The 230,686-nt window shown below is 50.6% G+C and carries 217 protein-coding genes, 1 pseudogene and 1 riboswitch (1 of these 219 only partly in view); of the genes and pseudogenes, 187 read left to right on the top strand and 31 right to left on the bottom strand.

The window, feature by feature from the left end; translation table 11 throughout:
* Nucleotides 1-280 precede the first annotated feature (280 nt).
* From M3194_RS01665 to M3194_RS01630, 8 genes are all read left to right on the top strand, one after another.
* On the top strand, nucleotides 281-1,714 hold the full coding sequence (locus M3194_RS01665) for an ABC transporter substrate-binding protein (RefSeq protein WP_251651288.1): 1,434 nt from the start codon (nucleotides 281-283) through the stop codon (nucleotides 1,712-1,714).
* Nucleotides 1,711-2,616, top strand: a complete 906-nt coding sequence (locus M3194_RS01660; RefSeq protein WP_251651287.1) for a carbohydrate ABC transporter permease — start codon at nucleotides 1,711-1,713, stop codon at nucleotides 2,614-2,616. Before M3194_RS01665 ends, M3194_RS01660 begins: the two co-directional genes overlap by 4 nt.
* The gene (locus tag M3194_RS01655; protein ID WP_251651286.1) at nucleotides 2,613-3,446 is read left to right on the top strand and encodes a carbohydrate ABC transporter permease; all 834 of its coding nucleotides are present in this window, start codon (nucleotides 2,613-2,615) and stop codon (nucleotides 3,444-3,446) included. The genes M3194_RS01660 and M3194_RS01655 overlap by 4 nt, the downstream gene beginning before the upstream one ends.
* A 104-nt stretch (nucleotides 3,447-3,550) precedes the next feature.
* Complete coding sequence (locus M3194_RS01650; protein WP_251651285.1) at nucleotides 3,551-4,561, top strand: LacI family DNA-binding transcriptional regulator; 1,011 nt, start codon at nucleotides 3,551-3,553, stop codon at nucleotides 4,559-4,561.
* A 73-nt stretch (nucleotides 4,562-4,634) separates the two neighbouring features.
* Nucleotides 4,635-5,672, top strand: a complete 1,038-nt coding sequence (locus M3194_RS01645) for a zinc-dependent alcohol dehydrogenase family protein (protein WP_251651284.1) — start codon at nucleotides 4,635-4,637, stop codon at nucleotides 5,670-5,672.
* Nucleotides 5,669-6,709, top strand: a complete 1,041-nt coding sequence (locus tag M3194_RS01640; RefSeq protein WP_251651283.1) for a Gfo/Idh/MocA family protein — start codon at nucleotides 5,669-5,671, stop codon at nucleotides 6,707-6,709. Before M3194_RS01645 ends, M3194_RS01640 begins: the two co-directional genes overlap by 4 nt.
* Before the next feature lie 36 nt (nucleotides 6,710-6,745).
* The gene (locus M3194_RS01635) at nucleotides 6,746-7,528 is read left to right on the top strand and encodes an HAD family hydrolase (protein ID WP_251651282.1); all 783 of its coding nucleotides are present in this window, start codon (nucleotides 6,746-6,748) and stop codon (nucleotides 7,526-7,528) included.
* A gap of 30 nt (nucleotides 7,529-7,558) precedes the next feature.
* Nucleotides 7,559-9,529 (top strand): glycoside hydrolase family 127 protein, encoded by a 1,971-nt coding sequence (locus M3194_RS01630; protein WP_251651281.1) that lies wholly within the window; start codon nucleotides 7,559-7,561, stop codon nucleotides 9,527-9,529.
* 41 nt (nucleotides 9,530-9,570) lie between these two features.
* On the opposite strand, the gene M3194_RS01625 is transcribed toward M3194_RS01630, so the two are convergent.
* Complete coding sequence (locus tag M3194_RS01625) at nucleotides 9,571-10,443, bottom strand: dihydrodipicolinate synthase family protein (protein WP_251651280.1); 873 nt, start codon at nucleotides 10,441-10,443, stop codon at nucleotides 9,571-9,573.
* Between the two features lie 160 nt (nucleotides 10,444-10,603).
* Between M3194_RS01625 and M3194_RS01620 the strand changes: the two genes are divergently transcribed.
* A complete protein-coding gene (locus M3194_RS01620; protein WP_251651279.1) occupies nucleotides 10,604-11,308 on the top strand; it encodes an HAD family hydrolase in 705 nt (234 codons plus the stop codon).
* A 99-nt stretch (nucleotides 11,309-11,407) separates the two neighbouring features.
* Here the strand turns inward: M3194_RS01620 and M3194_RS01615 are convergent.
* Nucleotides 11,408-12,957, bottom strand: a pseudogene (locus tag M3194_RS01615) (IS1182 family transposase).
* A 310-nt stretch (nucleotides 12,958-13,267) separates the two neighbouring features.
* Complete coding sequence (gene lacZ / locus M3194_RS01610) at nucleotides 13,268-16,372, bottom strand: beta-galactosidase, LacZ type (RefSeq protein WP_251651278.1); 3,105 nt, start codon at nucleotides 16,370-16,372, stop codon at nucleotides 13,268-13,270.
* A 113-nt stretch (nucleotides 16,373-16,485) separates the two neighbouring features.
* Here lacZ and M3194_RS01605 point away from each other — a divergent pair, with 113 nt between their 5' ends.
* Both M3194_RS01605 and M3194_RS01600 read left to right on the top strand, forming a co-directional pair.
* Nucleotides 16,486-17,313 carry an AraC family transcriptional regulator gene (locus M3194_RS01605; RefSeq protein ID WP_251651277.1) on the top strand — a complete coding sequence of 276 codons (828 nt, stop codon included), beginning with the start codon at nucleotides 16,486-16,488 and terminating at the stop codon, nucleotides 17,311-17,313.
* Nucleotides 17,314-17,447: 134 nt separating this feature from the next.
* The gene (locus M3194_RS01600) at nucleotides 17,448-18,365 is read left to right on the top strand and encodes an AraC family transcriptional regulator (RefSeq protein WP_251651276.1); all 918 of its coding nucleotides are present in this window, start codon (nucleotides 17,448-17,450) and stop codon (nucleotides 18,363-18,365) included.
* Here M3194_RS01600 and M3194_RS01595 read toward each other — a convergent pair.
* Nucleotides 18,345-19,127 (bottom strand): phytanoyl-CoA dioxygenase family protein, encoded by a 783-nt coding sequence (locus M3194_RS01595; RefSeq protein WP_251651275.1) that lies wholly within the window; start codon nucleotides 19,125-19,127, stop codon nucleotides 18,345-18,347. The two genes, M3194_RS01600 and M3194_RS01595, sit on opposite strands and share 21 nt — an antisense overlap.
* Nucleotides 19,128-19,232: 105 nt before the next feature.
* Nucleotides 19,233-20,096, bottom strand: coding sequence for a helix-turn-helix domain-containing protein (locus M3194_RS31430; protein ID WP_251651274.1), 864 nt, complete (start codon nucleotides 20,094-20,096; stop codon nucleotides 19,233-19,235).
* Between the two features lie 150 nt (nucleotides 20,097-20,246).
* Here M3194_RS31430 and M3194_RS01585 point away from each other — a divergent pair, with 150 nt between their 5' ends.
* The 5 genes from M3194_RS01585 to M3194_RS01565 all read left to right on the top strand — a co-directional run bounded on the left by M3194_RS01585 (nucleotide 20,247) and on the right by M3194_RS01565 (nucleotide 26,766).
* Nucleotides 20,247-21,182 (top strand): aldo/keto reductase, encoded by a 936-nt coding sequence (locus tag M3194_RS01585; protein WP_251651273.1) that lies wholly within the window; start codon nucleotides 20,247-20,249, stop codon nucleotides 21,180-21,182.
* 15 nt (nucleotides 21,183-21,197) lie between these two features.
* Nucleotides 21,198-22,214 (top strand): zinc-binding alcohol dehydrogenase family protein, encoded by a 1,017-nt coding sequence (locus M3194_RS01580; RefSeq protein ID WP_251651272.1) that lies wholly within the window; start codon nucleotides 21,198-21,200, stop codon nucleotides 22,212-22,214.
* Between the two features lie 14 nt (nucleotides 22,215-22,228).
* A complete protein-coding gene (locus M3194_RS01575; protein ID WP_251651271.1) occupies nucleotides 22,229-23,062 on the top strand; it encodes an amidohydrolase family protein in 834 nt (277 codons plus the stop codon).
* A gap of 39 nt (nucleotides 23,063-23,101) precedes the next feature.
* The gene (locus M3194_RS01570; RefSeq protein WP_251651270.1) at nucleotides 23,102-25,471 is read left to right on the top strand and encodes a glycoside hydrolase family 95 protein; all 2,370 of its coding nucleotides are present in this window, start codon (nucleotides 23,102-23,104) and stop codon (nucleotides 25,469-25,471) included.
* A gap of 119 nt (nucleotides 25,472-25,590) precedes the next feature.
* Nucleotides 25,591-26,766, top strand: a complete 1,176-nt coding sequence (locus M3194_RS01565; RefSeq protein WP_251651269.1) for a serine hydrolase domain-containing protein — start codon at nucleotides 25,591-25,593, stop codon at nucleotides 26,764-26,766.
* A gap of 49 nt (nucleotides 26,767-26,815) precedes the next feature.
* Here the strand turns inward: M3194_RS01565 and M3194_RS01560 are convergent, their stop codons facing one another.
* Entirely contained in the window at nucleotides 26,816-27,880 is a 1,065-nt protein-coding gene (locus M3194_RS01560; protein ID WP_251651268.1) for a Gfo/Idh/MocA family protein, read from the bottom strand.
* Nucleotides 27,877-28,974: an FG-GAP repeat domain-containing protein gene (locus M3194_RS01555; RefSeq protein ID WP_251651267.1), complete on the bottom strand. Its 1,098-nt coding sequence runs from the start codon at nucleotides 28,972-28,974 to the stop codon at nucleotides 27,877-27,879. The genes M3194_RS01560 and M3194_RS01555 overlap by 4 nt, the downstream gene beginning before the upstream one ends.
* A 172-nt stretch (nucleotides 28,975-29,146) precedes the next feature.
* Here M3194_RS01555 and M3194_RS01550 point away from each other — a divergent pair, with 172 nt between their 5' ends.
* Together M3194_RS01550 and M3194_RS01545 are read left to right on the top strand one after the other, a co-directional pair.
* On the top strand, nucleotides 29,147-30,001 hold the full coding sequence (locus M3194_RS01550) for a helix-turn-helix transcriptional regulator (protein ID WP_251651266.1): 855 nt from the start codon (nucleotides 29,147-29,149) through the stop codon (nucleotides 29,999-30,001).
* A gap of 102 nt (nucleotides 30,002-30,103) precedes the next feature.
* Complete coding sequence (locus M3194_RS01545; protein ID WP_251651265.1) at nucleotides 30,104-30,361, top strand: S-layer homology domain-containing protein; 258 nt, start codon at nucleotides 30,104-30,106, stop codon at nucleotides 30,359-30,361.
* Between the two features lie 182 nt (nucleotides 30,362-30,543).
* Here M3194_RS01545 and M3194_RS31570 read toward each other — a convergent pair whose 3' ends face one another.
* Nucleotides 30,544-30,708: an S-layer homology domain-containing protein gene (locus M3194_RS31570; RefSeq protein WP_397334257.1), complete on the bottom strand. Its 165-nt coding sequence runs from the start codon at nucleotides 30,706-30,708 to the stop codon at nucleotides 30,544-30,546.
* 77 nt (nucleotides 30,709-30,785) lie between these two features.
* Here M3194_RS31570 and M3194_RS31425 point away from each other — a divergent pair, with 77 nt between their 5' ends.
* The 10 genes from M3194_RS31425 (at nucleotide 30,786) to M3194_RS01495 (ending at nucleotide 45,225) form a co-directional block, all read left to right on the top strand.
* Nucleotides 30,786-33,356 carry a LuxR C-terminal-related transcriptional regulator gene (locus M3194_RS31425; protein WP_251651264.1) on the top strand — a complete coding sequence of 857 codons (2,571 nt, stop codon included), beginning with the start codon at nucleotides 30,786-30,788 and terminating at the stop codon, nucleotides 33,354-33,356.
* On the top strand, nucleotides 33,353-34,243 hold the full coding sequence (locus M3194_RS01535; RefSeq protein ID WP_251651263.1) for a helix-turn-helix transcriptional regulator: 891 nt from the start codon (nucleotides 33,353-33,355) through the stop codon (nucleotides 34,241-34,243). The genes M3194_RS31425 and M3194_RS01535 overlap by 4 nt, the downstream gene beginning before the upstream one ends.
* 138 nt (nucleotides 34,244-34,381) lie before the next feature.
* Nucleotides 34,382-35,674, top strand: coding sequence for a glycoside hydrolase family 27 protein (locus M3194_RS01530; RefSeq protein WP_251651262.1), 1,293 nt, complete (start codon nucleotides 34,382-34,384; stop codon nucleotides 35,672-35,674).
* A gap of 147 nt (nucleotides 35,675-35,821) precedes the next feature.
* Nucleotides 35,822-36,625, top strand: coding sequence for a class I SAM-dependent methyltransferase (locus M3194_RS01525; RefSeq protein WP_251651261.1), 804 nt, complete (start codon nucleotides 35,822-35,824; stop codon nucleotides 36,623-36,625).
* A gap of 5 nt (nucleotides 36,626-36,630) precedes the next feature.
* On the top strand, nucleotides 36,631-37,077 hold the full coding sequence (locus M3194_RS01520; RefSeq protein WP_251651260.1) for a GyrI-like domain-containing protein: 447 nt from the start codon (nucleotides 36,631-36,633) through the stop codon (nucleotides 37,075-37,077).
* 324 nt (nucleotides 37,078-37,401) lie between these two features.
* Nucleotides 37,402-37,896 (top strand): LURP-one-related/scramblase family protein, encoded by a 495-nt coding sequence (locus M3194_RS01515; RefSeq protein ID WP_251651259.1) that lies wholly within the window; start codon nucleotides 37,402-37,404, stop codon nucleotides 37,894-37,896.
* Nucleotides 37,897-38,769: 873 nt separating this feature from the next.
* Entirely contained in the window at nucleotides 38,770-41,661 is a 2,892-nt protein-coding gene (locus M3194_RS01510) for a carbohydrate-binding protein (RefSeq protein ID WP_251651258.1), read from the top strand.
* Nucleotides 41,658-43,514: an S-layer homology domain-containing protein gene (locus M3194_RS01505; RefSeq protein ID WP_251651257.1), complete on the top strand. Its 1,857-nt coding sequence runs from the start codon at nucleotides 41,658-41,660 to the stop codon at nucleotides 43,512-43,514. The genes M3194_RS01510 and M3194_RS01505 overlap by 4 nt, the downstream gene beginning before the upstream one ends.
* A gap of 257 nt (nucleotides 43,515-43,771) precedes the next feature.
* Nucleotides 43,772-44,509, top strand: a complete 738-nt coding sequence (locus M3194_RS01500; RefSeq protein WP_251651256.1) for a DUF4184 family protein — start codon at nucleotides 43,772-43,774, stop codon at nucleotides 44,507-44,509.
* Nucleotides 44,510-44,577: 68 nt separating this feature from the next.
* The gene (locus M3194_RS01495) at nucleotides 44,578-45,225 is read left to right on the top strand and encodes an SGNH/GDSL hydrolase family protein (RefSeq protein WP_251651255.1); all 648 of its coding nucleotides are present in this window, start codon (nucleotides 44,578-44,580) and stop codon (nucleotides 45,223-45,225) included.
* Nucleotides 45,226-45,290: 65 nt separating this feature from the next.
* Here the strand turns inward: M3194_RS01495 and M3194_RS01490 are convergent, their stop codons facing one another.
* Complete coding sequence (locus tag M3194_RS01490; RefSeq protein WP_251651254.1) at nucleotides 45,291-46,220, bottom strand: helix-turn-helix domain-containing protein; 930 nt, start codon at nucleotides 46,218-46,220, stop codon at nucleotides 45,291-45,293.
* Between the two features lie 123 nt (nucleotides 46,221-46,343).
* On the opposite strand from M3194_RS01490, the gene M3194_RS01485 reads away from it, so the two are divergent.
* The 10 genes from M3194_RS01485 to M3194_RS01440 all read left to right on the top strand — a co-directional run bounded on the left by M3194_RS01485 (nucleotide 46,344) and on the right by M3194_RS01440 (nucleotide 59,996).
* Complete coding sequence (locus M3194_RS01485) at nucleotides 46,344-47,231, top strand: sugar phosphate isomerase/epimerase family protein (RefSeq protein ID WP_251651253.1); 888 nt, start codon at nucleotides 46,344-46,346, stop codon at nucleotides 47,229-47,231.
* Between the two features lie 13 nt (nucleotides 47,232-47,244).
* Complete coding sequence (locus M3194_RS01480) at nucleotides 47,245-48,288, top strand: Gfo/Idh/MocA family protein (protein WP_251651252.1); 1,044 nt, start codon at nucleotides 47,245-47,247, stop codon at nucleotides 48,286-48,288.
* A gap of 143 nt (nucleotides 48,289-48,431) precedes the next feature.
* Nucleotides 48,432-50,501, top strand: a complete 2,070-nt coding sequence (locus M3194_RS01475) for a bifunctional aldolase/short-chain dehydrogenase (protein WP_251651251.1) — start codon at nucleotides 48,432-48,434, stop codon at nucleotides 50,499-50,501.
* Between the two features lie 20 nt (nucleotides 50,502-50,521).
* Entirely contained in the window at nucleotides 50,522-51,781 is a 1,260-nt protein-coding gene (rhaA, locus tag M3194_RS01470; protein ID WP_251651250.1) for an L-rhamnose isomerase, read from the top strand.
* 12 nt (nucleotides 51,782-51,793) lie between these two features.
* Nucleotides 51,794-53,266 carry a rhamnulokinase gene (locus M3194_RS01465; protein ID WP_251651249.1) on the top strand — a complete coding sequence of 491 codons (1,473 nt, stop codon included), beginning with the start codon at nucleotides 51,794-51,796 and terminating at the stop codon, nucleotides 53,264-53,266.
* A 132-nt stretch (nucleotides 53,267-53,398) separates the two neighbouring features.
* Entirely contained in the window at nucleotides 53,399-55,162 is a 1,764-nt protein-coding gene (locus tag M3194_RS01460) for a cache domain-containing sensor histidine kinase (protein ID WP_251651248.1), read from the top strand.
* Complete coding sequence (locus M3194_RS01455) at nucleotides 55,159-56,718, top strand: response regulator transcription factor (RefSeq protein ID WP_251651247.1); 1,560 nt, start codon at nucleotides 55,159-55,161, stop codon at nucleotides 56,716-56,718. Before M3194_RS01460 ends, M3194_RS01455 begins: the two co-directional genes overlap by 4 nt.
* A 117-nt stretch (nucleotides 56,719-56,835) precedes the next feature.
* Entirely contained in the window at nucleotides 56,836-58,173 is a 1,338-nt protein-coding gene (locus tag M3194_RS01450) for an ABC transporter substrate-binding protein (protein ID WP_251651246.1), read from the top strand.
* A gap of 88 nt (nucleotides 58,174-58,261) precedes the next feature.
* The gene (locus M3194_RS01445) at nucleotides 58,262-59,155 is read left to right on the top strand and encodes a carbohydrate ABC transporter permease (RefSeq protein WP_251651245.1); all 894 of its coding nucleotides are present in this window, start codon (nucleotides 58,262-58,264) and stop codon (nucleotides 59,153-59,155) included.
* A gap of 4 nt (nucleotides 59,156-59,159) precedes the next feature.
* The gene (locus tag M3194_RS01440; protein ID WP_251651244.1) at nucleotides 59,160-59,996 is read left to right on the top strand and encodes a carbohydrate ABC transporter permease; all 837 of its coding nucleotides are present in this window, start codon (nucleotides 59,160-59,162) and stop codon (nucleotides 59,994-59,996) included.
* Nucleotides 59,997-60,126: 130 nt separating this feature from the next.
* Here the strand turns inward: M3194_RS01440 and kduD are convergent, their stop codons facing one another.
* Genes kduD through kduI form a run of 3 tightly spaced genes read right to left on the bottom strand, consistent with a single transcriptional unit; the run spans nucleotide 60,127 to nucleotide 62,483 of the window.
* Nucleotides 60,127-60,876, bottom strand: coding sequence for a 2-dehydro-3-deoxy-D-gluconate 5-dehydrogenase KduD (kduD, locus tag M3194_RS01435; RefSeq protein ID WP_251651243.1), 750 nt, complete (start codon nucleotides 60,874-60,876; stop codon nucleotides 60,127-60,129).
* Nucleotides 60,877-60,879: 3 nt separating this feature from the next.
* The gene (locus M3194_RS01430; protein ID WP_251651242.1) at nucleotides 60,880-61,647 is read right to left on the bottom strand and encodes a DeoR/GlpR family DNA-binding transcription regulator; all 768 of its coding nucleotides are present in this window, start codon (nucleotides 61,645-61,647) and stop codon (nucleotides 60,880-60,882) included.
* A gap of 2 nt (nucleotides 61,648-61,649) precedes the next feature.
* Nucleotides 61,650-62,483: a 5-dehydro-4-deoxy-D-glucuronate isomerase gene (kduI, locus tag M3194_RS01425; RefSeq protein ID WP_251651241.1), complete on the bottom strand. Its 834-nt coding sequence runs from the start codon at nucleotides 62,481-62,483 to the stop codon at nucleotides 61,650-61,652.
* 202 nt (nucleotides 62,484-62,685) lie between these two features.
* Between kduI and M3194_RS01420 the strand changes: the two genes are divergently transcribed.
* On the top strand, nucleotides 62,686-63,240 hold the full coding sequence (locus tag M3194_RS01420) for a GNAT family N-acetyltransferase (RefSeq protein ID WP_251651240.1): 555 nt from the start codon (nucleotides 62,686-62,688) through the stop codon (nucleotides 63,238-63,240).
* Between the two features lie 25 nt (nucleotides 63,241-63,265).
* On the opposite strand, the gene M3194_RS01415 is transcribed toward M3194_RS01420, so the two are convergent.
* Nucleotides 63,266-64,834, bottom strand: a complete 1,569-nt coding sequence (locus M3194_RS01415; protein WP_251651239.1) for an FMN-binding glutamate synthase family protein — start codon at nucleotides 64,832-64,834, stop codon at nucleotides 63,266-63,268.
* Nucleotides 64,835-65,213: 379 nt separating this feature from the next.
* Between M3194_RS01415 and gmd the strand changes: the two genes are divergently transcribed.
* Complete coding sequence (gmd, locus tag M3194_RS01410; protein WP_251651238.1) at nucleotides 65,214-66,329, top strand: GDP-mannose 4,6-dehydratase; 1,116 nt, start codon at nucleotides 65,214-65,216, stop codon at nucleotides 66,327-66,329.
* Nucleotides 66,330-66,466: 137 nt separating this feature from the next.
* Nucleotides 66,467-67,441, top strand: a complete 975-nt coding sequence (locus M3194_RS01405) for an ABC transporter substrate-binding protein (RefSeq protein ID WP_251651237.1) — start codon at nucleotides 66,467-66,469, stop codon at nucleotides 67,439-67,441.
* Nucleotides 67,442-67,520: 79 nt separating this feature from the next.
* Here M3194_RS01405 and M3194_RS01400 read toward each other — a convergent pair whose 3' ends face one another.
* The gene (locus M3194_RS01400; protein ID WP_251651236.1) at nucleotides 67,521-68,639 is read right to left on the bottom strand and encodes a DegT/DnrJ/EryC1/StrS family aminotransferase; all 1,119 of its coding nucleotides are present in this window, start codon (nucleotides 68,637-68,639) and stop codon (nucleotides 67,521-67,523) included.
* Between the two features lie 32 nt (nucleotides 68,640-68,671).
* Nucleotides 68,672-69,319, bottom strand: coding sequence for an acetyltransferase (locus M3194_RS01395; RefSeq protein WP_251651235.1), 648 nt, complete (start codon nucleotides 69,317-69,319; stop codon nucleotides 68,672-68,674).
* A gap of 188 nt (nucleotides 69,320-69,507) precedes the next feature.
* Between M3194_RS01395 and M3194_RS01390 the strand changes: the two genes are divergently transcribed.
* Entirely contained in the window at nucleotides 69,508-71,430 is a 1,923-nt protein-coding gene (locus M3194_RS01390; protein ID WP_251651234.1) for a DUF4214 domain-containing protein, read from the top strand.
* Here M3194_RS01390 and M3194_RS01385 read toward each other — a convergent pair.
* The 3 genes from M3194_RS01385 to M3194_RS01375 are packed head-to-tail and all read right to left on the bottom strand — an operon-like array spanning nucleotide 71,427 to nucleotide 74,413.
* Nucleotides 71,427-72,599, bottom strand: a complete 1,173-nt coding sequence (locus M3194_RS01385) for a glycosyltransferase family 4 protein (protein WP_251651233.1) — start codon at nucleotides 72,597-72,599, stop codon at nucleotides 71,427-71,429. The genes M3194_RS01390 and M3194_RS01385 overlap by 4 nt on opposite strands.
* A gap of 30 nt (nucleotides 72,600-72,629) precedes the next feature.
* Nucleotides 72,630-73,724, bottom strand: coding sequence for a glycosyltransferase family 61 protein (locus M3194_RS01380; protein WP_251651232.1), 1,095 nt, complete (start codon nucleotides 73,722-73,724; stop codon nucleotides 72,630-72,632).
* Between the two features lie 5 nt (nucleotides 73,725-73,729).
* Nucleotides 73,730-74,413 (bottom strand): class I SAM-dependent methyltransferase, encoded by a 684-nt coding sequence (locus tag M3194_RS01375; protein WP_251651231.1) that lies wholly within the window; start codon nucleotides 74,411-74,413, stop codon nucleotides 73,730-73,732.
* A gap of 237 nt (nucleotides 74,414-74,650) precedes the next feature.
* On the opposite strand from M3194_RS01375, the gene M3194_RS01370 reads away from it, so the two are divergent.
* From M3194_RS01370 to M3194_RS01360, 3 genes are read left to right on the top strand one after another with little or no spacing between them, the layout of a single operon-like run.
* A complete protein-coding gene (locus tag M3194_RS01370) occupies nucleotides 74,651-75,802 on the top strand; it encodes a glycosyltransferase family 2 protein (protein ID WP_251651230.1) in 1,152 nt (383 codons plus the stop codon).
* Nucleotides 75,771-76,538, top strand: coding sequence for a glycosyltransferase family 2 protein (locus M3194_RS01365; RefSeq protein ID WP_251651229.1), 768 nt, complete (start codon nucleotides 75,771-75,773; stop codon nucleotides 76,536-76,538). The genes M3194_RS01370 and M3194_RS01365 overlap by 32 nt, the downstream gene beginning before the upstream one ends.
* A complete protein-coding gene (locus M3194_RS01360; RefSeq protein WP_251651228.1) occupies nucleotides 76,516-77,547 on the top strand; it encodes a GT-D fold domain-containing protein in 1,032 nt (343 codons plus the stop codon). Before M3194_RS01365 ends, M3194_RS01360 begins: the two co-directional genes overlap by 23 nt.
* A 53-nt stretch (nucleotides 77,548-77,600) precedes the next feature.
* Here M3194_RS01360 and M3194_RS01355 read toward each other — a convergent pair whose 3' ends face one another.
* Nucleotides 77,601-78,188 (bottom strand): hypothetical protein, encoded by a 588-nt coding sequence (locus tag M3194_RS01355; protein ID WP_251651227.1) that lies wholly within the window; start codon nucleotides 78,186-78,188, stop codon nucleotides 77,601-77,603.
* 298 nt (nucleotides 78,189-78,486) lie between these two features.
* Here M3194_RS01355 and M3194_RS01350 point away from each other — a divergent pair, with 298 nt between their 5' ends.
* Together M3194_RS01350 and M3194_RS01345 are read left to right on the top strand one after the other, a co-directional pair.
* Complete coding sequence (locus M3194_RS01350; protein WP_251651226.1) at nucleotides 78,487-79,539, top strand: mannose-1-phosphate guanylyltransferase; 1,053 nt, start codon at nucleotides 78,487-78,489, stop codon at nucleotides 79,537-79,539.
* On the top strand, nucleotides 79,536-80,489 hold the full coding sequence (locus M3194_RS01345) for a GDP-mannose 4,6-dehydratase (protein WP_251651225.1): 954 nt from the start codon (nucleotides 79,536-79,538) through the stop codon (nucleotides 80,487-80,489). The genes M3194_RS01350 and M3194_RS01345 overlap by 4 nt, the downstream gene beginning before the upstream one ends.
* Before the next feature lie 55 nt (nucleotides 80,490-80,544).
* On the opposite strand, the gene M3194_RS01340 is transcribed toward M3194_RS01345, so the two are convergent.
* Nucleotides 80,545-81,825 (bottom strand): glycosyltransferase, encoded by a 1,281-nt coding sequence (locus tag M3194_RS01340; protein ID WP_251651224.1) that lies wholly within the window; start codon nucleotides 81,823-81,825, stop codon nucleotides 80,545-80,547.
* 169 nt (nucleotides 81,826-81,994) lie between these two features.
* Nucleotides 81,995-82,107, top strand: a riboswitch (TPP riboswitch).
* 148 nt (nucleotides 82,108-82,255) lie between these two features.
* On the opposite strand from M3194_RS01340, the gene M3194_RS01335 reads away from it, so the two are divergent.
* The 6 genes from M3194_RS01335 (at nucleotide 82,256) to M3194_RS01310 (ending at nucleotide 86,880) form a co-directional block, all read left to right on the top strand.
* Nucleotides 82,256-83,290: an ABC transporter substrate-binding protein gene (locus tag M3194_RS01335; protein WP_251651223.1), complete on the top strand. Its 1,035-nt coding sequence runs from the start codon at nucleotides 82,256-82,258 to the stop codon at nucleotides 83,288-83,290.
* Nucleotides 83,291-83,321: 31 nt separating this feature from the next.
* The gene (locus M3194_RS01330) at nucleotides 83,322-83,624 is read left to right on the top strand and encodes a thiamine-binding protein (protein ID WP_251651222.1); all 303 of its coding nucleotides are present in this window, start codon (nucleotides 83,322-83,324) and stop codon (nucleotides 83,622-83,624) included.
* A complete protein-coding gene (locus M3194_RS01325) occupies nucleotides 83,614-84,390 on the top strand; it encodes an ABC transporter permease (protein ID WP_251651221.1) in 777 nt (258 codons plus the stop codon). The genes M3194_RS01330 and M3194_RS01325 overlap by 11 nt, the downstream gene beginning before the upstream one ends.
* Entirely contained in the window at nucleotides 84,387-85,136 is a 750-nt protein-coding gene (locus tag M3194_RS01320) for an ABC transporter ATP-binding protein (RefSeq protein WP_251651220.1), read from the top strand. The genes M3194_RS01325 and M3194_RS01320 overlap by 4 nt, the downstream gene beginning before the upstream one ends.
* 21 nt (nucleotides 85,137-85,157) lie before the next feature.
* Nucleotides 85,158-85,958 carry a TatD family hydrolase gene (locus M3194_RS01315; protein WP_251651219.1) on the top strand — a complete coding sequence of 267 codons (801 nt, stop codon included), beginning with the start codon at nucleotides 85,158-85,160 and terminating at the stop codon, nucleotides 85,956-85,958.
* A 139-nt stretch (nucleotides 85,959-86,097) separates the two neighbouring features.
* Nucleotides 86,098-86,880 (top strand): glucosaminidase domain-containing protein, encoded by a 783-nt coding sequence (locus M3194_RS01310; protein WP_251651218.1) that lies wholly within the window; start codon nucleotides 86,098-86,100, stop codon nucleotides 86,878-86,880.
* Nucleotides 86,881-86,908: 28 nt separating this feature from the next.
* Here the strand turns inward: M3194_RS01310 and M3194_RS01305 are convergent, their stop codons facing one another.
* From M3194_RS01305 to M3194_RS01285, 5 genes are all read right to left on the bottom strand, one after another.
* Nucleotides 86,909-87,247: a L,D-transpeptidase gene (locus M3194_RS01305; protein ID WP_251651217.1), complete on the bottom strand. Its 339-nt coding sequence runs from the start codon at nucleotides 87,245-87,247 to the stop codon at nucleotides 86,909-86,911.
* Nucleotides 87,248-87,367: 120 nt separating this feature from the next.
* On the bottom strand, nucleotides 87,368-87,898 hold the full coding sequence (locus M3194_RS01300; RefSeq protein ID WP_251651216.1) for a CcdC protein domain-containing protein: 531 nt from the start codon (nucleotides 87,896-87,898) through the stop codon (nucleotides 87,368-87,370).
* A gap of 129 nt (nucleotides 87,899-88,027) precedes the next feature.
* Nucleotides 88,028-89,074 (bottom strand): Ger(x)C family spore germination protein, encoded by a 1,047-nt coding sequence (locus M3194_RS01295; protein WP_251651215.1) that lies wholly within the window; start codon nucleotides 89,072-89,074, stop codon nucleotides 88,028-88,030.
* A complete protein-coding gene (locus tag M3194_RS01290; protein WP_251651214.1) occupies nucleotides 89,061-90,143 on the bottom strand; it encodes a GerAB/ArcD/ProY family transporter in 1,083 nt (360 codons plus the stop codon). The genes M3194_RS01295 and M3194_RS01290 overlap by 14 nt, the downstream gene beginning before the upstream one ends.
* Nucleotides 90,140-91,528 carry a spore germination protein gene (locus M3194_RS01285; RefSeq protein ID WP_251651213.1) on the bottom strand — a complete coding sequence of 463 codons (1,389 nt, stop codon included), beginning with the start codon at nucleotides 91,526-91,528 and terminating at the stop codon, nucleotides 90,140-90,142. The genes M3194_RS01290 and M3194_RS01285 overlap by 4 nt, the downstream gene beginning before the upstream one ends.
* Nucleotides 91,529-91,984: 456 nt before the next feature.
* Here M3194_RS01285 and rsmD point away from each other — a divergent pair, with 456 nt between their 5' ends.
* Together rsmD and coaD are read left to right on the top strand one after the other, a co-directional pair.
* Complete coding sequence (rsmD, locus tag M3194_RS01280; RefSeq protein ID WP_251651212.1) at nucleotides 91,985-92,575, top strand: 16S rRNA (guanine(966)-N(2))-methyltransferase RsmD; 591 nt, start codon at nucleotides 91,985-91,987, stop codon at nucleotides 92,573-92,575.
* Entirely contained in the window at nucleotides 92,562-93,074 is a 513-nt protein-coding gene (gene coaD, locus M3194_RS01275; RefSeq protein WP_251651211.1) for a pantetheine-phosphate adenylyltransferase, read from the top strand. The genes rsmD and coaD overlap by 14 nt, the downstream gene beginning before the upstream one ends.
* Here the strand turns inward: coaD and M3194_RS01270 are convergent, their stop codons facing one another.
* Entirely contained in the window at nucleotides 93,075-94,307 is a 1,233-nt protein-coding gene (locus tag M3194_RS01270) for a nucleoside recognition domain-containing protein (protein WP_251651210.1), read from the bottom strand. It abuts the gene before it with no gap.
* Nucleotides 94,308-94,444: 137 nt separating this feature from the next.
* On the opposite strand from M3194_RS01270, the gene M3194_RS01265 reads away from it, so the two are divergent.
* Nucleotides 94,445-95,503: a YlbL family protein gene (locus M3194_RS01265; protein WP_251651209.1), complete on the top strand. Its 1,059-nt coding sequence runs from the start codon at nucleotides 94,445-94,447 to the stop codon at nucleotides 95,501-95,503.
* A gap of 5 nt (nucleotides 95,504-95,508) precedes the next feature.
* On the opposite strand, the gene M3194_RS01260 is transcribed toward M3194_RS01265, so the two are convergent.
* Nucleotides 95,509-96,756, bottom strand: a complete 1,248-nt coding sequence (locus M3194_RS01260) for a nucleotidyltransferase (RefSeq protein WP_251651208.1) — start codon at nucleotides 96,754-96,756, stop codon at nucleotides 95,509-95,511.
* A gap of 161 nt (nucleotides 96,757-96,917) precedes the next feature.
* On the opposite strand from M3194_RS01260, the gene M3194_RS01255 reads away from it, so the two are divergent.
* From M3194_RS01255 to trmD, 18 genes are all read left to right on the top strand, one after another.
* On the top strand, nucleotides 96,918-97,442 hold the full coding sequence (locus tag M3194_RS01255) for a YceD family protein (RefSeq protein ID WP_251651207.1): 525 nt from the start codon (nucleotides 96,918-96,920) through the stop codon (nucleotides 97,440-97,442).
* Nucleotides 97,443-97,479: 37 nt separating this feature from the next.
* Entirely contained in the window at nucleotides 97,480-97,653 is a 174-nt protein-coding gene (gene rpmF / locus M3194_RS01250; RefSeq protein WP_015845071.1) for a 50S ribosomal protein L32, read from the top strand.
* 177 nt (nucleotides 97,654-97,830) lie between these two features.
* The gene (gene fapR / locus M3194_RS01245; RefSeq protein ID WP_251651206.1) at nucleotides 97,831-98,403 is read left to right on the top strand and encodes a transcription factor FapR; all 573 of its coding nucleotides are present in this window, start codon (nucleotides 97,831-97,833) and stop codon (nucleotides 98,401-98,403) included.
* Between the two features lie 62 nt (nucleotides 98,404-98,465).
* A complete protein-coding gene (gene plsX / locus M3194_RS01240) occupies nucleotides 98,466-99,458 on the top strand; it encodes a phosphate acyltransferase PlsX (protein WP_251651205.1) in 993 nt (330 codons plus the stop codon).
* Entirely contained in the window at nucleotides 99,458-100,444 is a 987-nt protein-coding gene (locus tag M3194_RS01235; protein ID WP_251651204.1) for a beta-ketoacyl-ACP synthase III, read from the top strand. Before plsX ends, M3194_RS01235 begins: the two co-directional genes overlap by 1 nt.
* Before the next feature lie 14 nt (nucleotides 100,445-100,458).
* A complete protein-coding gene (gene fabD / locus M3194_RS01230; protein ID WP_251651203.1) occupies nucleotides 100,459-101,382 on the top strand; it encodes an ACP S-malonyltransferase in 924 nt (307 codons plus the stop codon).
* Between the two features lie 34 nt (nucleotides 101,383-101,416).
* Nucleotides 101,417-102,166, top strand: a complete 750-nt coding sequence (gene fabG / locus M3194_RS01225) for a 3-oxoacyl-[acyl-carrier-protein] reductase (protein ID WP_251651202.1) — start codon at nucleotides 101,417-101,419, stop codon at nucleotides 102,164-102,166.
* 94 nt (nucleotides 102,167-102,260) lie between these two features.
* Nucleotides 102,261-102,494: an acyl carrier protein gene (locus tag M3194_RS01220; protein ID WP_015845065.1), complete on the top strand. Its 234-nt coding sequence runs from the start codon at nucleotides 102,261-102,263 to the stop codon at nucleotides 102,492-102,494.
* A gap of 148 nt (nucleotides 102,495-102,642) precedes the next feature.
* Nucleotides 102,643-103,884: a beta-ketoacyl-ACP synthase II gene (gene fabF, locus M3194_RS01215; RefSeq protein ID WP_251651201.1), complete on the top strand. Its 1,242-nt coding sequence runs from the start codon at nucleotides 102,643-102,645 to the stop codon at nucleotides 103,882-103,884.
* A complete protein-coding gene (gene rnc / locus M3194_RS01210; RefSeq protein ID WP_251651200.1) occupies nucleotides 103,874-104,569 on the top strand; it encodes a ribonuclease III in 696 nt (231 codons plus the stop codon). Before fabF ends, rnc begins: the two co-directional genes overlap by 11 nt.
* A gap of 142 nt (nucleotides 104,570-104,711) precedes the next feature.
* A complete protein-coding gene (gene smc, locus M3194_RS01205; RefSeq protein WP_251651199.1) occupies nucleotides 104,712-108,299 on the top strand; it encodes a chromosome segregation protein SMC in 3,588 nt (1,195 codons plus the stop codon).
* Between the two features lie 34 nt (nucleotides 108,300-108,333).
* Nucleotides 108,334-109,332: a signal recognition particle-docking protein FtsY gene (gene ftsY / locus M3194_RS01200; protein WP_251651198.1), complete on the top strand. Its 999-nt coding sequence runs from the start codon at nucleotides 108,334-108,336 to the stop codon at nucleotides 109,330-109,332.
* A gap of 117 nt (nucleotides 109,333-109,449) precedes the next feature.
* Nucleotides 109,450-109,842 carry a YlxM family DNA-binding protein gene (ylxM, locus tag M3194_RS01195; protein ID WP_285889041.1) on the top strand — a complete coding sequence of 131 codons (393 nt, stop codon included), beginning with the start codon at nucleotides 109,450-109,452 and terminating at the stop codon, nucleotides 109,840-109,842.
* On the top strand, nucleotides 109,829-111,217 hold the full coding sequence (gene ffh / locus M3194_RS01190; RefSeq protein WP_251651197.1) for a signal recognition particle protein: 1,389 nt from the start codon (nucleotides 109,829-109,831) through the stop codon (nucleotides 111,215-111,217). Before ylxM ends, ffh begins: the two co-directional genes overlap by 14 nt.
* A gap of 47 nt (nucleotides 111,218-111,264) precedes the next feature.
* Nucleotides 111,265-111,537: a 30S ribosomal protein S16 gene (gene rpsP, locus M3194_RS01185; protein ID WP_015845058.1), complete on the top strand. Its 273-nt coding sequence runs from the start codon at nucleotides 111,265-111,267 to the stop codon at nucleotides 111,535-111,537.
* A gap of 25 nt (nucleotides 111,538-111,562) precedes the next feature.
* The gene (locus M3194_RS01180) at nucleotides 111,563-111,793 is read left to right on the top strand and encodes a KH domain-containing protein (RefSeq protein ID WP_127499255.1); all 231 of its coding nucleotides are present in this window, start codon (nucleotides 111,563-111,565) and stop codon (nucleotides 111,791-111,793) included.
* A gap of 74 nt (nucleotides 111,794-111,867) precedes the next feature.
* Nucleotides 111,868-112,386: a ribosome maturation factor RimM gene (gene rimM, locus M3194_RS01175; protein ID WP_251651196.1), complete on the top strand. Its 519-nt coding sequence runs from the start codon at nucleotides 111,868-111,870 to the stop codon at nucleotides 112,384-112,386.
* A 2-nt stretch (nucleotides 112,387-112,388) separates the two neighbouring features.
* On the top strand, nucleotides 112,389-113,120 hold the full coding sequence (trmD, locus tag M3194_RS01170) for a tRNA (guanosine(37)-N1)-methyltransferase TrmD (RefSeq protein WP_251652080.1): 732 nt from the start codon (nucleotides 112,389-112,391) through the stop codon (nucleotides 113,118-113,120).
* Nucleotides 113,121-113,197: 77 nt separating this feature from the next.
* Here the strand turns inward: trmD and M3194_RS01165 are convergent, their stop codons facing one another.
* Nucleotides 113,198-113,797 (bottom strand): complement C1q domain-containing protein, encoded by a 600-nt coding sequence (locus tag M3194_RS01165; RefSeq protein ID WP_251651195.1) that lies wholly within the window; start codon nucleotides 113,795-113,797, stop codon nucleotides 113,198-113,200.
* Between the two features lie 705 nt (nucleotides 113,798-114,502).
* Between M3194_RS01165 and rplS the strand changes: the two genes are divergently transcribed.
* The 8 genes from rplS to M3194_RS01125 all read left to right on the top strand — a co-directional run bounded on the left by rplS (nucleotide 114,503) and on the right by M3194_RS01125 (nucleotide 120,412).
* The gene (gene rplS / locus M3194_RS01160) at nucleotides 114,503-114,844 is read left to right on the top strand and encodes a 50S ribosomal protein L19 (protein WP_167280775.1); all 342 of its coding nucleotides are present in this window, start codon (nucleotides 114,503-114,505) and stop codon (nucleotides 114,842-114,844) included.
* A gap of 109 nt (nucleotides 114,845-114,953) precedes the next feature.
* Complete coding sequence (lepB, locus tag M3194_RS01155; protein ID WP_251651194.1) at nucleotides 114,954-115,631, top strand: signal peptidase I; 678 nt, start codon at nucleotides 114,954-114,956, stop codon at nucleotides 115,629-115,631.
* A gap of 20 nt (nucleotides 115,632-115,651) precedes the next feature.
* Nucleotides 115,652-116,542 (top strand): ribosome biogenesis GTPase YlqF, encoded by an 891-nt coding sequence (ylqF, locus tag M3194_RS01150; RefSeq protein ID WP_251651193.1) that lies wholly within the window; start codon nucleotides 115,652-115,654, stop codon nucleotides 116,540-116,542.
* A gap of 5 nt (nucleotides 116,543-116,547) precedes the next feature.
* Nucleotides 116,548-117,159: a ribonuclease HII gene (locus tag M3194_RS01145; protein ID WP_251651192.1), complete on the top strand. Its 612-nt coding sequence runs from the start codon at nucleotides 116,548-116,550 to the stop codon at nucleotides 117,157-117,159.
* A gap of 104 nt (nucleotides 117,160-117,263) precedes the next feature.
* Entirely contained in the window at nucleotides 117,264-117,755 is a 492-nt protein-coding gene (locus M3194_RS01140; protein ID WP_251652078.1) for a DUF4269 domain-containing protein, read from the top strand.
* A gap of 95 nt (nucleotides 117,756-117,850) precedes the next feature.
* Nucleotides 117,851-119,749 (top strand): hypothetical protein, encoded by a 1,899-nt coding sequence (locus tag M3194_RS01135; RefSeq protein WP_251651191.1) that lies wholly within the window; start codon nucleotides 117,851-117,853, stop codon nucleotides 119,747-119,749.
* On the top strand, nucleotides 119,746-120,051 hold the full coding sequence (locus M3194_RS01130) for an EscU/YscU/HrcU family type III secretion system export apparatus switch protein (protein ID WP_251651190.1): 306 nt from the start codon (nucleotides 119,746-119,748) through the stop codon (nucleotides 120,049-120,051). Before M3194_RS01135 ends, M3194_RS01130 begins: the two co-directional genes overlap by 4 nt.
* Nucleotides 120,044-120,412: a YraN family protein gene (locus M3194_RS01125; protein ID WP_251651189.1), complete on the top strand. Its 369-nt coding sequence runs from the start codon at nucleotides 120,044-120,046 to the stop codon at nucleotides 120,410-120,412. Before M3194_RS01130 ends, M3194_RS01125 begins: the two co-directional genes overlap by 8 nt.
* 32 nt (nucleotides 120,413-120,444) lie before the next feature.
* On the opposite strand, the gene M3194_RS01120 is transcribed toward M3194_RS01125, so the two are convergent.
* Nucleotides 120,445-122,001 carry a YifB family Mg chelatase-like AAA ATPase gene (locus tag M3194_RS01120; RefSeq protein WP_251651188.1) on the bottom strand — a complete coding sequence of 519 codons (1,557 nt, stop codon included), beginning with the start codon at nucleotides 121,999-122,001 and terminating at the stop codon, nucleotides 120,445-120,447.
* 313 nt (nucleotides 122,002-122,314) lie between these two features.
* Between M3194_RS01120 and sucC the strand changes: the two genes are divergently transcribed.
* The 99 genes from sucC to M3194_RS00625 all read left to right on the top strand — a co-directional run bounded on the left by sucC (nucleotide 122,315) and on the right by M3194_RS00625 (nucleotide 223,693).
* Nucleotides 122,315-123,475: an ADP-forming succinate--CoA ligase subunit beta gene (sucC, locus tag M3194_RS01115; RefSeq protein WP_251651187.1), complete on the top strand. Its 1,161-nt coding sequence runs from the start codon at nucleotides 122,315-122,317 to the stop codon at nucleotides 123,473-123,475.
* A 31-nt stretch (nucleotides 123,476-123,506) separates the two neighbouring features.
* A complete protein-coding gene (sucD, locus tag M3194_RS01110) occupies nucleotides 123,507-124,448 on the top strand; it encodes a succinate--CoA ligase subunit alpha (RefSeq protein WP_251651186.1) in 942 nt (313 codons plus the stop codon).
* A gap of 238 nt (nucleotides 124,449-124,686) precedes the next feature.
* Nucleotides 124,687-125,802: a DNA-processing protein DprA gene (dprA, locus tag M3194_RS01105; protein ID WP_251651185.1), complete on the top strand. Its 1,116-nt coding sequence runs from the start codon at nucleotides 124,687-124,689 to the stop codon at nucleotides 125,800-125,802.
* Between the two features lie 27 nt (nucleotides 125,803-125,829).
* On the top strand, nucleotides 125,830-127,932 hold the full coding sequence (gene topA, locus M3194_RS01100) for a type I DNA topoisomerase (RefSeq protein WP_251651184.1): 2,103 nt from the start codon (nucleotides 125,830-125,832) through the stop codon (nucleotides 127,930-127,932).
* Nucleotides 127,933-128,032: 100 nt separating this feature from the next.
* The gene (trmFO, locus tag M3194_RS01095) at nucleotides 128,033-129,364 is read left to right on the top strand and encodes an FADH(2)-oxidizing methylenetetrahydrofolate--tRNA-(uracil(54)-C(5))-methyltransferase TrmFO (protein WP_251651183.1); all 1,332 of its coding nucleotides are present in this window, start codon (nucleotides 128,033-128,035) and stop codon (nucleotides 129,362-129,364) included.
* Between the two features lie 47 nt (nucleotides 129,365-129,411).
* Nucleotides 129,412-129,957, top strand: coding sequence for an ATP-dependent protease subunit HslV (gene hslV / locus M3194_RS01090; protein WP_251651182.1), 546 nt, complete (start codon nucleotides 129,412-129,414; stop codon nucleotides 129,955-129,957).
* A gap of 17 nt (nucleotides 129,958-129,974) precedes the next feature.
* Nucleotides 129,975-131,378 (top strand): ATP-dependent protease ATPase subunit HslU, encoded by a 1,404-nt coding sequence (hslU, locus tag M3194_RS01085; protein ID WP_285889039.1) that lies wholly within the window; start codon nucleotides 129,975-129,977, stop codon nucleotides 131,376-131,378.
* Nucleotides 131,379-131,415: 37 nt separating this feature from the next.
* Nucleotides 131,416-132,186: a GTP-sensing pleiotropic transcriptional regulator CodY gene (codY, locus tag M3194_RS01080; protein WP_251651181.1), complete on the top strand. Its 771-nt coding sequence runs from the start codon at nucleotides 131,416-131,418 to the stop codon at nucleotides 132,184-132,186.
* Nucleotides 132,187-132,422: 236 nt separating this feature from the next.
* On the top strand, nucleotides 132,423-132,830 hold the full coding sequence (flgB, locus tag M3194_RS01075) for a flagellar basal body rod protein FlgB (RefSeq protein ID WP_251651180.1): 408 nt from the start codon (nucleotides 132,423-132,425) through the stop codon (nucleotides 132,828-132,830).
* Between the two features lie 6 nt (nucleotides 132,831-132,836).
* Nucleotides 132,837-133,292, top strand: a complete 456-nt coding sequence (gene flgC, locus M3194_RS01070) for a flagellar basal body rod protein FlgC (protein WP_251651179.1) — start codon at nucleotides 132,837-132,839, stop codon at nucleotides 133,290-133,292.
* A gap of 28 nt (nucleotides 133,293-133,320) precedes the next feature.
* A complete protein-coding gene (gene fliE / locus M3194_RS01065; RefSeq protein ID WP_251651178.1) occupies nucleotides 133,321-133,632 on the top strand; it encodes a flagellar hook-basal body complex protein FliE in 312 nt (103 codons plus the stop codon).
* Nucleotides 133,633-133,673: 41 nt separating this feature from the next.
* Nucleotides 133,674-135,257 (top strand): flagellar basal-body MS-ring/collar protein FliF, encoded by a 1,584-nt coding sequence (gene fliF, locus M3194_RS01060; RefSeq protein ID WP_251651177.1) that lies wholly within the window; start codon nucleotides 133,674-133,676, stop codon nucleotides 135,255-135,257.
* Nucleotides 135,258-135,268: 11 nt separating this feature from the next.
* A complete protein-coding gene (fliG, locus tag M3194_RS01055) occupies nucleotides 135,269-136,282 on the top strand; it encodes a flagellar motor switch protein FliG (protein WP_091181577.1) in 1,014 nt (337 codons plus the stop codon).
* Complete coding sequence (locus tag M3194_RS01050; RefSeq protein ID WP_251651176.1) at nucleotides 136,275-137,114, top strand: FliH/SctL family protein; 840 nt, start codon at nucleotides 136,275-136,277, stop codon at nucleotides 137,112-137,114. The genes fliG and M3194_RS01050 overlap by 8 nt, the downstream gene beginning before the upstream one ends.
* Complete coding sequence (fliI, locus tag M3194_RS01045; RefSeq protein WP_251651175.1) at nucleotides 137,101-138,426, top strand: flagellar protein export ATPase FliI; 1,326 nt, start codon at nucleotides 137,101-137,103, stop codon at nucleotides 138,424-138,426. Before M3194_RS01050 ends, fliI begins: the two co-directional genes overlap by 14 nt.
* Before the next feature lie 10 nt (nucleotides 138,427-138,436).
* On the top strand, nucleotides 138,437-138,886 hold the full coding sequence (fliJ, locus tag M3194_RS01040) for a flagellar export protein FliJ (RefSeq protein ID WP_251651174.1): 450 nt from the start codon (nucleotides 138,437-138,439) through the stop codon (nucleotides 138,884-138,886).
* Between the two features lie 32 nt (nucleotides 138,887-138,918).
* A complete protein-coding gene (locus tag M3194_RS01035; protein WP_251651173.1) occupies nucleotides 138,919-139,824 on the top strand; it encodes a MotE family protein in 906 nt (301 codons plus the stop codon).
* Nucleotides 139,825-139,845: 21 nt separating this feature from the next.
* Nucleotides 139,846-141,303 carry a flagellar hook-length control protein FliK gene (locus M3194_RS01030; RefSeq protein WP_251651172.1) on the top strand — a complete coding sequence of 486 codons (1,458 nt, stop codon included), beginning with the start codon at nucleotides 139,846-139,848 and terminating at the stop codon, nucleotides 141,301-141,303.
* Between the two features lie 45 nt (nucleotides 141,304-141,348).
* Nucleotides 141,349-141,858: a flagellar hook capping FlgD N-terminal domain-containing protein gene (locus M3194_RS01025; protein WP_251651171.1), complete on the top strand. Its 510-nt coding sequence runs from the start codon at nucleotides 141,349-141,351 to the stop codon at nucleotides 141,856-141,858.
* Complete coding sequence (locus M3194_RS01020) at nucleotides 141,855-142,232, top strand: TIGR02530 family flagellar biosynthesis protein (protein WP_251651170.1); 378 nt, start codon at nucleotides 141,855-141,857, stop codon at nucleotides 142,230-142,232. The genes M3194_RS01025 and M3194_RS01020 overlap by 4 nt, the downstream gene beginning before the upstream one ends.
* A 136-nt stretch (nucleotides 142,233-142,368) precedes the next feature.
* Nucleotides 142,369-143,181, top strand: a complete 813-nt coding sequence (gene flgG / locus M3194_RS01015) for a flagellar basal body rod protein FlgG (protein WP_251651169.1) — start codon at nucleotides 142,369-142,371, stop codon at nucleotides 143,179-143,181.
* A 75-nt stretch (nucleotides 143,182-143,256) separates the two neighbouring features.
* Entirely contained in the window at nucleotides 143,257-143,478 is a 222-nt protein-coding gene (locus M3194_RS01010) for a flagellar FlbD family protein (RefSeq protein ID WP_251651168.1), read from the top strand.
* A gap of 2 nt (nucleotides 143,479-143,480) precedes the next feature.
* Complete coding sequence (locus tag M3194_RS01005; protein ID WP_251651167.1) at nucleotides 143,481-143,948, top strand: flagellar basal body-associated FliL family protein; 468 nt, start codon at nucleotides 143,481-143,483, stop codon at nucleotides 143,946-143,948.
* Between the two features lie 36 nt (nucleotides 143,949-143,984).
* Nucleotides 143,985-144,986, top strand: a complete 1,002-nt coding sequence (gene fliM, locus M3194_RS01000; protein ID WP_251651166.1) for a flagellar motor switch protein FliM — start codon at nucleotides 143,985-143,987, stop codon at nucleotides 144,984-144,986.
* Nucleotides 144,976-146,232, top strand: a complete 1,257-nt coding sequence (gene fliY, locus M3194_RS00995) for a flagellar motor switch phosphatase FliY (protein WP_251651165.1) — start codon at nucleotides 144,976-144,978, stop codon at nucleotides 146,230-146,232. Before fliM ends, fliY begins: the two co-directional genes overlap by 11 nt.
* Nucleotides 146,233-146,252: 20 nt before the next feature.
* Entirely contained in the window at nucleotides 146,253-146,615 is a 363-nt protein-coding gene (locus M3194_RS00990) for a response regulator (RefSeq protein WP_132305626.1), read from the top strand.
* A gap of 3 nt (nucleotides 146,616-146,618) precedes the next feature.
* Nucleotides 146,619-147,248 carry a flagellar biosynthetic protein FliO gene (locus M3194_RS00985; protein ID WP_251651164.1) on the top strand — a complete coding sequence of 210 codons (630 nt, stop codon included), beginning with the start codon at nucleotides 146,619-146,621 and terminating at the stop codon, nucleotides 147,246-147,248.
* Nucleotides 147,249-147,285: 37 nt separating this feature from the next.
* A complete protein-coding gene (gene fliP, locus M3194_RS00980; protein ID WP_397334274.1) occupies nucleotides 147,286-147,993 on the top strand; it encodes a flagellar type III secretion system pore protein FliP in 708 nt (235 codons plus the stop codon).
* A 23-nt stretch (nucleotides 147,994-148,016) separates the two neighbouring features.
* The gene (gene fliQ / locus M3194_RS00975) at nucleotides 148,017-148,286 is read left to right on the top strand and encodes a flagellar biosynthesis protein FliQ (RefSeq protein WP_091181611.1); all 270 of its coding nucleotides are present in this window, start codon (nucleotides 148,017-148,019) and stop codon (nucleotides 148,284-148,286) included.
* A 16-nt stretch (nucleotides 148,287-148,302) separates the two neighbouring features.
* Nucleotides 148,303-149,097: a flagellar biosynthetic protein FliR gene (fliR, locus tag M3194_RS00970; protein WP_251651162.1), complete on the top strand. Its 795-nt coding sequence runs from the start codon at nucleotides 148,303-148,305 to the stop codon at nucleotides 149,095-149,097.
* Nucleotides 149,098-149,110: 13 nt separating this feature from the next.
* On the top strand, nucleotides 149,111-150,208 hold the full coding sequence (flhB, locus tag M3194_RS00965) for a flagellar biosynthesis protein FlhB (RefSeq protein ID WP_251651161.1): 1,098 nt from the start codon (nucleotides 149,111-149,113) through the stop codon (nucleotides 150,206-150,208).
* A 32-nt stretch (nucleotides 150,209-150,240) separates the two neighbouring features.
* On the top strand, nucleotides 150,241-152,274 hold the full coding sequence (flhA, locus tag M3194_RS00960) for a flagellar biosynthesis protein FlhA (RefSeq protein WP_251651160.1): 2,034 nt from the start codon (nucleotides 150,241-150,243) through the stop codon (nucleotides 152,272-152,274).
* Nucleotides 152,271-153,512, top strand: a complete 1,242-nt coding sequence (gene flhF / locus M3194_RS00955; protein WP_251651159.1) for a flagellar biosynthesis protein FlhF — start codon at nucleotides 152,271-152,273, stop codon at nucleotides 153,510-153,512. The genes flhA and flhF overlap by 4 nt, the downstream gene beginning before the upstream one ends.
* Complete coding sequence (locus tag M3194_RS00950) at nucleotides 153,505-154,377, top strand: MinD/ParA family protein (protein WP_251651158.1); 873 nt, start codon at nucleotides 153,505-153,507, stop codon at nucleotides 154,375-154,377. The genes flhF and M3194_RS00950 overlap by 8 nt, the downstream gene beginning before the upstream one ends.
* Before the next feature lie 28 nt (nucleotides 154,378-154,405).
* Nucleotides 154,406-155,719, top strand: coding sequence for a protein-glutamate methylesterase/protein-glutamine glutaminase (locus tag M3194_RS00945; RefSeq protein ID WP_251651157.1), 1,314 nt, complete (start codon nucleotides 154,406-154,408; stop codon nucleotides 155,717-155,719).
* 33 nt (nucleotides 155,720-155,752) lie between these two features.
* The gene (locus tag M3194_RS00940; RefSeq protein WP_251651156.1) at nucleotides 155,753-157,819 is read left to right on the top strand and encodes a chemotaxis protein CheA; all 2,067 of its coding nucleotides are present in this window, start codon (nucleotides 155,753-155,755) and stop codon (nucleotides 157,817-157,819) included.
* Between the two features lie 13 nt (nucleotides 157,820-157,832).
* Nucleotides 157,833-158,294: a chemotaxis protein CheW gene (locus tag M3194_RS00935; RefSeq protein ID WP_251651155.1), complete on the top strand. Its 462-nt coding sequence runs from the start codon at nucleotides 157,833-157,835 to the stop codon at nucleotides 158,292-158,294.
* A 35-nt stretch (nucleotides 158,295-158,329) separates the two neighbouring features.
* Nucleotides 158,330-158,917 (top strand): chemotaxis protein CheC, encoded by a 588-nt coding sequence (locus tag M3194_RS00930; RefSeq protein WP_251652075.1) that lies wholly within the window; start codon nucleotides 158,330-158,332, stop codon nucleotides 158,915-158,917.
* On the top strand, nucleotides 158,914-159,408 hold the full coding sequence (locus M3194_RS00925) for a chemotaxis protein CheD (protein WP_251651154.1): 495 nt from the start codon (nucleotides 158,914-158,916) through the stop codon (nucleotides 159,406-159,408). The genes M3194_RS00930 and M3194_RS00925 overlap by 4 nt, the downstream gene beginning before the upstream one ends.
* Before the next feature lies 1 nt (nucleotide 159,409).
* Entirely contained in the window at nucleotides 159,410-159,841 is a 432-nt protein-coding gene (locus M3194_RS00920) for a hypothetical protein (protein ID WP_251651153.1), read from the top strand.
* 5 nt (nucleotides 159,842-159,846) lie between these two features.
* Entirely contained in the window at nucleotides 159,847-160,617 is a 771-nt protein-coding gene (locus M3194_RS00915; protein ID WP_251651152.1) for a FliA/WhiG family RNA polymerase sigma factor, read from the top strand.
* A gap of 15 nt (nucleotides 160,618-160,632) precedes the next feature.
* Entirely contained in the window at nucleotides 160,633-162,039 is a 1,407-nt protein-coding gene (locus M3194_RS00910; protein ID WP_251651151.1) for a DUF342 domain-containing protein, read from the top strand.
* Between the two features lie 39 nt (nucleotides 162,040-162,078).
* Nucleotides 162,079-162,405: a hypothetical protein gene (locus tag M3194_RS00905; RefSeq protein WP_251651150.1), complete on the top strand. Its 327-nt coding sequence runs from the start codon at nucleotides 162,079-162,081 to the stop codon at nucleotides 162,403-162,405.
* 28 nt (nucleotides 162,406-162,433) lie between these two features.
* Complete coding sequence (locus M3194_RS00900) at nucleotides 162,434-162,994, top strand: DUF6115 domain-containing protein (RefSeq protein WP_251651149.1); 561 nt, start codon at nucleotides 162,434-162,436, stop codon at nucleotides 162,992-162,994.
* Entirely contained in the window at nucleotides 162,987-163,553 is a 567-nt protein-coding gene (locus M3194_RS00895) for a hypothetical protein (RefSeq protein ID WP_251651148.1), read from the top strand. The genes M3194_RS00900 and M3194_RS00895 overlap by 8 nt, the downstream gene beginning before the upstream one ends.
* A gap of 188 nt (nucleotides 163,554-163,741) precedes the next feature.
* Nucleotides 163,742-164,440 carry a 30S ribosomal protein S2 gene (gene rpsB, locus M3194_RS00890; protein WP_015844998.1) on the top strand — a complete coding sequence of 233 codons (699 nt, stop codon included), beginning with the start codon at nucleotides 163,742-163,744 and terminating at the stop codon, nucleotides 164,438-164,440.
* A 104-nt stretch (nucleotides 164,441-164,544) separates the two neighbouring features.
* Nucleotides 164,545-165,195, top strand: a complete 651-nt coding sequence (gene tsf, locus M3194_RS00885) for a translation elongation factor Ts (RefSeq protein ID WP_015844997.1) — start codon at nucleotides 164,545-164,547, stop codon at nucleotides 165,193-165,195.
* Nucleotides 165,196-165,358: 163 nt separating this feature from the next.
* On the top strand, nucleotides 165,359-166,087 hold the full coding sequence (gene pyrH / locus M3194_RS00880; protein WP_015844996.1) for a UMP kinase: 729 nt from the start codon (nucleotides 165,359-165,361) through the stop codon (nucleotides 166,085-166,087).
* Entirely contained in the window at nucleotides 166,087-166,641 is a 555-nt protein-coding gene (gene frr / locus M3194_RS00875; RefSeq protein WP_251651147.1) for a ribosome recycling factor, read from the top strand. Before pyrH ends, frr begins: the two co-directional genes overlap by 1 nt.
* A 65-nt stretch (nucleotides 166,642-166,706) precedes the next feature.
* Complete coding sequence (locus M3194_RS00870) at nucleotides 166,707-167,474, top strand: isoprenyl transferase (protein WP_251651146.1); 768 nt, start codon at nucleotides 166,707-166,709, stop codon at nucleotides 167,472-167,474.
* Between the two features lie 26 nt (nucleotides 167,475-167,500).
* Complete coding sequence (locus M3194_RS00865; protein ID WP_251651145.1) at nucleotides 167,501-168,295, top strand: phosphatidate cytidylyltransferase; 795 nt, start codon at nucleotides 167,501-167,503, stop codon at nucleotides 168,293-168,295.
* Between the two features lie 324 nt (nucleotides 168,296-168,619).
* Complete coding sequence (locus tag M3194_RS00860; protein ID WP_251651144.1) at nucleotides 168,620-169,759, top strand: 1-deoxy-D-xylulose-5-phosphate reductoisomerase; 1,140 nt, start codon at nucleotides 168,620-168,622, stop codon at nucleotides 169,757-169,759.
* Between the two features lie 86 nt (nucleotides 169,760-169,845).
* On the top strand, nucleotides 169,846-171,111 hold the full coding sequence (gene rseP / locus M3194_RS00855; RefSeq protein WP_251651143.1) for an RIP metalloprotease RseP: 1,266 nt from the start codon (nucleotides 169,846-169,848) through the stop codon (nucleotides 171,109-171,111).
* A 7-nt stretch (nucleotides 171,112-171,118) separates the two neighbouring features.
* A complete protein-coding gene (gene proS, locus M3194_RS00850; RefSeq protein ID WP_251651142.1) occupies nucleotides 171,119-172,567 on the top strand; it encodes a proline--tRNA ligase in 1,449 nt (482 codons plus the stop codon).
* A gap of 42 nt (nucleotides 172,568-172,609) precedes the next feature.
* Nucleotides 172,610-176,926, top strand: a complete 4,317-nt coding sequence (locus M3194_RS00845; protein WP_251651141.1) for a PolC-type DNA polymerase III — start codon at nucleotides 172,610-172,612, stop codon at nucleotides 176,924-176,926.
* A 187-nt stretch (nucleotides 176,927-177,113) separates the two neighbouring features.
* Nucleotides 177,114-177,575 (top strand): ribosome maturation factor RimP, encoded by a 462-nt coding sequence (gene rimP / locus M3194_RS00840; RefSeq protein WP_251651140.1) that lies wholly within the window; start codon nucleotides 177,114-177,116, stop codon nucleotides 177,573-177,575.
* 37 nt (nucleotides 177,576-177,612) lie between these two features.
* Complete coding sequence (gene nusA, locus M3194_RS00835; RefSeq protein ID WP_251651139.1) at nucleotides 177,613-178,716, top strand: transcription termination factor NusA; 1,104 nt, start codon at nucleotides 177,613-177,615, stop codon at nucleotides 178,714-178,716.
* 48 nt (nucleotides 178,717-178,764) lie between these two features.
* Nucleotides 178,765-179,079, top strand: coding sequence for an RNase P modulator RnpM (gene rnpM / locus M3194_RS00830; protein ID WP_091181683.1), 315 nt, complete (start codon nucleotides 178,765-178,767; stop codon nucleotides 179,077-179,079).
* A complete protein-coding gene (locus M3194_RS00825) occupies nucleotides 179,072-179,422 on the top strand; it encodes a L7Ae/L30e/S12e/Gadd45 family ribosomal protein (RefSeq protein WP_049790157.1) in 351 nt (116 codons plus the stop codon). Before rnpM ends, M3194_RS00825 begins: the two co-directional genes overlap by 8 nt.
* Nucleotides 179,388-182,222, top strand: a complete 2,835-nt coding sequence (gene infB, locus M3194_RS00820) for a translation initiation factor IF-2 (RefSeq protein ID WP_251651138.1) — start codon at nucleotides 179,388-179,390, stop codon at nucleotides 182,220-182,222. Before M3194_RS00825 ends, infB begins: the two co-directional genes overlap by 35 nt.
* Before the next feature lie 7 nt (nucleotides 182,223-182,229).
* Entirely contained in the window at nucleotides 182,230-182,586 is a 357-nt protein-coding gene (gene rbfA, locus M3194_RS00815) for a 30S ribosome-binding factor RbfA (protein WP_251651137.1), read from the top strand.
* Nucleotides 182,583-183,575, top strand: coding sequence for a DHH family phosphoesterase (locus tag M3194_RS00810; RefSeq protein ID WP_251651136.1), 993 nt, complete (start codon nucleotides 182,583-182,585; stop codon nucleotides 183,573-183,575). The genes rbfA and M3194_RS00810 overlap by 4 nt, the downstream gene beginning before the upstream one ends.
* Entirely contained in the window at nucleotides 183,576-184,478 is a 903-nt protein-coding gene (gene truB, locus M3194_RS00805; RefSeq protein WP_251651135.1) for a tRNA pseudouridine(55) synthase TruB, read from the top strand.
* A gap of 35 nt (nucleotides 184,479-184,513) precedes the next feature.
* Nucleotides 184,514-185,461, top strand: coding sequence for a bifunctional riboflavin kinase/FAD synthetase (locus tag M3194_RS00800; RefSeq protein WP_251651134.1), 948 nt, complete (start codon nucleotides 184,514-184,516; stop codon nucleotides 185,459-185,461).
* A 165-nt stretch (nucleotides 185,462-185,626) separates the two neighbouring features.
* Nucleotides 185,627-185,896 carry a 30S ribosomal protein S15 gene (gene rpsO / locus M3194_RS00795; RefSeq protein WP_127495788.1) on the top strand — a complete coding sequence of 90 codons (270 nt, stop codon included), beginning with the start codon at nucleotides 185,627-185,629 and terminating at the stop codon, nucleotides 185,894-185,896.
* 242 nt (nucleotides 185,897-186,138) lie between these two features.
* Entirely contained in the window at nucleotides 186,139-188,220 is a 2,082-nt protein-coding gene (pnp, locus tag M3194_RS00790) for a polyribonucleotide nucleotidyltransferase (RefSeq protein WP_251652074.1), read from the top strand.
* A gap of 275 nt (nucleotides 188,221-188,495) precedes the next feature.
* Nucleotides 188,496-189,503 (top strand): polysaccharide deacetylase family protein, encoded by a 1,008-nt coding sequence (locus M3194_RS00785; protein ID WP_251651133.1) that lies wholly within the window; start codon nucleotides 188,496-188,498, stop codon nucleotides 189,501-189,503.
* 148 nt (nucleotides 189,504-189,651) lie between these two features.
* Nucleotides 189,652-190,917, top strand: a complete 1,266-nt coding sequence (locus tag M3194_RS00780; RefSeq protein ID WP_251651132.1) for a M16 family metallopeptidase — start codon at nucleotides 189,652-189,654, stop codon at nucleotides 190,915-190,917.
* Nucleotides 190,898-191,341, top strand: a complete 444-nt coding sequence (dut, locus tag M3194_RS00775) for a dUTP diphosphatase (RefSeq protein ID WP_251651131.1) — start codon at nucleotides 190,898-190,900, stop codon at nucleotides 191,339-191,341. The genes M3194_RS00780 and dut overlap by 20 nt, the downstream gene beginning before the upstream one ends.
* Before the next feature lie 150 nt (nucleotides 191,342-191,491).
* Nucleotides 191,492-192,388: a dipicolinate synthase subunit DpsA gene (dpsA, locus tag M3194_RS00770; protein ID WP_251651130.1), complete on the top strand. Its 897-nt coding sequence runs from the start codon at nucleotides 191,492-191,494 to the stop codon at nucleotides 192,386-192,388.
* Nucleotides 192,388-192,981 (top strand): dipicolinate synthase subunit B, encoded by a 594-nt coding sequence (locus M3194_RS00765; RefSeq protein ID WP_251651129.1) that lies wholly within the window; start codon nucleotides 192,388-192,390, stop codon nucleotides 192,979-192,981. Before dpsA ends, M3194_RS00765 begins: the two co-directional genes overlap by 1 nt.
* Nucleotides 192,982-193,235: 254 nt before the next feature.
* A complete protein-coding gene (gene dapG, locus M3194_RS00760) occupies nucleotides 193,236-194,438 on the top strand; it encodes an aspartate kinase (protein WP_251651128.1) in 1,203 nt (400 codons plus the stop codon).
* A gap of 54 nt (nucleotides 194,439-194,492) precedes the next feature.
* Nucleotides 194,493-195,365, top strand: a complete 873-nt coding sequence (dapA, locus tag M3194_RS00755) for a 4-hydroxy-tetrahydrodipicolinate synthase (RefSeq protein WP_251651127.1) — start codon at nucleotides 194,493-194,495, stop codon at nucleotides 195,363-195,365.
* 206 nt (nucleotides 195,366-195,571) lie between these two features.
* Nucleotides 195,572-197,251: a ribonuclease J gene (locus tag M3194_RS00750; RefSeq protein WP_251651126.1), complete on the top strand. Its 1,680-nt coding sequence runs from the start codon at nucleotides 195,572-195,574 to the stop codon at nucleotides 197,249-197,251.
* Nucleotides 197,252-197,384: 133 nt separating this feature from the next.
* Entirely contained in the window at nucleotides 197,385-198,128 is a 744-nt protein-coding gene (locus M3194_RS00745; protein WP_251651125.1) for a ClpP family protease, read from the top strand.
* The gene (locus M3194_RS00740; protein ID WP_251651124.1) at nucleotides 198,128-198,355 is read left to right on the top strand and encodes a YlzJ-like family protein; all 228 of its coding nucleotides are present in this window, start codon (nucleotides 198,128-198,130) and stop codon (nucleotides 198,353-198,355) included. The genes M3194_RS00745 and M3194_RS00740 overlap by 1 nt, the downstream gene beginning before the upstream one ends.
* A gap of 79 nt (nucleotides 198,356-198,434) precedes the next feature.
* On the top strand, nucleotides 198,435-201,146 hold the full coding sequence (locus tag M3194_RS00735) for an FtsK/SpoIIIE family DNA translocase (protein ID WP_251651123.1): 2,712 nt from the start codon (nucleotides 198,435-198,437) through the stop codon (nucleotides 201,144-201,146).
* A gap of 109 nt (nucleotides 201,147-201,255) precedes the next feature.
* A complete protein-coding gene (sleB, locus tag M3194_RS00730) occupies nucleotides 201,256-202,047 on the top strand; it encodes a spore cortex-lytic enzyme (protein ID WP_251651122.1) in 792 nt (263 codons plus the stop codon).
* A gap of 183 nt (nucleotides 202,048-202,230) precedes the next feature.
* Nucleotides 202,231-203,457: an EF-P 5-aminopentanol modification-associated protein YfmF gene (gene yfmF / locus M3194_RS00725; protein WP_285889088.1), complete on the top strand. Its 1,227-nt coding sequence runs from the start codon at nucleotides 202,231-202,233 to the stop codon at nucleotides 203,455-203,457.
* A gap of 6 nt (nucleotides 203,458-203,463) precedes the next feature.
* On the top strand, nucleotides 203,464-204,762 hold the full coding sequence (gene yfmH, locus M3194_RS00720) for an EF-P 5-aminopentanol modification-associated protein YfmH (protein WP_251651120.1): 1,299 nt from the start codon (nucleotides 203,464-203,466) through the stop codon (nucleotides 204,760-204,762).
* Complete coding sequence (gene ymfI / locus M3194_RS00715) at nucleotides 204,759-205,505, top strand: elongation factor P 5-aminopentanone reductase (RefSeq protein ID WP_251651119.1); 747 nt, start codon at nucleotides 204,759-204,761, stop codon at nucleotides 205,503-205,505. Before yfmH ends, ymfI begins: the two co-directional genes overlap by 4 nt.
* A 103-nt stretch (nucleotides 205,506-205,608) precedes the next feature.
* Nucleotides 205,609-205,860 carry a DUF3243 domain-containing protein gene (locus tag M3194_RS00710; protein WP_251651118.1) on the top strand — a complete coding sequence of 84 codons (252 nt, stop codon included), beginning with the start codon at nucleotides 205,609-205,611 and terminating at the stop codon, nucleotides 205,858-205,860.
* 148 nt (nucleotides 205,861-206,008) lie between these two features.
* A complete protein-coding gene (locus M3194_RS00705) occupies nucleotides 206,009-206,782 on the top strand; it encodes a DUF3388 domain-containing protein (protein WP_091181736.1) in 774 nt (257 codons plus the stop codon).
* Nucleotides 206,783-206,800: 18 nt separating this feature from the next.
* Nucleotides 206,801-207,739 (top strand): helix-turn-helix domain-containing protein, encoded by a 939-nt coding sequence (locus M3194_RS00700; RefSeq protein WP_251651117.1) that lies wholly within the window; start codon nucleotides 206,801-206,803, stop codon nucleotides 207,737-207,739.
* A gap of 24 nt (nucleotides 207,740-207,763) precedes the next feature.
* Nucleotides 207,764-208,255: a YajQ family cyclic di-GMP-binding protein gene (locus M3194_RS00695; RefSeq protein WP_251651116.1), complete on the top strand. Its 492-nt coding sequence runs from the start codon at nucleotides 207,764-207,766 to the stop codon at nucleotides 208,253-208,255.
* 217 nt (nucleotides 208,256-208,472) lie between these two features.
* Nucleotides 208,473-209,051: a CDP-diacylglycerol--glycerol-3-phosphate 3-phosphatidyltransferase gene (gene pgsA / locus M3194_RS00690; RefSeq protein ID WP_251651115.1), complete on the top strand. Its 579-nt coding sequence runs from the start codon at nucleotides 208,473-208,475 to the stop codon at nucleotides 209,049-209,051.
* A 91-nt stretch (nucleotides 209,052-209,142) separates the two neighbouring features.
* A complete protein-coding gene (locus tag M3194_RS00685; protein ID WP_251651114.1) occupies nucleotides 209,143-210,393 on the top strand; it encodes a competence/damage-inducible protein A in 1,251 nt (416 codons plus the stop codon).
* Nucleotides 210,394-210,668: 275 nt separating this feature from the next.
* Nucleotides 210,669-211,724: a recombinase RecA gene (recA, locus tag M3194_RS00680; protein ID WP_285889029.1), complete on the top strand. Its 1,056-nt coding sequence runs from the start codon at nucleotides 210,669-210,671 to the stop codon at nucleotides 211,722-211,724.
* Between the two features lie 110 nt (nucleotides 211,725-211,834).
* Nucleotides 211,835-212,515, top strand: a complete 681-nt coding sequence (locus M3194_RS00675; RefSeq protein ID WP_251651112.1) for a RecX family transcriptional regulator — start codon at nucleotides 211,835-211,837, stop codon at nucleotides 212,513-212,515.
* 183 nt (nucleotides 212,516-212,698) lie between these two features.
* Nucleotides 212,699-214,240, top strand: coding sequence for a ribonuclease Y (gene rny / locus M3194_RS00670; RefSeq protein WP_251651111.1), 1,542 nt, complete (start codon nucleotides 212,699-212,701; stop codon nucleotides 214,238-214,240).
* Between the two features lie 176 nt (nucleotides 214,241-214,416).
* The gene (locus M3194_RS00665; RefSeq protein ID WP_251651110.1) at nucleotides 214,417-215,214 is read left to right on the top strand and encodes a TIGR00282 family metallophosphoesterase; all 798 of its coding nucleotides are present in this window, start codon (nucleotides 214,417-214,419) and stop codon (nucleotides 215,212-215,214) included.
* Nucleotides 215,215-215,353: 139 nt separating this feature from the next.
* Nucleotides 215,354-215,614, top strand: coding sequence for a stage V sporulation protein S (locus tag M3194_RS00660; RefSeq protein ID WP_005550495.1), 261 nt, complete (start codon nucleotides 215,354-215,356; stop codon nucleotides 215,612-215,614).
* Nucleotides 215,615-215,737: 123 nt separating this feature from the next.
* Complete coding sequence (locus M3194_RS00655; RefSeq protein ID WP_251651109.1) at nucleotides 215,738-216,682, top strand: dipeptidase; 945 nt, start codon at nucleotides 215,738-215,740, stop codon at nucleotides 216,680-216,682.
* A gap of 187 nt (nucleotides 216,683-216,869) precedes the next feature.
* Nucleotides 216,870-218,603 (top strand): 2-oxoacid:acceptor oxidoreductase subunit alpha, encoded by a 1,734-nt coding sequence (locus tag M3194_RS00650; RefSeq protein WP_251651108.1) that lies wholly within the window; start codon nucleotides 216,870-216,872, stop codon nucleotides 218,601-218,603.
* A 2-nt stretch (nucleotides 218,604-218,605) separates the two neighbouring features.
* Nucleotides 218,606-219,475 (top strand): 2-oxoacid:ferredoxin oxidoreductase subunit beta, encoded by an 870-nt coding sequence (locus M3194_RS00645; RefSeq protein WP_251651107.1) that lies wholly within the window; start codon nucleotides 218,606-218,608, stop codon nucleotides 219,473-219,475.
* Between the two features lie 82 nt (nucleotides 219,476-219,557).
* Nucleotides 219,558-220,133, top strand: coding sequence for a phosphate propanoyltransferase (locus tag M3194_RS00640; RefSeq protein ID WP_251651106.1), 576 nt, complete (start codon nucleotides 219,558-219,560; stop codon nucleotides 220,131-220,133).
* Between the two features lie 154 nt (nucleotides 220,134-220,287).
* Nucleotides 220,288-221,859 (top strand): tRNA (N6-isopentenyl adenosine(37)-C2)-methylthiotransferase MiaB, encoded by a 1,572-nt coding sequence (gene miaB, locus M3194_RS00635; protein WP_251651105.1) that lies wholly within the window; start codon nucleotides 220,288-220,290, stop codon nucleotides 221,857-221,859.
* A 31-nt stretch (nucleotides 221,860-221,890) separates the two neighbouring features.
* On the top strand, nucleotides 221,891-222,370 hold the full coding sequence (locus M3194_RS00630) for a YlbF/YmcA family competence regulator (RefSeq protein WP_251651104.1): 480 nt from the start codon (nucleotides 221,891-221,893) through the stop codon (nucleotides 222,368-222,370).
* A gap of 159 nt (nucleotides 222,371-222,529) precedes the next feature.
* On the top strand, nucleotides 222,530-223,693 hold the full coding sequence (locus M3194_RS00625) for an iron-containing alcohol dehydrogenase (protein WP_251651103.1): 1,164 nt from the start codon (nucleotides 222,530-222,532) through the stop codon (nucleotides 223,691-223,693).
* 166 nt (nucleotides 223,694-223,859) lie between these two features.
* Here the strand turns inward: M3194_RS00625 and M3194_RS00620 are convergent, their stop codons facing one another.
* Complete coding sequence (locus M3194_RS00620) at nucleotides 223,860-224,474, bottom strand: biotin transporter BioY (protein WP_251651102.1); 615 nt, start codon at nucleotides 224,472-224,474, stop codon at nucleotides 223,860-223,862.
* A 113-nt stretch (nucleotides 224,475-224,587) separates the two neighbouring features.
* On the opposite strand from M3194_RS00620, the gene M3194_RS00615 reads away from it, so the two are divergent.
* Together M3194_RS00615 and M3194_RS00610 are read left to right on the top strand one after the other, a co-directional pair.
* Nucleotides 224,588-225,430, top strand: coding sequence for an energy-coupling factor ABC transporter ATP-binding protein (locus M3194_RS00615; RefSeq protein WP_251651101.1), 843 nt, complete (start codon nucleotides 224,588-224,590; stop codon nucleotides 225,428-225,430).
* Nucleotides 225,427-227,139 (top strand): ATP-binding cassette domain-containing protein, encoded by a 1,713-nt coding sequence (locus tag M3194_RS00610; protein WP_251651100.1) that lies wholly within the window; start codon nucleotides 225,427-225,429, stop codon nucleotides 227,137-227,139. The genes M3194_RS00615 and M3194_RS00610 overlap by 4 nt, the downstream gene beginning before the upstream one ends.
* An 85-nt stretch (nucleotides 227,140-227,224) precedes the next feature.
* Here M3194_RS00610 and M3194_RS00605 read toward each other — a convergent pair whose 3' ends face one another.
* Complete coding sequence (locus M3194_RS00605) at nucleotides 227,225-228,409, bottom strand: MFS transporter (protein ID WP_251651099.1); 1,185 nt, start codon at nucleotides 228,407-228,409, stop codon at nucleotides 227,225-227,227.
* 149 nt (nucleotides 228,410-228,558) lie between these two features.
* Between M3194_RS00605 and lepB (M3194_RS00600) the strand changes: the two genes are divergently transcribed.
* From lepB (M3194_RS00600) to M3194_RS00585, 4 genes are all read left to right on the top strand, one after another.
* Entirely contained in the window at nucleotides 228,559-229,095 is a 537-nt protein-coding gene (lepB, locus tag M3194_RS00600) for a signal peptidase I (RefSeq protein WP_251651098.1), read from the top strand.
* Between the two features lie 28 nt (nucleotides 229,096-229,123).
* Entirely contained in the window at nucleotides 229,124-229,933 is an 810-nt protein-coding gene (locus M3194_RS00595; RefSeq protein WP_251652072.1) for a VanW family protein, read from the top strand.
* Nucleotides 229,934-230,019: 86 nt separating this feature from the next.
* Nucleotides 230,020-230,343, top strand: coding sequence for a DUF3889 domain-containing protein (locus tag M3194_RS00590; RefSeq protein ID WP_251651097.1), 324 nt, complete (start codon nucleotides 230,020-230,022; stop codon nucleotides 230,341-230,343).
* A 93-nt stretch (nucleotides 230,344-230,436) separates the two neighbouring features.
* Nucleotides 230,437-230,686, top strand: the 5' portion of a protein-coding gene (locus M3194_RS00585; RefSeq protein ID WP_251651096.1) for a YbjQ family protein. It continues 62 nt past the right edge of the window; 250 of the gene's 312 nt are visible here — the first part of the coding sequence; its start codon is at nucleotides 230,437-230,439; the stop codon falls past the right edge of the window.

The following is a 230,686-nucleotide window of genomic DNA, read 5'->3' as shown; positions in this document are numbered from 1 at the left end:
TGCCGGTTCCAATCGTTGATTGGGACCGGTTTTTATTTGCAGTTATTCCTATAAAATGGCGACATCGAAGTGAGTTGCATTCATCTTACGATGTCTTCATTCTATAATTGACCTTTTGCGGAGAAGGATTTTATAATGTCCCTAGCTACATTAACGATAATGTTAACGTAAATGGAGGTGGTAATCGGTCCAGTCACTGAATTCATTCATCATGACTTGCAGCTTTGGTTGAAAAGAAAAAGAGTGGGGATTTTTAACCAAAATTGAGGGAGGTAAGTCTATGAAGAAGACAATTGGTTTAGCATCCGCAACCATGTTAGCGCTTTCAGTATTTATGGCAGGCTGCAGCGGCAATAGCGGGAATAACGGAAGCAACGGGAATGCAGAAGTGAAGGAATCATCCGGCACCGGCAATACGGCGAGCAACGTTGGTCAGGCCGAGCCGGAGAAGCATGATCCGGTAACCTTGAAGTATACGTTCTGGGGCAGCCCGAACGAGAAGAAGGTACAGGAAGCGGCGATTAAATCTTTTACCGAGAAATACCCTTGGATCAAAGTGAATACGCTTCATATTCCGGATTCTTACACGACCAAGCTGACTACGATGGCATCATCGAATCAGATGCCCGACATCGGGCTTTTGAACGGCGACGTAGCGCTGGAATGGGCATCGCAGGGCCGGATTTACAACATCATGGATTTCCTGGCTAACGATCCGGATGTCAGCATTAACGATATTCTTCCGAACACCTTGTATTACTGGGAAGAAGGGAAGCTTGCGGGTGTCAACGGGGCGCTGGAGGCTTTCGCCTTGTTCTACAATAAGGACGCTTTCACGGAAGCCGGGGTGCCGCTTCCTCCAACAAAAGCCGACGAGGCGTATACGTGGGATCAATTCGTGGAAACGGCGCAAAAGCTGACGCTGGACCAGAAGGGGCGGAATGCGCTTGATACGGAATTCGATCCCAAAGCCATTAAGCAATTTGGCATAACGATGCCTTTATGGGCTTACATGAATGGAGTTGTGTCAAACGGCGGGCAATTCGTGAACGAGACCGGAACGGAGTTCAAGCTGTCCGATCCTGAAGCGGCTGAAGCGATTCAGCGCTGGGCCGATCTGATTAACAAATACCATGTTGCTCCGTCGCCGACGCAATCGAAGAACATTCCTTCCGGTGCCAACGCGCTTTCTTCCCGCAAGGTAGCCATGACGCTGGACGGACAATGGAGCCTGGTTGACCTGGGCGCAGCAAAGAAGCTTAATTTCGGCATTGGCGTTGCCCCTGTCATGAAGAACAAAGCCACTATGACGCTTGGCGAGCCTATCGTTATCTTCAAGGATACGAAGCACCCCGAGGAAGCATGGATGCTGTACAAGTGGATGATGAATCCGGAAAATACGCTGGAGCTTCAAACAAGCGGGCTGTGGATGCCTGTCCTCAAGAAATGGTACGAGAACGAGGAGCTGGTTGCGAAATGGGCGGCCGGCAACCCGGCGCATCCGGATGGCTATCAGGATGCCATCATGCGAAATGCCTTTGAGAACGGCTTCCCGAATACCTCGTATTACGTGAAGAACCTGTCCAAGGTCAACAGCATTATCGACCCGGCGCTTGAGCAGGTTTGGCTTGGCAAGACAACGGCTCAGGAAGCGTTAAGCAAGATTAAGACCCAAGTGGAAAAAGAGCTGAAAGGGGTTTATACGGAGAGATGATCACCGGGAGGAAGCTATGGAATAAAGAAGCCCGGGCTGGCATTTTGTTTGCATCACCGGTCATTGCCGGTTTTATCATCTTTGTCCTGGGGCCGATGATCGCCAGCTTTACCTTCAGCTTGTCGGAATACAACGTCATTACTCCCTTGAAATTTATTGGCTTTCAGAACTACGCGAACTTATTCGACGGAACGGACCCGTTATTCTATAAGTCGCTTGGGGTAACCGCCTATTATGTCATCCTAAGCGTACCTTTGCAGATTTTGCTGGCCTTTATGGTAGCCTTGCTGCTGAACCATCCCATTCGGGGCAAAACGTTCTTCCGAACCATCTTTTATATGCCGACCATTGTGCCTGCAGTGGCTTCATCGATGATTTGGCTGTGGCTGTTCGACCCGGATCTTGGTCTTCTCAATCAGCTGCTTAAGGTGTTCGGCATCTCGGGTCTGCAGTGGATTTATTCCGAAAATCTGGCGGTCCCTTCGCTGGTCTTGATGAGCTTGTGGACGATTGGCGGGACGATGGTCATCTTCCTGGCCGGTCTTCAGGGGATCCCGAGGCATCTGTACGAATCGGTCGAAGTGGATGGCGGCACCTGGTTTCATAAGCTGTTCTTCATTACGATACCGCTTATGACGCCCACCATCTTTTTCAATCTCGTAATGGGGTTCATTGGAAGCTTTCAGGTGTTCGGGCAGGCTTACATTATGACGCAGGGAGGACCGAATAACGCGACGTTGTTCTATTCTTACTATTTGTACCGCGAAGCGTTCGAGTTCTCCAGCATGGGCAGCGCTTCGGCCATTGCTTGGGTCATGTTCCTGATCATATTGGTACTGACGTTAATGGTATTCAAGACGTCCGCCTTATGGGTGTACAGCGAAAGCGAGGGGAAAAGATGATCACAAGCAGACTGCTCTCCAAAACGTTCATCTATTTGCTGCTCGCGGCCGGAACCTGTCTATGCCTGTTTCCGTTTTACTGGCTGCTTCGCAGCTCCGTCATGGACCAATCGGATATCTTCGTCATTCCGCCGATCTGGATTCCCCAGGATTGGCTGATCAGCAATTACCGCGAGGCGCTTACGATTCTGCCGTTCAACCGGTATTTCCTGAACACGCTGATCATCGTTGTACTGGAGGTTTCCGGGGTTGTATTGTCGAGCTCGATCTGTGCTTACTCGTTTGCCAGACTGCGGTGGCCGGGACGCAATATCGTATTTATGGTCATCCTGACCAGCATGATGCTTCCTGGAGCCGTAACCCTGATCCCTCAATATGTCGGTTGGGCAAAGCTTGGCGCGACCAATACCTATATTCCGCTCACGCTTCCGGCGTGGTTTGGCGGAGGAGCGTTTAACGTCTTCCTCTTGCGGCAGTTTTTTATGACCATACCAAAGGAGCTGGATGAAGCGGCATTGGTAGACGGTGCGGGGTACTTCAGGATTTACAGCCGCATTATGCTTCCGCTGCTGGTACCCGCGCTGGTTGTTGTCGGGTTGTTCTCCTTCCTGAACGGATGGAACGATTTTATGGGTCCGCTCATTTATTTGAGCGATGAGAAGCTGTACACCCTTGCGCTTGGACTGCAAACCTTCAAGGGCATGTACAATGCGCAATGGCATTTAATGATGGCGGCTACAACGGTTGTCCTGCTGCCGGCAATGCTCGTCTTTTTCCTCGGGCAGAAATATTTCGTAGAAGGTATCGTCATGACCGGTCTGAAAGGTTAACAGCTGATCTCCTCTGGATAATTGACTCCAAAAATTTCTAATGCTAATCTATTTAACAAAAAGAGAGAGTCTAGCAAAGACACTCGGCTGCTGGGGGAGAAAGCATGGAAGGCAGGAAAGTTACGCTGAAGGATCTGGCCGTCAAAGCCGGGCTTTCGGTGAATACCATCTCGAGAGCACTGAAGGATAAAGAGGATATTGCAGCTTCTACACGCCAGATGATCAAGGAATTAGCCAAGGAAATGGGGTACGTCGGCAATGCGCTTGCCGGTTCGCTGCGGTCGGGTCTAACCCGGACCATCGCGGTTATCGTAAGCGACGTAGCCAATCCCCACTTCGGTATTATGGTCAAGGAAATTGAGAAGTCGGCGCGCAAGCATCATTACACGATCTTCGTCATTAATACGGAAGACGATTACGAAATGGAAGAACGGGCGATCTACACGGCAATCGGGAAAAATGTGGATGCCATCATTATTTGTCCTTCCCAGCGGGGAGCCGATAATATCCGGTTTCTGCAGAAGAACGGAGTTCCGTTCGTGTTGATCGGCAGAAGGTTCAAGGATGAGCCGGAATTCGATTACGTCATCTGCGATGATGAGAAGGGCGGATATCTGGCGACCAAGCATCTGATCGACAACGGTCACAAGAGAGTGCTGTTCTTAAACGGTCCAATCCGGATCTCCAGTGCGCAGGAACGTCTCGAAGGCTACAAGAGAGCGCATGAGGAAGCGGGCTTGCCGGTACAGGAGGGGCTGATCATTGAGGTCGGTGCTACTGCTGGGGATACGAGGTCGGTCGTTAAGCAGCTTATTGAACAGCAGTTGGAATTTACGGCCATCTTTGCTTTTAATGATGTTATCGCCTGGGAAGCGGCATATGTATTAAGCAAGTACAGCTACCGGGTGCCCGAAGATTATTCGGTAATCGGCTTCGATAACATTCAGTCGCGGATTTTCATTCCATTCCAGCTGTCTTCGGTCAGCAACTCCAAAGGCAAAATGTCCAAACGGGCGGTTGATATTGTTTTGCACAAAATCAATCATCCCGAGTCTGCTCAGAAATTCAATGAGATTATTGATACAAAGCTGGTCTTAAGGGAAAGCACAAGGTAAATGAAGCTGAAGGGGTGCCTAGTTGCACCCTTATACATGAACGATAATGTGAACGTTTAAGGAGATGGAGAAGATGAGTCAAGTTTTTCATATACCGCAAACAATGAACATACCGCTTTTTGTCGGCCAAGGGAAAATCGAGTACGGAGAGAAGCCGGTACCTGTACCGGGCAAAGGCCAGCTTCTTCTTCAGGTGAAGGCCAATGCTCTCTGCGGCTCGGACCGCAGCCAATATTATGACGGGAGCACAACCGTGCCCGGTCATGAAGCCGCAGGCATTGTTGTTGGTGCAGGCGAAGATGCAGGGACTGCAATCGGGACTCATGGCGTCGTCTTCCTGATGGATTTCTGCGGGGAATGCCGCAGCTGCAAGCTAGGATTCACGAACCAATGTCTGCAGAAGAGAGCGGATTACGGCTTTACCCACGATGGAGGTTATGCGCCTTATATCGTCGTTAACGAAAATGTCTTCTTCCCGGTGGATCCATCTATTCCGTTAAGCGAAGCAACCATGCTGCTCGATATTATGGGGACTGGCGGACATGCGATCAAGCGCGCGAAGCTGGTTCATCCCGACATTCAATCCGTGCTTGTGGCAGGGGCGGGTCCCATTGGCCTTGGCGTTCTGGCGATGGCGAAGCTGCTGCTTGGCGAAAGGACGCCGGTATTTATTATGGATTACGTGGATTACCGTCTGGAGCTTGCGGAGAAGATGGGAGCGATTCCGGTTCAGCTGTCGAACCGCTTGGTCACTGACGCGATCCGGGAGGCTGGACTTGAAGGCGTTGACATTGCGATTGATACGAGCGGCAAGACGTCCGGCAGACGCACATCCCTCGACGCGCTTAACCAGCGCGGTGTCCTTGTCTGTGTCGGTCATGGCCAAGAATTGAATCTTGGCGTATCCAACGATGTTATTGCCCCTGAGCGCGCCGTGCTCGGAAGCGAATATTTCCAATATAACGAGCTGGCGGAGAATCATGAACTTATTCTTAAGCATCTTCCTTATTTGCGGCAAATCATTACGCACCGATACGGCATGGATCAAATTCAGGAGGCCTACGAGCTCTTCTTCGAGGGGAATACAGGAAAGGTGTTAATTGAACAATGAGTGAAGCGAACAAGCTGAAAGTGGCTTTAATTGGCGCCGGCGGAACCGTAAGTGCCCGCGGAAGATCGGAAGGCTTCCAATCGGCGGGCAGCTGGGGATTGCAGCATGCGCGGATTTGGGAAGCAAGGCCGGATGTGGATTTCTGCGCCATTGTCGGGCGCAACGCCGCAAGGACTGAGGAGAAAGCCGCATTATACGGAACGAAAGCGTATACGCGGATTGCGGATATGCTTGAGCGAGAGACTCCCGATCTGGTCAGCATGTGCCTTCCGAACCAAGGGCATTTCGAAGCTACCTTAGAAGTGATTCAGGCGGGCTTTCCCTTGCTCGTCGAGAAGCCGTTGGTGTTTGATCGGAAGGAAGCGGATATTCTACTGAACGAAGCAACCAAACGGAATGTATTCTTCGCTATTAATTTCAATCACCGCTTCGCCAAACCGGTAGAGCTTGCTCACGAGGCTATCCAAGGAGGAAAGCTTGGCGAGCTTTCCTTCGCGACCTGGAGGTTTGGAGGAGAAGGCAGCAGCGATCATCCGCATGCCAATCTTATCGAGACGCAGTGCCACGGGTTTGACATGCTGGAGCATCTATGCGGACCGGTCGAGTCGGTTATGGCAGAAATGTCCGATAAGACAGGCGGCGGCTATCGGACTTTGTCCCTCGCGCTGCGATTTGAGAGTGGGGCGGTTGGCAGCCTGGTTGGCAGCTATGAATCGTCCTATGCTTATCCGGACACTCACCGCGTAGAGATTAACGGTTCGCTTGGACGTTGCGTGATCCAGGATACAGTGAAAAAGTATACGTATCATGCTGCGGGCAACGAGGTCGGAGAGAGCTGGGAAGCCGGTTATTTCAACGATGTGGACCGCGAATTCCACCGGACGTTCGATAAGCACGCGGATGCGCTGCTGCAAGCCCTTCGCAATGGCGAGGCTCCTCCGGTTCACGCGTCCGCGGGTTACCGGGCTCTGTTAATTGCGGAAGCCGCAATCCAGTCGTATGAGCAGGGACGCAGAGTACGGGTAAATCACCCGTAAAGAACAAGATCTAATTGGCGATGAGGTGGATGAACGTTGATCAAGCTCTTTGTCTCGGATATCGACGGTACGTTAATGGACAGAAGCAAGCAGATTCGCGCGGAGGATATCGAAGCTATCCGCTTGGCTCACCGGCAAGGCGTTCATATCTGTCTGGCTTCCGGCCGCATGCATGAAGAGATTAAGGTCGTGATGGAGCTGCTTGCCGTACCTTGTTATGCGGTTTGCCAAAATGGCGCCACCATTGTGGACCGGGACGGAACGGTTATCCGGGCCAGCCAGTTCCAATCCGAGCTGGCGTTAGCCGTGCATCAGAAGACGGCACCGGCTGATCTGGTTACGGTTATTTGCGGAGGCGAAGGCAATTATGTTGCCGAGCAGACAGCCGATACGGAGCGGGTCGGTCAGCGGTTTCTGACTCCGTTAATCGAGCGCCGCCAAGTCGTCTCCGATATGGCAAACGGCATGACGGTTACGAAGTTCTCCGTCTATGGGGAGGTGCCGCTGCTTGAACGGATGCTGGAAGAGCTGGATCAACAGTTCGGAAGCCGCATTACCGCCTCCTTTTCCGACCCGGACGGTATTGATGTGATGCCCGGCGGGGTAGATAAGGGAGCGGCTGTGGAAGCTTTAATGGAGCTGTTGGGAATTCGCAGGGATGAAACGGCATGCATAGGCGACTCGTTTAATGATCTGGCTATGTTCCGGATATGCTCCTACAGCTTTGCGATGTCCCATTCCCACGGGACGGTCCTTCGGACGGCGACGCATCGCGCGGATACGGTTGGTCAGGCGTTAAACGATTTGCTTGCGGTATAATAATAATTTCATGCAAAGGGGTGTCCGGGTTTGTCTTTCAAAGCAACGGAGATGAATAAGAAGCCTATTACCTATAAGCACCAAGCGGTTCATAATGTCCCGGTTCAATCCGTACGAATCCAGGATACGTTCTGGGAGCCCAAATTGAAGGTTCTGCGGGAAGTAACCACGTACGATGTATTAAATAAATTCGAGAACGACGGCGCCTTGCGGAACTTTGATTTTGTTGCGGAGGGAGCAGGCGGCTTCCATTCCGGCGAGCCCTGGTTCGACGGCCTGATCTATGAAACGATTCGAGGGATTTCGGATATATTGGCGGTGGCTTACGATGAACAGCTGGATCATCGCGTAGACGATATTATTGAACGAATCGTCCGCGCGCAAGCGGCCGTTGGTGACGGATATATCAATACGTATACGACTCTTGACCGTCCCGGCCAGCGCTGGGGGGAGAACGGCGGATTCTTGAGATGGCAGCATGACGTGTACAATGCCGGTTGCTTAATTGAAGCGGCTGTTCACCACTACAAGGCAACCGGTAAAACAACGCTGCTCAAAGCCGCAGTTTTGTATGCCAATCATATGAGCGAGATTATGGGGGCTCCGCCAAAGCGCAATATTGTTCCGGCGCACTCGCTGCCGGAAGAAGCCGTATTAAAGCTGTATCAGCTTGCCCAGGATGAGCCTGAGCTTGGAGCTGCGATGAAAGTACCGTTTGAGGCAAACGATTACCTGGAGCTCGTTACCTTCTGGATTCATAACCGGGGCAATCATGAGGGCAGATACTCGCATGGCGGGGAATACGCGCAGGATCATAAGCCGGTTCTGGAGCAGGAGGAAGCTGTAGGACATGCGGTACGCGCGACGCTTTTGTACACGGGTCTGACAGCGCTCTATCTATGCACTGGCGAAGCAGCTTACCTGGAAACGGCGAAGAAGCTGTGGGACAACATTTCGTATCAGAAATCCCATATTACGGGCGGTGTCGGCGCCGTTCATCATGACGAGAAGTTTGGCGCCAACTACGAGCTGCCGGATAACGGTTATTTGGAGACTTGCGCGGGCGCGGGCATGGGCTTCTTTAGCTGGAATCTGTTCCTCGCTACCGGCGAAAGCCGCTATATCGATAAGCTCGAGACGATTCTCTATAATATCGTGCTGGCCGGACGTTCGATCGACGGACATAAGTATTTTTACGAGAATCCGCTGGTCAGCAAAGGCGGCCATAACCGTTGGGAATGGCATTCCTGCCCATGCTGCCCGCCGATGATTATCAAGATTCTGCCGGAGCTGGCCTCTTATATTTACGCTTATGACAATAAGGGAGCTTTCGTCAATCTGTATATCGGAAGCGAAAGCGAGTTGACCATCGGAGATGTTCCGGTGACGTTCAGGCAGCAGACGAATTATCCTTGGGAAGGTGCTGTGAACATTACGGTTACTCCGGAGCGGGAGGCGTCCTTCGAGGTTCGGCTGCGCATACCGGAATGGTGCGATCAGCATGTTATTCGCGTGAACGATCAAGCGGTCAGCTTTGAACTGGAAAACGGATATGCGGTGTTGAGCAGGGCATGGTCTCCGGGAGACCAAATCCAGCTTGCGCTTGAAATGCCCGTTCATCTGGTTGAGGTTCATCCGATTGTGACGACTCATGCGGACAAAGCGGCGATCCGCCGCGGACCTGTATTGTATTGTCTGGAGTCGGTGGATAATGAGAAGTTCCTTAACGATACGGTCCTCTATACTCGCGAGGCACTGCGCGAGAATCATATGGAGCGCAAGCTGCCGCTGAATCCCGTGTTCGAGACGGAATATGATGCCGGTTTCTTCGACGGGGCGGTATTAGTCAGGACGAAGGATGAGGCGGGCAATCCGCTTACGGCAATTCCTTATCCGTATTGGAATAACCGTTCCCGGGGGACGATGGTTCTCTGGCTGCAGCACGAGCATCCTGTTCAACAGGAAGGCTGGGAGCAGAAGCTTTACCGGACGATTGAATAGAAATGAGAGCCGCCTTGCTAGCAAGGCGGCTTTATTTGGCGTTATTGCATAGCGGCGCGCAGTGCTGCTTGTTCCTCCGAGGTTAATGGAGCAAACGGTTCGCGGAAACCGCCGGAGATGATGCCTTGCTCCGCAAAAGCATGACGAATCGCCTTGATCCAGCCGAGGCTTCCGATCAGCTCCAGCTTTGGCTGGAGAGCCTTTAACCTTAAATCGGCTTCCTCGTGCCGTCCCGACCCTAGGAGCCGAACAATAGCTTTCATTTCAACAGGGAATAGATTGCCCGCAACGCTCGTTAAGCCGTCATAGCCCTTGGTATAGTAGTCCGCGATTGTCGCGTCGATTCCCGACAAGACCTGAAAATCGGCTCCAAGTTCTTCTTTTACCCGGATGACGCCATCCGGGCTGCCCGTTTCTTTGATTGAAGTAATCTGAGGGAATTTATTCGCGAGACTGATGAGGGTCTGATGCTCCAGATTAAATCCAGTACGCGTCGGGTTATTGTAGAGCATGACCGGCAATGCGGTTGCTGAGCAAACCGACTCCACATAGGCGGCAGCTTCCGGCTGATTCGGGCGGACATATGGCGGGAAACCAAGCATAATAGCAGAATGTCCGGCTCGCTCAGCTTCCGCGGCGAGGCGGACCGCATCTCGAGTCCGGATTGCGGCAACTCCCGCATATAAAGCCATTTCCGAAGGCGCCGCTTGTCTGACCGTTTGATAGAGTTGAATTCTCTCGTCTATGGATAAGGAATGCTGTTCTCCGGTAGATCCGCTGACAATCAGAGCGGGGACTTGATGCTCCAGGTAATATTGGACCATGCGGTTAATACCCGATTCGTCTATGGAATCGTCCAGATTGAACGGGGTAATCATGGCGACGCTGTAAGGCGAGTAACGAAATTGCGCCATTATTTATGCGGCCTCCTCATTTAACGTTTTGTGCCGCTATACTAGCACAATTGATATCCGATAGGAAGAGATACGGGAAAATCAATTTACAAACTAACGAATGATTCGTTATATTCAACTAGAGGTATTGTTTCCAAATGAGAATAGAGGGAGCAATAAGATGAGAATCCAGGCCGTATTTTTTGATTTGTTCGAAACACTTATCACCGAGTTTGAGAACGGGAAAAGGAAGGCGTCGCGTTCGAATCATTTTGTTGCGCAGCTGGGGATTGATAGCAAGCTTTTTGAAGCGGAGTGGAAAAAGAGACAGGAGCATAGGATGAACGGGACGTTTCCCGATTTTCCTTCGGTATTGGAAGATATCTTGAATACTCTTGGACATGATGTGCCCGAAGAGAGCATTCATGCTATCCATGAGCAAAGGATTGCTTCCAAGTCCATTCCTTTTAACGGGATAGACTCCTCCGTTCTGGAGATGCTCGAACAGCTTCGCTCGGAAGGCGTCAAGATCGGCCTAATTAGTAATTGCACGCCAGAAGAAGTAAAAGCATGGGAGGCTAGTGCTTTAGCGCCGTATTTTGACGATGTCGTCTTTTCCTATGCCGTTCACTCAGCCAAGCCCGAGCCTGTCATCTATCAGCTTGCTTGTCAGAGACTAGGCGTATTACCCTCTGAGGCCATATTTGTCGGAGACGGGGGCTCTAATGAACTGACAGGAGCTTCAAGCTATGGGCTGCATGCTTACCATGCCACATGGTTTCTTACGGAGGATTGGGCAGGCAAGATCACGGGGTATCCGAAGCTAAGCCGGCCATCTGAGCTGATTGGCCAAATCCAATTGCGAAATATCGGTTCGGTCCAATAGAACATGAAAGAGGCCGTCTCAAAAGGTGATCGCTCACTATAAAGACGGCTCGCATAGGTAAATATAAACGTTTTTTCATGAAAATATCGCTGCAGAGGGTTACCCTTGCAGCGATATTTTTGCTCTTGCTGCTTTCTTCAGCAAGTTATGGGCAAGGGAAAGCCACCCGACCTCGAGGCTCACTTTCGGCAAGCCTCGAAGCAGAAATCTGCGGAATCCCCGGTTATTCTTTATTTGGCCAAACACACTTTCCGGCTCATGCATCCGTCGAACCGACAAGACATGTCCATCCTCGCTCTTTAGTTGCTCTCTCGCTTGCTGCTTGAGTCGAAGATATTCCATGCTGACCTTTATTTCTCGATCTCCTTGTGCCTTTGTACACCTGTCCTTTAGCGGACAGCCCTCGCAGGAAATACTGCGATAGTTGCGAGTAACGATCTCGTATCCGCTCTCGGTTAAGCTTTTGCTTTCATAGCGAAATAGCAGTTTCTGTCCTGCTGCACATGTCCACGAATCTTCATTCTCGTCATACAACCAGTTCTCGAACTTGCTTATATCTTGCTTCCATGCTTTGGTGTTTTCTTTATGATAAGTATTGTATTTTACAAGTGCTCGTTGTTCTTCAGACTCTAGGTAAGCATAATTTTCTTCGCTCCCATAACCTGCATCTGTGATGATGGTTCCCGGTAATTCACCCAATGAAGCTTTCACTTTATCCAGGTGTGGCTTGAGACAACGGGTATCCGTTGGACGTTGATGAATACTGTAACTGAGAATAAATTGGTCTTCTGTTCCGATCTGCACGTTATATCCGGGTTTTAATTGTCCATTGCGCATGTGGTCTTCCTTCATGCGCATGAATGTTGCATCGGTGTCGGTTTTGCTGAAACTGTTTCGGCTGCCAAGCGTTTCTTGCTGCCCTTCATATTTTGCAGGCGAGGCAGAAGATCCATCCGGACAAGGCGAACGGCTTTCTTTAGCGGTTTGTCCTTCGGCTTTTCTTGAAGCTTGCTTTCTAATTGCTGAACAGCTTGCTCCAGCTTTTCGCTCGTGATAGCGGAAGCCTCTCCGAGCTCAGGAAGGTCCAAGTTATTCAGCGCCTGGTCTTCCTGTTTCTCTGCCTCTTCAATGGCAGCGAACAAGGTTTGCACCTTTTCTTGAAGCTTCATCTTCTGTTTAACGACAGCTTTGCCCCATACAAACGTGTAACGGTTGGCATTCGCCTCGATTTTCGTCCCATCCAAGAAGTAGTGCTCCAGCTTGATGAAGTTCTCTTCCTTGAGAAATTGAAGAACAGCTGTAAATACCGTCTCTAGAACGTCTTTCATACGCTCTGAGCGGAAACGGTTAATGGTACGGAAATCTGGACGCTGCCTAGCAGCCAGCCACATAAACATGATATTTTCACGTACTGCTTTGGCAATTTGGCGAGAGGAGTAGATGCGCTGTGTATACGCGTAGATAACGACTTTCATGAGCATTTTGGGGTGGTAGCTGTCCCGGCCACCTCCGGGATAAGCTTTGGTGAAGAGCTTCATATCTAAGCGATTGACCGCATCGTTGATGACGCGTACGAGATGATTTTCGGGGATATCTTCTTGCAAGTCCATTGGCAAGGACAGTTGATCCATGGTATATTCTTTGTACATAAAGAAGCCTCTCTTTACTTAGAATGGTTGGGTGGTACCTCCATTTTAACAAGGGTCGGCTTCTTTTAGTTTGAGCATTTTATGAACAGGTTAAGGGCAGACGGAGCATGAAATGATTCTGGAGAAGCGTCAGCGTTCGCTTTTGTGAAGGGATGCCAACCATACCTCGTTGATTCGAAGGAATCCCTGAGCAATGGCGATCGGAAGAACATTTCATGCGCAGGCTGCTGTTTAGCCCAAATACAAACAAAGGGGGTGTCCCATCGTCATTTACATGACTTATGGGACACCCCCTTCTTTATGGAACAAGTTAAATGAACGAAATCGTGAATGCAAAGTTATAAGGCCGGTTGGCGAATAACTTGTATTCCGGATGGATGGGAGCAGCCCAGCTGTCGTCGCCGCCAACGCCCATTTGCTTGTCGTTTACTCGCACGACCGTTTTCGAAGAGATGGGCAGTTTGTACGGATGATCATTTGCTTCAAGCTCTTCCGGTGTCCATGGCAACGCATTGATTTCCATCACCGTAGCGCTGTTGAAGCGCAAGCCGTTTCCGTCCGTACCCTTCGTAATCCGAGCATGACGGACATTCGTTTTGTTGCCGCATTCCTGAGGGCGCAAATAAGGAACAAACTGATCCTGCACCTTGCCGGTGTAGCTGCCTAATTTGGCGCCGGTCTTACGATCCCAATAGTTCTCATGCGGACCTAAGCCATACCACGAGATAGTGTCCAGGCTTCCATTAAGCACGAACAACATGCCAAACTCCGGAATCTCAGGCAGCTTGTCACTGCCTGGCAGGAGCTGTTCATTGACATCAATCGAGCCGTCTTGATGAACCGTATAGTCGATTTTTAAGGTGGAGACAGGATTGGTTGCCAGATGATGTACGGTTGTAACGCTATAATGATCAGCGATTGCATTCCAAGAGAAATGAATGAGCTGCTTCGTAGCGCCGGCATCCCTCCAAATCGCGCAGCGCTCCGGCATTTTGTTGCCCAGGTCATTATCCGTCACTGCCCGCCAGAAATTAGGTCGAACCGGCTCAAGCAATTGCTCAATATTACCCTGAACATAGGATACGATATCACCGGATAATCGGTTGAACGTAACCGCAAATTGCTGATTGCCGATAGCTAACGTATCCGGCTTCTCTTCAGCCTGCAGCGGAGCCGCCGTCGTATCGGCGATACGAATATTCGTCTTCGCCGCAAGTGGCGACAATACGAATTGCTCCCATGCGATTTCATGCTCTGCAGCTGCCCATGTTGATGCTTCAGGCTGAACGAAGGAAATATTCAGTACCGCTTCTTGCTCAGTGGACGAAGAGGAGTATGGAATCGTTACTTCCGTTGTCTCGCCTGGTGCCAGCGTTACCTTCAAGCTGCCATCCTGCACCGTCTGTCCTTCCAGCTGCACCTTCCATTTCAGATCGTATGCGGCTAGATCGGTGAACAGGTTTTTATTCTTGATGCTTACTGTCCGGTCTGCCAAATTGATGGATGAAACATCAATATTCTGGTAGCATTTCTTCACTTCATGCAGCTTGGGAGTCACGGTCCGGTCCGCAAATAACAATCCGTTGCCGCTGAAATTGCCGTCGTGCGGAGTTTCGCCGAAATCTCCGCCATAAGCGAGATATTCTACGCCGTCTGCCGTAGTCGTACGGATCGCTTGATCGACCCAGTCCCAAATAAATCCGCCCTGCAAAATTTCGTATTTATCAAACAGCTCCGTGTATTTATGAAGTCCGCCGCAAGAATTGCCCATGGCATGGGAGTACTCGCACAGAATGTAAGGCTTCTTGGGATTGCTGCGCGCATAATTCTCAACTTCGTTAGGTCTTACGTACATCGTGGATTCGATATCCGTCGCAGCCTCTGAAGGACGGTAATGGCAAACCCCTTCGTAATGCACAAGTCTTGTTGGATCGACTTCTTTCAAGTAATCATGCATCACAATAAAGTTATCGCCGCCGAAGGATTCATTGCCAAGCGACCAGATGACGATCGACGGGTGATTCTTATCCCGCTGGAACATGGAGTTGCAACGGTCCAGCACGTTCTCGCGCCACTCCGGATGACTGCCCGGAACCGTATGAGCAGGCAGATCCTGCTGGCCATAACACCATGAACCATGGGTTTCCAGGTTCGTCTCGTCAATCACGTAGAGACCGTACTCATCGCAGAGCTCATACCAGACAGATTGGTTCGGGTAATGGGAGGTACGGACAGCATTGATGTTATGGGTTTTCATCAGAATGATGTCCCGGATCATGTCTTCCTTGGACAAAGCCCGGCCCGTATCGCAGGAGAACTCATGACGATTAGTCCCTTTGAACACAATTCGCTTGCCGTTGATTTGCATCAAGCCGTCCTTTAATTCGAACGACCGGAAGCCTACTTTATTGCTATGCGTTTCGATGAGGCCGTCTTCCTTCTTAAGCGAAAGAACCAGCGTGTACAAATGGGGAGCTTCGGCGCTCCATTTGAGCGGATTATCGACCTGGCCGGTGAGCAAGAGCTGATGCTCGCCATCGCCTGCAAATGCCACAACCGGTTCTTGCCATACGGTCTGCTGATCGGCGTCGTACAATTGAGCTTCGACGCGGACACCGTTTGCAGCTTCGTTATAGTAGTTTTCGAGAGTAAGGTTAACGGTGAGTTCGGCATTGCGGTACTCTTCATCCAGATTAGTGCGAACGAAGAAGTCAGAGATGTTCAAGTTAGGCTTCGTATACAAATACACATCGCGGAAAATACCGCTAAGGCGCCAGAAATCCTGGTCTTCCAGCCAGCTGGCGTCACACCAGCGGTAAACCTCAACCGCAAGCTTGTTCTCGCCTTCAATCAGATAAGGAGTAATATCGAATTCAGCCGGCGTAAAGGTATCCTCGCTGTAACCCACAAGCTCGCCGTTCAGCCACACATAAAAAGCGGATTCCACACCCTGGAAGCTCAGATAGACCGCTTGACCGCTCCATGACTTGGGAACATCAAAAGCGCGGATATAGGAGCCAACCGGATTGTATTTGGTAGGGGCAAACGGCGGAAGCAAATCCGGCTCCGATACGGCCCATGGATAGCGAACATTCGTATATTGCGGATAATCGAAGCCCTGGAACTGCCAGTGGGAAGGGACGGGCATGTCCGTCCAGCCGCTCGCGTCATAGTCCGTTTCATAGAAGTTCTGAATGCGTTTCTCCGGAACTTCCGCAAAGGCGAATTTCCAGGTTCCGTTTAATGAATAATAGCGCTCCGAAGAGGCTTTATCTCCGGCAAGCGCTTCTTCCAAAGAACGGTAGGACATCATGGAAGCGTGTGCAGGAAGACGATTAAGCTGGAAGATCTCCGGGTTATTGTTCCATTCCGGATAGCCGTTGGCAGGTGGTTGATAGTTAAGTTTGGATCGCAAAATTTTCAACTCCTAAAATTCAATGATAGTATATTCATATTATAAGGATGAAAGTATACTTATAAAATATAAGGATATTACATTCAACTCTAAAAATATGAAACGGAGGCTGCATGATGGAGGGGAACTATATCTTTTGCTCGCAGGATGAAACTTCAGGCCTCCCGCTATACGCAACGACGGTTGGCTATTGGGAGCATCAAATCGAAACGCACCGCCCGGAAGGCTTTCCCGATTATCAAATGCATCAAGTATTGGACGGCTTCGGAGAGGTTGTCGTGAACGGCAAAGCGTTTAAGGTTGATCCGGGCAACGTGTTCTTTTTATATCCGGATATGCCGCATTCCTATAGACCGCTTAACCAGCAATGGAAGGTGTCCTGGGTATCGTTTAACGGGCGTGAAGCTGACCAGATGCTGTTGTTTGCCGGAATTGGCGAATCGGGGACAGGCAGGTTAAAGGAGAATAAGCTGATCAAGCCGCTGGAGCAGATGCTGACGTTAGCCATGGACAATGAACAAGAAACGAACCTGGAACGCTCGAAGCTGCTGTATGGTCTTCTTATTGACCTGAAGTATCAACTGCTGACGCCGTCCCATTCGCATCAAGAGTTTGACCGGGTCAAGCCGGTTCTGCAATATATCGAGAATAACCTGCAGAGAGCGTTGACACTAGCCGAGCTGGCTGACGTAGCATCCGTTACCCCCCAATATCTGTGCAGGATCTTTCAGCAAACGATGAATATCAGGCCCATGGAATATATCAATCAGCAGCGCATCAAACGAAGCAAGCAGCTGATGTTCCAACACCCGGCTATGAAAATGTATGAAATAGCGGGCAGAGTGGGATTCGAGAGCTCCAGCTATTACGGCGCCGTCTTTCGCAAATTGAACGGAATGAATCCGGAGGCATTCAAAAAACTGCATGGGCTTGTTCCGTAAAACGATAAGACGAGTTTATTGACGGTGGAGTTAAAACGACGTAAAGTTGAGCTTGCAAAGGTTTACATTTCATAAGGGATTAGAAAAAGCGCAATGCGTTGTCGCAAAGCGCCTTAGATGTGACGGGGGATTATATGAACAATGAATTAAGGAACGAGCAGCATTTGGAGAGCCAAAGCTTTCTCTTCCATATTGAACCCTATCAACTGAATCAGGGCACGGTTATTCCGCTGCATCGGCACGAATTCGTGGAGCTCGTCATTATTAGTCAGGGTTCTGGCGTCCATGAGTATGACGGGAACACCTTTCCGATCCATGCAGGCGATGTGTTCATCATCGAGCCTGGCATGGAACATGCCTATACGATCGATCACAAAGAGGGAATGGAGGTCGTAAATGTATTATTCGTTCCATCCCTGCTCGAACGGGAGCTAACCGCATTATCGAGCGTCACTTCCTTTATCGACTTCTACTATATGGAGCCGTTCCTTCGTTCCGATGTATCCTTCCAAGCTAAGCTGACGTTGTCGCCACGGCAAATGCTCGACATCCGAAGTGTCTTGGATCAGCTTATCAAGGAGTATGGGCGCAAGGAGAGCGGGTACCAGTACCTGATCAAATCTAAGCTGATCGAACTGTTTATTATTCTCAGCCGAATGTATGTAAACAATCGGAGCCACTCTCTGCCGTCTTTGCCCAATGACCAAGAAGTGATAGGCCGGATCTGCGAATTCATTAAGCGCCATCCTTCCAGGTCGATTACACTCGAGCAGATCAGCCAGATGGCCGGCATGAGCCAGAGCAAGTTCACCGTCTTGTTCCGCCAAGAGACCGGCATGTCTTTCGTGGAATACCGGAATGCGGAACGAATCCATCTGGCCAAGCAGTTGTTAGCCACCACAAGCGACAGGATTGCCGAGATTGCGATGGATACCGGATACGAGGATCTGAGTCATTTCAATCACGTATTCAAAAAGACCGCAGGCGAAACGCCCAGCCAATACAGAAGGCGGCATAAAGGAGCTCCTGAATCAGGCCAGCTTAGGGAATAATCCGCCTGCAAGCACATCGCCTTTCACGAGACCAAGGCCATCTGTACATATATGGTTCGCCCCGCTGTATGTCGTGCCGTCCGGCATAAAGATAATCGCGAGTGCCCGGCGCGGTTTGTCGGTCTGATTGGCATGAGCGTAATGGAAGGTGAGCCCGTCATGAAAGCTGCAGCTGCCGGCCTTCATCCGGACAACGGCTGCTGTATTGCGGTCAATCTCTTTGGCTCCCTCGTCAGAGAAGATGTCCTCGGGATTGACGAGATCAATAGACTTTAAGTTCTTTATCTTTTGTGACTTGGGAACGAGCATCAGGCATCCGTTATTCTCGTCTACATCATCCAGGGCGATCCAAATGGACAAAGCGCCTCGCTCATTCATCGGCCAGTATGGCATGTCTTGATGCCAAGGGGTTGGCTTTGAATCCTGGGGCATCTTGAGCAAGGCATGATCGTGGAACAAACGAATGCCTTCCGCACCTGTCAATTGCTTGGCCGCATCGGCAAACCGGCGAGATAATACAAAGCGTGCCATTCCTCCGTGATCTCTCCATGTATTGACCCGTTGATTTAATACTTTGTAATACATATCCCCGGAAGCCGCCGTTTGGGTGGAGTTTCCGTTTTGTACTCCCATCGTTTCCTCCAGGTAGCCACGAAGCTCCTCTACTTCCTCCTTAGACAATATGGAATCAATCTGAACAAAGCCATTCTCCCGGTAATAGCTCACTTGCTCTTCTGTTAATTTAACCGTGTTATCCAGCATGACGGTTCACCCTTTCAATGTCGTGTGATATCACCATAATCATAAAGGTGGGGAAGCTTATTTTCTTGGTGAATCGGCCGAAAAAGAAGGGGGAATCGCCAACGTTCAACGTATGCTCCGTCTGTACTCCACAGGCGTCATGCCTGTTACAAGCTTAAACTTTTTATAGAAATAGGACTCGCTTTCAAATCCGCATTCCAGGCAAACGGAACCAATCGTATCGTCTGTCCGCATAAGCCTTTCTTTGGCCAGCATGATTTTCTTGATCAGGATATATTCGCTTACGTTCATGCCGGTGTATTGTTTGAATACGCGGGAGAAATGGGCATACGTGACCGCTGCTCTGGAAGACAGGTCGGAGAGACTCATCTCCCTTGCACCAATGTTAGCCTCGATATAATCGAGGATGGTTCTAATCCATGCGGGCTCCGTACCGGAGCTTCGTGGAGGCTCACTCTTCTGCAATGACATCCGGTTTAAGGTTAACAGAAAATCATACAGCCTGATGACGATTGCCGCACGGAAGTTCGGAAGCTGACTCAGCCATTCTTCATTCATCTTATCTATTAATCGGGAAAAGGTTGTGCGGTCGTCCTGTGACGGCTCCAGCTTGTAGCATTTGCTTTTCCTTGCTTGTTCAAAGCAGCGCAGAAGCGAAAGGGATTCGCCAAACTCCATCGGCTGAATCAGCCGGGGAGCGAAGAAGATTGCGCTGGACGTAACAGGCGACTGTTCATCCGGAAAGGCGCGGTGAACCGTATTGCCGGGTATTAGAAATACATTGCCGGGGTTCATTTCGTAAAAGCTGTGGTTAATGAAGAAAGTGCCTTTACCGGAGTAGACATACACCAGCTCGTACCAATCATGCAGATGATCGGGAAGCTCGCTTTGCGGAGATTTGGTATCCCGATAAACAAGGCTGAAAGGGAAATGATCGGAATCCTCGAAACGTTTGTGTATAGCTCGCACGGCATAAGATCTCCTTCCTTGCCTTTTAATTTAGATAATAACAAATTTGAGCATAAAATTACAGGAATAGAGCGTTTTCATGTGTAATTATGCTGATATAGAATATAGATAGTGAATCCAGATTATTTTCATGACGGGAGTGAACGGAAATTGAAATATAGAAAGCTTGGCAAGACCGGTCTGGAAGTATCGGCACTCAGCTTTGGCGCATCTTCGCTTGGTTCGGTATTCCGCGAAACGGATGACGGCGAAAGCATCCGCACGGTTCATGCGGCGCTGGATGCAGGCATTAATCTGATCGATGTATCGCCCTATTACGGCCTGAAGAAAGCGGAGACGGTGCTGGGCAATGCGCTTAAGCAAGTATCGCGTGACCGTTACTATTTGTCGACAAAAGCGGGAAGATACGGCGCGGATGAATTTGACTTCAGAAGCGGCACGATAATCGCGAGCGTAGAAGAGAGTCTGCGTCGGTTGCATACGGATTATCTGGATATTCTGTTCCTTCATGATATTGAATTTGTCGAGCCTGCCCTTATTTACGAGGAAGCGATTCCGGCACTTAAGCGGTTAAAAGAAGAAGGGAAAATCCGCCATACGGGGATTTGCGGCCTGCCGCTCAGCCTGTTCGAGGAGTTCCTGCCGCATGCGGAGATTGATGCGATCATCTCGTATTGTCATTATTCCTTGAACGATACATCGCTGGAGTCGCTGCTGCCCTTAATAGAAGAGAAGAAAATCGGACTTGTGAATGCTTCGCCTCTCTCGATGGGACTGCTTGGAACGCGCGGCACACCGGATTGGCATCCGGCGAGCCGGGAAGTGAAGGAGGCATGCAGGCAGGCAGCCGAGTATTGCGAGGCACAAGGCGAGGATATCGCAAGGCTTGCGGTCCAGTTCTCCACCATGAACGAGCGAATTCCAACCACGTTGGTCAGCACGGCTAATCCTTCAAACATCGCGAAAAATGCGATGTGGGTGGATGAACCGATTAATGCGCAGCTGCTGGAGGAAGTAAGAGAAATTCTGAAGCCAATCTTGAATCAGACATGGGACAGCGGAATTCCGCTGTATAACAAGCGATAGGGGAGTTGTCCATCCATGAAAGGCATTATTTGCGAGCAAATCGAACAATTCAATTATGCGGAGCTCGAAGAGCCTGTTTATACCGAGGGCGAAGCTATTATACAAATCAAACGGGTTGGGATTTGCGGGACAGATCTACATGCTTATAAAGGGAATCAGCCGTTTTTCAGCTACCCTCGCATATTGGGTCATGAGCTCTCGGGCATTATTCAACGAATCGGAGAGAATGCGGAGGGCTTTAAAGCCGGCGATCAAGTCAGCATCATTCCTTATCTTCATTGCGGCAAATGCGCGGCTTGCCGTCAAGGCAAAACAAATTGCTGCACGTCCATTCAGGTGCTAGGCGTGCATGCGGACGGAGGCATGCGGGAGAAAATCTCCATCCCGGTTACGCATTTGTTGAAAGCGGATGGTCTAAGCCTGGAGCAGGCTGCTATCGTTGAGCCGTTCAGTATCGGGGCGCATGCGATAAGGCGCTCGGGACTCGAGCGCGGACAGACAGCGCTTGTAATTGGAGCCGGACCCATTGGGCTTGGCATTATGGCTCTCGCCAAGCATGCCGGCGCTAACGTTATCGCGATGGATGTGAATACCGAGCGGTTGGCCTTTTGCAAGCAATGGGCAAAGGTTGATTCTACCGTGAACGCGCTGGAGAATCCTTCCGCGCAATTGGAAGCTTTGACAAACGGGGATTATCCAACTATTGTATTTGATGCAACCGGCAATACCAATTCCATGGCAGCAGCCGTAAAGTACGCGGCACATGGCGGGAAGCTTGTCTATGTTGGACTCGTGAAGGGTCAGGTTTCGTTTGATGACGCGGAGTTCCATAAGCGGGAGCTTACGATCATGGGCAGCCGCAATGCGACAAGAGAAGACTTTGAGCATGTGCTTGATGTCGTGCGTGCCGGCGGCATTGACGTTGACCGTTATGTAACCCATCAAGTGCCGTTTGAGGAGATGATTGAACATTTCGAATCCTGGCTGGACCCTGCAAATAAAGTGATTAAAGCGATGATAGAGTGGCCATAGGAAGGAGATCGCGCATGAGAATAGATTCCCATCAGCATTTCTGGATTTATAATGAGCGGGATTACGATTGGATGTCCGAGCAGCATAAGGCGATTCAGACTGATTTTCTGCCTGAGCATTTAAAGCCGTTATTGCGGCAAATCGGATTCGATGGCTCAATTGCCGTTCAAGCCAGACAATCGCTTCAGGAAACGGAATGGCTCTTGTCCTTAGCCGAGCAATATCCCGAAGTTAAAGGCGTTGTTGGTTGGGTGGACTTGTGCTCGCCAGAGATCGGGCAGCAATTGGAGAGGTACGGCTCTCATCCACTGCTTAAAGGCGTTCGCCATGTTGTGCATGACGAGCCGGATGACCGATTTATGCTAAGAGAGGATTTTATGAACGGAATAGCCGCTTTGGAGAAGCATGGATTAACCTATGATTTGCTGTTGTTTCCGAAGCATTTGCCTTACGCAGTTCAGTTAGTAGAGAGGTTCCCAAACCAGCCGTTTGTTCTTGATCATATCGCAAAGCCGGATATTGCCGGGAAAGGCTTCAGTCCCTGGGCGCAGGCACTAACCAGACTGGCGTCGCATCCCAATGTCTATTGCAAACTTTCCGGCATGGTGACGGAGGCGGCATGGGGCATTTGGAAGGAAGAAGATTTTGTTGTATATCTGGATGCGGTTACCCGGGCATTTGGGACAGACAGGGTAATGATTGGCTCCGATTGGCCGGTCTGTACGCTTAGCGGTACCTACGAGCAGACGATGAATATTGTGAAGCATTACGTTGAGGCTCTTACGGACGAGCAGCAATCCCTTGTATTAGGGGGCAACTGCGCAAGATTTTACGGGATAGGGTTGTAGGGCGCAGACAGCATGTTTTCGAAAAGGAGCAGCATGACCATGAAATTACAATACAATCAAGCATCTAAGAAGTGGACCGACGCACTCCCAACCGGAAACGGCCGGCTTGGAGCAATGATGTTCGGCGGAGCGGAGACGGAGCGTATTCAGCTGAATGAAGATACTCTCTGGTCCGGGGGGCCTCGCAACGCGGATAATGATAGCGCTATCAAGATCCTTCCGCAAGTGAGGCAGCTTATTGAGGAGGGCAAATATGTTGAGGCCGATCAATTAAGCAAACGGATGATGGGGCCTTATACGCAGTCTTACATGCCCATGGCGGATTTATACGTGAAGTTTCTGCACGGGAATATCGTAAGAGATTATCGCCGGTCGCTTCATCTGGAGGACGGCATCTCCGCCGTGGAATATCGGATTGGCAGCGTGACCTTCACAAGACGAATGTTCGTATCTTATCCGGATCAGGTAGTCGTGCTTCGCCTGGAAGCCAGCAGCCCGGGGCAATTGAATTTCCATGCAAGGCTGGAAAGCCCGCTTCGCTATGAGACCTTGTGCGACGAGAATGGTCTCATTCTTAAGGGAGACGCTCCCGAACAGGTTGATCCCAGCTACTATGATACGGATGAGCCTCTTATATACGGCGAGCCGGGCGATGCGATGCGGTTTGAAGGACGTCTGACCGCCAATCTGGAGGGCGGACATGCCAAATACGGCCAAGACGGCTTGCGGGTCTCGGGCGCAAACGCGGTTACTCTTATTTTCAGCGCGGCAACCAGCTTTAACGGCTATGATCGTTCACCGGGAAGAGAAGGCAAGAACGAGTCGGCGGAGGCTTCAGCCTATTTGGAAAAGGTTATGAAGCTTTCTTATTCCGATTTGCTGCAAAGGCATGTGGATGACCATCAACAGCTGTTCAATCGGGTTGAGCTCAATTTAGGCGAGTCCATTGCGCCGCCGGAGCATCCGACTGACGCACGGATCCGCGATTACGGTGCAAGCGATCCGGGTCTTGTGGAGCTGCTGTACCATTACGGCCGTTATTTGATGATCGCAAGCTCCCGGAAAGGTACCCAGCCCGCGAATTTGCAGGGCATATGGAACGAGGAGACCCGGCCGCCGTGGAGCAGCAACTGGACTTTAAATATTAATGCAGAGATGAATTATTGGCCGGCAGAGACCTGCAATCTGGCAGAATGCCATACGCCGCTGCTGGATTTTATCGAAAGACTGTCCAGGAACGGTCAGAAGACGGCAGCAACCAACTACGGAGCGAGAGGCTGGACGGCGCATCATAACAGCGATATTTGGTGCCAGAGCTCGCCGGTAGGCGCTTACGGGCACGGCGAGGCAATTTGGACGCTGTGGCCAATGGGCGGAGTATGGCTATGCCAGCATCTGTGGGAGCATTATGCTTTCGGGAATGATCAGACGTTCTTGCGCGAACAAGCCTACCCGATTATGAAGGATGCCGCCTTATTCTGCCTGGATTGGCTGCATGAAGACAAGGAGGGGCGGCTGATTACGTCGCCATCCACCTCTCCTGAGCATAAATTCCGTACCCCGGAAGGCTTGGCCGGAGTCAGTATGGCCTCTACGATGGATATTTCTTTGATCTGGGATTTGTTTACGAATCTCATTGAAGCTTCCGATATTCTGGGCGTGGACGAAGCGTTCCGGGATACGTTGACTGATGCGCGCAGCCGCTTGTTCCCGATGCAGATCGCAAGCAACGGAAGACTTCAGGAATGGGCGCTGGATTTCGAGGATGAGGATCCCCTCCACCGTCATGTCTCCCATTTGTTTGGCGTCTATCCGGGACGTCAATTAACGTGGCGGGAAACGCCCGAGCTTATGGCTGCAGCAGAACGCGCGCTCGATCTGCGCGGAGACGGAGGGACGGGCTGGAGTCTAGGATGGAAGGTTGGTCTGTGGGCGCGCTTCGGAAACGGTAACCGCGCCTTTGGTTTACTGTCGAATTTGCTGACGCTGGTAGATGGGGAGAAGGAGAACTACCACCATGGAGGCGGTGTTTATACCAATCTCTTCGATGCGCATCCGCCGTTCCAGATCGACGGGAACTTCGCCGCAACATCGGGCATCGCCGAGCTGCTCCTGCAATCGCATCAAGGGTTTATTCATCTGCTTCCCGCACTTCCCGATGCATGGCCAAAGGGCTTTATTAAAGGATTGCGGGCAAGAGGTCATTTCGATGTGTCTCTTCAATGGGAAGAAGGGGCAGTCCTCGCCGCCGAGATTACGTCGCGCTCGGGAGGTACATGCCGGGTACATTCTGCCGTTCCGCTTCAAGTGGAATCGGACGGCGTAAAGCTTGCCGTTAATCCGGACGTGGACGGCATGGTGACTTTTGCGACTATTCAAGGCGGCAGGTATGAGCTGCGCCGAATTTAAACGGAGGGAACATCTTCAAATATTGGCTTGGATCCTAAAGGAGTTTACGGTTCTTATAGCGAATATACTATCCGACCTTGGTCCTTGGAAGCTATTTGGAGAGAAGGAGATTACCCGACATGTTGGATCAAACAGCAATCAGTCAGATTAAAGCAACGCTTAGAAAAGGTATTGAGCATAACGAAGTAGCTGGCGCTAATTTCATGGTGATCAAAGACGGCAGAGAAATCTTTTACCATGAAGACGGCTTAGCCGACCGGGAAGCGGGACGTCCTATTACGCGGGATACCGTTTTCCGGCTGTACTCCATGACGAAACCGGTTACAGCAACCGCTGTCATGATTTTGGTGGAACGCGGAGAGATTGATTTATTTGATTCGGTAAGCCGTTACCTGCCAGGCTTCAAGAATCAGAAGGTAGAGCAAAACGGCGAATTGGTTCCCGTTGAGCGGGATACGAATATCCATGATTTGCTCGACATGACATGCGGGCTGGGATATGGCGGAGCCAGCCTGTCCGGACAAGCAACGGAGGCGTTGTTCAGAGAGGTAGACGAACGCTTGCTGGGAGAATCGCCTCTAGGCACGGTGGAATTCATGAACCGGCTGGGCGAAGCCCCGCTTGCGTATCAACCGGGGGCTTATTGGTCGTACGGAACCTCGGCGGATGTTCTTGGAGCGGTTATTGAAGTCGTAAGCGGAATGCGCTTCGGCGAATTTTTGCAAAAAGAATTGTTTGGACCGCTTGGCATGAAGGATACCGGCTTCTGGCTGCCGGAGGAGAAGAGAGGGCGTCTCGTTAAGACCTACGCGGACAATGGCGAAGGGGGATTGACGCTGTATACCGGCAATCATCTGGGCATCATTCATCAGATGGACCGTGATCCGGCATTCGAATCAGGCGGTGCAGGACTTGTGTCTACCATTGATGACGCGGCCAAATTCACGACGATGCTGATGAACAACGGCACCTTAAACGGCGTTCAAATTCTGAGACCGGCTACGGTTGCCTATTTGACGACATCAACCTTAAACGATCAGCAGCAAAAAGGCTTCGAGTCATGGCATACGCTGACCGGTCACAGCTACGGCAATCTGATGCGCGTTATGACCGATACCAAGACCGCGGGTATTCTGGCCAGCCCGGGAGAGTATGGCTGGGACGGCTGGCTTGGCGCTTACTTCGCCAATTGCCCGCATGACGGAGTTACGATTCTGTTCATGATTCAGAAGAAGGATGCCGGCACAACGGCGCTTACCCGCAAGCTTCGCAATATAGTAATGAGCTCGTTGTAAGAAGCAAAACGCTGCTGCGCCTAGTGCGCAGCAGCGTTTTGTTGTTCTGTCAATCCGGATAAGTAAGTGCCATGTAATCCACGTAGGACTGTGCAAAGACCAAATCCAGCAACGCTTCCTTGGCTGTACACGGAGCGGGACGATCTCCGCGTACGGCGGCGAGGAAATTGCGCGCCTGATTGCGCATCGCCGCCACGTTCGGCAGAATCGGCTCATAGGTAAGAGCTTCGCCAACGGAGGCATTGTCTTTCTTAATGGTTACTTTCCCCGCGCGTTGGCGGGCCAACGGGGCAGGAAGATCGATTCTTACAAAGCCTTGGCGAAAGCCAACCAAGATCTGCTCTTCCCACTCATGGGAAGTATGGTAAGGGGCCATCTCGAGGGTAATCGTAACGCCGCTGTCGCTTTCTCCGTTCAGGACAATTCCGCGGCGGTCGCCGAAGGTAAGCCGGTAATTCTCGCCAAGCAAGTGGCGGAACATATTCACTTGATGAATGTAATAATTAACGAAGCTGTCCAGCATTAGCGTCATCATATCGGTATAGCTTTCAGGGCCGGGTTCCGGCTCAAGCGAAGGATAAGGATCGCTGCTGCTGAGCGGCTGGTCAGCGCCGCCAACCCAATCGCCCGGAGGCATCGTGATCCGGATATATTGCAAGTCGCCGTATGCGCCGGATTGCTTCCATTCTTCAATAATCCGTTTGGCGTACTCAACGGCGGGATCGGAACGTTTGTGGTAGCCAATGACATGCATAGTGCCGTATTCCTCGCCAAGCCGCATCATTTTCTCACCTTCCCGGACCGTGAGGCAAAGCGGTTTTTCCGTCAAGACCGGAATTCTCGACCTCAATAGATCCGGGATGATAGCCGGATGATTGCGAAAAGGCTGAGGGGCTATAATGGCGTCAACCGACGAATGTTCCAGCAGCTCGAGGTGGCTGTTGTATACTTCGGGTACACCGTATCGATTGGCTACCAGTTGTGCCGTATGAAGCCTGGGTTCGGCGATAGCGACAACCTCGCATTCTTCCTTCAAGACGGCGTAATTGGACAGATGCGCCATTTGCCCCATGCCTCCAACGCCAACAAAACCGATTCTCAGTTTTTTGCTCATTGTGCTTGCTCCTTTTCCGGTCCCCTATTTTCAAACAGATAAAGTCCGTCTTTACCAGGTGCTACAATGTCCGGATAACCGTTGCCATTCAGGTCCTGCACCCAGAAATAGATTCCTGCACCCGAGGCTTCGCCAGCACGGCCATAATCAATGATATGCTTGTTGAATTGGCCGCCATTAATGCGGTAGTAGTAGATTCCAATCGGATCATGAGCGCCAGGGTCGCCGTCATTATGGGCGCGATAGCGTTTGCCCGTGATTAGTTCGAGCTCGCCGTCGAGATCGATATCAACCAGCCAGAGGTCGTGGAATTGCGAGCCGGTATCGTCGATTGTGTGCCGGACCCAGCTGCGGGAGCCATCTTCCGATCGGCGCTGCTCGTACCAGTGAAGGCCGTAAGCATGCGCCTGGCCAACGATCAGGTCGACGAGACCGTCGCCGTTCACATCATGGCCTAGGATGGGCACGCTTGCTGAGCCTAATGCCCATTCGGCATGGAAGGTCCATGGCGTCTGGTACGGATCATCCGGCTGCTCCAGCCAGCCTTCGCTCAGCACAATGTCGATGCGCCCGTCTCCGTTGATATCAACAAAGCCCATGCCGTGACCGCTTGCCGCTTCGCCAATTACGATTTTCTTGAATGTACCGGTGCCTTTGCCCTCAGAATCTCGCAATAGCTTGTAGAAGGCTTGAGGCTCATTGGGAGTATTGGGGAAAATCTCCGGCACCCCGCATCCGTCAATATCGTAGCATCGGATGGTCTCGATATTGCCGCAGCGGTCAATGTCAACGGTTTCCCATTCATCTGTCTTGTTGCCGGGATTACGGCGCCATCGGAGCGTCTCGGTGAACCAGGAGCCTGTGATAAGATCGGTCAGGCCATCACCGTCTACGTCCATGGGATAATCGGAAAAGTCATCATGATATTCTCCAATGGCTTCCACGTCACAGATTCGGTGTCTGCGGGTAAAGTCAGGTCCTTCATACCAGAATGCTCCGCTTACAATATCCGGAATCCCGTCGTTATTCACGTCAACCACAGCGCAGGCTTCGTACTTATCGTCCGATAGAAGTCGTTTCTTAAATGCCAGCATGAAAAAAATCCTCCCGTTCGCAGCTATTGCTTATTGTAAAAATCACTAGAATCGATTTATAGTTCAGGTAAGCGTTTACTACTAGAAAATATCGGATTTGGAGCCTGTTCTCAATGGTTTATCTTGCGAAGTAGGCTATTCATTCTTGCGAACGGAGGGAGTCTCGGAAGGAATGGGAGATTACTCGCGGTTTATTAGTCCGGCTTATTTGATAGCAAGCGGAGAGTTTGATTGCGATATATCGAATCCTTTCGTACATCCGCTTCATCGTCATGAGACTTACAGCGAGCTTCTTTTTATTGAGGAGGGCAGGGGAACCTTCGTCATTGATAATCAGAGCCATGAGACGGGACCAGGGGCCATTCTGCTGTACCAACGGGGAGTATGGCATGAGGAGATGTCTACTCATTATCCCTTTAGGGCTACCTATTTTGCTTTCAAGGGGCTTCAGTTGAAGGGCATTCCCCAAGACTATTTCCTAAGCCCGGAGCAACGGCCCGTTATCGAGCTTGGGGAGAAGGGTAATGAAATACTGAAGCTGGTGCGGGAATGCCATGCCGAGCTTCACTCTGATGCGGCGGAGTCTAACGCCGCGTCTAATCACTTGTTTGGGCTGCTGCTCGTTCGTTTGGCTCGACATGTATCCGGCGGTTTCATGGAGCGCGGTTCCGTAAAGCCGTCGGAAGCGGCAGTTATGAAGGCGAGAAGCTATATAGAAGAAAACTACCGGCAGCCAATTACGCTGGATTTGCTTGCGAAGGTTACATTCGTAAGCAAATATTATCTGTCTCATTTATTTCTTCAGGAGGTGGGAATGTCGACCATTCAATATCTGATCCGCTGCCGGATAGAGGCAGCGAAGCGGTACTTGGCAATGACCCGGCGGCCAATGAAAGAAATAGGGGAATTAGTGGGCTACCAGAGCGAGACGACCTTTCATAACATTTTCAAGAAGGTGACGGGCCATACGCCGGGACAATATCGCGAGTTGAATGAGGATCCGCAGAATTCTTTTCTGAATAATTAACGAAAGATAATTGGCCGTAAAAATTATTTTTGATAAGCTGGTCCTGCTCATTCCGAATGAAGAAAGGAGGGGACTATGAGGATAAGACATGGGAGGCCAGAGGTGCAAGAAACTCGGGCAGAACTCGTATCAAGGCTGGCCAAAGCGGCGGGAATTAAGCCGCTGGAACCGGAGAAAACGAAAGGTTTATTCACCGATGAATCGGAGATTCCAGCATGGGCGGCCGGTTATGCAGCGGCCTTGCAGCAAGCAGGCCTTTTGCAAAGAAGAGAGGATGGCAAGTTCGAGCCGTTAGGTCAGGCAACAAGCGCGGAAACAGCAGTGCTGCAGCTGCGCATTATCGAGTTCCATCAACATTAACATGAGCTTGACGGAAGCAAATAGAACAAGGCGCCTGTTCATTGGAACAGGCGCCTTGTTCTATTTCTTAAATAATCTCCAAATATTGCAGCATGCCCAGTGCTCATTACCCTTGACAATACCAAGCGATATAACCTCGGATGAGGCATCGGCTGCCCACGATGAGACGTTGTCTGCATCATTCATTTGTCGAAGAAGGGTTCCGTATTCTTCGAGGAGCCGTTGACAATCGCTAATGCCCGGCTGATCATGACGGTAAGCTCTTCTCGCGTTATTTTTTCATTCGGGCGGAACGTGCCGTCGGAATTCCCGAGCAAAAATTGTCGAAGTTTCAGTATAATAGACATAATATGTCCAACAAAAAGGTGATCGTATGTTATTCTCTGAACCTATCCTATTAAAAACAAAAATACGGGTTCCTGTTGTGAAGGAAAATCTGATCGTCCGGGAAAGACTGATGGAGTCTTTGGAGCAAGGCATGAAGGGAAGGATGACAACCGTCTGCGCTCCGGCGGGCTCCGGAAAATCCACGCTTATCGGACAGTGGGCTCAATCCGCCCGCATTCGAACGGCCTGGGTATCCCTGGACGAAAGAGATAATGATATAGCACGATTCTGGCGGTATGTAATAAACGCGTATATGGAAGCGGGACCACCAGCCTTGTCAGATTCACTCTCCGCCGCTTTGGCTCTTGTCGCGGGCACGACGGTGAACGTGATTATGGATACGCTTCTTAATGAGCTGGCGGCGGTTCAAGAACAAATTGCGCTTGTGCTGGATGATTATCATCATGTCGAGCTTGCCGCTATCCATAACAGCTTGTCTTGCTTTATAGAATATTTGCCGGCTCATCACCGGATTATCATTGCAAGCCGGGAGACCATTGCCTTCGATGCGGCCAAATGGCTGGCGAGGGGGGAACGAACGGATATCGGCATGCAGCAGCTTCATTTCACCCAAGAGGAGACGCGGGAATTTTGCCGGTCAGCAGGGATTCATTTGGAGCAAAGGCAGACCAACAAGCTTTTTGAAAAAACGGAAGGATGGGTTGCGGGGCTTCAGTTAGCGTCTATTTCGCTCCAGGCTCAGCAAGATATTGACCGAATGATCGCCCGATTTGACGGAAGCCATGAAACGGTCTCCTTGTATTTATTCCAGGAGGTGCTGGATAAGCTGCCTTCGGATTTGAAGGACTTTCTGCTTCAGACAAGCGTATTCGACCGGATGGATTCGGAGGTCTGCAATCGGGCGTTTAACCGTTCCGACAGCCGCGAGATGCTGGAACGTCTGCGTGCCCTTAACTTATTCGTCATTCCGCTCGATGATCATAACGGCTGGTTCCGTTACCACTCGCTGTTTGCTGAATTTTTGAGGAACCGTCTGCGTTCGCGGAGCCGGCAGTTATGGCTGGATTATCATCATGCCGCAAGTGTGGCCTTTGCCGACAGAGGCCTGCTCGACAAAGCGATCGATCATGCGATAGCCGGCGAAAGGTATAAGGAAGCAGCGGAAAGACTGGAGGATTATATTCAAGACGCGTTGAAACAAGGTGAGCTCGCCTCGCTGCTCGAACGTTTACAGACTGTCTCGGAGCATATCCCGTTATCGGCAAGATTATTGCTGTATCAGTCTTTTGCTTATTTCTTGACGGGCCAAATGTTTTTTGCGGCGGAGACGGTGGAGAAGCTGGAGCGAAAGTACGAGCAGCCGGAGTACGCTTCGGAGCTGGAGCCGCTGCAAGGCGGGATGCTGTTCCTCCAATCGAACCTGCTTTTCTACACCGGACGTTACGTGCAGTGGGATTCGTTTGTTGGTTACCGGCTTCACGGCGTGCTGCCGGAGGATCCCGTCTTCTACAGCTTCAATTACAATCGGATTGAACCGCTGGTCAGAAGGACCGCTTTTGGATTAAAAGGTACCTTGTCTGCCGATACCGAACGAATCGGACAGCGCTTCACAGCCGTGCTGGAGCAGCACGGCTGGGGACAGTCGCTCATCAATCTGTACGTCGTTCAAGCGATGTGCGAAGGCTATTACGAATGGAACAGGCAAAGCGACAGTCTTCTATTGGTACGCAAAATCGAGCAATCCGACCGGGCAAGGCAGACAGCCGGTTTATTTGTGCCAAGCCGCATTACTCTCGCTCGTCTTCATGCCGCAGCAGGCCAATTCCAGAAAGCGCATGACGCGATTGAAGAAGCGGTAAGGATGGCGGAACGCTTGGGCGAATACCACTGGCTGTATCCATTGCGCGCAAGCCTTGCCCATCTGTACTTGAAAGAGAACAATCTGGCTGAAGCCAAAGCCGAAATCTCCAAGCTGCATCTGTCCGACCGGATTCAGCCGGCTTCGAGCCGCTGGTCCGAATATACGGTGTATGCCCGCATCCTAACCGCTCAAGGTAAAACGGCCGAAGCGATAAGGCAGCTTGAACTTATTAAGTCGGCTGTCGAGCAGGAGCATTGTTTCCTCGTGCTTACGGAAATTGACGTTGTTCAAGCCTTGGCGGAATACCAGCGCGGCAACCGCAGCGCTGCACTGCAGCTTGTACATGCTGCGCTGCTTGTCGGCGAAGCAAACGGCTATATACGAAGCTTTGTAGACGAGGGATCCCAGATGAAGAAGCTTCTGCACGCCTATATGGAAAAGCGTCAGAGAGAGGCTGGAACGGATGCTATGGAGGATGTGTCTCTTTCTTATGTGGCTAAGCTGCTGGAATGCTTCCCTGAACAGGAACCCCCGTTACTTCCGGCTGCATCGTTGGTTGAACCGTTAACGGAACAGGAAAGCTATATCTTGCAATTACTTGATCAAGGCGCGCCAAACAAACAAATTGCGGCCAAGCTGGCCTTAACGGAAGGCACGGTAAAAGTGTATTTATCCCGGATTTACGCCAAGCTTGGCGTTTCATCCCGGACGCAGGCACTTGCCGCGGCTCGTCAGTTAAACGGCTGGAGGAATAGCGGCCGGATCGGAAGCGGGGAAAGGATATGAACGCAGGTCACAATCCAAACGTTGGCACGTTTGGATTCCGTTTTACAACGCCGGAGCATCTGTCCTTGTGCAACTTGTTTGCTATTGGCACGGATATCATCAGAGACCAGCAATACCGCTGGGACGGATTAACCCGGGGTGACGGACCTTTGCTGTTATTTCAATATACACTGGACGGAGAAGGGATATTTGAGAGAGGTGACGAGACCTTCCGAATTCAGGCGGGACAAGCTTTTATGACGGAGATTCCCGGCGATCACCGCTATTATTTTCCGGCTGACGGAAATCATTGGTCCTTTATATTCGTCTTAATACGTCCGTCTCTTATTCTTCCGAATTGGGAGGAAGTGAAGAAGCAGCTGGGAGAAACCCCTTTGTTGCCGGTAGGAAGCCGTCCGATACGACTGCTGCAGAGCATGTACGAGGAAGCGTACGCCGGTCGAATCAAGGAGCCTTATACGGCATCCTCTTACGTGTATCAATTCATCTCGGAGCTATGCAGGTTTGCGTTGGCTCCCCGGGAGGATGCCCGCGAATGGCCGTTTAAGGTGAAAGAGGCGGTTGCGCATATCGATGCCCACTTTGAGAATATGATCAGCCTTGACCAGCTGGCCGATCAGCTAAGCGTATCCAAATATCATTTGCTTCGTACCTTTACGAGCACGGTGGGGATGTCGCCCAACGATTATTTAAATCAAGCCCGGATTAAGGAAGCGATGCGGCTGCTTAAGCAAACCGACTGGAGTATCGAGAGAATCGCGGAGCAGGTTGGTTATTCCGGCGGCAGTTATTTTATTAAATGGTTCCGCAAAATTACGGGAGAGACGCCGGGGAATTTCCGTTTGGGCGAAGGCCAGCTTATCTATAACCGCGTATATTTTGATTAGACGGGCATGAGGGTAGACCGCAATATTTTACTATGATTGAAATTAGATTACTGTAGATCACTGCTTCCGATTGGAATTAATATAGGGATATAGCAGCAATTCATTCCTATCCATTCATGAACTACGGGAGGGTTACTCATGCAGCATCTTGAATTTGCCCCCACGCCACCGCTCGGGTGGAACAGCTGGGATTGTTACGGTGCAACCGTAAGAGAAGACGAAGTTCGCGGAAACGCGGAATATATGGCCGAGCATCTGAAAGCATTTGGATGGGAATATGTTGTGGTTGATATACAATGGTATGAACCGGGAGCGGTATCGGACTTGTACCGTCCGTTCGTCAGACTGGAGATGGATCGCTACTCGCGTCTAATTCCTGCCGCGAACCGGTTCCCTTCCTCTGAGAACGGAAAAGGCTTCAAGCCGCTGGCTGACTATGTGCATAGTCTTGGATTAAAGTTCGGAATTCACATTATGCGGGGGATTCCTCGCCAGGCTGTTCATGATAACACGCCGATTAAGGGGACATCGGTTACCGCGCGAGACATCGCCCATACCTGCTCCTTCTGCGGCTGGAATACCGATATGTATGGGGTAGACGCTTCCAAGGAAGGCGCCCAGGAATACTATAATTCTCTCTTTGAGCTGTACGCGGAATGGGGCGTTGACTATATCAAGGTTGACGATATTGCCGACTCCTGGCTTCATGGCGGTGCGCATCTCGGCGAGATCGAGCTGATCCGCAAAGCGATTGATCATGTGGGACGTCCCATTGTCCTCAGCCTTTCGCCTGGGCCGGCACCGGTCAAGCATGCCGACTTCTTGGAGAATAACGCGAATCTGTGGCGGATGACCGATGATTTCTGGGACCGCTGGCCGCTTCTGCTTGATATGTTCGACCGCTGCAAAACTTGGGAGGGACGCCCTAAGCGGGGGAACTGGCCGGATTGCGACATGCTTCCGCTTGGCCGTATCGGCGTACGATGCTCGCATCCGGACAGAATGACAAGGTTCACCCGCGACGAGCAGCTGACGATGATGACGCTGTGGACCATCTTCCGTTCTCCGCTCATGATGGGCGGCGAGATGCGCGATAATGACGAGTGGACGTTGTCTCTCCTAACGAATGGGGATGTTCTGCATATGCACCGCACTAGCTGCGGCGCACGGCAGGTATCCCGCATCGGTGATCATGTGGTCTGGATGGCGGAAGGAAGCAGCGGCGAACGTTACGTTGGGCTGTTTAATACCGGCGAAGAAGCCGCGGACGTATCCGTATCCTTCAGCGATATGGGCATCGAGGGGGAGTCAAGCGTGAAAAACCTGTGGAGCGGGGAAAGCATGGGTACTATGACCGCTTCCTTATCATCCGTAATTGCACCTCATGGCGCGGCTTTGTTTAGATTGGATAATGTTGCTAAGCAAGCGTAAATTCTAGAATAGAATAGCCAGACAGAAGGGAATCCGCATAATGCGGATTTTTTTCTTTTTATGAGCGGATCTGTCACTTATAATAGGTTTGGTTACATCTGGAAATAGATTGCCGTCGAGGCGATTTACTACGAAGGAGTGAAACGCATGCAGGAAGAGTTAGTGAAGGCGAATAAGTTTGCGTGGGAGACAAAAGCCTATGAAGCATGGGTCCGGCATTTTGGAATGCCGGCAGAATTGGCCGAAACATTAACCCAAACAGGCAATCATAATCTGCGTTATTGGCTAAAGTACATAGGAGATCCCGCGGGGAAGCGGGTTCTGAATCTTCTTGGTTCTCACGGCAGGAAGGCGATCGCGCTGGCAATGCTTGGAGCGGAAGCAACCGTTGTGGATTTATCCGCGGAAAATCAGCGGTACGCCCTTGATGTCGCTGCTGCCGCGGGTGTGGAGCTTCATTATATCTGCTCCGATGCGCTTCATATTCCGGATGAGGAAGCTCTGGGACAATTCGATATCGTATTGATGGAGTTTGGCGTTCTTCACTATTTCACAGATTTGCAAGCTATCTTCAATGTTGTGCGCCGCCGGTTGCGTCCGAATGGGCGGTTTCTGCTTACGGATTTCCATCCTTTTGCAAGAGCATGGGCAACGACCTATAATCTGCCCGAGCCAAGCGGCAATTACTTCGATAGGCAGGTGAAAGAGGGGGATGTAGCATTCGCCAAGCTTTTGCCGGAAGAGGAGCGGGAAGGATTGGGCAAGGTGCTGGCTTGCAGCTGGACCTTGGGAGACATTCTGTCCGCCGTAGCAGCTTCAGGATTGTACGTTCGTGCCTTTGAAGAGATTCCGAGTTCGTCAAACCCGCATATTCCGGAATTTTACACGCTCGTTGCAGACAAGATGGAGTTGGAATTAGCCCCGCTTTATCCAGATATGAAGGAGAAGTGATTCGTATGTCCAAGGAGCAGGTGGAGATCGTTGCGCTAGGGGAGAAGCATTTTATCGGAGTTCCCGTCACGAATGCTTTCCATAAGGCTGATCCGAAGAGTATACGGGAGGCTTATCAAATCTTTCTGTCCAGGAAAGAGGAGATTACGGATATGGTCGATAGAGACTGCTATGTCTGCCCTCATTTCGCCAATGATTATTTGTTCACTTATATCTATTGCATGGAAGTATTCCGGATCGGCGACGTACCGCAAGGCATGATCGGCTTCTCTCTTCCAAGCCAGCGATATGCGAAGGCGCGCTCCGCCGATCAAGATCCCTATGCACGGATCAAAGCAACATTAGAGGCTATGAATCTCGAAAATAATACAAGGTCTCTGGCGCTTGAAATATTTCGCTTTGGGGAAGAACAGCATGTCAATAACGCGGATGTGTATATCCCGATCTTGTAAATGAGCAATTTGATAATAGATTGCAAGAGGCATTAACCATTTTTTGCTAGATGTGAGAAAACTAATAGGTACAAGTCCACATTCTTTTTCGCTGTCTTCATATGGTAATGCATTCACATATGGAGGTGCTGTTGTTGGGTTGTCACGGTCTATTGAATTAAAACTTTTTGATAAATGGGAGGCTGCCGGATGGCAGTCTTCTTTTTTGATGGTATATTACAGTTAGGCGTCGAAAATACGGGAAAATTGAAACATTTTGCCTTGTACCACCGTTATATTTAGCATAAACGGGAAAGCACACGGTACGAGAAAGGGGCGGCTACATTGCAGCTATATTTTCGGGAAAACTTCTGGAATGCCGGTCTGACGGAGATATTGGATGAGCAGGAGCAAAAGGTTGGCCATCTTGATTTGAAAAGCGCGTTTGGTTCTGCCATTGATATTTATGGGGCAAACGGAGAGCTGCTGTATAACGCAAGGTTTCCATTCTTCTCGGGGAAATGGGAGGTCAACGGTGCCGATGGAGAGCAGCTGGGAACGCTTAGAAGCCGGCTGTCGTTCTTCTCGAAAAAGTATACCTACGAGACTATAGGCCGCGGGGATTATGAGATTATATCACCTGCCTTCTCCAAGGAATACGAAATCGTTGACGAATCCGAAATCGTTGTCGCCCAGTTCAAGCAAGTAAACGGCTGGTTTTCTTCCGGTGCTTTTGTCCTCGACAATCAATGCGAATTCCTGGATTCTTATGAGTTGGTAGCTGTCATCATAGGAATGCACGCGATTCAGAAGGCTGCGAACAGCGCAGCAACACAATAATACAGGATAAGGCGCTCCGATTTGCGAGCGTCTTTTTATTTTGATAGATAATCGGATTGTGAATCTATGGTACCTTTAGAAAGGATATACGGATGGGAATCTCATAAGTGGAGAGACCGGGATGAGCAGAAGCGTACTAAACGAAGATGAGTTTTACAAGAAAGTGTATGGCGGATGGATGGGGAAAAATATCGGTGGAACGACGAACTGACACGACGGACCATCCGGGCGGCTAAAGAGGTACTAACCGTGTGCTCCGGTTGATATTCGGTCAGACCTGGCAACCAGAATTGAGCCAGCTGCTTCATGGAAGCTTTATGCACCATTGTCTAACGAAGGCATTCAGGTTAATCAAGCCGGTAATCTGGTTGATTTTGCAGGAGCTCTGAAGACAGAGCGGGAAGGTATTTATCGGGCCGAGACGATACTTTATTCGCCTGATGACAGAGAGATCCTGCTCTTTTGTTTGTTAGAGAATAAATTTCCGTGAACAAATGCGAAAATAACCATGTGTATTCAGGTGGAAGGTCTCTTCGAATCATGGATTCGAAGAGACCTTTTTCTCGGAATATAGGAAAGGAGCTATCGTTACGATTGAAATCGATTTCAACAATTCAGGGAAATCTATCAAGTGGAAATAACTATTTAACGCTATAAATTAGCCGAATATTTATGCAAGCGATCAAATTCTTTTGATCATGTTATTGAAATCGATTTCAATTGATGATATTATCCTTTTCAGATAAGCCAGCAAGATTATCCATCATGGTGTTCATGAATGAAATTCAGGAGGTGCTCAAGTCACAGTTGATTTTGGCAGGATGGAGAATGTTAACGGCAAGGCAAAAAACTTTCCTGAGAGGGGTTAATAGCATGGGAGTTAGCATGTGGAAACGGATGGCCTCGCAAACACTTGTAGCCGGTCTCATTGTCTCCAGCTTTGCGGGCATTGCGGTACCCGCGGTTTCGGCTGCGGCGGATCCGGTGAATGTATGGATGACAACCGGGGACAAGAGCAGTCTGTTAAGTCAACAGCCGGATATTGCATTCGAGTCAAACGGTTCGCCGGCGGAGCTGACCATTGATATCGATGAGAATACGAAGTACCAGACGATAGACGGCTTCGGAGGCGCGCTTACGGATTCTTCGGCGTACGTCATCTCGCAGATGGATGAGCCGGCAAAGAATGCATTGATGAATAAGCTGTTCAGCCGGAATGGGGATGGCGCGGGCTTCAGCTATCTGCGTCTGCCGATGGGGGCAAGCGATTTTGCAACCAGCATTTATACGTACGACGATATGCCGGCAGGGGAGACGGATCCTGACCTCGAGCATTTCTCGATTGCTCATGACAGCGCATACATTATTCCTTTGCTCCAGCAGGCGCTCGAGATTAACCCGGATCTGAAAATCATGGGAACGCCTTGGAGTGCGCCAGGCTGGATGAAAACAACGGACTCTTCGATCAAAGGAAAGCTGAAAGACGAATATTATGGCTTCTATGCGCAATATTTCGTTAAATTCATTGAAGCCTATGAAGCAGCCGGCATTCCGATTGACGCCGTGACTCTCCAGAACGAGCCTCATTTCGAACCAGGCGATTATCCCGGCATGAGAATGGAGCCTGAAGATCAAGCCAAGTTTGTCAAAGATTATTTGGGGCCGGCTTTTGAAGAGGCTGGCATCGATACCAAAATCGTGGTCTGGGATCATAACTGGGATAATCCAAACTATCCGATTGAGGTTCTGAATGACGCGGATGCAAAGAAATATATTGCCGGCTCCTCGTTCCATGGCTATGCGGGTAATGTTAACGCGCAGGCGCTTGTGCATGACCAGCACCCCGACAAAGACATTTACTTTACGGAAAGCTCGGGCGGCGAATTTGCTCCTGACTTTGCCGGCAACGTTCAATGGGACTTCCAAAATCTCATCATTGGCGCAACTCGCAACTGGGCACGGACATCGCTCAAATGGAATATTGCCCTTGACGAGAATCATGGCCCTTACGTAGGCGGCTGTAAGGATTGCCGCGGGATTGTAACCGTCAACAGCGGCACGGATGAAGTAACCTATAATGAAGAGTTCTACGCATTTGGCCAGGCGAGCAAATTTGTTCTGCCGGGTGCGCAGCGGATCAAGTCGAATACTTTTGGGGCTGGCAGCATTGAGGATGTGGCGTTCGAGAACCCGGACGGCTCTAAAGTATTGCTTGCTCTAAACTCGTCGAAGCAATCTAAAGCATTCAAGGTAAGATGGGGTTCCAAAAGCTTTGCTTACACCCTCCCGGCAGGTGCGGCAGCGAGCTTTGTATGGAATGGAACACAGGACAGCGAGGCATCCATCAGTCCTTACGCAGCCTTGCAAGCCGAGGATTACAGCGAGGCGAATGGCGTTGCAACGGCCGTGACTACAGATACAGGCGGCGGAAAATATGCCGGTTCAACGGCAGACGGCAGCTATATCGCATTTGATCATGTCGAGTTCCTGAACGGCACGGCAAGCGTGAAAGTTAGAGCTCAGTCTCAAGGAGACGGCGGTTTCGAATTCCGTCTGGACAGCCCGGAGGGAGCTTATGCCGGCGGCGTTGATCTTGCGGATACGAACGGAGCATGGATAACGAAAGCGGCGCAAGCGGAAGCTGTTACGGGCAAGCACAAGCTGTACGTCGTATTCCGCGGCAAAGTGAATCTCAACTGGTTCCAATTCTCGTATGATTTTGTGCAAAGCAGCTTTAACTACCTGAGTATTGGCGGCAGCTTTGAAGAAGGCGCGCTTGCGGGCTGGAGCAGCTGGAGTCCGGAAGGTCAAGACAGCGCCCAAAAGGCGGACAGAGACAATCCGAGAAGCGGCTCGTATAAGCTGACGCATTATCTGGGCGGCAACACGCCTTATGAACAGACGACTTACCGTACCGTCAAAGTACCCAATGGAACGTATAAGGCATCCGTATGGTATCAAAAAGGCGGCGACACGAATGTAAGCCTGGAAGCAAAAAAATATGGCGGTGCTGACCTGAAGGCGGCAGCGGCAACGACGGCTTACGTTGGATCGTGGACGCAAATCGTGCTCCCCGAAATTCAAGTCACAAACGGACAGGTGGAGCTCGGCATTCACTCTCGTAATAAAGGCGGCGAGTGGGCGGCCTTTGATGATGTGGAGCTGACACCGGTTATTGCGAAAGCGCCGGCGGCGGCACAAGGTACAGCCGCTCCTGAAACTCCTCAAGAAGTAAGCTCGGAGCTTGAAGGAGGACATAATATCAAGCTAGCATGGAAAGCTGTAGAAGGCGCAAACGGATATAAGATTTACCGTTCCTCTGCAGCCTCCGAAGCAACCGTAAACGGTATCTATCCGGATTATCGCTTAATCGGACTGGCATCCGAAGAGGCAACAACCTATCTCGATCAGGGCTTGCGCGGGTCTACCGCTTATTCGTACCGAATGACAGCCTTTAACGCCACCGGCGAATCGGCAGCAAGCTTGTCCGTACAAGCAACAACGGTTGAGGGTTCAGATACGGCGGCACCGTCAGCTCCTGCCGGGCTTCATGCCGAACCGGGCATTGAACAGGTTAAATTGTCCTGGGAGCCAAACGCTGAGACGGATTTCCTGAAATACAACATCTATGTAAATGGCTTCAAGCGGGCTTCGGTTGATCCTGCACCTGAATCCCGTTATTCGGTAACCGGTCTAAAGGCGGGTACGCGCTATACCTTTCTTCTTCCATCGATAATGATTCGCCGCGCGGCAAATACAAAATGACCCATTGGTCGGGATCGGCTTATCAGCAATCGAACTATCAGATTCTTACCGTTCCTAACGGAACGTATAAAGCCCAAGTCTGGGTGAGAACGGGCGGCGGCCAAAACAAATTCCAGCTTGAGGTTTCGGGCTACGGCGAGAATGCTCCGCAGCTGACGAAGGATATGAGAAGCGCAAGCGGCAGCACTTATACCCCGTTTGCAATTGACCGAATCGAAGTAACGAACGGCAAGCTGCAAATCGGCGTATTCTCCGATGCCAAAAGCGGCAATTGGGCGGCGATTGACGATTTTGAAATCTATCATTATCCGGATGCAACCGTAGGCGTAACTTCCGTATCGCTGGATAAAACGGAACTCGCTCTCAATCTGGCGAATACGAAGACAGGCAAATTGACAGCTTCTGTTCAACCGGATGATGCCGAGAATCATAATGTATACTGGAGCAGCAGCAATTCTGCAGTTGCAGCTGTCGCACATGGCGTTGTTACGGCCGTAGCGGTTGGAACAGCCGAGATTACGGTTACCGCGGAAGATGGCGGCTTCACGGCTAAGGCAACCGTAACGGTAACAAGCGGAGAGACCACTCCTGCGAATCCATCGAACCCTGGCGGCGGCACAGGCACAACTGGACCAATTGTGAAGACGGACGGAACAGTCGCTACAATCAGCGGGTTAACTTCTGCTACAGAGACTGATCCTAATGGTTATTCGGTATCTATCGTCAAAGTGGACGCGGCATTGCTGGCCAATGCGGCTAAAGAGAGTAAGGTAAACGCGATCCTAATCGACCTGAGCGATCTGAACAGCCAAGCCTCCGTACAAGCAGAGTTCCCCGTTCATGCGCTGTCAGAGCTGCTCGGCACAAATAAAGATCTGAGGATTCAAGTAAAAACCGATCTCGGAACTATAGAGATTCCGCTTCAAGCCGTTCTGAAAGGCGCGGCAGCGAGCGGTCAACAGCTGCGTATCGGAATAAACCGGGTCTCGGATGCAGTCAAACAGGCAGCAGAACAAGCCCTGAAGAACAGGCAAGGGAAATTGATCGGCGCACCGGTACAATTTACCGTATGGGTAGGCAATGATCAGAACTGGAAGGAAGTTACTGCCTTCGGTAACCAATTTGTCACCAAGACCATACCGCTTGGCAAGATAAGCGAGAGGCCTGCAACAGGTGTTGTTCTTGGGACAGACGGTTCAATCCTTCCGGTACCTACAACTTCCACAACAGATGCCAATGGCAATGTTGCCGCAATCATTCGTTCAAATCATAATAGTGTTTATGCGGTCATATCCGCTAGCAAAACCTTCGCCGATATCCAAGGACATTGGGCGGAAAAAGAGATTAAAACTCTTGCTTCCAGCTTTATCGTGAATGGTGAAACGGCAGATCGATTTGCTCCCGAACGGCAGCTTACCCGTGCAGGGTGGGTGGCCATGCTGACCAGAGCCCTTGGTCTGACTTCGAGCTCTCCGGCTGGCAGCTTCAAGGATGTATCCGGTCATGCCTGGTATGCTGACGCCGTTGCTGCAGCAACGGAAGCGGGTATCATGAAAGGCTTTACCGACGGAACCTTCCGTCCAAATGATAAAATTACGAAGCAGGAGCTTGCGGTAACGGCAGCCAATGCGCTTGCATTTGCAGGAAAAGCTCAGGCTGCCGGCGATGAGCAGCTTGCGGCACTAAAGGACGGAAGCGATATCTCGGCTTGGGCAGCGGACGCAGTGGCTCAGTCTTTGAAATCCGGGCTTGTAAAAGGAACGCCGGAAGGCTTCTATTACCCGAACAAGACGGCAACGCGCGCGGAAGCGGCTGTCATTTTGTACCGGTTAGTTACGTCGATTCAAGGTTAATAGAATGAGGGAAGCCGGCTATCTATCGTAGATAGCCGGCTTTTATTTAATTCAGCAAATCACGCTCCTCGTCAAATTCCAGCATAAGATTCATGTTCTGAACGGCAGCCCCCGATGCGCCTTTGCCTAAATTACCGTACCTGGAAATGATCGTTATGTTGTCGCCCTGACCTAGCGCTCTTGTTAAATTTGTAACCTTTTTCCTTCTCTATCGTCTAATACCAGTATAAAACTTGTTATGATTGGAGCCATGGTTCATGCCTTATACGTTAGCTCATCCGTTGTTTGCTTATCCTTTGAAATATGTAAACCGCAAATTCGCAAGCGTTACCGGTCTGGTATTGGGAAGCATGGGGCCGGATTTGGAGTATTTTGTCCATCTGCAGCCTCATCAGACGATTGGGCACACCATCATGGGGTTATTCCTGCAGGTTATTCCGCTAAGCATTGTACTTGGACTTTTGTTTCATTATGTCGTGAAAACCTCTCTGGCTCTGCATCTGCCATCGGCATTTGATCTGGATAAACGCGCTTATGGTCTGTTGAATCGCTGGAACATGCGAAGCTTCAGGGCGTGGTTGATCTATTTGCTGTCTGTGGTCATCGGGTTCTGCACGCATGTTCTGATTGACGGGTTTACGCATGAGAGCGGTTATTTCGTCAAGCATCTGACTATTTTGAACAAGACGATTGTTCTGAATCTGCCGTTATTCAAAATCCTGCAATACAGCTTTTCGCTGCTGGGTCTGGCTGTCATAGCCCTTACCATTCTTTCTCATTTATATAGAAGCGATCCGCAAGCAAAGAGTATTCCCGCTGTTCCTTCTTATCAAAAGTGGCTGTTCTGGACGGTCGTATGCTTATGGGTTGTGCTGCTAACGGGCTTGAAATTATACGTCAGCGGTTTGCCGGCTGTTAGTATTGTGGTCGTTGCGCCGATATCGGGGGCATGCGTCGGTCTTGTTGCGGCATCTCTGATTTACAGACGGTCATAGACTTCTATAAAATGGTAGAGGTATGTAAATATCATAACTTAATGTGCGAGAGGCAGGTTGTTATTGTTATGGGTAAAGTCATATTGTTCCAAGGGGACTCAATCACCGACTGCGGACGTTCGCGCGAAGGGAATCCTAGCCAACTGCTGGGACAAGGGTATGCGTATCATATTGCCGGCCAGTTAGGCTATCAGCTGCCGGGGGCAGGCCATCAATTCATAAATAGAGGGATCAGCGGCAATCTTGTTTCCGATTTGTATGCGCGCTGGAACGAGGATGCCATCGCGGTAAAACCGGATATCCTCAGCATCTTGATAGGGGTTAACGATACTTGGCGAATTATGGACAGATTGCCCAGCGGGGCAACGGATCGCTTCGAGCGGGCCTACCGTGTTCTTCTCGAAGAGACAAAGGAAGTATTGCCGGATACAAGGCTTGTGTTATGCGAGCCGTTTGTTCTTCGTACGGGCGTTACCGCGAAGGAATGGAGCGCCTGGCGAGAGAGAGTGGAACGGCAAAGCGGCATTGTGAGACAACTGGCGGAAGAATATAAGGCAGTGTTTGTTCCGTTCCAGCAGGCATTTGACGAAGCCGCGGATAAAGCAACGCCTGATTATTGGCTTTATGACGGCGTACATCCAACCGCAGCCGGACATTATTTGATGGCGGCCGTATGGCTGAAGGCGGTACAAAACAGTCCGATTGCAATTAATTAATCTTCGTTTTCCCACTATGTGCGAAACAAGTCTGGAGTCTTGTCATTTGAGCTCGGAAAATCCCCTTAAGCGATAGGCTCGCCTAAGGGGATTCTGTTTGTTTCGCTTTGTTGTTTTCTAAGCAGGGAAGGGGCAGTCCCTCTATATTTCTTGTACATCTTCGTGAAGTAGTTGGAGTTGTCGCAGCCGACACGGCCCGCGATCTCGGTAATCGAAAGACTGCCTTCCAACAGAAGCCTCTCCGCTTCATTGACGCGGCATACGTTTACATAATCGATGAACGTTCTGCCCGTTAATTTTTTAAACATTTTGCAGAAATGATGAATGTTCAGATTCATTCGTTTGGCGGCACCGGCGACCGTTTGTTTGTCTGCAAAATTAGCTTCAATATATTCGATCAGCGTCTTGAACTGTTCCCGGTTATGAACATATTGGGCTGTTGCCTGCTCAGGAAGCTGCTTCGGCAGGAATTTGCGCGACAACAGGGTGAGCAGCATATGAAGCTGGGACTTTACCATCAATTGATAGGCGGGCTGCTTCGCCGTAAATTCCGAGTTCGCCTGCTCCAGCAAGTAATAATAATCCGCGCAGGTCGGATCAAGCTCGGCAGGCTTGACCGGCAGATGGACTCTTCCTTCCAGATAAGGGAGGACGTATTTCGTATGGATAGAATCCTGCATCCAGTTCTGGAACAGGGAGCTGTTAAATACGATGGCCAGGTACGAGATATCCCCTTCGCAGAGACTGTAGCCGACATGAAGCGCACCGGCCGGTATGAACAAGACATCTCCGGAGCGGGCCTCATAAGGCTCGCTGTCAATATGAAAGATGGCGCTGCCCCGCTGCATGACAATAATCTCGAAATGCTCATGCCAATGCAGATAAAGAATCAGGTCGCCGGACTTCTTCTGATAGGCGCGGTTCGTGAATATCTGGACCGGATGCGTTCTTTCATCTATTCTAGTATTCTCGCGCAGTTCCTTCGGATAGCTCATGAAAGTCTCAACTCCACAATATTGGACTAGTAAAACACAAGAATGGTAGAGAATCGTCCATTTACCCGCGCTATACTGAGGTTGCAATCAAAATTAATCCACCAAAATAGGAGTGGTAATGATATGACACAATTGCTTCGTATTGGAACATTGGTAGGAGGAGGAGACGCAGTCCGCGTTATTCCTCAAATTGCTCCTCATGGCTTTGAGTCGTACAGCCTGACATTCTGGCAAACGACGGGGAAAACGGATCTTGTTGAAACGGCGAAACGCGTTCGCGAGCTTTCGGATGAATTCGGTTTCATTATATCGACGGTTGGCATATTTGGCAATCCTCTGACAGGCGCAGGGGACAATGCGGATACGCTTGCCAGCTGGGAGAGACTGATTGATCAGGCGCATTTGTTCGGCACTAATATTGTATCCGGTTTCACCGGCCGCTTGACCGGCGAATCGATCGAAAGCTCCATTCCGCGTTATGCGGAGGTGTTCGGGGAGCTTGGCAGGCGTGCTGCGGACAAAGGGGTGCGCATTGCTTTCGAGAACTGCGATATGGGCGGCACATGGGAAACGGGCGACTGGAACATCGCTCATAATCCGACAGCTTGGGAGATGATGTTTAACGCGATTCCTTCCGACAATATCGGCTTGCAATGGGAGCCGTGCCATCAGATGGTATCGCTTATTGACCCGATTCCTCAGCTCCGCAAATGGGTGGACAAAGTGTTCCACGTTCATGGGAAGGATGCCACAATTGCTTGGGATGTCGTAAAAGAATACGGCATTCATGGTCCAAAGCCATTCGTATGGCACCGGACGCCGGGCTTTGGCGATTCGAACTGGACGGACATTATTACAATCCTGAGACAAGCCGGATACCAAGGCACCATCGATATTGAAGGCTGGCATGATCCGGTCTACAACGGCGAGCTTGAGATGACGGGACAAGTACACGCGTTGAACTATTTGAAGCAATGCCGCGGCGGAGCGATTGTGCCGAATCCGAAGTAAGAGGTGAATGACGATGAACGCGACTTATAAGGTAGTAGTAGCGGGCTGCGGAGGCATGTCGAATATCTGGATTGATACCGCGATTGAGCGGGAAGATACCGAAATCGTAGCGTTAGTGGATATCAAGCTGGAATTCGCCGAGAAGATGCGGGAGAAGAAAGGACTGGATTGCCGTACCTTCACGGATCTTGCCGAAGCGATAGAAGCAACGGGGGCGAATCTCGTCTTTGACGTGACGATTCCGGCAAGCCATCACAAGATTGCAAGTACGGCTATGCAGCTTGGCTGCAACATCTTCGGAGAGAAGCCGCTTGCCGAAACAGCGGAGGAATGCAAGGATCTGATCCGGATTGCCGAAGAGACAGGCAAGTCGCACGCGGTCATGCAGAACCGCCGGTTTGATCCCCGAATCCGTTCGCTGCGTCACTTGATCGAATCGGGAACCATCGGCAAGCCTGGCTTTGTGAACGCGGATTTCTTCCTCGGCCCGCACTTCGGCGGATTCCGGGATACGATGGCAAGTCCGCTGCTGCTCGATATGGCGATCCACACCTTCGATCAGGCACGCCTCATTCTTGGCGCTGATCCGGTATCGGTCTATTGCCATGAGTTTAACCCGCCAGGCTCCTGGTACGAGGGGGCTGCCGCGGCCGTCTGCATCTTCGAAATGTCCGACGGATCCGTGTTTAATTACCGCGGTTCATGGTGCGCGGAAGGGGCACATACTTCATGGGAAGCGGATTGGCGGATTACCGGCGAGAAGGGTACCGCTATATGGAACGGGCATGATGCGCCATATGCGGAAGTGGTAGCTCCGGAAGAGCAAGAAGGAAAGTTTATCAAATCCTTTGTCCGCGTTGAGGCGGATCCAGCCGTCTATTCGGAAAGAACCGGACATCCGGGCTGTCTGGACGAGATGTTCCTCTCTCTCCGGGAGAACCGCAGGGCGGAGACGGACAGCCGGGATAACCAATACAGCATGGCGATGGTGAACGCCGCGCTTGAAAGCGCGCGGACGGGTCGAAAAGTCGCAATCGCAGATTTTATTCAGAAGTAGCAGGTAGACTGGAGCGGGAGCTGTCCCGCTCTTTTTGTTTTTGAATATATTTGTTTATGTCCGAAACATTTTGTTTTCAAATAAAAACAAACGTGATACTATCAAAACATAAAGATAAAACAAAGTATTCGGAGGTAAACAAAATGGTACAAAGCTTATGGCAATCATCCCAGGCATCCCAATTTACGAATGGTCTTGATCAATTGGTCTACCGCTCCAACCTGATCGGCGCGGACCGCCGCGTCTGCAACATCTATGGCGGCAATACCTCTGCTAAAACAACGGTTAAGGACTTCCGCGGCCGTGATATTGAAGTCATGTACGTAAAAGGCAGCGGCTCGGATCTTGGTTCGATGAAAGCAGCGAACTTTACCGGCCTCCGCATGGAAGATATCCGTCCGCTCTTCGAACGCGGCGAAATGACGGACGAAGAGATGGTGGCTTACCTTGGCAACTGCATGATTGACGCGAAGCATCCGCGCGCATCGATCGAAACGTTGCTGCATGCGTTCTTGCCGTTCAAGCATGTCGACCATACGCATCCGGACGCCATTATCAGCTTGTGCTGCGCGGACAACGGCCGTCATTTGGCGGAAGAGATTTTCGGCAACCGATTTGTTTGGGTTCCTTACGTGCGTCCCGGCTTTACCCTCTCGAAGATGATCGCGGAAGGCGTATTGGCTAATCCGAACGCCGAGCTGGTTCTGATGGAGAAGCATGGCTTGGTTACTTGGGGCGAAACCTCCGAAGAAAGCTACGCGCAAACCATTAAGATTATTAATGAAGCGGAAGCTTTCATTGAAGCCCGCGTAAATGAAGCCAAGCTGTTTGGCGGAGTGAAGCACGAGGCCCTTCCGGCTGAGATTCGCCGTCAAATCGCAGCGCAAGTGATGCCTACGATCCGCGGCGCGGTATCCGATGTGAAGAAAATGATTCTTTCTTACGACGATCAAGAAGACGTGCTTGCATTTGTTGGCGGTGCGGATGCGGCGAAGCTGTCGCAGGTAGGCGCGGCTTGCCCGGATCATCTCGTTCATACGAAGGTTGTTCCGCTCTTCATCGACTGGACGCCAAATACAGAGGATATCGACGGCCTCAAGTCGAAATTGATTGAAGGCGTTGCGGCTTATAAAGAACAATACAAAGCCTACTTCGAAGAAAACAAAAACGATGGCGACGTGATGTTCGAAGCGGCTCCTCGCGTTATTCTGATTCCGGGTCTTGGCATGATTAATACAGGCAAGAGCTGGGCATTGTCGCAAGTCAGCGGCGCTTTGTACCACCGTGCGATTTCGGTTATGCGCGGCGCTACCGCCCTGGGCAGCTTCGTATCCCTTAGCGCGAACGAGTCGTATAACGTGGAATACTGGCCGCTTGAGCTTTACAAGCTGTCGCTTGCTCCCGCGGAGGCCGAATTCTCCCGCAAGGTTGCCTTTATTACCGGCGGTGCAGGGGGTATCGGCAGCGAGACGGCACGCCGCCTCGTATCGGAAGGCGCGCATGTGGTGCTTGCCGACTTGAATCTGGAAGGCGCGCAAAAGGTTGCTCAAGAGATTAATGACAAATACGGAGAGAACCGTGCTTATGCCGTCAAGATGGACGTTACGGACGAGCAGGCTGTACAGGCTGCTTATGCCGAAGTATCCCTCGTGTACGGCGGCGTTGACATTATTGTTAATAACGCAGGTCTTGCAACGTCCAGCCCGTTTGACGAAACATCGCTGAAAGAATGGAATTTGAACATTAACGTGCTTGGCACCGGCTATTTCCTGGTTGCCCGCGAAGCGTTCAAGCTGATGAAACAGCAAGGCATTGGCGGCAACATGGTATTTATCGGCTCCAAGAACTCGATCTTCGCTGGCAAGAGCGTAACGGCTTACAGCTCCGCGAAAGCGCTGGAGGCTCATCTTGCGCGCTGTATCGCGGCGGAAGGCGGAGAATTCGGTATTCGCGTCAATACGATTCTGCCGGATGCCATCCTGCAGGGATCGGCGATTTGGAACGGCGCATGGCGCAATGAACGCGCTGCCGCTTACGGTATTGAGCCTGATCAATTGGAAGAGCACTACCGCAAACGGACGACCTTGCTCGTCAATATTTATCCTAGAGATATTGCGGAAGGCATCGCCTTCTTCGCATCCTCGAAGTCTGACAAAACAACCGGCTGCATGCTGACGATTGACGGCGGCGTACCGGCTGCATTCACACGCTAAGAAGGAGGCGTCCCGCACAGATGGATCCAAATGTGAAGCAAGCTTATGAAGCGGCAAAGGCATTGTATGCCCGGCATGGCATTGATACGGATGAGGTATTGCAAAAGCTGGAGACAATCAAGGTTTCCATGCATTGCTGGCAAGGGGATGACGTGAAGGGTTTCCTGAACGCCGATCAGGAATTAACCGGAGGCATCTCGGTTACCGGTCAATATCCGGGCGCGGCTCGAAATCCGGAGGAGCTTCGTTCCGATCTGGACAAAGCCTTCTCACTCATTCCGGGCAAGCATAAAGTAAATCTTCATGCCATCTATACAGATACGAGCGAGAAGGTAGAGCTCGATGAGCTCGAGCCGCGTCATTATGAAGGCTGGGTAACTTGGGCGAAGGAGCAGGGTGTTGGACTGGACTTCAATCCAACCTGCTTCTCGCATGAGAAATCGAGCGACGGCTTTACGCTAAGCCATCCCGATCCGGAGATCCGGCAATTCTGGATTGACCATTGCAAAGCGTCCCGCCGCATCGGCGCTTACTTTGGCGAGCAGCTGGGCCAGACTTGCGTGACCAACGTCTGGGTTCCCGACGGCTTCAAGGATAATCCGGTTGACCGGATGACCCCGCGCAAGCGGCTGAAGGCTTCGCTCGATGAAGTATTTGCCGAACCGATTGATCCAAAATACAACCTGGACGCCGTGGAGAGCAAGCTGTTTGGTCTGGGTTCCGAAGCGTATGTAGTCGGCTCCCATGAATTCTATATGGGTTACGGACTGCAGAACGACAAGCTGATCTGCCTTGATGCGGGTCATTTCCACCCGACGGAAGTGATTTCGAATAAATTATCTTCTCTTGCGCTCTTTACAAGCGGCATCCTGCTTCATGTAAGCCGCCCGATGAGATGGGACAGCGATCATGTCGTTATTATGGACGATGAACTGCTGGAGATCGGCAGAGAGCTGGTGCGCCATGATCTACTGGGCACTACCCATATTGGCCTCGATTTCTTTGATGCCAGCATTAACCGCGTAGCTGCATGGGTGGTTGGAACTCGCAATACGATCAAAGCCCTGCTCCGTGCCATGCTCGAGCCGGTTGAGACGCTGAAGAAAATCGAATTGGAAGGCGATTATACAACTCGCCTGGCGTTAACGGAGGAATTCAAATCGTATCCGTTTGGCGCGATCTGGGACTACTATTGCGCCGCGAAGGGTGTACCCGTCCGCGAGCAATGGATTGCCGAAGTGAAAGAGTACGAACAAAACGTATTGCTGAAGCGCGGTTAGGAGGGCGACCGATTGTCAGATATTCTTGCCTTTGACCTCGGCGCAAGCAGCGGCAGAGCTATTCTTGGCAGCCTGAGGGACGGGAAGATCGTAACCGAGGAGCTGCACCGGTTCCCTAACGATCCGGTGCAGGCGGGTGACCGTCTGCACTGGGATATTCTCCGGCTGTATCACGAAATTAAGCAAGGCTTGCTTAAAGCCAAGCATAAAGGCGTACTGCCGGTAAGCATCGGGATTGATTCCTGGGCCGTGGACTTTGGTCTAATAGCCGGTGATGGCAGCCTGCTTGGCAATCCGCTTCATTATCGTGACCGGTCGAGTGCCGGGATGATGGAGAAGCTGCAGGAGGAATTGACCCCGGATGAGATCTTTAAGGCAACGGGCATCCAATTTCTGCCTTTTAACACCATCTATCAGCTGTATGCGGCGAAGCTCAATCAGTCGCCGCAGCTTGACTCGGCCAAGCATTTCCTGATGATCCCGGATCTGCTCCGCTATTTTCTGACCGGTGAAATGCACAATGAGTTCTCTAACGCTACCACAACCCAGCTGTACAATCCGGTCAAGCAGCAATGGGATGAGGAGCTATTGCGGCATCTTGACCTGCCGCAGACCTGGTTTGGAGATGTGCTTCAGCCGGGTTCGCCTGCCGGGTATTTACAGCCATCCGTTCAGGAAGAGCTAGGATTAGGGCCAATTCCCGTTCATGCGGTAGCGGAGCATGATACGGCATCCGCGGTTGTGGCTGTTCCGGCACTTGACCGGTCCTTTGCTTATTTGAGCTGCGGGACATGGTCGCTGCTTGGGACGGAGATATCGGAGCCGATTATTACGGACGAAGCGCAGCAGCTTAATTTTACGAATGAAGGCGGCTTTGGCGGCACCTACCGACTGCTCAAGAACATTATGGGTTTGTGGATTCTGCAGGAATGCCGCAGGGAATGGGAACGGACGGGCCAGAACTACAGCTTCCCCGAGCTCGTGAAGCTGGCTGGAGAAGCACCGGCCTTTGCCGCGTTTATTGATCCCGATGATCCGGTGTTTATGGCGCCGGGCGATATGCCGGGCAGGGTGAAGGAATATTGCCGGAAAACCAATCAACCTGTTCCTGAAGATGTCGGAACGCTGGTCCGCTGCATATTGGAAAGCCTCGCATATAAGTACCGCTATGTGCTTGAGATGACGGAGCGCTTGTCCGGTCAACAGTTCAACGGTCTGCATATGGTAGGCGGAGGTATTCATAATACGCTCCTCTGCCAATGGACGGCGAATGCTATCGGCAAGCCGGTCTGGGCTGGACCTGCGGAAGCAAGCGCGATCGGGAATTTGGCTGTTCAGTGGATTGCCAGAGGAGAGTTTGCGGATATATGGGAAGCCCGGCGGGCGATCGGGGATTCTTTCCCGGTTACAAATTACGGCCCTGAAGAAGGGGACGCATGGTATGGTGGTTACGGACAATTCCTGGAGATTACGGCACTCGGTTGAGTCTATCCACCCGTGACCTGCGTAAGAGAAACGTTTTTCGGGCAGCGGTACTGCGGGGATATTCCCGCTTTATCTGCTGCCTTCGCTTTTTTTTGTCTATACTCTCGCATAATGGATAGGAGGGGCATCGAATTGAGGCTGGGATTATTGGCTTTCTATTACAATTTGCGGATCAAGTATAAAATAATTGTCCTGCTCGCCTTAATGATGGCGGTAATCGGCATCGCGACATTTGCGGTTATGCATTATGCTTTTCGCGCCTATGACAAGGAAATTTACAAGCAATCGGCCAGCGCCTTGAACAGCGCTTCGCTTGGCGTTGAGAAGGAGCTCCGCAATATGGAGAAGATCTCCTTCAAGATTGCGACGGACAGCTATATCCAGGATTATCTGAGCGAGATCAAGGCTGGCGGATCCGAGTATAGCAATTACTTGACGGCGGTCAATATACGCCAGCGTCTGCTTACCTTCACGAGCAACGAGAAGTATATTTTATCTTTTCATGTGATGGATATTTTTAAGAAGCAATATGGAAACGGTTACAAAATGATTAATCTATCAACGGGACGCAACGCCCAGGTCGTCGACGAGACGAATAAAACAAATGGAGGCGTCCGCTTTATTTTCCCGGACCATGGGGACAATGCCCTGATTGCCGGCAGGGAAATCCGCAGGGTGGACGGTCTTGAGCTTGATCACCTTGGCAATATGGCAGTCCGGATCGACATTGACCGGCTTTACAGCGATCTGGTGACATCCGCGGATAATTCCAAAGCGTATTTCGCCATTATGGAGAAGGGCGGCAATCTGGTTTACCCGCATGATCAGCCTAACGGAATTAATCTGGCTTCCTTGCAGCTTCCCGGTCAGCAGGGCTTCAAGATCGTAACGTTGTCGGGCAAAAAATATTTCATCACCTATTTCTCGTCCGGCTATTTGGACTGGGTATACGTCAATGTTAATTCCTACGAGGATATCTTCCATACAACCGAATCGGCAAAAAATACTGTTATCATCATCTACATTATTCTCTCGGTGCTTATTTTGGGCGGCGCCCTCAGCTTCTCGCGGTCCATTACGGGTCCAATCGAACGGCTGAATCAGAAGATGAAGCGAATCCAGCTTGGGCATTTCGAATTTGCAGCCGATGAGCAGGAGGAGCGGAACCTCGCGAAGGATGAAGCGGGACAATTGCAGCGCAATTTCCGGATGATGGTGGGTCGAATAGATGAGCTTATCAACGAAAACTATGTCAAGCAGCTTACCATTAAGGATACGGAATTCAAGGCGCTGCAAGCACAGATTAATCCGCATTTTCTGTACAACACATTAGAGTCTATTAACTGGTCTGCCAAAATCGCCGGTCATAAGCAAATCTCGGTTATGGTCGAATCCCTTGGTTATTTGCTCCGAAGCACGATCAGCCACAAACAGCCTACCGTTACGCTGGAGGATGAGATGAGGCTGGTCAGCCACTATATTGCCATTCAGCATATCCGATTTGAAGAACGGCTTGTCTTCGAGAACCGGATTCCCGAGCGGTTGCTTGGCGTCTACGTACCCAAGCTGAGCCTGCAGCCTCTGGTGGAGAATGCCATCCATTACGGGCTGGAGCAGATGATTGAGGCATGCGTCATTACCATTGCGGCCGAGGAATGTGAAGGCGGTATTGCCATCACCGTATCGGATAATGGACCGGGACTTGCAGCCGATGTGATAGACCAGCTTAGAAACGGCGCCATTACCCCTCGCGGGACAGGCATTGGCCTCCGCAATATCGAGGACCGCATCAAGATGCTGTTTGGCGAGGCTTATGGAATCCGGGTGGACGGCGTTCCGCCGCAATACACGAGAATCACGTTGTATCTGCCAATTGAAATGGGGGACAGAACATGAAGTATAAAGTGCTGTTAATTGACGATGAACGGATTATTCTGGAGGGCATTGCATCCCTGATGGATTGGGAGAGGTACGGGACGCAGCTTGCCGGTACGGCACGCAACGGGCTGGAGGCTCTTCAGTTCATAGAGTCTCAGGTGCCGGACATTATTATAAGCGATATCCGCATGCCGGGTATGGACGGTCTAAGTCTGGTCAAGCGTTTGAAGGAAACTCATCCGCACATTGCCTGCATTATGCTGAGCGGCTTTGGCGATTTCGACTATGCCCGCCAGGCGATGCAATACGGCGTAAAGCATTATTTACTGAAGCCTTGCAATGAGAATACGATTGCCGAGGCCCTTGCATCCGTGGTGGAGCAGCTAGATCAAGAACGGCATACCGATGCTTTCATGCGCCGGATGCAGGAAGAATTAAAGAAGGTGCTTCCCAGTGCCAAAGAGCAGTTTCTGAAGGAGTATGTGACGAATAAGCGTTACGGACGCCGGGAGTGGGACGAGTACGGCAGGCTGTTTGGCATCCAGCTTGAGAACCTGGAGGCCAGGCTGCTGTTGTGCCAGCTGGAAGGCTCCTATGAATTCGATCATCTCTTTGCGCTTAAAAATATTGCGGAGGATATCATAGGAAGGCCAACGATTCTGCTCAGTACGACGATAGGCAGCCAGCTGCTCATTCTGGTCCGCGACCAGTATCCCGAAAGCGAGCTGCTGAACATTTTGGCGGAAGTGAAACGGACCTTCATGGGGTATTTCAAGCTGGATACAACCATTGCGATCAGTGATGCCGGCGAGCTGTCGGAAGCCCGGAAAATGTACATGGATACGCGCAGCTGCCTGAACCATCGCTTCTACTTGGGCGGAGGAAGCCTGATCACGGTCCGTGACATTCAGCAGCAGCATGAACAGGTGGAGCAAGCCTTCCTCTTTGATGATGCGCAGCTTTGCATGGCTGCCAAGTCAGGCAACTGGGAAGAGGTAAGCAGGGAGCTTGACGAAGCCTTCCGGATTCTGGCTGAGCTTAGGCTTGATGACTTGACGGCCAAGTCTTATGTGATCCCCCTGTATGTCGCGCTCTTCAGACAGGCGGAGCCAAGAAGGATGAATGAATATTTGCAGCTGCTCGCCCGGATTGAAGGCTTGAGCACCCTGCAGGCGCTGCAAAGCTTCGTACAGGACGCCGCCAAGCGGATTTGCGAGGAGAATTATGAAATCCAGTCCAGCCGCCATTCCGGCATTATCCAGAAGATGATGAATATCGTAACGGAGCATTTAAGCAACCCGGCGTTATCCCTGCAATGGGCGGCAAGCGAGATTTTATATATGAACGCGGATTATTTAGGCAAGCTGTTCAAGAAAGAGACGGGGGATAAATTCTCAAATTATGTCATGAAAACTAGGATGGACAAAGCGCTCGAGCTCATCGAGGAAAGCAATGACGTTAAAGTATTTGAACTTGCGGAGCAGCTGGGCTTTGGCGATAATCCTCATTATTTCAGCCAGGTCTTTAAGAAATATACAGGAAAGTCGCCCTCCGATTTCAAGAAAACCTCCTGAACAAGATGTCTGTTTTTTGACGAAAAATCACTGGTAATTCGATTCCGGCCTCTTCTGTTTGGCTGTACTATAGGAAATGTAAACACTTACATGGTTTGAGGAAGGGGCGCTAGAAACATGGGAAAGAAGCTATCGGCAGCAATCGCACTCATCTTGGCTACGACTCTTACAGCAGCATGCGGCAATGGAGGCAGCAGCAATAACAACGCCAATCAAGCCGCCAACGCCAATGCAAGCAATTCGGCAAACGCGGGGAAATCGGATGCAGGGGAGAATGTTACGCTCCGCATTGCCTGGTGGGGTTCGCAGCCTCGTCATGATTACACGCTCGAAGTGATCAAAATGTATGAGGCCGCTCATCCAAATGTGAAGATCGAATCCGAGTACGCTAACTTTGACGACTACTGGAAGAAGCTCGCACCGGAAGCGGCGGCAAGCGAACTTCCCGACATCGTGCAAATGGATATTTCCTACCTGTCGCAATATGGCTCGAAAGGACAGCTGGCCGATCTTACGCCATACTTAAACAACCAGATTGATACAACGGATATTTCGGAGAACGCGATCTCCGGCGGTAAAGTAGGCGACAAGCTGTACGGCTTTAACCTAGGCGTAAATACGGTAAACTTCCAATACGATCCCGAGCTTCTGAAGAAGCTTGGCGTGGACAAGCCGGCGGACGACTGGACATGGGATGATTACTTCGCGCTGGCGGCAAAAGCGAAGGAAGCGGGACTTTACTTCGATAACGGCTTCCGCCCGGAAGTATTCTTCGGCTACTACCTGCGCACGAAGGGCCAGCATCTCTATAATGCGGAAGGTACCGCCCTCGGTTACGAAGACGACAAGCTGTTCGCTGATTTCTTCAAACCGCTGGCTCAGCTCGTCAAGGATGGAGATACGCCTCCGCCGGACGTGAAAGCGCAAATTAAAGGCCTGGAAGACGACCTGCTGGTCAAGAGTCAGCAAGTTGGCATTTGGCAATGGACGAACCAATTCGTCGGCATTCAGCAAGTGGCGAACCGTCCTCTGGAAATGGCGAATATGCCTGGTCCGGACCGCGAGAAAGGCCTCTATCTGAAGCCAAGCATGTACTTCTCGATTGCACAGAACTCCAAGCAAAAAGAAGCAGCCGCAGACTTTATCAACTTCTTCGTGAATGATATCGAAGCCAACAAGCTGATCAAAGGCGACCGCGGCGTACCGGTGAACAGCAAAGTCATTGAAGCCATCAAGCCTACGCTTGAACCGGCTCAACAGCAAGTATTCGATTATGTCGCTTGGGCACAAGACAACAGCTCCCAAATGGATCCGCCGGATCCAATCGGCGCAGCGGAGATTATTACCTTGTTCAGCTCGCTTGCGGAGCAAATGGACTTCCAGCAGATTACCGCCGAGGAAGCAGCCAAGCAATTCCGCGAGGAAGCCAATGCGATATTAGCCAAGAACAAATAAGGAATGTCAGGCAGGGGATGGCTGGCCATAAGCGGCCAGCCATCTTTTATAAAAATTGGCGGCGAATCTTGTGCAGGAGTTGGTGGAAATGAAAGTGGCTTTGAAGAAGGATATAACGGGTTATGCGTTTATCAGCCCTTTTGTCGTTGGTTTTCTAGTCTTTACCTTTGTTCCGATTTTAGCTTCCCTCTATTTGTCGTTTACCGATTATGATCTGTTTACGACCCCTTCGTGGGTGGGCATTGATAATTATCATGATCTCTTTACGAGTGACAAGAAGTTTTGGAAATCGCTCAAAGTTACATTCCTGTACGTCTTTATCGGAGTTCCGCTTCGCTTGTTCTTCGCCCTTATGGTTGCCATGCTGCTTAATACCGCTTCGAGAGCGGTCGGCGTGTATCGGACCTTGTTCTATCTTCCATCCATTATCGGCGGCAGCGTAGCCGTGTCCATCATGTGGCGCAATCTGTACGGCGATAAAGGGATAATTAATGTGATGCTTGAAGCTGTGGGCCTGGATGCGGTAAGATGGTTCGCCGATCCGATGGCAGCGCTTTGGATGCTTATTACCTTGTCGGCTTGGCAGTTCGGCTCCTCGATGCTTATCTTCCTGGCAGGTCTCAAGAACATTCCGGCCAGCTTGTATGAAGCTGCAAGCGTAGACGGCGCAAATGGTATTAACCGATTCTTTAAAATAACGGTGCCAATGCTGACACCGATCATATTGTTTAATGCGATTATGCAAACAATCGGGGCTTTCATGACGTTTGTTCCGGCTTATATTATTTCCAAGGGGACGGGCGGACCGCTCGACGGAACTTTGCTCTATTCGTTGTATTTATTCCGTCAAGGCTTCCAATTCTTCGATATGGGCACGGCATCGGCAATGGCCTGGATCATGCTCATCATCGTTTCGGTACTGACCGCAGTCCTGTTCCTGTCGTCCAAATACTGGGTTCATTACGAGTCGAAGGAGGGGTAAGCGCATGATAGCGAAAAAATGGAGATGGCCGATTTATCATATTGCTGCCGCAGGCGGCGCTATCTTGATGATCTATCCCGTAATCTGGCTCCTCATGAGCTCCTTCAAGAAAAGCGAAACGATCTTTACAACCTCCGGCAATTTGATTCCGGATCACTGGATTTGGACGAACTATTCGGACGGCTGGGCAGGGATTGGCGGTCATTCGTTTGGCACCTACATCTACAATACGCTGGTTCTTGTTGTGCTGGCTACGATTGGTGCCGTATTATCTTCTGCGATAGTTGCCTTTGGGTTTGGACGATTGAATTTCCGGGGCAAAAAATTCTGGTTTGCCATTATGATGGTTACGCTCATGCTGCCGCATGATGTAACTCTGGTGCCGCAATATATTCTGTTCTCCAAGCTCCACTGGCTTAATTCTATTAAGCCAATTGTTATTCCGGCATACTTCGGGGCACCGTTCTTTATCTTCCTGATGGTGCAATTTATCCGGACGATTCCGGGTGAACTGGATGAAGCGGCAACGATTGACGGCTGCGGCAAGTTCAGATTGTTCTACCGCATTATTCTGCCGCTTATTATTCCGGCAATGGCTACCGCTGCCATCTTCTCGTTCTACTGGCGCTGGGAGGACCTGATTGGTCCGCTGCTCTATCTGAACAAGCCGTCGATGTACACGGTATCCATGGCGCTTAAGATGTATCTCGATGCCGAGACTCTCTCCAACTGGGGGGCCATGTTCGCGATGTCGATTGTCAGCCTGCTGCCCGTATTCGCGATCTTCTTCTTCTTCCAGAAGCATATCGTGGAAGGGATTAGTACAAGCGGTCTGAAATAATCAAGGTAGCTGCCCGAGGGGATGATCCCGGGCAGCTTTTTCACCTTATATGATGGTAAGAGATAACATTGCAATAGAAAACAAAAAAGCGCTCCAGAGCTGGAGCGCTTTTTTGAATAGCTGTTAACTGTTACCGGCCCATCCAGCCGCCGTCTACGTTGAGGACATGTCCGCTCAGGTAGTCGGATGCCGCGGAGGAGAGGAATACAACCGGACCTTTCAGGTCATCCGGCGTACCCCAGCGGCCTGCCGGAATGCGTTCCGTAATGGAATTCGTACGGGCTTCATCCTTCAGGATAGGGGCCGTATTGTTGGTGGTCATGTAGCCTGGCGCAATAGCGTTGACATTAACGCCTCGGCCAGCCCATTCATTGGCCAGCGCCTTAGTTACGCCGGCAACCGCATGTTTGCTAGCCGTGTAACCGGGTACGTTAATGCCGCCTTGGTAGCTGAGCATCGATGCGATGTTAATGATTTTGCCGCTGCCGCGCTCCAGCATATGACGGCCGGCAAGCTGGCTGAGGAAAAAGACAGAGTTCAGGTTCAGATCAATGACATCGTACCAGTCTTTTGCCGCATGATCCGCAGCCGGCGTACGGCGGATAATACCGGCGTTGTTAACGAGAATGTCCACTTTGCCGAAAAATCCGAGAGCCTGGTTAAACACGTCCTCAAGAAGATCGGCATTGCTGAGATCAGCTGAGATTTCTTCCGCTTGTCCCCCGATCGCGCGAATCGCTTCAACGGTAGCATGACTGTTCGAAGAGGAGATCGCTACGATGGACGCGCCGGCTTCCGCCAGTCCAAGCGCCATGGCTTGGCCAAGCCCGCCGGAAGTGCCGGTTACAACTGCGGTTTTGCCTGTCAGATCAAATAACATCGATTAATTCATCCTTTCATAGATCGCGAGATTTGCACCGGCTTGCCGGTACTGCTCAGCCGTATCCGCCGAAATCCCGGAGTCGGTAATGATCGTTGTAATTTCATGAAAGTTTGCAAAGGTAAACAAAGCGCCTTGGCCAAATTTGTGATGATCAACAACGACATATGAGCTTTGAGAGGTATCGAGAAGGGCTCTCTTGAATGCCGTCAGATCACCGGTATATATCGTAAATCCAAAATCGGCATGAACGCCCGTTGCGGACAGGAAAGCTTTCTTAATATTCAGCTTCCGGATATAAGCTTCCGCTTCAGCGCCAGCAAGCATATTGCGGACACGGTAGCCCCCGGGCACAACCAGCTGGATCTCATCCTTGCGCGACAGCTCGGCGATGATATGCACATCGTTCGTAACGACGGTAAGAGGCTGATTGGGAAGCTTCTTCGCCATCTCAAGCGTCGTGCTGCCGCCATCGAGAGCAATAATATCGCCGGCCTTAATAAAAGAAAGCGCCAGCTCCGCAATCTCCGTCTTCGCCGAGGCATGGCGCACAAGCGGCTCTTGCTGAGATAGGATTCCAAGCTGGCCCGATTGGGCAAGAACTGCTCCCCCGTGAATACGGAGGAGCAGTCCTTTTTCCTCAAGCCTCGCCAGATCCTCGCGGATCGTCTTGCCCGTCACATTCAATCGTTCGCTTAATTCCTGAACCGTGACTTCGCGGCTGGCCAGCAGGGCTTCCATAATTCGTTCATGTCTTCGGATTGCATTCATTGTTATTTCAAATCTTGAGGCGCTACAGCGTCCATATCTTCAAAGATTTGGTTCTCGCCGGCCATGCCCCAGATGAACGTATATGCGCTGGTGCCAACACCGCTGTGGATTGACCAGCTAGGCGACAGGATGGCTTGCTCGTTGCGAACAACAAGATGGCGGGTTTCCTGCGGCTCGCCCATGAAGTGGAAGACGTTGCCGTCTGCTTGCATATCGAAGTACAGGTAAACCTCGGAGCGGCGATTATGCGTATGACAAGGCATCGTGTTCCAGTTGCTGCCCGGCTTCAGCATGGTAAGACCCATGACCAGCTGACAGCTTTGAATGCCGCCGGTATGGATGTAGCGGTAAATGGTACGCTCATTGTTTGTATTAAGAGCACCCAGATGGTTCGGGGAAGCTTCGCTGATCGAGGCTTTAACCGTCGGGTAGTTTTTGTGAGCCGGCGTCGAATTCAGGTAGAACTTTGCGGGATTCGCAGCATCAGAGCTTGTAAACACCACTTCAGCAGCGCCAAGGCCGATATAGAGGCAATCTTTGTTTTCCATATCGTAAGCCGTACCGTCAACCGTAACCGTACCGCGGCCGCCAACGTTAATAATGCCGATCTCGCGGCGCTCGAGGAAGGTAGCCGCGCCCATTGTTTTTGTATCTGCTTCAAGCTTAACCGCTTGGCTGACAGGTACGGCGCCGCCAATGATAAAGCGGTCAACGTGGGAGTATGTCAGAGTCAGCTGGTCTTGAACGAAAAGGGTTTCGAGCAGGAATTCTTGGCGAAGACGCGTTGTGTCGAAAGCTTTTACCTCTTGCGGATGCGAAGCGTAACGGATTTCCATGATTAAATAACCTCCATTGTTCGATTGATTTGTTTGAATAAGTTTATTTAAGTTCGTATAAGTTCATTTTAAGATGGGTTATGTGGATTTGCAAGACTTAATTCGAACGGGAAAGTTTATATTTAATGAAACGCGGTAAAGTAAAGGCTTTGACGGCTTGATATAGTGAAAGTAGAGCCGTTTATGGCAAGGGGGAGATCATATGAGCCAGATTAACATTGATTGTGAAGCGATATATCTGCGGGAATATGCGATAGAGGACTTGGAAAGCTTGCATGCGCTCACTTGGCAGCCGGAGATTTATGAGTTTCTTCCAGGTTGGAACGTATCCCGCGAGCAGCGCGAAGAGTGGTTTGTCCACTATGAGCTGGAGGAAAACCAAAGGTTCATCAAGGCTGCAGCTGAAGGCGGAGATGTTGGCGACCTGAGGTTGAGACTCGGAATTATCGAGAAGTCTAGCGGGGAGTTTATTGGCTGGTGCTGTACGGGATACAAAGATGAACTGCCGGTACCGGAGCGGGAGATTATGTATGCCATATCTAATCAGTACCGGAATAAAGGCTATACCACACAAGCAGTGAAAGGAATGATTGCGTACTTGTTTCAGCATACGAGAATTGACAGTTTGGTTGCGCTAGCCCATATACGGAATGCGGCCTCCATGCGAGTAATCGAGAAGAGCGGGTTTTCCTTGAAGAAGAAGGTTAAGCTTGAAGAAGAGAATCTTCTGTATTATAAAATAGAGAAAACCCGCTGAATCAGCGGGTTTTGTTCTGTCTGCCTCATACCGTTTCCGGATACGGATATAGATCAACCACACGGTCAGTATGACCGTTGTCGGTCATAAACACGACATGCTCCCGGCGGAATTCGCGCGGGCTGTTCAGGCCGCATGCCGCGGCAAGGGAGAAGAGACCTTCGCGCATCTGGAGAATGTAGTTCATGACGCGCCACTGCTTTTCTTCCGGAGCGAGCGCTTCCTGGTACTTGTCGTCGGTCGTTGTAACGCCTGCCGGGCATTTGCCGGTGTGACATTGCAGCGCCATGATGCAGCCGTTTGCCATCATGAAACCGCGGGCCGAGTTAACGGCATCGGCGCCAAGCGCCAGAGCAATAGCGACTTTATCCGGGGTAATAAGCTTGCCGGAGGCGAAAATCTTGAACCTGTCGCGAACGCCAAATTTGCGCGCCGTGTCATCGAGGATGAGAAGGCCGGCGAACAACGGCAGCCCCATGCCGTCCGCCATCGCTTTGAAGGTGGCGCCTGAGCCGCCTTCGGAGCCGTCTACCGTGATGAAGTCAGGGTAGACGTCCATGTCGATCATCGCCTGGAAGAAGGGCTCAAGCCGCTTCGGATCGCCTACGACAATTTTGACTCCGATCGGCTTGCCGCCTTCCTGCTGGAGCGTTCGGATGAATTCCAGCGCTTCCTCCGGCAGCGTCAGAAACTCGAAGCGGTTCGGGGAATTGACGGTTTTGCCAACGGCTACAAGCCGTGCCGCAGCTACCTTCTCGTTGACCTTGGAGCCTTCCAGATGCCCGCCGCGAATCTTCGCCCCTTGATGGAATTTCAATTCAAAGGCTTTAATGTTGGAGTGGCTGGCTTTGCGTTTGAACGCTTCGATGGAGAATTTGCCCGCATCATCCCGGAAGCCGTATAGACCGGGACCAATCTGGGATACGACATCCACGCCGGTAGACAGATGAACGTCGGCAACGCCGCCTTCTCCCGTGTTAATCCAGGAGCCGCCCGCCATATTGGCGCCGCTGCCCGTGGACTGGATGTAGTTCTCGCCAACCGCGCCAAAGGAGGTAGCCGAAGCGCCAAATAATCCTTTCAGCACCCAGGGCTGTTCACGCTTGTCCCCTACGATAAGAGCGTCATCGTCATGAAGGAGCCATGGTCTGACTTGTTCGGAAATAAACTTCTCCTGCCGAGTGAAGACTCCTTCATCGGTAATCACATACTTCTTGCCGGGCAGCATCGTCTGGTTGTCGACCTTGAGCTCGCTCGTTAATTTCGGAAACATGGCGTTGGACAAATAAAATCCGGGCTTTTCGTAGTCCCGGCGGCCGCCGAAGGAGATCAGATCCGTCCGGTATTTGGCCGCATAGACGACGCCGACAAAATCCGCCCGCGAGAACGGTCTGCCTTCCGTATCATTGTCAAACCAGTATTGGCGGAACTCGGGACCCAGCTTCTCAAGCAAATAGCGGAGCCAGCCGAGAAACGGATGCGAACGGATAATGGAATGTTTCGGTTTCTTCGACAGTGCGTACATGTAGCTGAAGAAGATAACCGGTGGCAGCACGATTATGGCGACCAGAATAAGCAGAATGGAAAGCAGCATTAGCAGTAAACCCTCCCGGTTGGAGAAAATGACGTCATAGGTTTCCATTATATCACAGTGGGAGGAAGCAATGCTTTTTCGCGTGCAAATGCTGCACGTACAAAAAATAACCGCCGTACAATCTCAGCTAATGTCCCGCCCGCATATACTGTAAGCGTATATCGATGTTAAAGGGGACGGTGCACGATGAACAGACGGACAACATTGCTGATATCCCTCATTTTGTATGTAGTTCTGGCGATAGTACTTATCTTAAGTGCCATCTTTCATTTTGGCTGAAAATGGTTCTTTGTCCGATGCCGAGACAGTTTGTCCTGTCATACCATATGGAAGATAGCAGGAGACCGACCTGCTCAATATGACGATGACGGAGGGAACCATGAATAAGGTCGCCTTCATTACAGGGATTACCGGGCAGGATGGGATGTATCTGGCAGAGCTGCTGCTCGCCAAAGGGTACACTGTACATGGGCTTAGACGCCGGAGCTCGCTCGCCAATACCGGACGGATCGACCGGATTGCCGACGAGGCGAATAAAACGGGGCAGAAGCTGGTGCTTCATTACGGAGATTTGACGGATTCCACCAACTTGGTTCGATTGGTCCAGCTCATTCGGCCGGACGAAATTTATAACTTGGCTGCGATGAGCCATGTCCACGTCAGCTTCGATTCGCCCGAATATACGGCTAATGCGGACGGCATCGGAACGTTGCGGCTGCTAGAAGCCATCCGGATATTGGGGTTAACGGAGAAGACCAGAATTTATCAGGCTTCTACCTCTGAGCTATACGGACTGGTGCAGGCGGTGCCGCAGAGCGAGACAACGCCGTTTTACCCCCGCAGTCCTTACGCGGCAGCGAAGCTGTACGGCTATTGGATTACGGTGAACTACAGGGAAGCATATAACATGTATGCTTGTAACGGAATATTGTTTAACCATGAAAGTCCGGTACGCGGAGAAACCTTCGTCACTCGGAAAATAACCCGGGCCGTTGCGCGGATTGCTTACGGACTGCAGGATGTGCTGGCGCTTGGCAACCTGTCGGCGAAGCGCGACTGGGGCCATGCCCGCGACTACGTCGATGCGATGTACCGGATTCTTCAGCAGGATACGGCAGAGGATTATGTGATTGCCACAGGCGAGACGACGGAGGTCAGGGAGTTTGTCCGGCTCGCTTTTGCGGAAGCGGGGATCGAGATCGCTTTCGACGGGGAAGGCGCAGAGGAGTACGGCTATGTGGTATCATGCGGCAATCCGGCTTATCAGCTTCCGGAAGGGACTACGGTGGTGAAGGTAGATCCTCGGTTCTACCGGCCATCCGAGGTTGAGCTGCTGATCGGGGATTCGACAAAAGCGCGGACCAAGCTGGGCTGGCAGCCGGTTAGCAGCTTGAAGGATCTCGTCGGCGAGATGGTGGCAGGCGATCTGGAGGAAGCGCGCAAGGTAGTCGACATGCGCAAGCTGGGCTACGATGTAAGCCTGGATAGGGAATAAAGGTCAAGAGAGCTGTCTCGCAGAGGCAGCTTTTTTATTTTCCCTCTTGCCGAATGAGTAAAAACTCACTATAATCTGGTGTGTGATAATGATTATCATTATTAGAAAAAGAGATCAGATGGCGAGGGAGTTTATTTATGAAAAAGCTGTTATCCAGTATTCTGTTCTTAACCTTATTTGTTGCCGCTTGCGGCAACGCTAATTCGCCGGCTAACGAGAGCACTTCAAGTGCCGCGCCTGCTCCAAGCAGCACAGCCGTTAATGAAGAGACAAGCACCGCAAGCACAACTAAAATCTACAAGGACTATAAAGGCAATGAAGTCGAGGTTCCGACCAATCCGCAAAAAATCGTCTATGTCGGCAGCAATCCCGGAGATCTGCTGGCACTAGGCGTTAAGCCGGCTGGCGCTACGCTTAGCGTAATCGCAAGCCAAATTGCTTACCCGGATTTAATCGAGGGGATCGCGGACGTTGGTTACCCGTATTCCTCCGAGAAGGTACTGGAGCTGCAGCCGGACCTGATTATTTTTGACGACTGGGATGAGGAAGGACTTGCCGCGCTGAGCAAGATTGCTCCGACAGTTGTTGTGGGTCTTGACGGTACTTTTCAGACCAAAGAACGCGTGAGCCATATCGCGGACCTGCTGGGCAAAACGAAAGAGTATGACGAATGGTTCGCAAAGTACGATGAGAAAGTGGAGGCGACTAAGGCCAAGCTGAACATTAAGGAAGGGGATACGGCAACCTCCCTTCTTCTATTAGGACCGGATATGTACATTATGGGCAATAAAGGTCTTAATACGACCCTGTTTGGCCACCTAGGCTTTACACCGGCTAAAGGCGTGGACAAATTGATCAGCGGCAACGAAAGATTTATCGATGTTTCGGATGAAGTGCTGCCTGATTATATGGGCTCCTATGTATTCCTGCTGACGGACAGCAGCGACGAAACGTCCGCAAGACAAGCGACATTGACGGGAAGTGGTCTCTGGAAGTCGATTCCGGCCGTAAAAGAAAATCATGTCTACACGCTGGACAGCAAATTCAACTACGATGATCCAATGACGCTAGACCGCTTGCTGGACGAAATCGTTGGGATTATGAAACCTTAATTTAATATAGAAAAATTCGAAAAGCCCATCTCTTTGTCCTAAAGGATAATGAGAGGGGCTTTTCACATTCATATATACGTTATACGCCGCGAACGCGCGCTTTAATCCGGTCACAAATATGCTGAATATCCTGCTCGGTTAGTCCGCCGTAAGTAGGGACGTTAAAGCCTTGTGCCGTGATCCGGTTGGCGACTGGGAACTCCTCATGCGGCTGCATGCCGAGGTAAGGAGGCAGAACGTGCATCGGGTAAAAGAATGGCCGTGTCTCAATGCCGTCGTCCTTAAGCTGCGCCATAATCGTATTTCGATGTTCTTCGTCGGCATCGTTCAGAACGACGCTGAACATCCAGTAAACGTTCTTCGCCCATGACTTCTCGACGGGCAAGGTGATGGATGGCTCATCCTTCAGGTTCGCATGATAGAGTGCGGCAACTCTCTTCCGTTCGCCAATATGCCAATCCACATTCTCCAGCTGGGCACAGCCGACGGCTGCCTGCAGATTGGTCAGACGGTAGTTGTATCCGATAACCGGGAACCAGTATTTGCGGACGGGATCGATGCCTTGGCCTCGGAGCGTGCGCATCTTGTTTGCAAGCTGCTCGTCATTGGTTGTGATCATGCCGCCTTCGCCGGTTGTAATGATCTTGTTGCCGAAGAGACTGAAGGTTGCGATATCGCCAAGCGAGCCGGTCCGTTTGCCTTTATACTCGGCGCCAAGCGCTTCTGCCGCATCCTCCAGAACGAATAAGCCATGCTTCCTCGCAATGCTCGTGACGGCGTCCATATCGGCCGGGTGGCCGTAGAGATGCACCGGGATAATGCCTTTCGTGCGCGGCGTGATAAGACTTTCGAGCTTTTCATAATCAAGGTTCCAGGTCTCCGGCTCGCAATCGATAAAGACGGGAGTAGCGCCGCAGTAGACCACCGCGTTTGCGGTAGCGATAAAGGTAACAGTTGGAACGATAACCTCATCTCCTGGTCCTACGCCAAAGGCGAGCAGCGCCAGATGAAGGGCTGTGGTGCCATTGCTGCAGGAGATGGCATATTTGGTGCCGCAATAGGCGGCGAAATTATCCTCGAACGCGTTAATATACTTTCCGGCGGAAGAGATCCAGGTAGAGTCGATACAGTCCATGACGTATTTCTTTTCATTTCCGTTAAATACGGGAACGGCAACCGGATAAAACTTGTTGTCCATGAGTTATGCCTCCCTCCGAGTTCCCTTATTTCTCAAGATAATGTCCGTTTAACAATGGCTGGAACACCAACGGCAAGCGAATAGGAAGGAATAGGCCGGATGACGGTTGCTCCTGCCCCAATCATGCAGCCTTCTCCAATCTGCATGCCGTCAATGACCGATACGCCGGTGCCAAGGAAGGACTCGTCGCCAACCGTAACGTTCCCGGACAAATGGCAGCCTGGCGCAATATGGCAGGCAATGCCGATGTTGCCGTCATGGTCAACGGTAGCTCCTGTATTAATGATGCTATATGAGCCGATTCGGGTATCCGGCTGTATGACGCTGCCCGGCATAACCGCAATGCCGGTGCCAAGCGTGACGCCGGTCGCCAAATACGCACGCGGACTAATGGCATTAACAAGCTCGAACCCCAGCGCTTCCGCATGCTTTGCAAGCTTGTGCCGCCGGGCATTGTTGCCAATGGCGACGAAGGCATGGCGGACGCCTTGCCCAAGCAGCTCCGGAAGAAGCTCATCACCGCCAAGAACCGGCAGACCAAGGACGGTGGCTTTTGGATCATGACCGATACAACCAACAAGCTCAACATGCGGATCGTGAAGCAGGATATCCGCAATCACTTTGGCGTGACCGCCGGCCCCAATGATTACGGTTTTGTTCGGCAAGGCATGATGAAACAAAACAATCGACTCCTTTTCGCATATCCCATCATATTCAAGATGCAATAAAATGCTTCAAATCCGGCTAGACAGGCGTCTAATTCAGCAAATATGGTTGAAATCCCCAGAGGGCTAGGGCGTCAGCCGTTGCTTTTTCAGACCGTGACAATACTCTATCTACAGATGAAGAGTGATGGGAGGCCAGGCAGATGAAGCGAAAGAAGAAACGCAAGTCGGTCAAACGCAGCTCACGAAGCCGAACAACACGAAGCAGAAGACGGAGGAACGGCAAGCCGAAGAAGCTGTCCAGACGAAAAGGCAAGAGACGGCTGCGCGGCAAACGGGCAGGCAGACGAAAGAAGAAACGGGATTCGTCGGCTCCAGCGTTAGCCGTACCGGATGCCCCTTCAATACCCGTTGAAGATGTCGCGCGTTTAAGAGCGAACAACACAAGAGTCAGGGGAAGTCTGGCGGAAGGAAGCCGGATCATGGATTGGCTTCATTTCATCTACAAGCTGGATAATGAAGATTTTATTTGGGAGATGTACCGGCAAATTTTGCAGCGAGAGCCCGATCCCGCCGGTTTCTACGATTATAAAGGCAAGCTCCTAACAGGCGGGATGAGCAGAGCCGCCGCAATTGCATCGATTCTGCAAAGCAGCGAGGCAGAGCAGGTCATCACCAGGAAGCCTTCCGGCGACCGGAACACGGCTGCCTTTGTCCTGCAATCCTTGTACCCGGCGCATACCCTGGATTTTATCCATGGCATCTATGCTCAATTGCTGGGCCGCGAACCGGATGAAGCAAACGTGAACAATGATGTGATGGCGATCAATTACGGCGTATCGAGGCAAGGGCTGATTGCGCGTCTGTTCATATCGGAAGAAGCGCAAAGCTTGCTGCGTCCCCCCAATCCGCCTGCTCCGCACGTCAGAGCCGCTGCCGGCGCCAGATCCGCAGGAAACGGGAATATTGGCATCTTCCTTTGCTTCGGTTCCCAAATATCGATGGACGGAGAAGGAATTGGGCGGTTTATCGTTCGTTTGTCCGAAGGGCTGCTAGGTCTGGCCAACGGATTTACGCTGCATGTCGCTACAACGGAAGCCAATTTCCGGGAGACGGAATCGATATTCGCAACGCTCAAAGCCATTTATCCGACGCGCCTGCAAATTTACCACTCCGACAGCATGAATACCATTAACCGGACAGTACCCGCGGATGTATGGATCGTTCCGTACGTCGGCATGGGGCTGGCTCAGTATCTGCACCGGCCGTATATCGTTTGTCTTCATGATTTGGTCTATATGCATTTCCCGGATTTGTACGCCAAGGATATGGATCATTATCAGTACATTCATTCCTTGGCCGAAAAAATTACGAGAAACGCGGCTATTGTTGTGTTTGACTCCGAATATATCCGCAATCACGAAGGGCTCACATTCCTTAACCTCCCGGTACATCAGACGGAGGTCGTCCGGTTTGCTGCGCCTCATGAAGAATATTCTTCCTTTGGCAGCAAGACGGAAATGGAGTTCCGGAGCAAATATAACTTATATGGGCCGTATATAACGTTCCCGTCCGTTATCCGCCTTCATAAAAACCATGAGCGTCTGGTGGATGCCTTCCACCGTTTCCGGCTCACCGAGCTCGGCAGAGCATCCGGCTTGAAGCTGGTATTTACGGATGATCTGGTTAACCGGCCAAGGCAGCAGGAAATAACGGAGGCGCTGAATGCGATCGCAGACCCTTCTATTAGAGGCTCTATTATCTTTATGGGCCGCATCCCGTCCAACGATTTGCCGTCGCTGTACAAATACGCAGCAGGCGTAGTTGTGCCTACCTTATTTGAGGGCAGCTGTCCATTCCCGATTGTGGAAGCCTTGCTGATGGATACCCCCGTTTCCTTCGGGCGTCTGTCCATCGTCCAGGAGGTCATTCCGGATATGAGCAGCTTTGCTACCTTCGATCCTTACAATCCGGTGGAAATGGCCGGTTCAATTGGCACCTTGTACGTGCAAGGGAAGTCGGTCGTACCTGCGCAGAAGGCCGCTTCAAGCGGTCTTCTGCAGAGGAGCTGGGCCGACGTTGCTCTGGATTACGCGACTATCATCGGAAGAATGAACGGCTCCTAGTAAAGAATTTTGCCGTAATAGCGCCAGAAGGTAATCCGGAATACTTCAATATATTGTTTGGCAATATCATCCCAGGTTTGGGTAGGATCATGGACACCGTGCAGGGCGGACAGTTTATAGCTGTCGTAGTTATCAAATAAATCATCCAATGCTTTAGCGATAGAATCCGGGTTATGCGGGTCAAACCAGGCAATCTTGGCGCTGTGTCTCGACAGATGCTCCCGCATAACCGGAATGTCCGAGCAGAGAACCGGAGTTCCGAGACGCAGCGCTTCTTCTACCGGATAACTTCCGCCGCCTTCCGATAAGCTCGGCATGATGAGTGCTTTGGCATTCTTGATCAAGGCCGGAATGTCGTTATCGCTGACGAAGCCAAGCGGATATACTTGACGGTCCAGGAATAGTCCGGTCCGTTTCATGGTGGAGACCAGCGTTGGAATCCAGTTAACCTCCGAGGTGCTGTCAGGAAACGGAATGCGCATTTTATCGGTCAAATACCCGGTTAAGACTAACGGGTATTTTCTTTTGTACTTGGACTTGGCAAGACCCATCAGCAAATTGTTGTGGTTCTTGTGAGGGGAAGTGTTGGAAGGATAGATAATATAATCGGATGGAATACGGGCTCCAAGCTCAGGCGATACTTTGCGGTTATACACATTGGCAATAGGCGTGATCGCATGCGGAATGACATAAGCCTGCTCGGACCGGTTGCCGAAATGGGCAATCAGCCGGTTCTTGACATGCTGGGAAGAGACGACGACGGAGGAAGTATGATCAATCCATTTCTTGGACAACCGCCAGTGAAACGATAATTCATCGCCTTTCATAAAAGGCGGCACGAAATCAAAGATGGTGGTGTCATGGAAGGTGCAGACGGTAGGGCGGTCGATGGCCTGGAACTGCTCCGTATGCGGCCAGAAGAAATAGACCACGTTCATATTGGCAAGCAAGTGACTGCTCTGCGGATGGTTAATGGGAAAGGTATTATAGCAGATTTCAATATTCCCGGTTTTCTGAAGCTCCACATAATTTCGCAGCTGCGAGTTTGGTGCAACGACTAATCTGACCCGCTCTACTCCCGGCTGTCGGGCAATAGCGGCAGTCAGGTTATACAGCAGACGCATTCCTCCGCCGATAGAGAACTGGTTAGACCAAATCAGGATATTCATGCATTATCCTCCTGTGTTGTTAGAATCCGATCAGGCATTTACGATGCCATTCAACCGCAAATAATGATCCAGCTTCCCAATATCAACAATAATATTGTCCGCACCGACATGTGCTTTGGGTTCTACTTGACATAACATCTCGTAATAATCGAGGCCGGCGTGACAGCATAGCTTCCAAAAGTAATTGTCGACAAAAGATACCGGAGCCAGCTCAATCAACGATGCTCCCGGCTCGCAAAAGGCAACATTGATGCTGCCGCTCCCGAACGGGGCTACTATGATTCTTGCAGATGCAAAGACATCAATTTTCTCCTCGGTTGACATCGGAGTCAGCACGATCTTCTTAAATCCTTTTGTTTGAAGGTATTGAAGCACTTCGGCTTCATTTGCGACGTGGCGGGCTAATGCATCCTCGCGCGTGATATAAATCCTCTCGTAACCTTTCCGTTTACGGATCTTCCGCTTGTTCTTCATCTGGTCTGTTATATAATGCGAAGCCCAAGGCGGACATTTGCCGATCACGAGCGGTACGGCAGAAACAACCAGCTTCTTCGCTTTCAGATGAAAATCAGGTTTGTCGACTTGAATGACTTTGTCAAGCGGTACGCCAAGCAGCTTTAAGGATTCAAATTGAAAGGCAAGAGTCAGCTTCGGGAGCACAAATTTATCGATGGGAATCCCGCTCTTCTCCAGCAAATGAATCCGCGGCATAAGGTCAAAGAACCAATGTCCAAATACGGTATGCGTACCGTGACTGTAGGGATTAGTAATATTCCAGCCCCAAAATAAGGGGGCTACGGTGCCGGGATAATAGTCGGGTTCATCAAGGTTCATTGCTTCATACCTGGCGTCGTATAGTTCCAGATCGGCAAGCCTCTTGTTATCCGGCGTAATTACGTACATGTGACTCGTCATAAGCCTTCCTTCCGGAATGCTTACGACAAATGCTTCGTCATACGAGCAGGTCGATACCCAGCGGTGGGGATCCACGCTTAACGGAGCGGGCAATTGGATCGTCTCGGCCGGATAAATAACCTGGTAGCGGTCATCGGCTTCGCTAGCAGGAAGGGTCTTCACCCATTCCTTCGTCTTCTTATAGATGTCTTTTGGTATAGTGTGCTTCATGGCGGTTACCTCCTGGAATAGCGGAGAATGAGCTTATGCTGCTGGGCAAGAACATCCTGGAATTTATCCGGCACTCCTTTTGGGAAGAGCACCCCTAATCCGTTTGAATGATGAAACCGCATGTGGGGGTAGATGGCGCTAAGCTGATCCCACAGAATGTGAACGCCAAAGTTCATGATTTTAACGGAAGTGTCATGGAAGAGCACGATCCCGTTTGGCGCCAGCTTCGGCAGCCAGCTCGTATAATCGTGAAGCACCGCTTCAAAGGCGTGATAGCCATCAATATGAAGAATATCAATGGACTGGCTAGGGAATAAAGGCAGCGCTTCGTCGAAGGTTGCGCGCACCATGGTGCCGGTCTGCGGAAACTCTCTGCTCTTGAACGAGTGAACAGCTTTATAAATGCCGTCATTAATCTGACCATACATGCCGGTATGCGGATCGCCCTGCCAAGTATCAACGGCGTAGCATGCTGTAGACAGACCGGCGTCCTTTATAGCCTGGCAGAAGCTGAAGAATGAAGTTCCGTATAAAGTGCCCAGCTCTACCATGACTTTCGGTTCGGCGAAACGAACAAGGTCATAAGCGAAACGGCGGTGCCCGGACCAAGCCCCTTCCGTCATCATTCCTGCCGGCATCTCCGGTGCATGGTCCGCCGCAAACTCTGGCCTATAAAACTTCCAATCCATATGTCAACTCCCCATCTATCGTTATAGAAGCACAAGAATTGAAATATTTTATGTTCGGTTGCTATAAGAGGTCAGGGACAAACGCGCAATTCGAAATACACATTTATGAAGAAGGTTGCCGTACATAAGCCGTTACGGTCCTATTGTCCGTACATACAATGTCAGAGGCAGACGCTAAGAGGATTCTATTAGCCATAAACATAGTAAGTCATTATAAGGATAACGAGGTGTAAGAGTATGAGAAGCCTCGCCAGAAAAAGAAAAATCGCCACTTCTTCCAAACCTGCATCAACCAGGCAGAGGAGGCGACTTCATCATTCGGGCAACGCTAACAAGTCCCGGCTGGTTCGGAATAAAGGCGGCCGCGGACTCGCAGCTAGTGACAATAAGTCGTCAGGACTTCCGTCCGAGATGGCTTGGCGGCTAGGCAGAAAGGCAGCGCAGGACGATCCGCTGGCGGAAGGGGCCGACGCGCAGCAGCATGTACAGGAACAGTGGCTCCGGAATAGCGGATTGATAAGGAAAACAACAGCCGCGGGCAAACAGCAGGCAGCCATGAAGGCTTTTCTAGAAGGCTATTTCTCTGTCCGCCGGGGCGAGAGCACTCCCAACTGGGTACTACTTCCAACCCATAAGAAGGTTGCAGCCGTTGTGATGGCGATGAACGAAGAGCAGTCCATTATGTCTACCATTCGCGAGCTCGAACGTTTGCCTTTGCATGAAATCATTGTGGTTGTTAACGGTTCTACGGACTCCAGCCTGATGATGGCCAGAACAAGCGGCAAAGCGGTTGTTCTCCACTATAACGAAGCATTAGGGCATGATGTGGGAAGAGCTATCGGAGCAAAAATAACGAATTCCGATATCGTATTGTTCCTGGATGCGGATATTCCGATCTCCGCTGAACAGCTGGTTCCCTTTGTGCTGGCGGCCAGCAGAGGCGTGGATGTAGTGCTTAACGATCTATCCCGTCATGTGGGGATGTTCACTGACTGGGATGAAGTGACGATTATGAAGTATTTCCTGAACCGTTCGAATAATCGGGATGATCTGTCCGTCAATTCCATGACGGCCATTCCTCATGCGTTGACCCGCAAAGCGATTGAAATAATCGGTTCTGCCAATCTGGCGGTTCCTCCAAAAGCGCAGGCGATAGCCCTGCAAAGAGGATTGCGCGTCGGATTTGGCGGAAGCGTCAATGTGTTTAAGAGAAACAGGCACCGGAAGGATAATGTGGGCATGAGCAATCCGATCTCGAAGCTCATTATGGGGGATCATCTGGAAGCGCTGGGATGGGCGATGGATGAGATTAGCCCGCGTCTGAAATATATTGATTCAAGAAGGGATCGTGTGACAGGTGCTAACAAGCATAATCATCCCTACCTATAATGCCCTTCCATTGCTAAGAGAGACGATTAGTTCAATTCGCAGGCATACCAAGGAATTATACGAGCTGATTGTTGTAGATAACGGATCAACCGACGGCACGCTGGATTTTTTGAAACAGCAGCGAATCATCACGATCTCGCTTCCGGCTAATACAGGGTTTCCTGCTGCCTGCAATTGGGGGCTTAGGCTGGCTAGAGGAGAGTGGCTGGTTCTCCTGAATAACGATGTTCTTGTAACGGCAGAATGGCTGAGCAGAATGCAGCGGACTTACGATAGGGATGCTTCTATAGGGATCGTTGGCCCGCTGACCAATTATGCCAGCGGCAGACAGCAGGTAGCGATGACGGCCCGTTACGAGGAGTTTGCTGCTCAATTAAGTGCGGAGCAGGATGGAAAGCAAGAGAAGGTGAACCGCATTATCGGCTTTTGCATGCTGTTCTCCCGTACCTTTATGAAGAAGGTTGGACTGCTGGACGAACAGTTCTCGCCAGGGCATTTCGAGGACGATGATTATTGCTACCGCGCCTACCTTGCAGGATACCGGGTGGTCATCGCTAAGGATGCTTTCGTCTATCATCATGGCAGTGCTTCCTTCGGCAGCTATGCCGAGGATGACATAAGGCAGCTGCTGGAAAGAAACAGACAGCTGTTTATGGATAAGTGGGGGATTGATCCCCTTGAGTTATCAGATGAGGATATCAAGGGGGAACGTCATGAGCATTCGGGCGCCTCGTAAGAGACAAAACGGGAAGAGGCAGCGGAAACGCAAGAGCCCCTTCATCAGAAAACGCCATTCCAGGAAAGCCGTACCCCAATCACGCCTGCCGAAGATGGAGCATCAAGCAACTCCAACCGAAGCGGCGGTTGATAAGGAAGCCGATGGGGGCCAGGCTGCAGAAGCGAGTTATCAAGCAAGCTATCAGGCGGCTTACGAAAAAGGGTATCAAGAGGGTAAATACGCAGGCGGCGAAGAGATCATCGATCAGCTGCTTCCTCCGAATCTTATTTTTCCGGACATCTCTCTCAAGCAAGTCATTGCTACGGGGGTAAGCATGTACCGGGAGCAAGCTGTTCCGCTTCTGATAGCGGAGCAGGTACGAGACGCCATTCTGCTAGCCATGAATGAACGAAAGCCATTATCCATCGTGCGACTAGGGGATGGGGAGCTGCTTACTTTAGCACAAGAGGTTGTCATGCCGGTTGATGCGGTGCGCCGGGAAGGCAAGTTCCTGGAATATGCCGGAGTGAAGGTGCCGGATCTGGACATTCGCAACCGGCTGGCAGAGGCTATTACGAGAGCGGATATAGTAGGACTTCCAAGAACCAGAATGCCGAATTATCAGCTGCTTGTTGCACCGGTCTTCCAAGCGTACGGCATATCGTTTAAGGAAAGGCAATGGACCGATTCTCTTATTAATTACAGCCTATGTCAAGCGGGATGTCTCCTATCTATTCTTCAGAACAGGCGGGTTCTCATTATTGGGAATATGGCAGAGCCGCTGTCTGCCGTTCTTGCCCAGCATGGCATTCTAATTGCTGGCATCATTGCTCCGGTGAATGGCGCCCGCGATGCGGCCAGAGTGGTTCAGCTTGCCAAACATTATGACTTTGATATTGCTCTTGTCTCTGCAGGAATCGGCGCTGTATTGATCACTGAAGAGCTGGCCCGGATTACAGGGAAGGTGGCGATTGATTTCGGCCACCTTGCCAATGCCATCGTCAAGGGAGAGGCAACAATACAGTGAGCTATGTAGAGGAACAGCCTTTTCGCGAATGACGAAAAGGCTGTTTGGGTTGATTAGACGCCGATCGAAGCTGCAAGCGAGGAGTATTGAACCGTAGCAGTAACACCTGTGATTGCGACCGAGATCGAGTTAACCGATACTTCAAGCGTGTACTCGTGCGCGCCTACTGTAAGCGTGTCGAAGTAAGTGATAGGAATCACGACTTCGAGCTCAAGCACGGCAGCAAGCGCAACCGTTGCGAAAGTAGTGCTGGTAACCGAAGCCACAACAACGCCGTCACGGAGCAAATCTACAGTGATTGTTGGGTTGAGCAATACACCAATAATGGTACCGGCAAGCAAGACATCAACAACCCCGTCAACTTTTACTTTATTGGCTGCAGCCGAAGTAATTGTAACTGGCGTTGCGAGAATTTCTACCGGTGGAATTTCTGCACCTGTGATCCCGATTGGACCAAGCGGAAATACTCCTCCGTTAGTACCAAATACCGCAGCACCTGGACCAGCAGGGCCAGTGGCGCCTGTCAGACCAGTAGCACCTGTAGGGCCAGTTGGACCCGTAGGGCCAGTAGGGCCAGTGGCGCCTGTCAGACCAGTAAGACCAGTAAGACCAGTAAGACCTGTCAAACCTGTTTCTCCCATATCTAATCCTCTCCTTTCAAATGATATACCACATCATATGTTCAGAGATTCATAGAGTTGACGGTATAAGCCGTGAACGATTGTCTATTTTTGGTAGATTTGATTCAATCCATAGTTGGGCGGAGTCATATGCCTGATTTATGTCCCTTTTGGCTATTCGTCCATTAGGATTACTCTATTAAAGCATAAGTTGTAGATATGTAAGTTATCAATCCGGCACCGGTTAAGGAAGGAGCTCCGGCTTGAATAAGCGAGATGATTCAATAGAAGGAGATTTACCGTTTCGAGGTGAACGACAATGATCGCTGTTATTATGGCAGGAGGAAAAGGAACGCGCTTCTGGCCAAGAAGCACGGTTGCGAAGCCAAAGCAGTTTTTGACATTAGCCTCTGAAGAGGCAACTATGCTGCAGCAAACCTACGAACGCTTCCGTTCCTATCTTCCGGAAGAGAATGTTTACGTGGCCGTTAGTGAGAATTACTTGCCTATCGTAAGGGAACAGCTCCCCGAGCTGGGAGAGAATCGCATTATTATAGAACCAGATCAAAGAGATACCGCCCCGTGCATTGCGCTGACGGCCAGTTATTTCATGAAGCTGGAGCGGGATGAGGTGCTTGTGACGGCTCCTTCGGATCAGTATATTCCCGATACGGAGGAACTAATGGAAGCGCTCCGGGCTGCGGAACAGGCAGCAAGCCATGACGGCGTTGTCGTTACGCTTGGCATTGTTCCAACGAGAGCGGAAACGGGTTACGGCTATATTGAAACGATCGAAAATGTTCAGCATAAGGGGAAGCTCGGAGACCGGATTAAAGAGGTTAAAGCATTTATCGAGAAGCCCACAAAGGAAAAAGCCGAGAAGCTTATTGAACAGCCGAATATGTATTGGAACAGCGGGATCTTTATATGGAAGCCTTCGACGATTGCCGGTTACATGATGAAATATCAGCCGCAGATGTGGTCCATATTTGATCTTAAGGATGAGGATTTCTTGCATTCGTATGCCCGGTTGCAAAAGCTATCTATTGATTATGCCCTGGTAGAGAAGCTGGAGCGTCTCTATACGATTCCTATTGAATTTGTATGGGATGATGTAGGGACCTGGACTTCGCTTGAGAGGATATTCAGTACCGATGGAGACGGGAACTTGCTGCATGGAAGCATTTATCCGTTTGCCACGCGCAACACCATTATTTATACGGAGCAGCAGCTGATAGTCGCGATTGGCGTTGAAGATTTGATTATAGTCTCAACGGTGGAAGGGCTGCTTATTTGCCGCAAATCGGATGAACAGAATGTCAAGCATGCTATTGCTGCCATCACGGCCGACCAAGAAGGCAGGCAGGGATGAAGGCACTGATTACAGGAGTAACCGGATTTGTAGGCAGTCATCTTGCCGAGCATCTGCTTAGCCAGGGAATTGAAGTGACAGGAACCATGCGAAGCCACAGTTCGCTGCGCCATATTCGACATCTGCTCCCGGATATGCGCCTGTATGAGTGTGAGCTAATGGACCAACAGGCCGTTGAGCGGATGATGACGGAGGTCAGGCCGGACCTGATCTTCCATCTTGCAGCGCAGAGCTTTGTGCCGGTGTCTTGGGATTCGCCTGCTGAGACGTTAACGAATAATATCATAGGCCAGGTTCATTTACTTGAAGCGCTAAGGAAGCTGGGTTTGAGCTCCAAGGTGTTGATTGCTTGCTCCAGCGAGGAATACGGGCAGGTTGAAGAGGATGAGGTGCCGGTCAAGGAGACAAATCCGCTTCGCCCGATAAGCCCTTATGCGGTAAGTAAAATTGCGCAAAACTATTTGGGCTATCAATATTACAAAACGTACGGTCAGCATATCGTAAGAACCCGAACCTTCAATCACACCGGTCCTCGCAGAGGCGAGCAATTCGTTAGCTCGAATTTTGCGAAGCAGATTGCCGAGATTGAGAAGGGCCTGAAGCCTCCCGTATTATATGTAGGGAATCTGGAGGCGAAGAGGGATTTCACCGATGTTCGGGATGTGGTAAGAGCTTACCGGATGGCCATGGATTATTGCGAAGCCGGAGAGATTTATAATATTGCATCGGGGCAGTGCCGGGAGATTCGGGAGGTCATTCAAATCCTGCTCAGCTACAGCACGGTGGAGATTACGATAGAAGAAGACAAGACAAGGCTTAGGCCATCCGATGTGAAAGTACTCGTTGGCGATTATGCCAAGTTTTATAAGCAGACCGGATGGATGCCGGAAATTCCGTTCGAGCAAACCATGAAGGATTTATTAAATTATTGGCGCAATGAGCTTGCGTAATAAAGCCTGCCCGGAAGAGGACCTCTTACGATTACCGGGCAGGTCTTGCATGGTTCTAGATGAGCAGCAGCTCCTTCAACCGGCTTTTGATTTTCTGACCGATAACGGCCGGAGAGAATTCATTATGAATCGTGCGCATCCCGCTTGCCGCAATCGATTCGCGCCAGCGCACGTCGGAGACCAGACGCTGCATATAATCCGCCGCATGGCGGACATTAGGCTCCGCCCAGATCTGATGACTCTTGTACGGTCCCCAATCCTGGCCGATATTGACCAGCTGGAAGGAGACGGGACAGGAATTGCCGCTGTTCATAAATTCCGTATTGCCGGACCAGTTCGTCGCGATAACGGGCTTGCCTAAGTACATCGCTTCCGCCAGTCCCAGACCAAAGCCTTCGGCACGGTGAAGGGAGACGTAGCTGTCCGTGCACTGCAGCAAGGCGTTAACCTCCTGCCTCGAAATGACTTTATCGATCAGATACATATTGCTTCGCTCGGCGATCATTTTCTTAAGCTCCGCAAGTTCGTTAGGCCTGAAATCGGCATTATTCACCTTCAGTACAAGTCCAACCCGCGAATCGTTCTTATCGAAGGCAAGCTTGAAGGCTTCAATAACGGCCCCCGGATTTTTGCGGAGGGTAGAGCTCTGCACATCGTACATCATCAGAAACAGATACCGGTTCTCCGGAAGGCCAAACCAGGAGCGGTTCACATTTGGCGCGACTTGTACCTGGATGCAGTGCGGGATCGTCACAACGGGAACCGTTGATTTCTTCGAGATGGAGGCGGCGACGAATTTGCTCGACACCCATACCTCGTTGACATGGTTAAAGCCTTCTACATGCTCATCCGGAAATTCCGGAAGCTCCCAATGCCAATAGCCGATATTATAGCGGCTGTTGAACAAATCATCGCCAAAATGTTCACGGGCAGGACGCATAAAGTCAGCATTCATATGAAATATATTTGTATTGTAACGGGCTTTATCCATCACTTTGTGCGACCAGCTGTAATCCGACATTCTGGAGGCAACGGCAAGAGGGAAATTTAACAGACCAAACGGAATGGCTGCTGTATCGATGGCGTTCGACGCAAGCCTTGAGGATTCGCCGATTCCCATCTCGGCATGAATAAATCCAATAATATTAACTCCGGGTTCCCGAAGAGTGCTGTCGACTGGAGCCAGCACTTGTACAGCCGCTGCATCACGGCGCGTGCGTCGCTTTTGTCGGCGGTGTTTTTTTCTCGAATGCCGTTTGGCGTTTTTAGATTTGCGTTTTCCGGATTTCAGCTTGCTTGACCGCTTCGGCTTCTTGCTCTTGTGTCGTCTTTTCACCCCGGTTCAATCCTCTCGATATTAGCGGATATGCACTCGACTACATACTATTCATGCCAATCCCAAGTCTATAAGGACAATAACCTAGCAGATTCAAAAACGGCGTTTGTCTAAAAGGAAAGCTGGCTTTTTCGGGCAGAAAGGGTATAATGAAACTTACTGACGTAAGTGAATAGCACCGGGGAGCTGGTTGAGGCCAGCTGAGAGGGAATTCCTAAGAAAATTCCGACCCTTATACCTGATCTGGATAATGCCAGCGTAGGAATTGTTATTTCGGTATGTCTCTATTGGATAGCTATAGAGGCAGATCTGTAATACAGCTGACGAAATGTATGGTCCTCCGGATTCGGGGGACCTTTTTTTGTTTTTTCAGAAGGTAGTCCGGCCATAAGAGCAAACGTCATAGTCAAGTAGAGAGAGGGAGAGAAAGATGAGAACAGGTACTAAGAGAAGATTCGCTGTCATGACAGCGATGCTGGCGGTTGTCGTGCTGCTGGCTGCTTGCGGCTCGAACAATAACAAGAATGCGGCGAATGAGGATGCAGGCAACGGTGCGAAGCAGCCTCTGACCAAGGTGAAGGTTGTGCTGGACTGGACGCCAAATACGAATCATACCGGTCTGTACGTGGCTCGGGACAAAGGTTATTTCAAGGAGCAGGGCCTTGATGTCGAGATTATTCAACCGGGCCAGGACGGCGCGGATAAAATGGTAGCGTCCGGCGGAGCGGAATTTGGCGTCGGCTATCAGGAATCGCTGACCATGGCGCGGATTGCTGGCGTACCTCTCGTATCCATTGCGGCCGTCATCCAGCACAATACATCGGGCTTTGCTTCACCTGCAGCCAAAGGGATTGATTCGCCCAAGAAGTTTGAAGGCAAAACGTACGGCGGCTGGGGAGCGCCGGTAGAAGAAGCGGTTATCGGATCGTTGATGCAGGAAGAGAAGGCGGACGTGTCCAAGGTGAAGATGCTCAGCATTGGCGACACCGATTTCTTCACGGCCGTGAAACGAGACATCGATTTTGCCTGGATCTACTACGCTTGGACAGGCGTTGAAGCAGAGCTTCGCGGCGAGAAGCTGAACATGGTTTATTTGACCGATTACAGCGACAAGCTGGATTATTATACGCCGCTCCTGGAGACAAGCGAGAAGATGATCGCCGAGAAGCCGGAGGTTGTAAAAGCCTTTGTCGCGGGCGCCGCTCAAGGCTATCAATTTGCGATTGACCATCCGGAGGATGCGGCTGAGGTGCTGATCAAGGCAGAGCCGGATTTGAATGCCGATCTGGTGCGGGCAAGCCAGAAGTGGCTCAGTCCGAAGTATACGGACGATGCATCGCAGTGGGGCGTGCAGAAGAAGGAAGTATGGGTGAACTACTCGCAATGGATGTTTGACCACAAGCTGCTGGAGAAAGAATTGGACGCGGACAAAGCGTTCACGAACGACTTTTTGCCGGAGGCTTAAGATTATATAACTATTAGAGGAGCTGACGATCATGGCTAACGCGCTTGTAAGTATTCAAATATTACCGACAACCCCAAACGGAGATAGCGTTATTCCGTATGTCGACCGTGCAATCGAGATTATTAAGGCATCAGGCGTACCTTACCGTGTGGCACCGCTTGAGACAACAATGGAAGGCGAGCTTCCGCAGCTGTTCCAGATTGTTCAGACGATGAATGAAGCCATGACCGAGATGGGCTGTCCGTCGGTTATTTCGCAGGTCAAAGTATATTTCAATCCGGCTAACGGCGCTTCAATGGGCCGGTTATTGGAGAAATATCCGGATGGGCAATAAAGGCTGGCATAACGCGGTTTGGCCTTCCGTACTGCTCATTCTTGTTATCCTTACTGTGTGGCAGCTGTCCGTTGACGGCGGTCTTGTGCCGGAATGGCAGCTGCCTTCGCCGACTTCGATACTTCAAGAAATGATTCAAGGTTGGCCGCGGCTGATGTTGAATACCTCGGCAACGATTAAGCTCGCGCTTATCGGATTTGCCGGCGGTGCTTTGGCGGGCTTCATTATCGCCGCGATTCTCCATTTAATACCTTTCGTCCGGAAAGCGGTCTATCCGCTGCTTGTGGTGTCACAGAACGTGCCGGTCATTGCGATAGGTCCGATTCTTACGATTTGGCTTGGCTACGGGGTGCTGCCCAAGCTTATTCTCGTCTGGATCGTCTGCTTCTTCCCGGTTTCCGTTGCGATGCTGAACGGCTTCAAGGATACCGATCCGAATCTTCGTAATTATATGCAGATGATTGGAGCGGGCAAATGGCAGCTGTTCTCGCGGCTCGAGCTTCCTAATGCGGTTACGCATTTATTTTCCGGGCTCAAAATTGCTGCTTCGTATGCCGTTCTAAGTGCCGTTGTTGCCGAATGGCTTGGTGCGGACAAAGGTCTTGGCCATTATATGATCCTGTCATCAAAGGGCTATGAAACGGCAAGAATGTTCGCCGCGGTGTTCCTGATCGTCCTGCTCAGTCTTGCTGTATTCGGAGCGGTAGCGCTCATCGAAAGACTGGTTATTAGGTGGCGTCCGGCGAAAGGAGGGGGTAGGGCATGACAGCTTCGGCGCTTGAACTGAAAGGGATCCGCAAAGATTTTGATTCCGGCCGGAAAAACGTTCTGAACGGCTTGTCTTTTACGGTTGCGGAGAACGAATTCGTATCCATTATCGGCCCCTCCGGCAGCGGCAAAACGACGCTGTTTCAGTTGATTGGAGGGCTTGAGAAGCCCACCGCAGGCGAAGTGTGGATCAGCGGCAAGCTCACGACGGGCAGCCGCGGCCACGTCTCATATATGCCGCAGCAGGCATCCTTGATGCCATGGCGTTCAGTAAGCGCGAATATAGAGCTTGCCCTCGAGGTAGCTGGCGTGAATCGTAAGGAAGCAAGCCGTCAGGCGCGGGAGTGGCTCGATCGCATTGATCTGCTTGAGTATGCCGACTCCTATCCGCATGTTCTCTCCGGCGGAATGCAGCAGCGCGTATCCTTTCTTCGGGCGCTGCTTTCTCCCCAACCGTTAATGCTGCTCGATGAGCCGTTCGGCGCGCTTGACGCGTTAACCAGACAGCAGATGCAGCAATGGCTGATGGCGATCTGGGAGCAGAACCGTAGATCGGTATTGCTCGTTACGCATAGCATTGAAGAGGCGCTGCTGCTGTCTGACCGGATTATCGTATTGTCTTCTGCCCCGGCGGTGATTCTGGAGGAGATAACGGTGCCTTTTGATCGGCCGCGGTCCCCTCAGCTATGGAGAGAACCACGGTTTAACGAACTGAAGCAGAGGATTCATGAGCTGCTTCAATAAAACGGCAGGAGGTTAACGACCATGCGGACATATAAGGCAATAGATGCTCATATTCATGTGGATTCCTATGGGGAAGCGGACCGGCAAGCCATGCTGCAGCAGGCCTTTGCATCGGGCATCCAGGCTGTTATAGCCGTATCGATGCATCTCGAATCCAGCAAGGTGAACGAGCAGCTTGCAAGACAATTCCCGGGTCGTGTTCATCCCGCCTACGGCTTCCATCCGGAGCAGCCGATTCTCCCTATAGAAGAAAGGGAGGAGCTGTTTGCCTGGATTCGGGCCAAGCATGCGGAAGGCGAAGCATTTGCCATTGGTGAGGTGGGCCTGCCCTATTATTCACGGTCCGCGGCCGTGGAGGAAGGACTGCCTTTTAACGAGGAGCCCTACCTTGATCTGCTGGACCGGTTTGCCTTGCTTGCCTCGGAACTCAACCGGCCTATTGTACTCCACGCTGTGCATGAGGATGGGGCAAAAGCTTGCGACATCATGGAGCGGCATCAAGTAAAAAAGGTGCATTTCCACTGGTTCAAGGGGGATGAAGCGACGGTTGAGCGCATGATCCGACTTGGTTACATGATCTCGGTCACGCCGGATGTCGCTTACGAGAATGAGATCAGATCGCTGGTCGAGCGTTATCCGCTGGAGCAGCTCATGGCGGAGACGGACGGGCCTTGGCCCTTTGAAGGACCTTACGAGGGCAAGATGACGGTGCCGGAGATGGTTCATGATGTTGCTGCTCATATTGCGGCGATCAAACAGCTGCCGGAGAAGGAAGTGCGAGAGCAGCTGCTTCGAAATACCAGAGAATTTTATGCGTTGTAAAAGAAATGCTCCGTTCGGCCCTGATGGGCTTAACGGAGTTTTTTTGATACGGCACGGCAGAAACCGTTACGATCCGGATCGGAAATTCATAGATTGGAAGAACATCTATTAACTTTTCATGGGAAAGGAGGAGGTTGTAGTGGCACCTCTTACAAGAATGCAATTTATTGCTTCGCTTGTCCCCACTGTCGAGCAGGTCAGACGCGAAGGCTCGCCGATATTCCCTTCTGTTCGGCTTGCGCAATGTTTATTGGAAACGGGCGGAGTCATTCATCGTTGGTACAATCTGGGGGGAATTAAAGTCGGGGGAGGAATCCCCAATCCGTATTGGCATGGAGAAGCCGTGGTGAAGGGGACCTGGGAGGTTGTTGACGGTACGCAGGTGAGCATGAATGCTTCCTTCCGTGCCTATAGCAGCGTATATCACTTTATGAAGGATCAGGACTTGCTGTTCTCAACATCACGTTACTTGCGTGTCCGTGCTGCCGTAACGCCTGAACAACAGGCCAACATGCTGTATGTCAGCGGTTATGCGACGGATCCGGCTTATCCTAATAAATTAATTACTCTAATTAACCAATACTCGCTGAAGCAATACGATAACGCCTTTGCATCCTCGCCTGCTTCAACGATGTTCAGATCCTCGCAGACCATTCCCATTCTGGTGGACGGACTTGTTGCTGCCGTCGGCTATTATGATGCGGGGACAACCTGGGTGGCAGCACGCGCGTTAGGAGAATCCTTGGGGGCGGCCATAGGCTGGTCCGCTGGCAAGGTCACAGTCAACGGCCAGCCATTGGATTCTCGCCTCGATATCTCAACGGGTTATGTTGCTGTTCGGGACTTGGCGGCGGCACTAAACCGCAAGGCGGTCTGGGAGCAGGGCACCCAGACCGTCACCTTGAAAGCGGATCTCCCGTGAAGGGAGATGCCGCTTTTCTTTTTTTGCCTCATGGGCGGATGGTGACTCTCGTTCCAACGGGCGTAAGCTCCGACAGGGCGAGCACGTCCTGGTTGTACATCCTGATGCAGCCGTGGGATACCATGTGACCGATAGAGGAAGGATCGTTGGTGCCGTGAATGCCGTAATGCGGCTTGGACAGCCCCATCCATAACACGCCAAACGGGCCGCCGGGATTTTCCTGCTTATTAATGATCTTGAATTCTCCGGTTGGGGTCTCGGTGACCATCCTGCCGATTCCAACGGGATAAGAGTGCACAACGATATTGCCGTCAAGCAGATGAAGCATCCTGTCCGACAAATCAACGATTATACGGTACACGGCCATGTTGAGTTCACCTCATCTATCTTCTTTGCTTATGTCATGATATTTCCTGACGAGACGCTTGGTTACTAAGGCGGGGAGAGAATTGAACATGAAAAAAAGCGTTCCCGAAGGAACGCCTGCTTAAGAGACCGCCGCTTTCTCGTCGCTCTTGCGGAGGATAAAGGTATAATAGCCGATGTAGTAGGCTACGAGAAGGAAGAAGGTTGCCGCGGTGAGCGGGTCATTCGTATATTGCTGCATCTGGGCTGTCCCGCCGTTCAAGTTGGGATTCATGGCCATCGTCCCGCCTTCGCCAAACATCTCAATGACCCGGAAGGCTATTCTGCCGATGAATAGAAGAACGACCAGTGTCTCAATGCCAACATGCGTCCGGTAAAATAATGTATCGTCGCGCTGCTCGAATCGGCTGTGCTTGATTGCGTAATAGGCAATGACGGCTCCGCAGGCGATTCCCAAGGCATCGGACAGGTATATCGCCGGATGGGGAAAGCCGGTGACAAGCAGCAGAATGCCGATGACGCAGAAGAGTCCGATTCGCATTTTCAGCCTGCCGGGTTTGAAAGGCTGAAAACCGATGGACCGCTTGAAGCGACGGTACATGATAAACAGGATGACGAGCACGGGGATAATATAGCTGCTTAATTGGCTCATAAGAACCTCCCGTCTGTAAAAGTGGTATTTTTACTATACTCCAAAAGAATTGGGATTAGCAGTGGGGAGCCGTACTGCCAGGCAAAAAAATAAACACGATGGCCAAGCAAAGTTGAAGACCAACAAAAGTTATTCCATTCTAACATGAACCTGAAAATTCACGATTAACTTAGGTAAATATGCTTCTCTCCAGTTTTTTAGTTCATCATACGGAATCCGTGAACGGAAATGCTGGCCAAAGCCGAATATATCCGTTCTGTTTTTCTGGTTTTGTTTAAATATATCATTAAACCGCTGTTCAATCCTTTTCTCAAGGGCTTCTTTGAGCCGGTTATTCGATACGCCTTCATCGCTTTCCAGAATGCTTATTTTTAGAGATAAATCGCTTGCTATCCGCGGTTCACTATTTTTCATGGACGGTTTGACTTTTAATGAGCTATCAATGACCGTGATGGTGGCAAATCCCAGATTTTCTGTATTCCTTATCGTGGTATGGTTTTGAAACAAATGAACGAGATGGTTTTCACTCGGGCTGATTCTCTCCGTTATTTTCCCATTCTTCAATACAGCGGAGCCATCAAAGTTCAGTACCGTGTCTTTAGCTGTATTTACGACGGGGACGGCTATGTCATTCGTATAAGAAAACAAACTCTGATAAACTTCCCAAATGCGGGTGCTTGAGACCTCCGGTGCCCAGCCGGCCCCTTTACTAAAAAAGTCATATACAGCGGTTCCGGCGAAGCCTAATTTGCTAATATTCGAAAACATCGTTTCAATATTGTCATCCGTAATCGCAACCAACGCGATAGACGGAATTTCTTTTGAAGTCATGAAATACTTAATTATTTTTATCCATTCCGGTTGGTTAGCTGCCAATTTATTATCGATGACAATTAATTGCAATTGCGAGTAGTCAAGGGCATTCTCAGAATTATTCCGCATTTGTCCCAAAATACTTGAAACGGAATCGCCTCTCCCCGTTACAATTCGCGTTTTTTCTTCTGCATTAGTTCTTGGAATAGACAGGGTCACTCGGTATTCTTTATCGTGTTCCTTGGAAACCCCCATGACCAACGGCAAGGCACGCTGATTGATTTCTTTTATATCCCAGCACCCACAGAGTAAGGTCAAAGACATCAGTACAACTATTGTTTTGTAGGGATTATTTTTTTTCATAACCTGCCGTCCTCTTTTCAACTAGAACACTATAGAGAAGAATGGTTAATGGGAGGGTTACGATAAAATAAACATTAGTACCTCCACTCAAGTAGATGAGCTTTTCAATCCAAATCCGGTTTGGGACGCATGCTGCGAATATAAATGCGAGAAGAGAAGAAGCACTGGTCCAATAGGAGGCTTTGCTTCTCTTCCAATGGACTAATTTTTGCATGATTTTCCCGACCATCCAGAACTGTACGGCAGTCAAGATGAGATTAAACCCAATTATGGATATGCCAAAGAAGATTGTTTGCCGATTAAAAACAAACCATCCTATGTCGACTGAATCCGCCGCCTCTTTTATGGGAAAAAGAAAGGTGGAGACCGTTTCTTGACCAAATATGAAAAGAGGGAAATACACACCGCTCAAAAAAAACAACAATACATACGCCCACGCCGCAAAGAGTTGGCTAAGCTTCAAATTCGTTTCCGATGGGATGAATCCTATAAATAAGATTGCCGAGAATCCCATAAGATAAAAGAATTTTATGTTCCATAAGAAATCAAGTGAAGAAGGCCAAGCGGGCAAAGCGTTCCGCAAATCAAAATTTACGGTCGAGGAAGCAATAACAAATATCACCAATAAATTAATAGTGATGAAAAAGATGATGGATGTACGTAAAATGGTGCCTAAACCTTTTATTGCTGTATAAGTTGAAATAAAGAAGAGTAATATTAATACCGCCAAATAAGGTGTTCGAATCAAGAAGATTGAGGTAATGGTTTCGGCATGAGCGCGAAGGTCCATCGCTGCAAGCGCGGTCAGATTGATCGCATACGGAAATAGAAAAATGAATGCGACCCATCTGCCCATTTTCAAAAAAATATCGACCATATCTTCTTTTGGAAAGTAATTCAGTCCCTTCTTGTAGATCGTGATTAATATCAATTGAAGCAATCCATAAGTAAGCACGACCCCCCAATGCCCGGTATTCGTTAACGAATAGGTAAGTCTGGGATACATTAAATAACCGAAACCCATATGCATGATGATAAAAACGAATCCGATTTGCAACCGTTGCGTCACTTTATGCCTTCCTTTCCTTTCATTCGAAAAGTCATATAGGGAATATCGCAAGACGTTAAACTAGCCAAATAAATGCTTATTAAGGCTAAACCAACAATTAAACCTACAATGCCGTAAACAGAGGCTAAAACAAACACAGGGTATTTTAACGACCGGATGTATAAAGCATTTTGCACGCCTACGACGGCGGAGCTTGCAATCAGCATAAAAGTAATCACGATTACTAATAAGTTGCTGACTAATTTTGCTTCTACCATCGCTGTGCCAAGGACAACTCCGCCAACCATCGTAACGGTAGGGCCCACGCTTTTGGGGAGTCGTACAATTGCTTCGGTGATTAAATCAACTAGAATAGTCATGATAAGGGTTTCAAGTACAGGCGTTAGTGGAATGCCTTCTCTGCTATCCGCAATAAACAAGGCGAGATCTGTTTTTAAAATTTCAGGGTTAACCGAAGTTAGGGCTACATATAGAGCGGGAAGTACAAGCGTGGCAAATACTCCTAATCCTCTTAAGGCGCGGATCATTAGTGAAAGCCCGATAGGGAGATTGCGATCGTTAGCAGTATGCAGCATATCAGAAATAAGATGAGGGAAAACAAGCGCGAAAGGCTGATTTTCCAAAAAAAGAACGATTCTATTCTTTTTCAGAGAATGAATAGCCTGTACGGGCACTTCAGTTGCAAACAGATGACTGACAGGACTCAAGATGCGTTTACCCAAATGCTTATTCAGATCGTCAATGGTTTCTATATCTGATTCAATTTGTTTTAACCGCTGGTCAACTTTTTCAATTAGAGCAGTTTGAGCTTTTCCTCTAATATACAGCATTGAAATTCTCTGCTTGGCGAGCTCTCCTACTTGGTAAGAGCAGAGGCATAGGCGTTCAGTGCCCAGTCTTTTTCGAATCAGTCCTATATTAAGTTCAATATCTTCTCCAAAGGCATCCAACGGACCTTGAATGGGACTTTCATTTCTGGGCTCTTCAACGCTTCGTCTGAGGCTTTGGGGGACGGGTTCCACAATAGCGTTATTGCCGCTTTCAGAGATCAGAACTAGTTTTCCGTCCAACACGGCTTTTTTGAGTTGTGCTGCATCCTTATCAAGCTGATCGCTAAGGTTGAGGAAAAGTTCATGTACGGAAGCAGAACGTTGAGTCATCTGCCGAACATATAAATTTGACTTGGCAAAATCAATAAGCGTGTTAAAACCAATAAGGAAAAAGGCCGTGCCGTCAAATTGCGCGTCTTGAACGAAAAAATCATCTTGATCAGAGAACGCAGATTTCATTTCCTGAACTAAATTAATGATTTCAATCTGCCCCCTCAGAAGAATTTCCTTATATTTTTGGCAGACATTGGGGTTTGTATACGGATTGATTATCATGAAGTCGCTTAAGCAACAAAAAATGACGGAGCGTGAAAGGCAAACAACAATAACCCGCAAACCATTACAAGGTGTTTGCGGGTTTATAAGTTAAGTATTTATTTAAATTTGGTGGACAATTGGTTGACAATAAATGAATACACGCTTGTTTGATTTCTTCAATACCTTATAAATAAAAGCTTTATCCAAAAAAAATCGGACGCTCATTTCTGAGCGTCCTTTCATGGGAGAGGAGAAACCGGACGAAGAGCTTATGGGGAAACGTAAGTCTTCTCCGCGGTTGTCTACGGCATCTTCCGACGCCGATGATTTTATCTTGTCCGCTTTATGGGCGATTATACATTTTACGCCAAAAAAATATTGCGGCCTCCTTTTATCACGCTCGAGGTGCCTTTATAATCCAAGGGAAAGTGTGGTACTATAGGCATCGACAGTAGACGAAGGGAGCAATAAGCAGTGAGAGTCATTGCGGGAGCGGCAAAAGGCCGCACGCTGAAGGCGGTTCCAGGGATGAATACGCGTCCGACGACCGATAAGGTGAAGGAAGCGATATTCAGCATGATTGGACCGTTTTTCGACGGTGGTCTTGCACTCGATTTATTCGCTGGCACCGGCGGGCTCGGTATTGAAGCTTGGAGCAGAGGCATCGAGCGGACGATCTTTATCGACCGAGAAAAAATAAGCATTGATATCATTAAATTAAATACGGAAGCGGCGGGAATGGGGCGGCATGCGGAAATCTACCGCAATGACGCGGAGCGGGCGCTCAAGCTGCTGGAGAAGCGGGGAGTCGCTTTTTCGCTTGTATTCCTGGACCCGCCTTACCGCTTGACCCATATGGATGAGCTTATGGCGGATATGGCGCAGCGGTCGCTTCTGGAGGAAGGCGCGACCATTGTGGTTGAGCATGATGCCGGCCATGAGTATCCGGATCAGATGGAGCATTTTATATTGCTGAGAAAACAAAAATATGGCGATACGGCCGTAACTCTTTACCGCTATTCGCCTGGCAGCCCAGATGGAGGAACTAGAGATGCAGATGAATGAGAACGGACGTGTAGCGGTATATCCCGGGAGCTTTGATCCGCCGACATTAGGGCATCTTGACATTATTCGCCGTTCGGCCAAGCAGTTCGATCATGTGATTGTCGCCGTGCTGAACAATACGAGCAAAAGTCCGCTGTTTTCCTTGGATGAGCGCAAGGAGATGCTGCGGGAGATAACCGGCGATCTTCCGAATGTATCGATCGACAGCTTCCGTGATCTGCTCGTCCGGTTCATGAAATCCCGCAAAGCCAGCGTCATTGTCCGGGGCATCCGTTCGGTAACGGACTTCGAATACGAGCTGACGCTTGCTTCGACGAATCAATTGCTGGATCACGAGATCGAGACGATCTTTATGATGACCAATCCGAAATTTTCCTATCTCAGCTCCAGCATCGTGAAAGAAATCGCGATGTTCGGCGGCCCGGTTAACGAGCTGGTGCCAGCTCCTATCGAGCATCGGCTGGTGGAGAAATATAAAGCCAAGCAGTCGAACAACTGACTAGCGATTTCTTAGGCCGGGCGTTCGATGCGTAACTAACCGCATCAAAATAAACAAAATAGCAAGCACGGCCGCGGCCGTCAGCGTATAAGGCCAAAGTGACGGGAGGCCAAGTGCGGTGACGGCCTCGTATGCGTTGCTAGGGCGCTGCCAGTCTGCGCCATCCTGCAGCATAGCGGCTGTCGCGCCGGTTAACCGGCTTGGCAGCAAAGTGATAACAGCCTGCGCCGGCTTCCATAGCAGCAGAGCGAATGCGGCGGCGTGCAGCGCGTGAAGCAGCCGGACTCCGATCAGCGGCAGCAGCTTCAGGTCGGTGCCGCTTATGGCATAACCGGCTTGCAATAGGGAGCTTAAGCCGCTCCAGGCAAGAATAGCGGCAACGGCTGCGGCGCTTATTGCCGCGCTGATGCCCGGTCCTTGCCATACGGCCGCGGCATACGAACCGATGTGGCTCTCGAGAAGGGCTGGCAGGAGAAGTTCCGCGGCTCCGCTTGGCAGAACGCTCTGTATGAGGGGCAAGGCAAGCCGGGCTATAACAGCCGCAAAGATCATAAAGCCGCCAACGACAAGCAGCTTCTGTACGCCGGAGGATACGGCGTCGCCCAGCACTTTGCCGAAGCTGCGGCCATCCCGGTCGCGGCTTGCTGTAATTGCGTCGGCTACACGATCAAGCAGCCTGCCCGCGGGATGGGCTGCGGCAGTGCGGACGATCGCGTGCGATAATGGCTTGCGTCTGCCAAACAGCGTAATCCAACCCGCGGTACATAAGGCAGAGAGCCATACAATAGAAGCGATGAACAGGCCAAGCTCCGGACGGTGAAGAAAGCCCGCGCCGATAACGACCAGCATAAAGAGCGGGTTCGGCATATGGGACAATGCCAGCAGTCTCTGCCCTTCGCGTTTGGATACAAGTCCGTCGCGGCGCAAGGCGGCCGTTGCTTCGGCTCCTGCCTGATGTCCGGACAACCATCCGAATAACAGCGGCAGCGCAGCTTCTCCGGGCAGCTTGAACAAGGCGCGCATAACCGGCCGCAGCAGAACCCCGATACCGTGAATGAGTCCGAAGGCGGCTATCAGCTCGAACAAGACCAGAAAAGGCAAGAGGCCGGGAAAGACGATATTCCACCAGATGGTCAGTCCTTGAAGCGAGGCTTGGAAAGACTCGTCCGGCTGGCGGATGATTGCAGTGACCATCAGAATCGAGAGTGCGGCGTATAGGATTGTTCGTGCCATATATGAATCAACTCCAGTAGGATTAGGATTAACGATTTAACGAATGGGATGACGGGTTCGGACAAACCAGGGTCTGTTCCATTGTACGCTCGGCATGACCATGATAGACCACCAGAGCCCTCAGGAAGGGGATTACGATGAGCAAGTTTCGACTTAGCGGCAGGAAGAGACAAGCGGCAGGGATTATACTGATCGCCATAATGCTGTGGATTATTGTGTATGCGCCAACCCCGCTCGTTATCTACGAACCGGGTCTGACATTCGAGACAGCGCCGCTTGTCCAACATGGCTCGGAACAGACAAAGGTGTCTCGTTTGGCCGAGAAGGGGGAGGAAGGGGCATTTCTCGTCACGACCGTTAAGCTGACCGATGCGAAGTATTGGCAAGTTATTCAGACTGCCTGGCAGAAGGATTTTGACGTGTACAGCAAAGATTCGGTCTTGCAGGGGAAGTCGGAGCAAAATTATTTGAAGCGCATGAAGCTCGAAATGGTGGCTTCGCAGAATACCGCTATCGAGGCCGCCTATCGCTATGCGGGAATTGCCTACTCCAAAGAGGATGAACTATATATTAGTGATATTAACGGAGCTTCAAAGGACGTTCAGATAGGAGACCGCGTTATCAAGGCAGATGGCCACTCTGTTAACGATATTCGACAATTAACATCTGCCTTAAGCGGGAAAAAGGATGGGGATTCTGTACGTCTTACCATAAACAGAAGCGGTAAGACGCTTGATGCAGCTGTTCCTTACAAGCTCATAGAAGGCAACATCACAACGGCCTTAACTTCTCCGGTAAAGGATGAAATCTCTTTAGGAGAATTGCAAGTCGTACTGGCCAAGGACCTTCGAGACCGGATCGAAATTAATGCCGGGGAAGTAGGCGGTCCGTCAGCCGGACTCATGTTTACGCTACAATCACTGAATTTTGTACTGGATGAGGATTTGACCCGGGGGCTCCGCATCGCTGGAACCGGAACGATCAACGAGTATGGAAATGTTGGAGCAATCGGCGGCATTAATTACAAAGTTGCAGCCGCTGATCTCGCGGGGGCGCAGTTGTTTCTTGCTCCGGAAGATAATTACGAGGAAGCTGCTGCCAAGGTGAAATCCCTTGGCAGCAGCATGAGGGTTATTTCGGTACACTCGCTGCAGGACGCTATTTACGCCATTAGCGCCATAGTCAACAATAAGTAATCGGCTTACTCAATAATGATCGGCCGATCCGTGAAATCCCGGAACATGGAAGACGCCGAGGCATGTCCCGGCTGAGCCAGCATGTAGACCGCCGAAGCTTGAGTATCAAGCTCAAGATAACGGGAGTCAACGGGGGATCTTGCCGCGCTTAGCAGGACGGGCAGCTTAGCTTCCTTCTTCATCCTCCGAAGAAGCTCCTGACCCTTGGCTGTGAAGCCAAGCACGCGGATGTACTGGACGCCTGCGGCCAGCTTCTCCGGCGTGAAATCTTCTTTCTTGTGATGGAGCAGTATAGATAGAAGAGCACGCTGAAGCTTGGTTCTGGTATACCGTTTGGTCTTTAACTCATCGAGCAGCGTCTCGAACCCTGTATTGACTAGCTTGGGCAGGGACTGAAGCAGTCTGTACTCCAGTCCTTCCATCATTTCGCGGTAACCGGCAAGCTGATCGGGTGTATGGGTCACGGCAGCGTGCAAGAGCGGGTGCGCAAAGTTCGCCCAGCTTACAGGGCTTCTTCCCGATGCCCATTCCCGCTGCATGACGTCAAACGTTGAGGCAGGCACCAGCGGTCTGCTTGCTTCAAGCTCTCCGCCTTCCAGAAGGAGCCGTCGGATCGCGGTAGCGCTTGCTATGGCGCTGTCGGTCACCGTCGTCTGCCCGTATTCCGATTTCTCGCGGCGAATGGTGTAAGGCCGCATTCTTCCCTTGATGCGCTCGAGCGCAATTAAATAATGAAGGCCAAGCGTATGGTTCGGCTGAGCGAACGGGAAGCTCGCAGCTTCATGTCGTCCGGCAGCCGTCAGGTAGGCCGCTATAGCAGTGCTGTAAGCACTTGGGTAGCTGACTCCGCCATCCAGCGCCTCGCGGAGCATAACCTGGAATTCGGGCGGCTCATGCGCGATCAGCCTGGCTGCTTCCTGCAGCGCATCGATCTCACCGCTCTCCGTACCGAAGCAGAAGGCATCTACGACGCCCGTTGCCTCGAGAAGGGATACGGCTCCGTAGGCAAACCATTCTGCCGCTTGCGTGGCATAAGCGGTTGGCAGCTCGAGGACCAGATCGCAGCCGCCTCTCAGCGCCGCTTCCGTCCGTGCCCACTTATCCATGACGGCCGGTTCTCCGCGCTGCAGAAAATGTCCGCTCATGACGGCTACGACTGCGTCGGCGTTTGCTATTTTGACCGATTCCTGCAAATGATATTGATGACCGTTGTGAAATGGGTTATACTCAACAATTAGTCCTACCGTTCGCACCTTTACATCTCCTTGCTTCAGATGGATATATGTTCCATCATAGCACAGGGCCGACTATTTATTCACGAAATAACAGGCTTAATGATGAAAAAGAGCGTGAAAATGTTGACAAAACCGCTCAATAATAGATATAATAATTTTTGTTTGTTTGGGGTGATCTCATGCAGTTTCATGTACAAGAAACGATGTCCAAAGGCATTAAGGCAAAGATTGATGAGAATCTGGATGTGACCGACTTATTCAAGGACAGATCCGATGTCATCAATACGGGTCCACTTCATGTGTCGTTACAGGTAACAGGCAATGAGGGTTCGATTACGGTCGAAGGCGAATTGACCATTGATTGGGAGCTCGCTTGCTCACGTTGTCTTGATCCGGTGAAGCTTCATACGAAGATTCCTGTCTTCGACCAGTTCAAGCCTGCGTCCGACAAGGACGAAGACGAAACGGAAGAAGACGAGAATGACGATGTTATTGCGGTAACAGGGGACAGGCTGGATTTGAAGCCTTATGTGGAAGAAGTGCTTCAGCTGTTCATGCCGTTTGCTCCGTTATGCAGTAAGGATTGTAAAGGGCTGTGCCAGAATTGCGGACAGAACTTAAATGAACAAAAATGCGGCTGCTCTACCGAGAGAATTGATCCTCGTATGGCAGTGCTCAAGGATTTATTCAAAGACGAACAATAAAGAATGACCGATTGATTCTGTGAAGGAGGTGGGAAACATGGCAGTACCTCAAAGAAGAACATCCAAAACTCGCCGCGACAAACGTCGTACGCATTTTAAATTGGCGGTACCAGGTATGGTAAAATGCGAGCAATGTGGAGAGCTGAAACTTGGCCACCACGTATGTAAAGTGTGCGGATATTACAAAACGAAAGAGATTATCTCCCAATAATCTCGGGGTTTCCCACAATAGCACTTCATTGCGATGAGGTGCTATTTTTTGTGTCCGTTGCCTCCATAAGCTTTTTTTTATATACTTAATTAGTACCAGGTTATAATATCAGCCATCATCCGAGTAAAATCAGACTAGGGTCACAATACTGTTAAGGTGGTGCCGAAGATCGAAAGAATGCCCAAGAGACAGCGGCATCAGATGCTCGCTCAATTGATTGATGAAAACCCGTTTATGACGGATCGAGAGCTAACCCGACATTTGAAAGTCAGCATACAAACGATAAGGCTTGACCGTATGGAACTGGGTATTCCCGAGCTGCGCGAGCGGATGAAGCTGATGGCTGAGCGTTCTTATGATTCCGTTCAGTCCCTGCCGCTGCATGAAGTCATAGGTGACATTGTAGATCTGCAGCTGGACAAAAGCGGGATCTCGATATTCGAAATTCGTGAAGAGCATGTTTTCTCTCGCACGGGAATTGCCCGGGGCCATCATGTGTTTGCCCAAGCAAACTCGCTGGCGGTTGCTGTTATTGATGATAAAATCGCCTTGACGGTCACAGCGGATATCCGCTTTATCAGACCGGTAAAGCTGGGCGAGAAGTGCATTGCTAAAGCTTATGTACGTTCGATATCCGGCGAGCGCCACAAGTCTAAGGTGGAGCTCTTTACCTATGTAGGGGAAGAGATGGTGTTCCAAGGGAACTTCGTCATTTACCGATCGGCTGGTGAAGGTGAGAGCGAGGCATAAGCTTTTATGAGTTTAGGCTTGGCCTGCAGTTATGAAGGCGGAGCTTTTGGGAGGAAAAAGACATGCGGATCGCCATAGATGCGATGGGAGGCGACCACGCACCAGGCCTGATTGTGCAGGGTGTGCTGGAAGCTGCGGCGGAGTGGCCGGATATCGAATTGGTTCTTGTTGGCGATACGGCGGCAATTGAGCCGCTGCTCAAAGGACAAAAACCGGCCAACATGACGTTATGCCATACGGATGAGGTGATCGGTCCGGATGAAGAACCGGTCAAAGCGGTTCGTCGGAAAAAGGGATCTTCCATGGTCGTTGCCGGTCAGCTAGTGCGGGAAAAACGCGCCGATGCGATGATCTCAGCCGGCAATACCGGTGCATTAATGACGACCGGGCTTCTCGTTGTTGGCAGACTTGACGGTATTGAACGTCCTGCTCTTGCGCCGATGCTTCCAACCATGGATGATGTTGGAGTACTTGCGCTTGATCTCGGGGCAAATATGGACGCCAAGCCGGAGCATCTGCTGCAATACGCGATTATGGGCAGTATTTACCGTGCAAAGGTGCATGGCTTTGACAACCCTCGCGTAGGCCTGCTGAATGTGGGCACGGAAGAACGTAAAGGCAACGAGCTGACTAAAGCGGCTTATGATCTGCTGGAGCAGGCTCCGATTAACTTTATTGGCAACGTTGAAGCGCGCGACTTGCTGAGCCGCAGCTGCGACATCCTTATTTGTGACGGCTTTGCGGGGAATATTATGCTTAAGGCTATGGAGGGAACGGCGGGTTCGCTGATGACATTCCTAAAAGATGCTTTTGGCGAGACTCTTCTGACGAAGCTGGCGGCAGCCGTAATGATGCCAAAGCTTCGCGCTTTGAAGAAAAAAATGGATTATAAGGAGCATGGTAGCGCTCCGCTGCTTGGTTTGAACGGACTGGTGATGAAATGTCACGGTTCTTCGGACGCTCTGGCTGTCAAGAATGCGATCCGGCAGGCCCAGCTTGCCATTAACGCTCAGCTTACAGAGTCGATAGCGGCAGAAATAGGCGGGAGGTCATAATGAATTTACATCCTGTTGGCATTATTGGTTCGGGCAAATACGTTCCCGACCGGATTTTATCCAATCAAGAACTTGAACAAATGGTGGAGACCAATGATGAGTGGATCGTAACCCGTACGGGTATTCGCGAGCGCCGTATGGCGGCAGCGGAGCAGGCTACATCCGATCTGGCTTACGAGGCCTCTTTGAAGGCCATTGAAGCAGCTGGCATTACGGTTGAAGATATCGACCTCATTATCGTGTCGACCATTACGCCGGATATGTTCTTCCCGTCTACGGCATGTCTCCTGCAGGAGAAGCTTGGCGCGAAGAAAGCAGCGGCATTTGATCTCTCCGCAGCTTGCTCCGGATTTATTTACGGACTTGCTACGGCATCGAATATGATTGCTACCGGCATGTACAAACACGTCCTCGTTGTTGGGGCAGAAACTCTCTCCCGCATTACGGATTATACGGACCGCAACACCTGCATTTTGTTTGGCGACGGTGCCGGCGCCGTTATTCTGGGTCAGGTGCCGGAAGGCCGCGGCTTCAAATCATTCGAGCTTGGCGCTGACGGCGGCGGCGGAGATTTGCTCAGAGTTAGCGGCGGCGGCTCGCGCCTGCCTTCATCGGCTGAGACGGTTTCGGCAAAACAGCATTATATTCATATGGCGGGCAATGATGTATTCAAATTCGCTGTCCGCATTATGGGCGGAGCCGCTGAAGAAGCTCTTCGCAAAGCAGGCATGAGCAAAGAGGATATCGATCTTCTCGTGCCGCATCAGGCTAATGTCCGCATTATTCAATCCGCGCTTAACCGTCTGGATCTTCCGGAAGACAAGTGTATGGTTAATCTGGACAAATACGGCAACATGTCGGCTGCATCCATACCGGTTGCACTGGCTGAAGCTGTAGAGCAAGGCCGCGTGAGTGAAGGGGACTGCCTCGTATTTGTAGGCTTCGGAGGAGGCCTTACCTGGGGCGCTTCCGTATTGATCTGGTAACGGAGGGAATTAATTTGAGCAAAACAGCATTTGTATTTCCAGGCCAAGGTGCACAAGCCGTTGGCATGGGTAAGGATGCGTTCGAAGCATTTGAAGGCTCCCGTGCAGTATTTGAACAGGCGGACGAAGCGCTGGGCTTCAAGCTGAGCGACATTATTTTTAACGGTCCGGACGAACTGCTGAAGCAGACGGCCAACACGCAGCCTGCTCTGCTGACAGTTAGTGTGGCTCTGCTCAAGGCGCTTGAAGGCCGGGGCCTTAAAGCAGATTACGTGGCTGGCCACAGCTTGGGCGAATATAGTGCGCTTGTAGCCGCAGACGTGCTAAGCTTTGCGGATGCCGTACGTACTGTCCGCGCGCGCGGCGAGTTCATGGAACAAGCCGTTCCCGGCGGACAAGGCGCAATGGCTGCTGTTCTTGGCGCAGAGCGCGGCGTATTGGCCGAGCTTTGCGCGAAGATCTCAGAAGAAGGAAATACGGTAGAGCTGGCGAATGTTAACTGTCCGGGTCAAATCGTCGTTTCCGGTTCTGCCGCAGGAGTTCAGGCGGTTGTGGAGCGCGGCAAAGAGGAAGCAGGCGCCAAGCGCGTTATTCCGCTCGAAGTAAGCGGCCCGTTCCACTCTTCCCTGATGAAGCCAGCGGCTGAGAAGCTGTCCGGCGTTCTTGCGGAAGTAGCGATGAGCGATGCTGCGGTTCCAGTTGTAGCGAACGTAACGGCTGCCCCGGTTACGGAAGCGGCATCGATCCGCAATCTCCTGGTAGAGCAGGTCTATTCGCCGGTTCTCTGGGAAGACAGCGTTCGTTATTTAGTTGAGCAAGGCGTAGATACCTTTGTCGAGATCGGTTCGGGTACGGTGCTTGCCGGCTTGATCAAGAAGATTGACAAAAATCTGCGCGTCATTTCGATTAACAGCATGTCTGCTATCGAAACACTGTAATTACGGTTCATGCAAAACTTGGAGGAGGTAGACCATGTTTGCTAGTCTTGAAGGTAAAAAAGCGCTTGTAACAGGTGCATCCCGCGGTATTGGCCGTGCCATTGCTGTTGCGCTCGCGGAAGCTGGCGCAGATGTAGCGATCAACTACTCGGGCAGCGAAGCTGCCGCCGCGGAGACGGCTCAGGCTGTTGAAGCGTTTGGACGCCGTGCTATTATTTTAAAAGCCAACGTCGGCAAAACCGACGAATTTGAGGCAATGGTCAAAGAAGTTGTTGATCAATTTGGCTCAATTGATATTTTGGTGAATAACGCCGGGATTACAAGAGATAATTTAATTATGCGTATGAAAGAAGATGAATTTGACCAAGTTATTGAGACGAACTTGAAGGGCGTCTTTAACGGGATCAAAGCGGTTACGCGGCCTATGATGAAGCAGCGCTCCGGACGCATTATTAACATCTCTTCGGTAGTTGGCGTGCTCGGAAATCCGGGTCAGGCGAATTATGTTGCAGCGAAGGCAGGCGTTATTGGCCTCACGAAGTCTAGTGCGCGTGAGCTTGCATCCCGCGGCATTACCGTTAACTGCATTGCACCGGGCTTTATTCAGACAGATATGACGGACAAGCTTTCTTCCGAAATGAAGGAATCGCTCTCTTCGCAAATTCCTCTTGCCCGTCTAGGTGCCGCGGAAGACATTGCATCAGCAGTGCGCTTCCTCGCATCCGATGCTGCCTCTTATATGACAGGCCAAACCGTCCATATTGACGGCGGCATGTACATGTAAGATAGCATTACGCCGCAATGACCGGAAATGCACCGGTTACGTATGGCAATTTGTCTTGAATTCTCGTATAATACCCTAGGAGGAGGTGAATCGGATGTCCGAAGTAGTAGAACGTGTAAAACGTATCGTCGTCGACAGACTTGGCGTAGACGAAGCGGAAGTCACGCTGGAAGCTTCCTTCAAAGATGACCTCGGCGCTGACTCTCTTGATGTCGTTGAGTTGGTCATGGAATTGGAAGATGAGTTTGACCTGGAGATCTCTGATGAAGATGCAGAGACGATCACCACGGTGGGAGAAGTAGTCAATTACATACAATCTCATACGTAAGGAAAAGAAGGGTCCCGTTGTAATAGACGGGACTTCTCTCCATCTAGGCAAGGAATCATCATGATATTATGAATGAGCTTGTATGCCTTTTTATATAGAAGATGTGATGTAGACATCTAAAATGCAGTCCGTTGAGGTGAATCTTACAGTGAAACAAAGAGTTGTTGTTACCGGCATGGGGGTTATTACCTCGCTCGGCTCAGATGTGGAACAATTTTGGGGTAATTTGTTGGAAGGGAAATCAGGCGTATCGCATATCGAAGCGTTTGATGTATCCGAATATCCGACTCAAATCGCCGCTGAAGTAAAAAACTTTAATCCTGAAGATTATGGTCTGGATAGAAAAGAAGCGCGTCGCATGGACCGCTTTGTACAATTTGCATCTGTAGCCAGCTTGAGCGCGGTTAAAGACGCTGCTCTTGAGATCGGTTCCAATGTGGATCCTGAGCGCATCGGCGTTATCGTAGGATCCGGAATCGGCGGTCTCGGAACATGGGAAGACCAGCATAACATTCTCCTCGAGAAAGGTCCTAAGCGCGTAAGCCCGTTCTTCATTCCAATGATGATCGCGAATATGGCTTCCGGACAAATCTCGATGCTGACAGGTGCGAAAGGTCCTAACAGCGCGGCGGTTACCGCTTGTGCAACGGGTACTCACTCGATCGGCGATTCATTCAAAATGATCCAGCGCGGCGATGCGGATGTAATGATCTGCGGCGGCGCTGAAGCGACTATCCGCCCAACGGGTCTTGCAGGCTTCTGCTCGATGCGTGCGATGTCCGTCCGCAATGACGAGCCGGAGAAAGCAAGCCGTCCGTTTGACATCGACCGTGACGGATTCGTAATGGGTGAAGGCGCAGGCGTGCTTGTGATTGAATCCCTCGAGCATGCCCAGAAGCGTGGAGCGCGTATCTATGCGGAGGTTATCGGTTATGGCATGAGCGGTGACGCTCACCATATGACAGAGCCGGATCCGGACGGAGCAGCTCGCTGCATGTCGAAAGCTTTGCGCGATGCGGGAATCGAACCGGAGGCGATTGATTATATCAATGCCCATGGTACTTCCACGCCGGTAGGAGACCGATCCGAAACCAGCGCAATCAAGAAAGCATTTGGCGATCATGCCTATAAGCTAGCTGTAAGCTCGACCAAATCGATGACAGGCCATCTGCTTGGCGCTGCCGGCGGCGTTGAGGCCGTTATTCTGGGACTTACGCTGCAGAACGGCATTATTGCTCCAACCATAAACCTGGAGAATCAAGATCCTGAGCTTGACCTGGATTACGTGCCGAATACGCCACGTAAAGCGGAAGTGAGAACGGCGCTGTCCAATTCGTTCGGCTTTGGCGGTCATAATGCGACGATCGTGATGAAAGTCTATGAAGCGTGATTCCATCAACGAGCTGCAGACACGTCTGCAGCTTCGCTTCAAACAGCTCAAGCTGCTGAAGCAGGCTTTTACGCATACTTCCTATGTGAATGAACATAAGCATGGGACGATCGAGCATAATGAACGCCTGGAGTTTTTGGGCGATGCTGTCCTGCAGCTGCTTGTATCGGAATATTTGTTCACGGCGTATCCTAACCGTCCGGAAGGTGAGCTGACCCGTATGCGTGCATCCGTCGTTTGTGAACCATCACTTGCGCAGTTTGCGGAGCGGCTGGAGCTTGGCGCTCATATTCAGCTTGGCAGAGGCGAAGAGCAGCTCGGAGGAAGACAGCGTCCTGCGCTGCTTGCCGATTTGTTCGAGGCTTTTGTTGGAGCGATATTCCTTGATGCGGGCATAGAGCGGACAAGAGCTTTTCTTGAAACGCATATGTTCCCGTACATTGAGTCTAATGACTACGGCCTGCTGGTGAAAGACTTCAAGTCCAAGCTGCAGGAGCGTGCTCAGCATAAAGGACTTGGTGCGGTAGAGTATCGGATTATGGAAGAACGTGGGCCTGCCCATGACCGCGAGTTTGTCGTCGAGGTATGTATCGGTGATCTTCCGTACGGGAACGGAAGCGGCAGAACGAAGAAGGAAGCGGAGCAGCGAGCTGCGGCAGTTGCCTGGCAATCTCTGACGGAATAATGAAATAAGCCTGCCAACGGATTCGAGTTAAGGGATCTGCGGCGGGCTTTTTTTATTGCTCCGGAATGAAGCGCGAGGGGGAAAAGGATTAACGAGCCCAGTCAAGTTGTGTTACAATAGGCGATGAGGTGAAAGCCAGGTTATGTTCCTGAAACGGATAGAATTATCGGGATTTAAATCATTTGCCGACAAGACAGAAATGGAATTTGTCACCGGCATTACGGCTGTTGTTGGTCCCAACGGCAGCGGTAAAAGCAATATTTCGGACGGCATCCGCTGGGTGCTGGGCGAACAAAGCGCAAAAAGTCTTCGCGGCGGCAAAATGGAAGATATCATATTTGCCGGAAGTGATGCGCGCAAGGCAGTTAACTATGGTGAAGTATCGCTGACGCTTGATAACGGCGATGGGGCACTGCCGCTCGAATATAATGAAGTGACAGTTACCCGCCGGGTTCATCGGAGCGGCGATAGTGAATATATGATTAACAAGCAGTCTTGCCGGTTGAAGGATATTACCGAGCTGTTCATGGATACGGGTATCGGTAAAGAAGCCTACTCCATTATCGGACAAGGCCGCATCGAGGAAATTTTAAGTACCCGTTCGGAAGATCGCCGGGGGATATTCGAAGAAGCATCCGGAATTGTGAAATATAAATCGCGTAAACGCGAGGCACAGCGCAAGCTGGAGGATACGGAGAACAACTTGCTGCGGATTCACGATCTTGTGTCGGAGCTGGAAGATCAGGTAGAGCCTCTTCGAATCCAATCGGAGAAAGCGATCCACTTTAAGCAATTAAGAGAACAGCTGAAGACGCAAGAGATTTCGATGTACGTACATAACATAGAAAATGTGTACGGCTCATGGTCGGAAGCCAATGCCAAGCTTGAACGCCTCAAACGCGAACAGCTGGAGCTGTCAACCGTCGTAAGCAAGCATGATGCCCATCTGGAGAAGGACCGCCAGGCCCTTCGCGAGCTGGAGGAAGCACTTGACCAGCTTCATGAGGGCATGCTCCAATACAGCGAAGAGTACGAGAAATGCGAAGGCTTCGGGGAAGTTCTGAAGGAACGGAAGAAAAACCTCGAGCAGAATAAAAGACAGCTGGAAGAAACAATTGCCTCTCAGGATGAGCGGATTGCAGCTTTAACGAGCGAAGAAGCGGAATTCCGCAACCGCGCAGCTGTGCTGGAATTGCAGCTGGCTGAACTGAAGAGCAAGCTGGCCGTGGAAGAGGATAATCTGATTGGCGTTACCGGCGGCACCGCGGCCGATGCCGAAGAAATGCTGAAGGGCGAGCTTCTTGATGTGCTTAGCACGATGGCTCAGCTGCGCAACGAAATTCGTTACGCTGCCCAGCAGCAGGAAGCGGTACAGCGCAGAATGGAGCGCCTCAGCGACGAGGAAGCCAAATGGTCGGAGCAGCAGCGTAAGCTGAACGCCCGAAAGAACGAGCTTGAGAAACAGCTTGAGGCGACGCTCGACTCCATCAGCAAAGCACGGACTAAATATATAGATCAAGCTGAAAAGGCAAAAGAGCTTGGCCAAATGGCCGAGGATGCGACATCCGCACTTCGCAAGTGGGAGCAGAAGCTGGATGCTCAAACGTCAAGACGCGATACGATGAAGGAAATGCAGGATGCGCTGGATGGCTTTATGCATGGTGTGCGTGAAGTGCTTAAATCTTCGCGGCGTTCGTCCGGTTCCGGCGGTATTAGCGGTGTGCATGGTGCCGTTGCCGAGCTCGTTCGGGTGCCGGAGCGAATCGAGACTGCCGTGGAGACTGCATTAGGCGGCGCCTTGCAGCATATCGTCATGGAAGACGAGAAATCGGCACGAAGCGCGATTACCTTCCTGAAGCAGCGTCAGCTTGGACGGGCGACATTCCTGCCGCTTGATGTCATTCGGGGCCGTCAGGTGCCAGAGCACGATAAGCGGATGGCGGAATCTGTTGACGGCTTTGTTGGCGTTGCGGCGGAGCTTGTGTCTTGCGAACCGCGTTATCAGGCGATTATCAATAATTTGCTCGGCAACGTGCTTCTGGCTGAAACTCTCGAGCAAGCCAACCGTATTGCATCCAAATGCCAATATCGCTACCGAGTTGTAACGCTTGAAGGTGATGTCGTAAATGCCGGCGGCTCGATGACGGGCGGCAGCCTTCAGAAGAAAGGGGCAAGCCTTCTTGGCCGCCAGCGCCAGATTGAAGCGCTGGATCAGGAGATTGCGGAAGGCGAGAAGACCATCGCTCAGCTGCGCGATAAGTTAAGCGATCTTCGCAAAGAGCAGTCCATTCTCTCCCAAAACATGGAGGAGCTTCGCTCGCAGGCCGAGCAGTACCGAATTGACGAGCAGCAGGTTCGTGCCGAGCTTCAGCAATTGAACAACGAAGCGAAGCATCTCAGCGAGCAAGAGCAGCTGTTTACCGCAGACCGCAGCAGCCATACGGCGGAGCAGCAGTCCATGCAAGTAATGGCAGCTGAAGCCGAAGTTCGCCTGGAACAGCTGACAGCGGATGAAGCTAGGCTTCAGGAAGCGATCAGGCTTGCCGAAGAGCGCCGCAAAGCAAGCGAAACGGCGAAGGAAGAGCTGCAGGTTCAACTGACGGATTTGAAAATCTCCGTTGCGAAGACGGATCAGGAGAAGCAATCCTTCGAGGATCAGGCGGCCCGTGTCCGAGCCGACATTCAACGGGCCAAGCAGGAGCTCGGGAGCTACCGCACGCTGTTGAATCAGCAGGACGCTGAATTGGAGCGCCATAGCGAAGAAACCGTCGCTCAGATCGAGCAGTTGAATCATCTGCGATTGAAGAAGCAGGAATGCGCAGAGCAGACAGACTTGAAGCGTTCGGCCCGCGCCGACCGCGTCAAAGAGCTGGAGCAGGGCGAGAGCGATACGAAGGAGCAGCGTGCACAGCTTCGCCAAGTGGAAGAGCAGATGCGGCAGACCGAGATTGCGGCGAACCGTCTCGATGTTGAGCTGGACAACCTGCTTCGCAAGCTAAGCGAAGAGTATGAACTGAGCTTCGAGCTGGCTAAGGAGCAGTATCCGGTGCCGGAAGATATCGTTGGCACGCAAAATGCCGTTCGCGATATCAAGCGCCAAATCACGGCGCTTGGCGACGTGAACCTTGGCGCTATTGAAGAGTATGAGCGCGTACGGGAGCGTTTCGAATTCTTGACCGAGCAGAAGGATGACCTTGTAGAAGCCAAGACTACCTTGTATCAGGTTATTCGCGAGATGGATGAAGAGATGTCGAAGCGATTCAGAACGACGTTCGAACAGATCCGCAGCCACTTCGTAGTGGTATTTGCGAAGCTGTTTGGCGGCGGCCGTGCCGATCTGGTCATGGTGGAGCCGGACCGGGTGCTGGATACGGGCATCGATATTGTCGCGCAGCCTCCGGGCAAGAAGCTGCAAAATCTGCAGCTCTTATCAGGCGGGGAGCGGGCGCTTACGGCAATCGCGTTATTGTTCGCGATTCTGCAGGTGAAGCCGGTGCCATTCTGCGTGCTTGACGAAGTAGAAGCCGCGCTGGATGAAGCGAACGTTGCCCGTTTTGCCCAGTATTTGCGCGAATTCTCCGAGCTTACTCAGTTTATCGTCGTAACGCATCGCAAAGGGACCATGGAGGAAGCCGATGTCCTCTACGGCGTGACGATGGAAGAAGGCGGCGTATCGAAGCTGGTATCTGTGCGCCTGGAAGAAGATGCGGAAGAGCAGGAATCCGCATAAGCAGTTGCCCAATAGGATGGAGGATTTGAACCGGATGAGTTTTTTCAAAAAGCTGAAGGAAAGCATCGCTTCGAAGACAGAAGCGGTAACCACGATTTTTAAAGAAGGCTTGACCAAGACGCGCGTTGCGCTTGTCGAGAAGGTGGAAGAGCTGATCACCCGCCGTAAAAAGATCGACGAAGAGTTCTACGAGGAGCTTGAGGAAATTCTCATCGGTGCCGATGTTGGCGTCAATACGGTTATGACGCTGATTGATGAGCTTCGCGCCGAAGTGAAGAAACGGAAGATCGAGCAGGCAGCCGATCTTCAGCCTATCCTGTCGGAGAAGCTGATCGGGCTGCTCAAAGGGGAGCAAAACCCCGGGCTCCAAATGGCTAAAAGCGGGATTACCGTTATTTTGTTTGTTGGCGTCAACGGCGTCGGCAAGACAACAACAATCGGCAAGCTCGCCCATAAATTCAAAAGCGAAGGCAAAAGCGTGCTTCTTGCGGCCGGCGATACGTTCCGTGCCGCAGCTATCGAGCAGCTGGAAGTATGGGGCCAGCGCGTTGGCGTTGACGTAATCAAGCAGCAATCGGGTTCCGATCCGGCTGCCGTTATGTTCGATGCGGTCCAAGCGGCGAAGCAGCGTGGCGTTGATGTGCTGCTGTGCGATACGGCAGGACGTCTGCAGAACAAAACGAACCTGATGGAAGAGCTGAACAAGATTTTCCGCGTAATTCAGCGCGAAATTCCGGACGCTCCGCATGAGGTGCTGCTCGTGCTTGATGCCACAACAGGGCAAAACGCGCTAAGCCAAGCCAAGCTGTTCGGCGAGAAGAGCGGCGTTACTGGACTTGTGCTTACGAAGCTTGACGGTACGGCTAAGGGCGGGATTGTTATTGCTATCCGCAATGAGCTGAATCTTCCGGTGAAGCTAGTTGGTCTTGGCGAGAAGATGACCGATCTGCAGGAATTCGACTCCGAGCAGTTCGTGCATGCCTTGTTTGCCGGGCTGATACAGCGTGAAGAAGAGCAGTCCGAATCAAATTAAATAAGTGACAAGGACAAAAGCTTGACAGTGCCATCCGCGATCGTGTAAGATAAGAGACGTTGTGACACTGTCAAGGCTTTTTCCTTGACGGATGATATTGAAGGGGGCTTGGAACGGATGACTATTCATGAACCGGATGCCCTTGCCAAGACAACACGAATTAACTTATTATTTGATTTCTACGAGCCGCTTCTGACTGAGAAACAGCGGACTTTCTTAAAATATTATTTCCATGATGATTACTCGCTTGGCGAGATCGCTGCCGAATCCGGCATTAGCCGGCAGGCGGTATACGAGCATGTGAAGCGTGCGGAGCAGGTGCTGGAAGGCTATGAAGCCAAGCTTAATCTCTTGTCAAAGCATGATGCGATGCAGAGGCTGGCCGCAGAGCTGGAACGCAAGATTGCCGATCTTCCGATTGACAGCTCGTTCAAGCAAAAACTTCTTGAAGATATCGAACAATTGACAAAGACGGAAATGACGGAGGTGACGAATCATGGCGGCATTTGAGAGCTTAACGAACCGACTGCAAAACGTGTTCAGCAAGCTGAGAGGCAAAGGTAAAGTGACGGAAGAGGATTTGAACGAGGCAATGCGCGAAGTGCGCCTTGCGTTGCTGGAAGCCGACGTTAACTTTAAAGTCGTCAAAGATTTTATCGCTAAAGTAAAAGAGAAGGCGCTTGGTCTTGATGTTTCCAAGAGCTTTACGCCTGGCATGGTCGTCATCGACATCGTTAACAAAGAGTTAACGGAATTGATGGGGGGCACGCAAAGCAAGCTTGCGAAAGCGAACAAGCCTCCGACGGTCATTATGATGGTTGGTCTGCAAGGTGCCGGTAAGACCACCACAACAGGCAAGCTGGCCAAGTTGCTGCAGAAAGGCAATCATAAACCGCTGCTCGTTGCGTGTGACATTTACCGTCCTGCCGCGATCAAACAGCTGCAAGTACTCGGTGAGCAGATCAATGCTCCTGTATTCTCCCTTGGCGACCAAACATCGCCTGTGGAGATTGCAAAAGCGGGTCTTGCTCATGCGAAAGAAAATCACAATGATTATGTTATCTTCGATACCGCGGGCAGGCTGCATATCGATGAGACGCTCATGGAAGAGCTTAAGCAAATCCATCAGCATGTTCATCCGGATGAAGTACTGCTCGTCGTTGACGCGATGACAGGTCAGGATGCCGTCAATGTTGCGCAAAGCTTCCACGAGCAGCTTGAGCTCACCGGCGTCGTGCTGACGAAGCTTGACGGCGATACCCGCGGCGGTGCGGCGTTGTCCGTCAAAGCGGTAACGGGCAAACCAATCAAGTTCGCCGCAATGGGCGAGAAGATTGATGCGCTCGAGCCATTCCATCCGGACCGGATGGCTTCCCGGATTCTCGGGATGGGGGATATGCTTTCCCTGATCGAGAAAGCTCAAGCGAACATTGATGCCGACAAAGCGGCAGAGATGGAACGCAAAATGCGGACTGCTGAATTTACCTTCGATGATTTCCTTGAGCAGATGGCTCAAATCCGTAATCTTGGTCCTCTGGATCAGCTAATGGATATGCTGCCCGGCATGAACAAGATGAAGGGCAACATGAAGGATCTGAAGGTTGACGAGAAGCAGATCAATCGCGTAGAAGCGATTGTCCGCTCCATGACTAAAGCAGAGAAGCAAAAGCCAGAGCTTCTTAATCACAGTCGCCGCAAGCGCGTAGCTGCTGGCAGCGGCACGTCGATTACAGAAGTAAACCGTCTCATCAAGCAGTTTGAAGACATGCGCAAGATGATGAAGCAATTCTCGTCCATGATGGGTCCAAAAGGTCCAAAGGGCGGAATGAAAGGTTTAAAAGGCATGCTTGGCAAAGGCGGAAAAGGGATGAAGTTCCCGTTCTGACCGATAAATGATTCAACAGTTTGATTAACCGAAGGAGGTGAATTTCCATGGCAGTACGTATTCGTCTGAAACGTATGGGTGCTCACAAGGCTCCATTCTACCGCGTTGTCGTTTCTAACTCCCGTTCCCCACGTGACGGTCGCTTTATCGAAGAAATCGGTACTTACAACCCGGTTGCACAACCGGCTCAAGTAACGATTGACGAAGAGAAAGCATTGAAATGGCTGCAAACAGGTGCTCAAGCATCTGATACCGTTCGCGACTTGCTTTCCAAAGCAGGTGTCCTGAAAAAGTTCCATGAGCTTAAGCAACAGAAATAACTGTTGAACAGCGGAGGGCCTTGAAATGAAAGAATTGATTCTTGTCATCGCAAAGGCATTAGTGGATCATCCAGAGGACGTGCGCGTCAATGAGAGAGAAGATGATCGCGGTACGGTGTACGAGCTGTCGGTCCATGCCGATGATATCGGCAAGGTAATCGGCAAGCAGGGACGAATTGCGAAAGCCATTCGTGCCGTCGTTACTTCCGCGGCCATCAAATCTCAGAAGCGCGTTATCGTAGACATCATATCGTAATAATATACGATGCAGGGTTAGGATAAATATCCTAGCCCTTTTTCGTACAAATATAGATTAGGCAGGTACATACAATGAGCAATAAGTGGTTTAACGTTGGCAAGCTGGTTAATACGCATGGTTTGCGCGGGGAAGTAAAAGTATTGCCGCAGACGGATTTTGCCGATACCCGATTTGCGCCCGGAAGCAGGCTGTCGCTTCATAACACGGAAAGCGGAGAGAAGCTTGAGGTGGAGGTAACCAGCTCGCGGGAGCAAAAAGGCATGTTTGTCCTGAAGCTGAAGGGCTTTAACGATATCAATGAAGTGGAGAAATATAAGGGCTGGGTATTCAAGATCAACGAAGCGGATCTGGATCAGCTTGATGAAGGCGAATATTACTATCATGAGATCATTGGCTGCAAGGTTGTAACCGATGAGGGCGAAGAGCTTGGAACCATCTCTGAAATTTTGCGTCCCGGAGCGAATGATGTCTGGGTTGTAGAGCAGCCTAAAAAGAAGCAGCTGCTTCTGCCAGTCATCGACGATGTCTTGTTGAAAGTCGATGTAACAAACAAAACGGTTACGGTACGGTTATTGGAAGGACTGATCTGATGATGCGTATTGATGTGCTCACGCTCTTCCCGGAAATGTTCGACGGCGTATTTGGCGCGAGCATTTTGGGTAAAGCAAAGGATAAAGGGATTGTATCGCTTGAAGCGATTAATTTCCGCGATTATTCCAATAATAAGCATAACACCGTTGACGATTACCCTTACGGCGGCGGCGGCGGCATGGTGCTGAAGGCAGAGCCTGTTTTTGCTGCTGTAGAGGATCTGATGGCAAAGAAGGAAAGCGAAGCGCGTCCCCGCGTCATTCTGATGTGTCCGCAGGGCGAATCCTTCACTCAGAAGAAAGCGGAGGAGCTGGCGAAGGAAGAGCATCTTGTGTTGATCTGCGGCCATTATGAGGGCTATGATGAGCGCATCCGCGAGTACTTGGTGACCGATGAGCTGTCAATCGGCGATTATGTATTAACTGGCGGCGAAATTCCCGCTATGACGGTCATAGACAGCGTTGTCCGGCTGCTCCCTGGGGTCCTTGGGAATGAGTCGTCGGCTGTGACGGATTCATACAGCACAGGCCTGCTGGAATACCCGCATTACACTCGTCCTGCTGTATTCAGAGACTGGCAAGTGCCAGAGGTGCTCATATCAGGCAACCATGCGAAGATAGATGCATGGCGGCGCGAGCAATCGCTGTTAAGGACATTGAAACGCCGTCCTGACCTGCTCGAGAAAGCTAAACTGACGGATAAGGAGCGCAAATGGCTGGCTTCGCAAGAGTAGAATTAAACCCCATAAATAAGAACCGTCATCCAGCCGATCAGGCGGAAAAGGCGGTTCTTTTTTAAATGCTCCTCCAGTTACTTGGTAACGCGGTTAAGAACACCTTCAAAACGTGCTGTTCCTTCAATTATTTCGCCAGGCTGTTCGGATAAGATTCTAACCTCTACATCGTCGCCGCTCCGCAGTTTTACGATAGTAGTTATATCTACAAAGCCACCGGAAGTGAAATTCCCAGTTTTAACTGCTGCTATCCTATCATTAACCATAATGAAGAGGATGACTGAGGTACCAGCAGTTGGAGTGGTGTTGAATAAGACACTTGTAACAAAGGTATAGACCCCGCTTAGTTTCGCGCGAAAGGTTGAAGTGGCAGGGTTATACTCTCTCCCTAAGTCAAATTGTTCTTGACCAAATTCAACTTGTGTGAACGTATTGGCTGTGATCGGTTGGGTTTGGTTTGACAATGCGCGAAAAGCCGATTTGCGTTTTGCTTTTTTGCTGCTTTTTATAGCGACAGATTTGGCAGGTTTGCAAACACTCTTTGCCGGTTTGCAGCCGTATCCGGATTTCTTTTTGCTGGATCCTAATCCATATCCCGACGCACTTACAACTTTCTTGGCTTTGACACTGCCTTTGGCAGCAGCTTTGATTTTTGCTGCTTGTTTTTTCATTGGCATTGTTCATTACCTCCATTCTGTTAAATTTCGATGATTGCTAATCCTCGAATCTAGCAATACATTAATATACTGCGGAATCCATTTGATAGAAACGGCGATAGCGGGGAAATCTATGAAATGGGCGGTATGCAAGCCCGATAACGGACCAGGAAGCCCTTACGGATGCCGTGAAACTATAAACATCATTTTGTTTTGGGGTAAAGGTGGATGTAGCGGGGGTTGTACTCATTCTCTAAGTCGAATTCTTCTTGAGCATAAATGGCCTGGGGAACTCTGTTTGACAAAACAGTTTGGACAAGCTCCCACTTGGTGCTGCTCCATTTCTTGCAATTTGTGCGGTTTTTTAACCTTGAAATTAACAACTCTTTTAATAGGCATATAGCATCGCTTCATTTTAATCTGTTTTTATACTTGGAAGAGTTGAATTCGTAGAGACGCTAGATCATTGGCGCCAGGAAATAAGGGCATTCCAGGGGCTTTTGCGTTATTTGCAATACGGTGGAGTTTAATGAATAATGTTTCTGGAAATATTAATGCTAGGGAAATTGGGTTTGCGAATAATATAGGTTGAAAAAAGTTGTACACTGTGGTAAAATTTCAAATGTTGTTCGTATTAATCGGGCGGTCCGCTAATAGTGATGACGCTGTTCTGATGGAGCAGAAAGAGCTATTAAGAACGTCTATGGTGGAAGGAGTGAAACTAAGATGAATCTTTTACAAACGATTGCGCAAGAACAGCTTCGTCAAGATCTTCCTAACTTTCGTCCAGGTGACACGTTGAAAGTACACGTTAAAGTTATCGAGGGCTCGCGTGAGCGGATTCAGCTTTTCGAAGGCGTTGTAATTAAACGTCGCGGCGGCGGAATTAGCGAAACGTTTACGGTTCGCAAAATTTCTTACGGTGTTGGCGTGGAAAGAACTTTCCCGCTGCATTCGCCTAAACTCGAGAAAATCGAAGTGGCTCGTCGTGGTAAAGTACGTCGCGCGAAACTGTACTACCTTCGCGAACTGCGCGGTAAAGCTGCAAGAATTAAAGAAATTCGTTAAGATCAAACGACAAGAGGGGCTTGCTCAAACAAGCTCCTTTTCGTTATTTTGTATGACTTGCTATGTACGAATAGGGACACTATAGAAAGAATGGAAAGAAGGCGTACTGGTGAATTCACAACAACATAATGAAGATTCGAATCAACAATCGGAAGCAATCGATGGATCTGTACTGAATACATCAGGACCCGCTGACGCAAAAAAGGGCGGACGTGCTTACAAGGAAATTGTAGACTGGATTAAAGCGCTCGCCATTGCCGTCATTCTCGTGTTTGTTATCCGTACATTTTTGTTCTCGCCTTTTATTGTCGAAGGACCGTCAATGGAACCTAACTTCTATACGGGCGAACGTCTTATCGTAAATAAGCTAATATTCAAAATGCGCGAACCGCATCATGGAGAGGTCGTAGTCTTCCATGTACCGGATCAAGGCAGAGACTTCATTAAACGGGTCATCGGCGTACCTGGCGATACGATTAAAGTTGTCGGAGACGATGTCTTTATCAATGATCAAAAGGTGGATGAGCCTTATATTAAGGAAGCCATCGAATCCGCTCACGCAAACGGAGAGCTTTATAACACGGGTCCAGACTTCCCGAACGCGAGCGTTTCGGAATCCGTAGTGCCTGACGGTAAAATTTTTGCCATGGGCGACCATCGCGGCAACAGCCAAGACAGCCGTGATATCGGCTTCGTGTCTGAAAAAGAAATTATCGGCCGGGCGGACGCTATGTTCTGGCCATTAAATAAAATCAGCATCATTAAGCACTACAAAGTGCACTGGTAATGTTGCAATGAGGTGAGGAAATGACCATTCAATGGTTTCCCGGTCATATGACCCGGGCGAAACGGCAAATTCAGGAGAAGCTTAAACTAATCGATATTGCCATTGAGCTATTGGATGCGCGTGTTCCGCTTTCCAGCCGTAACCCTATGGTTGATGAGATATTAGGCGGCAAGCCGCGGCTGATTGTATTAAATAAATCGGATTTGGCCGATCCAAAGGTAACGGAGCAGTGGATCGAATATTTCAAATACGAAGGTCATGAGACAGTTGCTGTCGATTCGTCGACTGGAACGCGCGTTGGAGATATCCCGCTTAAAGCGAAGGAGCTTTTGCAGGAAAAGATCGACCGCCAGCTGTCGAAAGGAATCAATCCACGCGCCATTCGCGGATTAATTGTTGGTATTCCGAACGTCGGCAAGTCAACCCTTATCAACCGGCTGGCTGGACGGAATATCGCGATTACAGGCGATCGTCCGGGGGTAACCAAAGGGCAGCAGTGGATTAAAACCAACTTTGACATGGATTTGCTTGATACGCCGGGCATCTTGTGGCCGAAATTCGAAGACGAGCTCGTTGGGTTCCGCCTTGCAATGACTGGAGCTATCAGAGAGCAGATCTTGAACGTGGAGGACATTGCCTTCTTTGCGGTTCGCGAGCTTGCAGATCGATACTGGCCGGCATTGAAAGAACGCTTCGAGCTGGACAAGCCGCCGACGGATCCAACTGATTCGGATGAAATTGTCCGGATCATGGAAGACATCGGTCGTCGCAGAGGCTGTCTGGTGAGCGGCGGGCAGGTTGACCTCGAGAAAGCGTCCGGCATTATTTTGCGGGAGCTTCGCGCAGGGAAGCTTGGTCGTATTACCCTTGAAGCGCCGTTTCCGGCGGCAGCAGGAAGACCGGGGGAATAACGAACGTGCTGGAATACGAACAAAGATTATGGGACGAGGGCTATTCCGCTATTGCCGGCGTAGATGAGGTTGGCAGGGGCTGTTTGTTCGGCGATGTAGTCGCTGCAGCGGTTATTTTGCCTCCTCATCTAATGCTTGAGGGAGTTAATGACTCCAAGAAGCTGTCGGAGAAAAAACGGAATGAACTCTATGACATTATCATAGATCAAAGTGTCGCGTGGGCGGCGGCACGCGTTGATGCGGAGACCATCGACAGGATCAACATCAAGCAAGCGGCAAGGCTTGCGATGAAGATCGCGCTGGAGTCGCTGCAGACGGAGCCGGATTATTTGCTGGTTGATGCGGAAAAGGTGGATCTGCCAAAGCCGCAGCTTGCGATTATTAAAGGCGATGCGACAAGCCAGTCGATTGCCGCCGCTTCGATTATCGCCAAAGTAACCCGCGATCGGTTATGCGAGAACGAGTGGGAGCATTTATATCCGGAGTACGGCATTGCGATACATAAAGGCTATGCGACTAAGCTGCACCGGGAGCGGCTGCTTGAATACGGAGCTAGTCCGCTTCACCGCAAGTCCTTCCTCGGTAAAATTTTTGTAGAACAGCAACAGCTATTTTAAATTCCTTATTATTGTGTAAAAAGACAGCGTATTTGCTTGCTATTGAGCGATACGCTGTCTTTTTTTCGTGAAAGGTGCGGGGATTGGTGGGAAACAGGGATAAGATGATGCTAGCTCACGAAGCTATTGAAAAGCTTGGCATTATGCAGGACTTGGCGGAATATACACCCGTATTGTGCGGTACGATACCTATCGCTATCGATGTGGAAGGCTCGGATTTGGACATTGTGATGGAAGTGCATGACGCGGAAATATTTAAGGAGCGTATTGTTGCGTTATATAGCCATTGTGAGGACTTCCGTTGGAAGGAGAAACAAATTAGAGACAGGCCGGTATATAAAGCGAACTTCCGTTATGAAGGATTCGAATTTGAGCTGTTTGGTCAGCCCGTTCCCGTTAAAGAGCAGTACGCTTACTGTCACATGATTGTGGAAGAAGAACTGATGAAGCGCGATCCGAGCCTAAGGGAACAGGTCATCAAGTTAAAGTCGGAAGGTATCAAGACGGAGCCTGCGTTTGCGCAGCTGCTCGGATTGACAGGCAATCCCTATGTGGCGTTAATGGATTTGGGCAAGGTGATGGGGTTATTTAAATAAGCGCTTCAATGGATGCGTTCAAAAGCCGATAACTATAGTAACAAATTGTACGTTGTGCCGTTCAAAGCATAAGCCGCAACGGAAGAAGGTGACCAATGAACATCGGGCAAATGGTAAGGGGTTTGTTAGGGGAATCGTCCGGCAGCGGAGATACCCGGAAGCTGGAGCTGAAGCCGGGACAGGTCGTACGCGGCGTAGTCCTGCAGCTGTTGGAAAATAATGAGGCTACTGTTCAAATAAACGGTGTACAGGTGCGTGCTTTCCTGGAGCTGCCGCTCGAGCCTGGCAAGTTTGCGATGCTGCAGGTCCAGCCGCAATCGGCGGGCGGACTGCTTGTGCTTAAGCAGGTCGAGAATCAGGTAGGGCTTGAGGATGCGCTGAAGGATTGGCTGAAGCAAAGCGGACTGCCTGATCTGGAATGGGCGAACAACATCTTGAAGGATCTGAGAAAAGATGGCGTGACGATGAACCGCGAGACGTTCGCGGCATTGAAGGCGGCCATGGAGGCAATGCCTCCGGATGCGGATGCGGAGCAATGGATGGAGGCGGCAGCGGCGGGTTTGAAGCGCGGGCTGCCGATGTCCGGCGGCACGGTTGGTGCACTGCAGCAAGTCATGTTCGGGCGCCCTGCGCACGAACTGCTGGATTCGCTGCAGCAGCAGCTGGCCGCCATCGCGGACGTTGCATCCGGCGATGACGCGGGCGCAGCCGCGCCGCGCGCTGGCGGCAGCAGCATGCCGCTGGCGCTGCCGCAGCTTGCCGCGCGGCTTGCGGCGCTGCTCGCCGAAGGCGCAGGGCTGCAAAGCGCCGCGGCCGCGGCGGAGCCGGCAGCGCCGCAGCAGGCGCCAGTGGCGGCTGGCGCAGGCGCAGCTGCGCAGCGCGCCGAAGGCACTGGCGCGGGCGGCCAAGCCGCGCCTGCAGCGGCAGCGACGCCAGCGTCCGCGGCGGAGCCTGCGGACGCTGGCTTGCCGCCGCAAGGCGCACGCCCGGGCGCAGCCGCGGGCGGCACAGCCTCCAACAACTGGCTGGGCCAGTTGATGAAATGGATGGGCGTCGACTATGAGAACCAATTGTCGAAGCAATTGCCAGCCCCATCTCCGCCTCAGGGGGCTTCCCAAGCGCAGGAGCAGGGTGCTCCGATGTCGAGCGGGAACACGGAGGCAAGCGATGCTGAACTTCCGGTTGCATCGCGAAGTCAAAACGCGGTAGAGACGGTGCGTCAGCAGCCATTGGAGGGCCGCATGGAGCCTCGTCCTAACCAGATCGCACAGCCACCAGCACAGCAGCCTGAGCAGCAGGTTGACCAAGCAGCGCCGCATGACAAGGATCAGAGGCTTGCGCTTGGCGATCGGCAGCGTGATCTGCCGTCACAGGTGCTGCTGCAGCACTTCTCGCCGGATGGCCTAAAGGCCAACGCCGAAGATGTAAAGCCCGCTGCGCAGGAATCCCTCAAAAGCACGCTTCTTGCCATTGCTGCCTCCAGCGACGCACCGCCTGCATTGCGCGAGGCTGCTCAGCAGCTTGTTCAGCATATAACAGGACAGCAGCTTCTGTTAACGCCGGAACGCAATGGCGCAGTCTTTTCCCATCTGACGATGTTTGTGCCGCTTAACGGTCCGGATGGCAATCAGACGGCATCAGTGCATATCCAGACGAGAAGAGGGCGCCAAGGCCAGCTGGATGCGGCGAACTGCCGGCTTTTATTTGATTTATCCATGAAGACGTTAGGACCTACCCTCGTTGATGTGAATGTAATGGACAAGATCGTCAGTCTTACCTTATGGAATGATCACCCGGCGATCTCGGCGCTTGTGGAATCTTCGCGGACGGAAATAAACGCTAGTCTCAATCAAGCCGGCTATCAGTTATTGTCTCTGCGAACAACCCCGACAAGAAATGACAGCTTAGAGGGAGAAGGGGCGAAGCCAATCCTGCCGCCGGATCCGTCTCAATTTGCAAGCACGCGTTATAAAGGAGTCGACTTACGAGCATGAGTCCGGAGCAGAGGAACAGCGAGGAAAAGAGATCCGTCCGTAAGGCCGTAGCGCTTAAATATGAACCAGGCGTTCATAAGGCGCCGGTCGTAACGGCCAAAGGCAGGGGGCATTTGGCCGAGCAAATCCTGGAGCAGGCGGCGGAGCATAATGTGCCGGTGCAGCAGGATTCCTCGCTAGTGGAGGTTTTGTCCAAGCTTGATATTGATCAGTCCATTCCGCCGGAGCTTTATACCCTGGTCGCCGAGATCTTAAGCTTTGTCTACCGGTCAGACCAGAAAGCGAGGGATTACGATGAGTGAAGACCGGAGAAGACAGACGGGGCTAGCTGGTGAAGCGGCAGCCTGTCAGTATCTCGAGAATGAAGGGTATGTTATCATTGAACGGAACTGGCGCTGCCGCGCCGGCGAGATCGACATCATTGCGTCACTCGATAATACGCTCGTATTCGTTGAGGTAAGAACGAGACGCTCGGGTGGACGGTTTGGTACAGCGGCGGAATCGGTTGACCGACGCAAGCAGCAGCAGGTAGCGCTAATTGCTCAGATCTATTTGCGCATGCGACAATTGGCCTATCCGCCAATGCGGTTTGATGTTATTGCGGTCACGATGGGCCATGAGTACGTCATCAGTGAAATTAAACATATAAAAGCGGCCTTCTGACTAGCAGAAAGCCGCTTTTTCATTTTTGAAAGCTACACATCAAGTCTCCTGTATTGAATAGCCTCGGCTATATGCACATCCTCAATCCATTCGCTGCCTTCCACGTCGGCAATGGTTCTCGCCAGCCGCAATATCCGATCATAGGCGCGCATGCTGATATTCAGCACAACAAGGGCATTATCAAGAAGCTCGAATGCTTCTTTCTTCATTAAAATAGACCGGCGAAGAGCCGTACCGGATAAGCGTAAACCCGGCTTTAAGCCAAGCTCCGCGTCTCGCTGGACTTTTATTTCTCTGGCTGCAAGCACTTGCTGGCGCATCTGCATGGAGCTCGTTGCAGCCAAATCAGTTCCTCCGCCGTTAAGTTCAATCGGTCTAGGTACCTCGAGCTGGATATCGATCCGGTCGAGCAGCGGTCCGGACATCTTGCTTCTATACTTGGCAATCGCGGTATCGCTGCAGGTGCACCGTTTCTCCGTTGTTTCATGACCGGCATAACCGCAAGGACAAGGATTAAAGGAAACAGCCAGCATAAGCTTGGCCGGAAAATGAAACACGGCTCTGGAGCGTGCAATGGTAACGATGCCGTCCTCCAAAGGCTGACGGAGAACCTCCAGTACGGTCCGCGAGAATTCCGGCAGTTCGTCCAGGTACAACAAGCCATGATGGGCAAGAGTCACCTCGCCCGGCTTCGGCACGGAGCCCCCGCCGATCAGGCCTCCGGCCGATATCGTGTGATGGGGAGAACGGAATGGCGCAATCCGGATTAATCCCCGCGCATCGGTGGACAGCTTGCCGGCAGCGCTGTAAATCTTCGTCACTTCAAGGGCTTCTTCTTCCGTGAGCGGAGGCAGAATGCCGGGCAGCCGGCGAATCATCATGGTTTTGCCGGTTCCGGGCGGCCCCGCAAACAGGATATTATGCTTACCTGCAGCGGCAATTAATAATGCACGCTTTGCCTGCTGCTGCCCGTATACATCGCTGAAGTCGCCAAATCCGTCGGCATGCTCTTCTTCCTCTGCTGCAGAAGCCTTGTCTCTGCTTGCGGCCGCGTCAAACCGGATAGCTGACCAAGCCTCAGCTCCTTTGTTCTCCGTTAACAGCTCCTTCAGATGGGTCACGGCATACAGCTCCATATCCGTTATCCAAGCCGCTTCCTTGGCGTTCGCGAGCGGAAGGAGAACCTTGCGGATTCCCGAGCGTTTTGCCTGCTCGATCATCGCCAAGACGCCGGGGACCGGACGTATCTCGCCATTTAGGGACAGTTCCCCAATCAGCATCGTTTGGATGAAAGGATTCGTTTCCAGTTGTCCGCTGGCAGTCAGGATGCCTGCCGCTATCGCCAGGTCAAAGGCCGTACCTTCCTTGCGCAGGTCCGCGGGAGCCAGATTGACCGTGATTCGGTCAAGAGGGAAGGCGAAGCCGCTGTTTTTGATCGCCGCCCGGACCCGTTCCACAGATTCCCTGACGGCAGGGTCAGGCAGGCCAACAACGCTGACCTGCGGCAATCCGCTTGCAATATCTACCTCAACCGAAATACCTTTTCCTTCGACGCCAAGCACGCTGCTGCTATGCATTAAACTGAACACAACAAAAAGCACCTCCAAATAATGGGATGAAGGTGCTTCCTTACGTCCGTTCTTGTTTTTATGAAATTATCGTTAACGTCATCATAGTGGAAGAATCACATCTCTGTCAATAATGGAAAAACAAGTATGAATTCTTCTAAAAAATAGGGCATACTACTGTAGTCCATCGGTTGTTTAATCTCATTTTGAGATCAAATCCATATCAAAAAACCAAAACCCGAAGGGTCGAAATATGGCATAAATAATGCTACAATAATTAAGGTTTGTGTACATATGACTGAAGTCGAGTCTGTGAAATGGAGGATTTCTAACAATGAATATCCATGAGTATCAAGGCAAAGAGGTCCTGAAACAGTACGGTGTTGCTGTTCCAGAAGGAAAGGTAGCGTTCTCCGTTGATGAGGCGGTAGAAGCAGCGCAAGCACTGGGTACCCCGGTGGTTGTTGTAAAAGCGCAAATTCACGCTGGCGGCCGCGGTAAAGCGGGCGGCGTTAAAGTAGCGAAAAACATTGATGAAGTTCGTACATATGCCAGCGAAATTCTTGGCAAAGTACTCGTTACTCATCAAACAGGCCCTGAAGGTAAAGAAGTAAAGCGTCTTCTTATCGAGCAAGGCTGCGACATCAAGAAAGAATACTATGTAGGTGTTGTTATCGACCGTGGTACAGGCCGCGTAACCATGATGGCTTCCGAAGAGGGCGGCACGGAGATTGAAGAAGTAGCAGCTCATTCGCCTGAGAAGATTATCAAAGAAGTGATTGATCCTGCAATTGGCCTGCAAGTGTTCCAAGCGCGCAAACTGGCTTATGCAATCAACATTCCTAGCGAGCTTGTTAACAAAGCGGTTAAATTCATGATCGCTCTGTACACGGCATTCGTTGAAAAAGATTGCTCTATCGCGGAGATCAACCCGCTTGTGGTTACCGGCGACGGCAATGTAATGGCACTTGACGCTAAGCTGAACTTCGATTCCAATGCTCTCTACCGTCACAAAGACATCGTGGCGCTTCGCGACTTGGAAGAAGAAGACGCGAAAGAGATCGAAGCATCGAAATACGACTTGAGCTACATTGCCCTCGAGGGCAACATCGGCTGCATGGTTAACGGCGCCGGTCTTGCAATGGCGACAATGGACATCATCAAATACTACGGCGGCGACCCTGCCAACTTCCTGGACGTAGGGGGCGGCGCTACTAAAGAGAAAGTAACGGAAGCGTTCAAAATCATCCTGTCCGACGAGAACGTAAAAGGTATTTTCGTTAATATCTTCGGCGGCATTATGCGTTGTGACGTTATCGCTGATGGCGTTATCGCTGCTGCGAAAGAGCTTGGTCTGGACCGTCCGCTGGTTGTTAGACTGGAAGGCACAAACGTTGAGCTTGGTAAAAAAATGTTGAACGAATCGGGATTAAACATTGTTGCAGCTGACTCGATGGCAGACGGCGCGCAAAAAATCGTTAATCTCGTCAAATAGTACGAATTCATTAACGGGGATGTGAAATTCGATGAGCATTTTGGTCAATAAAGACACAAAAGTAATTACTCAAGGGATTACAGGCGCAACTGGCTTGTTCCATGCGAAAGGCGCATTGGACTACGGCACGCAAATGGTAGGCGGCGTAACTCCTGGTAAAGGCGGCACTAACGTCGATATTACACTGGAGAACGGCAGCGTTGTATCTCTTCCGGTATTTAATACTGTAGAGCAAGCGGTAGCGGCAACAGGCGCAACAGCTTCGGTTATCTATGTACCGCCTGCATTCGCAGCCGACTCGATCATGGAAGCCGTAGACGCTGGCCTTGATCTTGTTATCTGTATTACGGAAGGCATTCCGGTGCTGGACATGGTTAAAGTAAAACGCTACATGGAAGGCAGCAAAACGACTCTTATCGGTCCTAACTGCCCTGGCGTTATTACTCCGGGCGAATGCAAAATCGGCATCATGCCGGGCTACATTCATACAAAAGGCCATGTAGGCGTTGTTTCCCGTTCGGGAACACTGACTTACGAAGCGGTTCATCAGCTTTCCACGCGCGGAATCGGTCAATCTTCCGCGGTTGGTATCGGCGGCGACCCTGTTAAAGGCTCCGAGTTTATCGATATCTTGAGCCGTTTCAACGATGATCCGGACACTTACGCGGTTATTATGATCGGTGAGATCGGCGGTACGGCAGAGGAAGAAGCTGCTGAGTGGATCAAAGCGAACATGAAGAAGCCGGTAGTTGGCTTCATCGGCGGCGCTACAGCGCCTCCAGGCAAACGTATGGGACATGCGGGCGCTATTATTTCCGGCGGTAAAGGTACTGCAGCGGAAAAAATCGCGACTTTGGAAGCATGCGGCATTAAAGTTGCTCCAACGCCTTCCGACATGGGCTCTACGCTTGTATCGGTGCTTGAAGCACAAGGCCTGCTTGAGAAATGCACAACAGGCGTAGCGCAAGCCTAGCATCACAAGAAGCATATTAATGAAGCAATCGTAATGGCCGCGTCATCCTTAGGTGGCGCAGAGAGCCGTTACGTACACTTTCTTATATCTAAAAGGTAAGCAACCTTTCATTGCCCTTCGAGGGCTTGAAAGGTTGCTTTTTTTTACAAAAATTTCGGGTCGACTTGCATTCTTTTGCCATGTAACGCACAATAGGAAGGAATGCAGGCTGATCTCCCTTAAGGAGAGGACAGCTCTAATGACGCTAAATAATGATAAATGTAAGCAGATGGTTATCATGCTGCATGAATGTTCGGGCATAGGATGGCATACCGTTCAGAAAGCGGTTGCTCATAAAGCTTGGGAGACGGTGAACGGCACAAACGTTGCAGATTGGCTTGCTATAGGCTTTGGACGCGCGCAGGCAGAGACGGCCGCCAAACGTTGGAGTGAGCTGTTTGATTGGCCTCAGGCCCCTTATAAACGGGCTCAAGAGCTGGGAGCAGCCGTGTTAACGCCTTATGATGAAGAATATCCGGAGGATCTCCGCCGAATTCCGCAGCCGCCATGGGTACTGTATGCATTAGGCAGGCTTGAACTGCTGAAGAGGCCGTCAATTGCCATGGTGGGAACGAGAAATCCAAGCGCCTATGGTCGTCACACCGCGTTGTCGCTGTCTGAGCAGCTTTCTCAGCAAGGCTTCACCGTTGTGAGCGGTCTTGCCCGGGGGATTGACAGCAAAGCGCATGAAGCGGCTTTGAAAGGCGAGGGAAGCACCATTGCGGTGCTGGCAAGTCCTGTCGATCACTGCTATCCGCCTGAGAACAGGTCGCTGTACCAGCAGATCATGCGGGACGGGTTAATCCTATCGGAATCACCGGTTGGTTCGCCGCTTCATCCCGGAATGTTTCCGCTCCGCAATCGGATCATAGCAGGATTGTCGCTTGGCACGATTGTCGTGGAAGCAGCGAAGGGCAGCGGGTCGCTGATTACGGCAGACCAGGCACTTGAGATGGGGCGGGATGTCTTTGCAATACCAGGGCCAATCTCCTCGCCCAAGAGCGAAGGACCAAACAGTCTGATTCGCGAAGGAGCCAAGCTGGTCAGCAGCGCCGGTCATATTCTCGAGGAATACAGCTGGCTGAAGGAGAGGCTTGCGGCTCTGACAACGCCGAGACAAACCGTTTCGGAAGCGTCAGGCATGAGTGCTGAAGAGCAGCGAATCATCGATCTGTTGCGCGATCGTCCGCTTACAATTAACGAATTGCACCAGCTTACGATGATCCCTTTTGGACATTTGAGCGCACTTCTGATAAATTTATGTATAAAACGGAAAATCGAACAACAGCCAGGGGCAGTTTATATAGCGTTGTAACATGTAGTGAGAGAGGGGGCGCCTAACGTGGCAGATTCATTAGTAATCGTGGAATCACCGGCCAAAGCCAAGACGATCGGCAAGTATTTGGGCAGTAAATATATCGTTAAAGCGTCGATGGGCCATATTCGCGATTTGCCCAAAAGTCAGACTGGCGTCGAAGTAGAGAACGGTTTTCAACCGAAATATATTACGATTCGAGGCAAGGGCAGTGTATTGAAAGAATTGAAAGACGCGAGCAAGAAAGTTAAGCATGTCTTTCTCGCAGCCGACCCCGATCGCGAAGGAGAAGCGATCGCTTGGCATTTGGCCCATTATCTGGAGCTGGACGAGACAGACACCTGCCGTGTCGTATTTAATGAAATAACGAAGCAAGCCGTTAAGGATGCTTTTAAAACTCCGCGTAAAATTAATATGGATCTTGTTAACGCCCAGCAGGCGAGACGGATTCTTGACCGCCTCGTCGGTTACAAGATTAGTCCGCTGTTGTGGAAGAAGGTTAAGAAGGGCTTATCCGCGGGCCGCGTACAATCGGTCTGCGTGAAGCTGATCATTGACCGCGAGAACGAGATTGATGCCTTTATTCCGGAAGAATACTGGTCAATTACAGCGAAGCTGACTCAACAGGGCGTTCCGTTCGAAGCCAAGTATCATTCCATTAACGGCGAGAAGCGGGAGCTGGGCAATGAGCAGGAGATGCAGACGATTCTTGCGGCTCTCTCGGGCAACCAGTTCAAGGTAGCCGAGGTCAAAGAGAAGGAACGTCTCCGTAATCCAGCGCCTCCGTTTATTACGAGCTCTCTGCAGCAGGAAGCAGCCCGTAAGCTCGGATTCCGTGCTTCCAAGACGATGTCTGTTGCTCAACAGCTGTATGAAGGCGTAGAGCTTGGCAAGGAAGGGACGGTCGGTCTCATTACCTATATGAGAACGGACTCGACGAGGATCTCTCCGGTTGCCCAAGAGGAAGCCAAGGAATATATCGAAGGCAAGTACGGTCCGTCGTATTTTCCGGAGCAGCCACGCGTCTATGTGAAGAAGAACAGCAATGCCCAGGATGCCCATGAAGCGATCCGTCCAACTTCGACGCTTCGTGATCCTGAGTCGATGAAACCATTCTTAAGCCGCGATCAGTTTCGCTTGTATAAGCTCGTGTGGGAGCGGTTCGTATCCAGCCAGATGGCTTCCGCCGTTCTCGATACGATGACGGTGGATCTGGCCTCGGGCGATGTGATTTTTCGCGCAAACGGGTCCAAAATCAAGTTCGCCGGCTTTATGAAGGTATATGTAGAGGGCAATGACGATGGTACGGAGGAAGAGCACAAATTCCTGCCGCCGTTTGCGGTAGGGGATGTTGTGACTTCGGATTCGATCGATCCGAAGCAGCACTTCACCCAACCGCCGCCGCGTTATTCCGAGGCAAGGCTGGTTCGTACGCTTGAGGAGCTTGGCATCGGCCGTCCAAGTACGTATGCGCCAACGCTCGAAACGATTCAAAAGCGCGGTTACGTAGCGATTGAAGAGAAGAAGTTCATTCCGACGGAGCTTGGTGACCTTGTTAACCAGTTGATGGAGGAATTTTTCCCGGAGATCCTCAATTCCGAGTTCACGGCGAAGATGGAAACCGATCTTGACCATGTCGAGGATGGCGTGGAAGATTGGGTGAAAGTCCTTTCCTCCTTCTACGAATCTTTCGAGAAGCGTCTGGAAGTGGCCGAAGAGGAAATGAAGGAAATCGAAATCCAGGATGAAGTCTCGGATGAGATTTGCGAGAAATGCAGCCGCCATATGGTGTACAAGATGGGCCGCTTCGGCAAATTCCTTGCCTGCTCCGGCTTCCCGGACTGCCGCAATACCAAGCCTATCGTCAAGGATATCGGCGTCATTTGCCCGAAATGCGCGGTAGGCAAGATCATCGAGCGCCGCAGCAAAAAAGGACGGATCTTCTACGGCTGCGATACCTATCCAACCTGCGACTATGTGTCCTGGGATAAGCCTACGAACAAGCCTTGTCCGAATTGTGATTCGATGCTTGTCGAGAAACGCAACCGCAGCGGTGCGAAGCTGATATGTCCGTCTTGCGATTACTCGGAAGAGCTTGTGGAAGACGATCAGGAACAAGAGCAAGCCTAAACTACAGAAACAGATGCGGTCACGCCTACAGTCCTCCCTTATCATAGGGAGGACAGCTGTGTTTTCAATGCCGTGTTAGCATATATTGGAGGTCTTTACATTGTCACATCAACAACCAGTCATCGTAATCGGAGCAGGTCTAGCAGGAAGCGAGGCAGCTTGGCAAATCGCATCCCAAGGGGTGCCTGTCATTTTGTACGAAATGCGTCCCGAAACCAAAACACCTGCCCATCATACTAACAACTTCGCAGAGCTCGTATGCAGCAACAGCTTGCGCGCCAATGGCCTCGCTAACGCGGTAGGCGTGCTGAAGGAAGAGATGCGCCGCCTGAACTCGCTTATTCTTGGCAGCGCGGACCGTCATGCCGTTCCGGCAGGCGGAGCGCTTGCCGTAGACCGGGACGGCTTCTCGGGTGAAGTAACCCGTCTTCTGCATGAGCATCCGCTTGTGGAAGTTCGTAATGAGGAAGTAACCGATATTCCTGAGGACAGCATCGTGGTTATTGCCACTGGCCCGCTGACTGCGCCTTCCCTGTCGGAGAAGATCCGCAATCTGCTTGGCGAGGAATATTTCTACTTCTATGATGCGGCAGCTCCAATCATTGAGAAAGACTCCATTGATATGAGCAAGGTCTATCTGGCATCGCGTTACGACAAGGGTGAAGCCGCTTATCTGAACTGTCCGATGACGGAGGAAGAATTCGAGATTTTCCATGAAGCGCTTATTACGGCAGAGACCGCGGCGCTCAAAGAGTTCGAGAAGGAAGTTTATTTCGAAGGCTGCATGCCTATCGAAGTCATAGCAAGCCGCGGGAAGCAAACGGTGCTGTTTGGACCGATGAAGCCGGTAGGACTTGTGAATCCGCATACAGGCAAGCTTCCGCATGCTGTAATTCAGCTTCGTCAGGATAATGCGGCAGGTACGCTCTACAACATGGTAGGCTTCCAGACGCATTTGAAATGGGGCGAGCAGAAGCGGGTATTCTCGCTTATTCCGGGGCTGGAGAATGCGGAATTCGTTCGCTTCGGCGTCATGCACCGCAATACCTTTATTAACTCGCCGCGGATGCTGGAGCCGACTTATCAGTTGAAGAACCGCAGCACCTTGTTCTTTGCGGGTCAAATGACCGGCGTAGAAGGTTACGTCGAATCCGCAGCTTCCGGCCTTATTGCAGGCTTTAATGCCGCGAGACTGGCACGCGGGCTGGATCCGCTGGTATTGCCGGAAGATACTACGCTTGGCAGCATGGCGCATTACATTACAACGGCTGACTTCAAGCATTTCCAGCCGATGAACGCGAACTTTGGCTTATTCCCGCCGCTTGAGAATCGTATCCGCAACAAGAAGGAAAAGAATGAAGCCATTGCGAACCGTGCGCTGGACAGCCTAGAGCGCTTTAAGAAGGAACATTTCGAGCATCTGAACGTATAAATCGGTATTAAAGCCTATTAATTTGCAAGCTATAGGAGGGCGAAGAGATGGAGATGGAATTTCACGCCACCACGATATGCGCGGTGCGCCACGAGGGTAAAGGAGCTATTGCCGGGGACGGTCAGGTGACCTTCGGGAACAGCGTCGTGATGAAAAATAAAGCGAAAAAAGTTCGCCGTTTATACCGGGGACAAGTCATTGCCGGGTTTGCCGGCTCCGTAGCCGATGCGATTACCCTGTTCGAGAAGTTCGAAGCGAAGCTGGAAGAGCATCATGGCAACTTGCAGCGCGCGGCAGTCGAGCTCGCCAAGGATTGGCGCTCCGACCGTATTCTCCGCAAGCTTGAGGCCTTAATGCTGGTCATGGATTCGACGGGTCTTCTATTGATCTCGGGCAACGGGGAGATTATCGAGCCGGATGACGGCATTCTGGCGATTGGCTCGGGCGGCAATTATGCTCTCTCAGCGGCGAGAGCGCTGCAGAAGCATGCCTCCCATCTGGAAGCCAAGGATATTGCTAGAGCCGCTCTGGAAACAGCAGCCGACATATGTGTTTATACGAATCATAATATTATTGTAGAAGAAATTGGTTGAAGCGGAGGAGATATCATATGGTGAATCAAGCTTTTACCCCTCGTCAAATCGTAGCCGAGCTAGATAAATATATTGTTGGCCAAAAGCCTGCCAAACGATCTGTCGCCATTGCACTCCGAAACCGATATCGCAGAAGCATGCTGGACGAGGCGCTTCGTGATGAAATTGTTCCGAAAAACATTCTGATGATTGGTCCTACCGGTGTCGGCAAAACCGAAATTGCGCGCCGTCTTGCCAAGCTGGTTAAAGCGCCATTTATCAAAGTAGAGGCGACCAAATTCACAGAAGTCGGCTATGTCGGCCGCGATGTAGAGTCGATGGTGCGCGATCTGGTTGAGACCGCTATTCGAATGGTAAAGGCAGAGAAGACGGAATCTGTTCAGGATAAAGCGGAGAAGCTGGCGAATGAACGCTTGGTATCTCTACTGGTCCCGTCCAAAGTAAAGGAAAAGCAGTCGAAAAATCCGTTCGAGATGCTCTTTGGCAATCAGCAGAATAACAAGGATGTAGTTGAAGAGCCTGAGCATGACTCCGTTATTATTTCTAAGCGTTCGCAAGCACGCGATGATCTCGCTGCCGGGAAGCTGGAGAACGAGACCGTAGAGGTTGAGATAGAGGATAACACCCCTAATATGCTTGATATGCTTGGAGGTCAAGGACCGGATGGCCTAGGCGGCATGAATATGCAGGAGATGCTGGGGCAATTTATGCCGAAGAAGACCAAGAAACGCAGGCTGCCCGTCAAGGAAGCGCGTAAAGTGCTGACTCAGGAGGAAGCCAACAAGCTGATCAATATGGATGATGTCATTGCGGAATCGGTATCCCGCGCGGAGCAGTCCGGCATTATTTTCATCGATGAGATTGATAAGATCGCAAGTCCGTCCAGAGGCAATGGTCCTGATGTATCCCGCGAAGGCGTTCAGCGTGATATTCTTCCGATTGTTGAGGGCTCAACGGTAATGACGAAGTATGGTCCGGTCAAAACGGACTATGTGCTGTTCATCGCAGCCGGCGCATTCCACGTGGCGAAGCCGTCTGATTTGATTCCCGAGCTTCAGGGACGTTTCCCGATCCGGGTAGAATTAACATCGCTTACCCTTGAGGATTTCGTAAGCATTCTGAAGGAGCCTAAAAATGCTTTAACGAAGCAATATGCGGCTCTTCTTCAAACAGAAGGCATTGCGATTGAATTTTCTGACGACGCGATAAAAGAAATTGCTTCGATCGCAGCGGATTTGAACCGCAATACCGAAAATATCGGTGCCCGCAGGCTCCATACGATTTTGGAGAAGCTGCTGGAGGATCTGTCCTTTGAAGCCCCGGACATTAACCTTGACCAAATGGTCATAACCCCTGAATATGTGAGGGAAAAAGTGGGGGGCATTGCGAAAAATCGCGATCTGAGTCAATATATACTGTAGTAGAAATGTAGTGGGATGAGTTTTGGGAGGCTTAGGCATGACTTTACTTACAAAAACAAGAACGCTGAACCGGCTGTTGCAACGGGCAGCCGGCAAAGCGCTCAATTTCAGAGAGATGGCTGAGGTATTGTGCAGCACAATACAGACGAATGTATTTGTGGTCAGCCGAAAAGGGAAGGTTCTAGGCTGCGCAGCCGTGAATCCTTACGATCATGATACGCTTCGTTCGATGTCTGTTGAAGAGCTGCGCTTTCCGCAAGTGAGCAACAGCCTATTTCTGGATATGCAGGAACCTGTCACAAATGTGGCGCCTGATGCGGGAGTCTATGAGACATTCCCGACTCTTGGCGAGCAGGAAATTATGACAGTCGTTCCTATTACCGGAGGAGGAGACCGACTGGGTACACTCGTTCTGACTCGGACGAACGGCTCCTTCGATGATGATGATCTTGTACTGGCAGAGTACGGTTCGACAATTGTCGGCATGGAAATTTTGCGCGAACGCGCAGAAGAGGTTGAGCAGGAAGCCCGCAGCCGTGCGGTTGTATCGGTAGCTATCGGCTCATTGTCGTTCAGCGAGCTCGAAGCGGTTGAGCATATCTTCGAGCAGCTGGAAGGCAAAGAAGGACTGCTTGTCGCCTCCAAAATCGCGGATCGTGTAGGAATTACTCGATCGGTTATCGTCAATGCGCTTCGCAAGCTGGAGAGCGCTGGTGTCATCGAAACAAGATCTCTTGGGATGAAAGGCACCTACATCAAAATTTTAAATACCCAGCTGCTTCAGGAATTGGAAAAAATTAAGCAATAATTCCCTGGGACTACCAACCTATGGAAAAATCATCGTAAAGCCCTATCTTGAAATTAAAGATAGGGCTTTTTTCTTATTGTAATATTTTGGACAATTGTTGAATATTAACATGTCGGCAAAACTCGACAGTTTCGTCTCATTTTTTTCATAATTTAATGTCGAAGAAAGAAGGAATGGTTCGCAATCTGTTGAATACGTTAACTATGATCTTCTACTGAAAGTGGTGACACGCAAACGTGAATGTATTGAACGGCACATCATTTGGGCGATTGGAAGGCGCTGTGAAGGCTGCAGAATTACGCCAAGGCGTCATCTCCGACAACATCGCAAATGTCGACACTCCTAACTTCAAAAGGTCGGAAGTCTTGTTTGAAGAGCTCCTCAGCCAGGAGATGGGAGGGCAAGGTGGACTACAGGGCAAACGAACGAATGAACGCCATATTCCGATTGGCAGGTCGGGCGGAGTAGTCCCAACAGCTCAGGTCCAGACGGACAATTTGTCCCAAATGAATAACAATGAGAATAATGTAGATATCGACCGCGAGATGTCATTACTCGCTAAAAACCAACTCAGTTACAACTTTTATATTCAACAGATCAGCCATGATGTGAAAATGATGAGGACCGCAATTGAAGGGAGATAGCAAGAATTGAGGATTTCTAGCAGCTTTGATGCCAGTGCTTCAGCACTAACCGCACAGCGTTTGCGAATGGACGTCATTTCCTCAAACATCGCAAACGCAGAAACGACACGCGCCGAATATGTGAATGGTCAATTCGTGCCATACAAACGGAAAATGGTCGTGCTCGAACCAATGACGCAAACCTCTTCTTTCTCCGATATGCTGAATAAACAGCTTGAAGGGACTTCCGGAGCACAAGGCGTGAAAGCAACCAGAATTATTGAGGATCAGTCGCCAACCAAGCTTGTCTATAATCCAACTCACCCGGATGCGGATGCGAACGGATATGTCAATATGCCTAACGTTGATGTGGCTAAGGAAATGGTCGATATGATCTCGGCCACACGGTCATACGAGGCTAACGTAACAGCTCTTAATGCGTCTAAAGCCATGTTTGCAAAGGCGCTGGAGATTGGTAAGTAAAGTAAAATGACGATGACGGAGGGACGGTATGATTCAACCGTTGCAACTTAATCCCGCACAAGCCGTTAACAAGGTGCTTGAGGCTGCTAAACCGCAGCAGCAGGCGACTCCTGCTGAAATGATGAATTCATTCGGACAGTACTTGGAGAACGCACTAAACAGCGTGGATACACAAGAAAAAGAAGTACATAAGCTAAACGATAAATACTTAATCGGCGAGGTTGATGTTTCACAGGTTCTCATCGCTTCTCAGAAGGCAGAGCTCAGCTTGCAGCTGACGACACAAATTCGCAATAAAGTGATTGATGCTTATCAAGAAATTATGCGGATGTCAGTATAGTAGGGCTTTCGAACTAGACAGAAGCTGGGTGAGGTGACAACGTGAACGAAAGAATCGCCCAATACCGACAGAGGCTCACACAGTTTTGGGGTCAAATGGGCAAAAAACAAAAAATAGGGCTGGGGGCATCCATTGGTGTATTGTTGTTGTCAATTGTGATTCTAACTTACATATTCACAAGGACGGATTATGAAGTAGCGTTTCAAAATCTAGACACCACAGATGCAGCGGCAATCATGAATTACTTAGACGGGAGTGGCGTCCCTTATCAATTAAGCGCAGACGGGCACAGCATCTCAGTGCCAAGCGCGGTAGCAACAAGAACCCGGGTAGATGTTGGCTCGCAAGGTCTTGTGCAAAACGGTTCAATCGGATTTGAGGCTTTCGAAGGCGGCAGTGCGTTCGGCCAAACCGAAAATGAATTTAACGTGAAGTACATCAATGCATTGAACGGTGAAGTTCAACAATTGCTTAACCGGATGCAGGGCGTTCAAAGCTCTAAAGTACTCATCAATCTGCCGGAAGAGTCGGTGTTCCTGACTCCGGAAGAGAAGGAGCAGGCATCTGCTTCGATTATGATGAACTTTACGCCAGGTTACCGGCCGAGCCAGCAAGAGGTTGACGGATACTATAATCTGGTGAAGACGGCGGTACCGAAGCTGGCGATCCAGAATATTACGATCTCAAGTCCGCAAGGCGAACTGGTATCTTCGGAAATTGACGGAAATAAGGTTGGCGCAGCAACAGATGCGGCAGAGAGCCAATTCCTCATTCAACGGAAATACGAAGCTGAAGTGAAGAAGAACATTCAGCAGTTCTTGTCTCCGATGATTGGAGATAATTTGGTCATCAGCGTTGCCAGCAGCTTTAACTTCGACAAGAAGGTTACCCAGGAGAACCTGGTTAGACCACTTGAGAACAATAACAATAACGGCATTATCGTAAGCGAGCAGCAGGATAACAGCACGACTACGAACGGGTCCGCACCTGCAGGCGGAGTAGCCGGCACGGGTGAGACGGATGTTCCTGGCTATACGGCAACCGACAGCACCAACGGTTCTTCCGAGCAAAGCTCCCAGGTTACGAATTACGATTACGACCGCATTAACAATCAGATTGAATCTGCACCTTACCAGCTGAAGGATCTTTCGATCAGCATCGGCGTTGAACAGAGTAAATTGACGGAGCAGTCCAGGCTAGAGTTAATCAATTTCCTCAGCTCGCTTGTTCGTGCACAGCTTGCCGATTCCGGTCAAGATGTTAATGATGACGCATTGATAGCGAAAAAGGTTACAATACTCGGTCAAAATTTTGCGGCTAATGATGCTGGAACATCAGTTAGCGGCTTATCGATGCAGTGGGCAATCGGACTTGGCGCAGCAGCTCTGGCTCTTATTGGCGGACTTGCCGTGATGCTCGTGCGCAGACGCAGAAAACGGGCAGAAGAAGAAGCGGCGGCGGAAGCAGCAGCATTGCTTCAGGCGCAAGCTAAGCCGGAATTCCCTACGATTGATTTCGAAACGGTTAATAATGACAGTCAAGCTCGTAAAAATCTTGAAACACTCGCCAAACGCAAGCCGGAAGAATTCGTTAACTTGCTCCGCACCTGGCTTGTGGATGAATAGAGGTGGCTCCTATGGCAAAACCGCTTAATGGATTAACCGGCCGGCAAAAGGCGGCGATTCTGCTTATTACTTTGGGGCCGGAAGTATCCGCCCAAATCTTTAAACATTTAAGAGAAGAAGAGATTGAACAGCTTACTCTCGAAATTGCCAATGTCCGCAAGGTTGACAGTGCGGAGAGAGAGCAGATCCTAAGCGATTTTCATCAAATCTGCTTGGCTCAGGAGTATATTTCGCAAGGCGGTATTTCGTACGCGAAGGAGATTTTGGAGAAAGCGCTTGGAGAGCAAAAGGCGGTTGAGGTCATTAACCGTTTGACCGCTACGCTGCAAGTAAGGCCATTTGACTTTGCGCGCAAAGCAGAGCCTACGCAAATCCTTAACTTTATCCAAAACGAAAATTCGCAAACGATCGCACTCGTCCTTTCCTATTTGCAGTCCGAGCAATCCTCGCATATTTTATCGTCGCTTCCTCAAGAGAAGCAGGCCGATGTTGCGCGCAGAATTGCTTTGATGGACAGTACGTCGCCTGAGGTCATCAGTCAGGTAGAACGCGTGCTTGAGCAAAAGCTCTCTGCTACGGTAACACAGGACTATACGAATGCTGGCGGTATCGATTCTATCGTCCAGATTCTGAACGGTGTCGACCGGGGTACAGAACGGACCATTCTGGACGCTCTCGAGATCGAAGATCCGGAATTGGCGGAAGAAATCAAGAAGCGCATGTTCGTGTTCGAAGATATTGTCAATATCGACAACCGCTCTATTCAGCGCATTATCCGCGACGTGGAAAATTCCGATCTTCAGCTCGCGCTCAAGGTGGCAAGCGAGGAGGTGCGGGAAGCGATTTTCCGCAACATGTCCAAACGGATGTCCGATACGTTTAAGGAAGAAATGGAATTTATGGGACCTGTCCGGCTGCGTGATGTTGAAGAAGCTCAAACCCGTATCGTCGCTACGATTCGCAGGCTAGAAGAAGCCGGCGAGATTATCATCGCCCGCGGCGGAGGAGATGATATCATTGTCTAATTTGATAAAGTCTTCAAGCGTAATCGCGCTTGATCAGCTAAAGCAGCTATATTGGATGAACAAACATGCAGCTGCTGAGCAAGAAGCGGTGACCGAAGAGATTATTGAAGAGACAGGACCGGATGAAGAAACAATCTCCATTCGCGACCAAATCATCTCGGATGCACAAACCTTCGCGGAAGAACGTATTCGCGAAGCCGGCGAGCAGTGCGAGCAAATGATAGCTGACACGGAAGCTCGGATCGATGCCTGGTGGCTCGAGAAACGGCTGGAAGACGAAACTTTGTCCCAAGCTTCCCGCGAAGCAGGGTTTGAACAAGGTTATGCGCAGGGCCAAGAGCAAGCCGAGCAAGACCTGAAGAAGGAATGGGAGAGTCGGCTGGAAGAAGCAAACGCTATTCTGAAGTCTGCCTACGAAATGAGAGAGCAGATTATTCAGGAAGCGGAGCCTTTCCTTGTTGATCTCAGTGTCTCGATCTCGGAGAAAGTGATTGGCAGACAGCTGTCGGAAGCTCCGGATATGGCTCTTGAACTGATTTGCAGAGCTTTATCCAGACGGAGAGAGCAAGGTGTTATTGCCCTTTGCGTTTCGCCCGGGCAGCTCGCTTTTGTACAGGCTGCTAGGGAAGAGCTTAATCTCGTCATCGACTCTCAAGCAGAGCTTCAGATTATTCCCGATGCCACGGTGAAAGATTTCGGCTGTGTCATTCGTTCGGCATACGGGAGTATAGATGCCCGGATCGATACGCAGTTGTCCGAAATCAAACGCGAGCTTGTACAGCTTGCCAATCAAAGCCATGAAGAACGGAGTATGCCAGATGAGCGGTATTAAACTGGACAGCTCCAAATACATAGATCAGCTTCGTCATCTTGATCCCGTCCGGGTTAATGGCAAGGTTACGCAAGTCATTGGTCTTACCGTTGAATCGGAAGGTCCCGATGCGAGCATCGGAGACGTATGTTTAATCTACTCGGCCAAGGGCGCTAAGCCTATTAAAGCTGAAGTAGTCGGCTTCCGCGACAATAAGGTTATTCTTATGCCGCTCGGCGAATTGCACGCGATCAGCCCTGGCTGTGATGTAGTAGGCACCGGTAAGCCGTTGTCCGTTCAAGTAGGTTCGGAGCTTCTCGGCAAAGTGCTGGATGGTTTAGGCCAGCCCCTTGACGGATCATTCCTTCCAAGCCGCATGCAAAATTACTCAACGCATAATGAACCAAGCAATCCGCTGACACGTCCCCGCGTTACGGAGACGCTGAGTATTGGCGTCAGAGCCATTGATGGACTTCTGACCGTAGGCAGAGGACAACGGGTTGGTATTTTTGCCGGTTCGGGCGTAGGCAAGAGCACGCTGCTTGGCATGATTGCCCGCAATACATCTGCTGACGTGAATGTCATTGCCTTGATCGGCGAACGCGGCCGCGAGGTGCTGGAATTTATCGAGAAGGATCTGGGCCCTGAAGGGCTTGCCCGCTCGGTCGTTATCGTCGCAACCTCGGATCAGCCGGCGTTAATTCGGATTAAGGGAGCGCTTATCGCGACTTCCATCGCGGAATACTTCCGCGACCGCGGACTTAACGTCATGCTGATGATGGATTCGGTTACCCGTTATGCCATGGCGCAGCGCGAAGTTGGACTTGCCATCGGCGAGCCGCCTGCAACTAGAGGCTACACGCCTTCGGTATTCGCAACGCTCCCCAAACTGCTGGAACGGGCGGGAACAGGGCCAACCGGCTCGATTACTGCGTTTTATACCGTCCTGGTTGACGGAGATGACATGAACGAACCTATCGCCGACGCTGTGCGCGGTATATTGGACGGCCATATCGTTCTTAATAGGCAGCTTGCGAACAAAGGCCATTTTCCGGCAATCGATGTTCTTGCGTCTGTCAGCCGCGTTATGAAGGAAATTGTGACGGAAGAACAACAAGATTCAGCCAATCAGTTGAAAAGGTTACTCTCTGTTTATAGAGATTCGGAAGACTTAATAAATATTGGGGCGTACCAGAGGGGTACAAATGAAGAAATTGATACGGCAATCGAAAATATTGATTCCATCTATCAATTCACCCGCCAAAAAACGAACGAAAAGGTCACTTTGGCCGAAACTCAGGAACGCTTAATGCTGGAATTCCACAGGAGATGACGACAGGTAAATGGCATCCTTTCGATACGCTTATCAAAAAATCGTAGATTTGAAGTCAAGCGAGAAAACTCAGGCAGAATGGCAGCTATCATCCGCAATCGGCGTGCTGCAGGCTGAAGAATTAAGCCTGGCTGAGCTGCGGATGAAACGGGCGGAATGGGAAAGCAAACAGCATGAGAGCTCGCATGAGGCCGTCTCTCTGGCTGAGCTGCAGCTGATGCAGCATTATCTTGAATATTTGGATTCTTGCATCGCCAGCAAGCTGACGGAAGTGCGGCAGGCGGAACGAAAAGTAGAATTCAACCGGTCTAACCTGGCGGATCGAATGAAGGACGAGAAGGTATGGCTTAAGGCGAAAGAGCATGCCAAAGACCGTTTCCGGCATGTAATGCAGATCAAGGAACAGAATGAACTCGATGAAATGGCGACCGTTCGTTTCAAGGTGTCCCTTCCATCATGATCTGCGGCGCAAGGTAAAGGGAGTGAATGACAATGTCGGATATGGAATTAGAGAAGCAGGGCTATAGCGGCTTCGAACGGTTAATGTTTTTTATGACGCCGATCTTGTTTACGATTGTCCTGCTTGGCGCGTTATACGTTTTATTTAATACGGAGACCCGTAATCAAATGCTGGATATCGGCAATTCGATTCCCTATCTGAAGGATGTACTGCCCGAATCCAAGACAGCTGACGGACAGCCAAACGATAATGAGCTGAAATCGGCCAATATGAGCAGAAAAATCGACGAGCTTCAGACACAGCTGCAGGAGAAGGAAGCGGAGCTTGCCGAGACCTCCCAGCTGAAAGCAACCCAAGAGCAAGAACTGAAAAGCATGCAGGAGCAAATAAATACACTTAAAGCCTCTAATGAGGAAAAAGCGGCGGATGACGCCGCTTATCAAGCTAAGATTCAGGAGCTTGCCAGCATGTACAGCAAGATTATGCCGAGTAAAGCGGCACCTATTCTGCAAAGCATGACGATGGACGAAATGGTTCTCGTTCTGGATTCCATGAGACCCGACGACAGAGTTCGGATTTTGGAGAAAATGAATCCTCAGACAGCTGCCGATGCAACGATGATGCTCAAGGATACCGTAACCGCGAAGGACAGACAGATTGCGGCTTTGCAAGCGGAACTGAAGAAAGCCAAGCCAACAGAAACCAAACAGCCTTCCTCGCAGCTTAGCAGCGATCAGCTTAGTGCCACATTTGCCGCTATGGACGCAAAAAGCGCTGGAGAGCTTCTGATCAAAATGGCGGATATCAGCCCAAGTAAAGTCATTCGTATTCTGAATACCGTTGATGACACGACTCGTTCGGCGATTCTGGCGGAGATGTCCGGCATTAATCAGACGATTACCGCGCAGCTGATGTCGAAGCTGATGGCTGGCAACTAAGAGAGAGGAGGTGAATCATAAATGGAGATGACCATTCCTCAAACCGCGTCACCGTCACCAGCCGTTTCTTCCGCAGCCAACGCTTCTACGCAGGCGAGACCAAGCAGCGATAGATTCCAAAAGACGCTCGAAGGTCAAATGAAGGGCGATAAAGGCTCCGCGGAGAAAAGCGGAACAACAACTGCTTCAAGCTCAAAGGCCGACAATCAGAATCAAGCAGCTTCCGGTACGGAATCCGCGGCAAAGGACGCTTCTGCGGTGGATCAGGCTGCTGTAGCTGAAGCAGCGGCGGCAGCCGGAAGCGTAACAGCTGAACCGGAAGCGCCATCTGATGCTAAAGCCGATTTGATGGAGATGATTGATCAATTGCTTGCCGATCTGGAAGAGATTAAGTCGGACTTGGCGGATTCGTCAACCGACAATCAGGACCAGGACATGCAGGAGCTTGCTTCCATGATGGATCAACTGCAGGCATTGCTTGCATTGCTGGGTATTCCGCTCCCGGCTCAACAGCAGACCCAGACAACATCTTCATCTACGCAGGATGCAGCAGGAGAGATTAACGGAAATCAGCAGCTGGCCGCGATTGTGAGCAAAGTACAGGACTCCTTATTACAGCTTCAATCCGCCATGCAAGAAGGTACGACGAAGCAGATTGGTCAACTGGAGCCCGTTCAATTGATCGGTCAGCAGCTTCAGGCATTGCAGCAATTTGTGCAGAAGCATAAGGATGCGAATGCCCGTATGGAGCAGCCGGTTGTAACGGCTGAGCAGACACCGGAAATTACGGTTACAACAACCGCGCCTACGGTATCCGTTCATTTGCAGCGCTTGAGCGGGAAGGCTGTTCATCCGGTAAACCTTGCCGTATCTGTGAATCAGCAAGCGCCTCAAGAAGAGGCGGAGGCACCAACGGAGACTAGCGAGCAAGCGCCTGCCGTTACGACAGGACAAGCCTTCTCGGATGTCATTCGTCAGACGGCACCGCAAGCTGCCGTGAAGCTGGCGCCAACGGTCCAAGCTTATGTACCCGTTACTGACTTTGCGGATAATATGAAAGATTTTATCCAGAAGCTGGATATTAAGCATGGCAGCGGAATGTCGGAAGCAACCATACAGCTATTCCCTAAGGAGCTTGGTCAAGTCGATGTCCGCATCACGATGCAAAATGGACAGCTGACAGCATTGTTCCATGCAGACAACGCTCATGCAAAGGACGCGCTCGATAATCAAATGGCGCAGCTTAGAGTAGCCTTGCAGCAACAGGGCTTATCCGTAGATAAGCTGGAAGTTACGTACGGACAGTCTGCCGCGCATTTATCCAACGGCCAGCATGGACAGGGAACAGGGCAGCAGGCATTTTCTAATCAAAATAAATCCAAAGGCGACGGAATGCAGGAGGATTTTGAGTCTGATGATGCCGAGCAGCAAGCGATACAAGATTTAGGCTACGGACGCGCTGTCAACGTGACAGCATAATCAAATGCTCCTTAAACGGTACGCGCGTAGGATGGAGGTGAGTAAATGGCGACAGTATCTTCAAAAGCGATGTGGCCCAATTACAGTACTTCAAACGTGAAGGCGGCAGGCTCGGATACCGATCGAAACCAGCTTGGCAAGGATGCTTTCCTAGAATTGCTCGTAACGCAATTGAAAAATCAGGATCCGTTGCAGCCGCAGGACAATGCTGCATTCATTACGCAGATGGCACAATTTACTTCCGTTGAACAATTAATGAATATGTCGGACCAGCTTTCATTGCTCAATCAGAACCTCGGGACCGCTTCATCGATAATCGGCAAAACCGTTTCCTGGTACGAGCAGGATGAAGAGGGAGAAACCAAACTGATGTATGACGTGGTCTCCTCGATCGTATCCCAGGACGGTAAATTGTTTGCCAAATTCGCGGATGAAACGATGATCGAATTAAAGGATGTCGTGACCGTATCGGATCAGGCTCCAACTCCTAATCAGCCGGATGGCAGCGATGAAGCGGATGAGGATTCCGCCAATCAGGAAGATGGTTCCGTATGAGTGACGGAGTGAAGCTCAGACATCTGTTTCCTGTCGGCGCACCACCTTTAGCGGGTGCCAAGAATGCAGCTCCGCGAACGCAGCAACCTGGCGGCTTCCGGGACATGCTTGATGCGAAGGTGCTTAAGTTCAGTCAGCATGCAGAAGTGCGGATGAAGCAGCGCGGCATTCAGCTTCAGCCGGAATCGCTGACGAAGATCATGAACGCGGTGGATGAAGCCGAGTCAAAAGGCGCAAAGGATTCCTTAATTGTCATGAAGGATATTGCGATGATTGTGAATGTGCCAAGCCGCACGGTAGTCACGGCGATGGACGGCAAGCAGATGCAAAGCAATGTATTTACGAATATTGACAGTGCGGTGATCTTAAGCTAGGGCTGGACCGAGAAGGAGGCCCTTTGGCTGCCGACCGACTGAAGCAGCCATTCTCGCTTAAGTCACGAATGAAAGCTTGCGAATCGAGAATCATCACAAATGGCCGGGAAGAGGTCCATTAGGAGGAGTTACATAAATGCTTAGATCCATGTATTCCGGGGTATCGGGTATGCGCGGTTTTCAAACGAAGCTTGACGTAATCGGCAACAACATCGCTAACGTAAATACGGTCGGCTTCAAAGGCGGACGCGTTATGTTCAGCGATATCTTGAGCCAGACCACTTCGGGCGTAACAGCATCGATTGATGGAGAGCAGGGAGGCGTCAATGCCAAGCAGATCGGTCTTGGCGTGACGATTTCCTCGATCGATACGATCCATACGCCGGGCAGCGCAATGACGACAAACGTGCCCACCGATCTTCGGATTGACGGCGACGGATTTTTTGCCGTGTCGGCTGGGGATGGAGCGCCGGTCTATCTGACGCGCGCGGGGAACTTTACCTTCGACGGCAACAGACAGCTTGTTAATGGCGACGGAATGTTCGTTCTGTCCTCTGACGGCGAGCCGATCGTACTCGGAGAAGACGTAACATCGTTCTCCATCGGACAGGACGGCTCGATTCTGGCCGTAACACCGGATGGTACGGAGGCTATCGCGCAGCTCGGGATTGTGAAGGTCATTAACCCTAGCGGTCTTGAGAAAGTAGGCGGCAACTTGTATCAAGTGACCGCGAATGCCAATCCGGACGGCGAATTCGAGTTTGTGACAGCTGATGATCCGGAGCTTGGCACGGGCGCGGTGATTGCAGGTCAGCTAGAGATGTCAAACGTCGACCTGACGAACGAATTTACCGAGATGATCGTTGCGCAGCGCGGCTTCCAGGCGAATTCGCGCATCATCACTACATCCGATGAGATTTTGCAAGAGGTTGTTAACCTGAAACGTTAATAGCTTCTGGCAATAGCTATCGGTCATGACTGGAGGGGGCTGCGATCAGCCCCCGAAACAGCGAGGGGGGAGCTTATGATTACCGTAACTCGATTGAATGGCTCGAAACTGATGATTAATGCTCTTCTTATAGAATTAATCGAAGAAACTCCGGATACGATCGTAACGCTCACAACGGGCAAGAAGTTTATTGTAACGGAGAGTGCAGCCGAGCTATTACTGCTTATACAGAGTTATATACGTTCAGTCGGCGTTCTAGCAGCGACCCAGAAGATCGAACAAACGGAGGGTCCATAGAGATGAAAAAAATGTTGCCGTGGTTAGTTACCACATTACTAGCAATAACGCTGATCGCTATCGTTTCGATTATTATGTATAAATCCTTCTTCAACGACTCCGATCCCGCTGATAAGGATAAAGCCCCTGTCGCGGTAAAGCATCTGTCGGCAGATGAGCTTGTATCGGTAACTTCCGAGCTGAAAGATTTCAAGCGTAATCTGAAAGATTCGGACTATGTCGTTGTTCTAAGCTTCGCTTTCCAATTGGACAGCAAGAAGACGAAGGAAGAGTTCGACAAGCTGCTTGAAATCGAAGTAAAACCGATCATCAACCGCACGGTTGCCGATTTGACGGCTGCCGAGCTTAACGGCTCGCAAGGCGAAGATATGCTGGAGTCAAAGCTTCTGAACCTGATTAATCCCATTCTGCCGGAAGGCGAGAAGCTGGTAAAGGTAGAAATTACGAATTTTATCATGCAGCAGTTATAAGCTTGTTGCCGACATTCCTTGAAGGGGGTGAGAGAATTGGTTGATGTATTATCGCAGAATGAGATAGACGCGCTGCTCGCCGCTTTGTCATCGGGCGAGATGGATGCGGATGAGCTGAAAAAAGAAGAAGTTACGCGTAAAGTTCGAGTCTATGATTTCAAGCGCGCTACTCGATTCTCGAAGGATCACATACGAAGCTTAACTCGCATACACGAAAACTTCGCGCGATATTTGACAACCTATTTCTCAGCGCAGCTTCGTACATTCGTTCAGATCAACGTCGTGCAGGTCGAGCAGCTGCCTTACGATGAATTTATCCGCTCGATTCCGAAGATGACGATACTGAACATATTTGAAGCGGAGCCGCTGGAAGGACGCATGGTGCTCGAGGTTCACCCTAACGTAGCCTACGCCATGCTTGACCGGATGCTTGGCGGACAGGGGATGGCGCCGTCCAAGATCAATAACTTGACCGAGATCGAAACCATTATTATGGAGCGGATCTTCGCGAGAGCATTCGAAAGCCTGCAGGAAGCATGGAAGACGATCATCGATATATCGCCTCGTCTGGAGGCGCTTGAGACGAATCCGCAGTTCATGCAAATCGTTTCGCCTAACGAAACAATCGCCCTGATCTCGCTTAGCACCAAGATTGGCGATACAACGGGGATGATCAATCTATGTATCCCGCATGTTGTAATTGAACCGATTATGCCGCGGCTGTCGGCTCACCACTGGTTTGTCTCCCAGAAGAAAGAGCGGATTCCGGAGGAAGTGGAGATGCTGGAGCAGCGCGTCAGCAAAGCGAAGCTGCCGATCGTCGCCGAGCTCGGGGAATCGGTCATTACGATCAAAGAGTTTTTGGGATTGTCGGCCGGAGATGTCATTTCGTTAAATAAACCGATTGAAGACGGCCTTCGCATCAAGGTTGGCGAGAAGCTGAAATTTATCGGCAGCCCTGGCTCCGTTAAAGATCGGATAGCCGTACAAGTGGATCAAGTTGTTAGCGAAGGAGCGGAAGAAGAAAATGACGAGTAAAGATTATTTATCGCAAGAAGAAATTGACGCGTTGCTTAATCAGACAGCCAGCGACCTCGCTTCAGCACAGTCGTCGGCTCCCGAATATCAGCTGTCAGACTTCCTGTCTTCGATTGAGCAGGATGCTCTGGGGGAAATCGGCAATATCACGTTTGGCAGTGCTGCAACGGCATTGTCGACCTTGCTAGGCAAGAAAGTAGACATTACAACTCCTCAGGTTACTTTCATCAAACGCGAGGATCTGGCCAATGAATTTCCAAAGCCGCATGTGGCAGTCAGCGTACAGTACGTAGACGGCTTCCAGGGGATCAATTCCCTCGTCATCAAGACGAAGGATGCGCAGGTCATTGCTGACCTCATGCTCGGCGGAGAAGGCGATGTGACGCTTCAGGAGCTGAATGAGATTCATATCAGCGCCGTTCAAGAAGCGATGAACCAGATGATGGGTTCTTCCGCAACGTCCATGTCAACGATATTTAACCGCTTCGTTAATATTTCGCCTCCCGGCATCGACATTCTGGATGTCGACAGCGGAGGAGGAATGGGACAGCTTCCGCCGGAAGATGTGTTTATCAAAATCTCATTCCGATTAACGATTGGGGATCTGATAGATTCTACGATCATGCAATTGCTGCCCGTACCGTTCGCAAAGCAAATGGTAGCCATTCTGATGGGGGATGTTGAGAGCGAGATTGCTGAACCAGCTGCTTCTGCGCCAGCGCCTGCTCCCGCACCGCAAGCTGCCGCGGTTCAAGCGCCGGCACCTGCTCAGCAGCCGGCTTATCAGGATCCTTATCAGCAAGCACCGGCAGCGGCAGCATCGCAATATAACCAGCCTTATCATCCTTATCAGCAAGGTCCGGCATTCGACATTCCGATGCAGCCACAGGGTCCTCAGACCTATGGCCATCCGGGAAGCCGCAACGTAAATGTTCAGCCTGTCCAGTTCGCGAACTTTAATCAAGCGCCTTATGTGCATACAGACGAGACAAACCTCAATTTACTTCTCGACATACCGCTTAAAGTTACCGTAGAATTAGGTAGGACCCAAAAGCAAATTAAGGATATTCTGGAACTGTCCCAAGGCTCCATTATTGAGCTGGACAAGCTTGCCGGCGAACCTGTCGACATCCTGGTGAACAACAAGCTGATCGCCAAGGGCGAGGTTGTCGTTATTGATGAGAACTTCGGCGTACGGGTGACAGATATCGTAAGCCAATGGGACCGCATTCAAAAATTGCAATAATACTCTAGGAGGAAAAAAAGATGGCAAACCGCATTCTAATCGTAGACGACGCAGCATTCATGCGCATGATGATCCGCGACATTCTGACAAAAAACGGCTACGAGGTCGTCGGGGAAGCGCAAGACGGCGCACAGGCGGTAGAGAAGTACAAGGAGCTTAAGCCTGACCTGATTACGATGGACATTACGATGCCTGAGATGGATGGTATTTCGGCACTGAAAGAGATTAAGAAGCTTGACGCCAACGCAAAAGTGATCATGTGCTCCGCGATGGGCCAGCAGGCGATGGTTATTGATGCGATCCAAGCCGGCGCAAAAGACTTTATCGTCAAACCATTCCAAGCCGATCGCGTAATTGAAGCGATCAAGAAGACGCTTGGCTAAGCAATGCTTACATATGTTACGAGATTGACGTCCTTGACTGCGGTTGGCGTTGCTGTACAGCCCGCCTTCGCCGCGGCGGCGGGCAGCGAGGGGAATGATGTGTCACCGATGGAGGGCACATCAAGCTATACCGGCAATATTATATGGGTCATTATCTCCCTATTTATAGTTATCGGCTTAATTATCCTACTTATTAAATGGCTGTCTCAGCGTAATCGCGCATGGGGAACTAACCGTGCGGTACGCTCCCTCGGAGGGGTTGCGCTGGGGCAGAACAATTCGCTTCAGGTTGTTGAGCTGTCTGGCCGTTTGTATGTCGTAGGCGTAGGAGAGAACGTAACCCTGCTCGACAAGATTGATGATGCGGAGCAGGTACAGGCGATTCTTCAATCGCTCGATCGGCAGTCGAATGCAGCCGGATGGTCGGCGAATACAATCTCTGATTTTCTTAAGCGGTTCCGTAAAGAAGAGACGGGCAAAGGGGAAGACCTGACGGAAGGGCAATGGAACATGCAGGCAACCTCGTTCCAAAGCTTGCTGAATCAAAACCTCAGCAAGCAGGCCGACCGGAAGCAACAGCTGGAGTCGCTTCTGAAGGAATCCAAACATGATGGGGATGACAATGAAAAATAAATGGTGGATTTCGATCGTCACCGTACTGCTAGGGGTTATGCTGCTGCAATCACATGCGTTTGCAGCTGATCCGCTCCCGAATGTCGATATCAGCATTGGTGACGGAAGCGAAGAGCCGGGGACAAGCGCATTGTCGCTCCTTCTTCTGATTACAGTATTAAGCGTAGCACCCGCCATACTCGTGCTAATGACAAGCTTTACCCGGATCGTTATTGTTCTTGGTTTCGTCCGGACATCGCTTGGAACGCAGCAAATGCCGCCAAACCAGGTACTGATCGGACTTGCGATGTTCCTGACCTTTTTCATCATGGCTCCAACCTTCTCTCAAGTAAACGAAGTCGCTCTGCAGCCTTATCTGAAGGGTGAAATTACGCAGACCGTCGCGCTCGAGAAAGCGGCAGACCCGATGAAGAAGTTTATGGTCTCGCATACAAGGGAGAAAGATCTTCTTCTGTTCCTGAACTATACGAAGACAGAGAAGCCGGAGACCTATCAGGATATTCCGATTACCGTACTTGTACCGGCTTATGCGATAAGCGAGCTGAAGACAGCATTCCAGATGGGCTTCATGATCTTTATTCCCTTCCTGGTGATCGATATGATCGTGTCGAGCACCTTGATGGCCATGGGGATGATGATGCTGCCGCCGGTCATGATATCTCTGCCGTTTAAGCTGCTGTTATTCGTACTGGTGGACGGGTGGTACCTGATCGTCAAATCATTGCTCTTAAGCTTCAACACGTAATTAATGACAGGGAGGAACGTTCAATGAGTGCTGATTTCATCATCGGATTGGCTGGACAAGCCATCAGTACCGTATTGAAAGCCAGCGCGCCGATGCTCGTTCTCGCTCTAGTCGTCGGATTAATCATTAGTATTTTTCAAGCGACTACCCAAATTCAAGAGCAGACGTTAGCTTTTGTGCCTAAAATCGTAGCGGTCTTTGTATCCCTGATTATATTTGGTCCTTGGATTCTAAATGTAATCGTCGATTTCACTTACAATCTGCTGAACAACTTGTATAAATATGTCGGATAGGTTGTGAACGGAAATCATGGATCAGATCGCCCAGTACTTCCCTATTTTTTTGCTTATTTTTTGTCGAATGACATCGTTTTTCGTCGTGGCACCATTGTTCAACATGCGCGGAGTGCCAAGCGTATTCAAGATCGGCCTGGGTTTCTTTCTCTCTCTAATTGTCTTTATGACTTACGGATTGAAAGAAACAACCGTACCGATGGACGCCGAATATATACTATACATCTTCCGGGAGATTCTGATCGGAGTGCTGATGGGGTATATCGTTTATCTGTTCATGACGGTTGTACAGACAGCTGGCGCCTTGATGGATATGCAGATCGGATTTGCGATGTCAAACGTGATTGATCCGATGACAGGCGTCTCTGCACCGCTGCTCGGCAATTTCAAGTACATGCTGCTCATCATGGTGTTCCTGTCGGTGAATGGCCATCATTATCTGCTTACAGGTCTGATGGACAGCTACAAATGGATGCCGCTATCCAATGAAATGTTTAGCGCGTTTTATAACGGCAGCATAACCGACTTCTTGTCGCGATCGGTAGGCAATGCGTTCCTGCTTGCGATGCAGGTTGCGGCGCCGCTGGTAATCGCGATGTTTCTGACTGACGTAGGGCTTGGATTTCTCGCGAAGACAGCACCCCAGTATAACGTGTTCGTTATCGGGATTCCGCTAAAGCTTCTGCTGGGCCTCGGATTATTGATTCTTCTGCTTCCGGGTATATCCGCGATTTTCGAAAGACTGTTCGCCATTATGTTTGACAATTTGGAGCAGTTGTTCGGGATCGTCCAACAAACCGAAACCAAATAAGGAGGCTGCAACGTTGAGATCTTACTACCTAGAGCTAGACTTGCAGCTGTTTAGTCAGGAAAAAACAGAAAAAGCGACACCCAAGAAAACACAGGAAGCCCGCAAGAAAGGGCAGATAGCCAAATCGAACGATTTGCCAAGCTCAATGATTCTGCTCTTTACCTTTGCGACATTTGCCGCATTGGGCAGTTACTATAAGACGCGGATTATGAGCGTGTTCCAGGAGCTGTTTAATGATTGGCTGACGATGGATGTGACGGTGGCGAACATCATGCCGCTCTTTGACAAGCTGGCGGTAGACATGCTGATGTTTCTGGCGCCGATCTTCGCCATAGTAGTAGTCATTGCAATAGCCGGCAACGTCATGCAGTTCGGATTTCTGCTTACCGGCGAGCCGCTTAAGCTGAAATTCACGAAGCTGAATCCGATAAACGGCTTTAAACAAATCTTCTCCATGAGAACAGTCGTTGAATTTCTCAAGAGTATATTGAAGTTATTAATTATCGGTTTTCTCGTCTATCAAGCGATATGGAGCGATTGGGACAAGATCTTGATCCTTTCCAGTCTGTCGATCCAGCAAATCTTTCAATTCACCGCCGGGCTGACGGTCAAACTGGGCCTCGAGACCGGTGCAGTGCTTGTCGTATTGGCTTTCGCCGATTATATGTATCAGCGGTATGAGCATGCGAAGAGCCTTAGGATGTCCAAGCAGGACATTAAGGACGAGTACAAGAAGTCGGAAGGCGATCCCCTGATCAAAGGCAAGATCCGCGAACGGCAGCGCCGAATGGCCATGCAGCGGATGATGCAGGAAGTGCCGAAAGCCGACGTCGTCATTACGAACCCGACTCACTTTGCCATTGCCCTGCAATATGATGCTTCCAAGATGGAGGCACCGCTCATTATCGCGAAAGGAATGGATCACGTGGCGCTGCGCATACGTGAGGTTGCCAAGGAGCACGGCGTTATTATGATGGAAAATAAACCGCTGGCCAGAGCGTTATACGAACGGGCCGATATCGGTGATTCGATTCCCGCCGATTTGTTCCAAGCTGTGGCGGAAGTATTAGCGGCTGTTTATAAAATGAAAGGCCGGGTTCGTTCATCTTAGTTCATCATAATTGAAAGGGAGGAGACAACATCATGAAAGTGAAAGATATTGCTATCTTAGCTGGGATTATCGGCATCGTACTCATGATGGTCATCCCTATACCAACACTGCTGCTGGATATATTGCTCATCCTGAACATTTCGATCGCGCTCATGATTCTGCTGATTGCGATGAATACGAAGGAAGCTCTTGATTTCTCCATCTTCCCGGCAATCCTGCTCGTCACGACTTTATTCCGGCTGGCGCTTAACGTTTCGACAACGCGCAATATTTTGTCGCATGGCCATGCGGGTGAGGTCGTACAAACGTTTGGATCCTGGGTAGGCGGAGGAGAGATCGCGATTGGCTTCGTCGTCTTCCTCATCTTGGTCGTTGTCCAGTTCATCGTTATTACGAAAGGTTCGGAACGGGTAGCGGAGGTTGCAGCCAGATTTACACTCGACGCTATGCCCGGCAAGCAAATGAGTATTGACGCCGACCTGAACGCGGGACTGATCAATGAACAGCAGGCGCGCGAGCGCCGCTCGAAAATCGAAAGAGAAGCTGATTTTTACGGCTCGATGGACGGTGCGAGTAAATTCGTCAAAGGCGATGCGATCGCTTCTATTATTATCCTGATTATTAACCTCGTTGGCGGTTTCGTAATCGGGATGGCCATTCATGGGGAGAGCTTCAGTGAAGCTATTCATAAATATTCGATACTAACGATTGGCGACGGTCTGGTCAGCCAGATTCCCGCCTTGTTAATCTCAACAGCTGCCGGATTAATAGTAACCCGAGCGGCATCGGATGGTAACTTCGCGCAAGATGTCACGCTGCAGCTGCTCAAGTATCCGAAGCTGCTCTATATCGTAGCGGGAACCATTACGCTGCTTGGCGTGTTTACGCCGATTGGTATTATGCGTACAGTTCCTTTTGCCGCTATCCTGGTGTATGGCGCTTGGCGAATGCAGAAGTCAATCGCGAAGCAAATGCAGCAGGAAGAGCTTCTGGAGGAGGAACAGCAAATCGAAGAGGTGCGCAGTCCCGAGAGTGTTATCAGCCTTTTGCAGGTAGATCCAATAGAGTTCGAATTTGGATATGGCTTGATTCCTCTTGCTGATACCCAGCAGGGAGGGGATTTGCTGGACCGGATCATTATGATCCGTAGGCAATGCGCCCTGGAGCTAGGGCTGATAGTTCCCGTTATCCGCATCCGCGACAACATTCAGCTCAAGCCAAATGAATACGTCATTAAGATTAAAGGCAATATCGTTGCCCGCGGCGAGCTTCTGCTTAACCATTATCTCGCAATGAGCCCCGGGTTCGAAGACGAATCCGTTATCGGGATCGAGACGACAGAGCCTGCGTTTGGGCTTCCGGCCATCTGGATTGATGAGCCGATGAAAGAACGAGCGGAAATATCCGGCTATACGGTAGTGGATCCTCCTTCCGTTGTGGCGACACATTTAACGGAAATTATTAAGCGTCATGCTCATGAGCTGATTGGCCGCCAAGAGACTAAAGCGCTCGTAGAGAACGTGAAGGAATCGTATCCTGCGCTTATCGATGAACTTATCCCTTCCATATTAACGATCGGCGATTTGCAAAAGGTGCTGGCGAAGCTTTTGAAGGAGAAAGTATCGATTCGGGATCTCGTCACGATCTTCGAATCGCTCGCGGATCAAGCCCATTATACCAAGGACCCGGATATTCTTACCGAATATGCCCGTCAAGCCTTGTCCAGGCAAATCACTCAGCAATTCACTTCGTCAGGAAATATGCTTAAGGTGATCACGGTTGGTCCATCGCTTGAGAAGAAGATCGCTGAATCGGTACAGCAAACGGATCAAGGCAGCTATATAGCGCTTGACCCTGTCTCTACCCAGCAAATCTATCAGAAGCTTAATGAGCAAGTATCGCGCCAGATTCAATCGGGTCAGCAGCCGGTTGTACTGACATCGCCTACCATTCGCATGTATCTCAGACAAATTGTCGAGCGGACGATGCAGGATATACCGGTGTTATCGTACAGCGAGCTTGAGCCTAACATTGAAGTTCAAAGCGTAGGGGTGGTGAATTTATGAGAGTAAAACGTTATGTCGTGAATGCCTTGCCGGAAGCGCTGCCGATGATTCGGAGCGAGCTGGGCAAAGACGCGGTCATTCTGAATACGAAGGAAGTCCGGATCGGTGGATTTATGGGAATGTTTCGGAAGAAGAAGATGGAGGTCATCGCTGCTATTGAAACGGGTGCAGCAGCTCCTGCCGCAGCGACCCAGCCGAAGAAAGCAGCGGCGGATGTGCAGCGCGTCGTTCATGCCATTCAGGAATCGAAGAGGCAAGCGGCTGCAACGGCAACAGCGGTTCTGGAGCCGCCTGCTCCCGTCGTACAGACTCCGCCGCCTTCCGTGCCTATAGCGTCTCCGTCTCAGTCGATCAATCGGATTAACGAGGATTTACTGGAAGAAATCCGCTTTATCAAGCAGTCCTTGAAGCAGCTGTCGATGCATAAGCCCGAGGAAACAAGGCCGCTCGCCATTCAAGCCTTGTATGGCCGATTGGTTCAGCAAGAGGTTGAACCGGTGTTGATTGACCGTTTAATCGATGCATTAAACGAGAAGCTGGCGGTGCGCCAGGAAGTGATAAACGCGACGGATACATGGTCAATTGCTCGTGAACTGTTGTTGGACTGGCTGGCGCCGTACAGCAATCAATCCATTAATGAATCGGCAAGAATCGTACATTTTGTGGGTCCGACCGGTGTAGGCAAGACAACAACGATCGCCAAGCTGGCAGCGGGACAATCGATCAAATTCGGCAGGCAGGTTGGTTTCATTACCTCCGATACCTACCGGATTGCAGCGGTTGATCAGCTTAGAACGTATGCGAACATCCTGAACGTTCCGATGGAAGTCGTCTTCTCGCCTATGGATTTGCCTAAAGCCTTCAAGCAGCTGGAGGACCGCGAACTGATCTACATGGATACGGCTGGCCGGAATTTTCGTAACGAGCTTCATGTTTCGGAAGTGAACAGCCTTCTTCAGTCCAGTGAGCAAAGCGAAACGGTGCTTGTTCTCAGCTTAACCGGCAAGACGAAAGATATGATGGCGGTGGCGGACAATTTTGTGAAGTACGGCGTACGAAAGGTACTGTTTACGAAGCTGGATGAAACATCCGTTTACGGATCAATCTTAAACCTGGCCTTGCAGCATGAATTAGAACCGGTCTTCATTGCAAGCGGTCAGACGGTACCGGACGATATTGGCCCATTTCATGCGGAGCGTTATATAGATGCGCTGCTGGGGGCTCCTGCCGATGAATGATCAAGCGGAGGCGCTTCGCAACATGGTAAAGATGAGGATGGGACAAGATACTGCCCGTCCTACCCGCATCATAACCATCACGAGCGGGAAGGGTGGAGTTGGCAAATCCAACTTCAGTCTGAACTTTGCCATATCGCTTCAACGCCTGGGGAAAAAAGTACTCGTATTTGACGCCGATATCGGCATGGCCAATATCGATGTCTTGATGGGAGTGACTTCCTCTTATCATCTCTATCATTTGTTCAAGCAGGATAAGACAATCTGGGATATTATCCAGATTGGCCCGTCGGGTGTGCATTTTATAGCCGGCGGCTCGGGGTTCCAGGACCTTCTGGAGTTATCTTCTGAGCAGCTGGACTGGTTCTCGGATCAAATCGGCAAGCTTCAGGGCGAATACGATTATATCCTCTTTGACACGGGAGCGGGGTTGTCCAAAGAAACCGTCAAATTTATATCAGCTGCAGAAGAGACCATTGTGGTCACTACCCCGGAACCAACCGCTATAACGGATGCTTATGCTTTAGTGAAAATGGTCAAGTCTATGGGGGTAAATACCGCCTTTAAGCTGATCATCAACCGAGCAGTGGACCGCAAGGAAGGCGTCCAGACAGCGGACAAAATCAATCTGGTAGCCAGAAGATTTCTTCAAGCTGAACTTCCGACACTGGGTGTCATTCTGGATGATCCGAACGTTACCAAAGCGGTAAAGCGTCAAACGCCGTTCACAGTTGCTTATCCTGGAAGCGATGCCTCCAGAGGGATTGAGGAAATTGCACGCCGATATTTGGAGATGTCCGTTCCGGAGCACAAAACAGCAGCGGGAGTAAGAAGTTTCATACATAAGATGTTCAAGCTATCCCGGTAGTTATTTGTACATAAGAGGGGGGAACAGGATGGCTCCTTATCGCGTGCTGGTCGTGGACGACTCGCCTTTCATGCGAAAAATATTTAGCGACTTGATCGTGCAAGACCCCCAATTTACGATTGTGGCAACAGCCTGTAACGGTCTCGAAGCGATTGAAGCAGTGAAGAAGTGGAAGCCCGATGCTGTGACCCTTGATCTCGAGATGCCCGAGCTTAACGGAATAGAGGCTTTGCAGCGAATTATGATTGAGCAGCCTACTCCGGTCATCATGCTGTCGGGGATCAGCGAGGAGAATACAAGAGAAACAATCAAGGCACTTCAGTACGGAGCTTTTGACTTTATAAGAAAGCCGATGGGGGCTTTCTCTAATGATATTGTGCGGGTTGGTGAGCTGCTGCTGGAAAAGCTCAGAATGGCGGTTCTGATGCGGAGGTACGCGATTCCCCTTAACGAGGCGGGAGAGCAGCAGGCTTTTACAAAGAACGGAAAAGAACGGCCGCAGCTTGTTAAACCCGTTAAGCCCGTTGAAGAAGAGACCAGCCGGAAGCGGGGGCTGCTGCAGCCGGAACAGCAGGCTGAGGCAAGGGATGCGGCGTCGCCGTTATCGGTGCCTGAAGTCAAGCCGACAGCCGGAATGAAGAGACCGGCCAAGCCGCTGGCCGAAGCGGGCAGGCCCGTTATTCTGGCTCCGATCGCAGCAGCGCTGGAAGACAATCTGGGACAGAAGAGGCCGAAGAAAACGTCAGCCTCTGCGGCCAGCTTTGATCACATCATTGCAATCGGGACATCTACCGGTGGTCCACGCGCCTTGCACGAGGTAATCACTTCGCTGCCTGCTCAATTGACTGCCCCCGTACTGGTCGTTCAGCATATGCCGCCGAAGTTTACAAAGTCGCTTGCACAGCGATTGGACAGCTTTAGCGAGCTTGAGGTGGTGGAAGCGGCGCAGGGAGACCGGCTGAAGGCAGGAGTCGTATACATAGCCCCTGGCGGATATCATATGGAGCTGGCAAGAGATCAGACCGGCTACTACGCCCAGCTAACCCAGAAGCCGCCCCGTAACGGGCATCGTCCATCGGTCGATGTACTGTTCGAATCTTTGACCCCATTTGACGAGCTGAAGCGTCATGCCGTTATTATGACGGGAATGGGAAGCGACGGAGCCAAAGGGATGAAGGCTCTTGTCGACAGCGGCGCGGAATCGGCGATTGCCGAATCGGAACAGACCTGCGTCGTTTATGGAATGCCGCGCAGCGCCGTCGAGAGCGGCTGCGTGAAGACGGTACTGCCTTTGCAGCAGATAGCTGCCGAGTTGCAGCACGCGGTTTTGAAAGGATACTAGAGAACATAAAGTCCTATCAGGAGGTGCGACAAAATGGATATGAACGCCTACTTGTCAATGTTTATCGACGAGTCCAATGATCACCTGCAATCTTTGAACGAAAATTTGCTACGCCTTGAGAGCGACCCCGAGGATCTGTCGATTGTTCAGTCGATCTTCCGCTCTGCCCATACGCTGAAAGGGATGTCGGCGACAATGGGGTACGAGGACCTCGCCTCTCTGACCCATGAGATGGAGAATGTGCTCGATCTGGTTCGGAACAGCAAGCTGAAGATGGACAGCTTTATCTTTGATACTTTATTCAAAGGGCTGGATGCCCTTGAGTCCATGGTCCAAGATATCGTAGGCGGAGGAACAGGCAAAGCGGATGTGACCGCGATTGTTGCTTCCTTGCAGTCGATTGTAAAAGGGGACTACAAGACGGCAGGCGCTTCTGCCGGAGCAGCTGCAGCCGCAACCGGTCAAACGTCAGGCGGAGCGGCATTGCTTGACGAGTTCCAAACCTCTGTTATCCAGCAATCTATCGATAGCGGACATAACGTTTACTATATTGAGGTCGAAATCCGCGAGGATTGTGTGCTGAAAGGCGTCCGCGCCTATATGGTGTTTGACCTGCTTGGCAAGAACGGCGATATTGTGAAGTCGGAGCCGTCGGTAACCGATCTGGAGCAGGAGAAATTCGATCGATCCTTCACGGTGTTTGCGATCTCGACATTATCGCAGCAAGAGCTGGAGACGCAAATCGCGGAAATCTCGGAGATCGAGAAAGTAACCGTTGCCTTGCTGGATCTTGAGTCGCTGGCCATGCTTAACAACGCGGCGGCGAAGGAGCAAGCGCCTGCAGCGCCGGCTGCCGTTCCCGCAGAAGCAACAGCGAAGGAGGAAGCTGGCAAGCAGGTTGGCGCGGCACGCTCGCAAGCAGCTGCTGCTTCGTCGGCACCAGCCGCAGTATCGAGAACTATCCGCGTTGATATTGATCGTCTGGATGCCTTGATGAATCTGTTCAGCGAGCTGTTGATTGACCGTGTAAGGCTGGAGCAGTTATCTAGCGAAATTCGCCGCAATGATCTGACAGAAACGGTAGAGCATATGACCCGCGTCAGCTCGGATCTGCAGAACATCGTCTTGAAGCTGAGAATGGTTCCGGTAGATTCGGTATTCAACCGGTTCCCGCGCATGATTCGCGATCTTGCCAAGTCACTCGACAAGAAGATTGACCTTGTAATCACAGGCGCGGATACAGAGCTTGACCGGACCGTTATTGACGAGATTGGAGATCCGCTCGTTCACTTGCTCCGCAACTCGGTCGACCACGGCATCGAAACGGTGGAAGAACGTCTGGCGGCAGGCAAGCCGGAGACGGGTACGATTCATCTGCGCGCTTATCACAGCGGCAATCACGTCTTTATTGAAGTCGAGGAAGACGGAAGAGGCATTAACCGCGAGAGAGTGCTTAAGACGGCTATCAAGAACGGCGTCGTTACGGAAGAGCAGGCGAAGCAGCTGTCGAACGAAGATGTCAACATGTTGATCTTTGCGCCAGGCTTCAGTACGGCGGACAAAATTTCTGATATTTCCGGACGCGGTGTTGGTCTTGACGTTGTAAAATCCAAGATTACCTCGCTTGGCGGAAATGTAACGGTTGATTCCGCTCTTGGACGAGGCACGAAGTTTGCCGTGCAACTGCCTCTGACTCTCTCTATTATTTCGGCGATGTTAATTAAGCTAGGTTCAGAGAAATACGCGATCCCGCTAACTTCAATCGTAGAAACCGGCATTATCCAGAAGGATCAAATCTTGAACGTTCATGGCAACCGGATGATTCATTTCCGTAACGCGATCATTCCTTTGGTCTCCCTCGGCAAAGTTCTGGACTCGCCTGACTTTAATGAGCATAACGAATCGGAAACCGAGATCGTTGTTATCCGCAAAGGGGATAAATGGGCGGCGGTTACGGTGGATGAGTTCATTGGGCAAAGCGAGATTGTTCTGAAGACGCTCGGCAAGTATTTGACCAATATCGAGGCTATATCGGGTGCGACCATTCTTGGCGACGGCCAAGTGGCACTCATCATTGATCCTAACGCATTAATCAAATAGGGAGGGCTTTTCGATGGGAGAAGAATTAAAAGTAATCGTATTTTCGCTGGCGCATGAGGAATATGGCATTGAGGTGGATAAGGTTCGTACAATCGAACGTTTAGCTCCGATTACCCGTGTGCCGAAAACTCCTTCCTTCATTAAAGGAGTTATTAATCTTCGCGGTATCGTTGTTCCCGTTATCGATCTTCGCGGCCGGTTTGGCCTTACAGAATCGGCAACTACGGAGAACAGCCGCATCATCGTTGTTGCCGTAAACGAAATGGAGGTTGGCTTCATCGTTGATTCCGCTAATGACGTTGTGGATATCGATGCAGACACAATCGACTCACCGCCGGAAATTGTAGGCGGTATTAAAGCGAAATATTTAAGAGGCATTGCCAAGTTCGGAGATAACCGTCTCTTGATCATGCTGAATCTGTCTGAGGTTCTGAATAAGAACGAAATCATTCAGCTCGAACAGTTAGAGGTGTAGGTGTGAACGCCTTTAACCGGTTTAAAGCATTTGAGATGGATGTATTAAAGGAAGTAGGCAATATCGGAGCGGGTAATGCGGCAACCGCATTATCCTGTCTCCTGGACAAGCCCGTTGACATGGCTGTCCCTAAGGTGAGCCTGCTGCCTTTCGAAGAAGTGGCAGACCGGGTCGGCGGTTCCGAGCAGGTCGTCTTTGCGGTATACCTCCGGGTAGAAGGGGAAGCGCCGGGCAATATGTTTTTCATCATCCAGGAGGATGCAGCCAAGCGATTGCTTGGACAGCTTCTGTCGTTTGCAAGCGAAGACCCGGACTGCTATTCGGAGATGGAGATGTCGGCGCTTTGCGAGATCGGCAATATTTTGGCGGGATCTTATTTATCTTCCCTGGCTGATTTTACCCATTTGTCGATGGCCCCTTCGGTTCCTTCCGTCGCAAGAGATATGGCAGGACCAATCCTTACTTACGGCCTGATGCAGTATGGCGAGATGGGCGATTCCGCCCTTCTGATCGAAACAACGTTTCTCGAAGACAGAGAAGAGCTGGAGGGACATTTCTTCCTGATTCCTGATCCTGACTCATTCTCTAAAATATTTCAATCCTTGGGAGTACTGACCGAATGATCCAACAAGATGTGATCAAGGTTGGCATGGCAGATTTGAAATGGGCTGCGGGCGGAGCACATCTGCGGACAACAGGACTAGGCTCTTGTGTCGGACTAACGTTATACGATCCTGTTGCACGAATTGCGGGAATGGCGCATGTTATGCTGCCATCCTCCGATATTGCCAGAGAGTCGACTATGAATATTGCCAAATATGCGGATACGGCAATTCCGGAGCTTATTGGGCAAATGAAGGCTGTAGGCGCCGTTGTAGGGCGTCTGGCAGCGAAAATGGCCGGCGGAGCGCAAATGTTTGCCTTCTCGGGCCAGTCGGATTCCATGCGAATCGGACCCCGGAACGTAGAATCCTGTTTGGAAATTCTCGCGAACTATTCGATACCGGTAATCGGGCAGGATACTGGCGGGAATTATGGCCGCACGATCGAAATCGACAGCAGCAGCGGGATATTGAGCATAAGAAGCGTGCAGTTTGGGATAAAGGAGATTTGAAATGGTTGGAAATTGGCGATGGAATGTCGGCTTGGGGATTATTGGCGCGGTATTAACCTTATTATTTTCAATTGGTAAAAACCCGCTGTCTGTTATGCTGATGCGCAGCATGTATGCTTTCATCGCCTTTGTTGCGATTGCTTTTGTAATGCGGTTTGCACTGGCCTTTATACTTCGTCCGCCAGTGATGCAGCAGGTAGAGACAGCCGTGGAGGAAGGAAAAGGAACGCAACTCGATCTCCAAACTCCTGATGAGAGCGAAGACCTTAATCAATTGCTCAAGTCACAGATGGACGGCCAAAGAGCACAGGAAGTTGAACAGCCGGAACAGAATAGGCAGTTTAAACCGTTAACACCGCCTAAGCTGGTATCGACGCAGAATAAAGAGCCTGAAGAATTGGCTAAGGCCATTCGTCATCTGACAGGAGGGTAAGTGACATGATTGCGACTGCGAATTTGGATTTGTGGCGCGCGTGGAAAGAAGAAGGCGATCTAGAAGCCAAGAAGCGTCTCATCGAACAATTTTTGCCTTTGGTCGATTATGTGACGAACCGAATGGCGATTGGATTGCCCAAAAACGTTCTGAAGGATGATCTCGCTAGCAATGGCGTAATGGGTCTTATTGACGCCATTGAGAAATTCGATTATTGCCGGGGCTTGCAGTTTGAAACCTATGCGTCCTGGAGAATCCGCGGTTCCATTATTGACGGTCTTCGTCAAGGGGATTGGGTTCCCCGTTCGGTCAGAGAAAAGGCTAAACGAATTGAAGAAGCGTATCAAAGCTTGGAGCAGAAGTATTTGCGTTCCGTTACGGATGCAGAAATCAGCGATTATCTGAATGTTAGCGAGAAAGAGTTCACAACGATGCTTCATGAAATCGCCATTACAACCGTATGCTCGCTTGAAGATCCGATTCGCGAGGAAGAATCGGAAACCAGGCTTTCGCTGCTGATTGACGACAGGGCGAAGAATCCGGATCACAAAGCGCATGAGTTTTTCCTCAAGGACTCGCTGATCAGCGGGATTGAGAAATTAACGGAGAAGGAACGCACGGTTATCTCGCTCTTCTATTATGAGGAATTATCTTTAAGCGAAATTGCGGAAGTGATGTCACTGTCTCCATCGAGAATTTCGCAGCTTCATTCAAAAGCGATTTTACGGCTGCGCGGAGCATTAGCCAAACATAAAGATCAATTATTGCAGCATTAGAAGGGAGTAGGCAAGGTGGAAGACCATTTATTGGAATCTTACTTGCGTATCCAGATATCAGCAGATAAGCTGTCTGCCTTCCTGACCTTTAACCGGATCACCGAGGATTTCGACTGCACTCCCGGTCAAATGGAACGTTTTGTACGCAGCAAGGGCGTTGTATTTGGAATACGAACAAGTACGTTAAATGAAATTTGCAGCAATACGCTGGCGTACTGCAAAGAGCAAACATTAATTGCTGTTGGTAATCCGGCTACGCTCGGCAAGGATGGCTCTATCCGTTTTGCTTATGACATGAAGGAACAGTCACAGCGTCCAGCGGAGCTGGAAGACGGCAAGGTTGATTTTAAAGAAGTATCGCGATTAAAAAACGTAAAGCGCGGTCAATTAATCGCCGAGAGGATCGAAGCGATGTTCGGTACTCCGGGCATGATGGTAACCGGCGAAGAAATTCCGGCCAAGCAGGGCAAGCAGGCAAGGTTTAAGATAGGTAAAAACGTCGTTGTGAACGAGACCCAGACAGCGATGTATGCTTTGATTGACGGCCTCATTACGATCACTGACAAAGAGAAAGTAAACGTTTTTCCGGTGTATGAAGTAAACGGAGACGTTGATTATAGAGTCGGCAATATCGATTTTGTCGGAACCGTTGTTATTCGCGGCAACGTACTCAGCGGATTCCGCGTGAAGGCCTCCGGAGATATTCGCGTCATTGGCGGGGTTGAAGGGGCAGAGATGGAGTCCGAGGGTTCGATCGAGATTACTGGCGGAATTATGGCTGGCAATAAAGGCTACGTCAAAGCGCAAAAAAATGTGAAGAGCTCGTTCATCCAAGACAGCAATGTGATTGCCGGCGAGGATGTTCTTGTGTCTCAGAGCATTATGCATTCTAACGTACGTGCAGGGCGCAACGTTATCTGTCAAGGTTCTAAGGGATTAATTGTCGGCGGAACGATTCAGGCGGTTGAGCAGGTTTCCGCACGCGTAATTGGCAATACCATGTCTACGGCAACGGCAATCGAGGTAGGAGTAAGACCGGAATCCCGTACCGAGCTTCAGGAGCTCCGGTTGAAGCTGCGTCAGCATCTGGATGCCATTGACAAGACGGAGAAAGCACTTGCCATTTTGGATCAGCAGGCGGCTTTGGACCAATTAAACGATCAAAAGATGGCGATGCGGATCAAGCTAGGCGCAACAAGACGTCAGACGGCCGCTGAGATTGATCAAATCAGAGAGCGCGTTCTGGAGATTGAGAAAACGGTGGAAGATACAGACCAGGCCAAGGTCGATATCAGCCATACGGTCTATGGCGGCATTAAGATAGTAATCGGACGTTATACGCGATTTATCAAGGATCCGATACAGCGGGTTTCTTTCCGTTACTCGGAAGGAGATATCGTCCAATTTCCTTTGTTTTCGTAAATGCCTTGTATCCTGCGCCTTTAGGGAAGGAGCTTGAGTATGCCTTTTAAGCCAATCGATTTGCAATGGTCCATACCGCGTACCCCGGAAGCGGGCGGCATGCAAAGTCAAACGAACCATAGGATGACAGCAGAACAGACGCGTATGGCAGAACTGGCATCCAAGCAGACGGAGCAATTGCGCAGCAAAAATACAGGCGTTGAACAAACGGGCGGACCAAACGTACGGAATGAGCGAGACAGGCAGAGCGGCAATCCGTATTTGGCAAAGCGGAAGAGGAAGCCGGAAAAGCCTGAGGATGCAGCCGAAGACGACCGTCAGCCAGAACATCCCTATAAAGGGCATCATGTGGATATTTCGCTATAAGATCAGCTATGTTTTGCAGAGGGTGTGAATGATGTCTAATTGGACTTATATTGTATTGCTTGGAGCTGTTGTAGCGGTTGCTTCCTTATTCCTGCCCAGAAAGCAGCAGGAGCAAGAATCAAAGGATACGCGCAACATGGAAATTGCCCTAGAGCAGTTTATGGAAAATACGGAGCTTGACCATCAAGAGCTGGTGAAGCTTGTTACCAATCTTCACGAAGAAGGTAAGCAGCAAACCGAACAAAGCAGGCAGCGGGTGCAAGAGCTGGAGAACCAATACCGGCTGCTTGAGCAGCAGTTGTCTTTGCTGCAGCAGCAGCGCCAGAATGATCTTCTCCTGGCTTCCCAGATGATGCCTGGATCGGTACAGCCGGCTGCCCCATCGGCGCAGCAACATCAAGCTATTGCAGCGAAGCAGCCTGAACCTCAACAAACCGTATCTGGCATACAGATGCGGTATTCTGATTTGTTCGAGCTGTATAATCAAGGCAAATCGATCGAGGCGATCGCCAAGAAGCTGAATATGAATAAAGGGGAAGTGCAGCTTATTTTGCAGCTGGCCAAGCAGGAGGAGAAGGCTCATGTTTAAGAACCGATCCTTTGTCGCGGGATTAGGCGCGGGTATTATTGCCGGCGCTATCTTGCTGCAGCTCATGCAGATTGGGGATGAGAGTCAGCAGAAGCTCGCTGACGGCTTCAAGGATGGCGAGCCCAAGCTCTATACGCAAGCGGAGCTGGATACGAAGCTGGCCGAGGAACGGGCTAAAGCGGTCAAGGAAGCAGGCAATGCGTCCTCTCCGGCCGCATCAGCGAAGCCCGAGGAGTCGCCGCCTGCGGAAGCTTCATCCCCGCCAGCGGCTGAAGACAAGGACGAGGCGGCAGTCCAGAAGCCGACTGAACATGATAAGCCCGTGGATAAAAGGCAAGTCCGCATCACCGGCGGCATGAATCTGACGGATACGGCAGAGCTGCTTGCCAAGCAAAAGCTGATTTCGGACAAGGATGCTTTTATCAAGGCGATGAACAAAAAGACTGTCCGTGCCGGCTATTTCATCTTTGAGGGGAATCCAACCGTCGAAGAGATCATCCGCATTCTAACAAGCCAGCCGCTAACCAAGTCGGAATTTGATGAGCAAATGAAGGGCTGAGGACAGACTGCAAAATTTCGACAATCAGCTGTTGCACCGTCTTGGAGGATATGTTATAGTAATTGACGGTGTTAAAAACACACGCCTATTAATTCCGTTAATGGTGCTTCCGGTCGCCGGAAGTTTTAGCGGAAGATGCGATGGGCGGAGGTAACTACTCAAAAACCATAACAGGAGGTGTGTTGAATATGGCGGTTATTTCCATGAAACAGCTTCTCGAAGCTGGGGTACATTTCGGTCACCAGACTCGTCGTTGGAACCCTAAGATGGATCGTTATATCTTCACAGAAAGAAACGGAATTTACATTATCGACCTGCAAAAAACAGTTAAGAAAGTCGAAGAAGCTTACAACTTCGTACGTTCTGTAGCTGCTGAGGGCGGCACTATGCTGTTCGTAGGTACGAAAAAACAAGCTCAAGACTCGGTGAAAGAAGAAGCTGAACGTTGCGGCAACTTCTACATCAACCAACGTTGGTTGGGTGGCACGCTGACTAACTTCCAAACGATTCAAAAACGTATTGACCGTCTGCGTCAACTCGAAAAATGGTCGGAAGACGGTACTTTCGAAGTACTGCCTAAAAAAGAAGTTATCATTCTTAACAAAGAAAAAGACCGTCTGGAAAAATTCCTCGGCGGCATCAAAGGCATGAAAGGCCTGCCTAGCGCGCTGTTCATCATCGATCCTCGCAAAGAGCGTATCGCTGTTGCTGAAGCACGCAAACTCGGTATCCCAATCGTAGGTATCGTTGATACTAACTGCGATCCGGACGAAATCGACTATGTAATTCCAGGCAATGACGACGCGATTCGCGCAGTTAAATTGCTGACGTCCAAAATGGCTGACGCTATCGTGGAAGCTAACCAAGGCGAGCAAACAACTGCTTAATCCGATATAATTGCTACAACAAAGGGTGGTCAGAAGGTGAAAGCCTCTCACCGCCCTTTTTTTGAACGTAAAAACTAAAAATGGAATTTCCAGGAGGGCTAATCATGGCGGTATCCGCAAGCGCAGTAAAAGAACTTCGTGAAAGAACTGGAGCAGGTATGCTCGATTGCAAGAAAGCATTGGACGAAACAAACGGCGACATCACAAAAGCAATCGAATTGCTTCGTGAAAAAGGTCTGTCCGCGGCTGCTAATAAAGCTGGCCGTGTTGCAACTGAGGGCGTAGTTGAATCGTATATCCATGCAGGCGGCCGTATCGGCGTTCTGGTTGAAATCAACTGCGAAACTGACTTCGTAGCAAAAACAGATCAATTCCGTACTTTCGCTCGCGACATCGCAATGCACATCGCTGCTGCGAACCCTAAGTTCGTAAAACGCGAAGAAGTACCGGCTGAGGAAATCGAAAAAGAGCGCGAGATCTTGAAAGCTCAAGCTCTGAACGAAGGCAAACCTGAAAAAATCGTTGAAAAAATGGTTGACGGCCGTATCTCGAAATATTACGAAGAATACTGCCTGATGGAGCAATCCTTCGTTAAAGATCCGGACAAAACAATTTCGGCTCTTCTTAACGAGAAAATCAGCGCAATCGGCGAGAACATCTCGATCCGTCGCTTCGTTCGTTACGAACTGGGCGAAGGCCTTGAGAAAAAAGTGGATAACTTCGTTGAAGAAGTTATGGCTCAAGCAAAACTGTAAACCGAACGCACAGGCGGGGCGGGGCGTTCGCCCCGCTCTTTTTTTCTAAATTCGAAGCACTTGCTTATAAGTTTTGGCTTATAAGAGGGATTAGAATACACCTTGACAGAGATCATTATAGGATGTTACCTCGCCCGCGAGGTACAAGATGGAGGTAGGGACGATGGGGCAGCCTGTTTTCAAAAGAATAGTTCTGAAAGTTAGCGGTGAATCTTTATCCGGAGATCAAGGCTACGGCATTGAAGCTTCGGTCATTTCGGAAATCGCTGATCAAGTTAAAGAAGTGGTGGCACTCGGCGTTGAAGTCGCTATCGTTGTAGGCGGCGGCAACATCTGGCGCGGAATCGCCGGTACGGCTAAAGGCATCGACCGTGCGACAGCAGACTACATGGGCATGCTGGCAACAGTAATGAACTCTCTGGCGCTGCAAGACGCTTTGGAGCAAATCGAAGTGCCGACTCGTGTTCAAACTTCGATCGCTATGCAACAAATTGCGGAGCCTTACATAAGACGCCGCGCCATCCGTCACCTTGAGAAAGGCCGCGTCGTGATCTTCGCAGCCGGCACGGGCAACCCATTCTTCTCGACGGATACAACTGCAGCGCTTCGCGCAGCGGAGATTGAAGCAGAAGTCATTCTGATGGCTAAGAACAAAGTGGACGGCGTATACTCCGCTGACCCGTTCAAAGACGCAACGGCAGAGAAGTACGAAGAATTGACGTATATGGAAGTTCTGAACAAAAACCTTGGCGTTATGGATTCAACGGCATCGTCGCTTTGCATGGATAACAATATCCCGCTCGTCGTGTTCGCGATTACGGAAAAAGGGAATATTAAGAAAGTCGTGCTTGGTGAGAAGATTGGTACTATTGTGAGAGGAAGTGCGAAATAATGCCGCAAGCAGTTAAGAAAAATGCAGAAGAGCGTATGGAGAAAGCAATCGTTGCTTTGAAACGTGATCTGGCTACACTTCGTGCGGGACGGGCGACGCCTGCTTTGCTCGACCGTGTTCAAGTTGAATATTACGGGGCACCTACGCCCGTTGCGCAATTAGCGAATATTAATACACCGGATTCCCGCACGCTGTTCATTCAGCCTTGGGATAAATCGTCCATCGCAGCAATCGAGAAAGCGATTATGAAATCCGATCTTGGCCTGACACCGTCAAATGATGGTTCGGCTATCCGCATTACGTTGCCGCCTCTTACAGAAGAGCGCCGTAATGATCTGGTAAAGACAACGAAAAAATTCGGCGAAGAAGCGAAAGTTGCGATCCGCAATATTCGTCGCGACGCGAATGACGATATTAAAAAGATGGAGAAAACGACGGTTTCCGAAGATGAGTCCCGTCGCCATCAAGAAGACATTCAAAAAACAACGGACCGTTTCATCGCGGAAGTTGACAAAGTATTGGTTGCTAAAGAGAAAGAGATTATGGAAGTATAATTGCGCCTACAGCCCCTCCGTCAGGTGGGGTTTGGTTTTTTGAAATCCGGGTGGGAGGAACAAACATGATCAGTCGACTTTGGGCCAAACTTGGCAAACCGTCCTCGAATGCGGCTGAACCGTTTTTGGCTGCAGACAATGTTCCGAAGCATATTGCCATTATTATGGACGGCAACGGACGTTGGGCGAAGAAACGTGGACTTCCACGGATTGCCGGCCATCATACCGGGATGAAAACGGTGAAGCGGATCGTAATGGAGGCAGATCGTCTTGGTGTCAAATATTTGACAATGTACGCTTTTTCCACGGAGAACTGGAAGCGGCCCAAAGACGAAGTTGATTTCCTGATGAAGCTTCCACAGCAGTTTTTGGAGATTGAGCTGGAAGAGCTTATTGAAAAAAACGTTCAAGTTCGCATGATGGGGCATAAAGAAAACTTGCCATCGTTTACACTGAACGCAGTTGAGGAAGCTATCACGAAGACGGCTAATAATACTGGACTCGTACTCAATTTTGCTCTTAATTATGGCGGTCGCAAGGAAATGCTTGAAGCAATTAAAGAGATTGCAGCCGATGTGCAGGACGGACGCTTGTCTACCGAACAAATTGACGAAAAGCTGTTGTCCAGCCGATTGTTAACCGGAGATATTCCCGATCCCGATCTGTTAATCCGTACAAGCGGTGAACTAAGGCTGAGTAACTTCATGTTGTGGCAAGTCGCCTATAGCGAGATGTGGTTTACGGACGTATATTGGCCGGAATTCAATGAAGCTCATCTGCAGGAAGCCATACTGGAATATCAACGCCGGGCCCGGCGATATGGCGGTTTATAGCATCGATAACGGAGAGTGACCATCACTTGAAACAGAGAATCATTTGGGGACTGCTTGCCGGCGCGGCTTTTGTCGCATTGCTTCTTGCCGGCAGTTGGTTTTATGCAGCTACGCTGGTATTGCTCGCTTTGCTTGGGTTTAACGAGTATACGAAAATGAACGGGCACACATGGAATGAGCCAGCATCTTTGCTTGGTTATGCCGGTGTGCTGTTGTTCGTGCTTCCATGGAAGCTTATGGGCGTAGAATCACCCTCTGCGATTACCGTTCTTTGGATTTTGGCTTTCTTGCTTTTGGCAGTAACGGTATTCACCAAAAACAAAATAACCCTCGATGGCGCCTCGCTTATGTTGTTAGGCGCTTTATATGTAGGATATGGCTTCAGCTCGATGTATGCGGTCAGGGATCTAGCGCATCACGGCATCTTCTGGTCATTCCTTATTATTACTTGCAACGTTGCTTCTGATGCTGGTGCTTATTTCGTTGGACGGTCGATGGGCAAGCATAAGCTATGGCCGTCTATAAGCCCGAACAAGACGATTGAAGGATCTGTAGGCGGTGTTGTGCTGTCCGTTATTGCGGCGCTCATCTTCGCTATCAGCGCTCCCGATATCATCGGGATTGCCACTGCCTTGCTGATCGGACTTATCGTGGCGGTAGCCGGACAACTGGGAGACCTTATCCAATCGGCATACAAACGTGTCCGCAACATCAAAGATTCCGGCTCTATTTTACCGGGCCACGGTGGTGTACTCGACCGTTTCGACAGTTGGATTATCGTGTTCCCGCTTTTGATCTTAACCGATTTGTTACCTACATAAACAAATTTAGAAATATACCGGTGTGGATAACCAAGAACATGGAGATACTGACATGTTCATAACGTTTTCCGCACTGTCTCCATCTTTTCTTTCCCGTCATTCCGACTTGGAAGGAATGACTTGCGTGCTCGCGCAAGTGCGAGGATTGAGCGGAGCGAAAGAGTCATGGTTGAGAAACGCAGTGTTCGCCTTTGTCCAAGAATTTCAACCGCTTAGCAGCTGAGATGAAGAAATTCGTGGACAACAGCGATTGAAGCCATGACACTTTTGCGCAGCGAAACCACCGAGCATGAACAAGCATCAAATGAGTTCCAGGAGGAATCCATGAAAAAAATCACCATATTAGGCTCCACCGGCTCCATCGGCACCCAGACGCTCGAAGTCATCGCCAATGACCCGGAGCGTTACCAGGTAGTCGGCTTGTCGGCAGGCAATAACCTGCCATTGCTGATTGAGCAGGCGAAGCAATTCCGACCATCCGTGGTCTGCCTTGGCAATAAGGAATTGGCGGAGCAGGCGAAGGCCGAATTGCCTTCCGGCATCCAGGTGCTGTATGGCGAAGAAGGGCTTGTAGAAACCGCGGCGAATAATGATGCGGACGTGGTTGTAACGGCAATTGTGGGCAGCCGCGGCTTGCCCGCAACTCTTGCGGCGATTGACGCGGGCAAGACAATTGCGCTCGCGAATAAAGAAACGCTTGTGACAGCCGGCCATATTGTGATGGAGCGTGCCAGACTGAAGGGTGTTTCGATTATTCCTGTTGACAGCGAGCATTCCGCGATATTCCAATGCTTGAATGGGGAGGATCTTAAGGCCCTTCAGCAGCTTACGCTAACCGCATCCGGCGGATCATTCCGGGACCGTACCCGAGAGCAGTTGGAGGGGGTAACGGTCGCTGAAGCTTTAAACCATCCGAACTGGTCGATGGGAGCCAAGATTACAATCGACTCTGCGACCATGGTCAACAAAGGCCTCGAAGTTATCGAGGCAAGATGGCTCTTTGATGTAACGTATGATCAAATCAAGGTGCTGATCCATCCGGAGAGTATCATTCATTCGTTTGTGGAGTACAGCGACAACAGCGTGATCGCTCAAATGGGCTTGCCGGACATGCGCGTGCCCATTCAATATGCGCTGACTTATCCGGAGCGCCGGCCGACTCCAACAGGGCGGATAGATCTAGCGGCTATCGGAAAGATTCATTTCCGCGAGATGGATTTTGCAAGATACCCTTGCCTGAAGCTTGCATTTGATTGCGGCCGGGCAGGACAATCCGCGCCAACGGTGTTTAATGCGGCCAATGAAGTTGCAGTAGCCCGTTTTCTTAACGGGGAGATTGATTTCTTAGGCATTGAGCGAGTGCTGGAGCGCGTTCTTGAGCGCCACTCGGTAACTGCAGTTAACGATTTGCAGGCGATAGCAGAAATTGATGCCTGGGCTCGTAAAGAGGCAGCGGCCATCTAGCTTTTGCAGTAACCTGCGGTTCTCTTGTATCGTACGGGAGAATAATGATAATCTATGTACAGGCCGTTACGAACAGGAGGCTCGCTATGGAGATGATTCGGGTCATATTTATGACCGTGCTCGTATTTTTTGTCATTGTAACCATTCATGAATGGGGACATTATTACTTCGCCAAACGCGCTGGGATATTGGTTCGGGAATTTGCCATCGGCTTTGGACCTAAACTATTCTCAATCAAGCGCGGTGAAACGCGGTTTACGCTGAGGCTCGTGCCGGCAGGCGGCTTTGTCCGCATGGCAGGCGAGGATCCGGAAATTGTAGACGTTACTGTTGGCCAAACGGTAGCTGTTCGGGTTAAGAACAACCAGATTACCCGGATTTATCTCGATCGGCTGGATGAGCGAAGCGGTGTTGTTCGCGGCGAAGTGACCGGAATTGATCTGGAGAAGGATTTGTTCGTAGCCCTTGATGTCGAGGGAGATCATGAACGTTTCTCCGTTCATCCTACAGCGCTTCTTATTTCGAGAGGGAAAGAAACGCAAATTGCTCCGATTGACCGTCAATTCGGAAGCAAATCGGTTGGCGCGCGCGCGTTGTCGATTTTTGCCGGCCCGCTGATGAACTTTGTGCTCGCGTTTATTTTGTTCATGGTATACATACAGCTGGCAGGTACGCCGCAAGGCTTGCTTGTTGACAAGGTATCCAAAGGAATGCCGGCTGAGCAGGCTCAATTGCAGCAAGGCGACTTGATTGATACGGTTAACGGAGTCAAGATCGGTACCGATTATGACAAAATGATTGATATCATCGGAGCGTCTGCGGGCAAGGCCATTCAATTGAACGTCATTCGCAATGGTGTGCTTCAGCCAATCAAACTGACGCCGGTCGCAGATGATCAAGGCGTAGGCAAGGTTGGCATCACGGCGGCATACCAGTTCCGCAGCGCAACGGTCGGCGAGACCATCACGGGTGCTGCCAAGCTGATGAAGTCGATGACCATCAGCATATTTGAAGGCTTCAAGAAGATCATCATCGGCGACTTCAAGCTGGACGATCTGGGCGGACCGGTCCGCACGGCGGAAATGACGAGTGAAATTGCCCGCAAGGGGATTACGGATCTGACGTCTTGGACGGCTTTGTTAAGCCTGTATTTAGGGATATTCAACTTGCTGCCGATTCCCGCGCTTGATGGCAGCAGGCTTATCTTCCTCGGTCTCGAGGCAGTACGCGGGCGTCCGGTTAATCCGAACCGGGAAAGCATGGTCCACTTCATCGGCTTTGCCTTGATTATGCTGCTGATGCTTGTGGTGACTTACAATGATATTTTGCGATTGGTACGAGGGGAGCCATAAGTCGGTTATGTCTAAGGATAAACAATTTGTTACCGAAATTACGCCACAAGGTGAAGATTTCTCAAGATGGTATATCGATGTTATTAAAAAAGCGGAGCTCATGGATTATTCGCCGGTTCGCGGCTGTATCGTGTTCCGCCCCGAAGGCTATGAGCTGTGGGAAAATATTCAGCGCGATCTGGACCGCCGTTTCAAGGAAACCGGCCACCGCAACGCTTATTTCCCGCTCTTTATTCCGGAGAGCTTCTTCCAGAAGGAGAAGGAGCATGTCGAAGGCTTTAATCCCGAGCTGCCCTGGGTAACCGAAGCAGCAGGCGAGAAGCTGGAAGAGCGTCTGGCGATCCGACCGACCTCGGAAACGATGTTTGGCCATATGTATGCCAAATGGATTCAATCGTACCGCGATCTTCCGCTCTTGATTAACCAATGGGCGAACGTTGTACGCTGGGAGAAGCGTACGCTGCCGTTCCTTCGCACTAGCGAATTCTTGTGGCAAGAGGGTCATACCGCTCACGAGACCGAGGACGAAGCTCGCGAAGAGACGATGAGAATGCTCAAGGTATACCGGGAATTCGTAGAAGAGTTCCTCGCTATCCCGGTGATTGAAGGGGAGAAGACACCTTCCGAGCGTTTCGCGGGTGCCGTGAACACCTATTCCATCGAAGCGATGATGAAAGACGGCAAAGCGGTACAAGCCGGTACTTCCCATTATCTTGGCACCAAATTTGCCGTAGCTTTTGATATTAAATACCTGGACCGCGAGAATACGCTTCAGTTCGCTCATACCACATCTTGGGGCGTGAGTACGCGTCTGATTGGTGCTATGATTATGGTTCATGGTGACGACCGCGGTCTGGCATTGCCTCCTAAGGTTGCACCAACACAAGTCATAATGATTCCAATCGGTCCGGCTAAGACCCGCGAGCAAGTGGTTGGCCGGGTAGACGAGCTTTATGCCGAGCTGAAGAAAGCCGGAATTCGCGTGAAAGTTGACGACCGTTCGGACGTGAGTCCAGGCTGGAAATTCAACGAATACGAGATGCGCGGCGTTCCGCTTCGTCTGGAGCTTGGACCTCGTGATATGGAAAATGGACAAGTTGTTCTCGTATCGCGCGTCAGCGGTGAGAAACGTATCGTTCTTCAGGATAATCTGCTTGCTGAAATCGAGACGATGCTTGCCGATATTCAGCGCGACATGTACGAGAAAGCAAAGAAATTCCGTGAAGATAATTTCTATGATGTAGATACGCTTGACGAGATGAAAGCTTCGATGGAAGAGAAGCGTGGATTTGTATTGGCTGGCTGGTGCGGTTCCGCCGCTTGCGAGAAGCAAGTGAAGGAAGAGACAGGCGCGACAAGCCGTAACATTCCATTCGAACCGGAGAAGAAGAAAAGCAAATGTCTCGTATGCGGTGATCATGCGGAGCACACAGTCGTTTTTGCACGTGCCTACTAATAGCATCGATCGGATTGGATCGTTTAGGAGTGATTGATTGCCATGAGCCAAACCGGAGACAACCGGCAGCGCTTTGAGCTGCTTATGCAGCAAGCGGGGCTGCCGCTCGAAATAATTAATTCTTACTACAAAGACGGCTTTATTGAACAAGTCATTGTAGGGAAAAGCAACAGAAAATGGACGTTTTGCATCCGCAAAACGTCTTTAGTTCCTTATAAGGCCTTTATGGCGCTGACTCAAGCCGTTAACATGAAATTTTCGCATATAGCCGACACCTCCTTCCGCCTTCTTTATGACGAGAGCGTACCACCAATTGATATTGCCCGCGAATACTGGCCTCTGTTCCTAGAGTGGGTGCAGCAGGAGAATCCATCGGTTAACGGATGGTTGAGCAAAGCAGGCATGGAGCCGGCAAACGATATGATTACGGTATCGCTGCTTGATGGCATGGGGCTAGAGCTTGCCAAGAAGAAGCGGATAGACGAGGCAATTAGCAGCTTTTACGAGCGTACCTTCGACCGTACCTACCGGGTGAAGATGGAAGTGGGCGAGCAGGCTAGACAGGATGTCTATGAAGAGTTCCAGCAGAAGCGCGATCAAGCGGAACGGGAAGCCGTCATTCAGATCATGGAAAGCGTCGCATCTGAACCAAGCGAAGGTGAAGGCGGCGAAGATCCTGTCAAGTTGGCGATGGGTTATGATATCCGGGATGAGCCTACTCCTCTGATGAACATTCGGGAAGAAGAGAAGAAGATCACGGTACAAGGCGCAGTGTTTGGCCTAGAGGTGAAAGAGCTCCGCAACGGAATGACCTTGTTCACCTTTAACATAACGGACTTCACCGACTCGATGGCGATGAAGGTGTTTGCCAAGACGAAGGAAGACGTGAAAATCCTCAACCTGCTGTCTAACGGCAAATGGGTGAAGGCACGAGGCAAGGTCGATTATGACCGCTTTATGCAAGAGCCTGAACTCATTATGATACCTAACGACCTTCAGGAGATTTCCTCACCGCCGGACCGCAAAGACAATGCGGAAGAAAAGCGAGTAGAATTCCATCTACACTCCACGATGAGCGCCATGGATGCGGTAACGCCGATAGGCGAGTATGTGAAGATGGCGGCCAAGTGGGGGCATAAGGCGGTTGCGATTACGGATCACAGTAATATTCATTGCTATCCCGAAGCCTTCAAAGCTGCGAAAAAGAACGGCATACAGGTGTTGTTCGGCCTTGAAGCCAATGTTGTTAATGATGCGGTGCCGATGGTTATTAATCCTCGCGAAGATCAGCTGGCAACAGCGGAATACATCGTATTTGATATTGAGACAACGGGCTTGTCGATTATTAATAATAAAATTATAGAGCTTGCGGGCGTTAGGATGCGCGAAGGCAAGGAGATTGATCGTTTTTCGACTTTCATTAACCCGCATGAGAAAATCCCTTATCATATTCAACAATTAACTAACATCAACGATGACATGGTCAAGGATGCGCCGGAGCTTGAGCCGAAGCTTCGAGAGTTTGTTGAGTTTATCGGCGACTCCATATTGGTTGCCCATAATGCCAGATTTGACATTGGATTCATACAAGCGAACCTGAAATCCATTGGCATGCCGGAAGTAACGAACCCGGTGCTGGATACGCTGGAGCTCGCAAGATTCCTTCATCCTACGCTTAAGAATCATCGTCTTAATACGTTATCCGCTAAATATAAAGTATCTCTTGAGAACCATCACCGCGCGGTGGACGATTCCGTTGCGCTCGGCGGCGTATTGTTTGGTTTGATCGGGGATGCGGCAGAACGAAATATTACCGGACTTCATCAATTAAATGATTATGTTGGCCTCGATATATCCAATTCCCGGCCATTCCATTGCAATATTTACGCGTTAAATGCAGCCGGCAAGAAAAATTTGTTCAAGATGGTGTCGATCTCGCATACCGAGCATTTCAAGCGCGTTGCTTGTATTCCGAAGAGCAAGCTTGTCGACATGCGCGAAGGCATTCTTGTCATTTCCGGCTGCGAGAAGGGCGAATTCTTCGAGACGGTTCTTAATAAATCCTACGAAGAAGCACTTGAAGTAGCCCGCTTCTACGACGTGCTTGAAATTCAGCCGGTTGACTTCTATATGCACCTTGTTGACAAAGGACTGGTTGGCAGCCGCGCTGAAATCGAACAGGCGATGCGCAGAATCTGCGAGATTGGCGATGAGCTTGGCAAGCCGGTTATCGCAACAGGAAACGTTCATTATTTGAATCCGCGGGATAAGCTGTATCGCGACATTGCGATTCACGGGATCACCGGCTTCAGTCCGCTTAAAGATTTGCGGAAGCCCGATGCTCATTTCCGTACTACGGAAGAGATGCTGAGGGAGTTTGCTTTCCTTGGCGAGGCCCGTGCGTATGAGGTTGTGGTCAAGAATACGGTTGAGCTCGCTGATCGGTTCGAACCGTTCGAGATGTTCCCGGATAAGCTCTTCACTCCCATTATCGAAGGGGCGGAAGAGGAAATCCGGAAGACATGCTATGACACGGCGAAATCGATGTACGGAGAGGATCTCCCGCAGGTCGTAATCGACCGTCTCGAGAAGGAGCTTGTACCGATTATCAAGTTTGGCTTCTCCGCCAACTACTTGATCTCGGAGAAGCTCGTTAAGAAATCCAATGCGGATGGCTATCTCGTAGGTTCAAGGGGCTCGGTAGGTTCCTCCGTAGTTGCTACCTTCCTTGGCATATCCGAGGTTAATCCGCTTCCTGCGCATTATCTGTGCAAGAATCCGGAATGCCGTCACAGCGAATGGTTTCTTGACGGAAGCGTCCCGAGCGGTTTTGACTTGCCGGACAAGAATTGTCCGAATTGCGGCATGCCGATGAAGGGCGAAGGACAGGACATCCCGTTTGAGACCTTCCTCGGGTTCAAGGGCGATAAAGTTCCCGATATCGATCTTAATTTCTCCGGTGAATATCAGCCAACGGCGCATAACTTCACCAAGATCATGTTTGGCGACAAATGCGTATTCCGTGCCGGCACGATTGGTACAGTAGCCGAGAAGACGGGATATGGCTTTGCGCGAAAATATGCCGAGGATCATAGTAAAACATGGCGTAGCGCGGAGCTGTCGCGCCTTGCGTCCGGCGTAACCGGCGTGAAGCGGAGTACAGGTCAGCATCCGGGCGGTATCGTTGTTGTTCCGAACTATATGGAAGTCGAAGACATAACTCCGGTGCAATACCCGGCAGATGATGTGAACGCGGAGTGGAAGACGACGCATTTCGATTATCACGCTTTTGAAGCTAACTTGCTGAAGCTTGATATACTGGGTCATGACGACCCGACGATGATGCGGATGCTCCAGGACTTGACTGGCGTTGATCCAACAACCATACCGATGAATGATCCAAAGGTCATGAGCATGTTCAACTCGACCAAAGCGCTGGAAGTTTCCCCAGAGAAGATCCGCACGCCGGTTGCTACTTACGGCGTACCGGAGATGGGGACGAAGTTCGTCCGCCAGATGCTTCATGAGACGCAGCCTTCTTCCTTTGCCGATTTGCTTCAGATTTCGGGACTCTCCCATGGTACCGGCGTATGGCTGGGCAATGCGCAGGAACTGATCAAAAAAGGAACCTGCAACATCAAGACGGTTATCGGCTGTCGTGACGATATCATGCTGTATCTGATCTATAAAGCGGGCATGGACGCCGGTCTCGCCTTCAAGATTACGGAGAGCGTTCGTAAAGGCAAAGGTCTTACTCCGGAATGGATCGAAGAGATGAAACGCTGCAAAGTGCCGGCGTGGTACATTGATTCCTGCCTCCGGATCGAGTACATGTTCCCGAAGGCGCATGCCGCCGCTTACGTTATTTCCGCGGTGCGGACAGCCTATTTCAAGCTGTATTATCCGATTCATTATTATGCAACGTACTTCTCGGTACGCGCGGAGGACTTTGATCTCGAGCTGCTCTGTCAAGGTTACGATGCCATTCAGAAGAAGATTATCGAGATCGAAGACAAGGGCTTTAACGCGACAACCAAAGAAAAGAACAGTATCTCTTTACTGGAAATGGCACTTGAAATGACAGCCCGCGGCTTCTCCTTCAAGCCGATTGATTTGTACCGGTCCGATGCGACGAAGTTTATCGTTGACGGAGAATCTCTGATCCCGCCTTTCTCGGCGATTGGCGGTATCGGAGAGAATGCTGCGCGTAATATCGCCGCCTCCAAGGATGCCGGCGAATTCCTGTCGATCGAAGATTTCCAGCAAAGATCCAAGGCCAGCAAGACCATAATCGAGGTGTTAACAGGGATGGGCTGCTTCCGCGGACTGCCGGAATCCAACCAGCTGTCGCTGTTTTAAACTCGGGTAGGCTAGAAAACATTTCTTGTCACCCCTATGCGGTTATGATATAATTTTTGTGGCAATGATGTGGATAGAGACTTGAAGCAGAGAGTGGGGAAACCCACTCTTTACGTTTTGTAAACGGCTTTTTTCGCATACGATTGGGCCGTTTGCAGACGTACGAAGAAACAGGAGGTTACACCGATTGAGCACATCCAAAATCAAAACCGTCGTTGAGGCAATGGTTACTCCCTTCCTTAATAGCAATGGATTTGAACTTGTTGATATTGAGTACGTCAAGGAAGGCAGCAACTACTTCCTTCGCGTGTTCGTTGACAAGGAAGGCGGCATCGATATAGACGAATGCGGTAAAATCAGCGAATTTTTGAGCGAGGAATTGGATAAGAACGATCCGGTCTCCGATGCTTACTTCTTAGAGGTATCATCCCCTGGTGCGGAACGTCCGCTTAAGAAGCCGGAAGATGTTCGCAAATCAGTCGGCAAGCATGTTTACATAACGACTTACGAGCCTATTGACGGCTCTAAGGAATTTGAAGGACAGCTAACGGCATTTGACGGCGAACAGGCTACGGTCAAGATCGGCAAGAAAGATCATATTATTCCTTATGCCAAAGTCGCGAGCGCTCGTCTTGCGATTGTGTTCTAAATAGCGTTTTATTTTTGAAAGGGGGAACTCCATTCCAATGAGCATGGATTTTATTGAAGCATTGTCGGAAATCGAGAGGGATAAAGGGATTGCAAAGGAAGTGCTGTTAGAAGCGATTGAAGCGGCTTTGATATCGAGCTACAAACGCAACTTTAATACAGCGCAGAACGTTCGCGTGGACATTAACCGCCACAGCGGCGTTATTAAAGTATACGCTCGTAAGACGGTTGTTGACGAAGTGCTCGACCCGCGTCTGGAAATTACAATCGACGCTGCACGCGAGATCAACCCTCACTACCAGTTGGATGATATCGCGGATATCGAAGTTACGCCTCGTGACTTTGGCCGGATCGCGGCTCAGACAGCAAAGCAGGTAGTTACGCAGCGTATCCGCGAAGCGGAGCGCGGTTTGATCTACAACGCATTTATTGATAAAGAAGAAGATATCGTCAACGGTATCGTACAGCGTCAAGATACGCGTAACCTGTTTGTTGACCTGGGCAAGGTTGAAGCGGTTCTTCCGCTTACCGAACTGATGCCAACGGACAAATTCAAGCACGGTGACCGCGTAAAGTCGTATATTACGAAGGTAGAGAATACGACTAAAGGACCGCAGATTATTTTGTCCCGTACGCATCCTGGTCTTTTGAAGCGCCTGTTCGAGCTCGAAGTGCCGGAAATCTATGATGGCGTAGTAGAGATTCGTTCCGTTGCCCGCGAAGCTGGCTTCCGTTCGAAGATTGCCGTTCACTCGCGCAACGAGGAAGTTGATCCGGTTGGATCCTGCGTTGGTCCTAAGGGCATGCGCGTACAAACAATCGTGAACGAGCTCACTGGCGAGAAGATTGATATCGTCCGCTGGTCCGAGAGCGTTGAGGAATATGTAGCGAATGCGCTCAGCCCATCCAAGGTGCTTGAGGTTATCGTATTTGAACAAGAGAAAATGGCCCGCGTAATCGTACCTGATTACCAGCTGTCTCTTGCCATTGGCATTAAGGGTCAGAACGCGCGCCTTGCTGCGAAGCTGACTGGCTGGAAAATCGATATCAAGAGCGAGACGCAAGCGGAGCAGGAATACGGCCGTCCTAAGACAACGACCGGCACGATGCACCAGGATTCCGTTTCGATCGATTTGACTTAAGGCTGGCTTACATCTTGGGTCCATTAACGGGCAAAGGAGGGGTGTGCGGTGAGACCGAGAAAAGTGCCGCTTCGCAAGTGCGTGGCTTGCCAAGAAATGAAGCCGAAGAGAGAACTCATCCGGGTTGTTCGGACACCAAACGAAGAAGTGCTTATAGACCTGACGGGGAAAAAAGCCGGGCGCGGCGCCTACCTTTGCGGACAGGTCAGCTGCTTTAAGCTGGCTAAGAAGTCCAAGGCGCTCGACCGGGCATTAAAGCAAGCAGTCGACGCATCGATTTACGACCAGCTTGAACAGGATTTCATTGCGGTAGAGGACGAGTTTCTGGCAGGCAAGGAGCGGGAAAGCGATGAAGATGAATAAAGGCTTGTCTTCGCTCGGAATGGCCATGAGAGCCGGAAAGCTTATTACCGGAGATGAAATTGTGCTCAAGGCGGTTCGTAAGGGTGAAGCACAGCTCGTCATAATTGCGGGCGATGCTTCTCCAAATACGAAGAAGAAGTTTCGCGACAAATGCAACACCTACGGGGTACAGCTCGCCGAAGCATTTGACCGCGATCAGCTTGGAAAGGCCATTGGAAAGCCGGAACGAGTCGTACTGGCGGTAACTGACGCAAAGTTCGGAAAAATGATTGCAGGTCATCTGAGTCAAAATTCGGAGGTGGATAATATTGAGCAAACAACAGGACAATGGCAAGGACAATAAAGATAAAACACGCGTATACGAATACGCGAAATCGCTAAACATGAGCAGTAAAGAAATTATAACGATTCTTAAGCGGCTTAATTTGCCCGTTAATAATCATATGAGTGTTATGGAAACCGAAATGGTGAATAAAGTGGAAGGCTTCTTCCGCGACATCAAGCAAAATGCGGCTGCAAAGCGTGCTCAGGAAGGCAGTGCGACTGTATCGGCAGCATCACAGCCGGCAAGCAAACCGCAGCAGTCTCAACCGGTACAAAAAAATCTATCTCAGGACAGACAGGGGCCTATGAATTCTATTAAAACGACATCTGAAACCAACCAATCGCAACAAGAACAACGTCCAGCACAAAGTCAGCAAGACAGTGCGAATACCACAAGCTCGAGCCAATCTACCGCTAATGCAAGCAGCAGCTCCAGCAACAGCAACAATTCCGGCAACAGCAATAGCAACAACAGCAGACCGCAGTACAGCGGCAATCGTCCGCAAGGCGGCGGCGGGTACCAAGGTAACCGTCCGCAAGGACAAGGCGGCGGCCAAGGCGGCAATCGTCCGCAAGGCGGCGGCGGGTATCAAGGTAACCGTCCGCAAGGGCAAGGCGGCGGCCAAGGCGGCAATCGTCCGCAAGGCGGCGGCGGGTATCAAGGCAACCGTCCGCAAGGGCAAGGCGGCGGCCAAGGCGGCAATCGTCCGCAAGGCGGCGGCGGGTACCAAGGTAGCCGTCCGCAAGGGCAAGGCGGCGGCCAGGGCGGCAATCGTCCGCAAGGCGGCGGTGCTCCAGGCGGCAACCGTCCACCACAAGGCGGCGGCGGTCCAGCCCGTTCATTCGATTCATCGCGTCCGGCACCAACTTCCCGCGGTACTGCTGCAGGGGAAACAAACCGTAAGAGCAACAATAATGTTGTCAACAAGAACAAGACAAACAACGGCAGCCAAAAACGCTTCGACGACGGCAAACCGAACTTCAGAACGAATCCTAACAACCGCGGCAAAGGCGGCAGAAATAACCGTAATCATTCGCAGCAGCCTCCACGCGAGAAAATCGACAACACGCCTAAGAAAATTATTGTACGCGGTACAATGACAGTAGGCGATCTGGCGAAGCTGCTCCACAAGGATGCTTCCGAAGTTATTAAGAAGCTTATTTCTCTTGGCGTAATGGCTACCATCAACCAAGAGCTCGATATGGATACGATCCTTCTGATTGCATCTGAATTCGGCGTAGAAGTTGAAGTGAAGATTCCGGTTGAAGAGGATACCTTCGAAACGGTTGAAGAAGTGGATGATGAAGCAGATCTGACTACTCGTCCACCGGTTGTAACGATTATGGGTCACGTCGACCATGGTAAAACAACGCTTCTTGACGCTATTCGTCATACAAACGTAACGGGCGGAGAAGCAGGCGGCATCACGCAGCATATCGGCGCTTACCAAGTAGAGATCAACCATAAGAAAATTACGTTCCTCGATACACCGGGTCACGAAGCGTTTACGCTTATGCGTGCACGCGGTGCCCAAGTAACGGATATTACGATTATCGTAGTAGCGGCCGATGACGGCGTTATGCCTCAGACGGTTGAGGCTGTCAACCATGCGAAAGCGGCAGGCGTGCCGATTATCGTGGCGGTTAACAAAATCGATAAACCGGATGCAGATCCTGACAAAATCAAACAGGCTCTGACGGAATACGAACTGGTACCTGAAGAGTGGGGCGGCGATACGATCTTCGTTAACGTTTCCGCGAAACAGCGTCTCGGTCTTGAAGAACTGCTCGAGATGATTCTGCTCGTAGCTGAAGTAAATGATTACAAAGCGAATGTAGACAAACGCGCTCGCGGTACGGTTATCGAAGCCGAGCTGGATAAAGGTAAAGGTCCGGTCGCACGCGTTCTCGTACAGCATGGTTCGCTTAAGATCGGCGATGCTTTCGTTGCCGGCAACTGCTTCGGCCGTGTCCGCGCAATGGTGAACGACAAAGGCCGCCGTATCAAAGAAGCTGGTCCTTCTACTCCGGTGGAGATCACTGGCTTGACAGAAGTACCACTTGCAGGCGATCCGTTCATGGTATTCGAAGACGAGCGCAAAGCAAGAGCAATTGCAGACCGCCGTTCGATTAAACAACGTCAATCCGAGCTTGGCGCGAACTCCCGCGTAACGCTTGACGATCTGTTCAAGCATATCCAAGAAGGCGAGATCAAGGATCTCAACATTATTATCAAGTCTGACGTTCAAGGTTCGACAGAGGCGCTCAAAGGCTCCCTTGCGAAAATTGAAATCGAAGGCGTTCGTATCAAAATCATTCACAGCGGCGTAGGTGCAATCACAGAATCCGATATCAACTTGGCTGCTGCATCCAACGCTATCGTAATCGGCTTTAACGTTCGTCCTGAACCACAAGCTGATTTGGCTGCGCAGCAAGAAAAAGTAGACGTTCGTCTGCACCGCGTTATCTATAACGTAATCGAAGAGATCGAGCAAGCGATGAAAGGCATGCTGGATCCAATCTTCAAAGAAGTCGTTCAAGGCCAGGCTGAGGTCCGCAACATCTTCAAGCTGAGTAAAGTTGGCGCTATCGCTGGTTGTATGGTTACAAGCGGTAAAATCACTCGTAACTCCGAAGTTCGCGTCATCCGCGGCGGTATCGTCGTATTCGAAGGTAAATTGGATACGGTAAAACGCTTCAAGGACGATGTGAAGGAAGTTGCTCAAGGCTACGAGTGCGGTATTACGATCGAGCGGTTTAGCGACTTCAAAGAAGGGGATATTATTGAAGCCTTCGTTATGGAGTCGGTAGAGAGGTGATTAAAGCATGGCTAAAATTCGCGTAGGACGGGTCGGCGAACAAATCAAGAAAGAGCTGAGCCAAATTATTCAAACCGAGCTGAAGGATCCTCGTATCGGATTTATTACCGTAACGGGTGTTGAGGCAACAAGTGACCTTTCCCAGGCACGTGTCTACCTCAGCGTGCTCGGCAGCGAAGAACAGAAGGAAGAAACCCTTAAAGCGCTGGGCAAAGCGAATGGATATCTCCGTTCAGAGCTCGGCAAGCGGATGCGTCTTCGCCATACTCCCGAGCTGATGTTTAAGTTCGACAGCAGCATCGAGTACGGCAGCCGCATCGAAGGGTTGCTTGAAGAAATTAACCGCGGGAATAAAGGCCAATGACGGCCGCCGCGGAATACGGGCAACAGCTTGAAGCTGCGCTTGCATTTATGCGGGAAGGAGACGACTTCTTAGTCGTCTCCCATGTGCAGCCCGACGGAGATGCAATCAGCTCCACTTCAGTTGTTGGCTGGATGCTTGACCAATTGGGCAAATCAAAAACGCTGATCAATGAAGGGGAATCTCCTTCACGGCTTAGCTACTTAAGAGGCTTTGATCAAATTGTCAATTATCGCAAGGAAAAACCGGGGCAAACGTACACGCATGTGATTGCGGTCGATTGCGCCGATTTTCGGCGTATTGGCGAGGTTTCAGCCTTGTTTGCGCAGGATGTGAAATTGCTCAATATCGATCATCACCCTACGAATAACGGGTTTGGTACGGTAAACGTAATTCTGCCTGATGCCGCGGCAACGGTTGAAATTTTATATGATATGATTGAACGGTCCGGCAGCGCAATTGACGTTGAATGCGCAACGGCTATCTATACAGGCTTGCTGACGGATACAGGCGGCTTCCGCTATTCGAATACAAGTCCGAAGGTTATGGATGTAGCTTCTCGTATGCTTGCATTGGGAGCTCCCGGTCATAAGCTGGCGGATCATCTTCTGGAGAAGATGACGATGGCTAAGCTGAAGCTGCTGCAGCGCAGCTTGGCGAGATTGACCTTCTCGGACGATCAGCAGATTGGCTGGCTGTACGTAGCCAAGGATGATATGAAAGAGACCGGCGCCGTATCCGACGATATGGAAGGGATCGTCAACTACGCACTGAATATTGATGGAGTGGAAGTTGGCATTCTTTTCAAGGAAACGGAAGATGGCGGGGTGAAAGCAAGTCTTCGATCAGCAGGTAAAGCGGATGTAGCAGCGATTGCACAATCCTTCGGCGGAGGCGGCCATGTCCGAGCTGCAGGATGCCGGATGCAAGGAACGCTGACTGAAGTAATCGAGGAGCTTGTTGAAGCAGTTAGAAAGGCGTTGAATGGATAGATGGACGGAATTATTGCCGTATGGAAGCCTGCCGGTTGGACGTCGCATGATGTAGTGGCGAAGGTACGGCGTATCGTTCGTATGAAGCGCATTGGGCATGCAGGTACTCTAGATCCGATGGTGACTGGGGTATTGCCATTATGTCTCGGGAGATCTACTAGAGTTGTAGAGTATTTGCAGGAGAGACCTAAAGCGTATGAAGCCGTTATACAGCTTGGCACAGCAACGGATACAGAGGATTTGACCGGGACGGTCCTTGAGGAGCAGTCGGGTATCAAGATAACCAGAGAACAGGTATTGCAGGTGCTGCAAAGCTTTGTTGGCGAGATTGACCAGGTTCCTCCGATGTACTCCGCCGTGAAAGTAGACGGCAAGCGACTCTATGAGCTGGCAAGAGAAGGCAAGACGGTTGAACGGAAGTCGCGCAAAGTTACGATCCACCAGATTGATCTGATTTATGCCGATCTTGATGCGGATAAGCCGCGCTTTACTTTTTCCGTCATGTGCTCAAAGGGAACCTATATCCGTACGCTATGCGTTGATATCGGCCGTGCGCTTGGCGTACCTGCTGCGATGGCAGAGCTGACTCGGACGATGTCAGGTGGAATTACCAGAGAGCAATGTGTCACGCTTGAAGAACTGGAGAAGCTGCAGGAAGCGGGAAGGCTGGAGGAGAAAATGCTTCCGGCTGATCTGGCTATCGATCATCTTCAGCGAGTACAAGCGGACGCAGTTGTTACGGAGATGGCGCTTCGAGGGCAGAAAATACCGTATGCGCGGATTAAGGCTTCCTTCGATTCCAGCAGGCTCGTACGCCTATATGGCGAAAATGATGCTTTTATCGGAATTTTCGAGGCCGATGACGAAGCATTGGCACTTAAGCCGGTGAAAGTATTCTCCTAACCGGGATTATATAGAGGAATTGCAGGTGTATCAGCATGGAAATTATAACCCTTACTTATCCTTTACAAGAATGTCCAGCCGTGCTTCAGAACAAGAAGCTTGCTGTGGCAATCGGACATTTCGACGGTGTCCACCGCGGTCATCAGAACGTTATTTGTCAAGCGGTTCAAATTGCAAAGAACACAGGGGCTTTGTCCGCCGTTATGACTTTTCTGCCGCATCCGAAAGAGGTTCTGGGGCAAGGAGACCAATATTTCAGTTGCTTGACGCCGCCGGAAGAGAAGCGGGCTTTGTTTGCAGAGCTTGGGGTTGATATCATGTTTGTCATGAAGTTCGACCTGACGTTTGCTTCGATCAGTCCTCAGCAGTTTGTTGATGAAGTATTGCGTCCGCTCCATGCCGAGCATGTCGTGGTCGGATTCGATTTCACTTTTGGAGCAAAGGGCAAGGGGAATCCGGAATTGATGAGAACGTTAGGAAGCCCCGATATTACGGTGGACATCGTTGAGCCTCTTTATGAGAATGAAGAAAAGGTCAGCAGCACCTACATTCGGGCTGCTCTTGAGAAAGGGGACATTGCTCTTGCAACCACTCTTCTCGGACGTCCTTATGAAGTGGAAGGAACGGTTGTACACGGTGACGCACGGGGCCGGACGATCGGCTTCCCGACGGCTAACGTAGGTTTATCGAAGCCTTATATTACACCTTGTCTGGGCGTATTTGCGATAAAGGCGAAGGTAGCGGGCAAAACTTATTTCGGCGTATTGAACCATGGCATGAAGCCAACGTTTAATAAAGAAGAGATCCGTCCCGTTCTGGAGGCGCATCTGTTCGATTTCCATCAAGAAATCTATGGTGAATCCATTACGCTGGAGTTCCATTCCTTTATCCGTCCGGAGAAACGGTTTGGATCGGTGAATGAATTAATCGAGCAGATTGGCGAAGACGCGAAGCAAACCAAGCAATTCTTTGGCCTTGCTTAAGCGTCGGCATTTACTTTGCCTGATTCATTGTGGTATACTGAGTAACGTTGTGGGCGAGAACGGCTTGTCCGTTACTGTTCCGCAATCGAACCTTAGCTTGGATATCTGCTCTCACCGGCGGTTTCGAGGCTAATGGCGATTAACTGAAATAGGAGGTGAACGAGGATGGCAATTACACAAGATCGTAAAACACAACTGATCGAGACTCACAAAACACACGCGAGCGACACGGGTTCCCCGGAAGTTCAAGTGGCTATCCTGACGGAAAACATCGTGAACTTGACGCAACACTTGCGGGAGCACAAGAAAGATCATCATTCCCGCCGTGGTCTGCTCAAGATGGTAGGTCAACGCCGTAAGCTGTTGGCATACCTGAAAAACAAAGATGTTAAACGTTATAGCGCATTGATCGAAAAACTCGGCCTTCGCCGCTAGAACATGTTTCATGAAAAGCAACCTGGTTGTCTTGCCGTCCGGGCTACCGGAGCCGGCAGAATCGGGTTGCTTTTTGTAATATTACAAAATTCAGCAGGATATACCAGAGCTGTTCACGAATGTAATGAAAACCAATGGTTACATACTTTAAGCACATGCTTACGAAGCGAGATAAGCTTTGCAATTCATAGGCATTGCTTCACAATTCATTTTAGGAGGGAATACGTTTGCAACGAGTAGAGATGTTATTAGGCGGCAGAACGCTTGTGCTGGAAACAGGCCGTTTGGCAAAACAGGCTAATGCTGCAGTAACGGTTCGCTACGGGGATACAGTAGTTCTCTGTACGGTAACCGCTTCGGCTGAGCCCAAAGATTTGGACTTCTTCCCGCTTACGGTTAACTATGAAGAGCGTTTATATGCTGTAGGCAAGATCCCTGGCGGATTTATTAAACGCGAAGGACGCCCAAGCGAGAAAGCGATTCTGTCGAGCCGTTTGACCGACCGTCCGATTCGCCCATTGTTCCCGGAAGGCTTCCGTAACGATGTTCAAGTCGCGAATATCGTAATGAGCGTAGACCAGAACTGCACGCCGGAAATCGCGGCAATGATCGGTACTTCCGCAGCTTTGAGCATTTCCGACGTACCATTTAACGGTCCAATCGGCGGCGTAAATGTAGGTCGTATTAACGGTCAATTCATCATTAACCCGACTGTAGAGCAAGAAGCGGAGACTGAAATCTTCGTTACGGTTGCTGGCACAAAAGACGCAATCATGATGGTTGAGGCTGAAGGTAATGAAGTGCCGGAAGACGTGATGCTTGAAGCGATCATGTTCGGCCATGACGAGATCAAGAAAATCGTGGCAATGATTGAAGAGCTTCATGCTGCTGCAGGCAAACCAAAAATGGAAGTGAAGCTTCATGCGGTTAACGCTGAGGTGAATGCTGCCGTTCGCGCCTTTGCTTCGGAGAAGCTGGTTGAAGCGATCCGTATTCCGGAGAAGCATGCGCGTCAAGACGCAATTGATGCTGTTAATGGCGAAACAGTTGCTCATTTTGAAGAAGCGTATGCCGAAACTCCAGAGCTTCTGGGCGATGTAAAAGAAGTATTGTACGACATCGTGAAAGAAGAAGTTCGCCGCTTGATCACCCATGACAAAGTACGTCCTGACGGCCGTTCTCTTGACGAGATTCGTCCTATCGAATGTGATGTTGCTTTGCTGCCGCGTACACATGGCTCCGGCTTGTTCACACGTGGACAAACTCAAGCGCTTAGCATTTGTACACTGGGCGCACTTGGCGATGTTCAAATTCTGGACGGTATTAGCCCGGAAGAAACCAAACGTTTCATGCATCACTACAACTTCCCGCCGTTTAGCGTTGGTGAAGCACGTCCGCTTCGTCCTCCTGGCCGCCGCGAGATTGGTCACGGAGCACTTGGCGAACGCGCATTGTCCAAGGTTATTCCTTCGGAAACGGATTTCCCTTACACCATCCGTCTTGTATCCGAAGTTCTTGAATCGAATGGTTCGACTTCGCAGGCAAGTATCTGCGCGAGCACTCTTGCTATGATGGATGCCGGCGTACCGATCAAAGCACCTGTAGCGGGTATTGCAATGGGTCTGATCAAAGACGGGGATCATTTCTCGATTTTGTCCGATATCCAAGGTATGGAAGATCATCTCGGCGATATGGACTTTAAGGTTGCAGGCACGGCGCAAGGCGTGACGGCGATTCAGATGGATATTAAGATTAACGGTATCGACCGTGCGATCTTGTCGCAAGCACTTGAGCAAGCGCGCATTGGCCGTATGCACATTCTCGGCAAAATGACGGCAGTCATGTCTCAATCGCGTTCGAGCCTGTCGCAATATGCTCCTAAGATTCTTACTCTTCGTATCAACCCTGATAAGATCCGTGACGTTATCGGCTCCGGCGGTAAAATCATCAATAAAATTATTGAAGAGACCGGCGTAAAAATCGATATCGAGCAGGATGGCATGGTCTTCATTGCTTCCTCGAATGAAGAGATGAACCAACGCGCGAAAGCGATTATTGAGGGTATCGTAAAAGAAGTTGTCATTGGCGAGGTTTACCTCGGAACCGTTAAACGGATCGAGAAATTCGGCGCGTTTGTTGAAATTCTGCCGAACAAAGACGGCCTTGTCCACATCTCTCAATTGTCTACCGAGCGCGTAGCGAAGGTGGAAGACGTTGTTGCGATTGGCGACCAAATTACGGTGAAAGTTACGGAAATCGATCAGCAGGGCCGTATTAACCTGTCCCGCAAAGCTGTTCTGACTCCGGAAGTTCCAGCGCAGTAACCTGCTGCGCTTTTATAGGATTTAAGCAAAGAGCCAGATTTGATCTGTCTCTTTTTGTTTTGTCTTCACCAAAAGAGACAGATCATTACTGTCTTCTTTTTGTTTTGTATTGCCAAAAAGAGACAGATCATTACTGTCTTCTTTTTGTTTTGTCCGAGGATGCTGATCATAATCTCGTCCAGTTGCACATACTTATTAGACAAGCGCAGGCGTATGCCTTAGTTAGGCCTGCATTCGCCAAATCAGTTGGCGTATACCGATAAGTAGGAGCTGGAATGATGCGGATGCGGAATAAAATCATTGGGCTAGGTGCTTCCTTTATCGTACTAATTGTTGTATTCCAGATGAATGCCTTTGGCATCATGGATTATATTCAAGCGATTAAAGGGCAGAACGCCGTTGTAACGGGTACCGAAGTTGCTATTTCCGATGAGGAGAAAGCCAAGCTTCGGGAAACGATTGAGGCTGAGGCTCAGCAGCGGTACGTTCAACCGATTGATGCCCGGATTGATCGAGTATGGAAAGCCATCCCCGGCTATAACGGTCTTGAAGTGGATATAGAAAAAACTTATCAGCAAACGATAGCAAGCGGCAGCACTTCGCCGATTCAGTTTGTATACAAGGAAATTTCACCGAAAATATCCTTAAAGGATCTGGGACCTTGGCCGATCTATAAGGGGAACCCCAACAAAAAAATGATTTCGATCATGGTTAACGTGGCATGGGGGAATGAGTATCTTCCGGCCATACTAGATACGTTCGACAAAGAACATGTGAAAGCAACCTTTTTCCTCGATGGTTCGTGGCTGAAAAAGTATCCGGATGTTGCGAAGCATATCCAGGAGCGGGGACATGAAATCTCCAATCATGCGTATTCGCATCCGGATATGAAAACCTTAAGCAGACAAAATCAATTTACGCAAATTTCGCGAACCGAGGATTTGTTGAAAAGCACACTAGACGTCCAAAACAAATGGTTTGCTCCTCCTTCCGGATCCTATAATCAGACAACGATCCAGGTGGCCAGCGAACAGGGACTAATGACGGTCATGTGGACGATTGATACAGTTGATTGGCAGAAGCCTTCGCCGGATTGGATTATCAAGAAGATTTCCTCCAAGCTCGAACCAGGTGCTTTAATTCTTATGCACCCAACCGCTTCTTCCCGAGATGCTCTAACCGGCATGATCCGTGAAGCCAAGCGTCAAGGTTATGCGCTAGGTACGGTCAGCGAAACATTGTCATCCGACCGTCTGCCTTCTCCGGTTGAGCAGACTCCCTAAATTTGTTATAGTGAAATCATTCATGTTTAGCTCATGCTATCGTAGCATGAATCACCACAAACGGTTGATAATGCACCATTTGTGTTGGTAATCACAAAGGTTTGATAATGCACCATATGTTTTGCAATTCATTTTAGGAGGATACGATGTGAATAAATACACGCTCAGCAATGGCCTCCGAGTCGTTGTGGAATACTTGCCGACATTTCGGTCGGTCTCCTTCGGCATTTGGGTAAAGACAGGTTCGCGGAACGAAACACCCGAGAACAACGGGATTTCCCATTTTGTCGAGCATATGCTGTTCAAAGGGACCAACGGCCGTTCAGCAAAAGATATTGCCGATCTGTTCGATGGAATTGGCGGCAATGTGAATGCTTTTACGTCCAAGGAATACACCTGTTATTTCGCTAAGGTGCTGGATGAGCATCTGCCGCTCGCAGTAGATGCCCTTTCGGATATGTTCTTCGAGTCGAAGCTGGATGCAGAGGAGCTGGCGAAGGAGAAGAACGTCATTTTGGAAGAAATCTCGATGTACGAAGATACTCCGGATGACAAGGTGCATGATGAATCATCCCGCGCGGCTTATGGCGACCATCCGCTCGCGTATTCGATTCTTGGATTGGAAGAACGTCTTACAGCCATGAATTCCGAATCGCTGCGCGGCTATATGAATGATACATACACGATCGAGAACACGGTTATCAGTGTGGCCGGCAATGTAGAAGAAGGCAAGCTTCTGGCGCTCCTGGAGAAATATTTTGGCCGTTTCCAGAACAAAGGGAAGAGCAGCATCGTTACGGCTCCCAAGTTCCACGGCGAATATATTTTCTTCAAGAAAAAAACCGAGCAGAACCATCTTTGCCTGTCATTCCCGGGCTGTTCGAACTCGGACCCGCAGCTGTATGCAATGATCTTATTGAATAACGCGCTGGGCGGAGGCATGAGCTCGCGCCTGTTCCAGGAGATCCGCGAGAAGCGGGGACTTGCTTATTCCGTCTACTCGTACCATACCTCTTATGCCGACAGCGGTCTCTTTACGGTCTATGCCGGAACCGCGCCGAAGCAGACGAAAGAAGTGCTTGATCTGACGCTGGAGCAGATGGAGGAGCTTTCGGTGAAGGGTCTGAGCGACGAGGAGCTTCACCGCGGGAAAGAGCAGCTGAAGGGCAGCCTTATCCTTAGTCTGGAGAGCACCAGCAGCCGGATGAACCGTCTTGGCAAGAATGAACTGATGATTGGAAGACATTATACGTTAGACGAAATGCTGCAACGCATCGACAATGTTACGATGAAGGATGTTCAGGAAGTAACGGAACGCATGTTGTCCGTACCGTTTGCCGTTGCCATGGTTGGAACAAACGATAAAGCTGCAGCTCAGATCGGGAGGGATCGTTTTGTTTCAAATTCTATTTAAGCGGCTGGCGGGAAACGAAGATATCGCATTGCCAAGCAAAATGTCGGAGTGGGCAGCAGGATTTGACCTTCAGGCAGCTGTAACCGAGCCTGTCGTGTTGTCGCCTGGGGAACGCAAGCTGATACCGACAGGTCTTGCAATGGCGATGCCGCCGCAAGTAGAGGCACAAGTGCGTCCAAGAAGCGGACTCGCATACAAGCATGGCATCACCTGCTTGAACTCGCCGGGTACGATTGATGCCGATTACCGCGGCGAAGTGAAGGTGCTGCTCATTAATCTCGGGCAGGAGACGTTCACGATCAACCGCGGCGAGCGGATCGCGCAGATGGTGATTCAGCTGCTGCCGGAGATCACAATCGCCGAAGCCGATGAACTGCCGGACACCGTACGCGGTGCAGGCGGCTTCGGGCATACAGGCGTATAAAAGATGGCGGCATGGCTGCCGGGAAGAAGCGTCAAGACCAGAAACCTTGGTTTTGGCGCTTTTTTGCGTTCCAAAATATTGGTTTTCACCATTCTGGGCTCAGGGCATAAGATGGTCTATAACTAGTGCGCAGAAAGGAGTGAAGCCTACATGCTAACAGGCGTTCAAATACTGCTGCTAGGAGGAGATGCGAGACAGCTTGAAGTCATACGCAAGTTAACCGAGCTTGATGCAACGGTAACGGTATCCGGCTTTGACGGACTGCATTCTTCCTTGGACGGCGCCGTGCATGCTGAATTTGACGATAGCTTGTTTGATGATGTTGATGCATTGCTGCTGCCTGCAGTAGGCACGGACGATAATGGCTTTATTCATGCTGTATTCAGTGACCGGCAGATGCAGCTACAGGATCAGCATATTGCCAGGCTGCCTAAGCATTGCAAGGTGTATGCCGGAATGGCAAAGCCTTATTTGCGGGAGCTTTGCGATAAGCATCAGATAGGTCTTGTCGAGCTGTTCGACAGGGATGATGTTGCGATCTACAACTCCATTCCGACGGCAGAAGGGGCCATCATGATGGCCATTCAGAATACGGATATTACGATACATGGATCAACGAGTATGGTGCTCGGCTTCGGCAGAACGGGGTTCACCATGGCCCGGACGCTGCAGAGTCTTGGGGCAAAAGTGCTTATAGGAGTAAGGCGGAGCGAGCATTTCGCAAGAGCCGCCGAGATGGGTTTTGTGCCATTTTACACAAGTCAGCTACTCCAAAATACGGGTAATATTGACTTGCTTTTTAATACAATTCCGACTATGATAGTCACAGCGCAAATTATAGCAAATTTGCCCTCGCGAACCGTTATTATTGACCTTGCCACGAAGCCGGGCGGAACTGATTTCCGCTTCGCCGAGAAGAGAGGCATTAAAGCGATACTCGCGCCCGGACTTCCCGGTATCGTCGCACCCAAAACAGCTGGACGAATCATAGCGGATTGCTTGACTCAGTTGATTACGGACGATTCGATAAAGCGGGGGAATGGGTAATGGATTGGACGGGGAAAACAGTCGGGTATGCGCTGTCTGGCTCGCACTGTACACTGGCAGAAATCATGCCTCAAATTCAACGGTTTGTAGACGCTGGCGCGAATGTCGTGCCAATCGTGTCGCAGACCATTATGACAACAGACACGCGATTCGGAACGTCTCAGGAATGGCAGACGCAGCTGAAGGCGATTACCGGCAATGAGATTATTTCGACGATTGTGCAGGCTGAACCACTTGGCCCGGCGAAGCTGTTTGATGTGCTTCTGATTGCGCCATGCACGGGCAGCACGACAAGCAGGCTTGCAAATGCGATTACGGACAGTGCCGTGCTCATGGCGGCGAAAGCTCAAATGCGCAACTTGAAGCCGCTTGTACTCGCGATTTCAACCAATGATGGTCTCGGGCTAAACGCTGCTAATATTGCAAAACTGTTAGTAGCTAAAAATATTTATTTTGTGCCTTTTGGCCAAGATAACCCGGTTCAAAAGCCAAACTCGCTTGTTGCGAGAATGGATCTGGCTTTGGAAGCTTGCGAAGCCGCCTTGCAGGGGAAACAGCTGCAGCCGTTGCTGATTGAGCGGTTTAATTACTAAAATGCTCTAATAGGTGCATCATCTTTCACATGCAGGCGGCGACGTAATTAAGGAGCTGGCGATAACGCCGGAACCTTAATTACGATTACGCCGCTTGTTTTGTCTTTATGAGTAAATCGAAATTGATCGACTATTCAGATGGTTGCCTCTCATCGAATCGCATGCAACAAAAAAACAACTACGATCGATAAGATGTCTTGCCTGCGGTCACTTGGTTCAGACATCTTTGTATCGGTTACGGGGGAAAGACAGCAATGCGCATCCTGGTACAAAAATTCGGGGGCACTTCACTTTCGACCGATCATGCTAGAAGCTTTTGTCTTCAACATATTGCAAGAGAGCTCGCAAATGGCTATAGCGTTGTAGTCGTTGTTTCGGCAATGGGGCGCTCAGGTGATCCGTATGCAACGGATACCTTGCTTCAGGTCATCCGAAATAATGGCGATAAGCTGCCGGCGCGGGAGCGGGATATGCTGCTGGGCTGCGGGGAGATCATATCAGCCGCCGCCTTATGCAGCTTGCTTTGCTCTGAAGGTATTCCAGCCGTTGTTTTAAACGGCGGCCAAGCAGGAATCATAACAGATGATCAATACGGGCATGCTCGGATCAAAGAGCTTCGTCCTGAAAAAGTATTACAGCAATTAAGAGACGGCAAAGTCGTCATAGTAACGGGTTTTCAAGGAAGCACGGAAAGCGGCGATATGACGACGCTCGGCCGTGGCGGAAGCGATACATCGGCAACGGCAATAGGCGCCGCATTACGGGCAGAAATGGTCGACATCTACACGGATGTGAACGGAATATTAACCGCCGATCCTCGCATCGTTGAGAATGCCAAACCTTTGCAGGTTGTCAGCTACGCTGAGATCTGCAATATGGCTCGCCAAGGAGCCAAAGTGATTCATCCTCGCGCCGTGGAAATCGCGCAGCAGGCGAGAATTCCGGTACGGGTGAGATCAACCTTTTCTTCGGATGAAGGGACGCTTGTCTCGGATGCGGCACTGACTCCGGTAGCCGACCGGCAGGCTACGGGGATTGCCCATGTATCCGGTGTTACGCAAATTTCGGTAAAAGCGATTGAAGGCAGAAATGATGTTCAGCTTCAAGTGTTCCAGACAATGGCGAAGCATCATATCAGCGTTGATTTCATTAACGTCACGCCAAGCGGTGCGGTATATACCGTGTTTGACCAGGATGCCGATCGGGCTGTAGCGGTTCTGCAGGAATGCGGATATGACCCGCTGGCCATTCGAGGCTGCGCGAAGGTATCGGTTATCGGCGGCGGCATGAACGGGGTACCGGGCGTCATGGCCCGCATTGTGGAAGCACTAACCGAGGAAGGCATTACGATCATGCAATCGGCTGACTCTAATACGACGATCTGGGTATTGGTGACAGCAGAGGATATGGTGAAGGCGGTAAGGGCGCTTCACGCGAAGTTCGAACTTCATATATAATAGTGATTATTTGATACGCTAACGAAGTGAAGTACTTTTCAGGAGGTCATAACAATGGATTTTGGTAGATTAATTACTGCAATGGTCACGCCTTTTGATGAGAACGGTCAAATTGACTGGGACACGACCGGTCGTCTGATCGATTATTTGATTGATGAACAGCAAAGCGACACGCTTGTTGTATCTGGTACAACGGGTGAATCCCCAACCTTGACAGAGGAGGAGAAAGCGGAACTGTTCCGTTATGCCGTGAAACATGCTGCCGGCCGCTGCAAAATTATTGCAGGCACAGGAAGCAACAGCACGGCTCATTCCATTCATCTGACCAAGGTAGCGGAAGATGCCGGTGTAGACGGCGTGCTGCTCGTTGCACCGTACTACAACAAGCCGAATCAAGAAGGTTTGTATCAACACTTCAAAGCAATCGCTGAATCTACCAAATTACCTGTCATGCTTTACAACGTTCCAGGGCGTACGGGAATCAATATTTCCGTTGAGACAACGCTCCGCCTTGCCGAGCTGAACAATGTGGTGGCAACGAAGGATTGTGCTTCTCCCGACCAGCTGTCGCAGATTATTGCCGCAGCTCCGGACAGCTTCAGAGTGTACAGCGGCGATGACAGCGCGACGCTAACTACACTTGCCATCGGCGGATATGGGATTGTCAGCGTGGCGAGCCATATTATTGGCGCAAAAATGAAGCAGCTCATCGAATCGTATCTTAGCGGTGACGTGAAGCAGGCAGCGAAATGGCATGCGGAATGCTATCCTGTATTCAAAGGCTTGTTCGAATGCCCGCATCCGGTTCCTAATCCGGTTGCCGTTAAATACGCGCTTGGCCTGCGCGGCTTGCCTGTAGGCGGAGTACGGCTGCCGCTGGTACCGGCTAATGAAGCGGAAGCGGCATTTATAAGCAAGCTGGTCTAATACAATCATAGAGCACGACAAGATCACAAGCAGGCGGAGAGTTGTCTCCAGCCTGCTTGTTTGCGTTCAAATGGAGGACAAGCGGCCGGTTGTTTCACCTTGTATTCCTTCTTTTTCATCATGTATAATGAGGTCAAGCGAAATGGACGGAAAATTCATACAATTGGCTGGAACGGAGAATGGTTTCATTCGAAGGAGGTAAGCACTTGTCGAAGAAAAATCAGGATAAGCTGCTCGTATTTGCCCTTGGCGGAGTTGGCGAGATTGGCAAGAACATGTATGTTATTCAACATGAGGAAGATATTGTTGTGGTGGATGCGGGTCTTAAGTTCCCGGAAGAAGATATGCTTGGCATCGATATTGTGATTCCCGATATTTCTTATTTATTGGAGAATCGGGATAAAGTAAGAGGCATTCTGATTACTCATGGCCACGAAGATCATATAGGCGGCTTGTCCTACGTGCTTAAGCAGTTAAATGTTCCTGTTTACGGCACAAAGCTGACGCTTGGCTTAATTGAGAGCAAGCTGAAGGAAGCCGGGCTGCTTGGCGAGACCACGCGAATCGTCATTCATGCAGATTCCGAAGTAGACCTTGGTACCATCAGGGCAAGCTTCTTCAAGACAAATCATAGTATTCCGGATTCCATAGGGGTCGCGTTGGATACGCCGGAAGGGACGATCGTTCATACCGGTGACTTCAAATTCGATCATACTCCGGTTAATGGCCAATACGCGGACTTGCATAGAATGGCGGAGATCGGCCAGAGGGGAGTTCTCGCCTTACTGTCGGACAGCACCAATGCCGAACGACCAGGGTATACTCCCTCCGAGAAAAATGTAGGGGAAGAGCTGGAAGATATCTTTCATAAATCCTCGCAGCGCGTAGTTGTCGCAACATTCGCCTCCAACGTGCACCGCGTGCAGCAGGTGATCAATGCGGCTATTGCGACGAACCGTTATGTTGCGGTTGTTGGACGCAGCATGGTGAATGTCGTAAGCATTGCCTCCGAGCTCGGCTATCTGCACATTCCCGAGGGGATGATCATAGAGCCGGAGGAAGTAAACAAGCTGGCCGCTGACCGCGTTGTGATCCTGTGCACAGGCAGTCAAGGCGAGCCGATGTCGGCTTTGACCAGAATGGCGCGCTCTACGCATCGCAAGGTTGATATCCTGCCTGGAGATACGGTTATTATCGCAGCTACGCCAATTCCGGGGAACGAGCGCTATGTCGGAAGAACCGTGGATGAGTTATTCCGGCTTGGCGCGAATGTCATTTATGGTCCAGGATCCGTATCCGGGGTGCATGTTTCGGGTCACGGAAGCCAGGAAGAATTAAAGCTGATGCTGAATCTCATTAAACCGAAATATTTTATTCCCATACACGGCGAGTACAGAATGCTCAAGCAGCATGCCCAGTTAGGCGAAGATGTAGGAATTGACCGGAGTCATATATTTGTCATTGATAATGGTGAAACCGTTGAGTTTCAAGACGGTATGGCCCGCAAAGGCTCCAAGGTGCAAGCCGGCAATGTGCTGATTGACGGACTTGGGGTAGGAGATGTCGGCAATATCGTGCTCCGTGACCGGAAGCTGCTCTCTCAAGATGGCATTCTGGTTGTGGTGGTCACGCTCAGCAAGCAGGATGGAGGCTCCATTGTATCGGGTCCGGATATCATATCGCGCGGATTTGTGTATGTTCGGGAATCAGAAGGGCTTCTGGACGAAGCCAACAAGATTGTAACTTCCACGCTGAATAAGCTGATGCATGATAAAGTAAATGAATGGGCTTCCCTAAAAACGAATGTAAAAGACGCCCTCGGGCGTTTCCTATATGAGCAGACCAGACGCCGTCCAATGATTCTTCCGATTATTATGGAAGTATAGCGTAATCAAGAACGTTCCGAAGAGGAGTGATTTATTCCTTTGCGGGACGTTCTTTTTTGCGGATATGCCGGTATAAATTCGCTATTCCACCTCATACTATGACGAGCTATAACAAGATGAGGGGGAGCTTACATTGAATTACACGAATGACGAACAACCGCAGCAGCCCGATCCGGCAGAGGCCGAAAAGAAGAAGCAAAATTCTATCGTAGAGACGATTCAGCAATTAGGGCAAACCACTACGCCCGCAGCGGAATCAAACATCTTTTGCATGACCATAATCGGACAGGTGGAGGGTCATATTGTTTTGCCTCCGCAAAATAAGACAACCAAGTATGAGCATCTGATCCCGCAGCTTGTGGCGGCAGAGCAAAATCCGAAGATCGAAGGCATTCTGATTGTTCTTAATACGGTTGGAGGCGACGTTGAAGCGGGGCTTGCCATTGCCGAGATGATCTCGTCCATATCGAAACCAACGGTGACATTAGTGCTTGGCGGCGGACATTCCATTGGCGTTCCGATTGCCGTAGCAGGCAATATGTCCTTCATAGCGGCTACTGCCACAATGACGATCCATCCGATTCGGCTGAACGGTCTTGTCATTGGCGTTCCCCAAACCTTCGAATACCTCGATAAAATGCAGGAGCGCATTTTGAGGTTTGTGACGATGCACTCGAATGTATCGGAGGAGACATTCAAAGAGCTGATGTTCAAGACGGGCGAGTTGACGAGAGACATCGGTACAACCGTAATCGGATCGGATGCGGTGAAGCACGGACTGATTGATGCCGTAGGCGGACTTGGGGACGCTCTGAGGGAGCTGAACCGTCGAATTGCCGAGCGCAAGCCGGCTGCCCAGACGGGAGTGTATAACTAATGACGATTTATACGGTAATGCCTCTTGAGGCTGTCCTTGACGGTCTGCACGGTGAACCGGCGCCTAGCCAGGAAGTATGGGTGAACGGGATATTCATGCAAGTCCAGCCGGTAGCCCCAGGCATGGGGAAAATCGTTCGTCTGCTCCAATGTTCCCTTGACGATTACTTGAAGCCGGAGCTTGCTCCGGGTAATTTCGTCATGTTCGGACAACCCCCCGAGCAATAAAAATACGCACAAAGGTTCTTATGTCCAATAGGAACATTTGTCCACCTATGGTATAATGTATGCCAGAGGTGACGGATCATTGGCTAAGAAAAGACGGAAGAAGAAATCAATCGCAACTCAATTAAAATATGAAGTTTACGGTATTTTGCTAATTACGGTTTCGGTTATAGCGATGTCGGGTGAAGCGACTGTTGGACGTTCCTTGTCCAAGCTATTTGGCTTGTTCCTGGGCAAGTTTTATTTTGTATTGGCATTGGTAGGCATTTATGTCGGATTGGTTGTCATGGTCAAAAGGGCTTGGCCGCGCGGTTGGACGAATCGGCGGACAGGCCTGCTTGTGTTTGTGCTTGCTCTGACGTTATCGAGCAGTATTGCGGAAATCGACCGCAAGCTGCTTCCGACTGCGGATTTGACCGGAAGAGCGATCCTGCACCAACTGACCACGGATATGAGCGATGAATTGTTGACCTTTGACGGGACGGACGACAGGCCGATCAGCCAGCGGGCTATCAGCGGAGGATATGTTGGAGCGATTGAATATTCCATGTTGTTTACGCTGTTTGGTTATTTCGGTTCCAAGCTGATCGCCGGCGTGATGTACGCCATCTCCATTATGCTTCTTACCGGCAAATCCTACGTGGAGCTTGCCCGTATCGGAAGAGACAAGAGTATACGGCTATATAAGCTGCTTTCCGCCAAATGGTCGAAGAGCGCATCGCTTCGAAGCGCGTCCAAATCTTCGAAGGCAGTAGCGAAGCCGCCTGTTTTTGTTCAATCAGACGCTATTGACGATGATGACGACGATGACGATTACGCGGCGGCATTGCCGCCAAGAAGGAAGAAATCTTTGTTCTTTTCCTGGCGGAATCAAGAGCAGAACAGCCAGCAGGAACCGCAGACCGCTCAGGACGACTGGTCCATGAATGAAGAGCATTATCACGGAGGACCGGACAATAACGCGAAGCCTCACTGGGCGAATGCCCAGGCAGAGGAGGAAGAGTGGGATCGCAACGGCGGTGCTGATTCGGCAGCGAGGCAGCAAGAGGACGAGCTTCCTCCTTGGGAGCAGCAGCCTGAACGCCAGAATGTTTATCCGCCTTACAACGAGTTTGAGGAAGAAGAAGAGCCTGTTATCACGCGCATTGTTCCGCGGGCAGATACATACGAAGAGGAAGAGCAAGAGGATTTTGCTGCAAATCCGGCAGTGGCCGATTCAGCGCAATATACGGATGAGTATGATCAGAATGATCCGGAGCCCGCTGTTCCGGATTCTATAGTGGATCCCGATAGCCCGGATGATATCGCCGAAGGCGATAAGACCGCAACAACGGGTGTTCATCAACCGGTATCGGATGTGCCGGTCAAGAAGCCGTACTTGCTTCCGCCGTTCTCCCTGCTCGCCAAACCAAGCCTAATGGCAAGAGGCGGGGACGGAGCGGATGCATTGGATTCGAAGCGGAAGCTGGAAGCCACGCTCGAGAGCTTTGGCGTAAAGGCCAAAGTGCTAGATGTGGTGCGCGGTCCGGCGGTTACCCGCTATGAGGTTCAGCCGGCATCAGGCGTGAAGGTCAGCCGAATCGTAAGTCTGACGGATGATATCGCCTTGGCATTGGCAGCGAAGGATATTCGGATGGAAGCACCGATTCCGGGCAAATCAGCGATCGGAATCGAGGTTCCTAATATGGAAGTATCGATGGTGACCATGCGCGAAGTGATGGAGACCGCCACCTTCCAGAATGCGCCTTCCAAGCTGTCGATTGCTTTCGGCAGGGACATATCGGGCCAGCCGATTATCGGCAATCTGGCAAGAATGCCCCATCTGCTTGTGGCAGGTGCAACAGGTTCGGGTAAATCGGTGTGTATTAACGGCATTATCACAAGTATCTTGTACAAAGCAGCTCCGGACGAAGTGAAGTTTCTAATGGTCGATCCGAAGATGGTCGAGCTCAACGTCTATAACGGCATACCGCATCTGCTAGCGCCGGTTGTAACCGATCCAAGAAGGGCAGCGCTTGCCTTGAAGAAGATCGTGGTTGAGATGGAGAAGCGATATGAGCTGTTCTCCAAATCCGCAACGCGCAATATTGAAGGCTACAATGCCTTAATGGCCGAGAATCCAAAAGCCGTGCTTCCGTATATCGTTGTAATCGTTGACGAGCTTGCCGACCTGATGATGGTCGCTTCTAACGATGTGGAGGATTCCATTGCAAGGCTTGCCCAAATGGCGCGCGCCGCAGGCATCCACCTTATCATCGCTACACAGCGTCCGTCCGTTGACGTTATTACGGGTGTCATCAAAGCGAATATCCCGTCCCGGATCGCCTTTGGCGTATCCTCCCAGGTCGATTCGCGTACGATCCTCGACATGGTCGGTGCCGAGAAGCTGCTTGGACGGGGAGATATGCTGTATCTGCCGGTTGGCATGTCGAAGCCAATCCGCGTGCAAGGCGCATTCTTGTCCGATCAGGAGGTCGAGGCGCTCGTAGAGTACTCAAGAGGCCAGGCCGAAGCGGAATACAAGGAGGATCTGGTGCCGGAAGTAGAGGAAGAATCGGCAGATCCGGAAGAAATATTGGACGAGCTTTACGATCAGGCTGTACAAATCGTACTTGAAGCGAAGCAGGCCTCCGTTTCCCTGCTGCAGCGGCGTATGCGGGTTGGTTACACACGGGCCGCAAGGCTAGTCGACCAAATGGAGGCACGCGGTATCGTTGGCCCTTATGAGGGAAGCAAGCCGCGCGAAGTACTGATGTCCATTGAGCAATACCAGGCAAGCCGAATTCCTTCCTGAGCCAGTGCCGGTAATTAACGATGAATAGAAGCAGGAATCCCTTCTCATACTAGAGTTAGGTAACGCAGCTAATCGCGGACTAACTTGCAAGAGAAAGGCAGATTCCTACATGAGAAATCGATTAATTGTCGTGACTACCATCATTGTGACGGTATTGTTCGGGATGTATTCTCTCCAGCGATATTCGCAGGATGATGCGGAAGCAACGTTCAGCAATGCTACTTTAACAGTAGGTTCCTCCGGTTCGGATGTATACGAGCTGCAGGGTAGGCTTAAATATTTGGGCTACTATAACGGTGCGATCGACGGAAGCTTCGGTACCAGCACCAAAAACGCGGTGACCTGGTTCCAGTGGAAATTCGGAATGAAATCCGACGGTGTGGTTGGGGCAAAAACCAAGCTTAAGCTGTGGGAAGCAACGAAGAGCTGGAAGCCGTCTGCCGCGAATTCAGGCAGTGCTTCCGGCGGCTCCGGCAGCAGCAACAGCGGTTCGAATTCCGGATCCTCGAGCGGCAGTACGCCATCCAAGTCCAATAATCTGGGGCTTTCGGAAAGCGATTTGAAGATTATGGCGAATGCCGTATACGGAGAATCTCGCGGAGAGCCTTACGAGGGACAGGTTGCCGTAGCGGCGGTTATCTTGAACCGCTTGAAATCGCCAAGCTTCCCGAATACGATATCGGGCGTGATTTTCCAGCCGCTTGCCTTCACGGCAGTGGCGGACGGGCAAATCTGGCTCACTCCGAATGATACGGCCCGCAGAGCTGTGCAGGATGCCATTAACGGCTGGGATCCTACAGGCGGCTGCACGTACTATTTTAACCCTGAGACCGCAACCTCCAAATGGATCTGGTCCAGACCGCAAGTGAAGACAATCGGCAAGCATATCTTCTGTATGTAACGTTATGAGAAGCAGCCTTTCTGCCTTGGGCAGGCAGGTTGCTTCTTCCATTTCGTATCGGTTAGAATGGTATAGGAAGCTTGAAAATGGAATACATTTACTATATTCCATTTTACTCGGAAGGAGCAAACGGAAGTGACACTATTCGAAAGAGGGCAAATAGGCCGGATCAGGCTGCATGTAATGCCAACCAAACGGTTCAAGACGTTTGCGATATCGTTATTTGCCGGACTGCCTTTATCTGAAAATGCTGTAACCAAGACCGCACTCGCCCCGTTTGTACTGCGCCGGGGGACGGTGTCTTTACCCGAGACGAAGGCATTTCGCGAGAAGCTGGATGATTTGTATGGCGCCGGATTCGGCTTTGATGTATATAAAAGAGGCGATTCCCAGATCGTTCAATTCCGCATGGACGTCATTAACGATCACTTCGTATCATCCGATGTTCCACTGCTGAGCTCATCCTTGCGGTTCCTCGGCGAGGTAGTGACCGAGCCGGTAACCGAAGACGGAGTATTCCGCTGCAAATATGTGGACGCAGAGAAACAAACCTTAACAAAGCGATTGGAATCAATCGTTAACGATAAAATCCGTTATGCGGCAGAACGCTGCATGGAAGAGATGTGCGCGGATGAGCCTTATCGCCTGCATCCGCTAGGCAAGCTGGATGAGATCAGCTCCATTACGCCTGAATCCCTGTACAGTCAATATCAACAGTGGCTGAGAGAGGCCGCATTTGATTTGTACGTGGTAGGTGATACGACAATGGAAGAAGTGGCTGCCCTTGCGAAGGAGGCCTTCCGGATTGAAGAAGGCACGCCTGCAAGCTATAGCGTGCCTTCGATGCGCCATGAAGTACGCAATGTCAAAACGGTAGTTGAACGTATGGACGTCAACCAGGGCAAGCTGAATCTGGGACTGCGGACCAATGTCGGCTACGGGGATGAGGATTATGCGGCATCCTTGATGTATAACGGCATCTTGGGAGGATATCCGCATTCCAAGCTGTTCCTCAATGTCCGGGAAAAAGAAAGCCTTGCCTATTATGCCGCTTCGAGACTCGATGGACATAAAGGCTTGCTAACTATTCAATCCGGTATCGAGATTGCCAATTATGAGAAGGCTGTCACCATTATCAAGGAGCAGCTCGAGAGCATGCGCCAAGGCCAGCTTACTGACCTGGAGATGAATCAGACCAAGGCGATGATTGCCAATCATTTGCGCGAGCTGCAGGATTCCGCTTATGAGATGATTGCGTATGACTTTAACGCGGTGTTGTCCGGCAAGGAAAGAACGGCACAGCAGCTGCTGGATAAGATTGAAGCGGTAACCGAAGAGGATATCGTCCGGGTTGCGCAGCTCGCGCAGCTTGACACGATTTACTTTTTGCGTGACCAGAAGGAGGCGTGAGCGGCAATGGAGACACTCGACTACAAAGGCGTTCAGGAAACGCTATACCGCGAAGTGCTGGATAACGGCCTCGAAGTGATCGTCCTGCCGAAGGAAGGCTTTCAGAAGACCTATGCCACATTTGCGACCAAATACGGTTCCGTTGACAATAAGTTTGCTGTGGGCAATGACGAGCCAGTCCGCGTTCCGGACGGGATAGCGCATTTTCTGGAGCATAAAATGTTCGAAGAGCCAACAGGGGATATATTCGCTACCTTTGCTTCGCAGGGTGCCTCGGCCAATGCCTTTACAAGCTTTGACCGGACGGTGTATTTGTTCTCGGCAACGGAGCAGATTCCAGCCAACCTTGAGACCTTGATCGATTTTGTTCAGCATCCTTATTTTACGGATCAGAATGTGGATAAGGAAAAGGGCATCATCGCTCAAGAAATCAATATGTACAAGGACAATCCGGATTGGCGCGTTTACTTCGGCCTGATTGATGCCATGTATCACAACCATCCGATTCATATTGATATTGCCGGTACTGTCGAGTCGATCTATCAGATCGACAAGGAAACGTTGTACCGCTGTTACGAAACGTTTTATCATCCGTCCAATATGCTGCTGTTTGTTGTTGGAGGGGTGAAGGCGGAGGAAGTGTTCGAGCTTGTGCGCAATAATCAGGCGCGCAAGACGTTCAAGCCGCAAGGGGAGATCAAGCGATTCTTCGAGCAGGAGCCGGAGAGCGTGAAGAATCCAAGAAAAGTGACAAAGCTGCCCGTTTCTCTACCAAAGGTTATGTTTGGCTTCAAGGAGAAGAAAACGGGACTTACGGGGGATGCGCTGCTGTTGCATGAGGTGACCTCCAAGCTGATGCTGGATGCTTTATTTGGCGCAAGCTCGGCTTTGTATCAGGATTTGTATGAGCAAAATTTAATCTCCGATTCCTTCGGAACGGAATTTAACGTAAGCACGGATTATGCTTTCTCGGTCATTGGCGGAGATACACCAAATCCGGATGAACTGCTTGGCCGGATTCGCACGGCTGTGGAAGAAGCCCTCCGCACAGGGATTGAACCTGCGGCTTTCGAACGGTCGAAACGAAAAAAAATCGGCGGATATTTACGGATGCTGAATTCCCCTGAAGCGATTGCCGGCGAATTTACCCGTTACCGGTTCCGTGACAGCGATATGTTCGATTTGCTGTCCCTCTATGAGAAATGCACGCTGGAGCAGGTAAACGATCGTCTCCGTGAGCATTTCGACTTTAATCAACTGGCGATTTCAATCGTCGAGAAGCCGGACGAACAACCGGTTTCATGAAACCCTTCAAACAAATGACGGTGTTAATCACCGGGGGAAGCCGCGGCATCGGCGCTGCCATCGCGCAGCGCTTTGCCGCGGAGGGACTTAACATCGTCATTCATTACCGGGAGTCGCATGAAGCGGCGAACGAAACGGCAAGAGCGTGCATGAGGCTTGGCGCGAACGTCATGACGATTTCGGCCGATCTGCGTTCCAAAGAGCAGCTCTCGCGCATGAAGGAAAAGCTGGAGGCCCATGATATGCTTCCGGATATCCTTGTGAATAACGGCGGTATTTCTCATTATGGCATGCTGATGGATGTGACGGAGCAGGAATGGGACGATGTAATGGCCGTCAATCTGAAGGGCATGTTTTTGTGCAGCCAGTTGTTTATGCCGAACATGGTCTCGAACAGGTTTGGCCGCATTATTAACGTGTCTTCCATTTGGGGCATGTCAGGAGCATCCTGCGAAGTGCTGTATTCAACAACCAAAGGCGGAATGAACGCTTTTACGAAGGCGCTTGCCAAAGAACTTGCACCCTCCGGCGTTACGGTTAACGCAGTGGCACCGGGAGCTGTGGACACAAAGATGATGAGCGGCTTTAACGACGAGGAGAAAGCGGCGCTCGAGCAGGAAATACCGCTGGGCCGGTTTGGACAACCTGATGAAGTAGCTTCAATCGTGTACTTCCTGTCCTTGCCGGAATCCTCTTACATAACTGGTCAAATCATTAGTCCTAACGGCGGCTGGCACACTTAAAATGATGATTTTCGTATAATCCTTCTCGCCTCTACACAGAATAACATTTGTTGAGTGTGCTGCACTCTTCTCAAAATGTACTTATTCAGGAGGCGAAAATAAAATGTCTAACGTCCTTTCTAGTTTCGACAATTGGAAAGAATTCCTGTCGGACCGCGTAGCACAAGCAAAAAGCAATGGGATGTCCGAAGAAACGATTAAAAACCTGGCTTATGAGATCGGTTCCTTCCTTGACGAGAAGGTTGATCCTAAAAATGAACAGCAACGCGTACTGAAGCAGCTTTGGGATGCCGGCGATGAGCATGAGCGCAAAACCGTAGCTGGTCTGATGGTGAAGCTGGTCGAACAAACTTAATTGCTGGCATCTGCAGAAAAGCCTCCCAAATCGGAGGCTTTTCTGCAATGTCTGCGAATAGGTTGCAGGAATGTGACGAAAATTGTAGAATAAATTTTTATAAGCGAGTCAATCAATTGGGATTGGTGACAACAAGGGACGGTGTGAAATGGGATCAAAGCAGCAATATTACATGGAATACAAGATACATAAGAATCGGCCGGGCTTGCTTGGCGATATCGCATCCTTGCTGGGGATGCTTGAAGTGAACATTATGACGATTAACGGGGTAGAGGACCGTACCCGCGGCATGTTGCTTCAGACGGATGATGAAGAAAAGATTGTTCTGCTGGGCAAAATGCTTCAGAAAGTGGATAACATTACGGTTAACAAGCTTCGCACGCCAACAATCGTTGACATATTGGCAGTACGTCACGGACGTTATATCGAACGTGATTCGGATGACCGCAAAACCTTCCGTTTTACAAGAGATGAACTGGGTATTTTGGTTGATTTTCTTGGCGAAGTGTTTAAAAGAGACGGCAATCAGGTTATTGGTCTTCGTGGCATGCCGCGCGTCGGCAAGACGGAATCGATTATCGCGGGAAGCGTGTGCTCGAACAAGCGCTGGACCTTTGTTTCGTCGACTCTGCTCAGACAAACCGTGCGCAGCCAGCTGTCCGAAGATGAGATGAACGACAACAACATCTTTATCATTGACGGCATCGTGAGCACCATCCGTTCGAACGAGAAGCATTATTCGTTGCTGCAGGAGATTATGGCCATGCCATCAACGAAAGTCATCGAGCATCCGGATATTTTCATCAAGGAATCACAATTTGATTACAGCCATTTTGATATGATTATTGAGCTTCGTAATACACCAGACGAAGAAATTACATATGAATCATTCACGGCCAATTATTCGGATAATGAATTCTAGCAGAGAGGAGTAGACCCCATGTCAGATTTAGGAGCGTTGCTGCGTAAAGCAAGAGAAGAACACGGGCTAACGCTTGAAGATGTGCAAGAAACGACAAAAATACGCAAGCGCTACTTGGAAGCGATCGAAAGCGGCGATCACAGTGTGCTGCCGGGAACGTTCTATTTACGCGCTTTTGTGAAAAATTATTGCGAAGCCGTAGGCCTTGACGCGGACGAAGTGCTGCGTCTGTACCAGCATGAAATTCCGGCATCGGTTACCGATCAGATTGTAGAAGCGGTGCCGGCCAGACAGCCCAAAAGGGTCCAGAGCCGTTCCTCCGAACGGATCAGCAAGCTCGGCTTCAACGTAATGATGTGGTCGTTCCTGATCCTCATCGTTGTTGTGGTATGGGTTTATTTCGTTAATCAGAAATCGAATGATCCGAAAGAGATTGATAATACCAATATCACGGATGAGGCTTCGCCAGCTCCGCCTAGCCAGTCGCCTGATTCCGCGAATGGCGGAACAGGAACAACTACGCCAACGGCAACGCCTACGCCAACGCCGAGCCAATCGCCAACGACGCTTACGTTCTCGTCCAAGGTAGGCAAGGTTGATCATTACGATGTTGCGCCCGCTGGCGTAGTTCATAAAGTAGAGATCAAGATTACGGGCGGACCAAGCTGGACTGAGGTTCGTTCAGGCAGCAATTCCGGCAAAGCGATTATTTCGGAAACGGCACCGGACGGTTCGGTCTTCACTTATGACCTGGATCAGCCGTTATATATTAATGTCGGTCGCGCCGATCTGAGCGTTATCTCGGTAGACGGCGTGCAAATTAATGACGGCGACCGTGCCGGATCGAAAAAAATCCAGCTGAATCCTGCCGAAGATACTGCGGGAACAGAAAGTCCCGACGGTTCTGCGTCGCCTGGGGATACGCAAGACACGGGTAATGTTGAGGGAACGGAATAGAAGCAAAGGGAGAGTTGTATAAAGATGAGTTCGGAAAGTTCATTTGATATTGTATCGAAGATGGATATGCAAGAGCTGAATAATGCCATTCAGCAGGCGGAGCGGGAGATTGAGACACGCTTTGACTTCAAAGGCAGCAAGAGCAGCATCAAGCTGGAGAAAGAGGAGCTTGTTGTTGTATCCGACGATGACTTCAAGCTGGAGAGCGTTCTTGATATCCTGAAGTCTAAGATGGTTAAACGCGGCGTTCCGATTAAAAACCTGGAATACGGCAAGATCGAATCGGCTTCCGCAAGCACCGTACGTCAACGGATTAAGCTGAAGCAGGGGATCGATCAGGATATCTCCAAAAAAATCAATATCATGATTCGCGACTCCAAGCTGAAGGTGAAGAGCCAGATTCAAGGCGATCAGATCCGCGTGACGGGCAAGAGTCGTGATGACCTGCAGGCCGTAATGGCCCTTCTCCGCGGAGCAGACCTGAATATCGAGCTGCAGTTCACGAACTATCGTTAAGCCGCAAACAAGCCCTTTCCGGCCCTTCGCTGCCGCATTGCTAACGGCAGAAGAAGGGCTTTAGCTCTAGGCTTCTTCCGTATTTTGACACAGGAAAAGGCATGTATTATACTTGGTTAGATAGCTTTGGAAACGATCCGGGGGACATACAAATGACAGTACAAGCAATCATGCATCAATGCAGGAACAAGGCTAGACGGTCCGGGGGTGTGAATAAATGAACCTGGCTAACAAGATTACGCTGGCCCGAATTATTTTAGTGCCGATCATTATGGTATTTCTGCTCGTGAATATCGATATTAAACCTCTTGAATTCGGCGACGATTATTCCATTACATACAATCAGATTATAGCGGCTATTATCTTTATCATAGCGGCAAGCACTGACGGGCTCGACGGCTATATTGCCAGAAAGAACAAGATTGTAACCAATCTGGGCAAACTTCTGGATCCGCTGGCAGACAAGCTGCTTGTGGCAGCCGTTCTGATCTCGCTCGTACAGATGGACAAGCTTGCGGCGTGGATGGCCATTGTTATTATCAGCCGTGAATTTGCCGTTACGGGATTGCGCCAGATCGCGCTCCTGGAGGGCAGCGTAATGGCGGCGAGCAAATGGGGCAAATGGAAAACAGCCGTACAAATTACGATGATCATTTCGCTTCTGCTCAACAATTTCCCGTTCACGTTTATTGATTTTCCGTTTGATGAGATCGTAAGCTGGATCGCCGTGCTGATTACGGTATATTCCGGTTTTGATTATTTCTTCAAAAATAAACAATTGATTCCTGTGCAATAATCGGGAGCATATAAGTAACAATAAAGCATCTTTCCATTAATGGAGAGGTGCTTTTGCGTCCTGATGCTCACTGTCCAAAGGGGGAAACCGCATGAAAGCAGAAATTATCGCAGTTGGCACCGAGCTTCTGCTCGGTCAAATCGTCAATACGAATGCGCAATACTTGTCCAGGAAGCTCGCGGCGCTTGGCATTGATGTCTATTTCCAGACGGTTGTCGGCGATAATCCGAACCGGATCCGGAAGGCAATCGAGATTGCCCGGGAACGTGCCGATCTGCTTGTATTTACCGGCGGACTTGGCCCCACGCAGGATGATCTGACGAAGGATGTTCTTGCTGATTATCTGAACCGCGGCCTATCCATTCATCAGCCATCCATGGATAAGATCGAAGAGATGTTCAGCTCCCGCGGCATTCATATGGTGGAAAGCAACCGCCGGCAGGCATTGATGATTGACGGCAGCGAGCCTATCGAGAACGAGGCGGGGCTTGCCGTTGGCAACGGGCTGTCGGTTGACGGAACCCATTATCTGCTGCTGCCCGGACCTCCCCGCGAGATGAAGCCGATGATCGAAGGACCGGGAACAGATTGGCTCCGGTCTATTCTCGGAACAGAGGTGCCGCTGTATTCCAGGCTTCTTATGTTTGCCGGCATCGGTGAATCCACGCTTGAGGCAAAGCTGATCGATCTGATTGAGGCACAATCCGACCCTACAATCGCACCGTATGCGAAGGAAGGCGAAGTGGCGATCCGAGTATCGACCAAGGCGGCTAATGAAGCAGAGGCAACTGCCAAGCTGGACCAGACCGTCGAGGCAATCAAGCAAAGGGTAGGCGAATACTTATTCGCGCAGGAAGAGATTACGCTGGAGGAGAGAGTCGTTCAGCTTCTCCGTCTATCCAGAAGAAAGCTCTCTACGGCTGAAAGCATCAGCGGCGGTTTACTTGCCGAGTTAATTACAGGCATTCCGGGTAGCAGCGGCGAATACTCAGGCGGCGTCGTTACGTATACGAACGAGATGAAACATAAGCTGCTCGGCATCTCGATGGCACAGCTCGAGGGAGACGGAGCGCCCGGAGCAATCAGTGAATCGACTGCGGCGATGATGGCCGAACGCGTCAGAGGGATCGGGGATTCCGATTTTGGCGTTTCGTTGACGGGTGTGGCCGGTCCTGCGCAAGCAGAGGGCAAGCCGGTTGGTCTTGTCTATTACGCGGTTGCCGAGCGAGGAAAGCCGACGGCCGTATTTACCGGTCATTTCTCCGGTACGCGGTCCATCATTCGCATCCGTGCGGTGAAAGCGGCCTTGTATCAGCTTTGGCTGAAGCTGCGCGAGCATTAATTTGTCGGATTAACGCGAAAAAGCTTGCCTGTTTGTACCATTTCCGCTATAATTGGTCTCATGCGGAAGAACCGTGGCGAAGATTACTTTGCTGCGGTTTTTTTATGTCTATTTTTATTGAATCGCGCGCTGCCATCCAGGATGGCAATAGCCGTTTCATCTCGCGCATGAAAGGGCGTGGAAATAAAAAGACGAATGTATGTTCGAAAAAAAGCTTGGCATTTGAGCAGAAACAAGGTATCATACAATTATAAATAACGAAGGATGTGAGTAGCTTGTCGGATCGTCGCGCTGCTTTGGAAATGGCCTTACGTCAAATTGAGAAGCAATTTGGTAAGGGTTCCATCATGAAATTAGGAGAATCCACACATATGCAAGTCGAAACCGTGCCTAGCGGTTCTCTTGCTTTAGATATTGCACTTGGAATCGGCGGTTTGCCGAGAGGTCGTATTATTGAGGTTTACGGTCCGGAGTCTTCCGGTAAAACAACCGTTGCCCTTCACGCAATCGCGGAAGTTCAACGCGCTGGCGGACAAGCGGCTTTCATTGATGCCGAGCATGCGCTTGACCCCTTGTATGCAAGCAAGCTGGGCGTTAACATCGACGAGTTGCTGTTGTCTCAGCCGGATACGGGTGAACAGGCGCTTGAAATCGCAGAAGCACTCGTGCGCAGCGGCGCCGTTGATATTGTCGTAGTCGATTCGGTTGCGGCACTTGTGCCGAAAGCGGAGATTGAAGGCGATATGGGGGATTCCCACGTTGGTCTGCAAGCGCGTCTGATGTCGCAAGCACTTCGTAAGCTTGGTGGCGCAATCAGCAAATCGAAGACTATTGCGATCTTCATCAACCAATTGCGCGAGAAAGTCGGCGTGATGTTCGGTAACCCCGAGACAACACCAGGCGGACGCGCACTCAAGTTCTATTCTTCCGTTCGTCTTGATGTACGCCGTATTGAGACAATCAAGCAAGGCAACGATATGGTTGGTAACCGTACTCGTATTAAAGTTGTTAAGAATAAAGTGGCTCCGCCATTCAAGCAAGCTGAGATCGATATTATGTACGGCGAAGGCATTTCGAGAGAAGGCAGCCTTATCGATATCGGCACAGAGATGGACATCGTTCAGAAGAGCGGCGCATGGTTCTCTTACAATGGCGACCGTTTGGGTCAAGGCCGTGAGAACGCGAAGCAATTCCTAAAAGATCATCCGGAAGTTGCAGCGGTAATTGAAAAGCAAATCCGCGAAGCAAGCAACTTGTCGGCTTCTGCACAGCCTGCTGACTTCTCGAAAGACGATGACGATGATTTCGATGAGTCCGAACTCGATGATTAATCATTTTACTTTCGCTGCTGCGAAAGTTGAGTTAATAAGCTAGGAGCAGCGCCGTCCCTTAGAGGGCGGCGTTGTTTCTATTTCGCCAAAATGAACGGAGTGTGTCCTGGATGATTATTGAGATAACGGCGGTTACGCAGGACCGCAAGGAGCGTAAACGTTACAACATCTATACGAATGGCCAGGAAGAAGCGTTGTTTTCCGTACATGAGGATATATTGATCAAGTACCAGCTATTGAAGGGCAAGGCGCTAACGAGCGATGAGATCACGGTAATAACGGATGAGGATGACCGGTACAGGGCTTATGCGCTCGCAGTCTATTATCTGGGCTTTCAAGCGAGAACCCGCAAACAGATCGAGCAGTATTTGCGTCGCAAAGAGCTGGAGCCTGAACCAATTGCTTATGCATTGGAACGTTTAGAATCGGAACATATTGTTGATGATGGAGAGTATGCGCGGCAATTTGCCATGCAACGTATCCGTTATAGTCAGAAGGGCAGCCGGTGGATTAAGCAGGAGCTGCAGCAGCGGGGCATATCGAATCAGGCAGCATCAGATGCGCTAGATTCCATCGACAAGGAAGACGAACTAGCATCCGCTGTCCATGCTGCGAAGAAGAAATGGCGTTCTCTTAAGGGAGAGAATAGAGAGAAACGACACAAGCTGATGGCTTTTTTATTGCGGCGAGGCTTTCCTACGGATGCTGTTAAACAGGCCGTAAAAGCGGCTATAGATGAAGCGGAAATCGAGCAGGCGGATGAGGATGAAGGGCTTTTGCTTGACAATTGATTTTGCCAAAAGATAAAATAAAATTGTATTCCTTTTATATCAAATCAATTTTCCTTCCAAAAGTTGATTTGAAACGATTATTTTCGTCAATAAGTTAGAGAATCAATCGGTATGGAAACCGGCTAAAAACCTAATATCATCCCAAGCAGTTGCCTTGGTGAATGCAACGAGGAGGTGAACAAGATGGACCCTATTTGGACGGTGTTGATCTGTCTCGTTGTTGGCGTTATTTTCTTTGGGATTGGTTATTTTATTCGTAAGTCTATTGCCGAAGCCAAAATTTCCAGCGCTGAGCAAGCCGCAGTCGTAATCGTTGAGAATGCGAAGAAGGAAGCGGAAGCTCAAAAGAAGGAAACCGTGCTCGAAGCAAAAGATGAAATCCACAAACTCCGTACGGAAGCCGAGAAAGACATCCGTGAGCGGCGTAACGAGTCCTTGCGTCAAGAAAGACGCTTGCTCCAGAAAGAGGAGTCGCTGGATAAAAAGATAGAAGCGCTCGAACGCAAAGAAGAGCTAGTGGCCAACAAAGAGAAACGGATCGATGAAACACAAGAACAAATTGATTCCATTTACAAGCAGCAGCTTAGTGAATTGGAGCGTATCTCCAGCTTGACTATGGAGGATGCGAAATCGATTATTTTGTCGAATGTGGAGCAGGAAGTGCGTCACGAAACAGCACAGATGATCAAAGAGATCGAGCAGCAAGCAAAAGAAGAAGCCGATCGAAAGGCGCGGGACATTATTTCACTCGCAATTCAACGTTGTGCGGCGGATCACGTAGCAGAGACGACCGTATCGGTCGTAACGCTGCCTAACGAGGAAATGAAAGGTCGCATAATTGGACGTGAGGGCCGTAATATCCGTGCACTCGAAACATTGACTGGTATCGATTTGATTATCGACGATACACCGGAAGCGGTCATTCTGTCTGGCTTTGACCCGATTAGACGCGAAATTGCTCGGACTTCACTTGAGAAGCTTGTTGCAGATGGTCGTATACATCCGGCTCGCATTGAAGAAATGGTCGAGAAGTCCCGTAAGGAAGTGGACGAGCGGATCCGCGAATACGGTGAGCAAGCTACTTTCGAGGTTGGGGTTCATGGATTACACCCTGACTTGATTAAAATTCTGGGACGTCTTAAGTACCGGACAAGCTATGGTCAGAACGTTCTGAAGCACTCGATGGAGGTTGCTTATTTGACCGGCCTAATGGCTGCAGAGCTAGGCGAGGACATTACGCTTGCTAAGCGCGCAGGCCTTCTGCACGATATCGGCAAAGCGCTTGACCATGAGGTCGAGGGCTCCCATGTCGAGATCGGCGTAGAGCTGGCGAAGAAGTACAAGGAGCATCCTGTTGTTATCAACAGTATCGCTTCTCACCATGGTGACGTGGAAGCAACTTCTGTAATCGCAATGCTCGTAGGAGCAGCAGACGCCTTGTCTGCCGCGCGCCCTGGCGCACGACGCGAGACGCTTGAAACGTACATTAAGCGCCTGGAGAAGCTGGAAGATATCTCGGAGTCGTTCGACGGCGTAGAGAAGTCTTTCGCGATTCAAGCAGGACGCGAAGTCCGTGTTATGGTTCAACCGGAGAAGATTGACGATACGGAAGCATTCCGGCTTGCACGCGATATTACGAAGAAGATCGAGAGTGAACTCGATTATCCGGGACATATTAAAGTTACGGTTATTCGTGAGACCCGTGCAGTTGAATATGCGAAGTAGATCACAAGCAAAATGGCAAGGTGAATCGGTTTTCCCCGTCATTAGGCGGGGAAGCGCGATTCAATCCGGAGAATTCTAAGCCATGTTTATGAGAAAAACTTATAAACCCTAAGAATTCAAGAACGAAAAGTGGCTGCTTGTCAGCCACTTTTTTTGCATAATAAAGGAGTGGCAGAGTGAACGTATTATTTATTGGCGATATCGTGGGCAGTGTAGGACGCAAAGCGTTAAAGCAGGTGCTGCCGGCACTGAAGAGCAAATTCAATCCGCATATTATTATCGTGAACGGCGAGAACGCGGCGGCTGGCCGCGGCATTACGGCGCCGATTGCCCGCGAGTTTTTTGAATGGGGCGTCCACGGCATTACAATGGGCAATCATACTTGGGACAATAAGGACATCTTTGAATGGATAGACGAAGAACCGCGCATCGTGCGTCCGGCGAACTTCCCGGAGGGAACTCCAGGCCAAGGTTACGCACACATTAAAGCAAACGGCAAACAGTTGGCTATCATTAACCTGCAAGGCCGTACATTCCTTCCTCCAATCGACTGCCCGTTCCGGAAGGCAGACGAACTGATTGCAGTGGCTAAAGAGAAGACGAACAATATTCTGGTCGACTTCCATGCAGAGGCGACTTCCGAAAAAATCGCCATGGGCTGGCATTTGGCCGGTCAGGCATCCATCGTGGTAGGAACTCATACTCATGTTCAAACCAACGATGACCGGATCTTGCCGGGCGGAACCGCTTATTTAACCGATGTGGGCATGACCGGGCCGCGTGATGGCGTGCTTGGCATGGAACGCAATGCCGTTCTTCATAAGTTTCTGACACAGCTTCCGACAAGATTTGTAGTCGACGAAGGCGACTGGCATTTGCACGCGGTATCGGTTCAGATTGACGATGCCACGGGGCAAGCCACCAAAATTCAAAAAATACGGCTTACGGAAGACGATTGGCTGCTCATGCAGTAGTTATATGAATATTCGAAAAGTTTAGTCAATTCAGAATTGATATGAAAGTTATTGCATTGTCAGCAGGAATTTTTTAACCTCTCTCGAATACTATCTAAATAGTGGAATCCATCCATCATTCCCGAGGAGGTCCTTTTTCATGGAAGTATTAAAAGTTTCAGCAAAGTCCAATCCAAATTCCGTTGCAGGTGCGCTGGCCGGAGTTTTGCGTGAACGCGGCGCCGCTGAATTGCAAGCCATCGGGGCGGGTGCACTCAATCAAGCGATCAAAGCGGTAGCGATTGCTCGAGGATTCGTAGCTCCGAGCGGGGTGGATTTAATCTGTGTGCCGGCATTTACTGACATTGTCATTGATGGAGAAGACCGAACAGCGATAAAACTGATTGTTGAACCTAGGTAAAATCTAATATCCGGACTTTACGTACGGATCTGGGTTGAACCGGGTATTGGAACCTGTTTACGAAGTAGACAGGTTTTTTGCTTTGTTAGAGCTAATGGAGTTGTGAAAGGCGGAATTCATAACATGACCTTTGGTATAGCGGATTTCCATTGCGATGTGCTGAGCAAGCTGCTGGTCAACCCGAATCTGACTTTTCAAGGCAGTGAACCGGGGCTGCTTGATGTAACGTATGAACGATTAAAGGAATCGGGGGCCGTGCTTCAAACCTTTGCGGTTTACATACCGGAGAAACTTAACGGCTCTATCGAGCCGATACTAGAGAGTATCGATCTTTTCTACGAGCAGGTACTGACTTGTCCGGATATGATGCTGATCCGCAATCGGACCGATCTGACAGAAAGCTTGGCGGCGGGCAAAATCGGAGCCTTGCTTTCTTTGGAAGGTGTAGACGGTCTGCAGGGCAGCATACCTGCTCTAAGGCTCCTCCACCGCCTCGGAGTTCGTGCGGCAGGGTTGACCTGGAATCATGCGAATTGGGCCGCGGACGGCGTTATGGAGCCCCGTGGAGGGGGACTGACGGCGAAGGGCAAGACCTTCGTCACGGAATGCGACAAACTGGGCATACTGGTGGATGTATCGCATTTGTCAGAAAGAGCCTTTTGGGATGTTGCGGATCTGGCTTCCAGAACGATTATCGCCTCCCATTCCAACGCCAAAGCGCTTCTCAATCATCCGAGGAATCTGACGGACGATCAGGTTAAGGCGATTATTGCTCTGCAGGGGCTTATTGGCATTACGTATGTGCCGTGGTTCGTAGGGGAAGGGGAGCAGGTTAGCGTTGATCATGTGTTGAGGCATATCGATCACGTAGGAGGACTAGGCGGTGAGCAGCATATTATGCTGGGCTCCGATTTTGACGGAATCGACAAATATGTGAACGGATTAACCCATCCCGGCGAGGTGTACAGGCTGCGGGAAGCGCTGCTGAAAAGGTACTCCGAAGAGCAGACCAAGCGGTTTCTGTCGGGTAATGCGCTTACATTTCTATCCGCTCATTTGCCGGCATAGCAAGTCTCATCTGCATACGGTATATATTCAATCGAAAATGATTATCAGAACATAAGCGTATACATCTTGCATTTTTGAAACTACACCTTTACACTTGGTTTGACTGTTTATTCATTATATAAATTATTGTTGGATATTGCCTTAGTAGTGTACGCGGCTAAGCCATCAAAAAGAGGAGATGGGCGTTTTGATTAGTCAATTGTCTTGGAAGATCGGAGGGCAACAAGGGGAAGGCGTCGAAAGCACGGACCGGATCTTTTCCACGGCGCTTAACCGGCTTGGATATTATTTATACGGATATCGTCATTTCTCGTCGCGAATCAAGGGCGGGCATACAAATAATAAAATTCGAATCAGCACCTACCCGATCCGGGCTATCTCCGATGATCTGGACATCCTCGTGGCGTTCGACCAAGAAAGCATAGATTTGAATGCAAAAGAGCTTCGCAGCGGCGGCGTTATCGTGGCAGATGCGAAGTTTAATCCCGTTGTACCTGAAGGAATCGACGCAAGACTGTTTGCCGTACCGATTACGGCAATGGCAGAAGAACTTGGAACTTCCCTAATGAAGAACATGGTTGCTTCTGGCGCATCCTGGGCGCTGCTCGGTTTGCCGCTTGAAGTATTTAATAAAGCAGTAGAAGAAGAGTTCGGACGCAAGGGCGCGGCAATCGTCGAGAAAAATATCGAGGCGGTTAAGCGCGGAGCGGAGTTTGTATTGGAGCAGGCTGGCGGGCCGCTTAACGAGTTCAAGCTTGAGGATGCGGACGGCCAGCAAAAGCTGTTTATGATCGGCAACGAAGCGATTGGTCTCGGCTGCGTTGCAGCAGGCTGCCGATTAATGTCGGCTTACCCGATTACTCCCGCTTCCGAGATTATGGAATATCTTATTAAGAAGCTTCCTGCGCTTGGCGGCACCGTAGTTCAAACGGAAGACGAGATCGCGGCCGTTACAATGGCCATTGGCGCGAACTATGCAGGTGTACGGACAATGACCGCATCCGCAGGTCCCGGTCTGTCGCTGATGATGGAAGCGATTGGCCTTGCCGGCATGACCGAGACTCCGCTTGTCATCGTGGATACGCAGCGCGGCGGTCCTTCTACGGGCTTGCCAACAAAGCAGGAGCAATCCGACCTGAATGCCATGGTCTACGGTACTCACGGCGAGATTCCGAAGATCGTTATCGCTCCCGCGTCGATTGAGGACTGCTTCTACGATATGATCGAAGCCTTTAACCTGGCTGAGCAATATCAGGTGCCGGTTATTGTGATGACGGATCTGCAGTTGTCTCTCGGCAAGCAATCTTGCGAGCCGTTTGATTACAACTCGATCCAAATCAACCGCGGCAAGCTCGTTCAAGACGCGCCTGAGCTTGCGCCGCAGCAGCTGTTCAAACGTTATGAGTTGACGGAAGACGGCGTGTCTCCGCGCGTGCTGCCTGGCGCGAAGAACGGCATTCACCATGTGACGGGCGTCGAGCACGACGAAATGGGCCGTCCTTCCGAAAGCGCCGTGAACCGTCAGCAAATGATGGATAAACGTCTGAACAAATTGAACGGTCTGCTGGTACGCGACGGTCTTCGCACGGACGCGCCTAACGAGACGCCGGATCTTCTTGTCATCGGCATGGGTTCTACGGGCGGTACGATTGATCAAGCCCGCGAATGGCTTGCGAATGACGGCATTACAACGAACCATATTACCATCCGTCAGATTCATCCGTTCCCTACGGAGCAATTGCTCCCGCATTTGCAGCAAGCGAAAAAGGTCGTAGTCATCGAAAATAACGCGACGGCACAGCTCGCCGGCCAGATTAAAATGCATGCGGGCTTCGCGGAGAAAATCCGCAGCTTGCTGAAATATGACGGCAATCCGTTCCTGCCATCGGAAGTTTATAAAGCGTGCAAGGAGTTGGACTAATCATGGCAACATTTAAAGAGTTTAGAAATAATGTGAAGCCGAACTGGTGCCCGGGCTGCGGAGACTTCTCCATCCAGGCGGCGATCCAGCGTGCAGCGGCTAACGTAGGCCTTGAACCGGAAGAGCTTGCGGTTATTTCGGGTATCGGCTGCTCCGGCCGTATCTCCGGCTATATCAATGCTTACGGGCTTCATGGGATCCACGGACGCGCATTGCCAATTGCGCAAGGCGTTAAGCTTGCTAACCGCGAGCTGACCGTTATCGCATCCGGCGGTGACGGCGACGGCTTCGCGATCGGGATGGGCCATACGGTTCATGCGATCCGCCGCAACCTGAACATTACGTACATCGTTATGGATAACCAGATCTACGGTCTGACAAAAGGCCAAACGTCTCCGCGGAGCGCGGAAGGCTTCAAGACCAAATCGACGCCGGAAGGCTCCATCGAGTCGACCTTGTCGCCGCTTGAGATTGCAATGTCCGCAGGGGCAACCTTCGTGGCTCAATCGTTCTCCAGCGACTTGAAGCAGCTGACGGCATTGATCGAGGCGGGAATCAAGCATGAAGGCTTCTCGCTCATCAACGTGTTCAGCCCATGCGTAACGTTCAATAAAATCAACACGTACGACTGGTTCAAAGAAAATATCGTGAATCTGGAGCAGCAATTCCCGGATTACGATCCATCGAACCGCGTTGCGGCCATGAATAAAATCATGGAAACAAACGGCATGCTGACGGGTCTGATCTATCAGAATACGCAGCGCAAGTCTTATGAAGACATGATCAGCGGCTTCGGCTCGGAAGCTCTGTCGAAGCAGGATCTTGCCTTGTCGGAAGAACATTTCAATAAACTTGTAGCTGAATTTAAATAAATGGTATGATGAGCATACGGCTTTTTTAACAAAAATCGCCGTATGCTTTTACTATGCAATGGATACAAAGGAGTAGAATCACATGGAACAAAAATTGGTGCCCGTAGGCGTATCGGCAAGACATATTCATCTCTCTGCGGAGCATGTCGCTATATTATTCGGAGAAGGCAGCGAGCTGACGGTTGCAAAACCATTGTCGCAGCCTGGACAATATGCGGCGAACGAGACGGTTGCCGTAATCGGACCAAAAGGCTCTTTCCCGAAAGTAAGAATACTCGGACCGGTGCGTCCGGCAACACAGCTGGAAGTATCGCGCACGGATGCATTCTCTCTTGGCATTAACCCGCCAGTTCGAGAATCCGGAAATATTAAAGGTTCTGCCGGGATTACGCTCAAGGGACCTGCAGGCGAAGTAACGATTGAAGAAGGCGTTATTGTTGCTGCCCGTCACATTCATTTCCATACCAGTGATGCCGACAAATGGGGCATTGCGGACAAGCAGCTTCTGAAGGTTCGCTTCCAGGGCGAGCGCGGCGTTGTCTTCGAACAGGTCATTGCGCGCGTATCTCCGGATTTTGCGCTGGACATGCATATTGATACCGACGAAGCGAATGCAGCGGGCATCAAGAACGGCGATACTGCTGAAATCATCGAATAGAGCTTAGCTTGTTTGAAAGGCTGGCAGGGGGTACAACCCCCTGTCAGCCTTTTTTGACATTCCCGGAACAAATGGATATCCTTCCTGAAGTTATGCTATAATTTTGTATTGGGCAAAAATGCAATATTTCATGTAGAGGGAAGTGTGAAAAACCATGTCTAAGGGGAACGATCAATCCGGCAAGGTTAAAGACTATTCCAGATACTTTGACTTCTCGGATGCTAAGGTGCTTAGTACGGATGACGGAGTAACGACCTACCGCATTAAAGGCCGGAACATACAGATTAACTCCACGCCAGACTATAAGGAAGAAAAGAAACGCGGGAAAGAAGACATAGAGGTTCATTATGATTTCTCGATACCGGAAGAGCTGCAAACGCTTGGCAAAGGGAAATTTTATTTAATACAAACCTACGGCTGCCAGATGAACGAGCATGACACGGAGGTCATGAAAGGCATGTTCGAGGAAATGGGGTATAAGGCGACGGAAGACCGCTTACAGGCGGATGTCATTCTTCTCAATACTTGCGCCATTCGGGAAAACGCGGAAGACAAAGTATTCGGGGAGCTGGGTCATCTCAAAACCTTGAAGCTGCAAAAGCCGGGTCTGCTGCTGGGCGTATGCGGATGCATGTCGCAGGAAGAGTCGGTTGTGGGCAAAATCCTGCAAAAGCATGCTTTTGTCGATATGATCTTCGGAACTCATAACATTCACCGTCTGCCAAATTTGCTGCAAAACGCGTATTTCAGCAAAGAGATGGTTGTAGAGGTATGGTCCAAGGAAGGCGATATTATTGAAAACATGCCTAAGAAGCGGGATGGCATGCGTGCTTGGGTCAACATTATGTACGGCTGCGACAAGTTCTGCACGTACTGCATCGTTCCTTATACGCGGGGCAAGGAGCGGAGCCGCCGTCCGGAGGATGTTATTGCCGAGGTCCGCGATCTGGCTCGCCAAGGGTTTAAGGAGATTACGCTGCTTGGTCAAAATGTAAACGCCTACGGGAAGGATTTCGAAGACATGGAGTACCGCTTCGGCGATCTCATGCATGAAATCTCCAAAATTGATCTTCCGAGGGTACGGTTCACGACCAGCCATCCGCGGGACTTCGATGATCATCTGATCGAGGTGCTCGCGCGCGGAGGCAATCTGGTTGAGCATATCCATTTGCCGGTTCAATCCGGAAGCACAGAAGTGCTGAAACGGATGAGCCGCAAATATACCCGCGAGCTGTACCTGGAGCTTGTTGTGAAGATTAAACGGGCGATTCCGAATGTTTCTCTCTCAACCGACATTATTGTCGGCTTCCCGGGGGAGACGGACGAACAGTTTGAGGATACGATGACGTTAGTCCGCAAGGTTGGATTTGACTTTGCTTATACGTTTCTTTATTCTCCGCGCGAAGGAACGCCTGCGGCCGACATGGAGGATAACGTGCCTCTGGAAGTGAAGAAAAAACGCCTGAAGCGTTTAAATGAGCTGATGGCTGAGCTGGGCCGAAACAGCAACGAACAGATGGAGGGCGAGATTGTCGAGGTGCTCGTCGAAGGCGAGAGCAAGAACAACTCTGCTATTTTGGCCGGCCGAACCCGCACGAACAAGCTGGTGCATCTGGAAGGACCAAAAGAATGGATCGGACAATTTATACATGTTCGTGTAACGGAAGCAAAAACATGGTATATTAAAGCAGAACCGTTGGCGAATTCCGCCAGCAATGTATCCTAGATGCTACTCAAATTAGTGGGAGAGATGATAGATGTCCGAACAACAAACTGCCGTTAATACGCACCACCATCATGATCATGAGCATGGCTGCGATGTCCCGAAATTTAATACGCGCGACCTTCTTGTCCGCGATGATATTATGGAAAAGGCGAAGGAGCTGGCGGGTCTTATCTTTACTTCCGAGGAAGTACAGCAGTACCAGCGCGCCGAGAAGCAAATCCAAGGGAATGAGCGTGTTCAAGCGCTGATCTCGATGATCAAGAAGAAACAAAAAGAAGTCGTGGCATTCGAAACGACCTTCAAAAACGAGCAAATGGTTAAAAAGATCGAAGGGGAAATGGAATCCCTTCAGGATGAGCTCGACGGTATTCCGATTGTATCGGAGTTCCAGCAAAGCCAGTCCGACATCAACTATTTGCTGCAGCTTGTTATTTCGATCGTACGCGATACGGTCTCCGAGAAAATCAATGTCGAAGACGCTTCCGTTGAAGCGCCGGCTGAATGTGACTAGAATAAAGAGAGAGGCGGTTCTGTAATTGGAACGCTTCTCTTTATTTTTCTAAGGCGAATGTTGGCAGGGTCTCTCATAAAACGGGCGGGATTGTGCCAAAATGAACTGTCGGAGCAATTTAGCCTAACAAATACAATGTAGAAGAGGAGAAATACAAAGATGAATCCATTTACATATTACAACCCGACGCGCCTGCACTTTGGCGAAGGACAATTGAAGCAGCTTCCCGTGGAAGCGGCAAAGCTGGGCAAGCGCGTGCTGCTTGTGTATGGCGGAGGAAGCATTAAGCGCAACGGTCTGTATGAACAAGTTCTCGAGAAGCTGAATGAAGCGGGCTGTACGGTTACCGAATTGAGCGGTGTGGAGCCTAACCCGCGTCTGTCGACTGTTCACCGGGGGGCTGACCTGTGCCGTTCCGAATCGATTGATTGGGTTCTTGCGGTAGGCGGCGGCAGCACCATTGACTGTGCCAAAGCGATTATTATCGCAGCGAAATACGAGGGCAGCTTCTGGGATATCGTCAGCCGCAAGGCGAAGCCAGAAGCGGCGCTGCCGCTTGGCACGATCCTGACGCTGGCAGCAACGGGCTCGGAGATGAACTCCGGTTCGGTCATCACCAATGAAGAGACGCTTGAGAAGCACGGCTGGAGCAATGTGCTCGCTTATCCAACCTTCTCGATTCTTGATCCCGCGTTTACGGCGAGCGCTCCTAAAGACCATACCGTATATGGCATGGTTGATATGATGGCGCATGTGTTCGAGCAATATTTCCATCATGATGCCAACACGCCGGTTCAGGACGGTTTCTGCGAATCGATTCTGCGCACGGTTATCGCAACCGCTCCTGGCCTGGTGAATGATCTGACCAATGTGAAGCTTCGCGAGACGATTCTGTATTGTGGTACTATGGCGCTCAACAATACATTATCCATGGGCATTATCGGTGACTGGGCGAACCATGACATGGAGCACGCGGTGTCCGCCGTTTACGATATTCCGCATGGCGGGGGTCTGGCGATTCTATTCCCGAACTGGATGAACTACGTGGTTGAAGATAATGTAGGACGGTTCAAACAATTGGCGGTAAACGTATTCGGAGTGAAGGCCGAAGGCCGTGATGATCTAGAGGTGGCGCGCGAAGGAATTGCGAGGCTAAGAGAGTTCTGGAGCTCCATCGGCGCACCGTCACGCCTTGCGGATTATGACATCGACGCGAGCAGACTAGAAGAAATGGCGGAGAAAACGACCGGCAGCGGTACCCGCGGCAACTTCCGCAAGCTGAAGAAGGAAGACGTTATGGCGATTTATCAATTGTCCCTGTAAATGATCGTGCGAAAGAGCAGATCGGGTGAGAACCCGGTCTGCTTTTTTATTTGGCAGAGAGAGTGATTTACCGAAACAATTCAGTAGATTGAAAAGTGAGGAAGCATCTTATTATTTAATGGCGTTAAAATAAAAAGGACCATCCGGAGATGGTCCTTTTCTATTATTAAGCTATGTTTTGGATCGGGCTGCTGTTTTCTTTTGCGAGCATTGACGATTGGATTCTTAGAATGTATGGTTTGAGAGATAGCACGATAATTGCTGCAACAAAGGATTTGATTGCGTCGCCAGGCAGGTATGGATAGCAGCCAGCTGTCATGGCCTTGCCAAAGCCTAGACCGGTGACATGCATCAGCCATGGTACGCCAGGCACATAAGTAAGGAATGAACCGAACAGCTCGAATACAACAAATAAAGCGATAAACGCGACGATGCGGTTGCGCATGAGAGCTTCGCTGCGGAAGAGCGCTTGCGTGGCGAAGCCGATGATTAATGCACAGAACGGGAAGGCAAATATAAATCCGCCCGTAGCGCCGGTCAAGGTCTCAAGGCCGCCTCTGCCGCTCAAGAGAGGAAGGCCGGTTGCGGTTAGGGCAATGACGATGACAAGAGAGATAAAGCTCTTGCGAGGTCCAAGAATAGCTCCCGCAAGCGTTACGGCAAGCGTCTGGAGCGTAATGGGCACATACGAACCAACTTTAATCTGAATAGCGCTCATAACAATGAATAGTGCTGCGAATAGGGCGATAAATACGGTGCTTCGAATAGAACTGCTGCGCATGGCGGATCGACTCCTTTTGTTATTGCGTTTTGAATGTTAACCATTTATATTTAATCAAGGTTAACAAATCGGATTTTAGCACAGCTTTTTCATTTGGGGAAGAGGTTGAACGAATGTTTTTGGAAAAAAATTTGGCAGAGCTGTCCAACGTGTCAGTCAAGCCGTTAACATATGGGGAACAAATGAAAGCCCAGCCTTACCTGCTGCGGAATATATCTGTTACCCTTGCAGAAGGAGAATGGATCAACTTGATCGGGAGGAACGGAAGCGGGAAAAGCACTCTAGCCAGGCTGATTGCCGGATTTGGGGCTTTGCATGTGGGAGGGAAGGTCTATAAAGACCAGACCCGGTTCGTTACGGGGCAGGTTCCGATCGTGCTGCAGCAGCCTGACGCTTCAATGGTGGGGTCAACGCCTTGGGAGGATGTTGTGATGATGCTGGAGCAGCATGGCGTAGAAGGAAGCGCAATTGCCGGATTAGCAGAGGAGGCTCTTCGCCAAACCAGTCTGCATGCAAGAATGCACCAGGCGGTAGAGACTTTGTCCGGCGGGCAAAAGCAGCTGACCGCAATTGCGGGATGCCTGGCGGTACAATCGCCGATGCTTATTCTTGATGAAGTGACGGCGATGCTTGATCCGGAAGCTTGTATGGACGTGATGGAAAAAGTAAGGGAATTGAACGGCCGCGGAGTTACGGTCATATGGATAACGCAAAAGCTGGAGGAGCTCGCCGCTGGCGACAGGGTACTGGCCTTGGCGCAAGGGGAACTCATGTTTGACGGCGAGGCAGAGCGGTTCTTTGAACGGCGTGCTGCCGGCATCAGCCCATGCGAGAAGCTTGGCTTCACCGCTCCTTATGTCGTTCAGACCGCATGGGAGCTGGAGGCGCTTGGGGTAACCTTTGAACAGCTACCCATGACGCCCGAGATGCTTATGAAGGCGGTGGCGGAGCAATGACAGGAGACTGGAAGCTGGAACAGACTGCGGTTGCCGCGCCTAACGAACCGGATAAAAGGCTGCTGAGCGGCATTAATCTTACCTTCCGCAAAGGTGCCATCACTTTGCTTGTTGGCCATAATGGATCGGGCAAATCCACCTTGCTGGAGTCATTAGCCGGATTAAGGCGTTTGTCGGATGGGCAAATCTATCAAGGCGATGAGCCTCTCTGGACAAGCGGGAGAAGAAAGCAACGGTTGAATAAAGCTATCGTGCTGCGTACGGGAATTGCCCTGCAGCAGTCGGAATCGCAATGGTTCGCTTCAACGGTAAAAGAGGAGTTTGATTACTCGCTTAAGCCTTATGGAGTGGAGGACAAGGAGAAGGAATCCAGGATAGCAAGCGCGATGGAGCAGACCGGACTCTCGATGGAGCTGCTGGGCCGCGATCCTTGGACGCTGAGCGGCGGGCAGCAGCGGAGGCTTGCCATGGCATGCCTTCTGGCATGCGAGCCGGAATGGCTGCTGCTCGACGAGCCGACGGCGGGGTTAGACGCCGACGGCATCCGCCGCTTGTGCGCGGTTCTGGACGCGCACAGGGCGGCGGGGCGCGGAGCGGTCGTGGCCACGCACGACCTCGACGCGCTGCTGCCGCTCGCGGACGAAGTCGCCGTTATTGCCGGCGGCTCCGTCCGCGAAGCGGCTCCCGCGGCCTCGTGGGCGGTGACACACGCCCACGAGGCCGCCGCGCCGCAGGCGCAGCGCGCGCTGGCGCAGCTGCGCGCGGCGGGCTTTGCGCCGCCGGCTGCGCCAGGCGGCGCGCCGTGGCCGGCGCCGCGCGAGCTCGCGGCGCTGCTGGCGGCGCAGCGCGCCGCCCACGGCCCAAGGACGGCGGAACGCCCGTCCTTGCAAGCCGCCGCCGCTGCTGCACACAACTCGGCAGCAGCGGCGGCGCATGCCCCAGAGCCGCAGGCAGCGCTCGCTGCGGCTCCACATCCAAACCGCCGCCTCGCCGCGCGGTTTGATCCGCGGGCGTTAATCGCCGCGTACCTGCTGCTCGCCACAACCATCCTGCTCCAGCGCAGCTGGGCGGGGCTTGCCGTCGCAGCTGCCTTATCCCTTGCGGTGCTTATCCCGCTGCGGGCACAAATAAGGCCCTGGATGAAAGCCATCCGGGCCTATGTCATCATGACGGCGGTTATCGCCTTTATTGCGGGAGTGCATTTCAGCCCAATGGCCTTTGATTGGGGGCCGGCCTTGCAGAACATCCAGCGCTTCAGCGGCTTGCTGCTCGTGATGATGCTTGGCTTGCCGCTTATGGGCCTCGTAACGCCGCTGCGCGTTCAACGAAGCCTGGAGCAGACGTTTGGCTGGATGAACCGGTTTAAAGTCCCCGTGATGTCCGTTGCCTTAACCGTGACGCTAATCTTCCGCTTCATTCCGCTGCTTGCGGCAGAATGGGAACGTTACGTCAAGATCGCGCATGCAAGAGGCAAAGCGACAACGCCCGCAGGCTCGCTTCCTTTCCGGATGCTGCTGCCTGCCATGGTGCCCTATATCCGGTCATTGCTCCGCATGGCGGAGCAAATGGCAGATGCGCTCGAAGCGCGGGGAATCGGTCATCCGCTGGCCAAGCCAACGCAAGGGCTGCGTCTTCGGTTCAGCCGGGAGGACCTGATCATCATCGCCTCCGCTGCCGCCGCAGCGATACTCCTTCTGTTAGTGAAGTGAGATCAATTAATTGCATTAATTAAGGGTTAAATATTCAAGAAAGTGATTAACCTCATTAATCACTTTCCCAACTACCTGAGCTCGATTAATTAATGGCCTTAATTACTTTCCGGTCAGACCGGTAATACGCGAGACATAAGACAGCGGCGATAAACCCGAAAAGTCCGCCTAGGGCAAAGCCGCTGTTTAACCCCCAGCTCTCGTTCAGCCACCCCGCAAGGAAAGGCCCGGCGAACATGCCTGCCGCATATACCGCTTGGTATAATCCCATGGCGGTAGCCCGGCCCGGCGGGTCAACATCGCGGATTGCAAGCCCAAGCAGCAAGGGGATGTGCAGACCTTGCGCAAAGCCATTAATGACCTGCGTCAGCATAAGGAGCCAGATCGAATGCACATAGCAGATGGAGACGGTACAGATAGCGCTCAGGATAAAGCCGGTGCCAATCGTTGTCCAATTCCCGAAGCGCGGTGCAAACCAGCTGGCCGTGAACATCGAAGCAAGAGCATGCGGCGCCATAAAGGCAAATACGAGCAGTGTAAGCTCGAGTCCGCTGCTGCCCATGGTCTCCGCTTTTAACGGCGTAAACCCGAACATCGTAATGAAGAGCACGCAATGGGCCAGCAGTGACAACAGAGCCACTTGCAGCAGAAGCTTCGTGCGCATAACGCTTTGAATCATGGAAAAGGATATGCCGCTCCGCTCATGAAGCGGTTTGGCAGGTTCGTAAATGGCAAGCGCAAGCAAAAGGCCAATTCCTCCGATTACCGCTCCTAACACGAATGGCGCATTCGCTCCAAACCCATCCGACATCCACCCGCTTAACAACATCCCGATCATCTGGCCGGATACGGTCATCACGCTGATATTGCCCATTGCTTTCGTAGCATCCTCGGACGCAAAATAATTCGCGTACATCACGGTAAAAGCGACCCAGGTCGAAGCGCATAACCCCGCCATCGCACGGCCAGCCAGCGGCCATAACCAGCTCCCCGGAAGAATGAACAAGAGACAGCTGATGCTTGCGGCAAGCATGCCCAGCAGAATAAACGGCTTTCTTTTTCCCCACCGGTCAGACAGCATCCCCAGCGGAAAACGGATGAGCAATTGGACGAAGCCGTAGCTTCCAAGCACAATCCCAATCAGGTCAAGCGATAATCCCCTCGTGCTCAGATAAGGCGACAATGTCGGCACGTATGTATACATTGAGATCCAGAACAGTAACGTGACCGTCATAAAAAGTAGTCGCTGCGAACGTGTTGATGGTTCCATTCTTGCTACCTCCCTCATATAAATCTACTTTATAAGACATGCCTTACGCCTGTCACGGTATTTTTAAGACCCCGGTAACTTTTTTAGCGGCGCTATCGTTATAGGTGTTGGTTATGTTGAATTCCTATTTCTTCAAGGGGTGCAAGAGAATGGATGAACAACTAACCGGAAAGTCCAAAGCTCTGAGGGAGCTTAGAGAATGGTCGATCTCGATTATCGCCGCCACCTTTATCGCTTTGTTGTTCCAAAACTATGTTTACGCGCAAGCGCAGGTACATAATATCTCGATGCAAAAAACGCTTGTGGAAGGCCAACGCCTGATCGAGGACAAATGGTCCTACCGGTTCAAATCGCCGGAGCACGGAGATATCGTCATTATCCATGGTCCGGAAAGCCCCTTACGGCTGGTAAAAAGAGTCATCGGCCTGCCGGGCGATGTCATTGACGTCCGGGACGGAGCCGTCTATTTGAACGGACAGATGCTCGCCGAGCCTTACGCGGAAGGATTAACGCTGCCCGGCGGAATGCTGTTCCCGTATACGGTCGCATCCAAGCAGCTGTTTGTTCTGGGTGACAACCGCGAGCATAGCGTAGACAGCCGGTCGCTTGGTCCCATTGCCCTCTCCAGTATTGAGGGGAAGGCCGTGTACCGGATATGGCCGCTTAACCAAATTGGAATATTGTGAAGGGAGAAAAGGGAAGTTGAATAATTTGATGCAGCATCGGCCGGTCAAACGTTCTCTCCTGCGCCTTCAGGCGGGGAAATGGTGGTTCACGAATAAAAGACGGGTGAAATGGCTGTTCAGCAACAGCAAGCTGGCCCGCATAAACAAGGAGCTTTCATTGCCTTATGTGGTTTACACCCATGCCACTCCCTTGATGAGGCAGCTTCGAAACGTAGAGATGTGGCTGCAGACGAACAAGGTAATTAATCTGAAGCTCGCGGCAGCTAAGCTGAACGGTATCGTCCTGATGCCCGGCGAAACCTTCTCCTACTGGCGATCGATCGGCAAACCAACCAGACGAAAAGGATATGTGGACGGCATGGTTTTATTTTACGGCAGGTATAAATCGGGCGTGGGCGGCGGATTATGCCAGATGTCTAATCTGATCTATTGGATGACGCTGCATACTCCTTTGCAGATTATAGAACGGCATCGCCACAGCTACGACGTGTTTCCGGATGCCGGACGGACGCAGCCATTCGGCAGCGGCGCGACTTGTGCTTACAATTACTTGGATCTGCAAATCTATAATCCCACGCAGGAGCCTTATCAACTGGTCGTTGGCCTCACGGATGATAAGCTGGTGGGGGAGTGGCGGTCATCGCTGCCGCTTAACCATCGGTATGAAGTATTCGAGAAGGATCACCGGATTGAGCTGAAGCCATGGGGCGGATACGTCCGAAGCAATGCCATTTGCCGCAGAAAATACTTGCTTGAGGATGGCGAGCTGCTCGGCGAAGAGTATGTAACGGGCAATGAAGTCGTTATGATGTACGCCCCTATGCTTGAACCGGTCTGAAATAGGCAGCATGTATGCTTGCCGCTTTATACAGCCACACTAACAGGAGTAAAGACCGTGAAAAATGTGGATGATGAGGTGGCTGTATGGGATTTAAGAGAAGTAAACCATTGATCTATATGCTGGTCGTTTCTATTTTGGCATTTGCTGCGCCTGCGGCTGCGCATGCGGAGCCTTCCTATGCCAAATACGGCAGAATAGCGATGCAGGAGGTGGCCAATCAATACCCGGATGCGGATATTATCGACTACAAGTACGAGGGGCATTTTGCGGCGGGGACGAGGAATGAGGAACGATTCAGGCTTTGGCTTAGGGGAGCGGGTTCCGAATTTGGCGTGCGGGTGCATATTTTTGTGGCTGCCGATTCGGGTCAAGTTCGAGATGTGCAATTGGAGGAGATCCGGAGCTAGCGATTGTTTTAGTACTAAATGAAACGTTTTTCCGTCCGGGACGTATTCCTTCTTATATCATCCGTTTTATCATTTTCGAGAGGGGTAATACTCATGTTAGTAACGACAACTGCAACCATTGAAGGACATCCGATTGTTGAATATTCGGGTATTGTAACGGGCGAAGCGATTATGGGGGCCAACGTTGTCCGAGACTTTTTCGCCTCGATCACGGATATTGTCGGCGGACGTTCCGGCGCATACGAGAGCAAGCTGAAGGAAGCAAGAGACATTGCATTTGCCGAAATGAAAAATCAGGCTTCCCGCCTAGGGGCAAATGCCGTTGTTGGCATCGACATCGACT

It is taken from the genome of Paenibacillus glycanilyticus (assembly GCF_023715145.1).
Lineage (GTDB): Bacteria > Bacillota > Bacilli > Paenibacillales > Paenibacillaceae > Pristimantibacillus > Pristimantibacillus glycanilyticus_A.
The sequence above is the reverse complement of the archived record's forward strand: the minus strand, read 5'-3'. Positions and strand labels throughout refer to the sequence as shown.

Coding starts and splice junctions, on each gene's coding strand:
- M3194_RS01665 (WP_251651288.1), top strand. CDS start 281: ATGAAGAAGACAATTGGTTTAGCATCCGCAACCATGTTAGCGCTTTCA.
- M3194_RS01660 (WP_251651287.1), top strand. CDS start 1,711: ATGATCACCGGGAGGAAGCTATGGAATAAAGAAGCCCGGGCTGGCATT.
- M3194_RS01655 (WP_251651286.1), top strand. CDS start 2,613: ATGATCACAAGCAGACTGCTCTCCAAAACGTTCATCTATTTGCTGCTC.
- M3194_RS01650 (WP_251651285.1), top strand. CDS start 3,551: ATGGAAGGCAGGAAAGTTACGCTGAAGGATCTGGCCGTCAAAGCCGGG.
- M3194_RS01645 (WP_251651284.1), top strand. CDS start 4,635: ATGAGTCAAGTTTTTCATATACCGCAAACAATGAACATACCGCTTTTT.
- M3194_RS01640 (WP_251651283.1), top strand. CDS start 5,669: ATGAGTGAAGCGAACAAGCTGAAAGTGGCTTTAATTGGCGCCGGCGGA.
- M3194_RS01625 (WP_251651280.1), bottom strand. CDS start 10,443: ATGGCGCAATTTCGTTACTCGCCTTACAGCGTCGCCATGATTACCCCG.
- M3194_RS01620 (WP_251651279.1), top strand. CDS start 10,604: ATGAGAATCCAGGCCGTATTTTTTGATTTGTTCGAAACACTTATCACC.
- M3194_RS01605 (WP_251651277.1), top strand. CDS start 16,486: ATGATGGAGGGGAACTATATCTTTTGCTCGCAGGATGAAACTTCAGGC.
- M3194_RS01600 (WP_251651276.1), top strand. CDS start 17,448: ATGAACAATGAATTAAGGAACGAGCAGCATTTGGAGAGCCAAAGCTTT.
- M3194_RS01595 (WP_251651275.1), bottom strand. CDS start 19,127: ATGCTGGATAACACGGTTAAATTAACAGAAGAGCAAGTGAGCTATTAC.
- M3194_RS01580 (WP_251651272.1), top strand. CDS start 21,198: ATGAAAGGCATTATTTGCGAGCAAATCGAACAATTCAATTATGCGGAG.
- M3194_RS01575 (WP_251651271.1), top strand. CDS start 22,229: ATGAGAATAGATTCCCATCAGCATTTCTGGATTTATAATGAGCGGGAT.
- M3194_RS01570 (WP_251651270.1), top strand. CDS start 23,102: ATGAAATTACAATACAATCAAGCATCTAAGAAGTGGACCGACGCACTC.
- M3194_RS01565 (WP_251651269.1), top strand. CDS start 25,591: ATGTTGGATCAAACAGCAATCAGTCAGATTAAAGCAACGCTTAGAAAA.
- M3194_RS01560 (WP_251651268.1), bottom strand. CDS start 27,880: ATGAGCAAAAAACTGAGAATCGGTTTTGTTGGCGTTGGAGGCATGGGG.
- M3194_RS01555 (WP_251651267.1), bottom strand. CDS start 28,974: ATGCTGGCATTTAAGAAACGACTTCTATCGGACGATAAGTACGAAGCC.
- M3194_RS01550 (WP_251651266.1), top strand. CDS start 29,147: ATGGGAGATTACTCGCGGTTTATTAGTCCGGCTTATTTGATAGCAAGC.
- M3194_RS31570 (WP_397334257.1), bottom strand. CDS start 30,708: ATGTCTATTATACTGAAACTTCGACAATTTTTGCTCGGGAATTCCGAC.
- M3194_RS01535 (WP_251651263.1), top strand. CDS start 33,353: ATGAACGCAGGTCACAATCCAAACGTTGGCACGTTTGGATTCCGTTTT.
- M3194_RS01530 (WP_251651262.1), top strand. CDS start 34,382: ATGCAGCATCTTGAATTTGCCCCCACGCCACCGCTCGGGTGGAACAGC.
- M3194_RS01525 (WP_251651261.1), top strand. CDS start 35,822: ATGCAGGAAGAGTTAGTGAAGGCGAATAAGTTTGCGTGGGAGACAAAA.
- M3194_RS01520 (WP_251651260.1), top strand. CDS start 36,631: ATGTCCAAGGAGCAGGTGGAGATCGTTGCGCTAGGGGAGAAGCATTTT.
- M3194_RS01510 (WP_251651258.1), top strand. CDS start 38,770: ATGGGAGTTAGCATGTGGAAACGGATGGCCTCGCAAACACTTGTAGCC.
- M3194_RS01505 (WP_251651257.1), top strand. CDS start 41,658: ATGACCCATTGGTCGGGATCGGCTTATCAGCAATCGAACTATCAGATT.
- M3194_RS01500 (WP_251651256.1), top strand. CDS start 43,772: ATGCCTTATACGTTAGCTCATCCGTTGTTTGCTTATCCTTTGAAATAT.
- M3194_RS01495 (WP_251651255.1), top strand. CDS start 44,578: ATGGGTAAAGTCATATTGTTCCAAGGGGACTCAATCACCGACTGCGGA.
- M3194_RS01490 (WP_251651254.1), bottom strand. CDS start 46,220: ATGAGCTATCCGAAGGAACTGCGCGAGAATACTAGAATAGATGAAAGA.
- M3194_RS01485 (WP_251651253.1), top strand. CDS start 46,344: ATGACACAATTGCTTCGTATTGGAACATTGGTAGGAGGAGGAGACGCA.
- M3194_RS01480 (WP_251651252.1), top strand. CDS start 47,245: ATGAACGCGACTTATAAGGTAGTAGTAGCGGGCTGCGGAGGCATGTCG.
- M3194_RS01475 (WP_251651251.1), top strand. CDS start 48,432: ATGGTACAAAGCTTATGGCAATCATCCCAGGCATCCCAATTTACGAAT.
- rhaA (WP_251651250.1), top strand. CDS start 50,522: ATGGATCCAAATGTGAAGCAAGCTTATGAAGCGGCAAAGGCATTGTAT.
- M3194_RS01455 (WP_251651247.1), top strand. CDS start 55,159: ATGAAGTATAAAGTGCTGTTAATTGACGATGAACGGATTATTCTGGAG.
- M3194_RS01450 (WP_251651246.1), top strand. CDS start 56,836: ATGGGAAAGAAGCTATCGGCAGCAATCGCACTCATCTTGGCTACGACT.
- M3194_RS01445 (WP_251651245.1), top strand. CDS start 58,262: ATGAAAGTGGCTTTGAAGAAGGATATAACGGGTTATGCGTTTATCAGC.
- M3194_RS01440 (WP_251651244.1), top strand. CDS start 59,160: ATGATAGCGAAAAAATGGAGATGGCCGATTTATCATATTGCTGCCGCA.
- kduD (WP_251651243.1), bottom strand. CDS start 60,876: ATGTTATTTGATCTGACAGGCAAAACCGCAGTTGTAACCGGCACTTCC.
- M3194_RS01430 (WP_251651242.1), bottom strand. CDS start 61,647: ATGAATGCAATCCGAAGACATGAACGAATTATGGAAGCCCTGCTGGCC.
- kduI (WP_251651241.1), bottom strand. CDS start 62,483: ATGGAAATCCGTTACGCTTCGCATCCGCAAGAGGTAAAAGCTTTCGAC.
- M3194_RS01420 (WP_251651240.1), top strand. CDS start 62,686: ATGAGCCAGATTAACATTGATTGTGAAGCGATATATCTGCGGGAATAT.
- M3194_RS01415 (WP_251651239.1), bottom strand. CDS start 64,834: ATGCTGCTTTCCATTCTGCTTATTCTGGTCGCCATAATCGTGCTGCCA.
- gmd (WP_251651238.1), top strand. CDS start 65,214: ATGAATAAGGTCGCCTTCATTACAGGGATTACCGGGCAGGATGGGATG.
- M3194_RS01405 (WP_251651237.1), top strand. CDS start 66,467: ATGAAAAAGCTGTTATCCAGTATTCTGTTCTTAACCTTATTTGTTGCC.
- M3194_RS01400 (WP_251651236.1), bottom strand. CDS start 68,639: ATGGACAACAAGTTTTATCCGGTTGCCGTTCCCGTATTTAACGGAAAT.
- M3194_RS01390 (WP_251651234.1), top strand. CDS start 69,508: ATGAAGCGAAAGAAGAAACGCAAGTCGGTCAAACGCAGCTCACGAAGC.
- M3194_RS01385 (WP_251651233.1), bottom strand. CDS start 72,599: ATGAATATCCTGATTTGGTCTAACCAGTTCTCTATCGGCGGAGGAATG.
- M3194_RS01380 (WP_251651232.1), bottom strand. CDS start 73,724: ATGAAGCACACTATACCAAAAGACATCTATAAGAAGACGAAGGAATGG.
- M3194_RS01375 (WP_251651231.1), bottom strand. CDS start 74,413: ATGGATTGGAAGTTTTATAGGCCAGAGTTTGCGGCGGACCATGCACCG.
- M3194_RS01370 (WP_251651230.1), top strand. CDS start 74,651: ATGAGAAGCCTCGCCAGAAAAAGAAAAATCGCCACTTCTTCCAAACCT.
- M3194_RS01360 (WP_251651228.1), top strand. CDS start 76,516: ATGAGCATTCGGGCGCCTCGTAAGAGACAAAACGGGAAGAGGCAGCGG.
- M3194_RS01355 (WP_251651227.1), bottom strand. CDS start 78,188: ATGGGAGAAACAGGTTTGACAGGTCTTACTGGTCTTACTGGTCTTACT.
- M3194_RS01350 (WP_251651226.1), top strand. CDS start 78,487: ATGATCGCTGTTATTATGGCAGGAGGAAAAGGAACGCGCTTCTGGCCA.
- M3194_RS01345 (WP_251651225.1), top strand. CDS start 79,536: ATGAAGGCACTGATTACAGGAGTAACCGGATTTGTAGGCAGTCATCTT.
- M3194_RS01335 (WP_251651223.1), top strand. CDS start 82,256: ATGAGAACAGGTACTAAGAGAAGATTCGCTGTCATGACAGCGATGCTG.
- M3194_RS01330 (WP_251651222.1), top strand. CDS start 83,322: ATGGCTAACGCGCTTGTAAGTATTCAAATATTACCGACAACCCCAAAC.
- M3194_RS01325 (WP_251651221.1), top strand. CDS start 83,614: ATGGGCAATAAAGGCTGGCATAACGCGGTTTGGCCTTCCGTACTGCTC.
- M3194_RS01320 (WP_251651220.1), top strand. CDS start 84,387: ATGACAGCTTCGGCGCTTGAACTGAAAGGGATCCGCAAAGATTTTGAT.
- M3194_RS01315 (WP_251651219.1), top strand. CDS start 85,158: ATGCGGACATATAAGGCAATAGATGCTCATATTCATGTGGATTCCTAT.
- M3194_RS01305 (WP_251651217.1), bottom strand. CDS start 87,247: ATGGCCGTGTACCGTATAATCGTTGATTTGTCGGACAGGATGCTTCAT.
- M3194_RS01300 (WP_251651216.1), bottom strand. CDS start 87,898: ATGAGCCAATTAAGCAGCTATATTATCCCCGTGCTCGTCATCCTGTTT.
- M3194_RS01295 (WP_251651215.1), bottom strand. CDS start 89,074: ATGAAAAAAAATAATCCCTACAAAACAATAGTTGTACTGATGTCTTTG.
- M3194_RS01285 (WP_251651213.1), bottom strand. CDS start 91,528: ATGATAATCAATCCGTATACAAACCCCAATGTCTGCCAAAAATATAAG.
- coaD (WP_251651211.1), top strand. CDS start 92,562: ATGCAGATGAATGAGAACGGACGTGTAGCGGTATATCCCGGGAGCTTT.
- M3194_RS01270 (WP_251651210.1), bottom strand. CDS start 94,307: ATGGCACGAACAATCCTATACGCCGCACTCTCGATTCTGATGGTCACT.
- M3194_RS01265 (WP_251651209.1), top strand. CDS start 94,445: ATGAGCAAGTTTCGACTTAGCGGCAGGAAGAGACAAGCGGCAGGGATT.
- M3194_RS01255 (WP_251651207.1), top strand. CDS start 96,918: ATGCAGTTTCATGTACAAGAAACGATGTCCAAAGGCATTAAGGCAAAG.
- rpmF (WP_015845071.1), top strand. CDS start 97,480: ATGGCAGTACCTCAAAGAAGAACATCCAAAACTCGCCGCGACAAACGT.
- fapR (WP_251651206.1), top strand. CDS start 97,831: ATGCCCAAGAGACAGCGGCATCAGATGCTCGCTCAATTGATTGATGAA.
- plsX (WP_251651205.1), top strand. CDS start 98,466: ATGCGGATCGCCATAGATGCGATGGGAGGCGACCACGCACCAGGCCTG.
- M3194_RS01235 (WP_251651204.1), top strand. CDS start 99,458: ATGAATTTACATCCTGTTGGCATTATTGGTTCGGGCAAATACGTTCCC.
- fabG (WP_251651202.1), top strand. CDS start 101,417: ATGTTTGCTAGTCTTGAAGGTAAAAAAGCGCTTGTAACAGGTGCATCC.
- M3194_RS01220 (WP_015845065.1), top strand. CDS start 102,261: ATGTCCGAAGTAGTAGAACGTGTAAAACGTATCGTCGTCGACAGACTT.
- rnc (WP_251651200.1), top strand. CDS start 103,874: ATGAAGCGTGATTCCATCAACGAGCTGCAGACACGTCTGCAGCTTCGC.
- smc (WP_251651199.1), top strand. CDS start 104,712: ATGTTCCTGAAACGGATAGAATTATCGGGATTTAAATCATTTGCCGAC.
- ftsY (WP_251651198.1), top strand. CDS start 108,334: ATGAGTTTTTTCAAAAAGCTGAAGGAAAGCATCGCTTCGAAGACAGAA.
- ylxM (WP_285889041.1), top strand. CDS start 109,450: ATGACTATTCATGAACCGGATGCCCTTGCCAAGACAACACGAATTAAC.
- ffh (WP_251651197.1), top strand. CDS start 109,829: ATGGCGGCATTTGAGAGCTTAACGAACCGACTGCAAAACGTGTTCAGC.
- rpsP (WP_015845058.1), top strand. CDS start 111,265: ATGGCAGTACGTATTCGTCTGAAACGTATGGGTGCTCACAAGGCTCCA.
- M3194_RS01180 (WP_127499255.1), top strand. CDS start 111,563: ATGAAAGAATTGATTCTTGTCATCGCAAAGGCATTAGTGGATCATCCA.
- rimM (WP_251651196.1), top strand. CDS start 111,868: ATGAGCAATAAGTGGTTTAACGTTGGCAAGCTGGTTAATACGCATGGT.
- trmD (WP_251652080.1), top strand. CDS start 112,389: ATGCGTATTGATGTGCTCACGCTCTTCCCGGAAATGTTCGACGGCGTA.
- M3194_RS01165 (WP_251651195.1), bottom strand. CDS start 113,797: ATGCCAATGAAAAAACAAGCAGCAAAAATCAAAGCTGCTGCCAAAGGC.
- rplS (WP_167280775.1), top strand. CDS start 114,503: ATGAATCTTTTACAAACGATTGCGCAAGAACAGCTTCGTCAAGATCTT.
- ylqF (WP_251651193.1), top strand. CDS start 115,652: ATGACCATTCAATGGTTTCCCGGTCATATGACCCGGGCGAAACGGCAA.
- M3194_RS01140 (WP_251652078.1), top strand. CDS start 117,264: ATGATGCTAGCTCACGAAGCTATTGAAAAGCTTGGCATTATGCAGGAC.
- M3194_RS01135 (WP_251651191.1), top strand. CDS start 117,851: ATGAACATCGGGCAAATGGTAAGGGGTTTGTTAGGGGAATCGTCCGGC.
- M3194_RS01130 (WP_251651190.1), top strand. CDS start 119,746: ATGAGTCCGGAGCAGAGGAACAGCGAGGAAAAGAGATCCGTCCGTAAG.
- M3194_RS01125 (WP_251651189.1), top strand. CDS start 120,044: ATGAGTGAAGACCGGAGAAGACAGACGGGGCTAGCTGGTGAAGCGGCA.
- sucC (WP_251651187.1), top strand. CDS start 122,315: ATGAATATCCATGAGTATCAAGGCAAAGAGGTCCTGAAACAGTACGGT.
- sucD (WP_251651186.1), top strand. CDS start 123,507: ATGAGCATTTTGGTCAATAAAGACACAAAAGTAATTACTCAAGGGATT.
- dprA (WP_251651185.1), top strand. CDS start 124,687: ATGACGCTAAATAATGATAAATGTAAGCAGATGGTTATCATGCTGCAT.
- hslV (WP_251651182.1), top strand. CDS start 129,412: ATGGAGATGGAATTTCACGCCACCACGATATGCGCGGTGCGCCACGAG.
- hslU (WP_285889039.1), top strand. CDS start 129,975: ATGGTGAATCAAGCTTTTACCCCTCGTCAAATCGTAGCCGAGCTAGAT.
- codY (WP_251651181.1), top strand. CDS start 131,416: ATGACTTTACTTACAAAAACAAGAACGCTGAACCGGCTGTTGCAACGG.
- fliE (WP_251651178.1), top strand. CDS start 133,321: ATGATTCAACCGTTGCAACTTAATCCCGCACAAGCCGTTAACAAGGTG.
- fliG (WP_091181577.1), top strand. CDS start 135,269: ATGGCAAAACCGCTTAATGGATTAACCGGCCGGCAAAAGGCGGCGATT.
- fliI (WP_251651175.1), top strand. CDS start 137,101: ATGAGCGGTATTAAACTGGACAGCTCCAAATACATAGATCAGCTTCGT.
- fliJ (WP_251651174.1), top strand. CDS start 138,437: ATGGCATCCTTTCGATACGCTTATCAAAAAATCGTAGATTTGAAGTCA.
- M3194_RS01035 (WP_251651173.1), top strand. CDS start 138,919: ATGTCGGATATGGAATTAGAGAAGCAGGGCTATAGCGGCTTCGAACGG.
- M3194_RS01030 (WP_251651172.1), top strand. CDS start 139,846: ATGGAGATGACCATTCCTCAAACCGCGTCACCGTCACCAGCCGTTTCT.
- M3194_RS01025 (WP_251651171.1), top strand. CDS start 141,349: ATGGCGACAGTATCTTCAAAAGCGATGTGGCCCAATTACAGTACTTCA.
- M3194_RS01020 (WP_251651170.1), top strand. CDS start 141,855: ATGAGTGACGGAGTGAAGCTCAGACATCTGTTTCCTGTCGGCGCACCA.
- flgG (WP_251651169.1), top strand. CDS start 142,369: ATGCTTAGATCCATGTATTCCGGGGTATCGGGTATGCGCGGTTTTCAA.
- M3194_RS01010 (WP_251651168.1), top strand. CDS start 143,257: ATGATTACCGTAACTCGATTGAATGGCTCGAAACTGATGATTAATGCT.
- M3194_RS01005 (WP_251651167.1), top strand. CDS start 143,481: ATGAAAAAAATGTTGCCGTGGTTAGTTACCACATTACTAGCAATAACG.
- fliY (WP_251651165.1), top strand. CDS start 144,976: ATGACGAGTAAAGATTATTTATCGCAAGAAGAAATTGACGCGTTGCTT.
- M3194_RS00990 (WP_132305626.1), top strand. CDS start 146,253: ATGGCAAACCGCATTCTAATCGTAGACGACGCAGCATTCATGCGCATG.
- M3194_RS00985 (WP_251651164.1), top strand. CDS start 146,619: ATGCTTACATATGTTACGAGATTGACGTCCTTGACTGCGGTTGGCGTT.
- fliP (WP_397334274.1), top strand. CDS start 147,286: ATGCTGCTGCAATCACATGCGTTTGCAGCTGATCCGCTCCCGAATGTC.
- fliQ (WP_091181611.1), top strand. CDS start 148,017: ATGAGTGCTGATTTCATCATCGGATTGGCTGGACAAGCCATCAGTACC.
- fliR (WP_251651162.1), top strand. CDS start 148,303: ATGGATCAGATCGCCCAGTACTTCCCTATTTTTTTGCTTATTTTTTGT.
- flhA (WP_251651160.1), top strand. CDS start 150,241: ATGAAAGTGAAAGATATTGCTATCTTAGCTGGGATTATCGGCATCGTA.
- flhF (WP_251651159.1), top strand. CDS start 152,271: ATGAGAGTAAAACGTTATGTCGTGAATGCCTTGCCGGAAGCGCTGCCG.
- M3194_RS00950 (WP_251651158.1), top strand. CDS start 153,505: ATGAATGATCAAGCGGAGGCGCTTCGCAACATGGTAAAGATGAGGATG.
- M3194_RS00945 (WP_251651157.1), top strand. CDS start 154,406: ATGGCTCCTTATCGCGTGCTGGTCGTGGACGACTCGCCTTTCATGCGA.
- M3194_RS00940 (WP_251651156.1), top strand. CDS start 155,753: ATGGATATGAACGCCTACTTGTCAATGTTTATCGACGAGTCCAATGAT.
- M3194_RS00935 (WP_251651155.1), top strand. CDS start 157,833: ATGGGAGAAGAATTAAAAGTAATCGTATTTTCGCTGGCGCATGAGGAA.
- M3194_RS00930 (WP_251652075.1), top strand. CDS start 158,330: ATGGATGTATTAAAGGAAGTAGGCAATATCGGAGCGGGTAATGCGGCA.
- M3194_RS00925 (WP_251651154.1), top strand. CDS start 158,914: ATGATCCAACAAGATGTGATCAAGGTTGGCATGGCAGATTTGAAATGG.
- M3194_RS00920 (WP_251651153.1), top strand. CDS start 159,410: ATGGTTGGAAATTGGCGATGGAATGTCGGCTTGGGGATTATTGGCGCG.
- M3194_RS00915 (WP_251651152.1), top strand. CDS start 159,847: ATGATTGCGACTGCGAATTTGGATTTGTGGCGCGCGTGGAAAGAAGAA.
- M3194_RS00905 (WP_251651150.1), top strand. CDS start 162,079: ATGCCTTTTAAGCCAATCGATTTGCAATGGTCCATACCGCGTACCCCG.
- M3194_RS00900 (WP_251651149.1), top strand. CDS start 162,434: ATGATGTCTAATTGGACTTATATTGTATTGCTTGGAGCTGTTGTAGCG.
- M3194_RS00895 (WP_251651148.1), top strand. CDS start 162,987: ATGTTTAAGAACCGATCCTTTGTCGCGGGATTAGGCGCGGGTATTATT.
- rpsB (WP_015844998.1), top strand. CDS start 163,742: ATGGCGGTTATTTCCATGAAACAGCTTCTCGAAGCTGGGGTACATTTC.
- tsf (WP_015844997.1), top strand. CDS start 164,545: ATGGCGGTATCCGCAAGCGCAGTAAAAGAACTTCGTGAAAGAACTGGA.
- pyrH (WP_015844996.1), top strand. CDS start 165,359: ATGGGGCAGCCTGTTTTCAAAAGAATAGTTCTGAAAGTTAGCGGTGAA.
- frr (WP_251651147.1), top strand. CDS start 166,087: ATGCCGCAAGCAGTTAAGAAAAATGCAGAAGAGCGTATGGAGAAAGCA.
- M3194_RS00870 (WP_251651146.1), top strand. CDS start 166,707: ATGATCAGTCGACTTTGGGCCAAACTTGGCAAACCGTCCTCGAATGCG.
- M3194_RS00860 (WP_251651144.1), top strand. CDS start 168,620: ATGAAAAAAATCACCATATTAGGCTCCACCGGCTCCATCGGCACCCAG.
- rseP (WP_251651143.1), top strand. CDS start 169,846: ATGGAGATGATTCGGGTCATATTTATGACCGTGCTCGTATTTTTTGTC.
- proS (WP_251651142.1), top strand. CDS start 171,119: ATGTCTAAGGATAAACAATTTGTTACCGAAATTACGCCACAAGGTGAA.
- M3194_RS00845 (WP_251651141.1), top strand. CDS start 172,610: ATGAGCCAAACCGGAGACAACCGGCAGCGCTTTGAGCTGCTTATGCAG.
- nusA (WP_251651139.1), top strand. CDS start 177,613: ATGAGCATGGATTTTATTGAAGCATTGTCGGAAATCGAGAGGGATAAA.
- M3194_RS00825 (WP_049790157.1), top strand. CDS start 179,072: ATGAATAAAGGCTTGTCTTCGCTCGGAATGGCCATGAGAGCCGGAAAG.
- rbfA (WP_251651137.1), top strand. CDS start 182,230: ATGGCTAAAATTCGCGTAGGACGGGTCGGCGAACAAATCAAGAAAGAG.
- M3194_RS00810 (WP_251651136.1), top strand. CDS start 182,583: ATGACGGCCGCCGCGGAATACGGGCAACAGCTTGAAGCTGCGCTTGCA.
- truB (WP_251651135.1), top strand. CDS start 183,576: ATGGACGGAATTATTGCCGTATGGAAGCCTGCCGGTTGGACGTCGCAT.
- M3194_RS00800 (WP_251651134.1), top strand. CDS start 184,514: ATGGAAATTATAACCCTTACTTATCCTTTACAAGAATGTCCAGCCGTG.
- rpsO (WP_127495788.1), top strand. CDS start 185,627: ATGGCAATTACACAAGATCGTAAAACACAACTGATCGAGACTCACAAA.
- pnp (WP_251652074.1), top strand. CDS start 186,139: ATGTTATTAGGCGGCAGAACGCTTGTGCTGGAAACAGGCCGTTTGGCA.
- M3194_RS00785 (WP_251651133.1), top strand. CDS start 188,496: ATGATGCGGATGCGGAATAAAATCATTGGGCTAGGTGCTTCCTTTATC.
- dpsA (WP_251651130.1), top strand. CDS start 191,492: ATGCTAACAGGCGTTCAAATACTGCTGCTAGGAGGAGATGCGAGACAG.
- M3194_RS00765 (WP_251651129.1), top strand. CDS start 192,388: ATGGATTGGACGGGGAAAACAGTCGGGTATGCGCTGTCTGGCTCGCAC.
- dapG (WP_251651128.1), top strand. CDS start 193,236: ATGCGCATCCTGGTACAAAAATTCGGGGGCACTTCACTTTCGACCGAT.
- dapA (WP_251651127.1), top strand. CDS start 194,493: ATGGATTTTGGTAGATTAATTACTGCAATGGTCACGCCTTTTGATGAG.
- M3194_RS00740 (WP_251651124.1), top strand. CDS start 198,128: ATGACGATTTATACGGTAATGCCTCTTGAGGCTGTCCTTGACGGTCTG.
- sleB (WP_251651122.1), top strand. CDS start 201,256: ATGAGAAATCGATTAATTGTCGTGACTACCATCATTGTGACGGTATTG.
- yfmF (WP_285889088.1), top strand. CDS start 202,231: ATGCCAACCAAACGGTTCAAGACGTTTGCGATATCGTTATTTGCCGGA.
- yfmH (WP_251651120.1), top strand. CDS start 203,464: ATGGAGACACTCGACTACAAAGGCGTTCAGGAAACGCTATACCGCGAA.
- ymfI (WP_251651119.1), top strand. CDS start 204,759: ATGAAACCCTTCAAACAAATGACGGTGTTAATCACCGGGGGAAGCCGC.
- M3194_RS00710 (WP_251651118.1), top strand. CDS start 205,609: ATGTCTAACGTCCTTTCTAGTTTCGACAATTGGAAAGAATTCCTGTCG.
- M3194_RS00705 (WP_091181736.1), top strand. CDS start 206,009: ATGGGATCAAAGCAGCAATATTACATGGAATACAAGATACATAAGAAT.
- M3194_RS00700 (WP_251651117.1), top strand. CDS start 206,801: ATGTCAGATTTAGGAGCGTTGCTGCGTAAAGCAAGAGAAGAACACGGG.
- M3194_RS00695 (WP_251651116.1), top strand. CDS start 207,764: ATGAGTTCGGAAAGTTCATTTGATATTGTATCGAAGATGGATATGCAA.
- pgsA (WP_251651115.1), top strand. CDS start 208,473: ATGAACCTGGCTAACAAGATTACGCTGGCCCGAATTATTTTAGTGCCG.
- M3194_RS00685 (WP_251651114.1), top strand. CDS start 209,143: ATGAAAGCAGAAATTATCGCAGTTGGCACCGAGCTTCTGCTCGGTCAA.
- M3194_RS00675 (WP_251651112.1), top strand. CDS start 211,835: ATGATTATTGAGATAACGGCGGTTACGCAGGACCGCAAGGAGCGTAAA.
- rny (WP_251651111.1), top strand. CDS start 212,699: ATGGACCCTATTTGGACGGTGTTGATCTGTCTCGTTGTTGGCGTTATT.
- M3194_RS00660 (WP_005550495.1), top strand. CDS start 215,354: ATGGAAGTATTAAAAGTTTCAGCAAAGTCCAATCCAAATTCCGTTGCA.
- M3194_RS00655 (WP_251651109.1), top strand. CDS start 215,738: ATGACCTTTGGTATAGCGGATTTCCATTGCGATGTGCTGAGCAAGCTG.
- M3194_RS00645 (WP_251651107.1), top strand. CDS start 218,606: ATGGCAACATTTAAAGAGTTTAGAAATAATGTGAAGCCGAACTGGTGC.
- M3194_RS00640 (WP_251651106.1), top strand. CDS start 219,558: ATGGAACAAAAATTGGTGCCCGTAGGCGTATCGGCAAGACATATTCAT.
- miaB (WP_251651105.1), top strand. CDS start 220,288: ATGTCTAAGGGGAACGATCAATCCGGCAAGGTTAAAGACTATTCCAGA.
- M3194_RS00630 (WP_251651104.1), top strand. CDS start 221,891: ATGTCCGAACAACAAACTGCCGTTAATACGCACCACCATCATGATCAT.
- M3194_RS00625 (WP_251651103.1), top strand. CDS start 222,530: ATGAATCCATTTACATATTACAACCCGACGCGCCTGCACTTTGGCGAA.
- M3194_RS00620 (WP_251651102.1), bottom strand. CDS start 224,474: ATGCGCAGCAGTTCTATTCGAAGCACCGTATTTATCGCCCTATTCGCA.
- M3194_RS00615 (WP_251651101.1), top strand. CDS start 224,588: ATGTTTTTGGAAAAAAATTTGGCAGAGCTGTCCAACGTGTCAGTCAAG.
- M3194_RS00610 (WP_251651100.1), top strand. CDS start 225,427: ATGACAGGAGACTGGAAGCTGGAACAGACTGCGGTTGCCGCGCCTAAC.
- M3194_RS00605 (WP_251651099.1), bottom strand. CDS start 228,409: ATGGAACCATCAACACGTTCGCAGCGACTACTTTTTATGACGGTCACG.
- lepB (WP_251651098.1), top strand. CDS start 228,559: ATGGATGAACAACTAACCGGAAAGTCCAAAGCTCTGAGGGAGCTTAGA.
- M3194_RS00595 (WP_251652072.1), top strand. CDS start 229,124: ATGCAGCATCGGCCGGTCAAACGTTCTCTCCTGCGCCTTCAGGCGGGG.
- M3194_RS00590 (WP_251651097.1), top strand. CDS start 230,020: ATGGGATTTAAGAGAAGTAAACCATTGATCTATATGCTGGTCGTTTCT.